Genomic DNA, 230,686 nt, shown 5'->3' on the forward strand with positions numbered 1-230,686 from the left:
TGCCATTGATTGTCTGGAAACACTGGAAGAAATTGCGGTAGAAAATCGTGATGTTTTTCTTGGCGCAGGGGGTAAAAACTATCAATACATACCCGCGCTCAATGATTCCGATGTCAATATTCAGGCGATGGCGAGCTTAATCGAGCAGCACATTCAAGGCTGGCAAGTCGAGTCTGACTCAGTTGAGCTAGAAAAGAGAGAGAAGCGGCACTCAGGTCTTAGTTCTAAAAATTGAATGCGGCTTTTGGTGATGTCAATTCGGGGTCGCCTATTAGAGCTACATTAATAATGATCTAAGCAATCAAGCCTTCAAAAGGCTGTACGGTCACCATTTTACCGGCTTCAACGCTACCGCTCTCAGCGGCTAAGACAATAAAACAATTAGCCTGACTCATGGCTGTCAGCACGTGTGATGCTTGCATACCAGCACTGCGCACAGTGAATTCGCCACTCTCAGATTGTTCTAGAATTCCCCGCTGAAAATCAGTACGACCGGGACGTTTTTTCAATAATTCGCTGGTTTTAACCTGTATTTCAAGGGGAAGCACAATGCTCTGACCTTTCATGCGCTTTAAAGCCGGTTGCACAAACTGATAGAAGGTGGCGATAACGGCGACAGGATTACCTGGTAGGCCAAAAAATAAACTCTTGCCCAGCGTGCCAAAAGCTAATGGCTTACCGGGTTTCATGGCAATTTTCCAAAAATTAATCTGCCCCAGTTTTTCTAACGTTTCCTTTACATAATCCGCTTCACCGACAGACACGCCACCGGAAGTGATTACTGCGTCAGTGACTTCTGAGGCGGATAAAAAGGCCGCTTCAATGGCTTGGCGATCATCAGGAATAACCCCCATATCAATTAATTCGACATCGAGATTTTTCAACAAACCATAGAGAGAATAGCGATTGGAGCCATAAATATCGCCTTCGCCTAATGTTTCACCAATTGAGCGCAATTCATCACCCGTGGAAAAGAAAGCGACACGTATTTTCCGTGATACTTTAACTTCCGGTATTCCTTGAGTGGCAAGAAAGGCCAGGTCAGTGGGGGAGAGTTTCTTGCCACAGGATAAAAAAGTGTGTCCTGTGCTTAGGTCATCCCCCTTTTTTCTGACATTGGCCAATGCTTTGGGCAGGGTAGTGATGTTGACCAAACCTTCTTCAGGTGTTTCTGTATGCTCTTGCATGACCACGGTATCAACATCAGAGGGCACTGCTGCGCCAGTCATAATACGAATCGCTTCACCTTTGGCTATAGCGCCCTGATAGGGGTGGCCAGCAAAGGATTGACCAACAACTTTTAGGCTAATAGCCGTCTGTTCACCGTCTTTAATCGCTTGTGAGTCGAGTTCTTTACTGGAAAATGCATAACCATCCATGGCTGAATTGTCACAGGGCGGGGTATCAAAGGTGGCCACTACATTCTGAGCTAAAATTCGTCCTAATGCCTGACGAATACCGACTTGTTCAATGCCATTAATGGCTTTAATGTCATTGATAATACGTTGTTGTACTTCTTTGACGCTAAGAAAAAGATTTGCAGTATCTGTCGGGTTGTTTTTTTGACTCATAATGATGCCTTGCCTATAGAAGATAATGGAATTAGTTCGCTAATAAAAGCGCATATTTCAGAGATGTTATTGATATCCAATAACGGATAATTGCTAATATCGGGATAAGTTGCTGTGGTTTTTCCCAGACTATTGCTGGTCTTAAAATTCACTTGATCACTGGCAATCGCAATGATATTTTCATCATCAGGATAGAGTAATGGCTTTGCTAATAGAGGACGATGTAATTCAATTTTACTGATATTTTCGTGCTTAAAGCCTTCAACAAGGATTAAATCTGCTTTATTGAGCTCCAAGTGGGGTAAGAGTTCAAACAAATTCGGCTCTGTGAGTTTAGTTTGTTCAGGATGTTCAACCATCAATGCCCAACGTTTGGCTGAAGCCACCAGCATTTGTTCAGCCCCTGCTTTACGCAGTCGATAACTGTCTTTACCCGGCTTATCAATATCAAATTTCTCATGATGGGTATGTTTTACCATCGCCACGCGAATATTGGCTTGATTTAACTCAGGGATTAGTTGCTCTAAAAGCGTTGTTTTGCCCGTACCGCTGAATGCGGCAAAGCCTAATAGAGGAACACCTTGAAAAGTCGAGAGTGAAATCATGGCTGAATTATATCATAATAGATTTTTTTATCTGCCTATGATGCTTTAAATGACGAGATCTAACGTATGAAATTTTGCTCATGAAACAGCCTAACGATTCTGATGTTAATATTATCACCAAAAAATCTGCTTATCAGGGATTTTTTAAGGTCAATCAATATACGCTACAGCATGGCCTGTTTGCCGGAGGCAAAACACGTATTTTGACCCGTGAGTGTTTTGAACGTGGTCATGCGGTCGGTGTGCTGGCCTACGATCCCTGGCTGGATAATATTGTTCTCTTGGAGCAATTTCGCATTGGCGCCTATGTTTATGGTAAGGAACTCGCGGATGATGCCGTTCAAAGTGAAAAACACTCCGCCTGGTTGCTAGAAATCATTGCCGGTATTGTGGATCCGGGTGAAGCTCAAGTTGAAGTGGCGCATCGTGAAGCACAAGAAGAAGCCGGTTTGGAACTACTCGCATTAGAAAGCATTGGTGATTTTTATGCTAGTCCCGGCGGCACATCTGAAACAACGCAACTCTACTGCGCCTGTGTGAATAGTCAGGGAGCGGGCGGTATTCATGGTCTGGAAGAAGAAGGCGAAGATATTCGAGTGCGAGTGGTTACTTATGAAGAAGCTGTGCAATTGTTAAAGGATGGACGTTTAAATAATGCCAGCGCCATGATTGCAATGCAGTGGTTAATGCTCAATCGCGTAGCAATGCGCACAAAATGGCATGATTTAGGTAAAAATTAGACAACTATTCATCGTACTATAACACTCCGCTAGAGTATCTGGTTGAATAGCTTGTCTTTACAGGGTTTTGAAAACAGGATGTTTTCATAAAGCGTCATAGGGATGTGCTCGAGCGACCCTGTAAAGACAAGCTATTTAATCGGGTACGGGATTACACTGAATAGTTAAAAATTAGTTAAAGATGTCTATAAACAGGACGCTATAAGTCTTAGTTCAACCTAAAATAATCAGTTGAATCGTAGCGAGAGCGACTTAGGTGCTGAAGATTAAGGGTTTTACAGGTTATTTTGGCTTTATTCGTAGTCACCCTACGGGTGAAGTCAAAATGTTCTGGAAAATTCTTAAGATTCAGTGCATAAGGCGGTCACAGTAGGTTCAACTGATTTTTTTAGGTTCAATATTTCATTTCATTTGCGGAGCTTTTTTATGTCAGTTGATAGCATTTCAGGGGCAAATTTAGGCTCTGTTCTAGGCACTGCCAGACAAGGTATGCAAACAGGCATGGATGGCATCAAAAAAAATGCCCTGAATCTTGCCAGCAAAGAAGCAATGCAAGGGAATCGTTCACCGATCAATGATTTGGTAGAAATGAAAATGAATAAATATCAGGTGCTTTCGTCCGGCAAAGTGGTAACAACGGTGGATGAAATGCTTGGCTCTCTATTGAATGAAAAAGCCTGAAAAGCGAACACTATTTCCCTTCTTATAAAAAATTACCTTCAGCTAATTCTCTGCTATACTAAAACATCGACAGCTCAATATTAAAAAATTACATCAAGGTGATTTCATTATCTATTTTAGCTGTCAAAAAAAACAAACGACTCACATAAAATAAGGTATTATTTATTAAGATGACAGCTTGTATCAATGAGCTCAAAGAACTACCGCCACTATCGACATCCGCACGAGAAATTTTAAAAATAGTGCACAATGATGATGCGCATGTCTATGAATTAACACGCATTATTGAGCAAGATCCCGCCTTGCTTTCACGGATTATCGGCTTGGCTAATTCAGCATTCTTTGGTTCTCGGGAAGTGTCGGGCGTGCAACGAGCGATTATCGATGTATTGGGTTTTCGTACGGCAAAAAATATTGTATTAGGTGTGGTCTTGGGAGGGATATTTAATCCCCAAAAATGCCGTTCGTTTGATTTGCCTCGCTATTGGTTTGTCAGTCTAATGACTGCAACACTGGCTAAAGATATTGCTCAAGAGCTGAAAATGTCATCTATGGATGCTAATGATGCCTATTTAAGTGGTATGCTCAATGAGGTTGGCCTAATGGCACTGGCCTATTTATACCCCAACAAACTAGAAGCAATATTATCTGAAAAAAGCAGCCATCTTGCGGAACGAGAAAAAGATGTATTTGGGCAAAGTCATTATGAAATTAGTGCTCAATTTTTACGTGAGTGGCAATTACCGGAAATTGTTATGGAAGTGATGTTGGAATCTTGCCATTTACTGAAAAAAGAATGTGGAGAACTGTGCAGCGTGATTTGCTTGGCACATAGTTTGGCCAATATGATTTATGAAGAGGCTCCTATTGAGCTCGGTGAAATGTCACTGCCGAAAATTCTTAAGCATCGCACGGGCATGATTAGAAAAATCATTGATAAAACTAAAGGACAAGCTGGTATTTATCGTGAAATGGCGAGCGTGCTTAGTTGAAGGATTTAAGTTAATAGTTGAAGGATTTAAGTTAATAGTTGAAAAGATGGCGAGTTTAAAATTGAACAATCTAGTGGATGACTATGTATTCATCTGAAGGCAAAGAAATTGCTGAGCAACTGGTGGAGAAATATGCACCACTGGTAAAAAAAATTGCTTATCATATGTCGGCACGCTTGCCAGCAGATATCCACATAGATGATATTATTCAATCAGGACTCATTGGCTTGTTAGATGCCGGTAAAAACTATGATCCCAGTCAGGGAGCTCAATTTGAAACCTATGCTACGATCCGTATTCGCGGTGCGATTCTGGATGAAGTGAGACGCAGTGACTGGGCACCCAAATCGGTGCATAAAAAAGCCCGTGACCTGAGTGCGACTATTCAGGAAATTGAGCGTCGCACGGGCAGGGATGCACGGGATATTGAAGTGGCTCAGGAAATGGGCATCAGCATTAGTGATTATTACCAAATTTTAAAAGACAGTAGCTCATGTCGCATGCTGAGTTTTGATGATCTCGGCGTTGATGACACTCAAAGCCTAGGGATTTTTGAAGATAGACAGCAAAATGTGGTGGCTGAAGTCCTGCAAAATGAGTTTCATCAACGTTTAGCTCAGGCTATATCGGGGCTTCCAGAGCGCGAACGCATGGTGATGTCCCTATACTATGACACTGAAATGAACTTAAAAGAAGTGGGCGTATTGATTGGTATCAGTGAATCACGTGTCAGTCAATTATTGAGTCAGGCACAATTGCGCTTACGCGCCCGGATTATGGACTAACTTCTAATAAGTAATAAGTAATTAGCAATAATTTATGAGCCATACGATAAAGCAATCAAAGCACAGTATTACGACACCAACGGGCTTATATGAAGCAAACTATCGCCGCTTGATGCGTTTGGTACCGGACTTATGTGCCAAGCAAGTTAACGACAAATATTGCTTAAGCGCTGAACAAATGACGTTGAAGGTTTTACAACAATACAAATATACCACGGTGATTTCTTTTCAACACTCATTGCATATACCGGGTAATACGGTAAATTTCTATCATGAGGATTATGAGTTAAGTCACCTTCAAGCCATAGATATGGAATTACGTGTATGTCACGATGCCTGTTTACTTGAAGTGATCGCCTATCAGGGAAAATCACCCATTCATTCGAGTCAGGCTTTCCCTGCTAAGCATCTATTACAACGCGATGAAAAAAGGCAACTCAACCTGTTTTTAAAAGAACTACTGGAAAAATCTTTAAGGACTGAATATCATCATAAACCACTGGCTAAATTATCATTTTAGCTTTTCAATAACACTATCGCTTATTCAATAAGAATAAGCCTTTCAACGGTAATTCAGAACACCATGATGGAAAAAATGCGCTTACTCCTCTTAATAATTTGTTGGTTTGGTTTTATAACTTTAACCTGGCAGGTCAGTGTTGCGGGTGAATTTGAGCAGGGTATTCAATTTTATGAGCAACATGACTACCCTCATGCCAAAGCGCTTTGGGAGCCTTTGGCTAATCAGGGTGATGTTAGGGCGCAATATAATTTAGCACTGTTAACCAGTAAATATAGACCAACAGGTAAAGAGAAAAATTCTGCTGCGGTTAAAGATACAATCAATAAATACCTAGCCATGAGTCGCTCCAATGGTCTGATTGATGCTTACTATGCTGCTTTAGAGCGGGTAGAAGCTGAAGCAGATACAAACAAAACAGTCACATCCAACACCCAGTCGTCCGATATAAATAATCCCCTTGCATGGCTAAATCAGCAAAAAAAACGCGCCTACACCTTACAGTTAGCCACGGGGAAAAGTAGGGAAAGTATGGCGATGATGAAAAAACAATTGCTGTCGTTTAAATCTCTGGAACAACCGGAAAATATTTATATACACAAAGTATACAAGACTGAAAATAAAAAAACTGTCGTACGTTTTATTCTGGTGTATGGCATTTTCGACTCATATCTGGAAGCCAAAAAGTCTACCGGACAATTACCGGCAGCTATTCAGAAATCCAGCCCGCCATGGATCAGGCAATTTGGCGTTTTACAGTCTATAGTCAATAGAACACAGGAAAAAACAGAAACCTGAATGTAGACCTATGAATAAATTACAATTTCATGATGCCAATGCACATTTGCCAGCAGAATCCGAAACCAATTTGGGGTGGAAGATTTTGATTGTGGATGATGATCCTCAAGTGCATCAAATCACTAAATTAGTGTTAAAACGCTTTGAGTTTCATAATAAAGGTATTCAAATTCTGCAAGCCTACTCCGCAGAAGAAGCTAAACAATATTTTGAAACAGAGGGCAATATTGCCGTTGCTTTTGTTGATGTGATTATGGAGAGTGATAAGGCAGGCTTAGAGCTGGTTGAATTTGTTCGAAACCAATTACATAACCAAAATGTTAGAATTATCATCCGCACGGGTCAACCCGGGAGTGTGCAGGAACAGACTACCATTAACAACTATGATATTGATGACTTCAAAGAAAAAACAGAGCTGACTAATAAAAAATTAATTGCGACGCTGACGCTGGCACTAAAACACTTTGAAACACACAAAGAACTGACCACAGCCAAAGAAGTTGCTGAAACCGCCAATGAATCAAAAAGTCTCTTTTTGGCTAATATGTCCCATGAATTGCGCACGCCGATGCATGCAATTCTTAGCTATTCTGTCCTAGGCTTAAAGAAAATCAAAGAAAAATATCCAGAAGATGAAAAACTCAATCTTTACTTAGAGCGTATTAATCGCAGTGGTGAACGGCTTTTATGCCTCTTAAATGATTTATTGGATCTGTCCAAACTCGAAGCTAAGGCAGATAAGATAAATCTTGAATTTTTCTGTTTTTCCGATGTCATTCAAGACATGGTGCAGGAGCAGGATATTGTTATTCATGAAAAAAATCTGCACCTAAAATTTAATATTGATGTGAGTAGCACGCGTATTTATAGCGATAAGGGAAAAGTTCAGCAATTAATTTATAATTTTTTGTCTAATGCCATTAAATTTTCCCCCCATAATGCTACTATCAACATTGGCTTAAAGACTAATACCATCAATAAATATAATACGCCCTTAAGTGCCATTCAATTTTATATTGCCGATGAAGGGCCGGGTATCCCTGCTCAGGAATTAGGACTGATATTTGATAAGTTTGTCCAAAGTAGTAAAACTGCTACGGGGGCTGGAGGTACGGGTCTTGGTTTGTCTATCAGTAATGAGATTGTTAAACTATTAGATGGCGAGATATGGGCAGAAAACAGAGTAGAGAAAGGGGCTTGTTTTAATGTCTTATTACCCTTAAAAAATACCTAAACGGGTTCATTTAAACCGGTGCCATTTTATTGACTTTTGTTTTAATTGCTTAAAAATAGCAATTAAATAGCTTTATAATACAATGTTTTCAAAGAGTTGGAACGAAATTTGCATGTCTTTTAATAGGCTTTTAAAGTCAATTTAATGTGACTGCGTATGTACGATTATTTTATTACATTAATATAACAGAAAACAGGATTTAACGATGGCAGATGTAGATCTGGATTTAGACAGTGGTGACGAAGAAGAAGCACCAAAATCATCAAAAAAAATGATCATTATTATTGCAGTTGTTCTGCTTCTAATACTGGGTATTGTTGGTGGACTCTTTGTTGGCGGCGTGTTTGATTCTGAGCCCGATGCCACTGAAGCCTCACAAAGCGCTGATGGTGAGACGGGTGGCGATGGTGAAAGCAGCGCAGCCGATGTTGCCCCGGAAGAAATTGCTGATGTGTCCTATTGGCCCTTAGAGCCAGCCTTTGTTCTCAATTTTGAAGGCAAAAGTAAGGCACGTTTTATGCAAATCGGTCTGGAAGTGTCAACGACCAGTGAAAAATCATATGCGGCAGTAAAAAAACATTTACCCGTGATTCGCAACGAAATAGTCTTGTTGCTCAGTGGTCAAAAGTATGAAGAAATGGTCACTCCGGAAGGTAAAGAACAATTACGAGCAGAACTTATTGAAACGATCAATATTATCCTTAAAAAGCATAAAGCTAAAAAAGGCATCGATAATATTTATTTTACCAGTTTCGTGATGCAATAGAGTAGGAAAAAAGAGTGACCGATCTACTTTCACAAGAAGAAATTGATGCCTTATTACATGGTGTTGACGATGGCGATGTCGATACCGATGATGAGGATGAAGGCGATGGCTCGGCCAGAGGATATGACTTCAATAGTGAAGATCGTATTGTTCGTGGCCGGATGCCAACGCTGGAGATGATCAATGAGCGTTTTGCCCGTTATCTCCGTATCAGTATGTTTAACTTATTACGCCGTTCAACTGAAATATCTGTGGGTGGTATTCAGACACTTAAATTTGGTGAATATATTCACACACTCTTCGTACCTACCAGTCTTAACTTAATAAAAATGAAACCCTTGAGAGGGACGGCATTATTGGTCATTGAGCCTACCTTGGTTTTCATTCTGGTGGATAATTTTTTTGGTGGTGAAGGTAAATTTCATGCAAAAATTGAAGGTCGTGAATTTACCCCGACGGAACAACGTGTGATCCACATGTTTATGGAATTGTGCTTTGAAGACTTGATTAAAGCATGGTCGCCAGTGATGCCAATGCTGTTTGAATTTAGCTCACGCGAAGTGAATCCACAATTTGCCAATATTGTAAGTCCATCAGAAGTGGTGGTTGTGAGCAGTTTACATGTGGAACTAGAAGGGGGTGGCGGTAATATCCATATTACCATGCCTTATTCGATGCTCGAACCCATTCGTGAATTATTAGATGCGGGCATACAAAGTGACCGTAGCGATGTTGATGAACGCTGGAGTCAGGCCTTGGGTGATGAAATTAAATCTGCTGATGTTGGACTGTCATCCGTATTAGCCAATACAAAATTGACTCTCAATGAAGTGGTTAAGCTCAAAGCCGGTGATATTATTCCTATTGAGATTGAAGATGAAGTGAGCGTGTTTGCAGAAGGCATTCCTGTTTTTAAGGCACAACATGGCATTCATAATGGCTATCATGCGATTAAAATTAAGGACAAAATGGAACGCCCAACGCATTTAGAAACCGGCATTCCATTTTTAGATGATGCTTTCACATCGACTGATTCTGAAGAAGATACGAGTGAAGGTGCCAAGGCTTTACCAAAGGCAGACACATAAATTATTAATTTAAAAATATAAAATTACCATTGATTGGGTATGTATTATGAGTGAAGAAACAGAAGATGCAGCAACAGAAGATGACCCCTGGGCTGAGGCGATGAATGAACAGGCGGACTCTGAAGCAGCGGGATTTGAAAGCTTAGAAGATGATGGTATTGCATCGGAAGAAGAAATTAATCTGGATGTCATTCTTGATGTCCCCGTTGATATTTCTATGGAAATTGGACGTACCAAACTCAGTATTCGCAACTTGCTTAAATTGAATCAGGGTTCGGTTATTGAGTTGGATCGGCTTGCGGGTGAGCCAATGGATGTATTAGTGAATGGGACATTGATTGCTCATGGTGAAGTGGTTGTGGTTAATGACAAATTTGGTATTCGTTTGACCGATGTCATTAGTCCGGTTGAACGTATTAAGAAGCTTAAATAAAACAATGACAAGCCGCCCGACAAAATTAATAGCTCTTTTTTTAATGATGATTTTTTCTCTCTCCCAACCCTTGCTTGCGGAAACAAAGGTTGAGAGCAATATAGAAAATGATACGGCTCTTCAAAAACAACAGGAAAACACTCCACTCACAATATCTGAGACAGATGACAAAGGTTTTTCCGGATTGAGCAAAAGCATTTTTCCTGCTAATACGATAAACAATAGTCAGTCTACTACGATAACGAATAGCTCAAAAGCACTGGATGTTTCTCTGGGACTCATTTTTATATTAATTCTTATTATGGCACTTGCCTGGTTTATGAAAAAAATGGGTTATAGTAACCTGACCGGGCAAGGACAGTTAAAAATCATTGCTTCACTTAACCTGGGACAAAAAGAAAAAATTGCGCTGATTCAAGTGGGCAAGCAACAATTATTAATTGGTATGACTGCGCAACAAATTAATACGCTACATGTGTTAGATGAAATGTTGGAAGAATCAGAGTTTCCTAACAATAAAGCTTCGTCAATAGGGAATAATGCCTTTGCTCGTGCTTTCGCACAAATAAAAGCAGCTAATTTAAAGCAGTAATTTTTAAAATTATCCAGGTGATCCTATCCAATGGAAAAAATAATTCCAATTCAAAAATGCTTAAAAATGCTTAAATATTTATTGCTGCTATTGGTCATTTTTTTACCCGGATTGAGTCTTGCAGCGCCAGGTCTGGAAGCGCTTACGGTGACAACAGGCGCAAATGGCGAACAAAACTGGTCGGTAACGATTCAGGCGCTGGTCTTAATGACGGTGATTACATTATTGCCATCCATGTTGCTGATGATGACCTCTTTTACTCGGATTATTATTGTTCTGGCCATCGTACGTCAGGCAACAGGCTTGATGCAAGCACCACCCGCTCAAGTACTTGTTGGCTTGGGACTTTTTCTAACGATGTTTATTATGGCTCCGGTCTTTGATCGCATGTATAACGATGGCTTTAAGCCTTATTTAGACGATCAAATTAAGATTGATGTGGCTTTAAAACGGGCATCCATTCCCTTGCATGAATTTATGCTGGCGCAAACACGGGAAAAAGATCTCACCATGTTTTCAGAAATTGCTAAAAAAGGCCCTTATCAAACACCGGCTGACGTGCCTTTTACCGTGCTGATCCCTGCTTTTGTCACCAGTGAATTAAAAACTGCTTTTACCATTGGTTTTTTGATTTTCATTCCCTTTCTAATTATTGATTTGGTGGTTGCCAGTGTCCTGATGTCGATGGGTATGATGATGCTATCACCGCTCATTGTGTCGATGCCCTTTAAATTAATGCTATTTGTGTTGGTGGATGGTTGGTCGATGATCATGGGAACATTAGCCGCAAGTTACTACATATAATAACGTGAGAAATAGACAATGACACCCGAATCAGTTTTAGACATTCTACAAGGTGCGGTTTATCTGATTATTATTTTATTGCTGATTACGCTTATACCTGCATTAGTGGTGGGTTTATTGGTCAGTATGTTTCAGGCTGCGACGCAATTAAATGAGCAGACACTGACTTTTATTCCTAAGCTATTAGTCACATTTGCTGTCTTAATGTACGCTGGTCCTTATATGCTGGATCGTTTAATGAGCTATATGAATCAAATGTTTATTAATATACCCTTTTATTTGAGTGGCGGTTAAGGTGTTTAGCACCGCTGAAATCACGGCCTTTGTAGGGGCCTATATTTGGTCTTTTATTCGTTTCAGTGCCATGATGATGACAGCCCCCATTTTTTCAGCTAAATCTATTCCTATTCGTTTTCGAGTTTCAATGGCTTTATTATTGAGCATAGTAGTGGCACCCTTATTACCGCCTTTGCCGCTGGTGGATTTTATTAGTGGTGAAGCCTTGTTGATTGCGATTCAGCAAGTCATTATAGGGGCAATTATGGGCTTTGCTTTGCAGTTGGCCTTTAATTTATTTGTTATGTCCGGGCATATTCTTGCCATGCAAGCAGGATTGGGTTTTTCTATGATGAATAGCCCTCAGGATGGTGTTCAAGTAACCGTTGTCGGTCAACTATACTTGATGTTTGCAACCCTATTGTATTTGGCGCTTGATGGTCATTTGATTCTTATTCGTGAGCTGGTTAATAGCTTTACATTATTGCCCATTGGCATTAATGGCATCTCTACTAATGGCTATTGGATGTTGGTGAGTTGGGGCAGCCAAATGTTTCAAAGTTCAGTAATGATGGTGCTACCTGCAATGACAGCCTTATTGATGGTGAATGTTAGCTTTGGCGTGATGTCCAAGGCATCACCACAATTAAATCCTTTCTCAGTAGGCTTTTTAATTACTATCGTGCTTGCTTTTGCGATTATTTATATCACTCTACCTACTCTTATCCCATACTTTGAACGGATTATGACGGAAATTTTTCAGCTCATTAATGATATTTTAACTGATAGTGCTCAGGCTATTGTTATGATAAAAAATATGTCTCTCTCAGTGGTGACAGGCTAATGGCTGAGAATCAAGATGGCCAGGATAAGTCAGAAGACCCCACGGAGAAAAAGAAATCGGAGTCCCGAAAAAAAGGCCAGGTGACCCGCTCCAAAGAATTAACCACCCTGTTTATGTTGATAGCTTCCATCGTTGGCATTATGTATTTCTCCAAAGATATGATTGAAGCCATCACGGCAATTATGCGTAATAATTTTTCGGTAGAACGTGATGTTTTATTTCACTCGGAAGAACTATTTATTCATTTTAAGGGTGAGCTTAGTCTTATGCTTAAGGCGCTCATACCGCTGTTTATATTAATGGTAATTACTGCCATATTATCCAGTGCATTATTAGGCGGCTTTAATTTTTCTGGCGATGCAATAAATCCAAAACCCGGAAAAATGAATCCCATTAAAGGCCTGAAAAAAATATTTGGAACAAACGGCCTGATTGAATTAATCAAAAGTATTTTAAAAATAATGATCATGGGTTCAATTGCTGTGTATTTTCTTTGGGCGGCTAAAAATGAAATTTATGGCTTATCAGAAGAACCTTTTCCTGGGGCTTTTATTCATTCCATGGAACTCATCAGCTGGCAATTTTTGCTCGTGAGTTTGGCGATGATTATTGTTGCCATGATCGATGTACCTTATCAAATCTGGAGTAATACCAAGCAACTAAAAATGACCAAGCAGGAAGTGAAAGACGAATCAAAAAATTCTGATGGCAATCCTGAAATGAAAGGTCGCATTCGCCAGAAACAACGTGAAATTGCTATGCAGCGTATGATGGGTGATGTACCCAAGGCTGATGTGATCATTACCAACCCAACCCATTTTGCTGTGGCATTACAATATGATCCTGATGGCTCAGGCGCACCTATTATGTTGGCGAAAGGGGCTGATTTGGTGGCGATGCAGATCCGTAATGTGGCGCAGGCACATGAGATACCTATTATGGAAATCCCACCCTTATCAAGAGCCATTTACTATTCCGTTGAAATTGGTGATGAAATTCCTGCAGGACTTTATGTGGCAGTGGCACAAGTTCTCGCCTATATCTTCCAACTCAAAAGTGGTGAAGTGGATGAGTCCAAGCAACCCGATATGGCCGACTTACCCATCCCGACAGAATATCAGCGCTAGCGCTTCTTTTTAGTGGTTTCTAGGTTTATAGCAGTGAGATAGAGTTCAATTAATGCCAACCATCATGTAAAATAACTGTTTTTTCCTTCCTGAGAGATGAAATGACTGTAAGAACCCGCTTTGCTCCAAGTCCCACTGGCTATTTACACATTGGTGGTGCCCGAACTGCTCTATTTTCATGGCTTTATGCCCGACGTCATAATGGCAAGTTTGTCTTACGTATCGAAGATACTGACAGAGAACGTTCCACTCAGGAAGCGGTTGAGGTGATTTTAGAAGGCATGCAATGGTTGGGCTTAGATCATGATGAAGGGCCTTTTTATCAAACGGAGCGTATGGATCGTTATAAAGAAGTGATCCAGCAATTATTGGCTGATGGCTATGCTTATCATTGCTATTGTAGCAAAGAAGAATTAGATGTGATGCGTGAAGCGCAAATGGCAAATAAAGAAAAAGCGCGTTATGACCGCCGTTGTCGTGACTTAGAGCAACCACCAGAAGGTAAAGAAGCGATGCTGCCGGTCATCCGCTTCAAGACTAATATTGATGGTGAAGTGCTTATCAAAGACCATGTAAAAGGTCAGATTGTCATAAAAAATAAAGAACTTGATGACTTAATCATTGCCCGTGGTGATGGTACACCGACTTATAACTTAGTCGTTGTTATTGATGATTTGGATATGGGGATCACTCATGTTATTCGCGGTGATGATCACCTGAATAATACCCCGAGACAAATCAATATCCTTAAGGCCATGAATGCCGCAATTCCTGAATATGCCCATTTACCAATGATTTTAGATGAAAAGGGCGCCAAGCTATCCAAACGTCATGGTGCTGCCAATTTATTAAACTATCGTGAAGAGGGCTATTTACCCGAGGCTTTACTCAATTATCTGGTTCGTTTGGGCTGGTCACATGGGGATCAGGAAATCTTCTCTATTGCAGAAATGATTGAGTTATTTGATTTGGATGACATCAATAAGTCAGCCTCTTCAATTAATCCCGATAAATTATTGTGGTTAAACCAGCACTATATTAAAGAGGGTGATCCAGAACATGTGGCGAAACATCTCGCCTGGCACATGGATCATGCTGGCATCAACACCGATAAGGGGCCTCGCTTGTCAGCCATTGTGACAGCCCTGGCTGAACGGAGTAAAACATTAGTTGAAATGGCACAAAGTAGCCGCTATTTCTTTGAAGATTTTGCTGAATTTGATGAAAAAGCAGCGAAAAAGAACCTCAAAGCCGCTGCTCTTGAGCCACTGCAACAATTATTAGCACGTTTTACTGCCATAACAGAATGGCAGGGTGAGGCCTTACACCAAATGGTGTTAGATTTGGCTGATGAACTGGAATTGAAGCTAGGCAAAGTGGCACAGCCACTGCGTGTTGCTATAACCGGGGCTGGCATGTCCCCCTCAATAGATGTCACTTTGGAGTTAGTCGGTCGTGAACGTTGCCTAAACCGTATTGCAATGGCGATTGACTATATTGAAGCGAGAGTTGCGGCGCAATAAGCGCAACTATTACATGACTGTTTAAGTTATTCCTTTGGATGTGAACAGTCATTTTGAGTGATTGAAATTAACTTCTTTGAAAGAAAACTGTCATTTCATCTCAGTAAAACAACGTATTGACGTGTCAACACTTTTTCGGACATTTATACGTAATGCTGCGCACAACGTATAAATGCTAAGATGTTATCACGACCTCATAGGAGATCAATTAAATGTCAGGAAGCAAGCTATTGGGTTTAACTATAGCAATACTCAGACTGAAAATGGGGAGATTTTTTTTCAAGCCGTTAATAAGAGCAACGGAGTGTATACCTTTTTAAGAGAAGATAGACCTGCTGCTCTTTCTCCTGTAGAAGTTGATAAGTATAAGTACAATAATATTAATTTCCCAGGGTGGTATCGGAAAGGAGATTCTGATAATTTCCAGGCAATTTATGATAATATTTATGTGGCCATTGGACCGAATCATGTGGCTAGAATTGAACTTACTGATAGTCCTGTGTATGCTGATTCGACAAAATTATTTACTGTTCCCTATGAAAAATGGACTGATAATGAAATCACTATCAATGTGAAGACTGCTGATTTACGTAATATTAATAGACTTTATCTGTATGTTGTCGATAAGTTTAACAATAGAAGCGAAAAAGGTATTTCTTTGGAAGATTTAAGGGATAGAAAATTAGATTTTATAATACTCAAAATTTTGAACAGTAGTCATCGCTAATCAGTATTTCTTAGACACCCAGTGCGCTGAGGGGAATTACGGATAGCCATAGTTTGAGGTTTTAATTGATGGGGGTCTTTAAAGTTGTTTGAAGTTGTCTAATATAGATCTCTATTTCGTTCCCCTATAATTAAACCCATCCCTTCCTGCTCACATACGTAGGATGCTGCTGAGGCACGAAGCGCATCAGCAATGCTTAATTAAATATCATAATGAATAAAAACACCATTTTTAAATAGGCTATCTTTTTATATGGAATTTTTCCATGTTGGTTGGCTAATAAAATCGTTGGTAATATAAAAACTCAGCAATTTTCAATATTGACTTTTATGCATAAAATAATAATAATATGCATAAAAATAAATATTGGGACAAAAAAGATGAGAACAACATTAGATTTACCAGAAGAGCTATTAATCGAGGCAATGTCTGTCTCACATATTAAAACAAAAACAAAAGTTATTACGCTTGCACTTCAAGAGCTTATCAGAAAGTCAGAAGTATCTGAACTAAAAAAATTTAAAGGGAAAATAGATCTAAATATTGACTTAGATACAATTCGAGATAGATCATAATGGAAGTATTAGTTGATACTTCTGTTTGGATTGATTATTTTCGTTCTGGGGATAAATCTGAAAAATTAGATTTTTTAATTGATGAAAATTTAGTTGTAATTAATGAGTTAATTCTGGCAGAACTCTTGCCTCTTCTTATTGTAAAGAAAGAAAAAAAAGTAATAAGATTGTTACAAATTATAAAAAAATACCATCTTTATCCTGATTGGGAAGAAATTAGAGCTTATCAGGTTTCTTGTTTAAAATCAGGTTCAAATGGGGTAGGGATACCTGATTTATTAATTGCACAAAACAGTATTCAAAATAATTTACCTGTTTACTCAATCGATAAGCATTTTAAGTTTATGCATGATGCTAAAATTGGTATTAAACTTTATCTTTGAATAATTAATTTCCAACCAGAAAATGCATCGGAGGCAAAAAGACGCCCCGACGATTTTGGCGTTATCTTCTCAAATTGCCAGCTCTTATTTGGTAAACGGTCATTTCATAAAAAAGGGCTAATTGACTATTTTGGTTTAGGTCACCTATTTTGGTTTAGGCCCCCCATCTTTTGAGATTAAATGATGGGTGGCCTAAATTATTTTTGTATTTTACGCGGCAATGTCCAACAGGACATTTATACGTAATGCTGCGCACAACGTATAAATGCTAAGATGTTGGCTTATCAAATATCACAACACAAAAATAGATATTGACACCATATAATCCACTGGATTACAATCCAAGTATGCAAACAATCGTTGAATTACCAGAATATATCAAAAGATCCGATAAGTTACTGAACGAACCTGAATCAAATAGCATTATCAATTACTTAACTGCTCATCCCGCAGCTGGTAAACTTATGCAAGGCACTGGTGGTATTCGAAAGTTACGATGGTCATCGCAAGGCAGAGGAAAAAGTGGTGGTGTTCGAGTGATATATTACTACCATAATCAATCAATGCCATTATTTTTGTTAACCTTATTCGGCAAAGGTGAAAAAGAGAATCTCACGAAGGGCGAACGTAATGATTTAGCAAAATTTACATCACTACTTATTTTAAATTATGGCGGTAAAAAATGAGCTCAGCATTTGATAGTATTAAACAAGGTCTTGAAGAAGCATTGGATTTTTCAAAAGGAAATTCAACAAAAGCTATAGTGCATGAATTTACACCCTTAGATGTAAAAAACATTCGTGCAAAAATTGGTATGACTCAAAATGAGTTTGCCTCTGCGTTTGGTATTAGTGTTAGTACCCTTCGACATTGGGAACGAGGAGACCGTACTCCTCATGGCCCAGCCTTAGTCTTACTCAATGTTGTTGCAAAAGAACCTCAAGCAGTTTTGAATGCTCTAAGCAACTAAAAAGCCAACAAGAATTTGCAATGGATCACAGGGACGTATCGATTTTTTAAAATAAGCCAAGTGAGTTTGACGGGTGTGCTTTTTTAATAAAGTCTTTCCATGTCCCTGTGCCCATTGAAATAGGCGTTAGATTTTCAAATCAGAAACAGAAACATGACTGAGTATGAAGTAAGAGGAACTGAGATCAGAGGATTAGCTAAATCACTTGTATTACAGTTCATGCAAAAAATCCAGACTGCAAGCCTGGGAGCAATGGGCTAAAGTTAGCACAAATATTTAGAATGTATGGCTTTGATTGGGGAGAATATGAGAAGGCAATATCATCCAATCAACAATACTGGGTAGTAGCTTTAGTTCGTGAGCTTAAAGCTGAAGGGGGGTGTTAGAGCGTGCTCCCAAAACAAAACATTGGCGATTAATAATTTGGTTTAGGCGAATTTGGTTTAGGCCACCCATTTTTTGAGATTAAATGATGGGTGGCCTAAATTATTATTGTCCGATAATAAAAATTATAGACTGTAATGTCATGGAATGCTCATTCTAAATATCATGTTTTATGACGTATGATTGAGGTGTATCTATGAAATCCATCAGTACAAATAACTTACCTATAAAAGCTTTATTGCTCAGAGCTGTTTTTGCTCTGATTCTTTTATTTATGCATTATAGTGTGCTTTATGCTAGCAATGCGGTAAATACTGGCATGAAGTCAGAATTAAAATTAATAATGATGTCGCAACAGCTTCCGGTATTAACGAGTGCTGACCTCATGCGTTTACCATTAATTTCAATTGATGATATGAAGTTTGTTGGTGCGTTCAGAATAAAGTCTGGGCGCTATGGTGAATCAAAAACAGGTTATTCAAATGGCCGAATTGCTTATAATGATGACAACCATTCTTTGTTTATTACGGGGTTTCCTAGTGATAGCTCTATTGCTGAGTTTCTAATACCTGAACTGGTGAATAGTAGTAATATTTTAGAGTTGAATCGCACATCAAAACCGAGACAAGATTTTTTTAGGCCTTTATTGCGATTAAAGGAAGAAAATACACAAAACCTCAATAGATTGGGAGGTATGGAATATGTAGAGGGTGAATTATTAGTCCATAGCTATGAATATTACGATGCACAGGTTGACAGTACATATACGTCTCTAGTGATAAGAAATGCTAACAATATGAACAACTCAATTATTGATGGTTTTTTTGAATTTGACGGTAATGCGCACGTTTCTCTATGGATATCACCCCTACCAACTCAATTACAACAACTTTTTGATGGTGATTATATTACTGGTGCATCGAGTGTAATGCCTATCAACTCAAGAGCTTCGATGGGGCCAAGTGCTTTTGTATTCAACTCAGCAGATATAGTAAAAACAGATAATACGAATAATATTAGGCAAAAAAATGGCCTAATTAACACTATAAAATTACTGGATTATAATTTGGCTCATATTTTGACGGACAATGTGAAGGGGTGGCTACCATTTAAAGAGTGGGGTGGGAAAATTCAATATAATTATTCAGGACAAAGGCCGGCAGGTGATGATTTCCCCCTCGTTTATGATGTAAATTTAGTGGGTAATAATTATTTATGGACTGAAAAATCAAGTGCTCAATATGGGATTGTGTTACCGGGCACAAGAACCTATGCCATTTTTGGTAGTTCCTCTATGCATTATTCTGGGGGGGGATACAAAATAACTAAAAAAAATGGCAAAACCTGTCCAGGGCCATGTGCATATGATCCATCTGACAATAATAATTATTATTGGTTTTATGATTTAGCAGAATTATACCAAATAAAAACAGGGAAAAAACGGCCTTATGAAGTCAAACCTTATAGTTTTGGTCGCTTTGTAACACCCTTTGATAAGATGTATAGTGCTAAAAGAAAGTATGGTTATAAGCCTTTAGTTTCAGGAGGCACTTATAATGCGAAAGATAAAATCATTTACTTTTCATTGCCTGTTGCTGATCTTGAACAAAGCATATATGAGCCTGCTCCAGTTATCATGGCGTATAAACTAAATAGAAATTAAATTCATTTATTAGTCTTTATCACCTAATAAAAAGCAATATCAAAGCTAAATTGTAAAAAAATTCTTCTCGAAATGTGAATTTACAAAAATTGAATGTTTTTCAGTGGAGTGGGTAGCAATTTGGTTTTGGCCACCCATCTTTTGAGATTAAATGATGGGTGGCCTAAATTATTCTACTTTTATACATCGAAATTCGAAGTGTTTTTTGCGGCGATAATTATAAGGGGAAGACGTGAGGCCAGGCTTCCTAAAAACGTAGTACCTCTGTAGGCTTTGTGTTGTAAGGTCTGTAGAGCGTTAAGCGAATAATATGTCGTTTATGCACAATACCCCAAAATTTTCAATGTATAAATTGAAAAGTGTCATTGAATTGCCTATCCTAAGTATGTGAACGATTGACCAGAAATCAACATAGGTAACAATAATGAAAATTATCTTTTTAGTAATATTCTTTATCTTACAAATAATACCTTTATCTGCTGAAGCTGACTTATATAATTGTAAAAATGCATCTGGTGAAACTGTTTTTCAAGATAAGCCTTGCGGTGAAAATGAGCAAACTAAAGGGCATGTAAAAAGTAGGGATAGAGAAGAAGTTAGAAAACAGTATGATAGAAATATGAAAGCAATGCGTGAGTCTAATGAATTCTCTAGAAGAATTGTTAATAGTGATGTGTCACGATAGAGCCGTTCCATTCACCCAAGGTATTTTCACAACGGTAATGATCCTGTTACAATATCTTCACGGCACAGGCTGAGGAGCCGATGGCCGTCAACGGTAATGGGCGGCATTTATGTCGCCTTTTACCCCTCTTCAATCAATCGATTTAAGCTATTTCCTGCTGTATTTCATAATCGACTGGTGACAAATAATCATTAGCCGAATGAAGTCGCTCCCGATTATAAAATACCTCAATATATTCAAATATTGCCTGCTTTGCTTCTACTCTGGTTTTGAATCGACAATGGTGCGTCAATTCAGTTTTCAAACTATGAAAGAAGCTCTCTGATACAGCATTGTCCCAGCAATTTCCTTTGCGGCTCATAGACTGAATTATGTTATGATCCGACAATATTTTTCTATGACTATCAGAGGCATATTGGCTACCTCGGTCAGTATGCCAAAGCAATCCATCCATTGGTTTACGCTTCCATATGGCCATCAGTAAAGCATCATTGACTAGCTTGGCTTTCATTCGCTCATCCATCGACCAGCCAACAATTTGCCTAGAGAATAAGTCAATGACAACCGCTAAATATAACCAGCCTTCCTTGGTGGCAATATAGGTAATATCACCCACATAGTAGCGATCAGGTTGAGAGACAGCAAACTCTCTTTCCAGTAAATTTGGAGATATACGCTTATTATGCTTGGAATTAGTCGTCGCTTTAAAGCGTCTCTTCGTTTTACAAAACAAACCGGCTTTTTTCATTAATCGACCAATTCTCCGGCGGCTTATATGAACGCCTTTTTCAGCCAGTTTTCTTTTAAGACGACGGGTTCCATAAGTCTTGCGACTGTCTTCAAACAGTTTTTTAGCTGCTCAGTAAGCGCTTCATTTTCTTTCTCTCTATCCGTTTTAGGAGAGCTAACCCAATCATAATAGCAACTACGGGAAACATCCATAAAACGGCACAGAATCGTTACCGGGTAATCTTTAGCCTGATCAGTTATCCATGCGTACTTCACAAAGTTTCCCTTGCAAAGTACGCTGTGGCCTTTTTAATAAATCACGCTCCTGAATCACTTTTGCCAATTCTTTTTTCAGACGTTTTACTTCATCATAAATGTGTTCATCACTTCTATTGGCTACCGTCTTCACCGGTTTGGAATATTTACTGATCCAGGTATGTAGAGTATTTACATTAACACCTAGCTCCCTGGCAGTCTGAGAAACGGGTTGATCCGTCTCATTAGCTAATTTGACAGCTGATTCTTTAAATTCTGATGTATAGCTTTTATTCGGTTTTTTTGTTTGATCATTCATTTTAGGTCACACTTTTTATCTTTTAGTTATTTTAAGTTGTGTGTCCGGTTAAGTATAGCCACATTATGGCTTCAACAGAAAATTTAAAGCAAATAGAGTAACAAGTAAAATAATAAACATGACTAGAATATAAACTTGTAGTGTATTGAGCGTATTTTCCCATAATTTTTCATAGGCAAAGCCGGGGTAACTTTGAACGTGGATCGCGCCCACTGTTTGCCAACCATTTTCTACAATAGCTTCTTGAAAGGGAGCATGTAATAAATAAGGAAATAAACCACTGGGGCACTTTATCTACTATTAAAGGGCCACTGTTATCAATGCCAAATAACCATTTTCTCCTGAGCATGAGAGGATAATTTTCATTTAAGTATTCTCGAATATTGCTTGTACTAACAAAAAACGTACTGATGAAAACTGTGATAAAAACCACTGATCATGATGATAATTTGTTTAAACATGTCATGTGATTGAAATAAGGAAATAAACCACTGGGGCACTTTATCTACTATTAAAGGGCGTGTTTTGGCAAACAATAACTTGTTATCAATATCTTTAATGGTAATTTCTTTATAATAACCACTATCAAACATCAAATTGGTATAGGTTTCGATGCCAGCAATATCACCACCACTGATTTCAGATGTGATGGCAATACCCAGTGACGTCGCAGCATCCTGAGCATGAGAGGATAATTGTTCATTTAAGTATTCTCGAATATTGCTAACAATAAATGTACTAACAAAAACATGTACTGATGAAAAGTGTGATAAAAATTACACTGATCATGATGATAATTTGTTTAAACAATGTCATTGTGATTGATTCCTTTTATAACAATTCGTTTTGCATACGTTCTATTAGTTCAGTCCACAAACGTATTCTGGAACTATAATGTTAGTTATACTCAACCGGACAGACTGGTGACAAATAATCATTAGCCGAATGAAGTCGCTCCCGATTATAAAATACCTCAATATATTCAAATATTGCCTGCTTTGCTTCTACTCTGGTTTTGAATCGACAATGGTGCGTCAATTCAGTTTTCAAACTATGAAAGAAGCTCTCTGATACAGCATTGTCCCAGCAATTTCCTTTGCGGCTCATAGACTGAATTATGTTATGATCCGACAATATTTTTCTATGACTATCAGAGGCATATTGGCTACCTCGGTCAGTATGCCAAAGCAATCCATCCATTGGTTTACGCTTCCATATGGCCATCAGTAAAGCATCATTGACTAGCTTGGCTTTCATTCGCTCATCCATCGACCAGCCAACAATTTGCCTAGAGAATAAGTCAATGACAACCGCTAAATATAACCAGCCTTCCTTGGTGGCAATATAGGTAATATCACCCACATAGTAGCGATCAGGTTGAGAGACAGTAAACTCTCTTTCCAGTAAATTTGGAGATATACGCTTATTATGCTTGGAATTAGTCGTCGCTTTAAAGCGTCTCTTCGTTTTACAAAACAAACCGGCTTTTTTCATTAATCGACCAATTCTCCGGCGGCTTATATGAACGCCTTTTTCAGCCAGTTTTCTTTTAAGACGACGGGTTCCATAAGTCTTGCGACTGTCTTCAAACAGTTTTTTAGCTGCTCAGTAAGCGCTTCATTTTCTTTCTCTCTATCCGTTTTAGGAGAGCTAACCCAATCATAATAGCAACTACGGGAAACATCCATAAAACGGCACAGAATCGTTACCGGGTAATCTTTAGCCTGATCAGTTATCCATGCGTACTTCACAAAGTTTCCCTTGCAAAGTACGCTGTGGCCTTTTAATAAATCACGCTCCTGAATCACTTTTGCCAATTCTTTTTTCAGACGTTTTACTTCATCATAAATGTGTTCATCACTTCTATTGGCTACCGTCTTCACCGGTTTGGAATATTTACTGATCCAGGTATGTAGAGTATTTACATTAACACCTAGCTCCCTGGCAGTCTGAGAAACGGGTTGATCCGTCTCATTAGCTAATTTGACAGCTGATTCTTTAAATTCTGATGTATAGCTTTTATTCGGTTTTTTTGTTTGATCATTCATTTTAGGTCACACTTTTTATCTTTTAGTTATTTTAAGTTGTGTGTCCGGTTAAGTATAGCCACATTAGTACGCATGGATAACTGATCAGGCTAAAGATTACCCGGTAACGATTCTGTGCCGTTTTATGGATGTTTCCCGTAGTTGCTATTATGATTGGGTTAGCTCTCCTAAAACGGATAGAGAGAAAGAAAATGAAGCGCTTACTGAGCAGCTAAAAAACTGTTTGAAGACAGTCGCAAGACTTATGGAACCCGTCGTCTTAAAAGAAAACTGGCTGAAAAAGGCGTTCATATAAGCCGCCGGAGAATTGGTCGATTAATGAAAAAGCCGGTTTGTTTTGTAAAACGAAGAGACGCTTTAAAGCGACCTAATTCCAAGCATAATAAGCGTATATCTCCAAATTTACTGGAAAGAGAGTTTACTGTCTCTCAACCTGATCGCTACTATGTGGGTGATATTACCTATATTGCCACCAAGGAAGGCTGGTTATATTTAGCGGTTGTCATTGACTTATTCTCTAGGCAAATTGTTGGCTGGTCGATGGATGAGCGAATGAAAGCCAAGCTAGTCAATGATGCTTTACTGATGGCCATATGGAAGCGTAAACCAATGGATGGATTGCTTTGGCATACTGACCGAGGTAGCCAATATGCCTCTGATAGTCATAGAAAAATATTGTCGGATCATAACATAATTCAGTCTATGAGCCGCAAAGGAAATTGCTGGGACAATGCTGTATCAGAGAGCTTCTTTCATAGTTTGAAAACTGAATTGACGCACCATTGTCGATTCAAAACCAGAGTAGAAGCAAAGCAGGCAATATTTGAATATATTGAGGTATTTTATAATCGGGGGAGCGACTTCATTCGGCTAATGATTATTTGTCACCAGTCGATTATGAAATACAGCAGGAAATAGCTTAAATCGATTGATTGAAGAGGGGTAAAGGCGACATAAATGCCGCCCATTACCGTTGACGGCCATCGGCTCCTCAGCCTGTGCCGTGAAGATATTGTAACAGGATCATTACCGTTGTGAAAATACCTTGGGTGAATGGAACGGCTCTATCGTTCCAGAGGGCAAAGCCCTTTCTCTTCATCTGTTTAAAGTTAACATGAGAAACTAAAATGATAGGAAATACAAAATGACAAAAATCACTTGAAACAGCCAAAAAAAATTTAGAAAACTGTCCGAAAAGTGTTGACACATCATACGTATGAATATGAAGCAACAAGGTACAAATAAAACCTATATAATGTGGCTATACTTAACCGGACACACAACTTAAAATAACTAAAAGATAAAAAGTGTGACCTAAAATGAATGATCAAACAAAAAAACCGAATAAAAGCTATACATCAGAATTTAAAGAATCAGCTGTCAAATTAGCTAATGAGACGGATCAACCTGTTTCTCAGACTGCCAGGGAGCTAGGTGTTAATGTAAATACTCTACATACCTGGATCAGTAAAATATTCCAAACCGGTGAAGACGGTAGCCAATAGAAGTGATGAACACATTTATGATGAAGTAAAACGTCTGAAAAAAGAATTGGCAAAAGTGATTCAGGAGCGTGATTTATTAAAAAGGCCACAGCGTACTTTGCAAGGGAAACTTTGTGAAGTACGCATGGATAACTGATCAGGCTAAAGATTACCCGGTAACGATTCTGTGCCGTTTTATGGATGTTTCCCGTAGTTGCTATTATGATTGGGTTAGCTCTCCTAAAACGGATAGAGAGAAAGAAAATGATAATGTGGCTATACTTAACCGGACACACAACTTAAAATAACTAAAAGATAAAAAGTGTGACCTAAAATGAATGATCAAACAAAAAAAAAACTGAATAAAAGCTATACATCAGAATTTAAAGAATCAGCTGTCAAATTAGCTAATGAGACGGATCAACCTGTTTCTCAGACTGCCAGGGAGCTAGGTGTTAATGTAAATACTCTACATACCTGGATCAGTAAATATTCCAAACCGGTGAAGACGGTAGCCAATAGAAGTGATGAACACATTTATGATGAAGTAAAACGTCTGAAAAAAGAATTGGCAAAAGTGATTCAGGAGCGTGATTTATTAAAAAGGCCACAGCGTACTTTGCAAGGGAAACTTTGTGAAGTACGCATGGATAACTGATCAGGCTAAAGATTACCCGGTAACGATTCTGTGCCGTTTTATGGATGTTTCCCGTAGTTGCTATTATGATTGGGTTAGCTCTCCTAAAACGGATAGAGAGAAAGAAAATGAAGCGCTTACTGAGCAGCTAAAAAACTGTTTGAAGACAGTCGCAAGACTTATGGAACCCGTCGTCTTAAAAGAAAACTGGCTGAAAAAGGCGTTCATATAAGCCGCCGGAGAATTGGTCGATTAATGAAAAAAGCCGGTTTGTTTTGTAAAACGAAGAGACGCTTTAAAGCGACGACTAATTCCAAGCATAATAAGCGTATATCTCCAAATTTACTCATCACTATTGCCTACTCGTTTACCTAATTTTTTTTGCTTTTGTATCCACATACCTTCACCATTAAAGCTGTAAACTGGTTTTAAGTCACTGCGTTCTGATGCGGGTAATATATTTTTATTAATATTGTCTAATACTAAAGGGATATCTCGTTTGGTTTTTCCATACGTTAAAACCATGTGAGCTTGATTATACTCTAGAGCTTTAACATAGGTTAGTTTTAGACGGTCAATAGGAACGCCCAAAGAAGTAAGAGTGAAGTACTTTATGATGGTAAAATCTTCACAATCTCCGGCGGCTTTTATGAGCGTTTCAAGTGGCGTTGCCCAATAATCTTTTTGTTTCCATAGTTTTTGATCGGAAGTCCAGAGAATTTGTTCATTAAAAAAATCATTGGTTAACTCAAGCTTTTCAAGTTCAGTCTTATCCTGATTATTATTGACAAATGCCTGCCAGCGGGTGAGACGAAGAGCAACCTTTGGTCCATATCGGTTTTCGACTTGAGATAGTTTTTTTTCAGAATAGAGAGTGTTTTTCTGTTGGGCATTTATCCATCCAGCCATTAAAACAAAGACGGTTGTTAAGACAATAATGGCAGGGGAAAAGTTATGCATATTAAATAAACATAGCATAGTTTTTGTAACAAACAACTGTATGTACATTAATTAGGACACATGATTACTTTGCAAAATTTATTAATTATAGAGCGCCAAGGGTAAACCCTTATATTAAAGAGTCATGAAATGCTCATATAATTACAGTAATGATAAGGATATGTCTAATGATTAATTACTTGAGCTTTATTTCAATAGTATTGCTCACTTCGTTTGTAGGGGTAGGTATTCCTACGGCTCAGGCAAATGGATTCTTTGAATACGATAGCCCTTCATCGATAAATAACCTTTCCCCCATTCCCTATGATGATTTCTTCTTTGATGAATATAACCCACATAATTTTTATAATCCCAATAATCGTCTTAATAGCAATGTTAAAGAAATAGTGAGTGAAATTGTCAGCGGAATTGTTATTGAAGTGCCACATAAGGCTGAGAAGTCTCAACCTATAGAAACGTTGTCGGAAATTCAAATGCTATTTCAGGATCAAGGGCTTTATGACAGCCTTGAAAGAAAAAGTGAACAAGCGATGCGAAAAAATACTGAAATGATAGAAGGAAATAATGTCATCAAAGAAATCCAATTGACTGAGCAGGCTACTATCGAAAGTACCAGTTTATCTCAGTTAACGGGTTCTACACTGATTGTTTCAGCTCGAAAAAAACAATATTATGAAAAACTATTTCCATTGCTTTTATCAAACCTAGGAATGACTATTAGTGATAAACAAAGATTAGATGCACTTTATATTTATTTTTCACAAGGTAATATTATTAATGCACAGGATAATATTTGGCTCAAGCAATTGACCAATGAAAATTTTATGATTGAAAATATGCCAGAACTAAGTGATAAAGCAGATGGTAAAGTAGGATTTTTAAAACCCTAGTTCTCATCTTTAAGGCTACAAAATCTGTTTCTGCTCCCTCTCCCTATCTTCTTTATTAAAATACTTTTAAGCACTTTAACCTATGATAGGGGAGCAGAACAGAGTATTACTTTAAGCTTGAGAGCTTATTGGGTGTAAACCATCCTTTTAAACCATCCTTTTAAACCATCCTTTTAAACCATCCTTTTAAACCATGGAAACCCAGACCAAAGTGACTAGCGTAATTAATGAAATAAGCGCTACCGCTGCAACAGTACAATTTACACAAAATTTGCCAAGTAAGTTCATTGTAATTCCCCACCTTTATTTATAAATATAATATCCAATAATAAAAAACAGGCTTAAACAGTTTTGTTTTATTATATTTGTTTAAGACCTTTGGCTATATACTAACAGATTAATTCCCCTTATTTCAATAGGGATAATGCTAAATTTCGAACAGTTGTGTATTGTAATATATTGATTATCTGATGCTTTTTAGATGTGTGCTGAAGTTTCACCGATGAATTACTAAAAAAAGGATGCTTCTTTTTCAGGTTTTTGCAGAGTAAATAGACCGATGACTTGCTCATCCTGAGATAATGTCGCATGACCTTTATCGGTCACCACAAACTGATAAGCGGCTTTTTTATCGGTGTTATCAGAATAAACGCATTGCATGCTCATTGTTTGTGGCGCAATCGCAGACCAGAAGCAGCGGCGAATAGATTCATCTTTTCCCTCAGTATAAAAGTCAGCAGTACCTTCAAAAAGCACATTAATGATTGAGACGTTGAGTTCATTGGCTTTATCCGCTTTCCATTTTCCAGCACCGGGGTGAGGGGAGCAAGCGGTGAGAGTGACTAATACTATAATAAAAAATAATATGTTTAAAGCGCGTTTATAGTTAACAGAACTTGCAAATATTGTCAGCATTATCGGAACTCTATCAAGAAAGATGTTTATATGGTGCCCCCGAGCCGATTCGAACGGCTGGCCTACCCCTTAGGAGGGGGTCGCTCTATCCAGCTGAGCTACGGGGGCGTATTTCGATGCTAATATACCATAAAATGCAGTTTAGCCATAGCTTGGGGCGGTGGATTAATTGTTTTCCTGCATACGTTTTTTGCGATCAAGTCGAGTGATAAATTTTTGAATATAACGGCGATGTTCTGTGGCGAGCTCTTCCAGATGACCGGAAATAATGGTGCTGCCCTGGGTGTTTGAAATACGCTTGATATCCATTTCGCAGGTGATAGTTTCTTTGAGGTGAATGGTTAAAAAGGGGATTGTTTCATCGACATTCAAATCAAAGTGTTGATTGTGCTCGAGGCGGATGGCAATGCCACTGAAAGAGATGTCATTTAAGAATCCAGCGATAAAAGCCCCGGATTCAGTTTGCATGTTGACTTGTATGCGCTGACTGAGTGGAATGCTGACACGATAGCTTTCGCGACGTTGAGTGGAACGAATTATATCAGGAAAATACATGACATAATGTGATATGCCTTGCTCCTTGCCGACCTCTTTTAGGGTACATTCCATGCTCAGTATGGCGCCATCAAGGCGTGTTTGCAGATGAATTTTCTTTTTTTTGATAAATAATGCATTGCCGGATGCGGGAATTAATTCATCCAGATAAAATAATCTGTTTTTATAGTCTATCTTGATAATAGCCGTATTGTAAACTTCTTTATCATCGGCTAAATTGGCTGTCATGATGACGAGGTGTTGTTGCAGTTGTTTCAGAATACGAATGATACTCTTTTCACTGTCATAGGTATTTCTTTGAATGTTTTTTTTCTTTTTCTTAAATGAATCCAGCAGTGAATTGAGATAGTTACCGGGAAAAAAGTTTTGCTTAAAAAGTGACAATGGTTTGCCCTGTTTCTTTTATAAAGTGTTTTATGCTATTAAGCAGAAGTGTATAAGGCACTGCGCTTTTGTAAACTGGCTTGACCTAAATGACTATACGTTTGATCGTTGTTTTGCGGACGACCTAATAAAATCTGTAATATTTTATCATTGTTATCACGTAGCACACGAATCATACGGCCATTCACTTCATTTTGTTTTTTACATTCAGGTAAATAGGCTTTAATTTCTTGCCAGATTGCTTGTATGGCTTCAGAGGGAAATTGTTGGATAAAGGATGTGAAAGCTAGATTTTGGTAGGCCATTCCTGTTTGTTGTTCGAAAAAGTGCTGGCGTTGTTTATCCAGTTGCTCAAGCTTGCTGAGTAACATGAGTTTTTTATCAAGTAATTGATCAATGGTTTTCAGTTCACGTTGGGCGATGGCAGTATTTTCAGTTTTTAATAATTCAATCACCTGTTCTAGACAAGCTTGTTCCTGTTGTAAAATGGTGTAAAAATTATCGGTATCATCAGTGGTCTGATTATTTGTATCGTGTGCTGTCTGGTGTTGCTTTTCATCGGCTGCTATAAACGGGGTCATGTTACTGTCCTGGTATTTAAGACATATTTTCTATAGCATTCCTATTGTGTCTGCTTAAAGAAAATCTTTCTCAAAGTTAATCAATTTTTCAGCAATACGTGCAGAATTAAATTCAAAACTACCATTGCTCAGTGAGTTTTTTATGGTTTCAACTTTTTGTGTATCAATAATAGGCAATTGGGCAATCTGTGCTTCTAGTGACTTGATGCGCTGCGTAGAATCGGTCAGGTTGACAGAATCCTGAGCAAGTCTCGCATTAGATGTTTGATTGCTTTTAATATCAGGCGCTTGGACAGATTTAGCTGAACTCTTAGATGAACTTTTAGTTGAAATCTGTTCATTGGCTCGACTTGTTGGTGTCGTATTATTGGATATATTACTAATATTTATTGGCATTTCTTACACTCTCCCGTTTGGCTATATTATCGGCCATCTGTAGGGAAACTTTAAGTCTTTTATCATAAAAACTTAAAAAATCAGAAGTTTTTCTAAAAATTAATGGCGACAATACCACGATCAATCACCAGGGCATCAATTATTTTCCTGGAACTGCTATTGCGTACTTTGATCATTTCATTGTAGCGCCCATTTTTCAGTGCCGTACCTTTCATGCTGATTTGTAATTTACTGCTTTTAGCGTAAATAATCACCGTTTCCCTTCTATGTACCAGCACAGGTTCTTGTAATAAATTACTGGTAATGACTCGATTAGGGCGAATGCTACGTCGTGCTTCACGACCTACAACGTTTTTGGGATCGGAAAAGTGCTTTTGATTTCGATGGTTGATTTCCTGTTCCACTAAGAGAATCTTATCATTAGTGATCAGTTCTCCTCGAGTAATGGTGGTTTTACTGACGATCATTTTTCTGCTGAGTTTGGCTTTTACTGAAATATAGATACTCCAGGGTGTTTCGCCATAACAACGCACACCAACAGTCCAGCTTTTGGCGATTTCTTTGGTTTGTCCGGAGCTTGCTTCAAGTGCTTCAGAACATTGTTTGAAGCGAATTCGGGCATCGATTTTTCCGGCCGTTAATGATTTTATGGTCACATCATCGGGGATCTGACTACGCACAAAATCAACGGCAGTTTGACGGATTTGTTGGTGGGAGTGGTTCTGAGCCGCAAGTGAAATAGGACTATAAGATAGTGCAATGATAAATAAACCCATCAAGATAATAGCATTATAATCTGTATAAGAGATGATGTACTTGTTACTTAATCTCATGATGAACCTTTAATTTAATGTCATTGAAATACTCTATATTAGAATTACATGCAATTAATGAACCAGTTTTATCGTCATTTTTTTGTCGAATTATCTGTGTTTTTTTATATACAGACTATCATTATGGTTAAACATATAGAGATAGTTGTCGATACTCTATGGTAGGAACACTTTTTAAATATTGATTAAACTCGAAACAAGTATCTATGGAGAGAAATATGGCTGCGTCTTTTTCTTTTGCTAAACCAAGCATATTAAAAAATTTATTTATTACCTTTTTGGCTTTTGGCACAGTTATCGGGGCTATTTTTCCCGTCTGGGCTAACTTGTTTGTAGACTGGAAAGAGGGTATGCAGGGCTGGTTTGTTATCTCCTGTGTGGCGGCTGGTCTGATCATTGGTATTACGAACTATTGGTTATTGAAGATTATTTTACTCAAAAAATTACAATGTATATCGACTACGGCGGAGCTGATCAGTGCTAATGATTTAACGCGTAAGCTGGATGTGACGAGTAGTGATATGGTGGGGGATATAGCGCATAGTTTCAATCACATGAGTGGTAATTTACGCAATGTTATCGGTGAAATTAAAGATGTGGGTAATCGTTTACAAGATACTTGCTCGGAAATGAATGCGATCACTAATGAAACACAAAATAAAGTTAAACAACAACGCCAGCAAACTGAAAGTGTTGCAAGTTCAATTAGTCAAATGTCTGTACAAGTCCAGGAAATGAGCAACAATGCCAACGAAGCATCGACAGCGGTGGAAAATGCTTCTGATGAGACTCAAAAAGGTCAACAAGAGGTGGATTCGACCATTAGCTCTATTCGTAATCTGGCGACTAATGTCAGCAGTACTTCTGATGCCTTAGAAGAATTGGCTAAAGACAGTGAAAATATCGGTACAGTGATTGATGTGATCAAAGGCATTGCAGAACAAACTAATTTATTGGCTCTCAATGCGGCCATTGAAGCTGCTCGTGCGGGTGAGCAAGGGCGAGGTTTTGCGGTAGTGGCGGATGAAGTTCGCACGCTGGCAAGCCGCACTCAAGAATCAACCAAAGAAATTGAGCAGATGATAGAACGTTTGCAAACGGCATCTAATCAGGCAGTGGCGGTGATGGGGCAGGGCAAGGAACAGGCTCAAGAGAGTGTTTCTCAGGCCTCTCAGGCAGGGCAGTCTTTGGAAACCATTTCTTCTTCTGTTGCTATGATTGCCACGATGAACTCGAATATTGCCAGTTTAGCCACTGAGCAACATCAGGTGACGGATAAGATCAACCATAGTATTTCAGAAATTAATACGGTGGCTCAGGGGATTGTAGATGGCTCAGAAACAGTGACTCATTCGAGCCAAAAAATGGATGGTTTGGTACATGAAATCAATGCCTTAGTGAGCAAGTTTAAGCTTTAAATTGCTTACATACAGCCACTTTTTCTTTTTTCAAAGGTTTCGCCAATAATTTCTTTTAGCTGATCAGGTTTGATGAGGGTAATGCTTTCATCATCGATACTGATCAGTCCTTCTTTTTTTAGTTTGGATAAAATTCGTGAAAATGTTTCTGGGGTAATGGATAATCTAGAGGCTATCATGGATTTTGTGGCGGTCAGTTTGACCGTAGGCTGATCTTGCAAATCATTAATGTGCCCCAGCAAGTAACTGATTAAACGGTGTTTGGCATTGTATATTGTCAGTTCACTGATTTCGGTCAACAATCCTTTGAGGCGAGTACTCATGTCGGCCATCATAGTGAAGCAAAGTGCATTGGATTTTAGCAGTTCTTTAGTAAAGGCTTCATTATCAAAATAAAACAGCTCAGTATTGCTGGTTGAACGCGCATTAACCGGATAACGATTACCTTCCATAAACATAACCGCTTCGGCAAATGTTTGCCCCGGGCCAATAATATCAACCACTTTTTCATTACCTTCTGGTGAGGTTTGAAATAACATCACCTGACCACTGCGCACCAAAAAAAAGCGTGAGGCTTCATTGCCTTGCTCGAATAAGATTTCATTTCTTTTTAGGGAGGCTAAATTAGATTTTTGCAGGATATGTTCAAAAGCATCGTCAGGCAAACTGCGAAAAAGATAGTGCTGACGTAATTCTTGCTGAAAAAGGTTGCTGATACTCAAAAGATAATTCCTGCTTAATGATCATGGGTAGGATTGCTAAGTGATCGAAATTATAATTGAGACGAAATAGAAAAGATAGACTTATGTTATGCATAAAAAAAGGCAGGGTGATTAAACCCCGCCTCTCGTTTGAACTTAAGTTTTAACGCTTAAAGTTAACGTTTATGTTTCTATGCAGTCGCTTCCTCCTCACCACCGACAAAGAAACTATACACATAAACCCCCAGACCGATTAAGAATACCAGACCGGCTAGCTCACGTAGAAGATAGAAGATTTCCAGTTTTTCCTGCACGGCCATAAAGCTCATAGGATTTTCAGTATAACGCTGTAACCAAACCTGTAGTACACCGGCTGCCGTCAGGAACAAGGTAATGAATACCATCGCCACTGTCATTAACCAGAAAGCCCACATTTCAACCACCTGCGCACGATTACTATTCGCTGCTGCACGACCGCGAAGCAGTGGCATAGCATAGGAAATAATGGTCAGGTTAATCATCACATACGCACCATAGAAAGCCATGTGACCATGAGCTGCGGTGATTTGCGTACCGTGGGTGTAATAGTTTACAGGGGCTAAAGTATGAATGAAACCCCAGACGCCAGCGCCTAAGAATGCCATCACAGCCGTACCCTGCGCCCATAAAACAGCCACCTTATTAGGGTGCTCACGACGACGTTGGTTGACCATATTAAAGGCATATAAAACCATCATAAAGAAAGGAATAGGCTCCATGGCTGAGAAGATAGAACCCCACCACTGCCAGTACTCAGGAGTACCAATCCAGTAGTAGTGATGTCCCATACCGATTAAGCCCGTAATAAGGCTCATAGCGATAACGACATACAACCATTTTTCAATGATTTCTCTATCCACACCGGTGGTTTTAATCAGTACAAAGGCCAGCATTGCGCCCATGATTAATTCCCAAACACCTTCAACCCACATGTGAACAACCCACCACCACCAGAATTTGTCTAAAATCAGGTTGGCTGGATTAACAAAGGAGAACAAGAAGAATACGGCTAAACCGGTCAGACCAATAAACATAATCATACTAATGACGGTTTTACGACCCTTAAGCATGGTCATGCCAACATTGAATAAGAAACCCAGAGCCACAATCACAATACCAATTTTGGTTATCGTGGGTTGTTCGAGGAATTCTCGTCCCATGGTGGGCAAGAGGTCATTCATGGTCATCTCTGCCAAGGTGGCATAAGGGACGAGTAAGTAACCTAGGATAGTCGCAACACCCGCCGCGAGAAATATCCAGAACAGGGCAACGGCCCACATAGGGCTGAATAGCTCGGTTTCAGATTCTTCGGGGATGAGGTAGTACGCAGCGCCCATAAAGCCAAACAATAACCAGACGATGAGTAAGTTAGTATGCACCATACGGGCAACATTAAATGGAATAGCCGGGAATAAGAAGTCTCCCCAGATATATTGGGCGCCTAAGACGACACCAAAGAGTATTTGCCCGACAAACAGGGCAATGGCCGCGATAAAATACAGCTTCGCAACGGATTGTGATTGATATTGCATAGTCTCGCTCCCTTAACCTTGAATGTTTGGTGGCCAGTTAGCCGTATTGACTTCTGAGGTCCATTTAAGGAACTCAGCGATGCCATTCAGCTCTTCATCACTCAGGTTAAACTGAGGCATGCTGCGGCGACCAGGAATACCATTTTTAGGACGGCTTTTAATGAAACCAATAATGGCTTCTTTACTATTACCAAAACGGGTGTAAACATTGCCCAGCTCCGGTGCAAAGTAAGCGCCTTCGCCTAAATGGTATGACAACCAACACAGTTGTTGTCTTCCCAGACTTTTTACCCAGAACAACTTCCGGGGTGATATTTTCTCGATGGTCACGCTCGGCGAGAACGCCTTGCGTGTCGAAGGTAAGGGCCAGAAGTAGTAGGAAGAAGAATACACTGCCTCCATAAAAGATATTTCTGGCCATGTTTTTTGTGAACACTTCACTCATGGCTTTCGCTCTCCTTATTATTTTTATGACAAAATTCAAGTCGCTACATTACCACAACTTGAATTGCCAATGTAGGTTATGGGGAAGTATCTGATATTTGTGGCTGAAGTGTCATTGATTTCAATCAAGTGATAAAAATGCTTGGGGAGAAATTAATAAACCCTGAGTGTTGGTCTGGTAATACTAGAAAATAGTAACCTGTAAACCCCTTAATCTTCAGCACCTAAGTCGCTCTCGCTACGATTCAACTAATTATTTTAGGATAAAACGATCAAAGTTCAAAAAGGAGATCAATATGCTTTGTTATCACCAGGAATTCAATCAAATATTACAGTTTCTATTGATTTTGAACAAGAGGCCATTGGCGCACAAAGCTTTTCTGTTAATCTGAAGGATAAATCATTACAGCAGGAAATTGCCCCGGCAAGAACCTTTGGTTTTAAAGATCAGATAACAGACTTACATGAACAGGGACTGGCATTAGGTGGTTCATTAAAAAATGCGATTTTAGTCGATGGTCATCGTATTGTTAACCCGGAAAAATTACGCTAGTACACATGTCTTTCAATTATGATGAAATGAATAAAAATACATAGTTGTAAGCTTTTTATAAGAGAGTTTATAAGGCTTCCGGAAAATTGGTTTAGCTAAAATGATGGAAAGCCTTGAACTGTTAAATTTGTTACTCAGGATAACCATCGGGGTTATTACTCTGCCAACGCCAGGTATCCTCAGCCATTTCATCCAATCCATGCTCGGCCTTCCAGCCAATTTCCTGTAAGGCAAAAGCGGGATCAGCAAAACAGGTGGCAATATCACCCGCGCGACGAGCAACTATTTGATAGGGAACTTCTTTGCCAGAGGCTTTTTCTATGGCTTTTACCATTTCTAATACACTATAGCCTTGGCCTGTGCCTAAATTGTATACCACTAAGCCTGGCTTGCTGACTAGTTTTTCCAAGGCTTTGATATGTCCTTTGGCGAGATCAACCACATGAATATAGTCTCTGACTCCTGTGCCATCAGGTGTGTCATAGTCACCGCCAAACACTGAAAGCACTTCGCGCTTACCTACTGCAACTTGAGATATATAAGGAATTAAATTATTGGGAATGCCATTAGGATCTTCACCAATTAAGCCTGATTTATGTGCGCCAACCGGATTAAAGTAACGTAATAGGGCAATATTCCATTGCTTGTCGGCAACAAACAAATCATGGCTGATTTCTTCGATAATAAGTTTAGAACGGCCATAAGGATTGGTGGCAGACAATGGAAAATCTTCAGTAATGGGTACTGTGTGTGGGTCGCCATAAACAGTGGCAGAGGAACTAAACACAAAGTTTTTGACTGCGTGATCACGCATGACTTTAAACAGCACTAAAGTACCTGTCAGGTTAGTCTGATAATACTCCAAAGGCATTTCAACGGATTCGCCTACGGCTTTAAGACCCGCAAAATGAATAACCGCATCAATTTTGTGCTCAGAAAATATGGCCGACAAGCCTTTTTCATCAAGAATATCTTGTTGGTAGAAAATGGTTTCTTTACCGGTGATGGTTTTAACACGTTGCAGGGATTCTTCACTTGAGTTGCACAGGTTATCGACAACCACAACTTCATAACCATTATTAAGTAATTCAACACAAGTATGACTGCCAATATAACCGGCTCCACCGGTAACCAATATCTTCATTTATTATTATCCTAATTTGTTATAACAATTTCTCTAGAATTTTTTCATAGATTAATGATAAATCATCCAGCTCTTGAGTGCCAACACATTCATTGACTTTATGAATGGTTGCATTAAGTGGCCCTATTTCGATTACCTGCGAACCGGTGGGGGCGATAAAGCGACCATCCGAAGTGCCACCAGCCGTTGAAAGTTCTGTTTCAATGCCGGTTATAGCCTTGATGCTAGCCTGTGCGGCTTCAACCAAGGCACCTTCGGCAGTTAAAAAAGGATGTCCGGATAAGACCCATTCTAGATCATAGTCAAAACCATGACTGTCGAGAATTTTTTCGACACGGCTGGCAATTTTTTCTTGCGTGAGCTCTGTAGAAAAACGGAAATTAAACAGGACTTCCACTTCACCGGGAATGACATTGGTTGCGCCAGTGCCAGAATTGATATTGGATATTTGAAAACTGGTGGATGGGAAAAACTCATTGCCCTGATCCCATTCTATTGATGTCAGTTCAGCCAGTGCTGGAGCAACTTGATGAATGGGGTTTTTTGCCAAATGCGGATAGGCTACATGGCCTTGAATACCTTTAACGATTAATTTAGCACCTAAAGAGCCGCGACGACCATTTTTAATGGTATCGCCCAGTTGATTGGTACATGATGGCTCACCCACTAAGCACATATCAATGAATTCATCTTTGTCTTGCAGGTATTCAATGACTTTCACTGTGCCATTAATCGCTGGGCCTTCTTCATCGGAGGTAATTAAAAAGCCGATAGCCCCTTGATGATTGGGGTGATTTTCTACAAAGCGTTCACAGGCTGTCACCATTGCAGCAAGACTGCCTTTCATATCAGCCGCGCCACGACCATAGAGTATGCCATCATTGATTGTGGTTTCAAAGGGGGGAGTATGCCATTGCGCTACAGGACCGGTTGGTACTACATCGGTATGACCTGCAAAAACAAATAAGGGCTTAGCCGCACCGCGTTTAGCCCAAAAATTATCCACTTCACCCAAGCGCAGGCGTTCAATGCTAAAGCCGATTGCTTCCAGACGCTTAATCATCAACTCCTGACAACCTTTGTCATCAGGGGTAATAGAGTCAATATTGATCAAATCGCTGGCCAGTTGCACGGTAGGGCTTAAGTTTGTCATAGAATTTTCCGACCTTGGGTTGTAAAAGTGCTTGTAAATAGAAAGTAAAATTTAGTTGTTAAAAATATCTTGATATTGCTCATCTTTGAAAGCAACATAAAAGTCATTGTCGATGGCCAGTACCGGACGTTTGATAATAGACGTATTGTCCAGCATGATAGCAATCGCTTTGTCTTTGTCAACGTCAGCCTTGGTTTCATCCGGGAGTTTGCGCCAAGTCGTACCGCGCTTGTTGAGCAAAACTTCCCAGCCCAGTGTATCGACCCATGGTGTTAAGGTGGCCTGATCCAGACCGTCTTTTTTAAAATTATGAAAGCTAAATTCGATATTGTTTTCAGTCAGCCAGTCTTTGGCTTTTTTGACCGTGTTGCAATTGGGAATGCCGTATAAAGTGATCATTATTATTGCTCTTATGAAGGGGGGTGTTTTAAAATTTTTATATTGAAAATTAGGCGAGTAGGAAAATTTTATAGTCAAATTGGAAGCAATTTAATAAGGCGGGCAATGCCCACCTTATACGTGATGAGCTGATTAAATGTTTCTTAATAACTCATTAATGCCCACTTTACCCAGTGTTTTAGCATCAACCTGCTTTACAATCACAGCACAATAGAGGCTGTATTTACCATCAGCAGAAGGAAGGTTGCCAGAAACGACAACGGAACCTGCAGGGACACGACCATAGGTGACTTCATCTGTCATGCGGTTATAAATACGGGTACTTTGACCAATGTAAACACCCATTGAAATAACCGAACCTTCTTCAACGATCACACCTTCAACCACTTCTGAACGTGCGCCAATAAAGCAATTGTCTTCAATAATCGTGGGGCCTGCTTGTAATGGCTCAAGTACGCCACCGATGCCAACACCACCTGATAGGTGAACATTCTTACCGATTTGTGCGCAAGAACCAACCGTTGCCCAAGTATCAACCATTGTACCGCTATCAACATAAGCACCGATATTACAATACGACGGCATTAAAACTACGCCCGGAGCAATATAAACGCCTTTTCTAACGGTTGCAGGTGGGACGACACGAATACCGGCTTCACGGAAGTCGCGGGAGTTATAATCCTGAAACTTTGACTGAACCTTATCAAAATAGTTGGTTGAACCGCTTTTCATCAAGTGATTGTCTTCGATGCGGAAAGATAATAATACTGCTTTTTTGAGCCACTGGTGAACGACCCAGTCACCATCAATTTTTTCAGCCACTCTCAGGCGACCACTGTCCAGCATTTGAATGGCTTCCATAACGGCTTCTTTGACGTGAGTGTCAACAGAAACAGGCGTGATTTCAGCTCGGTTTTCAAATGCTTGTTCGATAATCTCTTGCATGTCGCTCATAAATTATTCCTTATAACGCTTTAAATAGGTACGGATACGATTTGCCGCTTCGATGCATTCTTCAAGGGGTGCAACCAGCGCAATTCTTGCATAGCCAAGACCAGGATTAGCCTGACCGGTTTTTCGTGACAGATAACTGCCGGGTAGTACAGTAATATTTTGATCTTGAAATAATTTTGCAGCAAACTTTTCATCGTCGCCACAGGGGACTTTAAGCCAGATGTAGAATGATGCGGGTGGTGCGTGGATTTCAATCACCGGGTTTAAAATCTCAATAAAGGCCTTATATTTTTCCCGATAGGCATCGCGGTTAGCTAATACATGGTTTTCGTCCTGCCAACAAGCAATACTGGCGTATTGTGTAGTGATTGGCATGGCTGAACCATGGTAGGTGCGATACAACAAAAACTTTTTAATAATCTCCGCATCACCCGCAATATAGCCAGAACGCAGGCCAGGTACATTTGAACGCTTGGATAGGCTATTAAATGCTACCAGGTTTTTAAAGTCACTCACGCCCATATCATTGGCTGCTTCCAGCAAGCCAGGTGGTGGGCGGTGCTCTTCTCGATACAGTTCGGAATAACATTCGTCGGAAGCAATAATAAAGTCATACTGATGCGCAATACGAATTAACTTTTGCATTGAAGACTTATCAATGACTTCACCGGATGGGTTGCCGGGCGAACAAATATACAATAGCTGGCAGTGTTTCCAGATGTTAGTTGGAATATTATCAAAATCAGGTAAAAAATAGGTTCTTTCGCAGGCATTGACGAAATAGGGTGTTGCACCGGCGAGAATAGCCGCCCCTTCATAAATTTGATAGAAGGGATTAGGCATAACCACTAAGGGATCTCTCTCCTTTCGGTCAATAACTGCCTGAGCAAAGGAAAACAATGCCTCGCGAGTACCATTGACAGGTAATACTTGAGTCTCAGGATCAAGTTGATTTTCATTTAGCTTGAAGCGCCGTTCAATCCAACTGGCAAGGGTTTGGCGTAATGCAGGCATACCCCGGGTGGATGGGTATTGGGCCAGACCATTAAAATTATTTTTAATCGCATCAAAGACAAAGCCCGGAGGCTCGTGTTTAGGCTCACCAATGGATAAGGCGATGTGCTTTAACTGACCATTGGGATTAATGTTTTTCTTTAATTCCGCCAGTTTTTCAAATGGATAGGGTTTCAGTAATTCTAATGCAGGGTTCATTCCGTCATTTCTCAAAATCAGATCCGGCTATTATAAAAGAATTATTGCCCCGGCATCAAATAAACTTTGCTATTTTTCCCTATGTTCATACAATAATGTCATGAAAAATCATTCTATCTTTCTCCGACTTCACCATGGTAGCCTTATCGTTAAGGATTTAAGCCGTTCCTTGCAGTTTTATTGTGAGGTTATTGGCTTGCAAAAAAATCTACAACGTCCTGATATGAGTTTTGAGGGGGCTTGGTTAGATATTGGAGAGCAACAAATTCATTTATTAAAGTTGCCAGCAACAGAACAGCCTGTCAATATGCCGGAACATGCAGGCCGTGACCGTCACTTGGCTATTCATGTGACGAGCATCGATGCTATAAGGGCTAATTTAGCAGCAAAAAAACTACCTTTCACCATGAGCCGTTCAGGACGGGAAGCCTTATTTTGCCGCGATCCAGATGGCAATGGACTGGAGTTTATTAAAGTAGAAGGTTAAGCCGTAAAACTACATCACTTTATAAATACAATTGCACCCGTAGGATGCTGCTGAGGAACGAAGCGCATCAGCATGAATTAACTTCAAAACTAATTAATCGCTTCAATCCGTCGAATAATCGCTTTACGAATACCTTCCTGTTGTTTGATATCAGTAATCATTTGGTTGTTTCTATCCCGGATCACAAATACATCTTCAACTTTTTCACCAAAGGTAGATATTTTGGCATTATCCAGAGAAATTTGGCATTCGATCAATGCCTGGCCAATATGTGAGAGTAGGGATGGACGGTTTGCCGCTGAAATGCTCATCAAGGTTTGATTGTTTTCTAAATCCTCATCAAATTGCACGAGGGTTTCATGGGAAAATTGTTTTTCACTACGGCTGAGACGCTGGGTGATCGTAGGCAGTTCCAATTCATCTTTTTCAGCTCTATCCTGAGCCAGATTTTCTTCGAGTGATAAACGAATAGTTGCGATGCGTTCTTCATCCGTGACGACAGAACCATCGGCTTCCAGTACAAAATAAGTGTGATAGATGTAACCATTGGATGATGAAATTGTTTTAGCTTCAATCACATCGAGTAAGAGTTGTGAGAGTGTAGAGGTGACTAAAGAAAAAATATAGTCCTGCTTCTTAGTGTAAATAAAAATTTCTGTACCACCGTGTTCACCCAAAGTACTGATAAGCACCAGCGGTTTATCGGCTTCAGATGTATGGCTGTCGGAGCCAAGGCTTAAAATAGCCGCAGTTTGCCAGACAATTTCTTTAGGCTGAAACTTAATAAAATATTCATCAGGCAAAGTAGACCAAAGTGCCATAATATCCGCTTGGGCAATGTTTTTATCGGATAATTTATCCAGTGCAATCGTTTTGAAGTTTTTTATGTATTCCTCTTGACGTTGAGGATTTTCTAAGCCTTTATTTAAAGCTACTTTGGTTAAGTTGTATAGTTGTGATAGGAGCGAACCTTTCCAACTATTCCAAATTTTGGGACTGGTAGCACGAATGTCAGAAACTGTCAGCATATAGAGATAATCAAGATACAGGTTATCGCCGACCTGTAAGGCAAACTCATGAATGACGCCAGGATCATTAATATCCTTACGCTGGGCGGTTGAAGACATGATCAGATGATTGCGTACCAACCAGGTAACCAAGCGAATATCCTGATGGTTGAGATCGTGTTTTTGACAAAACTGTTCAACATCAACGGCACCAAGTTCAGCGTGTTGGCCACCACGTCCTTTGGCAATGTCATGAAATAATGCTGCCAGATACAAAAGCTCAGGCTTGGGCAGCGTCTTAGCGATTTTACTACCCAGAGGCAACTCATCATCGTGTTTTTCAACAAATAAACGACGGGTATTACGCAATACTTTTAAAGTATGTTCATCCACGGTATAGGCATGATATAAATCGTGCTGCATCTGTCCTACAATCTGTTTGAACTCAGGGATATAAGCCTCTAATACGCCATAACGATTCATGCGCCGCATCTCGTGGGTAATACCAAAAGGCTGGCGGAGAATTTCCATAAATAAACTACGGCAACGTAAGTCTTTGCGAAAACTATCATCGATAAGATAATTATTGGCACGGATAAGGCGAATGGTGCTGGCGCGAACGCCTTTTAATTTGGGATCCTGGCAAAGCAAGAGAAAAATTTCTAAGAGTGCAAAGGGATATTGGCGAAAGATGTTTTTATTCGCAGCAGCAATATAGCCCTTGTAGTTAATGAAGCGACGATTAATTTTTTTCGGCTCAGTCGTGGCATCACTGAAAATAATCACTTCCTGAAAATATTGCAGAAGCATTTCATTGAGACGTTCTAATTGCATCACTGTTTGATAATAGTCAGTCATAAAGCACTCAACGGCTAATTTTCCCGCACAATCCTGACAGCCAAATTGCTGTGCTAACTCGCGTTGATAATCAAATAATAAGCGTTCTTCATGACGTTTGCATAAAACATGCAGGGCAAAACGGATTTTCCAAAGAAAATTCTGGCCATTTTCTAATTGCTCAAATTCATAGGGGGTCAGAAAGTTGTGTCCGACTAATTGTTTCAGACTGTCCACATCAAAGTGACGTTTTGCTACCCAGCCTATGAGCTGAATATCGCGTAGACCGCCAGGGCCTTCTTTAATATTGGGTTCGAGATTATAGGCTGTTTCATTAAACTTTAAGTAACGCTGGTTTTTTTCTTGGATTTTAGCGGCAGTGAATGTTTTGGTTGGCCATAGATTATCGGGGCTTAATTGGCAGGCAAGTTGCTCATAGAGCTTCTGATCGCCAGTAATTAAACGGGATTCCATCAAATTACTGATGATAGTAATATCATCCTCAGCTTCTTTGATACATTCGTCTACGGTGCGTACGCTATGACCAATTTCCAGTCCAATATCCCATAGTAGGGTAATGAACATTTGCAGGTTTTCAACAAAGGCCTTATTGGCATCGGATTGCTCATCTAAACAGGCTTCATCCAGACAATGTTCTGCATCGTGCAATAAAAGTAAATCAACATCACTATGAGGGTGTAACTCACCGCGACCATAACCACCAACGGCCAGCAAAGCGGCATTTTCGCCTAAATTATAATATGACCAGGCAAGGCTAAGAATAATATCAATGGCCTGAGAGCGTTCATGGATTAAATGAACAACATTATGTTTTTCCTGAAACTGTAGTATTTGTTTTTCATAAACCGCTTTAACTGCTGCTTTTAGGGGAATTAATGGCGTTTTACTTTGTGCCAACTCAGCTTCAAGTGAGTTGAAATCAAATAATACTTCAAGAGAAGGGGAGATGCTGAGTGGCATTAATGGATTCCTAAATAAATATTGATGAGTTTTTTAATTATTAGCAATTATTGTAGTAACTAATTAGCGTTCTTCATCACGAAGCGTGAGCACTTCATAGCCATCTGAGGTGACGAGAATAGTATGCTCCCATTGTGCTGATAAACTCCGATCCTTGGTGACAACGGTCCATTTATCCGGCAAGACTCGCACTTGACGTTTACCGGCATTGATCATGGGTTCAATGGTGAAGGTCATGCCTTCTTCCAGTTGTTCTTTGGTGCCGGGCTTACCATAATGCAGTACTTGTGGATCTTCGTGAAAGTTCACTCCAATGCCATGACCGCAATATTCTCTGACCACTGAAAAGTTGTTTTTTTCCGCATGTTGGGCAATCGCATGGCCAATATCACCGAGATGAATGCCGGGCTTAACCATTTCAATGCCGGTAAATAAACATTCATGACTGATACGGCAGAGACGCTCGGATAAAATAGAGGGCTTGCCGACTAAAAACATCTTGCTGGTATCGCCATGATAGCCATCCTTGATGACGGTAATATCAATATTAATAATATCCCCGCTTTTGAGCTTTTTATCACTGGGAATACCATGGCAAATTTGATTGTTGACCGAAGTGCAGATAGACTTTGGAAAACCATGATAATTAAGGGGCGCTGGTATCGCTTGCTGTTCGTTGACTATATAGTCATGGCATATTTTATCCAGCTCATCGGTGGTGATGCCAGCATTGACGTGGGGGGCAATCATTTCCAGTACATCGGCTGCCAACTTACCAGCAATGCGCATTTTTTCAATTTCTTCAGGGGTTTTTATACTAATGCTCATGACTCAACTTCTTTTTAGAAAATCCAATCCGCATTATACCTACATTTGACAAAATCTAGCAAAAAAACTGCCAAAAGAAGGCCAATATTTATTCCAGAGATGAATTTATGGAAGAGCATTAAAAAGATAAATGCGAATTAAAAGAAATATTGTTGTTTAGCTGGTTTTATGGAATAATATGCACGCCTTGTTATACGTAGATGTCTAATAAGGTTTTTTATTATTCCGACCCTCTATCGACACGTAAATCCGGGTGCCTGGACACGATTATTACTGCTTAATTGCTTAATGATGGTGAAAAATCAGGTTGGTTTATGGGATATTGGGAAGATTTAACCCCTATACAAAGGAATTTATCATGGCAAAAGTTACAATGCGTCAAATGCTTGAAGCAGGCGTTCATTTCGGTCACCAGACTCGTTATTGGAATCCAAAGATGGGTCAGTACATCTTCGGTGATCGCAACAAAATTCATATCATCAACTTAGAAGCAACATTGCCTATGTTCAATGATGCAATGAACTTCATTGGTCAGATTGCAGCTAAGCGTGGCAAAATCTTATTCGTTGGCACCAAGCGTGCAGCGGGCAAAGCCGTTAAAGAACAAGCATTACGTTGTGGTATGCCTTATGTCAACCACCGTTGGTTAGGTGGCATGCTGACTAACTTTAAAACAGTCAAGCAGTCTATCAAACGTTTAAAATACTTAGAAAAAGCCTCAGAAGATGGTACTTTTGATACCTTGACCAAAAAAGAAGTTCTAATGAACTCCCGTGAAATGGAAAAGCTAGAAAAGAGTCTTGGTGGTATTAAAGATATGAACAATCTACCTTCAGCTGTTTTCATCATTGATGTTGGCCACGAAAAAATTGCTGTGCTAGAAGCTAACAAGCTAGGCATTCCAGTCATTGGTGTTGTTGATACTAATAACAAAGCTGATGGCATTGATTATATCATTCCTGGTAATGACGATGCGATTCGTGCCAACAATCTGTATACAGAAACAGCAGCAGAGTCAGTGCTAGATGCTAAAGCGGCGAGCACAGAAAAGGTTGCCTCTGATGAGTTTGTTGAAGTTGACAACTCTAATAAGGGTGCAGCAACAGCAGAAGCATCTTAATACGTCTCAATACGTAGAGCATAGTCTGCTGAGCGCTACTAATATAGTGTCTCAGCGGACTCAAAACAATCCAGAATTATAATCGGGCAGTAGATAGGTCAATGCGATCACTACTGCCCGTTTTGAATAAACGAGGTCAAAAAAAATGGCAATTACTGCTGCAATGGTTAAAGAACTACGTGAGCGCACAGGCGCTGGCATGATGGAATGTAAGAAATCATTGGTTGAAACTGATGGTGATATTGAAGCGGCTATCGAATTAATGCGTAAAACGGGTCTGGCTAAAGCAGACAAAAAAGCCGGTCGTATTGCTTCTGAAGGTAAAGTTGTGGTTGAATTCAGTGCTGACAACAAAAAAGGTGTTATGTTGGAAGTGAACTGTGAAACTGACTTTGTTGCCATGGGCGACGAGTTTGGTGATTTTGCCAGTGCGGTTGCTAAGCGTATTCTAGCGGATGATCCTGCTGACGTGGCGACATTATTAGAGCTGTCTTTAACTGACGGTTCTGAAAGCATCAACATCATTCTAAAAACAATGATTGCTAAAATCGGTGAAAACATGTCGGTACGTCGTTTTATGACCTTTGAAACTGAAGGTGAGTTAGGCGCATACCTACACGGCACTAAGATTGGTGTAGTGGTTGATATGAAAGATGGCAATCAAGAGTTAATTAAAGATGTCGCCATGCATGTTGCCGCCAGTAACCCTAAAGGTCTGGACGAGTCTTCTTTAGACGCAACTGAACTGGCCAAAGAAAAAGAAATCGCAGCCGCTGAAGCCGCTAATAGTGGTAAGCCTGAAAATATTATCGAGAAAATTGTCGCAGGTAAGATCAAGCGCTTCATTAAAGATAACACTTTAGTGGGTCAGCCTTTCGTTAAAAACCCTGACATCACTGTCGAGCAATTAGTTAAAGATGCCGGTGCAACTATTCTTGGCTTTACCCGTCTGGAAGTTGGCGAAGGCATTGAAAAGAAAAATGAAGACTTTGCAGCAGAAGTAATGGCACAGATTGGCGGTTAAACGCTTTTTTTAGCAGGGCAGGTATTCATTGGCCTGCCATCACTGTTTAATGAGTACTGCTGGCGGGCAATGTCCGTCCTACAAAAAACAAATAAAAAAGGAGCAGCCTGTGAGCGCAAAATATCAAAGAGTCCTATTAAAACTCAGTGGTGAGGCATTGATGGGAGAACAAAATTTTGGTATTGACCCGCAGGTGCTGACTTACGTTTCTCAGGAAATAAAACGTCAAATTGACAAGGGCATACAAGTAGGTCTTGTTATTGGTGGCGGTAATATTTTCCGTGGCGTTGGTTTGGCTGCTTCTGGAATGGATCGCGTTGCAGGCGATCACATGGGTATGTTGGCAACCGTCATCAACTCTCTAGCGATGCAGGATTCACTGGAAAAAAATGGTGTGCCTGCCCGCGTTATGTCAGCTTTACCTATCCATCAAGTCTGTGAAGACTATATTCGTCGTCGTGCTATTCGTCACCTGGAAAAGGGACGGGTTGCAATCTTTGCTGCCGGTACTGGCAATCCCTTCTTTACTACAGATTCTGCTGCTAGTTTACGCGGTATTGAAATAGAAGCGGATATTGTTATCAAAGCAACTAAAGTTGACGGTGTTTATTCTGCTGATCCAGTTAAAGATCCGAGTGCTACTATGTATGACAATTTGACATTCGATGAAGTCTTAGAAAAGAAACTTAATGTCATGGATACGACTGCTATTGTATTATGTCGTGATCATAATATGCCAATTCGGGTTTATAATATGACCAAAGAAGGCGCTTTAGATAAGGTAATGAATGGTGAGCAAGAAGGAACGCTGGTCAAATAATTACGCAAGCTAAAGTTTTAATCCTATAGCAAAGTTTAAAAAAAAGTGTTTAACCTATTTCTGATATTTGGTGTTTAAATTAGAATTCAGAAATTTTGGGAATTTGGGAGAATGATGTGATTAATGAAATTCAAAACGATGCAGATGCTCGCATGAGCAAGAGCATCGAATCCTTAAGACAAGAATTAACAAAAGTTCGAACGGGGCGTGCCCATACCAGTTTACTCGATAGTATTACTGTTGATTATTATGGTAATGAAACGCCTTTAAATCAGGTCGCTAATATCTCTATTTTGGATTCCAGGACTCTATCGATTCAGGTTTGGGAAAAACAAATGACACCGGTCGTAGAAAAAGCCATTATGAAATCAGACTTGGGGCTAAATCCAAGCACCAGTGGTGATTTGATGCGCATTCCTTTACCGCCTCTGACCGAAGAAACCCGCAAAGGGCTTATCAAAGTGGTTCGTAATGAAGGCGAAAATGCTAAAGTGGCCATTCGTAATATTCGTCGCGATGCCAATGGCTCTCTAAAAGAGTTAGAAAAAGATAAAGATATATCAGAAGATGAAGAACGTCGTGGACAAGACTTTGTGCAGAAATTGACTGATAAGCATGTTAAAGCAATTGATGATATCCTTTCGGTTAAAGAAAAAGACTTGATGGAAATCTAGCATGTCAGCGGATAATCCCACTCGTGCCAAAGGCAATGCCCTTAAACATGTCTGCATCATTATGGATGGTAATGGTCGTTGGGCAAAAAAACGCTTTATGCCTCGCTTTGCAGGGCATAAAGCGGGCTTGAGTGCATTACGCAAAATTGTTGCTGCCTGTGTTGAAGAAAAACTGGAAGTTTTAACCGTTTTTGCCTTTAGTAGTGAAAATTGGCGTCGTCCGGAAAAAGAAGTGGGCCTGCTCATGGAGTTATTTGCCACGGCTCTGACTCGTGAAGTAAAAAAACTCAATGAGAACAATGTACAATTACGTGTGATTGGTGAATTATCTGCTTTTTCAGATAAAATCAGAGGTCTGATTGACGATGCAGTGGCTTTAACTGCGGACAATGATGGTCTGGTCTTTAATATTGCTGCTAATTATGGTGGCCGTTGGGATATGGCTCAGGCTACTCGTCAGATTGCGCTTAAAGTGCAGGCTGGCGAGATGAAGGCAGACGAAATTGACGAAACCACCATAGAAGCACATCTTTCTATGAGTGGCTTGGCTGAACCGGACTTGTTCATTCGTACCGGTGGTGAGCAACGCATCAGTAATTTTGTTCTTTGGCAATTAGCCTATTGCGAATTTTTCTTTACCGATACCCTATGGCCAGATTTTAATAAAAAGATTTTTCTCGATGCTATTGACTCTTTTCATGCCCGACAAAGACGATTTGGCCGTACCGGTGAACAATTAAAAGAAGAATAACACTGCATGTTAAAACTAAGAGTTATTACCGCTTTAATCCTATTTCCCCTTGCCGTCAGTGGCATTTTGTTTTTACCTAAGCACTATTTTGCCGCTCTGTTTGGCTTGGTCATGTTATTGGGTGCGTATGAGTGGGCGGGCTTTGCTAAATTCCCTTCCGTATTGGCAAAACTAGCCTATGTGTTGATGGTGGCAGTGATATTGCTCTCTATATGGCTGCTTAATTTTATTTTGCCGATGAACTTTATGAATGGCCTTGCGGCGGTATTTTGGCTTTTTGCCTTCGTGTTATTAGTCGCCTACCCCAAAAGTGCTAGCTTCTGGAGTGGCAAAATTATCATTATTTCCATCATGGGCTTTTTTCTATTAAGCATTGCTTGGTATGCCGTGGTTAAAATTCATGAAATTGAAGCATTGCAATTTGCTCAAACACAAATAAGTGGCCCGTATTTATTGCTCTCGTCTATGATGTTGATTTGGGCGGCGGATACCGGTGCCTATTTTTCTGGCAAGCGTTTTGGTAAAAACAAACTTGCACCTAAAGTCAGCCCTGGAAAATCCATTGAGGGTGTAATGGGTGGCTTATTATTAGCGGTATTGATTGTTATTCTATTTACCGCATGGCATGGCGGTCAGTTGCAAGACTATTTTAATGTTATCGGTATTACACTGGTGACGGTTATCTTTTCTGTTATTGGTGATCTTATGGAAAGTATGTTTAAGCGTCAGGCCGATATCAAAGACAGTGGCAATATACTGCCCGGACATGGTGGCATCTTAGATCGTATCGATAGCATCACTGCGGCTTGCCCAGTATTTTTAATCGCACTATCATTGGTGTATCTATAAATTTTGAACGAATTGGAATCAATCGATTCTAAGTCAGAATGAGTTAATGAGAATCTCTGCATGATCAATGTAGCAATATTAGGATCAACTGGGTCTATAGGTACCAGTACGCTGGATGTGATTGCCAGACAGCCAGAACGCTTTTGTGCCTATGCACTCACCGCCAATAAAAATGTTGAACGGATCTATGAGCAATGTGTGCAATTTTCCCCTGTCAAAGTGGTAATGGTCGATGAAGCTTCGGCTCATACATTAGAGCAACGCCTAAAAGCTAATGCTCAAACTTCTCATATTCAAGTGTTCTCGGGCAGCCAGGCTTTGGATGATATTGCCGCTGATAAAGACGTCGATTATGTCATGGCAGCCATCGTAGGCGCGGCTGGACTTAATTCATCGCTAGCGGCGGCACGTAGTGGCAAGCGAATTTTACTAGCCAATAAAGAATCATTGGTGATGTCCGGTGACTTGTTTATGCAAGCGGTAAAGGATAATGATGCGATATTATTACCCATTGATAGCGAGCATAATGCCATTTTTCAGTCGATGCCGGAACAATTGACCCGTAATGGGGCGAGTATTGATTCGGGTAATGCCTTATTACTTGCCGGTGTAGAAAAAATTCTGCTGACAGCCTCAGGTGGGCCGTTTTTAAGTAAAACACTGGATGAATTACATCATGTCACACCGGATCAAGCCTGTGCTCATCCGAATTGGGAAATGGGACGGAAAATATCCGTTGATTCTGCCACGATGATGAATAAAGGACTGGAGGTCATTGAAGCCAGTTGCTTATTTAATGCGACGGCTGATGATATTCAGGTGGTTATCCATCCGCAAAGTGTGATTCATTCTATGGTATCCTATAACGATGGTTCGGTATTGGCGCAATTGGGCAATCCTGATATGCGCACCCCCATTGCTCATGCAATGGCATGGCCGGAGCGCATGAATTCTGGTGTGGCACAATTAGATATCTTTAAGGTTGCGCAATTGAATTTTCAACAAGCGGATTTTGAACGTTTTGTCTGCTTGCGCTTGGCCTATGATGCCCTACGTGCTGGCGGTACAGCTCCGGCTATTTTAAATGCGGCCAATGAAGTGGCTGTTGAGGCTTTTTTGCAGGAACAAATATCATTTACACGTATTGCCGGTATTGTTGAGCAGACTTTAGAGCAACTCAGTAGTGAAGCTGCAACGTCATTAGATATTATTCTTGTTGCTGATACTCAGGCAAGAATAATAGCGACAGGATTGTGTACTGCTTAATATTGGATGAGTTGTTTTTCTAAGCTTGCTATTATTTTATGATTTATAGGACGTCATTGTTTTAAATGGATAATCTTTTTATTATTTTACCCGCTTTTATTTTTACTATTGCCTTATTAGTGGCTATTCATGAGTTTGGTCATTTTTGGGTGGCAAGAAAGCTCAATGTCAAAGTGCTACGCTTTTCTATCGGTTTTGGTATGCCCTTATTTAGCTTTCGGGGCAAAAAAGATAATACTGAGTTTGTGCTGGCTGCAATCCCCTTAGGTGGCTATGTCAAAATGCTGGATGAAAGAGAGGCTGATGTGCCCGAGGATGAAGTTCACCGTGCCTTCAACCGCCAATCTGTTTATAAACGATTTGCCATTGTTTTTGCGGGACCTTTTATTAATTTTGTTTTTGCTGCTTTTGCCTTTTGGTTGATGTTTGTCATGGGGGTTCAGGGGGTGAAACCTATTATGGGCAAACTGGCTCCTACTTCAATTTCTTGGGAATCAGGGCTTAGAAGTGGTGATCACATCGTTGCGGTGGATGATAATGATACGCCTACAATGAGTGCTGTCTATGAACATTTATTTGAAGCCTTTCTTGATCGCAGTACGGCCACGATTACTTTAAACGATCAGCGTAAAGTCCATTTTGATTTTTCCAGTATGGCTCAGGATGTCGAACCTTCTGAACTACATAAAATTATTGGCCTGACGGTTCAATTGCCAGTTGAGGATGTCATTATTAGTGAAGTGACTGTTGATTCGCCAGCAGCAAAGGCAGGAATCGAGGCTGGGGATCAAATTATTGCCATTGATGGGCAGTCAATCGATCACTGGCGAGAGTTGGTTAATGCCGTTATCGATCGACCGGGTGAAACGATCAGTGTTGAAATTTTAAGAAATGCTCAGCGTTCAACATTGGCAGTGATAATTGGCTCAGCAAAAAGCGCTAATCGAACGATTGGTCGTATTGGCGTGCGCCCAAAGTCAGTCTCGGGCTTACCAAAATCCATGTATTCCATGCATCAATATGGTATTTTTGCTGCGATTCCCAAAGGAATTGAAAAAACTTGGGATTTATCAGTGCTAACAGTAAAAATGTTAGGTAGAATAGTCATCGGTGAAGCGTCCATCAAAAATATTAGTGGGCCTATTACCATTGCTGAGGTGGCTGGACAGTCAGCACAGCTCGGTATTGAGAGTTTTTTACGCTTTTTAGCCATTGTCAGTTTGAGTTTAGGGGTGATTAATTTATTACCGATTCCCATGCTGGATGGTGGACATTTATTGTTTTACATTGTTGAGATAGTTAAAGGCTCGCCTGTTTCAGATATGGTACAGGAAATTGGCCTGAAAATAGGCGTAACACTCTTAGTGATGCTGATGAGTGTTGCCTTGTATAATGACTTTGCTCGCTTGCTAAATTAAACTGCGTAATTGCCTGTTATTGGGTATTTATGTAGCGAATACAAACTGATTTTCTGGAGAATTTATTTCTTCGTCCCGCTTGTTTAAGTGTTATTAAATAGAGACGAAGTTACTTTACTTATTTATTATGATTGGAACTCACTTAATGCGTCGCGCAGTTTTTTCTTTTGTTTTTCTCTGTTTGTTATTTGTTCACTCAATGGCCTTCTCAGCTGAATCATTTATTATTGAAGATATCAATGTTGAAGGCTTGCAGCGTATTTCTGCGGGTACAGTGTTTAACTACTTACCGTTGAAAGTGGGCGATAGGCTTGATGCTCATACTGTTTCTAAATCCATTCGTGAACTTTATAAAACAGGCTTTTTCAAAGATGTACGTCTAGAGAAAGATGGCAATACTTTGATTGTCTTCGTTATTGAACGTCCGGCCATTTCTGATATTAAATTCGAAGGCAACAAAGACATTGAGACCGAAGAACTCACTAAGGCTTTGAAACAAATCGGTTTTGCTGAAGGTCGAGTCTATGACAAGTCTATCTTGCAACGTGTGGTTGAAGAGCTAAAGCGCCAGTATTTTGCCCGTGGTAAATATGCCGTACGCATTGAAACTAAAGTAACGCCCTTGGAACGTAATCGTGTTGGCATCCATTTAGATGTTTCAGAAGGGCGAGTGACGACGATTTATCGCATTAATATTGTTGGCAATAATGTCTTCGACACTGAAACTTTACTGGATGAATTGGAGTTAACGACTAAAACACTATTCTCTTTCTATACCAAAACTGACCAATATTCTAAACAAAAATTAGCGGGTGATTTGGAAAAATTGCGTTCCTATTATCTTGACCGTGGGTATATCAACTTTAAAATTGAATCCACTCAGGTTGCCATTACCCCGAATAAAAAGCATATGTATATCACTATTAACCTGTCCGAAGGTGAAAAATATACTATTAATGAGGTGAAATTGGCGGGTGATTTAATTATTGAGCCCAAAGAAATATTCCCTGTTGTTCATATTCAAAAAGGTCAGTTTTTCTCACGTAAAAAAATTACTGAAACCAGCGAGTCGATTGTTGATCTATTAGGTAAGGCCGGTTACGCTTTTTCTAATGTGAACCCCATTCCTCAAGTGAACGAAGACAAAAAAGAAGTAGCCATTACCTTCTTTGTCGATCCGGGAAACCGTGTTTATGTCCGTCGGGTGAATATTATTGGTAATGCCAGTACTGCCGATGGAGTCATTCGCCGTGAAATACGCCAATTTGAAAACTCCTGGATTTCCACTACTGATGTAGAGCGCTCCAAAGCACGTCTACAACGTCTGGGTTTCTTTAAGAATGTGAGTGTCGAGACGCCAGCAGTACCCGGCTCACCAGATTTGGTGGATGTGACTTATACTGTAGAAGAGCAATCAACGGGTAGTATTAATGCGGGTGCCGGTTTTTCCCAGTCGCAGGGTATTATTTTCAACTTCAGCATTTCACAGAATAACTTTTTGGGTACAGGTAACCGTTATGCGCTTGCGGTGAATACCAGTGATGCCAATACTTTGTATAGTATTAGTGTTACAGACCCGTACTTTACTGACGATGGCATCAGTCGAACCCTACGTGCAACCTGGCGTGAAACGGATTTGGCAGAGGAAAATTTATCCAATTATGCAACAGATAATGCCAGCATCGGTGTTGGTTTTGGTGTACCGATCAATGAATTTGACCGTATTGGTTTTGGCTTGGACTTTGAAAATACCAATATTGATTTACCTAGTAATCCGCTACTTTCAACATCGTTTAATATTTTAGAGTTTGTTGCTAAAGAAGGGACAAACTTCAATACCCTGAGGTTTTCGGCCAATTGGTCACATGACACACGTAACAAGGCCATTTTCCCAACCCGAGGTGCATTACAGCGCCTGTCAGGTGATTTGGCACTGCCAGGTAGTGATTTAAGTTTTTATCATTTAAACTATGTGCAACAACGTTTCTTCCCGTTGACTCGAACGACTACCTTTATGCTAAAAGGTAATTTGGGTTATGCAGGTACCATTGGTGGCGATTCATTCCCGCCATTTGAGCGTTACTATGCCGGTGGTATGCGTGATGTCCGAGGTTATAAATCTAATACATTAGGGCCTAAGGATGATACTCCTCAATATATTCCACCCTTTGGAGCATATCCCGGTGGAACAACAATCCCAACAGGCGATCCATTAGGTGGTGAGTTAAAAGTCATTGGTAATGCAGAAATTATTTTACCAGTGCCGTTCGTAAAAGATTCATCGGCTTATCGTTTAAGTGGCTTTGTTGATATGGGTAATGTATTTGCAACGGCGGGTGATTTTGAAATTGGGGAGTTGCGCTATACTACAGGTATAGCCGGTGCTTGGTTGAGCCCCTTTGGTTTATTAAGAGTGAGTATGGCAGTACCGCTAAACGAAAAATCGGGTGACGATACGGAAGTGTTCCAGTTCTCGTTTGGTCAGAATTTTTAAATTATTTTAAATATAATCAACTAAATTTCTGTTTTATGCGGTAAGTTGAGGCAGAGTACAGCATTCTGCAATTAGTTTTATTATTGATGTTTAAATGCGATTAGCTAATACAGAGCTGATGGTATTATCTTAAATTTTAGGGAGAAAAAAATGCCTACATTGCCACGTTTATTAGTTTTAATGGTATTGCTGTTTAGCGTATCATTTGCTTATGCAGGACAGAAAATTGCTTTTGTTAATCAAGCTAAGCTTCTACAAAAAGCACCGCAGGCAGAGTCTGCCCGTAATAAATTACAAAAAGAATTCGCTAAACGCGATAAATCCTTAGTAAAATTACAAAAACAAATAAAAAGCAATGCCATCAAGCTACAAAAAGATGCCGCTATTCTATCTGCCGGTGAATTGAACAAGCTGAAAAGAAAAATTACTTTATTAAGAAGAGATTTAGAACGTGATAAGGCAGCCTTTAAAGAAGATTTAAGTATTCGTCAAAATGAAGAATTGGTTAAATTACAAAAAGCTGTGCTGAAGTCAATTCAAACCATTGCTAAAAATGAAAAATATGACTTAATTATCAGTGATGGCGTGATTTATGCGAGCAAACAAATTGATATTACTGATAAAATATTAGCGCAGTTAAAAAAGCAATATAGCGGTCGTTAAGAATAAGTAAGCTTAATTAATGTCTATCTCTACGCGACAGGCCAGCTTACAAGAATTGGCCGATATCGTTGGTGCTACAATCAAAGGTGATCCCAATACCCTTATTTCGGGTATTGCGACACTGGAGTTGGCACAGCAAAACGAATTGAGTTTTTTTTCAAATCGAAAGTACCATAAGTTTCTCAAAATAACTCAGGCGACTGTGGTCATATTGCATGCTGATGACTTGGCTGATTGTCCAAGTAATGCCATTGTGGTTGCTGATCCTTATCTGGCCTATGCAAAAATAGCGACCTGGCTTACCCAAACACCCATACAGAAAACACAAATAGCCCCAAGCGTTATAATGGCTGACAATGTTCAATTAGGTGAAAATAGCTTAATTGGAGCCAATGTTGTTATTGGTGAAAATAGCAATATTAGCAACAATGTTAGCCTTCATGCTGGCTGTGTTATTGGCAAAAATGTCACTATTGCCAACAATAGTGTTTTGTATGCCAATGTTTCTGTTTATGACAATGTGCAGATTGGTGAGCAATGTATCATTCACTCGGGTGCAGTGATAGGCAGTGATGGTTTTGGTATTGCCAATGAAAAAGGCCAATGGCTCAAAGTACCCCAACTGGGAACGGTTATTATTGGTGATAAAGTTGAAGTGGGCGCTAATACCACCATTGATCGTGGTGCAATAGAAGACACGGTGATTGAAAACGGTGTTAAACTGGATAACCTGATTCAAATTGCTCATAATGTTCACATTGGAGAACATACCGCTATTGCCGGTTGTGTCGGTGTTGCAGGCAGTTCAACTATTGGCAAACAATGTGCAATAGGTGGTGGTTCAGGTATTTTGGGACATTTGACGATTGCTGATCATGTACACATTACCGCCACTTCATTGGTGACTAAGTCAATTAAAGAATCCGGTGTTTATTCCTCTGGCACGCCCTTGCAGGAAAACGCACAATGGCACAAAAATTTTATTCGCTTTAAACAATTAGATAAAATGGCAAGACGCATAAGCGAACTAGAAAAAAAGCTTAATAAAATAGCAAAAACATAATAGCTTGCAATTATAATAATTTACAAAATAACAGCTTACGAACATAAAACATTCAATTTACGTTTTTATACGAGTTAAAAGAAGAATTTAATGGAAAAGCAACTTAATACAATGGATATCCAGGATATTATGGATCATCTTCCTCACCGCTACCCGTTTTTACTGGTGGATAAAGTGCTTGATTTTGAATCGGGTAAGTCCTTGACTGCACTAAAAAATGTGACTTATAACGAACCGCAATTTACTGGACATTTCCCACAAAAGCCTATTTTGCCGGGTGTATTGGTTATTGAAGCTCTTGCTCAGGCGACGGGTATCCTAGCATATAAATCAACCGGAACTAAGCCCAATGGCGACTCACTCTATTATTTAGTGGGCATTGATAAAGCACGTTTTAAACGTCCGGTCAATCCAGGTGAACAGCTGATACTCAAGGTTGATGTGATTAAAAATATGCGTGGCGTATGGAAATTTGCAGCGGTTGCGACAGTAGATGATCAATTAGTGGCCTCGGCAGAATTAATGTGCGCGGAGCGAGATGCCTAAATGAGTTTAATTCACCCCACTGCAATCATTGATCCTGCTGCGGAACTTGCAGATGATGTGGAAGTGGGTGCTTATTCTGTTATTGGTAAAAAAGTAACAATTGATAGCGGCAATAAAATTGCTTCGCATGTGGTCATCAATGGCCCGACTCATATCGGTAAGGACAATACTTTTTTTCAATTTGGCTCAATTGGTGAAGCGCCACAAGATAAGAAGTATCAGGGTGAAGACACTACTCTGGAAATTGGCAATAGAAATATCATCCGAGAATTTACTACTCTAAATCGGGGTACAGTTCAAGATCGTGGTGCCACCACTATTGGCAGTGACAATCTTATTATGGCCTATGTTCATGTGGCTCATGATTGCATTATTGCTGATGATATTATTCTGGCCAATAATGTAGCCTTGGCAGGGCATGTTAATATTCATAGCCATGCAATATTAGGTGGATTTTCATTAATACATCAATTTTGCACTATCGGATCTTATTGTTTTACCGCCATGAATAGTGTTATTTCAAAAGATATTCCTCCCTATGTGATGGTTTCAGGGCACATGGCCAAGCCCCACGGCTTGAACATTGAAGGACTTAAACGTCATGGCTTTTCAGCAGAATCTATAAAAGCAATTCGCAATGCCTATAAGGCCTTATATCGATCCAACCTCACATTGGATGATGCAATTACTGAAATCAATGAGTTGGCAACCAACTGCTCTGATTTAAGTCGTATGATTGATTTTCTGGGTAACAATGTCAACCGGGGAATTATTCGCTGATGCGTATTGGCATTATTGCCGGAGAAGCTTCGGGCGACATTCTTGCAGCGGGTTTAATGCAGGGTATTTTAGCACAATACCCTGATGCACAATTTGAAGGTATCGCTGGCCCGCTAATGGTTGAGGCCGGCTGTCATGCCATTTATCCAGCGGAAAAACTATCCGTTATGGGCTTGGTTGAAGTCTTGGCTCACTATCGTGAGTTGTCCGCTATTCGTAAAGAACTCATCGCTCATTTTCTTAATAATCCACCGGATGTTTTTATCGGCATTGATGCGCCTGATTTTAATTTGGTTATTGAAGCAACCTTAAAAAAAGCCGGTATCGGTACGATTCATTATGTGAGCCCTTCCGTTTGGGCATGGCGTCAATATCGTCTGGCTAAAATAGCTTCAGCCGTTGATTTAATGTTGACGCTATTCCCCTTTGAGGCAAGATTTTACGAAAATCATAAAATTTCTGTAAAATATGTTGGACATACCTTAGCGGATGAAATTGATTTAGCGGTTGATACCCATCAGGCGCGTGAAAAAATTCATTTGGAAGTTGCTGCAAAGCATCATGTCATTGCTGTTCTACCGGGCAGTCGTATGTCAGAAGTCAGTCGCCTAGCGAAGCCTTTTATTGAAACGATGTTATCAAGTTTAAAACAGCAACCTGAGTTATTGTTCACAATTCCTTTTGTTAATAGCAAAACTCGTCATTTTTTTGAGCAAGAGCTGAATGAGCAAACTGCAAATGATCCGGAGGCTCGTTCGCGTTTTATATTGTTTGATGGTCATTCCAGAAATGTAATGGCAGCAGCTGATGCAGTCATGTTAGCATCCGGCACAGCGGCATTAGAAGCCTTGTTACTTAAAAAACCGATGTTAGTGGCCTATAAATTAGCGCCAATCACTTATTGGATTGCCAAACGTTTATTAAAAGTACCGTATTATTCCTTGCCTAATTTATTAGCCGGTGAATATCTGGTGGAAGAAATCACCCAGACGGATGTTTGTGCAGAGAATTTAACCCCAAAGTTATTAAATTTGTTATCTGATGACTTGTGGCAAAATAAGCTAGAAATCTTTAATGATATCCATTCCTTATTGCGTAAAAATGCCAATCAAAGTGCTGCACAAGCGGTAATCGATTATGTTAAGGCGCGGGGTTCTATAAAATAAAATGGCCTTTGATCCCTTATATTTAAATTTGAGCGGTCATATTGCTGGTGTGGATGAAGTGGGGCGTGGCCCTCTAGCAGGGGCAGTGGTTACCGCTGCTGTGATCCTTGATCCGAATAATCCTATTGTCGGGTTGGATGATTCAAAAAAACTGAGTGAAAAAAAACGTGAAGTACTGGCCTTAGAAATAAGAGAAAAAGCCCTTTGTTTCTGCATTGCCCGGGCTGAGCATGAAGAGATTGATGCGCTGAATATCTTTCACGCGACTTTATTAGCGATGAAGCGTGCCGTTGAAGGCTTGGAAATTAAGCCTGATAAAGTATTAGTGGATGGCAAGTTTTGCCCTGACATTGCTTTTCCGAGTGAGGCAGTGGTTAAGGGAGACTCCAGGGTCGCTGCGATTAGTGCCGCTTCTATTTTGGCTAAAGTGTTTCGAGATAATGAGATGATTGTTTTAGATGCGGTTTATCCGGGGTATGGCTTTGCTAAACATAAAGGCTATCCGACTAAGGTTCATATTGCGGCCTTGGAGAAATTGGGTGTTACGCCGATTCATCGGCGAAGTTATAAGCCAGTGCAGAGGGTGCTCGATGATGACTCTTTAAAGTCCAGAGGCTAGAGAGGTATAGGTGGACTTTTCTGGGGGACACTTCAAGGACGCTTCAAGGCCCTCCATGGCTCGCTCATCCTCGGCGTCCTGCCTCGAAAAGCCCCCTGAAAAACCCACCTACACCTCTCTAACCTCTTAATAGAGTCATGCATCTCGCGGGGAGTGGTAGAGCAAAAGAAAAAGAATAAAGAAAAATCAATAGCCGATCCAGCAGTTTTAAATTTAAGGTCACACAAGTCCATGTCGAAGCAATTTATTCATCTAAACCTCCACACTGAATTCTCTCTTGTAGATGGTATAGTTCGCCTAAAACCCTTAATTAAAGCCATCCAAAAAGCTGAAATGCCGGCCATAGCGATTACAGATCAAAGTAATTTATATGCCCTGGTAAAAATCTATCAGGCATGTCTAGGGGCAGGTATAAAACCTATTCTGGGTGCTGATTTATGGCTACAAAATAAAGAAGAACTAGGTAAACCCTTTCGCTTATTAGTACTATGTAAAAACAATGATGGCTACTTAAATCTAAAAAAACTCATCAGCCTCAGTTATCTTCAGGGACAACATCTTGGCAAGGCTATGGTTGAATGGGAGTGGTTAAAAGATCACGCATCTGGTTTGCTCACCTTATTAGGCAGAGAAAGTGATGTCGGTCAATTATTATTAGAGGATAAAATTAACGAGGCAGAAGCTTTATTAGTCGATTATAAAAGCCTTTTTCCTGACAGCTTGTATCTAGAGTTACTAAGAACCTCGCGCAGTGGTGATGAAACTTTTTTACATCGTGCGGTTGCTAGTGCAACACGTTTGGGTCTACCTGTCGTGGCGACCAATGCGGTGCGTTTTTTGGTAAAAGAAGACTTTGCTGCGCATGATGCCCGGGTTTGTGTGAATCAAGGGCGGGTGTTGGCTGATAAAAGACGGCCAAAAGATTATTCAGAAGAGCAATACCTGAAGTCTAAAGACGAAATGAATGTCTTATTTGAAGATATTCCAGAAGCCATTGAAAATAGTGTCGCCATTGCCAAGCGTTGTAATGTGACTCTGCATTTAGGTGAAAACTTCCTACCGAATTTTCCCATTCCAGAAGGTTTGAGTATGGATGAATACTTCCGACAACTTTCTCATGATGGCTTGAATAAGCGCTTTCCCCAGCTTTGGGGTAAAGATTTCACCGAAGATAAACCTGAATTTCAAGACAAAATTAAAGAATATCGTGAACGGCTGGACATTGAACTGGACGTTATTACCCAAATGGGTTTTCCCGGTTACTTTTTAATTGTTGCCGACTTTATTCAATGGTCCAAAGAAAATGATGTGCCGGTAGGGCCGGGTCGTGGTTCGGGTGCGGGTTCATTAGTGGCCTATGCCATGACCATTACCGATCTTGACCCGCTGGAATATGATTTACTCTTTGAGCGATTTCTCAATCCTGAGCGAGTTTCCATGCCAGATTTTGATATTGACTTCTGTATGGAAGGCCGGGAAAAAGTTATTCAATATGTGGCTGAAACCTATGGTCGTGATCGGGTTTCGCAAATTATTACCTTTGGTTCAATGGCGGCTAAAGCAGCAATTCGAGATGTGGGGCGCGTACAGGGGCAGGGCTATGGCTTTGTAGATTCAATTGCCAAGCTCATTCCTATGGACATCGGTATTACCATTTCTCAGGCCATGGAGCAGGAAGAAGAATTACAACGTCGCTATGATGAAGATGAGGCGGTGCATGACTTAATCGATATGGCATTGTCCTTAGAAGGCATCACCAAAAACGTCGGTAAGCATGCTGGGGGAGTGGTTATATCGCCCAGCGATATTAATGACTTCTCACCCATTTACTGTGAAGATGGCTCCCAAAGCATTGTCACGCAGTATGATAAAAATGATGTGGAAACCGTGGGCCTGGTTAAATTTGACTTCTTAGGACTAAAAACACTGACAGTGGTTGACTGGGCATTGAAAATTATTAATGCTCGAAAACGTAAGCTGGGTGAAACAGATGTTGATATAGTACAAATCGATTTAGAAGATCGTGCCGCATTTAAAACCCTTAAAGCCAGCAATACTACTGCTGTTTTTCAGCTTGAATCTCGGGGCATGAAAGATCTGATTAAGCGTCTGCAACCGGATTGTTTTGAAGATATTGTGGCCTTGGTAGCTTTGTTCCGCCCCGGCCCTTTGCAGTCGGGCATGGTGGATGACTTCATTGACCGTAAGCATGGTCGCCAAAAAGTAGAATATCCGCATCCTTCTCTGGAACCTATTTTACAGCCCACCTATGGTACGATTTTGTATCAGGAACAGGTGATGCAAATTTCTCAGGTCTTAGCTGGCTATACGCTGGGTGGGGCGGATTTACTGCGCCGAGCCATGGGTAAGAAAAAGCCTGAAGTCATGGCAGAGCAACGTTCTATCTTTGAGGATGGCTCGGTTGAAAACGGGGTTGATAAAGACATTGCTCGACACATTTTTGACCAGATGGAAAAATTTGCTGCTTATGGTTTTAACAAATCACACTCAGCAGCCTATGCACTGGTTTCTTATCAAACACTATGGCTAAAAACCCATTATGTAGAAGCCTTTATGGCAGCCGTTTTATCTGCGGATATGGATAATACTGAAAAAGTAGTGGTGGTTATTGAAGAGTGTCGAGATGATGAAATAAAAGTCATCACACCGAATGTGAATTTATCCGAATATAAATTCACGGTCAGCGAAACGGATGAAGTGGTCTATGGCTTGGGCGCTATCAAAGGCGTTGGTGAAGGCGCAATTGAAAGTATCGTTGAGGCGCGTGAGAAGGATGGTGAATATAAAGATTTTCAAGATTTTTGCAATCGAGTCGATTTGCGCCGCTGTAATAAACGGGTGATGGAAACACTGGCCAAAGCCGGTGCGTTGGATGTCTTTGGCTTAAGCCGTGCGACATTGTTTAATGCCATTCCTGAAGCAACTAAAGCAGCCGATCAATTTTCTAAGGCTCAAGCCGTAGGGCAAGATGATTTATTTGGCAGTGATTTTTTTGATACGGGCTCTTTAGATAGTACTTCAGAAGACAGCTCATGTAACTTCGAAACCTTAGATGAGTGGCCGGAAGATGAACGGCTACGTTTTGAGAAAGATACTTTGGGCTTGTATCTTACCGGCCATCCTATTGAGCAATATCTTGATGAATTGCGCCATTTTACGACTCATCGATTGATGGAGTTGAATCCAGAAAAGAATCAAAATATTGTCATTGCCGGCTTGATTATTGCCATGCGTACCATGATGACTAAGCGTGGTAATAAAATGGCCTTTATTACCATTGATGATCGCAGTGGTCGTCAGGAAGTGGCCTTGTTTGCAGAAAAATATGAGCAATTCCAAGCTATTTTGGTCAAGGACTCAGTGATTGTTATTTCTGGTGAATTAGGCTTGGATCGTTACTCCGGCAATGCTCGAATCACCGTTGATATGATTTATGACTTAGATACGGCGCGTAATCACTATGCTCGTCGTCTCTCGGTAGATATTAACCATCAGCAAGTTGATGAAACTTTTGTCAATAACTTCAAAGAAGTGCTAGAACCCTTTAGGGAAGGCGGTGAATGTCCCGTGGTTTATAATTATACCGGCCTTAAAGCAACAACATCTATTCGTCTATCCGATGAGTGGCGAGTACACTTAAGTAAAGAGTTACTGAGTCGTATTGATAAGCTGACGCACTCACAGAGCAAGATTATGTACCGTTGATTTTTCAGCTATTGTTTCAGCTATTGCCTTAAGTATGATTGACTCCAGCATATCATTATGGGGCTTATTTATCAGTGGCTTTACCTCGGCTACGTTATTGCCCGGCGGCTCAGAAGGCTTATTTTTATGGATGTTGTCACAACAAGCCTGGGATACAGGCCTGTTGATCCTCATTGTTGGCACGGGTAATTCGCTGGGAGGGATGACTAATTGGCTGATAGGATTTTTTATTCGCAAGGGCTTCTACAAAGAAAAGCAAACCACGAATAAAACCCGTCTTAAAGCTGAAACATGGCTAAAAAAACACGGCTCACCCATACTGTTCTTTAGTTTTCTCCCGATTATCGGCGATCCGCTCTGTGTTGTTGCTGGCCTCGTTAAGATCCCCTGGTTTAAAGCGCTATTGTTTATCACCCTCGGAAAATTTATCCGTTACTTGGCCTTAAGTTACGTCATTTTTTAATTATAACTTATGAATTAGTAGCCTGTTTTAACGCAATTAAAAGTGTTATAATCATAGATTAGTACACACTAATTAAGCTTGTTTCTGAAGGATTCAGGAATAAAAAGATAAGAATGATAACATGAACCCAAATTTTCTTGATTTTGAACAACCTATAGCGGAACTTGAAGCTAAAATTGAAGAATTACGCTATGTGGGCAATGATACCGACCTGAATTTATCCGAAGAAATTTCGACCCTGCAGGGGAAAAGCAAGACGCTGACGGAATCTATTTTCAAAGATTTAACACCCTGGCAGATATCACAATTAGCCCGCCATCCCATGCGTCCATATACTCTGGATTATGTTGAACACATGTTCACTGATTTTGAAGAACTTCATGGTGATCGCGCCTATGCGGATGATGCGCCAATTGTGGGTGGTCTGGCGCGTTTGGACGGTATTCCGGTTATGATCATCGGTCAACAAAAAGGCCGTGATACGGCGGAGAAAGTGAAGCGTAACTTTGGTATGCCGCGCCCTGAAGGCTATCGTAAAGCGCTGCGTTTAATGAAATTGGCAGAGCGTTTTAAGTTACCTATTTTAACCTTTATCGACACTCCGGGTGCGTATCCTGGTGTTGGTGCGGAAGAACGCGGCCAAAGTGAAGCGATTGCCCGTAATTTGATTGAAATGGCTGAATTAAAAGTGCCCATTATCTGCACTGTCATCGGTGAAGGTGGCTCGGGTGGCGCATTGGCAATTGGTATTGGTGATCGTGTCAATTTATTGCAATACAGCACTTACTCTGTGATTTCACCTGAAGGCTGTGCGACTATTTTATGGAAGAGTGCAGAAAAAGCTTCTGAAGCTGCTGAAGCCATGGGCATTACTTCATCACGCTTAAAAGAATTAGGCTTGATTGACCAAATTATTGATGAGCCCATTGGTGGTGCCCATCGTGATCACGTCAGTATGGCTAAAAAATTAAAACAATCCTTATTGGAAACACTGGAACACTTACAGGAAATGCCAACCGATAGATTGCTTGATTCTCGTTATGAGCGCTTGATGAAATTTGGCAACTACATTGAAACCTAAGTTGAAACCTAAGCGTTAGGGTGGATCAACTTGCGCATCCACCTTCAATAATGCCTACAAATTAGTAGTAATTCATTCGTAGGCAATAACATGAAGAGCCCAAATGTCGATTACCCCTCAGGCGTTTCATTTCCATCTAGAAAAAATATCCAAAGCTGACAAATTTCTTGTTGCTTATAGCGGTGGGGTTGATTCCCATGTTTTATTACATCTCTGTTCCCAACTGAAGAATTCACCTAATGGCTTTGAACAGTCTTTTTCGGCAGTTTATATTGATCATGGTTTAAGTTCTCAAGCAAAAAAATGGGGGCAGCATTGCCAACATATTTGTTTTGAACTGGATATTCCCCTGACCATTATTGAAGTCGATGCCCGTCCTAAAAATGGTCAAAGTCCTGAGGCAGCCGCCCGATTGGCTCGTTATCATGCTTTTAGTCAGATATTGGCTGAAAATGAGTGTTTATTGACCGCTCAACACCTTGATGATCAGGCTGAAACCCTATTGTTACAATTGTTACGTGGTGCGGGCACTAAAGGTCTTTCAGCCATGCCTCGTAGCAAGACCTTTGCTAAAGGTTTTTTATGCCGCCCCATCATCGACTATCAAAAGCAGGCAATTATTGATTATGCCAAACAACATCAATTGGAATGGGTTGAGGATGAAAGCAATTTAGAACAGCGCTTTGATCGTAACTATCTACGTCACACCATCATGCCCTTACTTGAAGAGCGTTGGCCTGCAGTCAAAGAAAATTTTGCCAAATCGGCTGAGATTTTATCTGAATCACAATCCTTATTGGATGAATTGGCTGAAAATGATGCGCAGCACTTATTTTTTAAAAATGCGGAGGCCGTCTTAGAAAAAGATAAACTTCTAATTACACCCACATTATCATTATTGAAAAAATCGCCACTAGAACTTGCCCGCTTAAATAATTTATTGCGCTATTGGATTCATCGCAATGAATTACCCTTGCCATCAAAAAAAATATTAGAACAAATCGTTCATCATGCCTTGTTCGCGGGTGATGATGCAATGCCATTGGTTGCCTGGACAAGAGAAAATTTTCATTGTGAAATCAGACGTTATCGGGATAAATTGTATTTGCTGGATGTTTCATTTAAACAGCATAATTTAGCAGATTTTGACAGCTCACAAATATTAATCTTGGATGAGTCGATTATTGGGGTAGAGTTAAAGATCGTCAATACTAATCGTTGTATTCAACTACTTTCTTGTGAGGCGACTCAAACGAGTGCTGCCTATAATTGTCAGCAACTATTTTCTAAGCCGATCACAATACGCTTTAGAAAGGGTGGAGAGCGGTATCGAAAACACCTTGATGGCCATTCTCATCCATTGAAGCACTGGTTTCAGGAGCAGGGCATTCCACCCTGGGAACGAGAACAGATGCCCTTGGTTTTTTGGGGCGATGAATTGGTTCAAATTGGTCATAATATCGTTAATCAATCACTAAAAAGTGCAGAATCCAATGATTTAGTGATGATTCTCTGGCAAACTTGTAAAAATAAATAAAATTGCCTAAGTTTGAGATGAAATTTATACCAATAAACGGTAAAATCGGTGATTATTTCTTACATGCACAATTGAAAATCCTAAGAGCCTGATAAATTCTAATGACCAAATATATCTTTATTACCGGTGGTGTTGTTTCTTCTTTAGGCAAAGGAATTGCCTCCGCTTCACTGGCTGCTTTGCTGGAAGCGCGCGGCTTAAAAGTCACTTTATTAAAACTCGACCCCTATATTAATGTTGATCCTGGCACCATGAGTCCTTTTCAACATGGTGAGGTTTATGTGACCGAAGATGGTGCTGAAACCGATTTGGATTTAGGGCATTATGAACGCTTTGTTCGCACTAATATGCATCAAAGCAATAACTTTACTGCAGGTCGTGTCTACGAAAGCGTCTTATCCAAAGAGCGCCGGGGTGATTATCTGGGTGCAACGGTTCAGGTTATCCCCCATATTACTGATGAGATTAAACAGCGTATTCATTTAGGTGCGGGTGATGCTGATGTCGCCATGATTGAAATTGGCGGCACGGTAGGCGATATTGAGTCATTACCTTTTCTTGAAGCCATCCGTCAATTAGGTATTCAAATGGGCAGTGAGCATACCTTGTATATGCACCTGACTTTATTGCCTTACATTTCGACTGCAGGGGAATTGAAAACTAAACCCACTCAACACTCGGTCAAAGAATTACAATCCATTGGCATTCGTCCTGATATTTTAGTCTGTCGTGCTGATCGTGAAATTCCGGAAGAAGAACGCCGTAAAATTGCTTTATTTACCAATGTAGAAGAACGCGGTGTTATTTCAGCCATTGACGTAGACAGCATCTATCGTATTCCTATGCTATATCATGAGCAAAATCTGGATCAATTAGTGGTTGAAAAGCTCAAGTTAGATGTGCCTGATGCGGATTTATCACAATGGCAAGCTGTTGTTGATGCGCAGAATAACCCCAAGGGTGAAGTGCATGTTGCCATGGTGGGCAAGTATGTCGATTTGACTGAATCCTACAAATCATTATCTGAATCTTTGATTCATGCGGGTATTCATACCGCAACTAAGGTGAAAATCACCTATATTGATTCTGAAGAAATTGAAAAAGAAGGCATTGATTGCCTCAAAGACATAGATGCGATTCTTGTACCCGGTGGCTTTGGTACGCGGGGTGTAGAAGGTAAAATCCTTGCCGCACAATATGCACGGGAAAATAAAGTGCCTTATCTGGGGATTTGTCTGGGAATGCAGGTGGCAGTGATTGAATATGCCCGTAATGTTGCCCAGCTTGATAAGGCGCATAGTACGGAATTTGATGCCTTGACGCCAAATCCTGTGATCGCCTTAATCACTGAATGGTTAAGAGAAGATGGCACCGTGGAAACCCGTGATGAGAACACCGATATGGGCGGTACGATGCGTTTGGGTGGTCAGCCTTGTAAATTGGTTGACAGCTCATTGGTGAAAAAGACCTATGCTAAAGAAGTCATCGTTGAACGTCATCGCCATCGTTATGAATTCAATAATCAATACCGCGAACCCTTGGCCAATGCGGGACTAAAATTCACGGGTATTTCTATTGATGAAAACTTGGTCGAAGTGGTTGAAGTGGCCGAGCATCCTTGGTTCTTGGGGTGTCAATTCCATCCTGAATTTACCTCAACACCTCGTGATGGCCACCCTTTATTCACCAGTTATATTAATGCGGCACGTGTGAGTGCTGGTTTGAGTATCGAAAACGAAGAAGGGAAATTATTCTAATGGCTGCAAATGCTTTTAATTTATGTGGCTTTGAAGTTGGCTTGGATGAGCGCTTATTTTTAATTGCCGGCCCCTGCGTGATCGAAAGTGAACAGATGGCCATGTTTACGGCAGAGAAATTAAAAGAAATTACCTCGGCCCTGAATATATCTTTTATTTATAAGTCTTCATTTGATAAGGCTAATCGTACTTCCAGTAGCAGTTATCGTGGACCGGGTCTGGCCGAAGGGCTAAGAATTTTACAAAAAGTAAAAGATGAATTGGAATTGCCTATTTTAACGGATGTGCATGAAGACAGCCCCCTAGATGAAATTGCTGATGTGGTTGATGTCTTGCAAACCCCTGCTTTTTTATGTCGTCAAACCAATTTTATTCAAAGTGTCGCCAAAATCGGTATGCCAATCAATATTAAAAAGGGTCAGTTTCTTGCACCCTGGGATATGAAAAATGTCATTGATAAGGCAAAAGAAACGGGTAATCAACAGATCATGGCCTGTGAGCGGGGTGTGAGTTTTGGTTATAACAACCTCGTGTCAGATATGCGTTCTCTTGCGGTAATGAGAGAAACTGGTTGCCCGGTTGTTTATGATGCCACACATTCGGTGCAACAGCCCGGTGGCTTGGGTGGTTGCTCCGGTGGTAATCGTGAATTTGTTCCAGTATTGGCACGTGCAGCGGTTGCCAGTGGGGTGTCAGGTTTGTTTATGGAAACCCATCCTGAACCGGAAAAAGCATTAAGTGATGGGCCAAACTCATGGCCTTTGGACAAGATGAGTGAGCTAATAAAAATGTTGATGGATATCGATCAACTGGTTAAGTCGCAGCCTTTTGCGGAAGACTGTTTGTAAGCAAGCAATATACTTCAGATGTAGGATGTGGTGAGGAACGAACCGCATCAATGATTTTAAAGAGACACCTTTGATGCAGTTCGTTGTATTCACCACATCCTACAAATGTAAAGATAAATAGTTTATAGAAAATAAATAACAGAAAGTTAACACAAATAAATTAAGGAAAACTAATGTCAGATTTAAGAATCGTTGACGTAAAAGCAAGAGAAGTAATTGATTCACGCGGTAATCCAACCGTTGAAGCTGATGTGTTTTTAGCCTGTGGCGCAATGGGAAGAGCCATTGTTCCTTCAGGTGCTTCAACCGGTGCTAGAGAAGCGATTGAATTGCGTGATGGCGATAAGTCACGTTTTCTGGGCAAGGGTGTCCTGAATGCAGTGGCCAATGTGAATGGTGAAATCAGAGATGCTGTTTTAGGTCTGGCGGCAGATGATCAAAAAGCAATTGATAATACTATGATTGAGCTGGATGGTACTGAAAATAAAGACCGTTTAGGGGCTAATGCATTGTTGGCTGTTTCTTTGGCTGTAGCACACGCTTCTGCTAAGGCTAATGGCGTGTCTTTGTTCCGCCAATTGGCAGTGAATGCCGATGGCCCATTTACTATGCCTGTGCCAATGATGAATATCATCAATGGTGGTGAACATGCTGATAATAATGTCGATATTCAGGAATTTATGATTTTACCGACGGGCGCTAAATCAATGGCTGAAGCTATTCGTTATGGTGCTGAAGTATTTCATGCGCTGAAGAAGGTACTCAGCAGTAAGGGGTTGAGTACCACAGTGGGTGATGAAGGGGGCTTTGCACCTGATTTACCTTCGAATGAGGCGGCGATTGAAATTATTATCGAAGCCATTGAAGCCGCAGGTTATAAGGCGGGTGAAGATATATTTATCGGTATTGATGCGGCAAGCTCGGAATTTTATAAGGATGGCAAGTATGTTTTAGCCTCTGAAAATAAGTCGTTAACCTCGGCAGAAATGGTTGATTATTTAGCTGCATGGGTTGATAAATATCCGTTGATTACCGTTGAAGATGGCTTGGATGAAGGTGATTGGGAAGGTTGGAAATTACTCACTGAAAAATTAGGTAAGAAAGTCCAATTGGTGGGTGATGATTTGTATGTGACTAATCCTAAGATCTTTAAAGAAGGCATTGATAAGGGGATCGCTAATTCTATTTTAATTAAAGTGAACCAAATTGGTACTTTGACTGAAACCATGGAAGCCATTCAGATGGCCAAAGATGCAGGTTATACCGCAGTGGTTTCTCATCGTTCAGGTGAAACCGAAGATACAACCATTGCTGATTTAGCCGTGGCAACTTCTTGTGGTCAGATTAAAACCGGTTCTTTATCACGTTCGGATAGAATTTCTAAATACAATCAATTGATTCGTATCAGTGAAGAGCTGGGTGATGATGCTATTTATCCAGGAAAAGATACTTTTTATAATCTATAATATTTAAAAATATCTTTGATAGAAATGGGGTACTCTTTGGGCTTTTCTGTAGAAGAATTTAAGTCAAAATGAGACCCCATTTTTCTTTGTGGGCCTTTTTTTAGCTTAAGATGTTTAACCTAGAAACCTCAGTTGAACCTACTGCGAGCGTCCAATGTACTGAATATTCAAGACTTTACAAAACATTTCGACTTCACCCGTAGGGTGACTACGAATAAAGCCAAAATAACTTGTAAAGCCTTGAATCTCCAGCACTTTAATCGCTCTCGCTACGATTCAACTGAGGTTTCTAGGTTTAAGTTAAGAAGTTCAGTTTAAGTAATTCAGGTCAAATGAATAACAGTTTATGAACTATATCATTAGCATTTTTCTTATTTTAATTATTGCCCTGCAATATGACCTTTGGGTGGGTAAGGCAAGCATCATTGAAGTCAATCAACTTGAAGCGGCATTGGTGTTACAAGCAAATGAGAATAAACAGCTTAAAGAGCGTAATGATGCTTTAAAGGCCGAAGTATTGGATTTAAAGAAAGGGCTTGGGGCGATAGAAGAACGGGCGCGTAGTGAGTTAGGCATGATTAAACAAGGTGAAACTTTTTTTCATGTGATTGAGAAGAATTAAAGCCAATACTCATTTATCTTTATATTAGTAGGATGTGGTGAGGCACGAACCGCATCAAAGGTTTATGTTTAAGGTCAGTGATGCGGTTCGTGCCTCACCACATCCTACATCTGAAGTATAAAGCAGGTTTAATTGTCCCCTCATTTATAACGTTTAAGAATAGACAAAAAAATCATATAAAAATGCATAAGTCAACAAACTCCACAAAAAAGTGTTGGGCGATATTACCTGCTGCGGGTGTTGGTAAACGCATGGGCGCTAATATTCCCAAGCAATACTTACTATTGGCAGGTAAAACAATTTTAGAACAAACCTTGTCGGTGTTTTTACAACACCCTAATATTAGTGGTATTGTGCTTGCCATAACGCCAGACGATCCCTATTGGCAGGATATTTATAATGACCTCTCAGTACACGATATAGAAAAAATAATTGTTGCACCCGGTGGTGAAGAACGCTGTCATTCAGTGCTCAATGCTTTAACTGAATTGCAGGCGTTTGCAGCAGCAGATGACTGGGTGTTAGTACATGATGCAGCGCGGCCTTGTTTGAAGGCAAGTGATATTGGTTGTCTGATAGAGCAGTTGAGTCATACGAATGATGGCGGTTTGTTGGGCTTGCCTATGGCAGATACAGTAAAACGCTGTGATGGCAACAATCAAGTGTTAGCGACGGTTGATCGGAGTCACTTGTGGCGAGCGCTGACACCGCAGATGTTTCCTCTAAGACGCCTTCATGATGCTTTACAGCAGGCAATTGATACGGATGCATTGGTAACAGACGATGCGTCAGCAATGGAACTTCAGGGTTATAAGCCGAAAATGGTCGAGGGGCATCCAGCGAATATAAAAATCACTCATCCTGCTGATCTACAATTGGCAGAAATATTCTTTTCACAAAATACTGAATAGCGAAGTTTGGCTGAGCAGTGACAAACCGATTTAGGAGTATCAGATGCTAAGGATTGGTCATGGTTATGATGCACATCGCTTTTCTGATGATGCAATGCTTCATGCTGCGGAATCATTTCCAGCAGGCGATGCGTTTCCCGATGATGAAGTGTATGAAGAGGCTTTAGAGGCTTCTGAGAATATTGTCATAGGAGGTGTAACGATACCTTATATTACAACACTCATTGCTCATTCTGATGGTGATGTGTTAGTTCATGCCTTGTGTGATGCTTTATTAGGTGCTTTGGCATTGGGCGACATAGGCAAGCATTTTCCTGATACTGAGGATGAATTTGAAAATATAGATAGCCGGCTTTTATTGCGTAAAGTCATGCAAGAAGTACAACAGGCAGGTTATCATGTTTCAAACGCTGATATGACGATTATTGCTCAAGCACCCAAAATGGCGGCTCATATTGAAACCATGTGTATGAATCTGGCAGATGATATGAAGGTGAGTCGTTCACAGGTGAATGTGAAAGCAACGACGACTGAAAAAATGGGGTTTACCGGGCGCAAAGAAGGTATCGCTGCTCATGCCGTTGTGTTACTAGAAACAGATAAATGAATGAGAAAAAATTGACTGATACTGAAATTGATTTATCGTCTGAATATCCATTAATCACCGTTGAAGAACTCTGTTATGCACATAGCGATCAAAATGGGCCTCAGGGTAAAGCTAAATTCAAAACTGAGCCCGCTGATTTTATTGTGCGTGAGACCCTGAGTTTTGAACCGGAAGGGGAGGGTACTCATGCTTATTTGTATATTGAAAAAACCAATACTAATACGGAATGGCTGGCACGACAATTAGCTCGATTTGTTGGTGTGGAAGCGAAAGAAATAGGCTATGCAGGCTTAAAAGATCGCAATGGGGTCACGTCGCAATGGTTTAGCATTAATCTTGAAATTATTGATGTGCCACCGATATGGGATGATTTTCAATTGGACGGGGTAAAGATTTTAATTAATACTTTACATCGAAAAAAATTAAAACGTGGCGCTATTAAACATAATAGCTTTGAAATCACCCTGAGAGACATCGAAAATACTTCAGCAGAAGCACTGAAAAATAAAATAGCCTTAATTCAATCTACCGGTGTGCCGAATTATTTTGCTCAACAACGTTTTGGTCATGGTTATGGTAATTTATTACGCGGTGCTAAATGGTTCAAAGGAATTCATAAAGTAAAAAAACGTGCGGATAAAAGTATGATTATTTCTGCTGCGCGTTCCATGCTGTTCAATCAAATGTTGTCACAAAGAATGTTAAAGTTTGGCTGGAATACTTTAATAGATGGTGAAATTATGATGCTTGCTGGTACGCATTCAATTTTTTCTGCCTCTGTGGTTGATGATGAAATTCGTTCACGCTTCGTGCAAGGAGATATTCACCCTACGATTGCATTGTGGGGGCGGGGTCGTCTGAACTCTGAAAAAGAAGTCTTATCAATGGAACAAAAGGTCGCTGATAGTTTGTCTAATTGGTGTGATGGCCTAGAACATCAAGGCTTGAAGCAAGAGCGACGTGCTGCTCGCTTATTTCCTGATAATATTACTATAACATTCAATGATAATAAATCTGATAGTTTAAGCGAAGAGTCTATAGAGAAGGCTGTACTTTCTTTCTCATTGCCAACAGGCACGTATGCGACTGCCGTACTGCGAGAAATTATTCAGTTTTAATCCTTTTTAGCCACCTTATATCTAGAAAAAGTCAGTGTATCCAATGAAAAAAATTATTTATGTTTTATGCTTGTTTTTAGTGCTTATCAATTCTGCTTTTGCTGTTCAAAAAAAGACTGATAGTGTTAACCTGGCATCGGTGAGTGCTATTGCGCTTGATTTAAAAAATAACGCAGTGTTATTTGAAAAACATGCTCATATCATTATGCCTATCGCTTCTATTACTAAATTAATGACGGCGATGGTGATTTTGGATGCTAAATTATCACTCAAAGAAAAAATTCGCTTTGCTAAAGCAGATAAAAATAATATTAATAATTATTTTTCGCGCATTCGTATTGGTTCTGAACTCAGTCGAGGTGATACCTTACGCATTGCCCTGATGTCATCAGAAAATTTAGCGACTGCGGCATTGGCAAGAACCTACCCAGGTGGTTCGGTGGCCTTTGTTAAGGCTATGAATAAGAAAGCCAAACAACTGGGTATGAAGAAAACCGTATTCGTTAATTCAACGGGCTTATCAGAAAAAAACATTTCCACCGCAACGGATCTGGCAAAGATGGTTGCTGCCGCGAGTCACTATCCAGAAATCAAAAAATACTCGACCACCAAAGTGTATACGGCAAACTTTAAAAAGCCCCGTTATCGTTTGGCTTATACCAATACCAATGTGTTGGTGCGTGCTGGTCATAGAGATGTGAAGCTCAGTAAAACGGGCTATCTTGATGAGGCGGGGCGTTGTCTAGTGATGCTGAGACGCATTGATAATAAGGATGTGGTCATGGTGTTCTTGGATTCCTTTGGCAAGCGTAGTCCGATTGGCGATGCCAATCGGGTGAAAAAATGGCTACAAACAGGCAAGCGTGGCAAAGTTGCTAAAGCAGCAGCTAATTATCAACGGGTAAAACTCGCTTTTTATGCCAAGGATAATAAATAATAATCGATTATGGATAGCTCAAAACTGCTTACACTTTAACTTTAGATGTAGGATGTGGTGAGGTACGAACCGCATCAAAGACGTACATTTCAAGCCATTGATACGGTTCACAGCTCACCACATCCTACAAATACAAATGCTGTTATTTGAGCTGTCCCGCTGATTATTACTCTGCAATTAACTGTCGAATAATTTTCAGGACTTCGGGGTGGTCAAATTCACGGCCACCCACTGCTCGATAACGAATGTTGCCTTTTTTATCGACCAAATAAGTCGTTGGCAAGCCCCGTACGGCATAGGCTTGTGCCACCGTGCTCTCTCTATCAAAGATAATTTCAAAAGTGGGATCAAGTTCTAATTGACCAGTGAAGGCAAATACTTTATCGGGATCTTCTGTTTGGTTTAAGGCAATGACTTTAAAATTATCCTTGGCAAATTTCTGCTGTAAGCGCTCCATTGAGGGGATTTCTCTCACGCAGGGTGGACACCAGGTCGCCCAGAAATTTAATAATACGACCTTGCCTCGATAATCAGAGAATTTTATATTTTCTTCATCCATATTTTGTAATTCAAAATCACTCGCGGCGATAACTTTGCTTACTTTCGTTAATTCATGGCTTAATTCAGGCTGTTGTCTTTCTGCATGAGTTGAAATTGTCAGTGTGAGTAATACCAGTAGTAGTAAATGTTTTTTCATTCCTTCTCTTCCATTAAATTGTTTTCTGCTAAGGAGTCCGCTGTACAGCTGATATTTTTTAATGTGGCTGTGTGAGCGACATCATTAATATGCCATTTATAAATAAAATCAAATTCGCTATTACGTGGGAGCTTGATGGTTGTTAATCCTTGTTGCCAGTCACCCACTGCAAATTCACCTGCGCTGGGTAATAGTGACCAAGAGAATTTTATCCCGACTTTGCGCCATTCTTTTAGCCATTGGTCTTTGTGTTTAATGGGATGCTTTATGCCATCTTTAGTTTGATAGCGCCATTCTGAAACTTTATAACTGACTGTTTGATTGGAGGTGTAATGTGGCTATACTTAACCGGACACACAACTTAAAATAACTAAAAGATAAAAAGTGTGACCTAAAATGAATGATCAAACAAAAAAACCGAATAAAAGCTATACATCAGAATTTAAAGAATCAGCTGTCAAATTAGCTAATGAGACGGATCAATCCGTTTCTCAGACTGCCAGGGAGCTAGGTGTTAATGTAAATACTCTACATACCTGGATCAGTAAATATTCCAAACCGGTGAAGACGGTAGCCAATAGAAGTGATGAACACATTTATGATGAAGTAAAACGTCTGAAAAAAGAATTGGCAAAAGTGATTCAGGAGCGTGATTTATTAAAAAGGCCACAGCGTACTTTGCAAGGGAAACTTTGTGAAGTACGCATGGATAACTGATCAGGCTAAAGATTACCCGGTAACGATTCTGTGCCGTTTTATGGATGTTTCCCGTAGTTGCTATTATGATTGGGTTAGCTCTCCTAAAACGGATAGAGAGAAAGAAAGCGCTTACTGAGCAGCTAAAAAACTGTTTGAAGACAGTCGCAAGACTTATGGAACCCGTCGTCTTAAAAGAAAACTGGCTGAAAAAGGCGTTCATATAAGCCGCCGGAGAATTGGTCGATTAATGAAAAAAGCCGGTTTGTTTTGTAAAACGAAGAGACGCTTTAAAGCGACGACTAATTCCAAGCATAATAAGCGTATATCTCCAAATTTACTGGAAAGAGAGTTTACTGTCTCTCAACCTGATCGCTACTATGTGGGTGATATTACCTATATTGCCACCAAGGAAGGCTGGTTATATTTAGCGGTTGTCATTGACTTATTCTCTAGGCAAATTGTTGGCTGGTCGATGGATGAGCGAATGAAAGCCAAGCTAGTCAATGATGCTTTACTGATGGCCATATGGAAGCGTAAACCAATGGATGGATTGCTTTGGCATACTGACCGAGGTAGCCAATATGCCTCTGATAGTCATAGAAAAATATTGTCGGATCATAACATAATTCAGTCTATGAGCCGCAAAGGAAATTGCTGGGACAATGCTGTATCAGAGAGCTTCTTTCATAGTTTGAAAACTGAATTGACGCACCATTGTCGATTCAAAACCAGAGTAGAAGCAAAGCAGGCAATATTTGAATATATTGAGGTATTTTATAATCGGGAGCGACTTCATTCGGCTAATGATTATTTGTCACCAGTCGATTATGAAATACAGCAGGAAATAGCTTAAATCGATTGATTGAAGAGGGGTAAAAGGCGACATAAATGCCGCCCATTACCGTTGACGGCCATCGGCTCCTCAGCCTGTGCCGTGAAGATATTGTAACAGGATCATTACAGTGGACCCCATTGTCAAGACAGCTTTCTCAAATATTAAGATATAATTCTGTTGGTTATTTATAGTATTAGTCTTATCCACATATCCACAGGTCTGCCAGTAGTCCAGAGACGCTTGCGATATATCTCAGGGCTACTGGCTTGGCCTGTGGATATGTGTGGACAAGGCGGTTGCCAGTAAAGTTGATTATCCTCTCATCATGCTGCCCGTTTTAAGTCTGGAACAACTTCTTTCATCACGCCATAGATCTCTGCAGGCGTTTTTCCACCGTGTGTACTGTGTGGTCGTTCATGGTTGTAAAACTCAAAATATTCCTTTAATGAGCTCTTTAGCTCATCAATACTTTGGTAATCCTTGAGGTAAATTTCCTCATATTTTACACTTCGCCAGAGTCGTTCAATCATAATGTTATCCATTGCTCTGCCTTTGCCGTCCATGCTGATTTTTATATCATTGGCCTTTAGAACACCTGTAAATGCTCTGCTAGTATATTGAGCACCTTGATCCGTATTGAAGATTTCTGGCTTTCCATATCGTCGCAGTGCTGTTTCCAGACTACTGATACAAAAGCTTTCTTCCATGCTGGTTGACACTTCCCAGGACAGCACAAAACGGCTACTCCAGTCCATAACAGCACTTAGGTAGACAAATCCATGTGGCATCCGTAAATACGTGATATCTGTGCACCAAACCTGGTTATTCCTATTAATATCAATTCCTTTGAGCAAATATGGATAGAGGTTATTTACTTTGCAAGGCTTGCTGGTATTGGGTTTTGGTGCCACTGAAACCAATCCCATGATCCGCATAAGCCGTTGAACTTTTTACGATTAATTTTATAACATTTCAATCTTAATGCATTACGAATTTGACGACTGCCATAGAATGGATGTTTTATGTACAACTCATCAATCAAATTCATTAATGTTAAATCTTTATTTTGCAGAGGCTTTTTAGGTTGATAGTAATAGCTTGAACGGTTCAGGCCGATAAGCTCACATTGTTTTTGATGCTCAACTGAGGGTGCTCTTTTTCTATGCAACACCGCTTTTCTGCTCTACTCAGTTGAACATCTTCAACTTTTTTGACAGCCAGTCAGCCTCTACTTTTAGTTGACCTATTTGGCTGTACAGGTGTTCTTTTTCCTTTTCATGTTCAGCATCTTTATTCTCTAATTTTTTTGAAAAAGTATCGGCTGCACCATCAAGCATCTGCTTTTTCCAGCTATTGACCTGGGTGGTGTGCACTTCAAATTCTGACGCAATTTCTGCGACTGTTTTTGACCTTTCAAAGCCTCAATGGCTACTTTTGCTTTAAATTTGTTGTTGAATGTTTTTCTTTTTGTGCTCATTTTTTGTTCCCCGTTAGGTTAGCTCTTATATCTTAACCTATTGTCCAGTTTTCGGGGTCCACTATACATTACCGTTGCTGTTTCAAGTGATTTTTGTCATTTTGTATTTCCTATCATTTTAGTTTCTCATGTTAACTTTAAACAGATGAAGAGAAAGGGCTTTGCCCTCTGGAACGATAGAGCCGTTCCATTCACCCAAGGTATTTTCACAACGGTAATGATCCTGTTACAATATCTTCACGGCACAGGCTGAGGAGCCGATGGCCGTCAACGGTAATGGGCGGCATTTATGTCGCCTTTACCCCTCTTCAATCAATCGATTTAAGCTATTTCCTGCTGTATTTCATAATCGACTGGTGACAAATAATCATTAGCCGAATGAAGTCGCTCCCGATTATAAAATACCTCAATATATTCAAATATTGCCTGCTTTGCTTCTACTCTGGTTTTGAATCGACAATGGTGCGTCAATTCAGTTTTCAAACTATGAAAGAAGCTCTCTGATACAGCATTGTCCCAGCAATTTCCTTTGCGGCTCATAGACTGAATTATGTTATGATCCGACAATATTTTTCTATGACTATCAGAGGCATATTGGCTACCTCGGTCAGTATGCCAAAGCAATCCATCCATTGGTTTACGCTTCCATATGGCCATCAGTAAAGCATCATTGACTAGCTTGGCTTTCATTCGCTCATCCATCGACCAGCCAACAATTTGCCTAGAGAATAAGTCAATGACAACCGCTAAATATAACCAGCCTTCCTTGGTGGCAATATAGGTAATATCACCCACATAGTAGCGATCAGGTTGAGAGACAGTAAACTCTCTTTCCAGTAAATTTGGAGATATACGCTTATTATGCTTGGAATTAGTCGTCGCTTTAAAGCGTCTCTTCGTTTTACAAAACAAACCGGCTTTTTTCATTAATCGACCAATTCTCCGGCGGCTTATATGAACGCCTTTTTCAGCCAGTTTTCTTTTAAGACGACGGGTTCCATAAGTCTTGCGACTGTCTTCAAACAGTTTTTTAGCTGCTCAGTAAGCGCTTCATTTTCTTTCTCTCTATCCGTTTTAGGAGAGCTAACCCAATCATAATAGCAACTACGGAAACATCCATAAAACGGCACAGAATCGTTACCGGGTAATCTTTAGCCTGATCAGTTATCCATGCGTACTTCACAAAGTTTCCCTTGCAAAGTACGCTGTGGCCTTTTTAATAAATCACGCTCCTGAATCACTTTTGCCAATTCTTTTTTCAGACGTTTTACTTCATCATAAATGTGTTCATCACTTCTATTGGCTACCGTCTTCACCGGTTTGGAATATTTACTGATCCAGGTATGTAGAGTATTTACATTAACACCTAGCTCCCTGGCAGTCTGAGAAACGGGTTGATCCGTCTCATTAGCTAATTTGACAGCTGATTCTTTAAATTCTGATGTATAGCTTTTTATTCGGTTTTTTGTTTGATCATTCATTTTAGGTCACACTTTTTATCTTTTAGTTATTTTAAGTTGTGTGTCCGGTTAAGTATAGCCACATTAGTATACCAAGGCGATTAGCCGAGTGAGCAGTCAATATGATATCCCAAGTGATCTATTAGCGGCATTAATTCGCACAGAGTCAAATTATTATTCTCAGGCTGTGTCACATAAAAATGCGATTGGGCCTACACAAATTATTGCCAAATATTGGAAGAAGGATTGTGCCGCTGATCTGTTTAATATTGATAACAACATTCAATGTGCAGCAATTATCCTTACCCGCTATAAAAAAGTTGCCGAAACGACTGGGATTGTACTTTAGCTATGTATAATGTTGGGCCAAGAAATTATTATAAAAAGAATAAATTCTATCAACGAGCAGGGATGCGTTATTTGTTGAAGATAAATAAGAATTTAAAGTTGTTAAATGGTTAAACTATTTGTAAGCACTTTTAATAAAACAGCTAATTTTTTCTATAAATGTCTAGTCTATTCAATTACTACATCTAATAAACAGCTATATTGGTTTCTCAATCAATAGATGTATTTGTGAAAACTTCCCTTAAATTTCTTAATCAGATTAGGTTATTTCTATATGCTTTTTAAACAATTATCTCTGCTATTAGTCATTTTTCTTCTGTCTGCCAATTATGTTTTAGCTGCTAATTACCCACTCGAAATTACCCAACCTCAGGCTGGTCTGGATATAAAAATCGTTTTTACAAGGCCTATCCTGGACTTGAATATAATGTAAGACTGGCGGTCATTGGTGGTGAATATCCCTATCGATATAAGTTGCTAACAGCACCATCAGGCATGAATATTGATAATAAAGGGGTTATTAGTTGGCCTAGACCTGAGGCATCGCTTATTGCTTATCCTGTCAGTGTTGAAGTGCTTGATGCCGAAGCAAATAAGACCCGTGTTGCCTGGACAATTTTAGTGACGAGTAATGGTTTTCGATTTATTGATGCTGTGAATGGTCAATCGTCTCTTAATGGTGGAGATGGCAGTATAAATAAGCCATGGAAAAGTATGAAGGATATGTACGGAGGCAATGACTATGACTCTAAATATACGCAAGCATTTGCGGGTGAATTTATTTATTGGAAAACTGGCAGCTATGCAATGGATGCCTTCACCGAAAATAACGGCATGAGAACACCGTTCAGTAATAGAAAGCCAATGGTTTGGCTTGCCTACCCCGATGAAAAACCCATTATAGACTTGGGGCTTGCCTATATTTCTATTTATGGGGGAGGAGATAATGCTTATTTTGACGGTTTAGAGTTCAATCTCAATTCCAATAGCCGGGGAATGGGCGTGCAAATTACATCGTCATCCAATAATGTGACGTTTCGCAGGAATAAATTTTATGGTCTGACGACGGGCTATATTGGTGGAAATAATTCAATGATTTTTATATCAAAAAATAAAGATGGGAGTAACTGGTTATTTCAGGATAATGAAATGTATGACGTTAATAATGGTTATGGTATTTTAGGCTATTATGCAAAAAAAAAGTACTGATAGAAAATAACGTATTTCATGAGCTTGGTGGTCATCCCATTGGTCCCAAGATGGGGACTAATATGTGGTTTGTTCGTGCTAACTATTTATACAATAATCCAAGTAATAGTATAAACGTGCAATATTATAGTGGCAGTCTCGGTAGTGGCGACATAGAAATATCCTATAATTTTGTTGATGTGGGCGGAGGGCGTGTAAGAATTAATAGCAACCAAGCGGCAAGTGGCGGGCCAATGTACATGTTCCGTAATACTTTTCTGGATGAAGTTCAGCAAAATAAAGTGACTGTCGATAATGGTCAATTTTACTGGTATAACAATGTGATTATCAATGATTTGCCTTATCCAGATAAAATTCAATTACGAAATATTGAAACCCCGGAACGTCTTAATCTTACGGATAACCTGACGGGGAATATGTCAATAATATCGTTGACTCAGAAGGAAACCTGACTCCTGCGTTCAGTTCGTTTGTCGGGCAGCGTGGTCATCAACTCAGTCCTGTTAATGAGGTAAAAGTCCTCGATATTAATCGTGCAATCGTACCACTTATTATTCTTCGCAGTGGTCGATATCAAAGTCAGCCTTAATTTGTTATTTGTTTTTCTCAATTCCCATAATTTGTAAATCTATTGAATTTCTGCTTCAAAATCGCTCAAAAGGCATTTATTAATGTCTTCCATCTTTTTGTCACGAAATTTCTTCATTTTAAAGACATTTATCAATATATTTTAAAATAAATTCTTATATTTTATTAAAATTTTACCTTTTTATTAATCTTGTCTAAACTTAATAAATTCTATGCCGATAAATTTTATGAGCTGTCAGGTATATTTTGAGGTATTAGAGGTTTAATCCTAAAAAATCAGTTGAACCTACTGCGACCGCCTTATGCACTGAATCTTAAGGATTTTCCAGAACATTTTGACTTCACCCGTAGGGTGACTACGAATAAAGCCAAAATAACCTGTAAAACCCTTAATCTTCAGCACCTAAGTCGCTCTCGCTACGATTCAACTGATTATTTTAGGTTAATAAAGGTAATCATCTTGGCAGATTACCCTTGTATTTTAATCAGTAAATAAATGAGTGCATAAAGCACTTAATGTTCAAGGAGAGCATTGTATGAAATTAATACGTGACATAAATCTGTTATTCCTAGTGTTTATTTTTTTCCAGTTCATTGCTTTATGCTGAATCAGATGCTGAATTTCCTAAGGGCTGGGACTCTTGGCCAATACATCATTCGGGTACTATTTTAGGCAAAGAAACGACAATTCCTACGGACTTACCGCCTATTGTTATTGAAACAATGAAAACTTATAACTGGATTAATGATGGTAAAGGATCGGCTTATAATCTGCGCATCAATCCGGATCAAACGCTTGGTGATTATAAAGATGGGCCAACAGGTGTATTAGAGTTAGTTGATATCAAAGCTTTGCTAGTGACGGAACATTTAGTGGGCGAGCCACAATACGGTGTTTTTACTTATGATGGTAAAGATATATCGGATGCTCACCCTTCTTTAAATCCGAGTACTTGTACAACCTGTCATACAGGTTATGGTGATGCGTGTATTACGGGTGTGTGTACAAAAAATAAGGTCAATTAAGAGTGTAAATTATTATGGCTATAAAACAATCTATCACAATTAATAAGGCAGTAACTTTATTGCCTATTCTGATCTTGATCGTGGTCAGTTTAGTGCAGGGTTATATTCGTTATTCTCATGATATTGAAACCGCCATAAACCATCGGGTTGAGTTGGCAAAAGTATCAGCTCAGCCTATTCTTAATTTAATGAATCGTTCTGTAGGTGGGGGCAATTATGCTAACCTTCAGGATGTGGAAGCTCTGAATCTGTTTAAAGCTAATAAAGACATTGATTTTTTTTCTGTACAAGGAAAAACAGATGCTCAAGGTAAAGACTTTGCTGCCTTGTATGATGCTAAAAGTCAGATTTTATATCGAACCATTTATTCTGACGATTATCTTTCCAGTCGTCAGAAAAAATTAGAAAAAATTGATGCGACCTTAAAGACGTTGCCTCAAGGACATGTCTCAGATCGAAATAGAATATTTTTGAATATTATCTTAACTGAGAGGGAGTTTGATCAACACAGGGCAAACTAAAGAGCCTTAAAAAGCCATGATACAATTGTTTTATTGAAAACAACCTGTATTGATTATAGTGAAAAATTACCTCCAATTCCAGAGATACCTGAAGAAGAAAAGACACCGGTAGTCCGATTACTCCTTGCTTTCATGGAGCAACAACAGGAAATCATTCAAAACCAACAGGTTGAAATCGATGCCCTTAAAACAGAAGTTGCTAAGCTTAAAAAGCTACCTCCAAAGCCTAAAATAAGAGCCAGTAAATTGCCAAAGGATGATGACAATGATAATCCGACAGGTCATTCAGGAAGCAAGAAAAACAACTCAGGAAATGGGACTAGTAAAAGTCGTAAACGAAAGAAGAAATTGGCTATTCATAAAACCACCGTTATCAAACCAGATAACCTGCCAGAACATTCACGTTTTTTAGGGTATCAGGATTATTTTGTTCAGGAGCTGCTGATTAAGCCTTTCAATACTCGTTATCGATTGGCTCGCTATAAAACACCCGATGGTGATACCTGTATAGGAAAATTGAGCTTTGATACACATATAGGACATTTTGGCCATACATTACAGAGTTATATCGTTTATCAATATTATCACCAGAGAGTGACTCAGCCATTGATAATACAACAATTAACAGAATTAGGTTTTGATATTTCAACGGGTCAGATCAATGAGATTTTAATCCATGACAAAGACCATTTTCATACTGAAAAAAATACATTGCTAACTGCCGGTATCAACAATAGTACTTATATCCATGTTGATGATACGGGTAGTCGTCATGATGGAAAGAATGGTTATTGTACTCACGTTGGCAATGAAACCTTTGCCTGGTTTTCAAGTACTCGATATAAGAGCCGGATTAATTTTCTACAATTGTTACGAGGTGCTGCTGTTGATTATACGCTCAACGATGCAGCACTTGATTATATGAGAGCAGAAAAATTACCTCACAAGCCATTGAGCGTTATTGAACAAAGTCATCAGACTTGCTTTGATAATGAAGAAGCCTGGAAATACTATCTGCAGAACAATAGTATCATAACACAACGGCATGTTCGCATTGCCACAGAAGGCGCTTTACTGGGGGCATTAATTAACAGTGGCTTTCCAAGTGATTTGGTGATTGTGAGTGATGATGCAGACAATTTGATATTTTGTTGCACGCATTATGTTGGATACATGCAGACAGAGTGAGTGTTTCAGCGGATACTACCACTCAATGAGCGACATGATAAAGAACTGAACTGGGTACATACTCAGATTTGGGAACTATTTTATGATCTCAAACAATATAAACTTGAGCCAGATGATCCGTTGAAGTCAGCGATTGCTGAACATTTTGATGAATTGTGCCGGACTAAAACAAGCTTTGAAACGTTGAATCAGGCACTGAAACGATTGGCAAGAAATAAAACAGAATTACTGCTGGTATTGGAACGGCCTGATATTCCTCTTCATAATAATTTGAGTGAAAATGATATTCGAGAATATGTTATTAAGCGTAAAATTAGTGGTAGTACACGCTCAAAGGATGGGCAACTTTGCAGAGATACCTTTGTCAGTTTAAAGAAAACTTGTTTGAAACAAGGAATTTCATTCTGGGATTTTATTAATGACCGGATCAGCAAGAGAAATTTGATCCCATATCTGCCTGAGTTGCTGAAAGGTAAAGTTTGTGCTGTTTAAATGCACAGACGAGAAGTTACTGAAATAATGCCTATGACACTGATATTATTAGTGATTGCAGTTGTTGCCGTCTTGTTTGTGGCAAGAAGTATTAATGTCCCCCTCAATACAATGATTAAGACCGTTCAGGACGTTGAAAATGAATCTGATCTGAGCAAGCGTGTAGGACTTTCTCATGTATTAGAGCTAAATCAATTAGCGAATGCTTTTAATAGTATGTTAATAAAATTTCAAAGTATTATTGCGGATGCCTCTCAGGTATCTGTGACGACAACGAATGCAGCAGAGAAAATGGTGGCCATTTCAGAACAAGGGAGTAGTCATTTACAAGAGCAGCAGGAGCAAGTTAGTTCGGTGAGTCGTTCAATGGATGAAATGACTGAGGCCGTTGGCCATGTGACAGAAACAATCACAGAGGCTGTAAATATTGCTGAGAGTGCACATCAGTCAGCAAAACAAGGTCATACAGTGGTGCAACAGTCCATTGAAAAAATTAATCAGGTGTCAGTTATGCTGAACAGGTGGCAGAATTAGGACAGTCTTTAGAGAGTTCTTCAGAAAGCCTTGAAGATATTGTAGGTCAATTTAAATTGTAACTATCAATGAAAAAGCTACCAGGACTGATGACAATTGTTTTTGAGCTAAATTAACAAAATTTAAACTAAAACACCTGCTAAAATTTCTCTTTTTTTCCCTAATCCAGGTGCTTTTTTCATCTTAAAGCCTGCTTCAATAAGTCCACGACGCACGATGCCTGCTGAAGTGAATGTACTCATCGTTGTACCTGTCCGGCTAAGTTTAGCCAGTGCATCAAATAAGTTGTCTTGCCACATATCCGGATTTTTTGCCGGAGCAAAGCCATCCAGAAACCAGGCATCTATTCTGTGTTGATAAAGAGTGGAAGGATTATCTGCCAAGTCTTTTAAGGCTTTAGTGGCATCATCAATTATGAGGTGTAAATGAATTCGTCCATCGAATAATGTGATTGAATTATTGTATTTAGATGGCACTTGATGGCTGGAATAGTGTAAAGCAAGTTCCTGACAGAGGTATCCAAGTTGCGGCCATGATTTTTCAAAAACTTGGTATACACGTTCTAGTTGCATTGTGCTGAGGGGGTATTTCTCTATGGCAGTGTAATTTAAACTGCAATTTTCATTACAATATTGTAAAAAATGATAGGCTGTAACGAGAAAATTTAAGCCCGTACCAAAGCCTGTTTCTCCAATGTGGATGGTGGGTTGCTGGGTGACTGATTTGTGGTGAGTTAATAAGTTGAGATCAATAAATCTTTGGGGAAAGCCATTTTGTTTTAAAAATACATACTCAGTTTCTTGTAAACCACCCTCAGTAGAAAAATAAAAATCCTGAAATTGATCTGAAAAGGGTTCACCACTGTCTAGCCAGGTTATTTGAGCCTTGTTGTTGATGGCTGAGTTGTTGATGATTGAGTTTTTAATAAAGTATTTTCCATATAGCTTATATAACTTATTGATAGTGATTATTCTACCTCAAGCCAACAAAGATGTCAGATAATACATTAATGATAACTGAGTCACATTACTGCTTATTAATATAAATGGGATGTTATGAAATATATTTTTTTTAACTGGGTTTTGTTTTAAATATTTGATTTAAAAGGAATAATATATTTTTTCTTGAGGTTCAATAATTTCTTGAGTGGTGAGCAGATACAAACCCTATAATATAAAGGAGATCCCCGATTGCTGATAAAATTTACTCTGGTATCATATGCGCATGGATTAGGAAATCCAGCAAGGGAAGATGTAAGAAGGAACGATTAAGGATAGCAGGGTTGATGGATTGACCGCAGGCTGGATCAGCCTGGTAAGGAAGTAAGCATTGTTCTCGTTCGTGTCATTATGGATGAAGGTAGACATGAAATCGGATGGATTCGGAGTCATGTGACGAACAAACAATGTCTGATCTCGTGCTTAGCATCTTTTTTAAAGTAGTCGCTTTTATGGCAATGGCTTTGAAAATGATGGCTAATTATTTGTAGATCGAAAAAGCGATAAGGCTTAGCCTTATCGCTTTTTTTTTGCCTGCTGCTTTTTTAAATGCTATTTGTTCAAGGATTTAAATGAGCAAATGCCTGTGGCTTTTGCTTTTTTTCTTGATGGTTTCTTTTTTCTTGAGCAAGGTAGGATTCAAGTGCTGTTTTTAAGGCATTGCCATCCCAATTTTGTTTGTTCTTTGAGTATTGCACACTTTCAAGCTGATTGATGGCATTGATGAAATGCTCATCATCGATGGTTTGAATGATATCGGATAGGCCAGCTAATGTTGTTTGTTTGAAGTGTAGCCGAGCCCATTGTATGAGAGCATGACTGGCTTGGCTCGCATTGTTCGCCTGACATGCCTGATAGATCGCTTGCAAATATTTACCCAGTGCTTTGTGAGCGACGTTTTGAGCTTGTGTGCGCTCTTGAGAATTTAGTTCAGCTTGTTTGTTTTTTGCCCGTGACGAAATGAGTATTATGAAGGTGATAAACCATAAAATAAGCAAGGCAAGACTAATCCAGAACCAGATGTTTTCCATTAGACTGAGGTCTTTATAGACTAATTTCTCAATGGTCTTAGTGGTTTCAGTTTGCTCAGGATTATGCGCTTCAGAGGTATTATTGGCCTGGGTATTGACAGGCTCTTTTACTGGTGCTTTTGCATTAAGCTCTGGCGAGTCAGGATTTGCTTTGGCAATTAAGGTCTGTGGTGCTAAATAAGCAGTTTCTTGTTGATTGGTTTGTGTGTTCCACCAATCGACTTTAATCTCTGGCAGGGTAAATTCACCGGCTTTTAAAGGAATGATTGCCACGGTATCACGTCGCACACCCAGCACCTGACCATTGATTAATTGATTACTGAGTTTTTCTTTGTCAGGGTAAGTCTTAATGGTCTTATTTAAAGCCACACTGATAACCGGTAGTTGTGAGCCTAATAAGCCTTTGGCACGCACAACGATGTGTTGGGTGATGGCTTCACCAGCAGAGATGGTATTAATGGCCTCAACAATCTCAGACTCTATTTCAAGGCTTTCTGCCGGTAGCCAGTTTTTGCCCGTGTAGTTGGCTGGAATGGGCAAAATATTTAAAGCAATAGGCTTTGTACGACTGACAATTTGTCGTCCGGGGCGAGAAAATAAAGAAAAATTCTGACTGATTTCGGCATTGCCGGTAAAGGTCATCGCAGGAATAATTAACTCACCGCTTTGTTGTGGGAATACGGCATAACGGCGTTCAATAATATTATAGCGATGATTAGCAATCACCTTGCTGTAATTTGCATCATTGCCCAGTTTTTCAACGACGGTATTGCTGAGTTCCAGATCACTCAGACTGGCATTAGAAAAACGTATGCGATGAAATAATTTAACAGTGATAATAATTTGTTGTTGCACATAGTAGGATTTTTTTTCTGTGGTTTCATCAATTTCATCCTTAGCAATTTGTATTTTAAGAAAGACTTCCTTGCCGTCAATGGCAGGTGTGGTGGATTCTTTTTCAATGACTAACTTAATTGGCTGAGTGCTTTCACTGCCTATCTTAATGGCAGGAATGGTCAGCTTGCCGGTTTTTTTGGGTAAGAGAGTAATATTCCAGCTATGGGTGCGTGATGCATGGCCGTTGATAAGGCTATAATTCTGACTTTGGCTCTTGCCCATGATTTGAAAATCATCTTCAAGCTCGGATAGATCAGGCTCACCGGAATTGTTTTCAGAAACAATTTCTAAGACCATGGTTTCATCAATGCTGAGGCTTGTTCTATTGGTTGTTGCATCAACCGATGCCCATAGGCTGGTGCTCTGAAGTAATGCAAAGAGGCAGAAAAAACTTATTATCAGTAGTTTGTGGCTGAGTTTAAGTTTAAGCTCAGTTATATTGATTGATTGCTCTGTTACGGGTGTCATTATTTGAATTGCTTTTTGCATAGCCTTATACCTTACTTGTGCCTAAACTGATTTCTTAGCGCTTAATTACCAGGGATTACCATTGTATTGGCTATTATTGGTATCAGTTTGTCTTTGTTTAAGTAGCGTATTATTGCGAAATTTAATACGCAATAATTCACCTGGATTATCTGGGATACGTTGTAACCATTGTTTAAGCGATTGTTGTTCTTCCTGACTTAATTGTGACAGTACATCATTGGCTTTGTCCGCTTCACCCTTTTGCGGGTCATTTTTTTCAAGATCGGCACTTTCTTCTGTCTGAGCATCATTTTTATCAGCCGTGCCAGATTGTGCATTTTCTTGCTCTTGCTCAGATTCTTGCTCGGGAGGAATGGGTGGGTTTTGCGGGGAGCGGGCTTCTTGATTCTCTGCATCAGCCTCATTTTGCTCTGAATTTTGAGCATTTTCTGTATCGTTTTGCTCCTGCTGTTCTTCACTATTTGAGCCAGCGTTTTGACCTTCAGCATCATCGCCCTCAGATTCAAACTCGGATGATTGTTGCTTAGATTGCTCGGAATTGGAGTCATTACTATTGGAACCATCTTCAGAACTACTTTGTTGTTTTTGATCCTTGTTTTCTGAAGACTGCTCAGAATCCTGCTCATTATTTTTACCTCCATTCTGTGAAGACTGTTGTTTTTGTTGCTCCAATATTTTTTCAATATATTCCATATTTTGTGTGGCTTGCTCAGTGATATTTTGCTCACTTTGAGATGCTTTAGTTTGTTTTAATGCCTTTTTATAAGCCTCAAGCGCTTCGGCTAACTTGTTCATATTTGCTAAAGTATTGCCCTTATTATAAAGGCTGATGGCATCGTCGGACTGATTGTATTGTTGCAATGCTTTTTCGTAGTCACCGGCTCGATAATAGGCACTGGCTTTCCAGTCCTTATTATTAAAGCGTTCTGCCGCAGCTTGATAATGTTGTTCATCAAATTCTTTTTGACCACGTTGATCGTCTGTAGACCAAATTTCTGACCAGTTCTTCTCGTTAGCTATATCCTTGGCTGGCTCAGGAAGTGCATCAGCATAGCTGGTTTCTGGATTGAAGAAAGAAGCAATGGATAGACAAAAGACTAAGCTTAATACGCCTTTTCTAAAACTGAATAAGGCTAAAGGGATTAATAGCAAACTTAAATAGGCACCATTATCTAGCCATTGTTCTACTTGTTTGTCATCCTCAGCCAAGTGATTATTCTCATCCATGCTGTGGTTTAAAATAGCCTGAAAATCACTATCATCAAGGGATAATTTACTATAATGGCCACCACCGATTTTAGTGAGTTTTATTAATGGTTCGGGAATTAATTTGCTTAAAATAACTTGCCCGGAGGAGGATTTAATAAAGCCCCCCTTATCAGATAAGGGGATGGGCGAACCGGCTTCACTACCCACACCAATAACAGAAAAACGATAACCCTGTTGATGAAGTTTTTTAATGTTTTTTTCCAGAGGGGATTGCTGTAATGGATCAATACCATCTGTAAGCAATAACATATCACCCTGAGCAAAGCCGGCATTTTTAAAAAGTTGTTTGGCAGTTTTTATCGCATCTAAAAGATGTGTACCGGTCAGCGGCATAATTGATGAATCCAGTGCTGGCAATAAAGAGATAATGGTTTTTGTATCAATGGTCAAAGGACTCACGGTATGTGCATCACCAGCAAAAGCAATGAGTGCTGTTTGTCCTTCAGTTTTTTGTTTCAGTATATCGATGAGTTTTAGTTTGGCACGCTCAAGTCGTGAGGGTTTTAAATCCTTAGCATTCATGGAAAGAGATAAATCCAGAATAATGACTAGGGCATTGCCTTGTTGAAAAACAGGCTGCTCTTTTTGCTCCCAGGCTGGGCCTGATAGGGCAATAATGCCGATAAAGAAAATCAGCGGGATGGTCCAATGTAGTGCGTGAAAAGTGCTTGTGGTTTTTTGCTGTGCTAATTGGTATTGCAATAATTCCGGATCGCAGATGTTTTCCCAGCCACTGTTTTTTCGAGCACTGCGAATCAATACCATTAAAAGTATGGCAATAAAGGGTAATGCCCACAACCATTCGGGACGAAGAAAGTGAAATGTATCGGTCATTATGGCTTTCTCCTTTTTTCTTGATTAGATGTTGCTTGCTTAGAGATAGCCTGAATGAACAAGTTCTCTACCCAGGGTAATTTGACTAGGGCAATGACGAGACTGAGTAGCAAGGCGATGCCCAAGGGGAAATAAAAGAGTGCCTGAGTTGGGCGAAAGGTCAGGCTATCGGATTCTACCGGTTCTAACTCATCTAAGGCCTGATAAATTTGTTTTAATTCTTCTGTGTCACGGGCACGAAAATACTGGCCACCCGTACTTTCGGCTATTTGGGTTAAGGTTTTTTCATCTAAGTCACGAGAGGGGTTGACCCGTTGCCGACCAAAGAAGGAGCGTACGATCATTTCATCGGCACCAAAGCCAATGGTGTAAATTTTTATGCCGATTTGTTTGGCTAGTTTTGCAGCGGTCACAGGATCGATACCGGCATTATTAGAGCCATCAGTGAGTAAAATTAATACCCGTGAATCGCTTTCATCGGCAGGTAATTCTTTTAGCCGTTTAACGGCTAAACCAATGGCGTCACCGATGGCGGTAGCCTTTGAGCCAGCCATGCCAATAAAGGATTCATAGAGTATTTTCTCAATGGTTTTTCTGTCGAAAGTGAGCGGGGTTTGTAAATAGGCATGATCAGCAAATAGAATCAGCCCCATGCGATCGCCTTCACGCTGACGAATAAAAGGCAGTAAGACAGACTTTACCGCAGTGAGACGATTGACTGCATCCTGAGCAAAAAACATATCAGCCGTTTCCATGCTGCCGGAAATATCCACTGCCAGCATTAAATCACGCCCACTGACGGGTATTTCAATGGCTTCTCCTGACCACTTTGGTTGTGCACTGGCTATGATCAAAAATACCCAGGCCAGAAATGCCACAACAATCATCGGTGAATAATCAGGCTTGTGATGCGTTGTTTCCATTTGCGTGAGTTGATTGACTTGTGCATAAAACGGCACTCGTAGCACTTGCTTTTGATGATTGTCAGCAGGTTTGCTAAAGGCATAGACAATTATGGGCAAGGGTAACAATGCAAACATCCAGGGCCAGTCAAAACTATACATGTTTTTGCTCCAGACTTTCTTTGTTAGAGACTGGAATGCTGGATATGGGCATATTGGCTTTATATAGTTGATAGGTATTTTTTATTAAGCTTTCAGAAACCCGAAATAATTCATCGATGAGTGAGGTATCAATCTCACTATGTGGTGATTGATAGGGCACTTGAGTCAGTAATACAGCAAATTTCTTGCTAAATAAAGGCTTGGGATTTGAGTTGCTTTGAGCGTCACCAGAATAAAGTCGATCAAGAAATACCAACCATCGTTCGTCTGTGATTGAGGCAACCTGATCCCGTGGATAGAGAGAGAGGGCATAGCGACGTAAAAACACGGATAGTTTTTTTACCGTCTCATGAACAATTTCTTTGCTGCCTTTATCGGCAGCTTGAGACTCATAGGATGCCTTAATTGCCAGTAATTCTTGTAGCGCCTGAGACTTGAGTTCTTTGCGTGTGGGTGCAGGAATTTTGGGTACTCTTTTTAGCCAGTAGATGATTAATGCTATAAGGACAATAATACCTGCCAGTAAAAACCACCAGGCAGGTGCTAGGGGCCAAAGTGAAATGGTTTCTGGTAGGTAAATATCGGCTAGTTTTGTAGGATCAAATTGCTCGGGCATTATGAACGACTCCTGGCAATACGACGCACACTGGAACCCTTGCCTAAAGCGGCAAGAAATTGATCGGGGACTTTATCATGAGTGGCTAGATTAATCAGATGAATACGATTTGAAACACAAAATTGCTCAATGGCATCACTCTTATTGTTAGATAATTGCTGAAAAGAAGCTCTTAAGTGCCGATCACGGGTATCAATGATTTGTTCATGTTGACCATCACTAATACCATATTGTCCCGGTGGTGGTAATTGTTTTTCTAAGGCATCAAAAATATAAGTGATTAAGAGATCATTATGTCGGGCAATGTATTGGATATGCTTTAATACCGGGTTGTTAGTTGCATGAGTATCTATCTGATTAAAGTCTGAGGCCAGCAATACGATACTGCCGGGATTGATCATTTTTTGTATGCGGGCAAAGAGCAAGCCTTTATTAAGAGGCTGTTTGTTATCAAAATCTTGTTTACCATCAATAACTTGTTTGTTATCAGGTGTATCTTCGTTGCTTTGTGTGCTATTGCTAGCACTCGGATCAACATTGTCATGTTTATTATGAAAGTCAGAAAGTAGTTTTAAAAATTGTAAAACGCCACGATGACCACCCTTGGGACGCATTTCCATGTGTTCATAGTCATTAAAAATCAGGCCCCCGATGCGATTACTATTATCTGCACCAGCCCAAGCAAATAATGCTGCTGCTTTGGCCGCCGTCACGGACTTTAAACAATGCCGAGTGCCAAAATACATACTACTGCTGAGGTCAACAATAATAAAGACAGGACGTTCTCGTTCTTCCTGAAAGACTTTGGTGTGTACTTTATCGGTACGTGCAGTAACATTCCAATCGATATTGCGGATGTCATCGCCGGGCTGATAAGGACGTACTTCATCAAAGTTCAGTCCACGGCCTTTAAAGGCGGAACTATAGTTGCCGGAAATTGTAGAAAATGCCTTGCGTTGTGATCCCAAAGACAGATGAGAGGACTGATAGCGCAATTGTATCAGTCCGGTTAAGTCAACCTGAGTTGCACGGGTATTGCTCGTCCTGTTGTTGCTTTCTTCGGGGGACGCATTTTGTGGCTTTGATTGTAAAAAATTCCATAAACTCATCGTTATACTGTCTATCTTACGCTATCAGTTGTTAATCAATGTCTTCCTTAAGGCTAAGGCACTGCAATGTAACTGAGTAATTGAGTAATAAAATAATCGGCATCAATCCCATTGGCTTCGGCTTCGAAGGATAACAAGATACGATGACGAAAAATATCTGCGGCTACGGCCTGAACATCAGACGGTGCCACATAGTCCTTACCGGCTAACCAGGCATGAGCACGGGCACAACGGTCTAAGGCAATTGTTGCACGAGGGCTAACGCCATAATTTACCCACTTGGATAATTGTTCATCATAGGGTGACGGATCACGGGTGGCTAAAATGATTTTCAATAAATAGTCTTCAACTTCGCTGCTCATGTGAATGTTGAGGATTTCATGACGGGCAGCGAATAATACCTGTTGACTAATAAGGGGTTCAGGCTTGTCGTCAGTGTCATTGTCGGACGTTTTCAATAACTCAGCTTGAGCTTCCTGACGATTGAGTTCTAAGATGGATTTTTCTGCATCTGGATTAGGGTAGTCGATGCTAATGTGCATCAAAAAACGATCCAGTTGTGCTTCTGGCAGAGGATAAGTACCTTCTTGTTCAATGGGGTTTTGCGTCGCCATCACCATGAACAATTTAGGTAATTGATAGGTTTCTCTGCCAACGGTAATTTGTTTTTCAGCCATAGCTTCTAAAAGCGCTGATTGCACTTTGGCCGGGGCGCGATTTATTTCATCGGCCAATAGCAAGTTATGAAATAAAGGGCCTTTTTGAAAATGAAAAGTACCATCCTGAGGGCGATATATTTCGGTGCCAGTTAAGTCAGCGGGTAATAAATCTGGAGTAAACTGAACGCGATGAAAATCCGCTTCAATCAAATCACTCAGTTCCTTAATGGCGCGGGTTTTCGCCAGGCCGGGAGCGCCTTCAACCAGTAAATGGCCGTCAGCTAATAGGGCAATAAACAACTTATTAACCAGTGCTTCCTGACCGATGATTTTTTTACTTAAGCAATCTCTTGCATGTGTTATTTGTTGATATAGACTCATGGTTTTAAACTATTTTAATATTAATGTTTGTTTGTAACTGTTTAGTGTAATTCCCGTATCCGATTGAATACTCTATTGGTACGCTAAAATACTCTGAATAGTTACATTTGTTTAAGATGATATTTTAATTTTATCCTTGGATAAAATTAATTTTCTGTTTTTGCCTAATCACAAGCAAAAGGATAGACAAAAAATTTTTTTAAAAGTTCCTAGCGCTGAGCAAGTGTTTTTGCAATATCGACAATTTGTTTGCGTTTAAGCAATAGTTGCCAACGACTGCCACCTAACTGTTGCCACAGTACGGCAGCTCGAATACTGCCTAATAAAAAGGTACGTACTTTGTTAGCATTGTCAGGATTGTTCAAATATTCAGGTTCACCTGCCACCATAATACGTGGATTTAATTGGCTGATGGTGTCTGAGTATAAGCCACCCAGACTGGCATAAATGTTGGAATGATCGATGCCAAAATGTTCAACCTGTCCCTGTGCCTTGTCAATGCCATCACTTAATTGTTTCAGCATGGCTTGATCTTTGAGCAATTTATTGGCTAAAAATAACACGCTGATAGAATAACGGGTCAGTTCCGTGTTGCGTTTTGTATCACCATTACCCAATTGCTGTTGTACCAATGTCAGGCCATCACGAATGCCCGCTATGCCTTGGAAAACTTGCAGGGTGTCATCCGGCGAGGTATTTAGAATCGCCTTAACTGCTACATCCAGATAAAAGCCATCAACCTTGCCACTACTGGCCAGTGTTTGTACCTGCTTACAATTTTGGAAGATCCCCGCCAGGGCGATAGTGCGTTCTTCCATCGTTGTTAAGGGCTTGCTTGTTAAAGGCTCTGTTGAGTGTTCTGTTGACAATTTACTTTCTCTGTATTAATCAATAATTCCACCGCCAAGGCAAATTTCGCCTTGATAAAAGACGATTGATTGTCCCGGTGTGATGGCAAATTGAGGCGAGTCGAATTCTACCACACAATTTGTTTGGGTTTCTGTGTTCAAGTTTGTGCTTTTGGCTGCCAGCTTGTTTATTTCAGTGATGGTACAAGCTTGGTCGGCTTGCCGATAGCGAGTTTTTGCCATGCATTGAAAAGGCGCTGCCGGTGCTTTGCCACTCACCCAATGTAATTGGGATGCGCTTAAGTGCTGACTATAAAGTAAAGGATGATCCTTGCCTTGTACCACAATCAGTTGATTGTTCGATAAGTTTTTTTGTGCCGCAAACCAGGGCATTCCCGCTGTTTTTTCTGCCGCTTTGCTGGCCTTTCGACCGCCAATGCCTAGGCCTTTTCTTTGTCCTAGAGTGTGGTACATCAGCCCCTGATGTTGCCCCACGACTTCACCCTCAGGCGTTACCATGTCACCGGGTTTGGCAGGCAAATACTTGCTCAGGAATTTAGCGAAGTCACGCTCGCCAATAAAGCAGATGCCGGTTGAATCTTTTTTATCCCAGGTGGCGAGCTGAAACTTTTCTGCCAAGGCTCGTACTTCGGGTTTTTCCAATTCACCGACAGGGAATAATGTTTTTGATAAGGGGTATTGTCCTAGAGTATAAAGGAAATAACTTTGATCTTTATTATTGTCCTTTCCTTTAAGCAGAAAAAACTCACCGTTTTCTTCTTTAACACGGGCATAATGTCCGGTGGCAATTTTTTCTGCACCCTGAGAGAGGGCATAATCCAGAAAGACTTTAAATTTGATTTCTTTATTACAAAGAATATCAGGATTTGGAGTTCGCCCAGCTTTATATTCTGCTAAAAAATAAGAAAATACATTGTCCCAATATTCTGGTGCAAAATTGACCCCATGAAAAGGGATGTCCAGCTCTGCGGCAATACTTTGGGCATCGGCAAAATCTTCTTCAGCCGGGCAGTAACCGGCATCATCATCTTCGTTCCAGTTTTTCATGAAAATCGCTGAAACATCAAAGCCCTGTTGTTTAAGTAATAGAGCTGTCACAGATGAATCCACGCCACCGGATAAGCCGACGACGATTGCAGGTGTTTTTGATGCTGTGCTGTCTTTACTCATGGGGTGACCAACCGGAACGCCATTGTGATAATGGTATAATATGGGGACGTTTACCGTTATCTTCAAACCAGGAATCCACAGCAAATTCGGCGGGCTCATCGCTATTACCTGAATGTGCTTTCTCACGCATTGCACCCGAACTATGTGGCCAGCCGAAAATAAAAAAGCCTCGATTAACGTGATCCATAGGCTCATGCCATTTTAATAAGCCTTGTTTGTCCATAATGAGCAGGTAAGTTGTGGTATTGGTTGATTCATCAATACAATCTAATTGCCCATAAGAACCCATTGCCTGAAATAGACCGGCTTTATCGTGGGTGGTGTCGGTCATGACACCGACGATTTGTTCAAACTCTGCAATCGCATTGGCAATTTGCCGGCGTTCTTGTTCTGCTGAGGTGGTTGGTGGTTGGAAATGTTGGCTGATCTGCGCCCATTGTGTATCACTCAGTGATAATTGTGCCACTGTTTTGCAGCCCTGATTGTGGCACATGGAGAAATGTTTCACATCAGGATCGGTGATAACCTCTTCGCTGACAAAAGTATCTGCCATGGCTATAGTTGAAAGCATTAAAAAAAATAATGCACTCAGTCGTGTAAAGTAAGTCAGTATTTTGCTCATAGGGTTTTATTTAATGTTTAATTTACGGTATTCGCCAGGCTGCATCGTGTCTAATTGCCATTGACCAATTCGATGGCGGATTAGACGCAGAGTAGGAAACCCAACTGCAGCAGTCATACGACGTACTTGACGGTTTTTTCCTTCGCTAATGCTGAGCTCAATCCAGGTTGTGGGAATGTCTTTACGAAAACGTACCGGTGGTATTCGTGGCCAAATTTCGGGTTCGGATATTATTCTTGCCTTGGCGGGTTTGGTTAAACCGTCTTTTAAGCGCACACCCTGGCAAAGCTGTTTTAGTGCCTGTTCGTCAATTGCACCATCCACTTGTACCCAATAGGACTTTTCTTTGCTATGCTTGGGATGTGCAATCTGGTGCTGTAAGGCACCTGAATCGGTCAATAATAATAAGCCCTCACTGTCTCTATCAAGACGGCCAGCGGGGTAGACCTTTTTTATGTTGATATAGTCAGATAAATTTTCCCGACTGCTGGCATGTTGCTCATCGGTGTCTGTAAACTGACATAATACATTGTAGGGCTTATTAAAAAGAATCAGTTTAGACATAAAAATTTTGCACAATTATAGTTGAATCGTTAGTTGAATCGTTAACAATAAAAACAAGCATGGCAGTATAGCATTGTTTTAACTTATTTTTTAAGGATATTTTTAGGATGTTTTTAGGATAGTTGTAACGATTTATGCTAAGAGTTGCTTGAAACAAAGAATACTAAAATACTCATGGATATTAATAAACTTACCCGGCCAGATGGTCAATTGGATCTCTATAAAATATTGGAATTGCTGGTCGCTGACGGGCTGGTTTCAAAGGAGAATACTCAGGTTCTCAGAGCCTTGGACCAACATAATCAATATTCCAAACAACATCCGTTTTTAGTGATTACTGATCGCGGTTGGATGAGTTGTTCTCATCCTGAGCGACAAATATCAATGGATGAGTTGATGCAATGGTTAGCTGATAAAGTAGATATTGAAACTCGGCGAATCGATCCCTTGGTGATTGATGTCCATAGCGTGACTTCCTTAATGTCTTTTTCCTATGCCAAAAACTTCAATATCCTACCCTTAGAAGTGACTCATGATACTGTTTATGTTGCTACAGCACAGCCTTTTCAACTAGACTGGCAGGCAGAAATAGAGCGGATTTCTGGAAAAAACATCAAACTATTATTATCTAATCCGGATGATTTGACCCATTTTCTGGTAGAGTTTTATAGTGTTTCAAAATCGGTTACCAAGGCTAAATACCAGTCAGAAGATGAGATTCTGGGCATTCAGAATCTGGAACAATTAATTGAAATGGGGCGTGCTGGTAACCTAGATGCTGATAACAATCATATTGTGCGTATTGTTGATTGGCTATTACAATATGCCTTTGAACAACGTGCCAGTGATATCCATTTAGAGCCTCGTCGTGAACAGGCCAATGTGCGTTTTCGTATTGATGGTGTCATGCAGCAGGTGTATGAAATTCCTGCCGCAGTAATGAATGCGGTTTCTAGTCGTATCAAAATTCTTGGTCGTATGGATGTCTCTGAAAAACGTCGCCCACAAGATGGCCGAATCAAAACTAAAACCCCCGATGGTTTAGAAATCGAATTACGCTTATCGACCATGCCGACGGCCTTTGGTGAAAAACTGGTGATGCGGATTTTTGATCCTGAAGTGCTACAACGGGGCTTTGAATCATTAGGTTTTGGTAAGTCGGAAAATAAAGCCTGGCAGGAAATGATCAAAAAGCCCAATGGCATTATCTTAGTGACGGGGCCTACGGGTTCGGGTAAAACCAGTACGCTTTATACCACTTTACGGCAATTAGCCAAGCCGGAAGTCAATGTTTGCACGGTAGAAGATCCCATCGAAATGGTTGAACCCATGTTCAATCAAATGCAGGTTCACCAGAAAATTGAACTCGATTTTGCCCAGGGCGTTCGAACATTGATGCGTCAAGATCCAGATATTATCATGATTGGTGAGATCAGGGATAAAGAAACTGCAGAAATGGCAATTCAGGCCTCTTTAACTGGGCATCTAGTGCTATCCACTTTACACACAAATGATACCTTATCTGCTCTTATTCGCTTACAGGATATTGGTGTGCCACCTTATTTGATCCATTCCAGCATTATCGGTATTATGGCGCAACGTCTGGTACGTACCCTTTGCCCGCATTGTAAAGAGGAAACCACAATTGCTGAAGATGTTTGGGCTGATATGGTCAAACCCTGGAAAAGTGAGTTGCCGAAAAAAGTTTATAAGCCGGTTGGTTGTTTAGAATGTCGAAATACGGGGTTTTTAGGTCGTATTGGTTTGTTTGAAATGTTGCCTTTAACGACCGAGTTTAAAAACTTATTGGGGCGGGATGCCGATATGGAACAATTACGCCGTCAGGCAGTCAAAGACGGTTATAAACCATTACGCCTCAATGGCGCACAAAAAATTGCTAAGGGTGTCACTACCGTAGAAGAGGTTTTGCGGGTTTCTCCTGAGCCAATGATGTGATTAATTTTTTAAAATTTGTATCAATAGAATAGGATTTTTTATGTATAACAAGCATGGTATTTTTATTTTTTCTTGCCTGATGTTTTTTTCACAGCAAAGTTCAGCTTTAGGTGAACGATTGGGTGAAATGGCCAGTGATGTTGGCGATGCGGCGACTGAACTGGGCAAGTCGGCTGGCAAAGTAGCAACTGATGTTGGAAAATCGGCTGGCATTGGTGTCGATGCTACTGCGCTTGAGCGTGATGCCGATGCCGCACTGAATAAATTGTTAAAGTCTACTCCTGCTGCCGCTCAGTTAGCCAAAAAGGCCAAGGGTATTCTTATTTTTCCTAAAATCCTTAAAGCCGGTTTAATGGTTGGTGGCCAGCATGGTGAAGGTGTGTTGAAGAAAAATGGTAAGACCGTGGCTTATTACAATACTGTCGCGGGTTCTTATGGGTTTCAGGCTGGCGCACAAAGCTTTAGTTATGCGATGTTTTTTATGAATAGCAAGGCAATGGATTATTTGAATAGTAGCGATGGCTGGGAAGTCGGTGTCGGTCCAAGCATTGTCGTGGTTGACGATGGCATGGCACGTTCTATGACTTCAATGACAACCACCGAATCGGTTTATGTCTTTACCTTCGGTCAAGGTGGCTTGATGGCAGGTGCAGGTCTTCAAGGGTCTAAAATTAGTCAAATTCACCCCCAATAGTTTTTATTCAGCATTAGTTCATGTACTGGATAATAAGATATAATGACAGCATAAGACTCAGTGAGTAAATCATCGACCCAATGATGGTTTGCTCTTGATAATAAAAAATTAAGGTGTAAATATGAAAAACTCAATAATATTAAGTGGTCTGACCATCGTGACCATGTTAACCATCAATACAGCAATGGCTGAGTTGATGGTGTTTCCTTCTAAGGGACAGAGCAATCAACAAGTAGAACAAGATAAATTTTCCTGCTATGGCTGGGCGAAAGGACAGACCGGCTTTGATCCCATGAAAGCACCAACAACAACGACTGCTCCACCATCACAGGCTAAGAGAACAGGCGGTGTTGTTCGTGGTGGTCTTGGCGGTGCAGCCTTGGGTGCCATCATTGGTGATAGCTCAAAATCAGCTAAGCGCGGTTTGGCGGCAGGTGCTTTGATTGGTGGCGTGAGACAAGGTTCTGCGAATAATAGAACCGAACAGACAACCAAAGAATGGGAACAGCGTGAAGCGAATAATTACGCCAATAACCGTAATCAGTATAATCGTGCCTATTCTGCTTGTTTAGAAGGTAAAGGCTATTCAGTTAAATAGCGTGGTAATGTAGAACCGTAGGATGCTGCTGAGGTACGAAGCGCATCACAAATGCTACAAACTGAACGATACCGTTAATTATTAACCAGAACTTAGCTTGACGGGTGTCTATCCTAAATAGGCTTATTTATATAAAGAACCGTAGGGTGGGCATGGCTTTATCTGCCCACGCTGACTCAAGCGCTTATTATGTACACTTTCAGCGTGGGCACAAAAAGCGTGCCCACCCTACGGTCACAATTTTAAAAATATTCTTATTTACGGATGGACATTAATTAAGTCTTAATTAATTAAAGAGATCTTATGCACTTTAGAAAGTCACTTGTTACTACCTCCATATTATTAGCATCCATTTCTTTTTCGGGGCTTATTTCAGCCGCTGGGCTTTGGCTTTATGAAGGCGCTTCTCCCGAAGTGGGTACTGCTTCGGCAGGGCGTAATGCCATTGCAGATAATGCAGCAACGGCAGCATTTAACCCGGCAGGAATGACGCGTTTAGATAGAGATGAATTATTGGCTGGATTTCAGCCTATGTATGTTGATGCAAGATTTGATATTGATAATGGCTCGGGTTCAGGTGGTGGGAATGGTGGTAATGCCGGTGGTTGGGTGCCAGCACTGGCAGTTTACTATGTGCATGAATTAGCGCCAGACTTAAAATTTGGCCTATCCAGTGGCTCATATTTGGGGCTGGGTGTTGATTTTGGTACAGACTGGGGAGGGCGATATTTTGTGACCGATGGTGAGCTCCTGACCTTGCTGACAAAGGCTTCATTGGGTTATAAGGTCAATGATAAACTATCCATTGGTGGTTCTATTAATATGGTTTATAGCAAATTGACACAAAAAATTGCTTGGAATAACAATCCATTAAATATTGGTAACACAGCGGATGGCCAGATAAAAATTGAAGAATCCGAACTGAGCTTTGGTTTTGGTGTATCGATGCTCTATGAATTTACAACCATGACGCGAGTAGGTTTTATTTATAACTCCGAGGTTGACCTAGAGTTTGATGATGCTATCAGTACTAAGGGTATTTCAGGAATTACGGGCATTCCTGACTATTTTTTAGGTGATCCCAATGTTGATCTGGAAATGACTTTACCACAGGCTGTTTCGTTTAGTGTTTTTCACCAGCTGAATGATGACTGGGCTGTAGTAGGAAGCCTCGGTTGGCAGGACTGGTCAGCATTTGGCAAAACTGATTTAATTTTTTCTGGTGGTGCTCGAACGACTTATGATCGTAATTATGATGATACCTGGAATGCTGCAGTGGGCTTTCATTATCAATGGTCAGACAAGTGGAAATTAATGTCAGGTATTGCTTATGATAGTTCACCGGTGAGTGATAAAGATCGCACTATCGATTTACCTTTGGATAGACAGATCCGTTATGCACTCGGAGCTCAGTATGAATTGAGCAAAGACATTACCGTTAGTGGTGCTTATGAATTAATGGATGCGGGTAAAGCAAGTGTTAACCAGGCAGGGCTTGCTCGTCAGGGGGGTTTGGATGGTGAGTTTAAAACCAACTTTATTCATATATTTACCATTAATGCCAGTTGGAAATATTAATGTTTAAGGCAGTTTCTTTATCCAAGGCTGATTATTACTGAGGTAATCAGGCAGCGTTTCTAGGCTGGCTTTTGCTTTTGAGAAACTAGAAAAATGTCCCTGAACCAAAATATACCAAGGTTTATTGTGCCATTCAACCTGATAAATTTGACTGGATTTTGACAAATCATAGTGTTGAATAAAATCTTTAATGGATTCTTTTTTAGTGGCTCCCAGTAATTGCACGGTATAAAAAGACGTTGCATTGACATCTAATTTGATAATATCAATTTTGGTATTTTTAATGTGCCCTAAAGTCATATTATCGGTACTAGTGCCGGTATCAGTAAGAGCTACTTTACTTTTCTGCGCTTCGCTCGCAATATTTGCCAGCGAAGCAGTCACTTGAGAAGAGAATGTCTGTTGTTGCTTAATGGAATCTTGTAACTGTACTTTGACCTGTCTAATGTCACTGCTCAGAGCGCTAACATTATCGTTCAGGCTATCGACGTTTTTACTTAAGTCCAGTTGTTGATTCTGTGTTTTGTTTAATTCACTCTGAAGCTTGGTCATTTCTTCAGACACTTGTTGCTCATTGACGGGCTTAATATTTGAACTTGCTGTGGAAGTTTGTTTATTTAATCGCTCGCTTTTGAGCTGTTCTGTTTGCAGGCTAACCTGCTCTATAGAATCCCGGACTTGATTCAGTTGCTCATTGATAATGGCGCTATTTTGTTTTGTCAGGGCATTTATCTTGGTGTACGTTTCATTGGTAATCGCGGTTTTTATTTCACTGATAAGTGCTTCTTTGTTGCTAGCGCTTATTTCATCGCTCTCAAGCTCAAATGTCTGGGTGATGAATTCTTGATTTAATATAAGTAGGGTGGAGAGGGTGAAAGTAGAAACCAGCGCGATAGCAAACCATTTGCTACGCGTTTTAATTGTCTCACTGAGTTGGTTGATCTCGACACCCTGATCCTGTTGATAGCTGACCATTTTTTGTTGATGATTTTCAACGTGTAACTGATGGTTTTTTATGTCTTCTTGCCGGTTTTCAAGGTTCAGTTGTTGCTGTGCTAATTTATCTTGTTCTTGTCCCAAGTCATGATGATGGCTTTCAACACTCTGTTGACGTGTATCTAATTCTTGTTGATAACGTTCAAGGCCTTGTTGCTGTTGGGCAAGTTGTTGAATGTCAGTTTGCTCTTGTGCTTGAGCGGCCTCAATTTTTTGATCCAGGCTTAAAAATCCAGATTGTAGTTCATTTTCTAATGCAGTGAGATTGTTTTGAGTGTCAGAAAATTGTTCTAATGCCGCAGAAATCTGCTCTAATTGCTGCTCAGTGATCTCATTTTGAGCAATGAGTGGATCTAATTGGCTGAGTTGGACATCATGTTTATCTAATTGTTGCTGTTGTAGCAAGTATTGTTTAGATAATTCGTCATGATGTGCCTGATCAGTGTTTTGTTGTACCTGCATTTCACTGACCAGATTTTCCAGGTTAATGGACTTATTACTGGTTTCTTCAAGTTGTTGCTTGAGTGACTCCTGCGGTTTAAGCAATTTCTCATTGAGCTGTTTATCTAATTGCTCATCAAGTTGCTTGCTGATAGTTTTTTGAAACTGTGTTTTGAATGATGCTTGAGATTCAAGGATCTCAGTGCTAATTTGCAGTGCTAATTCAGCTGATTTCTGCTCATTTTGCTGTACTGATTCTTTCAGTGACGTTTGTTGTTCATGCTGTTGTTTTTGCTGCTGCTCTTGTTGAACTATCTCAAGTTGATTTTCGATGGCCTGAATTTGAGATTCTAAAGGGGCGAATTTATCATCTGTTGATTCAAGGTTTTTATTGAACAATGCTTGTTCAGCAACTTTGTCCTCAATTTCACTCATGGTGTGTTTAATCACATCAATGTTTTCTTGATGATGCACACTCTGTTGCTGGAAATTCTGGGTTTCCTGCTGCAGTGATTTTCTGATATTACTGGTATCAGTTTGTAATAATTTTATTTGTGTATCGTGGTTCTGTTGATTTTCATTAAGTGCCGTAATGGTAATATTAAGCTGTTTTAATTGCTCATTAAATTCATCGTTATTTTGCTCGGAATTATTAAAAGTATCCGAATATTCTTTGAGCTCTTCTTCAAAATCAGCAATTTTTTTGTATAAAACGTCATTATTTTCATTCAGTGTTTGCACCGATTCAGGCGGGGGAGTGGACTTGTTCTCAAGGGAAAGAATCTTTTGCTCTACCCGTTGGTTGAGTGCCTTAAAATGGGCAATTTCACTGGCCAGTTTCTCAGTATCCTGAACTAATAGGTCGTTTTTCTTTTCCAGAGAATATTTAATACGCAATAAATCGCTATTGAGAGCGGAGAGGGAAAGTGATTTTTCTATGCCTTCAGTACTTTTTTTGAGTCGAGACCGATTCTTTTTTATCTGAAAATGGTTTTTTTCTAGCTGGGTTTCATGTTGTTTTTGTTGTGACTCTACAGTCTCAACGCGATGCTCAAACTGATGATTTTGTTGCTTGAGAGTGGTGGTCTTGTGGCTTAAACGCGTAGTTTCTCGTTGGAGTGCTTCAAGTTGTTGTTTTTCAGCTTCTCGTTGGCTGACGAGTTTATCGAGTCGTTGTTGTATGTTTTTTAAAGCATTAAGTGATTTTTTTGCAGGCTTTTTTACAGGCGTATTTACAGACGCAGTTGTTCGTTGCTGATCAGCTTTAAGGCTTTTCAACTTTTTTTGAGCATTAATATTTTCTTTTTCAGACTTATTTTTTAATGCTTTTTTGTTCTTTTTATCATCCTTATTTTGGGATGATTTTGCCTTGCCCATTGCACATTCCTAGCAATTACTTTAATAAGGTATATTAAGTTTATAATAAATATAGATAATATTCCACAAAAGTGAAGCATTTAGATACATCATAAAGGATAAATAGTTAAGTTTTCCTATCATGATAGGGGAAAATAGATTGAAATCTGGCAATTTGAGTCACTTGTAAATAGGAGTAAAAAGCCCCATTAATGAGTGGTAGACAACATTTTATTTTATTATTTCCCTATAAAATTAATGGGTAATAGAAAGTTTTAAAAAACTTTTTTCAATAAAATAGAGAATTTTTTTTAGATTTAGCTAGACTTAAATAAATATGATTAACGTGACAAATTCAGATGAATGGTCTGATGACGAAATAAATGACGATGATGACGGCGCTGGCAGCACGGCGGTTGAAACCGCCAAGCCCAAGCTAAAAAAACCACGTATGTATCGTGTTATTATCAATAACGATGATTACACGCCAATGGAATTTGTGGTGCATGTGTTAGAGAATTTTTTCTCTATGGACAGAGCTAAAGCCACGCGAGTGATGATGGATGTCCATAATAGCGGCAAAGGGGTCTGTGGCCTGTTTACCCGTGATATGGCAGAAACGAAAACACTAGAAGTGAATAACTACTCAAAAAAACATAATCATCCTTTGATGTGTTCTATGGAAGTTGAATAATAGAATACACAATAAAAGGTTTTCGATAAGAGTAGTGTAAGCAGTAAATTTTGATAGAGGATAAACCATAGTGCTGAGTAAAGAACTCGAATTTACACTCAACCTTGCGTTCAAAGAAGCAAGGGAAAAACGTCATGAATTTATGACGGTTGAACATCTGTTGCTTGCTTTGCTGGATAATCCAGCGGCAGAAGAAGTGCTCAAAGCCTGTACGGTAGACCTCTCTCAATTGCGCACTGAATTGGTGATTTTTTTAGATGAAACCACACCCGTATTGTCTGAAATTGATGAGCGTGATACTCAGCCGACGTTGGGTTTTCAGCGGGTGTTACAACGGGCTATTTTTCAGGCGCAATCTTCCGGGAAAAAAGAAGTGAACGGGGCTAATGTGCTGGTTGCTATTTTTAATGAACAGGAATCTCAGGCTGTTTACTTGTTAGGTAAACAAGATGTTTCTCGGCTGGATATTGTGAGTTTTATTTCGCATGGTATTAGCAAGGTTGATGATAGCAATGCCGGTATGGACGAAGAAGAACGTGGTGCTGAAGGCGAATCTGCCGAAGGCGCTGCTGCTAAAGCCTCTCAAAGTCCTCTGGATCTCTATGCGGTTAATCTCAATGAACGTGCTCTGGCTGGCAAAATCGATCCGTTGATTGGGCGTAAAGAAGAAGTCAATCGTACCATTCAAATCCTTTGTCGCCGTAGAAAAAACAACCCTTTGTTTGTCGGTGAAGCGGGGGTGGGTAAAACAGCCTTGGCAGAAGGGCTGGCAAAGAAAATCATTGATAATGAAGTGCCGGAAGTACTGGAAGGCAATGTCATTTTTTCTTTAGATCTCGGTGCATTATTGGCCGGTACTAAATACCGTGGTGATTTTGAAAAACGCCTAAAGGCAGTTTTGAACCAACTGAAAAAAGAACCTAAATCGATTTTGTTTATCGATGAAATCCATACCATTATTGGTGCCGGTGCGGCATCAGGTGGTGCAATGGATGCGTCAAACCTAATTAAGCCGGCCTTGTCAACCAGTGATTTACGTTGTATTGGCTCGACGACCTATCAGGAGTATCGCGGTATCTTTGAAAAAGACCATGCCTTAGCGCGACGCTTTCAGAAAATTGATGTACCTGAGCCCACTGCAGAAGAGACCTATCAAATTCTTGAAGGTCTACGTTCACGCTATGAAGAATACCATCATATTAAATATACCAAACAGGCATTACGCACTGCGGCAGAATTGTCAGAACGCTACATTAATGAGCGTCACTTACCTGATAAGGCTATTGATGTCATTGATGAGGCAGGTGCTAATCAACAGCTCAAAGCACCGTCTAAGCGTAAGAAAACCATTGGCGTGAAAGAAATTGAAGCCATTATCGCGACGATTGCCCGCATTCCACCGAAAAATATCAGTACCAGTGATAAGAGTGCACTGAAGAAATTAGCGCGTAACCTGAAACTGGTTATACATGGTCAAGATAAAGCCATTGAGACGCTTGATGATGCCATTAAGATGACTCGGGCTGGCATAGGGCGGGATAATAAGCCAATTGGCTCATTCCTCTTCTCAGGACCTACTGGCGTGGGTAAAACCGAGGTTTCTACCCAACTTGCCAAATTAATGGGGATTGAGTTAGTCCGCTTTGATATGTCTGAATACATGGAGCGTCATACGGTATCAAGACTGATTGGCGCACCACCGGGTTATGTGGGCTATGATCAGGGGGGCTTGTTGACCGAAGCGGTGAACAAGCATCCTCATTGCGTGTTGTTATTGGATGAAATTGAAAAAGCCCATCCGGATGTCTTTAACCTGTTATTGCAGGTAATGGATCATGGCACGCTGACGGATAATAATGGTCGTAAGGCAGATTTCAGAAATGTGATTTTAATTATGACGACCAATATGGGTGCAGAAGCAATGTCGCGCTCATCCATTGGCTTTACCAAGCAAAATCATGCCTCTGATGGCATGGAAGCGATTAAACGTGGCTTCACGCCTGAATTTCGTAATCGTTTGGATGCTGTGGTGCAATTTTCTTCACTCTCGCCTGAGGTGATGATTCAAGTGGTTGATAAGTTTATCTTTGAACTTGAAACGCAATTGGCAGAGAAAAAAGTTGAGTTATACGTTGAAACCGATGCCCGTGAATGGTTGGCAAAAAATGGCTATGATGAGAAAATGGGTGCCAGACCAATGGCCAGACTGATTCAAGAAAGCATTAAGAAGCCACTCGCAGAAGCTTTGCTATTCGGGGAGTTAGAGCATGGGGGTAAGGTGACTGTTTCTGTTGCCGATGACGAACTTAAATTCGACTTGCAAAGTGAAGTGGGTAAAATCGACAAGGTACATTAAGTTTAGATAGTCTTAAACCTTTACCTTAAACAAAGGGTCTTAAACCATTACCTTAAACAAAGGGTCTTAAACAAACGGCCTTAAAAATACCTAGCAATAAAAAAAGCCCACACCATTAAATAAATGGTGCGGGCTTTTTTGTTGACTAGTATTTATTTAGCACGATAGGTAATACGACCCTTGCTTAAATCATAAGGTGTCAGTTGCACTGTTACCTTATCACCCGTCAGAATACGAATATAGTTTTTTCTCATTTTACCTGAAATGTGTGCAGTCACTACGTGACCGTTTTCAAGCTCTACGCGGAACATGGTGTTTGGCAATGTGTCAATCACAGTGCCTTCCATTTCAATACCTTCTTCTTTTGCCATAAATCTCTATATCTAATGTTAATAATTCGTTTAAACTGGAATTTCAAGGCGTGAATAGTGCCCCAATTAGAAAAAATTAGCAATACTTTATTACTATTTAATTGATAATTAGTGGGGAAAAAGGTTTTTTCTTTGAACTTAAGCGGTTTTAGAATGTCTCCAGGGGATTTGTGCCCAAGAAACATAAGGTTTTTCAGTGGCTTCGACAATGACAATGCCCATGCCGATCAGTTGAGCGAGAATTTCAATATCCGGCTCAGATAATTGTTCTTGTAGTAGTGCGAGTTGTGCGCTATTAACAAATAATAGATTAGGCCTGAAACCATGTTGCTGTTCATACCTCACTGTTAAGTGATTTATTTTACTAAGCATTCACATACCTGAATTGACTGACTGAAGAAGTGCTGCGATTAACTTTATTATCGTCCTCAGTAGAATAAGCTTTAGCGGTTTTGTTAAATGCTGTGAGATATTTTGAATAAAATTTGATGTTAAATCAGATCCTTATCTTGCTTGCTTGTTAAGGATGTTAGCTAAAGTGTCAGTATAACAATGACTTGTTAATACATGTTAAAGCAAACTAAGAGGAGCATCGTGCCAGCTATGATTATAGTAATATTCCAGTGGTTGATAGTTTTCTTTATAACTCATTTTCTGGCAGTCTTTAATCCAATAGCCAAGATAGAGCCATTGTAGTCCGCGACGCTGGGCTTCTTCTACTTGCCATAATACCGAAAAAACACCCAGACTGCGGCTTTTATATTCATCAGCGGGATTAAAAAAAGTATAAACAGCAGACAGACCATCATCGACAATGTCGGTGACCGCGACGCCTAATAATTGTCCTTCTTCACGCATTTCAAAGAATGCGGTCTCACTCCATTTTGAAGTTAGAAACTCCAGATATTTATCATCATCCGGCTCATCCATACCACCGCCTGCATGTCTGGAACGCACATAATCGGCATACATTTGATAGTGTTCAGCATCATAAAGAGGGGATTTTTCTTCAATCGTGATGAGCTTGTTTTTATTTTTACAGCGTTTTTGAGAACGGCTGAGAAGAAAATTTTGTACGTTTAAACGTACCGGCGTGCATTCCTGACATTTCTTACAATACGGCGTATAGATATAGCTACCGCTACGACGAAAACCTTGCTGGATCAGTTCGGAATATATTTCAGCCGTTAATTCGCGTTCAGGATCGACAAATAGGCTATTGGCCTGACGATCAGGTAAATAACTACAATCGTGATCGGCTGACAAGTATAAATTAATCGGTTTTTTTAAAAAATTGCGATCCATATCAGACATTCATATTATCCATGCACTAATTCCTCTACATCTTTTATATATGCTTGGGCATGCTGTTTAATGAGTTCAAGAAACTGCGCTCTGGAAATTTCTTCAGCGCCTAAACTTAATAAGTGGTCAGTGGTTACCTGACAGTCTATTAAAGCATAGCCGGATTTTGTCAGTTCGTCCAGCAGATGCACAAAGGCAAGCTTGGAAGCATTGCTTTGATGGGAAAACATCGATTCACCAAAAAAAACCTTGCCCAGAGACAAACCATAGAGTCCACCGACTAATTGCCCCTTATGCCAATATTCAGCACTATGAGCAATACCTAAGTGATGTAAGTGTAAATAGGCTTGCCGCATTTCATCGGTGATCCAGGTACCATCCTGATCTTTTCGTGCGGTTTGCGCACAGGCGCTGATCACCTGTTCAAATGCCTGATCCATTGTGGTGCTAAAAACTTGTTGACGGATCAGCTTTTTGAGGCTTTTTGAAATATGCAGCTTTTCTGGAAATAATACTGCTCTGGGATTAGGACTCCACCATAAAATGGGCTGGCCATGACTATACCAGGGGAAAATACCTTGTAGATAGGCACTGATGATGCGCTGAGGTGATAAATCACCGCCGACCGCCAATAAGCCGTCTGGATCAGTCAGGGCATTATCAGGGTGTGGAAATTCTAAGTTGCTGTCATCAGGGTTTAACCAGACTGGGTATTGGTTCATGGTTGAATTTTTTTAGGTTTAATCTTCATTGTGTAAAGAGGGTTGTCTAATATAGCATAGTGGCAGGGGATGCATTACAATCAATCGCTTATTTTTTTAATTTATGTTAATAGAGTCTATATGCCCGATCTGACGGTAAAAAAACTGAATTTATCTGCAATTTCGCCTAATTTTAGTCAATCCTTTGATTTTTCTGTGCCTGCGGGTACTTGCCTAGGTTTAACCGGGCCATCAGGCATAGGCAAGTCGGTATTGCTTAAAGCATTGGCAGATATGTTGGCCCATGAGGGTGAAATCTTTTTAGATAATATTGAATCACAAACTATTTCAGCTCAACAATGGCGGCGTAAAGTGGCCTTGTTGCCCGCAGAAAGTCAGTGGTGGTGTGAAACCGTGGGAGAACATTTTACCCACTATGATGAGGCCTTATTTGCTCATTTGGGTTTTAAAGAAGCAGTAATGGACTGGCAGATCAGTCATTTATCCAGTGGTGAAAAACAACGACTGGCCTGTATCCGGCTCTTAATGAATCAGCCTGAGGCATTATTACTGGATGAACCCAGTGCCAATTTAGACTCTGAAAATCGTGCGCAATTGGAATGGCTAATCAATGACTATCAGCAGAAACACCAAATACCGATTGTTTGGATCAGCCATGATAAAGTGCAATTACAGCGAGTTTGCCAGCAGTTATTAGTGCTTGAAAAAGACCGTTATGAGCTAATAGCATTGCTGCCAGATGCCATTCAACAGGACTCAATATTATGATACATTTAACGGCCTGGGATCTGGCCATTGCCTCGGTGATGATTATATTATTAGCCATCACCAGCTTTTTGTTAAAACTTAATATCAGCAAGCAATTGCTTATCGCCGCCACGCGTAATGTGATTCAGCTCTTACTGATTGGCTATGTATTAAAAATTATTTTCAATAGTGACAACTTATTCCTCTTAGCCAGTATTGCCACAATAATGTTATTAGTGGCAGGCTTTGAAATTAACTCTCGGCAAAAATATCCTTTAAGACGTTGGATTGGTTTTAAAATTGGCACCAGTGCCTTGTTTATTTCATCTTTTACCATGGCATTGCTAACGCTCATGGTGATTGTTGCTCCCACACCCTGGTATTCACCACAATATGCCATTCCTCTATTAGGGATGTTATTGGGCAATACCATGAATGGAATTTCTTTGGGAATGGACAAATTAAATCAGAGTGTATACCAGCAACGACTGGTGATTGAACAGCGGCTGATGTTAGGGCAAAGTTATCAAGAAGCCATTCAGGAAATACGCGCAGAAAGTATTCGCACTGGCATGATCCCCATTATAAATTCCATGGCAATTGCGGGACTGGTAAGTTTGCCGGGGATGATGACCGGACAAATTTTATCAGGCACACCGCCAGTGGAAGCGGTTAAATATCAGATCTTGATATTTTTTCTAATAGCTGCCGGAACGGGCTTTGGTATCATGTTAGCGGTATGGATGATATCCAAGCGCTTATTTGATGATCGACAGCGCTTGAATCTGAATATTTTACAAACGAAACGCTGAGTCTATCAGCTAGTCAATAATGGGGATTTAAATTAATGATAAAAAAAATAGCACAAAGATTATTGTTATTATTGGTTTGTTATTTTTGTAGTGGGACGATGGTCTATGCCAGTAATGTACTGACCGAAACTGCCCCCTGGGGTTCAGCAGATGTTTTGGATATCCAATATAAACCGGAAAAAGTGCTCTATGATATGATTTCGGGAGACAAGGAATATCTTATTCGTGTGTTGGACAGGCTTGCCTATCTTAATAAGCTGTACGGTTCAGATACCTTTGATGCGTCGATTGTGGTGGTGATCCACGGCGAGGCGATTCCATTTTTTGCTATTGATAAAACCCAGCAGCATCAAGATATGATGGCACGGGCACAAAGTTTGACTGTCGGCACAGCAATCGAATTTAGAATGTGTCGTGCCTCGGCTAAATTATTACACTATGAACCGGAAAATATTCATGGCTTCGTGCAAATGGTGCCTATGGCTGATGCTGAAATTATCCGCTTACAAGCGGATGGATATAGCTATATGCACTAATTTATTTTTTCGGACGAAAGGCTTTAATCACGCTTTCATCGCATTCAAGAAATGGCCCGTCAATCAGATCAATGCAATAAGGAATAGCAGGAAAAACTGCATCCAGACATTCTCTAATGGACTTAGGCTTGCCCGGCAAATTGACGATCAATGACTGCCCACGAATCCCTGCTGTTTGACGAGAAAGAATAGCAGTCGCTACATATTGTAAGCTCACCTGACGCATGAGCTCACCAAAGCCGGGCATCATTTTTTCACAAATATTTTCAGTTGCTTCGGGTGTGACATCACGTTTAGCAGGGCCTGTGCCACCAGTGGTAACAATTAAACAGCACTGTTCCTGATCGGCTAGCTCGATCATGGTTTGTTCTAAATCTGCTTGAACATCGGGAATCACACGATAAACAGGCTCCCATTCAGAGGTCAAATAATCTGTCATGGTGTCAATAATAGCCTGTCCGGATAGATCTTCATAAATACCGGCGCTGGCGCGATCAGATGCAGTGATAATACCAATTTTAGCTTTCATACATTATACTCGTGATATCGATTTAGGGCTGTTGTATACCCATGACACTTGGAAATGCAGGCTTCGTTATTTTAGGTTTAACTAAAAGCCTCAATCATGTAGTACTTATACAATCAATCGGCTTTTAGTCAAAATGCCTCGCTACATTTCCAAGTGTCATGGGTATATTGCAATTTTTGTTGCAAAACAGTGTATTCTTTTGTAGAAATTAAGTAAATATTTATCTTGGCCAATCAATAGATGATTTTCGGCTAAATGAGAGTTGGATTTATAATGAAATTGTTTTTGTGTTTAATGCTGGCCTTACTCGCTAGTCTGGGCAATGGGGCACTTTGGGCCAGTGTGTTTAATTTGCCGGACAATCCGAATGAAAGTGTCGTGGGGCTGGTGCCTGAAACGCCTTTTTATACGACCGCTAATGAGGAAGACACCTTATTAGATGTGGCACGACGCTATAACATTGGTCAAAATGAAATTTTGCTGGTTAATCCTGATGTTGATCGTTGGCTCCCCGGTACAAAAAAACAAATTTTAATCCCCAGTAGTCGAGTATTACCTGACACGCCAAGAAAAGGTTTGACGCTTAATTTACCTGAATATCGGCTGTATTATTTTCCCGCTGATGGCAAAACAGTGAGTACCCATCCCGTGAGCATTGGTCGCCAGGATTGGAATACACCGCTGGGGCAAACCAAAATTGTCACTAAACGCGCCAATCCCACTTGGACGCCACCTGCTTCAATCAAAAAAGAACATGCAGAAAAGGGTGAAATCCTACCCGATGTTGTACCTGCCGGCCCGGATAACCCCTTAGGTTTATTTGCCTTGCGCCTGGGCATCCCCGGCTATTTAATTCATGGCACAAACAAGCCCTATGGTGTCGGTATGCGGGTCAGCCATGGCTGTGTCAGAATGTATCCCGAAGATATTGAAAAATTATTTCCAGAGGTCAAAGTAGGCATGCCAGTCAATATTGTGAACCAGCCGGTAAAAGTAGGCTGGCTGAATAATAAAATTTATATTGAAGTCCATCCCCAATTAGAAGGCGAAGAGCTGCCTTATGAACAACTTTATGAAAAAACCATGGCATTAATTCGGCAAGCCTTTTTTAAGCATAATCCACAACAAGCATTAGTCGTTGAAGCACAAGCTCTAAGAGATGCTTTAGAGAAAAAAAATGGTTTACCTGTTGCAATCACACAGGCTATTGAAGTAAAGAGTGATCCGGTAGAGGCTTTATTTTAAAGGAGAGGCTAATATGCTCATGATACTTGGCAATGCAGGCTTCATTCTCTTTGTTCAGAGATGTAACTAAAATCCTCAATCATGTAGTAATTATACGCCCAGAGTAAGTGCCCTTGGGATGCATTTCCATGTCTCATGGGGATAATCCGTATTCTTGGTGCTTGTAAACTCCATGTCGAAGAGTGATCTCGCCATAAAAATTAGGTGTATTTAGGCTAAAAATTATTTATTGCTTTTATTGAGATAAGCAACTAATGAAACTAAAGTGCTTAAACTTATCCTGCATGGCAGCTTACTAGGATATTGTGTGGGCTTTCAAAATAGTCGTAATGTATTGAGCTTTGCTGATGAACTGTAAAGTTTGTTTGCTATTACTCAGAGTAAAGTGCTACTAATCTCAATACAGGTTTTAATTGGTAGCCACATTTCATGGCGAGAATCATCATCAGGATCCGCTGATAAAAAACCATATTGCTGATAAAAGGGAGTAACTTGCGGGGGCATTGGGTCAACAAACAAGCCTATGGCTGAGATTTGTTGTGCGACTAACACTGTTCTATAAATGGCATCAATTAATAATCGTTCACCTAGACCTTGCCCTTGTTGTGATCGATCCACAGCGAGACGGGCCAATTTTACTGCATTGAGTGGCTGAGGATATTTTTTATAATGCTTGTGGGCTGGTGGTGTGATAACTGAGTATCCAGTCAGTGTTTGATAACCGATGATTGTATGGGGTGAGGCGTTTCGACAGGCTACATAGGTTTTTGAAATGTGCTTTATAGCCTTCTGTCGTGCTTGTTGTTGTAAGAACTGATTTAATTTTTCAATACCACAATCAAATGCTTTGCGATCATGCTGTTGGTTTATGGCTTCAATTATTATGGACATTCACAGTATCACTGTAGTGCTGGGCGGCCTTGAGCAGTTTCTTATTTGCTTTGGGGGGATTATCCAAGGCTGTAAATAGAGTATCTGTACCCATCATGGATAGGTGTAATGTTTCGCTTTGCTCTATTACATTACGCGCTTTTTCCATTGCAGACTCTATAAGGAATTGTGAGAGGCTTGTGCCGGAGTAATTAGCTGCTCGTTGTATGATTTGTTGTATCTCTGTGGAGGTTCGTGCAATCAAACGGGTTTCTTTACGTTGTGTTTTGCTAGTCATAATTTCACTTTTATATTTGATTTCAGAGTGTAGGTGCCACTATGGCATACAAGTCAAACTATTGTCAATATGTGTTCTATTTTAGTGCTCATTTTTTTGTTCCCCGTTAGGTTAGCTCTTATATCTTAACCTATTGTTAAGTTTTTGGGGTCCACTATAGTCTGCAACTTTGTCATTTGAATGAACCCTAAAAAATGAATATTCTCTGGTTTTGAATGGCCGCTTTCTCACTTTTAACGTAAGTTCTTAAAAAGGTGACTATAGCTCCCTTGGGACGTTAGCTGCAGGTCAAAAAATATATTTTACTTGAACTATATCAAATACCGATATATAGTATTCTTATGATTACTAGTATTGCCAATCAAACAACACAAGACATTTATGATGGTATAAGCTTAAAGAAAGCTAGGAAAATTCCTGAGTTTCTCCATAGCAAAGCTTGCAGGTTGATGGATCAGCTTGATGCTGCCGAGACTCTTGAAGATATGAAAATACCACCTGGAAATCGCTTTGAACCATTATCAGGTGACTTGAGTGAGTATTTTAGTGTCCGCATCAATAAACAATGGCGAGTGATATTCAAATGGGATGAAGCTCAAAAAAATGCCTATGATGTTTATGTTGACGATTACCATAAAGGATAATGAACCATGCTACCTAAAAAAAGACCACCAACCCATCCAGGGGAAATGTTGTTAAAAGAATTCCTTGAACCGGCTGGTATGACACAAACACAATTTTCTCAGCATATTGGCTGGACTTACGCACGCTTGAATGAAATTATTAACGGCAAACGGGGTGTCAGTGCCGATTCAGCTTTGACCTTGAGTGAAGCATTGGGTAATACGCCTCAATTCTGGCTTAACCTGCAGCGTAACTGGGAGTTATGGCATGCCCTGCAAACCCATAAAGAAGTGAAGCCATTATTACTTAAAGCATCATAGAAAGAAGAAAATGGCTGATATTGACTACTATCTACAAGCTGTAAGCAAAAATAATACCCGACGTAGCTATCAGTTTAAGTACAAAGAGCCATATATGGACGCTCCATGAAAGTTTAAAATCAATAAAAAATATAAATTCCCCTAATAAGAGCAGAAACAGTAAAATTCAGGCAAAACTCTCCCTGCAAGGCTTTGCATGATAGCCTAAAAAAACAAATCGATTAGTTTTAAGAGCTGAATTCAGGAGATGTGATAAACGTGGAATGATTGCTTTTAAACAATTTCCGGCAATAATTAATCCCTCGCACCCAATGTTTATTCTGTTTTTTGCAGAGTGATTTTAATTATTCTTCAGGCCAGACAAAGGAATGAAAGCCTTTAGAATAGCCCTGAACGGTTCCCATCTAAGTGTCCTCATTAAGTTGCAGTTTTTGCAAAATGCTGGGCGTATTGGCATCAATCGAACCCTGCTTGTCCGCCCTGACAATACGACCTGTCCAGTCTGCCAGTTCGAGATAATTTTGCAAAGCAAATGCAATGCCATTCTCTTTGAGTGAGTTGCCAATAAATGATAATAGCTTAACGGCAGGGGTGGGCTTGAGTGACTAGCATTGCTTGTTTCAGTGACTTGCTCAATCCGTTGCTTAATCGACGTATACTCAGTACAGACTGTCCAATTTTTCTAGAAACTGCGTACCATCGCCATAATCGATGATCCAATCACTGATGATTTCCAGTGTGTCAGCAGAGCTGGCCTTAGAAATACTGACCTGTGCCTGAAATGCTGTTTGTTCATCAAAGCGGCGTCGGATCAGGCGTAATAAGAGTATCTTTTCTCTTTCAAGCCCTTGTTCAAGCCCTTGTTCAAGCCCTTGTTCAAGCCCTTGTTCAAGCCCTTGTTCAATACCCTGTTCAAGCCCTTTTCGCTCAAAAGAAGTGACATAGTTCATTTGGTTTTCCTCTTCCAGTTTCTCTAATTCAAGGGTTAATGCATTTTCTAGCGCTTTGGGTAATACCATTAACCAGTCAATAAAGCAAAACAGCTCAAGAATTTGCTCACGTGCGAGTCCTCGCTGATATAAACCTTTCATCAAACCCAGCTTGGACTCTTTGAGTTGTTGTGGCTTGTGCTTGTTCGCCAACGCTTGCAAGTGGGCCATGACAACTATGGCGAATAAGTTGTCGCTTTGTTCCAGTTCGGCCCAGCGTTGCTTATAATCCCAGAGCTTTATTACTGGGAACGTAAAGCGGGTTTCACAGCCCCAGAGTTTGCGCTGATATTCCCCCTGTTTATGGTGACTGCGCTGTGGTCTGGGCTCATGGGTCAAAATAGCCAGGCTGACCACCTCTTTGTTATAACGCTCAAGAATGCGAAAATTATAGACATACATGCGTTTTTCAAAATCAGGGTCATATTGGCTTTGTACTTCAATATGAATCAATACCCAAGTACAGTGTCCGTTTTTTAGCCAGACCTTGACCAGTTTATCAGCATAGCGTCGTCCAATTTGGGCATCACGGTTAATTTTTTCCAGTTCTTTGTCTAAAAACTCATAAGGTCTGTTCCAGTCAATCTCCTGACTGATATTGACAAAGAAAAAGCCCATAAAATCCACAAATAAATGCTCAATGGCTTCTTTCCATGGGCTGTCATAATCGGCGCGAGGTTTTTCTTCCATAAAAATCCCTATAAATCATTTTAGCGTGTTTTCTGCCCGTTTGTCTGTAGCTTGGGTGAATAAAATATTATATCACACTGACTTTGACCGGTGGGGGATTCAATACTAGGATGAGAATTTTTTGATTGCATTGCATGAGGTTCACTTATTTGTTAACCTTAACAAATGAGAGAAATTCATTTTTATCGAACAGAATCTGATTTTTGTCCAGTTGAAGAGTTCTTAGATTCATTAACAGCTAAGCAAGCACAAAAAGCTACTTGGGTTATGCAACTTATTGAAGAAATTGATGTTGTTCCAGTTCAATACTTCAAGAAGTTGGTAAATTAGAATTCAAGTAGGTAACAATATCTTTAGAGTTTTAGGATTTCTTGATGATCAACGTTTAGTTGTTTTGAATCATGCCTTTCAAAAAAAGACACAAAAAACACCAAAGAAAGAAATCAAAATAGCAGAAAAACGTAAGAAAGACTATTTGAGGAGAAGGTGATTTTATGAGTGACTTAAAAAAATACATTGTCAAAAGAAAAGAAAGAGATAGTGAGTTTGCTGAAAATTTTAATGATGGTTACCAAGCTTTTAAAATTGGTGCTGTTTTACGGCAAGCAAGGGAATCTTCTGGTTTGACCCAAGAACAATTAGCTGAAAAATTGAATACAAAGAAATCAGCAATTTCCAGAATTGAAAATCATGCAGAAGATATCCGTTTGTCTACCTTAGAAAAATTTGCACACGTACTTGGCAGAGAGCTTGAAGTCTCAATTAAAGAAATAAAGTGCCAACCAGAAAGGTTTTAAAGCTACCCACTTAACGAAAGTTAATATCAAAGGGTCAACCAGCTGATTCTTGAAGAGCAAGTTCAAGTGATTTTGGCTGTTTCAAGTGATTTTTGTCATTTTGTATTTCCTATCATTTTAGTTTCTCATGTTAACTTTAAACAGATGAAGAGAAAGGGCTTTGCCCTCTGGAACGATAGAGCCGTTCCATTCACCCAAGGTATTTTCACAACGGTAATGATCCTGTTACAATATCTTCACGGCACAGGCTGAGGAGCCGATGGCCGTCAACGGTAATGGGCGGCATTTATGTCGCCTTTTACCCCTCTTCAATCAATCGATTTAAGCTATTTCCTGCTGTATTTCATAATCGACTGGTGACAAATAATCATTAGCCGAATGAAGTCGCTCCCGATTATAAAATACCTCAATATATTCAAATATTGCCTGCTTTGCTTTCTACTCTGGTTTTGAATCGACAATGGTGCGTCAATTCAGTTTTCAAACTATGAAAGAAGCTCTCTGAAACAGCATTGTCCCAGAATTTCCTTTAAGCTTTAGACTGAATTATTCCATGCGTACTTCACAAACTGTTTCCCTTGATCCGACAATATTTTTCTATGACTATCAGAGGCATATTGGCTACCTCGGTCAGTATGCCAAAGCAATCCATCCATTGGTTTACGCTTCCATATGGCCATCAGTAAAGCATCATTGACTAGCTTGGCTTTCATTCGCTCATCCATCGACCAGCCAACAATTTGCCTAGAGAATAAGTCAATGACTAATTTGACAATATAACCATGTATTCCTTGGTGGCAATATAGGTAATATCACCACACATAGTAGCGATCAGGTTGAGAGACAGTAAACTCTCTTTCACATTAGTATTACCGATATACAATGGTATTAGTTTGCTTATCATGAGCAGGTAAGCAAAGCTCTTGATACAGCATTTTATTTTGCCCACCCTTATTCTTCATGGGAGCGAGGGTTAAATGAAAATACTAATGGACTGATTAGACAATATTTTCCTAAAGATACAGACTTTAAAGAAGTGACTTCATTTTCTTTTACAACATGATGGAAAAACTTAATAATAGACCTAGAAAGGCACTCGGCTTTCAAACACCATTCCAGGCAATGAAAAAATCATTTGCAAGAACTGGAATTTCCTGCCTGATTCAGAGTTGAATCCGCGTAACATTTTATGGGTTTTTTGCAAATAACGCTGTGGCTGAGCTATATTCTAAGATGAATATAGCAATCGGTACACTGTCATTGCATAAAAAAAATATGAAAGAAGCTTCTGCTTTGAAAGTAAGAGAATATGTTGCTTATGGTTTGCCTGTTATCCTTGGTTATATTGACTCTGATTTAGATGGCTGTGATTTTATTTTGAATGTTGGAAATTATGAACGTAATATTCATGATAATTTAAAGAAAATAAAAGAATTTATAAGGTTTTGGAAAGATAAAGAAATTAAATATGATATGAAACATATGACATGTATAATAAAGAGAGTCAACGTATTGATTTTTTAAAGAAATTATAGAATCAAGAAGCTTGCATACATAGCAAAAAAAAGTACCAAAGATGATAGCTAATAAAAAAATGTTGATGTCTTTATCTTTACAAATAATTTCCCTTTTAAACCCGGTGAAAATTTTTGGATTTAGAAATAACGCATCTTTCTAAATGTTTTAATACAATCACACTATTCCCATTTAAAAAATCAGAGCGTTTGTATAAAATTCCTGAAAATGCATCTTATACTGATGACTTAATTAATGCGAATCCTTTTCTTTTGCTATTAGCTTTTATAAAAATGTTTTTTCGAGGCTATTTTATAAAGAATTACTCTTGTTAAGAAGAAAATATTTCTTAACAAATTTATATAAATCAATTGTGTTTTTTACTAAAGCAATCTTTATAAAAGAACGATTAAAAAAAATCATTGTTTCTAGGAGTGTTTCCTTAGATTCGACTCTCTTTTATACTTATTGGTGTACTTCCGCCTCTTTAGGTTTATGTCTTCTAAAAAATGAATTTCCAAATATCAAAGTGGTTTCTAGAATTCATGGCTATGATTTATATGATTATCAACATAAAACAAATTATATTCCTTTTCAAAAGCTACGCTGGAAATGATAGATCGATTATACTGTGTTTCATATGATGGATATGAGCATTTAACTGATAAGTTTTACATGGATATTCCTGGCCTCCGCAAGAAATTATTTGTTATTAAACTGGGTACTATAACAAATAATTCTAAAAAAATTAATTGTCTTACTGAAGATGTGTTTAAGATTGTATCATGTTCAAGCATTATTCCTTTAAAGAGGCTTGACTTGATAGTTGATGCATTATCTGAGTTAAATGATATAAAAGAAGAAATCGAATGGCATCATTTTGGAAGCGGTTCAGAAATGCGTGTTATTGAAGATGGCTTATGTAAAATAAATAATGTTAATATTAATGTCTTTTTTAATGGGCATTTGGAGAATGAAAAAATTCTAGAACGATATCAATTGGATAAGTTTAATCTCTTTGTTAACGTAAGCGATAGCGAAGGAATCCCTGTCTCCATAATGGAAGCTATGAGTTTTGGCATTCCTTGTCTTGCTAGAAACGTCGGGGGTATTTCAGAAATCATAAATTCTGAAAATGGATATTTATTGGAAAATGAAATTGATGCCAAATATCTTTCGAACGTATTGAAAGAAATAATTTTTTCAAGAGAAAAATTAAATATTAAAAGTTTTAATGCATTTAAAACTTGGGAAAAACATTTTAATGCAGACATTAATTTCCCACTTTTTTCCAAGTCATTATTAGATTTTATTTTATCTTTTAAGGCTTAATTAAAAAAATAGGAGTTAAACTTTTAACTTATGTGCGGCTTGACAGCAATTATTGCTACAAACTCAGTAAATATAAATGAATTAATTTCTATGAATGATACTATTATTCATAGAGGTCCTGATGATGAAGGCTTTTTTAAAATCTTTTTCTTCTGATTTATCAATGACTTTTTCGAGAGATAAACATGATTTTAAGCATTATGATGAAGAATCTTACAAACAGTTTAATGTTGGTTTAGGGCATAGACGCTTATCTATTCTTGATTTGACATCTGCCGGGCATCAACCGATGACTTCGCATGATAACAATTTGACAATAATTTTTAATGGTGAAATATATAACTACAAGGCATTACGTGTCTTATTAAATAAAGAAGGATTTATTTTCAAGACTCAAACTGATACGGAGGTTATTTTAAATGCATGGTCTTTTTGGGGGAATCTTGCATCTCCAAGCTTGAAGGAATGTTTAGTATTATCATTTTTAATAATAAAACTAATACTCTTTATGCTATTCGTGATCGCTTTGGAATAAAACCTCTTTATTACTTTCAAAATGATAGAGGCATATATTTTGCTTCAGAAATAAAACAATTTATGGCTATAAATACATGGAAAGCAACGCAAAATTATCAAATTGTTTATGATTTTTTAAACTGGTCACTAATTGATCACACGAATGAAACTTTTTTAAAGGTGTATACCAGGTTCTTCCCGGAGAAATACTTAAACTTACTATATCAAATAAAAAAATTAATACTTTGAGAAAAATGTGGTACAGCTTATCATTTAGTTTACCTTTTTAGAATATAATGATGAAAAAAATAGCTATAAGGATTTATTTGTCAATTCTGTTAGTATGCATTTACAAGCTGATGTTTCAGTAGGTTCTTGCCTCTCTGGAGGAATTGATTCATCCTCAATTGTGGGTGTTATTAATAGTTTGAAAAAAAACAATCAAACTCAAAAAACTTTTTCTGCATTATCCCATGATCCACGGATTGACGAGTCAAAATGGATTGATTGCGTTGTAAAGGCTCAGAGTTTAGATGCATATTTCATTACACCAACTGCTAGTTTATTGGAAAACTCTTTAAATGAGCTCACCTATTCACAAGATGAACCCTTTCGTTCAACAAGTACATTTGCACAGTGGTGTGTTTTCAAGTTAGCTCATGAACAAGGAGTTAAAGTGATGATTGATGGTCAAGGGGCTGATGAACAATTAGGAGGCTATGCCTCCTTTTGGGGCGTTTTACTTGCAGAAAAGATTTGTAAGGGGCATTGGAGTGATTTTTCAGAGGAATATAAAGCTATTCTAAAAAATTCGGGCTTATCATATTTTTCTTTGTTTCAACGGGTTGTTAATCCATTTGTAAAAGGTCGTTTTAGTGGTATCATTCGAAACATTATTACGGATAATAAAATAACACCCCCATGGTTTGATTTTAAAGAATCACTGGTTGATAAACGAGATCCTTTTTTGTTGCTAAATTCTCGTACGTCTTCTTTTCAACAATTTAGTATAGCTCAAACTAAATCTATTAATTTACAATCATTATTACACTTAGAAGACCGAAACTCTATGGCTCATTCTGTTGAGGCAAGAGTCCCTTTTTTGGATCATAATTTAGTGGAAAAAAGTCTTTCTCTACCAACAGAGTATAAATTCAAACAAGGGGTGTCTAAACGTATTTTGAGAGATGCAATGAAAAACTATATTCCTGAAAAAATTTACAATCGTCATGATAAGATAGGTTTTTCCACCGCCGAAGAGATTTGGATGAAGTCAGAAGCTAAAGATTTTTTTTTACAAATGATAACGCAGGCAATAGAGCATCCATCATCTGTAGTAAATAGTAATATTCGTTCTAATATGAATGATATTTTTTCTGGAAAAAAGAGTTTTTCTCAATTGCCCTGGAAAATTATTAGTTATGGAAATTGGTTGAAATGTTTTAATGTTAGCTCATAAACCTGTAAAAGTTTGCTTAATTGGTGGGTCTGGTAGGTCAGGGACAACGATAGTATCAAAGATGTTTGCTAAGCATCCAGATTTAACGGACGTTCCCGAATGGCGTTTTTTAATCGATCCTGATGGCATAATTGATTTTCTCAACAATTCTGATTTTTGGTCGCCTTATCATTATGATGTTTATATTAAACGCTTAAATGCTTTATTGCTTAAAACTGCTAAATCTTCCTGGTATGATAAATTATTACGTTATATAGACGAACAGATATTTATAAAAACTCACTTTAAATTTAAAGTTACAGCAGCATATTCGGGGGTTTCTGTTTCTAAGATATCACCACAATTTTTGTTTCATGTTGAAAATTTAATTACACAACTTAATCAATTTCAATATAAAGCACGTTGGATTGGATTGGAACGTGGGGGAACACAAGGAATGTATTATCACTCTCATTTTAATAGGGATAAATTAATTAAAATTTTGAGAGTGTTTTTATTACAAGTTATGCAAGATGTTAACGCTAGGCAAAATAAATTATATTATCTTGAAAAAAATACATGGAATATCCTTTGGTTTGATAAAATTCTTGAAATATTACCTGAAGCAAGAATGTTGTATATTTATCGAGATCCAAGAGATGTTGTAGCATCTTTTATTAATCAGACTTGGATGCCATCCACTGCAGAGAAATGTGCTTTAATATACAGAGATTTATTTCTTAAATGGAAACAAATAAAGTTGAATATACCATCGAACTCTTTTTTTGAATGTTCTTTGGAAAATTTAGTGGAAAACACTGAATTAACCACTCGAGAAATATGCAATTTTTGGGGAATCAAATACCATTCACAACTCATTAACATTGACCTTTCGCATTCTCACTCTGGACGTTGGAGAAATGACTTTTCTCAAGAGGACCTTGTAAAAGTTGAAGCAATACTGGAAGAACCCTTAATTGAATTAAATTATAAATGATGAAAAATGGCTCTGTATGTTGTGCTCAGTTAGCACTACCGTTATGCAATGTTTTATTTGAAGTGTTAAATAATTCAATTGTTACAAAAAAAAAATTATAGTGATAAAAACGGTCAGTGGAGCTTTTCTGAATTAAACTCCAACGATATTATTTATGTTTCATTACCAGGATTTATATCTAAAAATATTCTTATCATTCATTGCCAAAAAAAATACGGCTTTTGGAAAAAAACTAGTGGCTTATCAAAATAAGCTTTGGTTTACACCAAGAGAAAAAATATCTGTATTTGTTAATGCTCCAGAATTATATGGTGTCAATGTTTTTCGCCATGGTTTGGAAAAAGAAATCATTCTTGAACTGGGAAAACATGAAATACAAAAACAGTCAACACCAGATGATCATTTCGTTGAGAGTGGTTTAAGCTGGGAAGAAAGTTTTTCATATACTCTTCCTGAAGACTGTCTCTCAGGCCTCTATAGTGTATTATTAACTTCAAAAAATGAAACTTTTGCTATTCCTTTTATTGTTTCTTCGATAAATCATCAACAATCTAAATTATTGGTTTTGGCTAGCACAAATACTTGGCAATCGTATAATATTTGGGGTGGGCGTAGCCGTTACCGAAATAATGAAGATCGTAAGGCAGAAGACTTTATTTCTCAAAAACGATTAGTTTATATTCGTTTGGTTGAATGGGTTGTGAAATTCATACCCAATTTCATAATTGAATGGATCAAGAAAGTTTTTTCTTATCAGCCTGCAAATCAATTAAACGACCCTGGACAAAAAAATGAGCACAAAAAGAAAAACATTCAACAACAAATTTAAAGCAAAAGTAGCCATTGAGGCTTTGAAAGGTCAAAAACAGTCGCAGAAATTGCGTCAGAATTTGAAGTGCACACCACCCAGGTCAATAGCTGGAAAAAAGCAGATGCTTGATGGTGCAGCCGATACTTTTTCAAAAAATTAGAGAATAAAGATGCTGAACATGAAAAGGAAAAAGAACACCTGTACAGCCAAATAGGTCAACTAAAAGTAGAGGCTGACTGGCTGTCAAAAAGTTGAAGATGTTCAACTGAGTAGAGCAGAAAAGCGGTGTTGCATAGAAAAAGAGCACCCTCAGTTGAGCATCAAAAAACAATGTGAGCTTATCGGCCTGAACCGTTCAAGCTATTACTATCAACCTAAAAAGCCTCTGCAAAATAAAGATTTAACATTAATGAATTTGATTGATGAGTTGTACATAAATCCATTCTATGGCAGTCGTCAAATTCGTAATGCATTAAGATTGAAATGTTATAAAATTAATCGTAAAAAGTTCAACGGCTTATGCGGATCATGGGATTGGTTTCAGTGGCACCAAAACCCAATACCAGCAAGCCTTGCAAAGTAAATAACCTCTATCCATATTTGCTCAAAGGAATTGATATTAATAGGAATAACCAGGTTTGGTGCACAGATATCACGTATTTACGGATGCCACATGGATTTGTCTACCTAAGTGCTGTTATGGACTGGAGTAGCCGTTTTGTGCTGTCCTGGGAAGTGTCAACCAGCATGGAAGAAAGCTTTTGTATCAGTAGTCTGGAAACAGCACTGCGACGATATGGAAAGCCAGAAATCTTCAATACGGATCAAGGTGCTCAATATACTAGCAGAGCATTTACAGGTGTTCTAAAGGCCAATGATATAAAAATCAGCATGGACGGCAAAGGCAGAGCAATGGATAACATTATGATTGAACGACTCTGGCGAAGTGTAAAATATGAGGAAATTTACCTCAAGGATTACCAAAGTATTGATGAGCTAAAGAGCTCATTAAAGGAATATTTTGAGTTTTACAACCATGAACGACCACACAGTACACACGGTGGAAAAACGCCTGCAGAGATCTATGGCGTGATGAAAGAAGTTGTTCCAGACTTAAAACGGGCAGCATGATGAGAGGATAATCAACTTTATTGGCAATCGTTTTATTCACATATCCACAGGCCAAGCCAGTAGCCCTGAGATATATCGCAAGCGTCTCTGGACTACTGGCAGACCTGTGGATATGTGGATAAGACTAATACTATAAATAACCAACAGAATTATATCTTAATATTTGAGAAAGCTGTCTTGACAATGGGGTCCACTGTATATCAGCCATTTACTAATCACTTAGCAAGTTCAGAATGGCGGTTGTTAGCCTGGCTAGAGAGAGAAAATATCGCATATGATATGATAAGTGGTTATGATTTACAATCCAAGAATATTGAATAACTATCAATGTATTGTCTTGTCGTCTCATTGTGAATATTGGTCTTCAGATATGTTTGAAACTTTAAAAAAGTTCACAATGAACAAAATCTTTGGATTTTGAATTTATCAGGTAATACTAAACTTACCGACAAATTGAGTTTTTGATGATGGTTCAAGCCGTTGTATCAGCCTTTCTTTTCAGAAAAATTATGCCGATGAAACTCAACTTATAGGTGTTCGCTTTACTATGAGAGATTATGGAACTAATGTGGCTATACTTAACCGGACACACAACTTAAAACTAAAAAAGATAAAAAGTGTGACCTAAAATGAATGATCAAACAAAAAAAAACGAATAAAAGCTATACATCAGAATTTAAAGAATCAGCTGTCAAATTAGCTAATGAGACGGATCAACCTGTTTCTCAGACTGCCAGGGAGCTAGGTGTTAATGTAAATACTCTACATACCTGGATCAGTAAATATTCCAAACCGGTGAAGACGGTAGCCAATAGAAGTGATGAACACATTTATGATGAAGTAAAACGTCTGAAAAAAGAATTGGCAAAAGTGATTCAGGAGCGTGATTTATTAAAAAGGCCACAGCGTACTTTGCAAGGGAAACTTTGTGAAGTACGCATGGATAACTGATCAGGCTAAAGATTACCCGGTAACGATTCTGTGCCGTTTTATGGATGTTTCCCGTAGTTGCTATTATGATTGGGTTAGCTCTCCTAAAACGGATAGAGAGAAAGAAAATGAAGCGCTTACTGAGCAGCTAAAAAAACTGTTTGAAGACAGTCGCAAGACTTATGGAACCCGTCGTCTTAAAAAGAAAACTGGCTGAAAAAGGCGTTCATATAAGCCGCCGGAGAATTGGTCGATTAATGAAAAAAGCCGGTTTGTTTTGTAAAACGAAGAGACGCTTTAAAGCGACGACTAATTCCAAGCATAATAAGCGTATATCTCCAAATTTACTGGAAAGAGAGTTTACTGTCTCTCAACCTGATCGCTACTATGTGGGTGATATTACCTATATTGCCACCAAGGAAGGCTGGTTATATTTAGCGGTTGTCATTGACTTATTCTCTAGGCAAATTGTTGGCTGGTCGATGGATGAGCGAATGAAAGCCAAGCTAGTCAATGATGCTTTACTGATGGCCATATGGAAGCGTAAACCAATGGATGGATTGCTTTGGCATACTGACCGAGGTAGCCAATATGCCTCTGATAGTCATAGAAAAATATTGTCGGATCATAACATAATTCAGTCTATGAGCCGCAAAGGAAATTGCTGGGACAATGCTGTATCAGAGAGCTTCTTTCATAGTTTGAAAACTGAATTGACGCACCATTGTCGATTCAAAACCAGAGTAGAAGCAAAGCAGGCAATATTTGAATATATTGAGGTATTTTATAATCGGGAGCGACTTCATTCGGCTAATGATTATTTGTCACCAGTCGATTATGAAATACAGCAGGAAATAGCTTAAATCGATTGATTGAAGAGGGGTAAAGGCGACATAAATGCCGCCCATTACCGTTGACGGCCATCGGCTCCTCAGCCTGTGCCGTGAAGATATTGTAACAGGATCATTACCGTTGTGAAAATACCTTTGGGTGAATGGAACGGCTCTATCGTTCCAGAGGGCAAAGCCCTTTCTCTTCATCTGTTTAAAGTTAACATGAGAAACTAAAATGATAGGAAATACAAAATGACAAAAATCACTTGAAACAGCCAAAAAAAATATTTAGAAAACTGTCCGGAAAAGTGTTGACACATCAGAACATGTGCAGCATACAAGGTAAAAAACCTGAGCATTGGGCTTTTAATAATATTCATTTTCATCCAGATTATCCATATTTTGGAGAACAGTCATTGTTACAAAATACTCCGAAGAAGGGCTGGAGTTATGATCCAGGAAGACTTGGCTTGGCGAATGGATTGTATGGTGCAGGCGCTTCTGGGTGGGAAACAGATAAATTATCGCGTTCGGCTCCAAAAAGACTGTTATATTATTGCGAGTGGTATGAATAAAGGTGGTGGTGCAGATATGGTTGTTCGTGAGCCAAGTGGCTCACGGGGTGGAATGTTTTCTGCTTCTTCAATTAGTTTTCCTGCTGCATTATTAATTGACTATAGAGCGTCTCAATTGGTGAAAAACATACTGACAAGAGCATTAGATGACAAATAAAAAGGATAAAATTATTTTTGTTTATCCCTATGAACAGCAAGAAGGAGCAATTAATAACGCGAGCAAAATACGTCCTTATATGATGGAATTGGCTTTTAAAGAAGCGTTTGGTAAAAATTTATTGATCAGAAATGGGAAACAGAGATTTAAAAATATCCCTCAAAATGGGGTTAAAGGATTGTATCTTGAATCTATTAATAGACCTTTTTTATTCAGCGGATTATAGAAAAAGATTGGCGAATTTTTTCAGACTATTGAATCTGTGGCGATTAAAAAAAAGAGGCATTAAACTATCTGTTTTTTATCGTGATGCTTTTTGGGCAGGAGATTTTTATTTGAAAACTACTTCTTTCTGGTTGCACTACTCTTAAAGGGCTGTTTCAAATTAGAATGGATTTTGTTTAATAAGATATTTGATATAATTTATCTTCCATCACTTGAATTAGCTGATTTTATGGGGGAAAAAGAGCGGAGCAAGTATGAAGTCCTTTTACCCGGTTGTGATACGCCTAAAATAAATGAAATAAGCCCTTTGGCTCCTAAAAAAAATATACAATCAAAAATAACATTGTTATATTCTGGCGGCATATCGCCACCACTAAATGATATTAGCTTAATGCTCGACTTAATCGGTGGCCGAGACAATATTCATTTGATTATAATTATTCGCAAGAATGAGTGGGATAAATATGGTAGCTATTACCAATGGAACTTTCTGAATGTAGATGTTATCGTGGGTAAAGATAAAAATCAATTACATGAATATTATGCTATTTCTGATGCTTGTTTAATGCTTTATCCTTCTCATTCGTATCGTTATTTGGCTATGCCTTATAAAGCTTTTGAGGCAGTGGGATTTGGAGTGCCACTGCTTAGCTTTTCGGATTGTGTGATGGGTGATTTTATAAAAAAAAACAAACTTGGTTTGTCAATGAATTATGAAGAATTTTTACAAAGCTTTTCCCATACATCAGAATTATTAAATAAGTTACAGAAATGTAGTAATAATGTACTGTGTTATGCAAATGATAATACCTGGGAACATCGAGTGAGGCAGATTGTTAAAGATTTTGACAAAAAACTCAAGTAAAATAAGTTATTTCAAAAATATTATTTATAAAAAGAGAAACTAGTTTGTATAAGCATAATAAAATATCTATTGTCATTCCATGTTATAAAGAAGAAAAGCTTTTGGGGCAAGTGATAGAGGGCTTGCCTGACTTTGTGGATACTATTATCGTTGTTGATGATAATAGTCCTGACAATACTTATGAAGTTGCACAAAATTATGCTTTAAAAGACAGTCGTATATTGGTTATTCAACATAAAAAAAATGAAGGCGTAGGTGGTGCTATCAGCACGGGTTATAAAAAATCTTTACAACTTGATGCTCATATTGCTGTCGTGATGGCCGGTGATGCTCAAATGGATCCAGAAGAATTACCATTGTTACTCGATCCTATAATAGAGGAAAGTTATGATTATGCTAAAGGTGATAGATTAAGTAGTGGGCAAGCATGGGAAATGATTCCTAAGATTCGTTATTTGGGCAACTCAGCTTTGAGTTTGCTGACCAAAATTGCATCAGGTTATTGGCATGTAAAAGATTCACAATCAGGCTACACAGCTATTTCAAAAAATGCTTTACAAGCAATTGATTGGGATAAAACTTATAAGCGTTATGGTCAACCTAATGATTTATTAGTGAGATTAAATATTCATAACTTCAGAGTTAAAGATGTTCCCATTCGACCTATATATAATATTGAGAGCATTCTGGTATTAAGCCGATGAGAATGATTCCAAAACTTTCCTGGTTGTTGTTCCGCTTGTTTTGGTATCGAATGCTGCATAAATATATTATCCGAGATTTTCACCCCTTAGTCTTTTTTTTTTTATGGCTTCTTTATTGATTCCTTGTGGAGGGGGCTTAGGTTTATATCTCGTAATATTTAGAATATTTACAGATAATATCGCAGGTACAAGTGCTCTTTTTTTCTGCTTTTTTACTTATTATGGGGTTTCAATTTCTATTCTTTGCTATGTGGTTTGATATGGAAGCCAATAAGGAATTAAAATGATGCTCATAATAAATTCTTAATTATGTCAGCATATTTATTGCTGATTCTATCCCAGTCATATTTCTCTACAACGTTTTTATATGCATTTAATGATAATTCTTTTGAAGTTTTTTATCTTTGAGTAAATGATAGATTTTATCTGCTAATGCTTGTGTGTTTTTTCGGTTCGACAAGCAAACCTGTTTGCTTGTCGATAACTGAGTCGTGTACTGCAGGAACATTGCCTGCAATGACGGGACAAGCACATCCCATTGCTTCAATAACTACAAGTCCAAAACCTTCCTGGTCACCATTTTCGGCAACTTTAAAAGGAAAAACAGCTATGGATGCTTTTTGATAATAATCAACAATTTTATCGGGGGGAAGGTGACCCACAAAAGAGATATGAGAACTAATATTTAGTTGGTTTACTTGCTTTATTAGGTGTTTTTTTTTCTGGACCTGAACCTATGATTATGAGTTTGATTTTTGATGATTTTTCAATCAAAAGTTTCATTGTATTTAATAATTCTGTGAGACCTTTTTTTCTACTAATCTTCCAACAAAAACAATTTGGTCTTCATTTCGTTGTATTTTTTTATTCGGTATAAATGTTTTTTTCAAATCCGTACCCATTGGAATGACTGAAGTATGGCTATGGATATTGGTGTAATTTAAGATAATATGTCGTTTCATTGCATTGCTAACAACAGTGATATAATCGGCTTGCTGAAAAATTTTTGTTTAAGAAAATGAAATACTTTATAATTAAGTGAAAATAGATCGCCACCATGAGTGGTTATTAATAGACGATATTTTTTGTGAAAAGTATGAAGCAATCATTGCAGTCATACCTTGTGGAATGACCCAGTGAGCATGAATAAGATCAATATTATATTCTTTTAATATTTTTTTTAATTGAAATGTACTGTGCAACAAAAAAAATGGAATAAGCAAGTAAGCTAAACGATTGTGTTTTAAATTGGATAATATTCCAGCATTATAAGCCAAAACTTCAAATTTTTCAGGTGCATATTTAAAACGGTATATTTTACAACCACCGAAAGTTTCATTAGTCTTGCAATTTTTATCATGTGGAGCAAGAATAATAACGTTGAATTCTTTTGATAATCTTTTGCTAAGTTCATAGACAAAACAAGATTTAGTATCACCTTCCCATCTTGGAAAACTTGAAGTTAATACTAGGATAGTTTTTTTTTCATTATTATTTAACACAATTTGAAAAGTAATTATTTGTAAAAGAGAATTTATTCAGTTTTTTGTTCAAATAATTACATATATTAGATGTAATTATTTTCTCTGATGTTGTTGAATAGGTGTTCTTGCTTTATTGTGAAGGATCATTTTTTCCAATAAATTAATATTCTTTTTGAATAAGCACATTTAATCGGATTTTCTGAGCAAAAAGATTTTAATACTATTATCATCTTCTGGGCATCATCTATCTGATTTAACAAAATGTATTTTTCAGTTAGGGCTGATAATATATCGGCTCTCTTTTTTGTCAAAAGTACTTTTTCTAGTGCCTTGGATGCTTGTCTATAGTTAGATAATAGTTGGTAGGCTCTGTATTCAATAATAAGTAGATTAATTGATTCAGCTTTGCCTTTGTATTTTGAGTTATTCATAACTGACTTAACTATTTTTAAAAAATATTCAATGCTAACACCAGGACATTTATCTGCTTCAAAAGTTGTATGAAATCAAGTAGGATAGCAATGGTTTCTTTATAATGCGCACCATGCTGTACAATGTGTAGCAATTTCCGTTTGTCGGGGGCAGGTTTTGCTTTTGGGTTGCAGCTTATTTCAAGCCATAGTAATGATTTTGTCGGATCGTTTGGAAAGAGGTCAGAGGTTGACTCGTAGAATTTTATGGCATCATTATACATACCACTTTTATTTAATTGCATGCCATAATGACCATGAGCTCGATGTGACAATGGATGCTTTTGATACCATTGTTGTGCTTGATACAATGGATTTTTCCAAATTATATTTTGTTGTATATTGACTAATATAGATGTAACAACAAGCACTAAAGGGACTGCATATATTAAAATGGCAATGGATTTTTGTGGATGAATTGTTGAAGATAATAAACACTGGAAAAAATGCTAATTGAAATTCCTAGTATGGCAAGATAGTTTCGATGTTCAAAATACAGTTCTAGAGGTAGAAAGGTGGATTCCATTAAATGATTGATGTAAAAGAATAAAATTCCAATGAATAAAGGCCATTTTCTCAGTGACTTTATTCCAATGACAATCAATCCTAAATTAATTAACAAATAGAAAAAGGTGATAGGAGGAGAAAATAAGGCACTGGAAATTGGATAGTCATCATAGAAGAGAGTTAACTTACTGGTTGTCGGTGCTATTACAGATGAAATGTAGTGTAAGATTATCCCCTGTTGAGTGAGAAGACGTTCAATAGCATTAAAACCACGATAGGTGTAAAAAATAGTATTCTCACTACGATAGATTAATAAAGCAATAAATAAAAAATTGGCAGTATAATCGCAATTGAAAACCATACTTTATAGAATCGAGGGCGAGTCATTTTTTTAAAGAGGCTATATTCCAGTAAAACGATCAGTGTGGTTAGCAGTAGTCCATTTTCTTTACTAAAAACGGCTAATACCAAGCATGAGCCAAATACAATATAGAGAAGAAGTATAGCTTTTGAAATTTCTGATAATCGTGTGCGTGCGTACATATAAGCGATTAAACCGAGCAGCATAAACGTGCTGGCGAGCATCGTCATTCGTTGTACAACATATTGGACTGTATCAACTTGGATTGGTGAGATTAACCAGAGAGCCGTGATTCCTATTGATAAAAGAGGTATTGATTTTTTTAGTGAATGGCTTATTAATAATTGAATGAACCAGTAAACTAATATCCCATTGAATAAATGTAGATAAATATTAATTTGTTTGAAAGGTGCAGGATTAGGCCAGTCAGATACTTGGAAAAAAAAAAGAAAGAAATGAAACAGGGCGTCCGCTATTAACATGTGTATTGTGAAAAATAAATGCTAATATTTGATCAAAAGAGGGAAAGTCTTGTAAATTAGATAAGCCCCTTAAATTAGGCACATCATCTAGAATAAAACTATTGGATATCCCTGTTGAAACAATAGCCATGTTAAAGCTAATAAAAAATAAAAGGAATATGTATATAATATTTTTTGAAATCATAAATAGAAATGCCTCCGTAAAGGAGGCATTCCAATATTGAGATAACTTTACTTACAAGCGGATGGTAAATATTGGTTACCGATATTTGTGCCAGCTGCTGCGTTGCCTATGCTACCACAATCCCATGTTTGACCAGTATCTACTGTAGTCATAGCGAACGTTCCACTGGATATGTTGGTGTTAACTCCTGTTGCTCTCATGGTGGCTTGAATTGTTAAGCTACTTGTGGTTCCTGTAATAGTTAAAAGTCAACATATTTTGCTACACAGAACCTGTTGCACCGGCTAAATTAGTTGCACCTACATCGGACAATACAGGCATTGAGTTTGTGCTCTGAATGAATTCAGCAACCGGAGCTTTTAGGCCACCAGTCAGATTGACAGCTTCCGTAACTTGGGCGCGGGCAATGTAGTCTTGATATGCGGGAATGGCTACTGCAGCCAAAATACCGATAATTGCTACAACAATCATTAATTCGATAAGTGTAAAACCTTGGGATAACTTTTTCATGTAATGCTCCTAAAAATAAAATTGGTTTGTTTGTAGGGGGAACTGTTTGATTATAATAAAGCACTAACCATGCCAAATTTCTGTGTGTGATTGTTTATGTCGAATAACGGGGAAGTGATCATTTTTCTTTGTCAATAAGTGACAAAAATAACACAATAAATGTTTTATAGTGACAATTGGCTTACAAAACGGCTGGATTGATAAAATCAATAATATGGCCTGTTGCTAAATCGATGATGACAAAGGTTTCTTTTTCTTCCTAATAAAAGGAATAATGCAGAGTTTGCTTGAGTTAGTTTATATTTGTGTAATGTTGAGATGAGAATGTTTTGCAGGTCAGGGTGTTTTTTTAAAAAATTATTATACCTAAATTGCTTGCTCATAACTTTATCAATATTTTTATTATATGATTGATAATATTCCGGTAGTTGTTCTATATCTTTGCCCCAGATAGGGTACTCCACATCAATCGGGTGCGTTTTTGGGATCTTTAGGTGCTGTGGCATAAATATAAATTGGCTTACTGAATAAAGAATATCTAAGAGTGCTATCCTTTAATGTGTTGATATCAATCATGTTAGGCGATACGGTTTTAAAAACATCGGTGGCAAAAACTAAATAAACGGGACGGCCCTCGGCAATGCTATTGACCCCGTATACAAAGGCGCTGAACTGAATGATAATTATAATGGATAGATCTAAAAGCAAATATTTTTGTCTTTTCTATAGAGAATGAGCGTCATAATAGGGCCTAACACTAAATCAACACCCAATAGAATAATGGTGATTTCTGATAGACCTTCGGTAACGTACAAAGGGTAGGGATACCAAATAGAATAAACCAGGAAAAGAAAAACGCCAATAATAATGGCACTTATTGTGAGATGTATTGCAGATGCTTTAAATTTATCGAGTATCATGCTTCTCATTGGTCCAAGCTCATTTTTTCAACTTATAGAGAAATTGTCTGTAAGTAACCCTAGTAATTCTGCTGCCGCCTTTCTATTCCATCGAGTTTTTTCTAGGGCATTTTTATTTTTCTTCGTCACTTAAGGGTGAGACTAAGTTTTCAGTTGTTTTTTCGGTTTGAGTTGATTGATTGGTTGGAACGGATAGAGGTTCTGAACGCAATGATAAGTCAGTATTCTGAATAATGAGTCCATCGCACAACGTTGTAGCTCGTTCTAAGATGTTTTCTAATTCCCGCACATTACCTGGAAATGAATAAGACATCAGGGTCTCAGCCGCTTCGGGGAAATAGTATATTGATTGCCATTATAGGTTTGCTGCTTCAAAAAAACTCAGCCAAAAGTAAAATATCGTTTACACGAGCTCTTAATGGTGGCATGGGTAACTCAATGACGTTAATCCGATAGTAAAGATCTTGACGAAAATTGCCGTCAGCAACAAGGTTCTTGAGGTCTTTGTGAGTGGCACTGATAATTCGTACGTCTATTTTTTCTTCTTTTTTTGTGCGCCTATAGGGCGGATTGCTTTTTCTTGTATAGCTCTGAGTAATTTAACCTGCATTGATAATGGTAAGTCAGCAACCTCATCTAAAAATAGAGTGCCTCCATTGGCAGCTTGAAATAGGCCTTGTTTATCTTTATTGGCACCAGTAAAACTACCCTTAGTATGGCCAAAAATTCACTTTCCATTAATTCTGAGGGGATGGCACCGCAGTTGACAGGGACAAAAGGCATATCAGAGCGGGAGCTCATTTTATGTATTTGATTGGCGGCTAATTCTTTACCCGTCCCAGATTCTCCACTGATATAAACTGGGGCTTGGCTTTTTGCCAATTTGTTGATTAATTTTGTAGTTTGTTGCATTTGTAACGAATCACCCAATAGTAGCGGTTGTTCTTCTTCACTATTCTCTCGGCTTGTTCGTTTGCTTTGGAAACTTTTCTTTGAGTGGTTTTTATCAGCTAGCTTAATTGCTGAATTCACTAAATTTCTGAGTTCAGCTAATTCCAATGGCTTGGATACAAAATCAAATGCCCCGGCTTTGAGTGCTTCTATTGCCGTATCCATATTACCATGAGCGCTAATCATCGCGACCGGGATGTCGTATGATTGCTCCTGTATCTTTTTACCAATTCAATGCCATTGCCATCAGGCAGGCGCATATCAGTGAGACAAATAGAAATATTATGTTCATTTAGAATTTTGTAAGCGGACTTTAAGTCACCTGCTGAAAGAGTATTGATATCCATGCGATTTAAAGTGAGTTCTAGCAGTTCACAAATATCGGGCTCATCATCAACAATAAGGGCAAGGTGTTTGTTCATTTATGTAATGTTTTTTGAATTTTTTTGAAGTGTGTAAAAATAATAGCACTATTTAATGAAAAAATCTCATTATTGCTTTTGGCGTCTGGAATCGGCAAAACGTAGTTGGAAGCAGGCACCTTCCTTGATACCAATATATTCCAGTTTTGCAGAATTACATACGGCCATTTCCTGGGAGATGTATAAGCCTAAACCAGTGCCTGAGGCTTCAGTCGTAAAAAAGGTTCAAACAATTGAGTGATATCATCTTCGGGGATTGAAATGCCATAATTCATGACTTGCAGATAAATATTTTTGCTCAGGGCATCCACGCCAACAGTGACGACGATAGGACGAAAGTGGTGATTGTGCTCAATCGTATGTCTTAGGGCATTTTGAATGAGATTGTTAAATATTTGATGTAGATGTTGGCGATCAAATTGGACTTCGAGGTCTTCACTTTCAAATTTCAGATAAAATCGTTCCTGAGGTAATTGTATGTATTCACTCAAAAATTCCTGAATCCATTGAAATAGGTTGATTGTTTCCTGTTCAGCTTGTTGACGGCGACTCAAATCAATACCGTGCCGATAATGTCATTGACGCGAATAGATTGTTTATCAATGATTTCTGTTAGACGTTTATCGGTTTCTTCTAATGTGGGCGATTCGCCTAATAGCTCGCCTGCATGGCGAATGGCGGCGAGAGGATTGCGTAATTCATGTGCAATACTGGCAGTTAAGCGCCCAAGTGAAGCCAATTTTAATTGCTGGGCTTGTTGGGTGAGTTCGGCATTGTCTTCAATAAAAATAACGGTGCCGCTTTCACTTTGAGCCCCTAAAGCCGCAAACTTAACATTTAAATCAGAAACCGAGTTTTCCTGTTTAATTTTATGAATTTGATAGTCCTGTGTCTCTTGCCACGATAGAAAGGTATCACCTAATTCGGGTGAATAGTCATATAAATGCTTAGGCTTATTAGCATCAGTCGTTTCTTTTATATTAAGTAAATTAATGGCTGTTTCATTAACAAGTTGTACCTTAGCTTGATAATCGACAACGATAATGGCGGTTTGCATTCGCTGCATAATGAATTGAGTGAGTTGTTCCATATTGGCCAGATCAACCTCTCTCTGGCTGGCTATTTCAACACTTTCTTCGGTTTTTTGACTAGATAATTAGTCAAAAAGCAATGAAAATAAAATACCCCCGAGCAGACCTGTTTGTGCATAAGTGGTTGTTATTTCTTGGGTTAACTGTAAATATACCTGATCAAGCAATAAGATTAAAGTCATTAGCGCGGCGTAAAAATGGAGGAGTGCCCCATCGATAATATACTGATAGCGGCAATGGGAATCAGTAAAAGTAATCCAACACCACTAGTGACACCGCCACTGGCATGCATAATCAGAATAATGGCGCCAAAATCCAGTAATATATGCGCATGAGTTTGAAACCATAATGCCGGCCAGCGCCAGCGAATAGTAAAAACCATTTAGAATACTGGCAATGAGGTAGCCAAAACTAACAATTTTGAAAAGTTCAGGATGAATGAGACCAAAGGGTCTTATTTCGGTATTGGAAAAAATAAGCGCAACAAAAATACCAGAAATAAGCAGGCGGTATAAGTTTAATAAATGTAAGGGCCGCCAAGCTTTTTGTTCTTGAGAAAGATTTGTTTGAAAATTGGTAGAAAAAAGAGATTCTTTAATATTTTGTTTGCTATCAGACATTTTTGAAGAGGACATAATATCAGCCGTTGCTATTTTTTATGGTCAAGATAGCTGTCTAAGTGCTGATAACTACAGAAAAATTGCTTATCTTTATAAATACCCTCTGCCTCAGGGATGTGAACCTTGCAATAGGCGCAAGATTTGACTTGTTGCACGGCTTTGGGCTGTTGCTGTGAATCCTGACGTGCTTTTTTCTACTTCTTTGACTCGAGTTGACCACGTTTTATTGAGAAAACGATAGCCCATCCAGGCAAGGAAAAGAATACCTAAAATCAATAAAATGCGACTCACAAGTGATCCCTGTAAAATTTAAAGAGTGATGATGTAGGCTAAATCATATCAGAAATGCCATTCTTTTTTATCTAAAATTGTAAAATAACATGAAAGCAAGTTCAAAATAGCTTATCAACAGCCTTGAGCTAAGTTAAAATGTCTTGAGCTAAGTTAAAATGCCTTGAGCCTAAGCTAAAATACTCTGAGCTAGGTTAAAATGAAACGCTAAATTAAGCAAACTGCTCGGCACTTAGGTCTGCTTTTAATAAGAAACACAATAATATGGATGAAATATCATGAATTTACATGAGTATCAGGCAAAACAGGTTTTTTCTGACTATGGTATTCCTGTCCCCGAAAACCGCACAATAAACTCAGTGGATGAAATTGAGCAGGCGGTGAGTGAATTAGGTGGCAATGAATGGATGGTGAAAGTGCAGGTACATGCTGGCGGTCGAGGCAAGGCCGGTGGTGTTATCAAAGCCCATTCGATAGACGAAATCAAAGCCTTTGCAGAAAAAATGCTGGGTACTCAATTAGTCACTTTTCAAACCGATGCTCAGGGTCAACCAGTCAATACATTGATGATTGAAGTTCCCAGCTCCATTGCTCGGGAGCTTTATTTGGGTGCTTTGGTTGATCGTGGCTCTAAGCGAGTGACGATGATGGCCTCTGAAGCGGGGGGCATGAATATCGAAGAAGTGGCTGCCAATACACCAGAAAAAATCATTACCCTATCAATTGATCCGGTCAATGGCCTGATGCCTAATCAGGTGCGTGAGGCAGGCTTCGCCATGCACTTATCGCCACAGCAACAAAAAGGTTTAATGAAAGTCATGCAAGGTGTGTATCGAATCTTTATGGATAAAGATGCCTCTCAAGTGGAAATTAATCCATTGGTTGTCACAGAGGATAATGGTTCGGGTGGTGAAGTGGTTGCTCTGGATGCCAAAATCTCTCTGGATGACAATGCCCTCTATCGTCATAAAGATATGCAGGCATTTCGTGATCCCTCACAAGAAGATGATAAAGAAAATCGTGCCAAAGAATTTGAATTGAATTATGTACCCTTGGATGGTGATATTGGCTGTATGGTCAATGGTGCAGGTTTGGCAATGGCAACCATGGATATCATCAAAAACAATGGCGGTGATCCGGCCAACTTTTTAGATGTGGGCGGTGGTGTTACTAAAGAACGTGTCGCAGAAGCCTTAAAACTGATCCTCTCTGATCCCAATGTTAAAGCCATATTAATTAATATTTTTGGTGGTATTGTCCGTTGTGACTTAATTGCTGAAGGGATTATTGCAGCCGCTAAAGAAGTGACACTCAGCGTGCCGGTTGTAGTGCGTCTTGAAGGCACGAATGTTGAGCTGGGGCGTGAATTACTGGAACAGAGTGGTTTGGATATTATTTCCCGAGGTGACTTTACTGAAGCGGCGGTTGAAGTGGTAAAGGCTGCTTCAGCCAACAAGAGCGAGGAAAATGCATAATGTCTATCCTAATTAATAAATCAACTCGCGTTATTTGTCAGGGCTTTACCGGTCAGCAAGGTACTTTCCACTCCGAACAGGCTATTGCTTATGGAACCAATCTGGTTGGTGGCGTAACACCGGGCAAAGGTGGTCAGATGCACTTGGAGAGGCCGGTGTTTAATACCGTGAAAGAGGCGGTGCAGCAAACTGCTGCCAATGCCACAATGATCTATGTGCCTGCACCTTTTGCTGCGGATGCCATTTTAGAAGCGGCTAACGCTGGAATTAAAGTCATTGCCTGCATCACAGAAGGTATTCCTGTACTTGATATGTTGAAAGTGAAAGCAGGCTTGCCCGATGATGTGTATTTAATCGGCCCTAATTGTCCGGGCTTGATTACCCCAGATGAATGTAAAATTGGTATTATGCCGGGTTCAATTCATCTTAAAGGTAAAATCGGTATTGTTTCCCGCTCAGGCACTTTAACTTATGAAGCCGTTCATCAAACCACAATAACTGGTCTAGGGCAAAGTACCTGTATTGGTATCGGTGGTGATCCTATTCATGGTATGAATTTTATCGATTGCTTGGCCTTGTTTGAGCAAGATCCACAAACCGAAGGTATCATTATGGTTGGTGAAATTGGTGGTACCGCAGAGGAAGAAGCCGCTGAATATATCAAGCAAAATGTGACCAAGCCAGTCGTCGCTTATATCGCTGGCGTCACCGCACCTAAGGGCAAACGCATGGGACATGCGGGGGCAATTATTGCGGGTGGTAAAGGTACTGCAGAAGAAAAATTCAAAGCCCTTGAAGCCGCTGGGGTGAGTATTACTCGTTCACCGGCAGAAATGGGCAAGGCAATGTTGGCATTAATGGAGTGAGTTATAATTTGTAGGGTGGGCATGGCTTTATCTGCCCACACGGGCTCAATAGCTTGTATTCATACTTTCAGTGTGGGGCACAAAAGCGTGCCCACCCTACGATCACAATTATCAAATCAGTCTAGAATAAACGGCTGGACATTAATTATCCATAAATCGTCGGAATTGCTTGGCGCTTATGTTGCGTGTTGGTATAGATTTGTATGATTTTCTTTTTAATTTCTGCATTAATCTCTTTGCCTTCAAGAAAGTCATCAATTTGATCATATTTGATACCCAACGCTAATTCATCTGCTTTAGAAGGGGTGTGACACTCTGAATCGGCGGTTGGTGTTTTATTAATCAGTTGTAGCGGTGCGCCCAATGTTTGAGCTATTTGTCTTATCTGGCGTTTATTGAGGCCAAATAATGGGGCTAGATCACAAGCGCCATCACCATATTTTGTGTAAAACCCGGTGACATTTTCAGCAGAATGGTCGGTACCAATGACTAAGCCACCTAAAATTCCTGCAATTTCAAATTGAATGATCATACGTGTGCGAGCCTTAACATTGCCCTTGGCAAAATCAATGGCAAATTCAGATTGTGTTAATAAGCCTTGTTCTTCAAGCGCACTTAAGGACTCACGATGAATTTCATCCGCGCCTGGTTTAACATTAACGGCTAAACTTTTGTCAGGCTTAATAAAGGCCAACGATGTTTGGGCATCGACTTCATCTGCTTGCACGCCATAAGGTAAGCGAACCGCAATAAATTGATAGTTGGCATCAGTTTCCTGTTCATTAAGCTGTGTCACTGCAAGTTGCGCTAAACGACCACAAGTGGTTGAGTCGATACCGCCACTGATACCTAGAATAAGGTGTTTGAGTCCTGATTGTTTGAGTTGCGTTTGAATAAATGTAATACGTCGCTGGATCTCAAATTCAGCATCAATTTCAGGTAATACTTTCATGTCATCAATAATTGTTTGGGCATCCAAAAGCCGGCTCTCCTTGTTATACTAAATTAGTTAGTGCCCATCCGTAAATAGGTTTTTTTATATAAAGAACCGTAGGGTGGGCATGGCTTTATCTGCCCACGCTGACTCAAGCGCTTATTATGTACACTTTCAGCGTGGGCACAAAAAGCGTGCCCACCCTACGGTCAAAATTATCAAATAATTTTAGAATAAACGGATGGACACTCGTTATACAATTTATTGCAAAAAGTTTCATAAAACTTTTCATAAAACTTCTTGATTACCCACAAAGCTCCGCCATATTTCGATAATTATACTATAATTATACTATAATTATACTATAATTAAAGTATAGATTATGTGTGGAGTAGAATGATGTCAAAAAATAAAATTCAGTTTCAAGAAGGTTATAGTTTATTTGAGCTTTTTAATGATTATGGCACTGACAAACAGTGCCGACAAGCCTTATTTAAATGGAAATTTCCTGATGGATTTGTTTGCCCAGAGTGTGGCAATAAGACTTATTGCACTCTAGAACATCGCCATCTTTATCAGTGCCACCATTGTCATCATCAGACATCAGCAACCTGTGGGACAATATTTGATAGTACCAAACTGCCTTTATCTAAGTGGTTTTTAGCGATTCATCTTATGACTCAATTGAAGACAGCGGTTTCAGCATTAGAATTAAAGAGACAGCTTAAGGTAAGCTACAATACAGCCTGGAGTATGAAACAAAAGATCATGCAGGTTATGAAAGAACGTGATGACAGTAAACCTTTATCAGGCATCATTCAAATTGATGATGCCTACTGGGGTGGTGAGCACAGAGGCGGCTCCAGAGGTCGTGGTTCAGAAAATAAAACACCGTTCGTTGCAGCCGTTTCTACTAATGAAGATGGACACCCGATTGCAATGAATTTAAATGTGCTTAAAGGGTTTAAATCCAGTGAAATAAAACGATGGGCACAAACTCATTTAACACCTGGAAGTACTGTTTACTCAGATGGGTTAAATTGTTTTCCTGCGGTTAAAGAAGCTGACTGTAAGCATGTTCCAATCGTCACGGGTGGTGGTGCGGCAAGTGTTGATAAAATTGAGTTTATCTGGGTTAACACTATGATAGGTAATATTAAAAACTCTATGAAGGGAAGCTATCATTCCATTAACTCAAAACATTTACCTCGGTATCTTGCTGAATTTTGTTATCGGTTTAATAGACGCTTTAACTTAAAAGACATGATGCCAAGGTTTTTATGCGTGGCGATGAAAACGCCACCTATGAATGGAAAGCTCCTAAAAATGGCGGAGCTTTATGGGTAATCAAGTAAAACTTTTCATAAAACTTTTCATAAAACAAAGTTTATCATTGCCAGCTAATGTTTGACTAGCCAAATTTGCAGACTTAGGGGACTTCTATCTCTATCCAAGGCTGTTTAATTGATGTAATATACTGACATAATAATTTTGAATCCTTGTTCATAATCAACAAGGTGTTATAAGGAATAATAAAAATGAAAAAAATTGAAGCGATTATTAAGCCATTTAAACTGGATGATGTACGTGAAGCATTGTCTGAGCTCGGTGTGACAGGCATGACATCGACAGAAGTAAAGGGCTTTGGTCGTCAAAAGGGACATACTGAGCTTTATCGTGGCGCGGAATATGTGATTGATTTTTTGCCTAAGGTGAAGCTGGAAATTGTTGTGCAGGAAGATATGCTTGAGCGTGCTGTGGAAGCGATTACAGAATCTGCACGTACTGGAAAAATTGGTGATGGCAAAATTTTTGTGACTGCAATTGAAAAAGTGATTCGCATTCGTACCGGTGAAACTGATAACGATGCTATTTAACGCCTTTATCCCTGAAGCTAAGCTTTCTCTCTGAGAATATTCTCTGAGAGAACAGTTAAATACAAAAAAGGCCGCTATTGATAGCGGCCTTTTTTATGGGTACAAATAAATTTTCAGGAGGGAACGGTCTTATTCTGATGGCTTCATCCAGTCAGGAATACCTGGAATAACCCCTTCTTCTTCATAAAATACTTGCTCATGGAATTTATGGGCATTGGCATTATAAACTCGTTGTGTATCTTGAGCCAGGCGCGGCTGATCTAATTCTGTATAGGCTTTTACCATGAGCAATAATGCTTCACTCACTGCCGGTGTGCGTTGATAATGCTCTACAACATAAGAGGCGCGATCCACCGCAGCAATATAGGCACCACGTCTCATATAATAGTTAGCAACGTGCAACTCATGCTTGGCGACCTTATTTCTCAGGTAACGCATCCGTAAGATGGCATCAGCAGCATATTTACTATTAGGGAACTTACTGCTTAATTCACTGAAATAATTAAAAGACTCCAGTGATGAATTGGGATCACGCTTAGATTCATCCTGAGGGAATAAAAACTCAAAAACGCTCTTTCGGGCAGGGAAAGTAATTAAACCTCGTAAATAATACGCATAATCAACATTGGCATGACGTGGGTGCAACTTAATAAAACGATCAGCGGCAGCAATCGCTGACTCAGGCTCATCAAATTTATAATACGCATAGGCTGTTTCTAATTGCGCTTGCTGGGCATAAGCACCATGCGGATAGCGGGCTTCGAGGGTTTCATAAAGCTCGATGGCCGTTTTGTACTCGCCATCGGCTAGATTAGCCTTTGCCTCAGCATACAGTTTGCTGGCAGACCAACTTTTGGTTTTATCTGTTTCTTCAGGCAACCAAGACTTGATCATTGAACAGCCACTGCTAAATACGCTGAGCATAATGAGTAAAATTAATAGACGAATACGGCTTGACGGTGCATTAAAAAGAACTTGATAGATGCCCTTGGACATATCGGTCACTTTTTGCTGAAACATAAGCGTTTGAAATATTCCTTGAAACATAAGTCGAAGTAATTCCTGATAATCAATATTTTAAAATCGCCTAGTATACTGGTTTTATGTCTAAATATCACCAAGAAATAGGTTATACTTACACAGATGAAAATAGAACAAAATACCCCCACTATAGAAAAAAATGTGGAACAAGGCATAGAACAAAGAGAATTTGAAATTCCAGAGGATGCCTATGGGCAACGTCTGGATCAAGTGGTGGCAAAATTACTGCCTGAATTTTCCCGTTCTCGATTACAACAATGGATCAAACAAGGAAAAATTCTCCTTAATGGAGAAGAATGCAAGTCCAAAACCAAAGTGCTTGGTGGTGAAGCACTGCGGGTGACTATCGAGCAAGAACAGCAAGGCGAATGGCTTGCTGAGGAAATTCCTTTAGACATTATTTATGAAGATCAAAGTATTCTGGTGCTCAACAAGCCCATTGGCATGGTCGTGCATCCAGCGGCGGGCAACCACACCGGTACGCTGTTAAACGCCTTACTGCATCATTGTCCCGAACTGATCAATGTCCCTCGAGCAGGCATAGTGCATCGACTGGATAAAGACACTTCGGGCTTACTGGTTATCGCTAAAACCCTGCAAGCCCAGACACATTTAGTTAAACAATTACAAAATCGCGCCTTTGAGCGAGAATACGAAGCCATTGTTCAGGGTGAAATGATCAGTGGTGGTACGGTCGAAGCGGCAATTGGACGTCATCCTGTCAATCGCGTCAAAATGGCTGTCATGAACAATCCCGGATTCAGTGTCAGCAAAGGCAAAGAAGCCATTACTCACTACCGCATAAAAGAACGTTATCGAGGTTATACCTGTTTGCAAGTGAAGCTGGAAACCGGACGTACGCATCAAATTCGTGTGCACATGGCGCATTTGACCTTTCCAGTGGTGGGCGATCAGGTTTATGCAGGACGTTTGAGATTACCCCGTGATTGCAATGCTGAATTTAAACAATTTTTAAACCATTTCAAGCGTCAAGCCTTACATGCCCGTCGGCTCGGATTAATTCATCCTGATAGTGGTGAAGAAATGAGCTGGGAAGTTGAAATACCTGACGATATGCAATTGTTGAAGCGCTTATTGAATGAATATACTCAATTGGCAGAGTAAGCTCGCATGGCCGATAAAATACCCCAAATCCTTGTTGCCTGGGATGTGCCCAACAATATAAAAACACTGGTGACAACCCGACAGGGTGGTTGTAGCCAAACGCCTTTTGATAGCTTTAATCTAGCTGAGCATGTCGGTGATGACAATGCTGACGTGCAGGAAAATCGGCAAAAACTCAATGAAAATCTTCCATCTGCACCCATCTGGCTCAATCAGGTGCACAGCAATGTTGTCGTGGAAGCTCAGTCTACAGATACTCTTATTAATGCAGATGGCAGTTATACCAGCCAAAGTAAAGTTGTATCAGTGGTAATGACAGCCGATTGTTTGCCGGTTTTAATCACTAATCGGCAGGGTAGTGCTGTGGCCGCAGTTCATGCCGGTTGGCGAGGCTTAGCTAGCGGCATCATTGAACAAGGCGTAAAAGAAATTATTGCCACAAGTCAATGTCAGGCAAACGATATTCGAGTATGGTTAGGCCCAGCAATTGGAGCTGCGGCGTTTGAAGTGGGTGATGAGGTCAAACAAATTTTTCTTCAACAGGTCGCTCCTACTGAGCAAAGTGACGTTTCGGCCTGTTTTATAGCCTCACAGAATCAACATAAATGGCTGGCGGATATTTACCAACTCGCACGACTAAGACTCGCTTCGATTGGCGTTGAAAATTGTTCTGGTGGTACTTATTGTACCTATGAAGATGATGAATTGTTTTATTCTTATCGACGCGATGGACAAACGGGGCGTATGGCTAGCATGATCTGGATGAATTCATGATAAGTTTCAATGGTCTAAAGAGTCTTCGGAACTGAACAATAGAGAGGATAGCCCAAACCTGCTTTAGATGTAGGATGTGGTGAGGTACGAACCGCATCAATGGCTTTAAGCTGATGCGGTTCGTACCTCACCACATCCTACAAATGCAAATATAAATTGGTTTGTTTGAGCTGTCCAAATAGAGGATAAAAAATGAGTGAATGGAAAATGCTGACACTAGTGGGTCAGGATAAGCCCGGTATTGTGGCAAAAATAACCACCGCCTTATTTGAAGCCGGGGCTCAATTAGGAGAGGCTTCAATGATGCGCTTGGGGGGCAATTTTACCATTATGTTAATGGTTAAAACTGAGCAATCTATCGTTCAGCTAAATGACGACATTGAATCAGTCGCTAAGGCCATGCAATTGAGTTGTTATTTTCAGGATATAGAAGCCAGTCTGCACCAACATGCCATCCCAGATACCTGCGTAACGGTTTATGGTGCTGATCGAGCGGGAATTGTGTCCAAGGTGACGAGTCACTTGTTAGACGCCGGTTTCAATATCATGGATTTGGATTCAGATGTTGCCGGTGATGAAGCTGAACCAATCTATGTGATGCATATCGAAGGTGTTACTGCCAACGGAACAGATGCTTTAGAACAGGCGATGGAAGCAATAAAAATGCAGGGTGTGCATATTGATGTCACTGCTATTGATGTCATGATCGTTTAAATCGGGAATAAATATGGCAATATTGGATATTTTAAAATACCCGGATGAGCGACTTAAACAAGTATCAGAAATGGTAGAGTCTTTTGATGACGAACTCACCACCTTTCTTGGTGACTTAGAAGAAACCATGCGTGCCGGACCGGGTGGTGTGGGCATTGCGGCTGCTCAAGTAGGCTATTTCAAACGCATTGCCATTGTTGATGTGTCATCTAAGCCTAAGATTAAACACAATGGTTGTATGGTTTTAATTAACCCGGAAATAAAAACCTGGGATGGTATGAAGGTCGGTCGTGAAGGCTGTATGTCTGTGCCTGATTATACCGGTAATGTAATTCGTGCAGAAAAAATTACCCTGCAAGCATATAATGCACAAGGTCAAATGTTGGATTTTGCATGTGAAGGCTACGAAGCACGAGCGGTACAGCATGAGCTCGATCACCTGGACGGCCTATTGTTTTTGGATCGTCTGGTGAGTCGTCGTACTGATTTATTTAAACGTAAAAAGTATAAATAATGCCAACACAGTGATGTACTCGCTATCAGAATCAAGCATTTTAATGTTAAAATGAGCGGTTTAATGCCTCCTTTTAGCAGTATATCTATGATACTTGGATATATCAGGGAAGATGACGATAAAACTTTCATCAGTCACAATTATATTTATGGCGGTAACCACAAACACAATGAATATCGAAAATTATTACAATATTGATGCCCAAGGGCAGATTGTTAGCTTTACTCGTGAGCAGGCCAGTTCATTTGCAAAAGGCATAGCAGGCGATTTCAATCCCATCCATGATGAAGACCATCGTCGTTTCTGTGTGCCGGGTGACTTATTATTCTCTGTTTTTTTAGCACACTATGGTGTGAGTCAGCGCATGAAGTTCGAATTTTCCGGTATGGTTGTCGATAGTACTCAATTAATTTTTCCAGCTCAGTTATCCAGTCACATGAGCTTGTCTGATGCCAATGAAAAAAACTATATGGACATTGAAGTCTCAGGTGATAATTCTAAAGAGGCTGAATTTATCTCGATGCTATCAGAGAAATACGTGCAGTTTTCCAGCAAAACATTTCCTCATATATTAGTGCCTCTAATGGAACAGGAAAAGGTGATGATTAATCCATCACGGCCTTTGGTTATTTACAAGAGCATGGAAATCACCTTAGACAAATTATCCGGCAAGCAAATAGAATTATCCTTAAAAGAAGCTTCGTTGACCAACAAAGGCAAAAAAGGTGAAGTACGCCTGGAGTTTGCTATTTTATCCGCGGGTGAAGAAATTGGTCATGGTGCCAAAAACTTATTGCTCAGTGGTTTACGTGAATACGATGCGAGCCAGCTAGATGATGTGATAGCGACTTATACGCAGAGAAAATCCGAATTTTTGGCTGTAGCATAAGGGCTGACTGGCGCTTAGTTGCAATTTTGTAGGATGTGGTGAGTGCAACGAACCGCATCAAGAACATCTGTTTAAAGACATTGATGCGGTTCGTTTCTCACCACATCCTACGTCTGAAATGTAAAGCAGGTTTGAGTTGTTCCCTTGTTATAAATCTCTAGTTACAATGCTTAGTTTAACGCTTAGTTACAAAAGATAGACCGCTAACCATGAACTTACATGCGAGTAAATATCCGCGCTCGGATAATGACATAGCTTTGCCAGCAACAGCTCCCATAATTATTTTACATGGTTTATTTGGCAGCAATCGCAATTGGCACCCCATTGCTCGTTCCCTCTCAGAGCATCACACCGTTTATACGCTGGATTTGCGCAATCATGGTAAATCACCTCATTCGGATATAATGGATTATCCTTCAATGGCGGATGATGTACTGGCATTTATTGAAAATAAAATAACCCGGCAAGAAATAACTGCACCGGTTAATATTATTGGCCATAGTATGGGGGGCAAGGTTGCTATGTGGCTGGCCTTAAATCATCCTGAGTTGGTGCAAAAATTAGTGGTGGTTGATATTGCGCCGGTGACTTATCAACATGATTTTTCCGATGTTTTGGCGGCCTTTAATGCCGTACCGCTGACAACAATTCAATCTCGTCAGGAAGCGGATGAGTATTTATCTCAAGCGATCAGTCAGGTTGATTTAAGACAGTTCTTATTACAAAACCTACAGTTTAAAGGCGGGCAATATCGCTGGCGTTTGAACCTGCAAAGTATTCAACATTCAATTGCTAACATTACCGCTTTTCCTGATACACAAGGGCTACAGCCTTTCCTCCGTCGAGTGTTATTCGTCGGTGGTGGGCAGTCAGACTACATCAATAAAAGCAATCGGCAACTGACCAGAGCCCTTTTCCCCAAAGCATCGTTTTCGATGATAAAGTCCGCAGGTCATTGGCTACATGCTGAGCAACCAGAAATATTCAAAGCACTGATTGAGCCTTATTTTGAGTAAGTTATAGCGATGAAGCCGGATAGAAAACAGGCTATGAAACACTTGATTCAGCAGGTGAGAACGGCGATGCCGTTTGATTTGCCAGAGGCTAATTTATGTTCAGGGAAATGTAATGGTTGTTCACAAAAATTATTGGAATACCTAGATAGTGAATTAGAAAATTGGGAATATCGCTTAAAGGCAGATGAAACGCCGGATTTTGGAGATATACAGCGTATTGCTAAAACCAGCAAAAAAATCCATAAAGTGCTGGAGAGGAATGGGCTTTTGGATGGAAATGAAACTTAATGAATGCTATGAATAAAAAGTCGCATTTACACCAGCAAAATTAATGACATCACCATCGGTTAGTTTTACATGAAATATTTTTTTACCATTAATGTAAGTGCCATTTGAGCTTCGTAAGTCGGTAAGAAAATAATTCTTTTCAAAGTTAAGATGAGCATGATGATTAGAAACCGAGGCATTACTGATAATAATGTCATTATCGTCACGTCGTCCAATGGATGTGCGAGCATTTTCTAAATCGAAATCAGTGTATCGATTATCTTCCAATTGTACTCTTAAAAGTGCCACGACTATATTCCCTTTCCTTTTAGCTAATAGGATATTTTTAACCTAAACTATTCATAATCTATTATATATATTTAGTACAGCTTAATTTTACTAAAATAGTGTAAGAATACGAAATTTTTCCTGTCAGATTTGGCTTACTTTGGCCATTTAATTTATCTGAAAAGTCGCTTTACCCTGAGGTTTTTCATTAGCTTGTCCCTTTTCGGGTGTTTTTTCAATTTCTAAGTGGCTGGTATCAGGAATTGCAACTGCATCGACTTTAATTCCCAAACCCTTAAGGCTACCTTCTTGTGCCTCAGACATGGACAAGTCAGAAATATCGGGAATTTCAATGGCCTCGATAGTCGCTGAAAGTTCAGATAAGGGGGCATCATCCAGAGCGTGGATATCCAGTGTACTAATATCAGGCAATTCAACCGCTGTGACGAGTTTGCTGAATTCTTCGTAAGCGCTTAACCATCTAGCGTTATTCAAAAAATATCTCCCCTGCCTCATAATCAATCCATCGATTAATTATGAGGCACATCAATGAAACCAGAAACCCAAGCCAACTCAAAACAATTTTGGCAAGACCACGTTAATCAATGGAATGAAAACAGTATCAGCCAGGCATCCTATTGTCAGGAACATGGGCTACCCATCAAACGTTTTGGCTATTACAAGCGTAAGTTGCTGGGTGCAACAACGCAAACCAGTGCGATGACAAAGGGGAATGGTTTTATTCAACTATCTTCCCCGACACACTATTCAGCCCGCACCTCAGCATTAATTGTAGAATTACCCAATCAGCTACGCATTGAAGGGGTGACTGCCGATAATGTACAGCTGGTAAAACAATTAGCAGGATTGTTCCAATGAAGTCAGCCATACTTCCATCACTCAGCCTGCCACAGGTGTATCTCTATCTGAAGCCTGTTGATTTTCGTAAAAGTTTTATTGGCCTCAGTGCCATTGTTGAATGTGAATTAGGTCATAATCCTTTGCAGGCCATCTGTATGCCTTTACCAATCGTCAGCGTAATAAAATTAAATGCCTCTTCTGGGATAATACCGGTTTTGTACTCTATTACAAAAGTCTCTCAGAAGAAAAGTTCAATGGCCAAAGGGTGAAGATGACCTGATGAATATCACCGGACAACAAATCAACTGGCTATTAGACGGCTATGATATCAGTGTCATGAAACCGCATAAGAAATTGCATTATGAGTCTGTATTTTAAGTACTTTTAGTCTATTTTTTGTTATAATAAAGCCATGCAAAACAAGGCTGAATCCACAAAAACGACTCTATATTTTCCGCTTTTTCACACGCGGACAAGAATGAATTGTTGAGTGTCATTGAACAGAAAAACCACCGTATAAAAATACTGGAAGAAGCCCTTCGTCTGGCTCGTAGTAAACGCTTTGCACCCAGCAGTGAAAAAGTGATGGTCAGGAACGCTTATTTGATGAAGCTGAGCAGGCGGCTGACGATGAGGGGCTCCCTGAACCTAAAACCACTTCGCCTAAGAAGAAAGAAAAACAGGCAGGAAGCCTTTCTCAAAGACTATTCCAAGAGTCCCTGTCTTCATCGATCTGACAGATGAAGAAAAAGCCGGTGCCATTGAGGTTTTTACACTAAAGTCAGAGAAGAGCTGGATATCATTCCAGCTAAAGTCCAAATACTGGAATACTTCCAGGAAAAGCCGTCTTTGCAGGCACCAATGACACAGACAGTCGTTCAATGAAAGCTGCGGTCATGCCAAAACATCCATTACCTAAATCAATGGGCAGTATTCACCTGATGGCACACATCATTATCTCAAAATATGCCGATGGTTTGCCTCTGTATCGAATGGAAGGCATATTATCACGCTATGGCGGCGATATAACCCGAGCCACCATGGCCAATTGGGCTATTAAACTGGCTCATCAGTTCCAGCCGCTCATCAACCTCATGCGAGAACATCAACTGTCGGGTGACATCATCCAAATGGATGAAACGGTGCTCAAAGTATTAAAAGAGCCGGGACTCAGTGCTCATTCGAACAAATACATGTGGGTCAGTCGTGGCGGGCCACCTGGACAACCCAGTGTGCTGTTTGAATACGATCCTTCTCGTAAGAAGGAAGTACCACTGCGCCTGCTTGATGGCTTTAGCGGCTATCTGCAAACCGATGGCTATGCCGGTTACAATGCCGTGTGTGCACAAAATAATGCCACATCGGTCGGCTGCTGGGATCACACTCGCCGTAAATTCAAAGATTCTCAGACGGCACAACCAAAGAAAAAGAGCAATCAAAAGCCTACAAAAGCCGATGTGGCACTGGCCCATATCAATAAGCTGTATTTAATTGAGCGTGAGATAAAAGAAGCCAGTGTTAATGAAAAATTTAAGGTTCGTCAGAAACAGAGCCTGCCGCTTCTTGAGAAAATAAGAACATGGGTCGATAACACCCTGGGCAAAGTGCCGAACGACAGCTTGACAGGAAAAGCACTCACCTATATTAATAATCAATGGCCTAAGCTGACTGTTTATTGTGAAGATGGTCGGTTGAATATCAGTAATGTGCTGGCAGAAAATGCTATCCGTCCATTCTGCGTGGGTAGAAAGGCCTGGTTATTTTCAGATACGCCAAAGGGTGCACATGCCAGTGCAGTTCATTATAGTTTTATTGAAACCGCTAAGGCCAATGATATTGAGCCATATACGTATATGGTCTATGTATTAACCCAATTACCTTATGCGGATACGGTTGAAAAGCTGGAAGCATTGCTTCCCTGGAATTTTAAAAAATCAGAATTGGAAAAGGTAAAGAACGCTGTTCGTTAAGCGCTTACAATTCTTCTAAACTACCGGTATTCGCTTCGCCCATTGATAAGTCATCAATATCAGGTAATTCCACGGCTTCAACTGCAGGGGCAAATTCTTCCAGAGAACCACTTTGGGCTTCGGACATGCTCAGATGACTGGTGTCAGGAATACTTTTTATTGGCGGGTTTTCACTATTTTTTTCACTATTTTCTTCATTATGATTACTGCCAATAGGAGCGAGTTGTAAGCCACTAATGTTCGGTGTAGATTTGTCCGGTGTAGCTTTGACCGGTATAGATTGATCCTTTGCAGGCTCATTCTGTGTTGATTCAGTGACTGGTTTTAAATTATCACTTTTTTCCTGTTCAGCTAATGTTTTAGGCTGATTGTAGCCTATCAGTGAAGCTAATCCCGGACTTAAACCTTTCTGTTCGTTATTTGAAGTAATAGCAGGGCTTGTTTCTGGAGTCGATTTATTGAGTGTTTCTTTTTGAGGAGCGGTGGTTTCTGAATCAAGCTTAACGGCTTTAACCTTAACGGCTTTAGCAATGGCTCCAGCTTTTTTTAATACCGTGAGGTATTTCTTTGCTGCTTCAGTATCGAGATTTTTTTTAATGACAATGGGCTTGCCAGAGAAGAGTGCGGCTGTTTTCGCTGCATCAGCTTTGAATAAGCGAGCAACATTATCTTTGACTTCATCGAGTGAAGCACCGTCGATAATTTTACCTTGAAAAATAAGGTTGTAATATGCCATAGTTTTACCAGTAAAAATGTTAGAAACTGATATAACTATAGCATATCAATCAGGAATTACAGGTTGCTGTTCACAAAATCCCAGTTAACCAGATTCCAGAATGCTGCAACATAGTTAGGACGTGCATTACGGTAATCGATGTAATAAGCATGTTCCCAAACGTCACACGTCATTAATGGTGTGACACCATCAGTCAGAGGACAACCGGCATTTGAAGTCTTAACGATTTCAATTGCGCCTTCGCTGTTTTTCACTAACCAAGTCCAACCAGAACCGAAGTTAGTGACACAAGCTGCTGAGAACTCTTCTTTGAACTTGTCAAAAGAGCCAAAAGTAGAGTTAATGGCATCAGCGATTGCGCCAGTTGCTTCACCACCACCATTTGGGCTTAGGCAGTTCCAGTAGAAAGTGTGGTTCCAAACTTGAGCAGCATTATTGAAAATGCCTGCATCTGATTTCTTGATGATTTCTTCTAGAGACATGTTTTCAAAATCAGTACCAGCGACTAAGTTGTTTAGGTTAACAACATAAGTGTTGTGGTGCTTACCATAATGATATTCGAGTGTTTCTTCAGAAATATGAGGGGCAAGTGCATCTTTTTCAAAAGGTAGAGCTGGTAATTCAAATGTCATTTTATGACTCCATGTTAGTTATTTGTTATACACATTTTGCCTATCGATAGTCGATTGTGTGCAAAAGGTATCAAAGTTTTTGCTACTAGGGTGTAGTGATTGTCGCAGTATAAACTATTTTTCATTATAATAACACACTAAAATAGTCAGGTATTAAAAATTATTGCATTTGCATTCTTTTCAGTACTGCAATTAAGGTACAATGGGGGTTCAAAATATAAATATCAATTGATTGTTTTTAATTTTACTTAAAAACAGACGTAACATAAGTCCCAATCACTAAATTAGGAATAAAACATGGCAATAATGAAGAAAAAAATTATTATAAATTCATTGATGGCAGTGACAATTGTTACATTGACCGCCTGTACGACAGTAAGAGATACCACTGATTGGATTCCTGGTGTTGATAGTAATGAAGAGAAGCAAGTCGAAGCGAAGCTGGAAGCTAAAGAAGCACAAGCTAAGGAGCGTCAGGCTTATGAAGATAAAGCTGCTTTTGCACCGACACGTACCGCATCGGAGGCAGATGCCAAGATCAGTGTCACCATTGGCAATGAACTGTCTCAGGCGGAAATGATAAACCGTGAAGATATTGGTATTGAAGTCAATGCGGGTGTGGTGACTTTAACGGGCAATGTGAATTCGGATGAAAGTGCGGTGAGTGCTATTTCGATAGCCAAAAGCACCCGGGGTGTGTCACGAGTGGTTTCTAAGCTCTTGGTGGTTAAAGTGCGGGTAAAGGTTGAAGAACCCGTCGCGGAGTAGTAGCTCAACAATAGAAAAAAAATAACTATTCAGCCGATTAAAAATATCAATAGAGTATCGGGTTGAATAGCTTGTCTTTGTAGGGTTTTGAAAATAGGGATATTTTCATAAAGCGTCACATGGATGTGCTCGAGCGCCCCTGTAAAGACAAGCTATTTAACCTAGTACGGGAAAAATATTGAACGGTTACGATAAAAAATAGGTTTTAATTATGTGTGGCATCTGTGGTGATTATCATTTTGACGGTTCAAAACCCAATTTAGATGTACTCGATAGTATGTTGCAGAAATTGGAGCGTCGTGGGCCGGATAATGTCGGTGTGTTTCATGAAGGGCCGATGGCGCTGGGACATCGAAGGCTGTCGATTATTGATCTGTCTGAGCGTTCTAACCAGCCTATGGTGGATAATGATCTACAATTAGCGCTGGTGTTTAATGGCACGATTTATAATTATCCTGAGTTACGTAAAGAGCTGATCAGCAAGGGCTATCAATTCTTTTCTGACGGTGATTCAGAAGTTATATTGAAAGCCTATGCTCATTGGGGCGAGCAGTGTGTAGAACACCTGCATGGCATGTTTGCCTTTGCCATTGTTGACCTACGAGATTACAGCCTATTTGTTGCCCGTGATCGCATGGGTATAAAACCACTTTACTATAGTTTGGATGATAACCGCTTTGTTTTTGCCTCAAATATGCAGGCGCTATTGGCGGCTGGGCATATCAATACCGGGATCAATCCCGTGGGGTTGCACCATCAATTAACTCTACATGCGGTGATTCCTGCGCCGGACACTATTTTTGACGGGGTAAAAAAACTGGCCCCGGGTACGACGATTAAGATAGATGCCAATGGCGGGATGTCTTATCATCGTTATTGGCATTTGAAGGCCAATCGCGATCCACAAAAAGCATCGTGGAGTGAGGCAGACTGGACGGAAGCCATTCATGATAGCTTGATGAATGCAGTAAAAAAACGCATTTCTATTGCTGATGTACCGGTCGGGGTGTTGCTGTCTGGCGGTTTGGATTCGAGTTTGTTAGTGGCATTATTAGCCGAAGCCGGAGTACAGGATTTACGCACTTTTTCCATTGGTTTTAATGATATTGGTGATGAACAGGGCAGTGAATTTGAGTTTAGCGATCAAGTCGTGGAACGCTATGGCACTCGTCATCATAAGTACATGATCCCCAATCATGCCGTCTTAGACCGCTTGCCCGAAGCGATTAGGCACATGTCTGAGCCTATGGTAGGACAGGATGCGGTGGCTTTTTACTTGTTGTCAGAAAAAGTCTCTCAAGAAGTTAAAGTGGTACAAAGTGGTCAGGGTGCTGATGAAGTATTTGCGGGTTATTTCTGGTATCCACAAATGGCTGAGGCGGCGAGAAAAGATCCCGATGGCAGTGATTTAGATCATTTTGCCCCCTATTATTTTGATCGCCATCATGATGAGTTTTTACAGGCAGTGACACAGCGCTATCATGGTAAGGATCATACCAGTGAATTGGTGAATAATTTACTCACCGCACCCTATGCCGATGATTTTTTGGATAAAGTTTTACGCATGGATACCACTACCCTGATTGTCGATGATCCTGTTAAACGGGTGGACAATATGACCATGGCCTGGGGCTTGGAAGCGCGAGTGCCATTTTTGGATCATGAATTGGTTGAATTGGCTGCACAAATGCCGAATCATTATAAAATTGGCCAGCATGGCGGTAAGCACGTACTTAAATCCATTTCTCGCGGCAGAATCCCTGATGCCGTTATTGATCGCCCTAAGGGTTACTTTCCTATGCCGGCATTGAAATATGTCCGGGGTGAATTTCTTGATATGATGTCGGATGTACTCAATTCTCAGGCCTGTAAAGAACGGGGTGTCTTTGAGCCAGCTTATATTCAGCGCTTATTAAAAAATCCTGAAGCAGAAGAAAACATGACTCGCCTCAAAGGCAGTAAGCTCTGGCACATGGCCTTGCTGGAAATGTGGTTACAAACCCATATTGGCTAATTTAATAGAGAGTGCAAATAGGGCTTGAAAAAATAAAGCCTAATCCTTATATTAGAAATAACTTATTAAATTAGTCAACTTTGTATATTTCTAATAATAGAAAGATAAACTAAAAATTATAAACAAAAAAATTGAGGTTAAACCTATGGACGTTATGCAACGCATTGATGATGCTGTAAAAAGTAATTCGATTGTTATTTTTATGAAAGGTACTCCAAAAATGCCTTCTTGTGGTTTTTCAGCTCGCGCAGCAGAAGCCCTGATGAATACGGGTGTTGAGTTCTCTTATGTGAATATTTTGACCGACCCGGAAATTTTTGAAAACTTACCCCGTTATGCGGATTGGCCGACTTTTCCACAAATTTATATCAACCACGAACTAACCGGTGGTGGCGATATCATTCTAGAAATGTTCCAAAATGGACAACTAAAGACTGTTTGTGAAGAAGCCGTTGCTGCGGATGCAGCTAAAGCTGAGTCTTAAGTTTCGTTCAAAATGTACTGCTGAAAACGGATGATTCGGGAGTCGGGTGAGCCTTGCGGGGGCATGTCAAGGCCATCCATGGCTCACTCATCTCCAACACGTTTAAATTGCGTATGACTACAAGCAGAGCAGGGTGGAATTCGTCCCGGCTTGTGAAAATGTAATTCCTTACCACAATTCTTACACACTAAAGTACCGATACTTGTCACTTCACCGGTATGCCACTCATTTCCTGCTTCCTTTAAATGCTCGAGTTCTTCGCGAGTTTTATCTGCCATATTGGAAAAAACAGCGAGTAAATTTTCCTCTACCCGTTGCATGTCAAATTCAAACCATTCCTTAAAATTCTGATTTTTAACTTCCATTTTACTGGCGGCATCATGCAAATCACGTTGCACATAGCGTGAAATTAGGTCAATTTCCTCTTTAGTCCAACGCTTGAGATCGACTAAAAATTCTTCCGTATCTTTAATGCCATTAACGATCATCGGACCTGCTTCAGCATCGGCCTTGTCTGACCATTCCGCCAGCTTATCCAACATGGTGTTATAACCATCGACCAGCTTATCGGTGACATCATCAAAATTGTTTTTTTGATTATTATCCGGGCTCATGTGCTTATCCTTTTAGGCTCTATTTTATAATATTAAAACCACTGAGTGTGTTGTAAAGTATCACGGGTATATTCATACACTCAGCAGTGAGCAAATTGTTTCTTATAATAACTTTCTTCTAATATAAGTATAGCTGAAAATGCACTTACTTGAACTAAAAATAATGGTACAATTCACAACTATTTTTGTAATAAGCTCAGAGTCTTAATAATCCTAAAATAATCAGTAGGTTCAACTGATTTTTTTAGGATAATAGACTCATGGGCATAATTAAACTGAGATCCAGGAACCATAATCAATGAGTCAGGCGTATAACCCAGAGCAGATAGAGCAAGCAGCACAACGCTATTGGGAAGAAAACAGATGTTTTAATGTCACCGAAGATGAGAGCAAAGAAAAATACTACTGTCTCTCTATGTTCCCTTATCCCAGTGGTCAATTACACATGGGTCATGTGCGCAACTATTCTATCGGTGATGTCTTGTCTCGTTTTATGCGTATGCAGGGCAAAAACGTATTACAACCTATGGGCTGGGATGCCTTTGGCTTACCGGCTGAAAATGCTGCCATGAAGCATAAAGTGGCACCGGGTAAATGGACCAAAGAAAACATTGCCTATATGCGTGAGCAACTTAAACGCCTGGGCTTTGGTTATGACTGGGAACGTGAAATTGCAACCTGTGATCCCGAATACTATCGCTGGGAACAATGGTTATTTACCCGCCTGTTCGAAAAAGGTGTGGTCTACAAAAAAAATGCCATCGTCAACTGGGATCCGGTTGATCAAACTGTTTTAGCCAATGAGCAAGTCATTAATGGCCGTGGCTGGCGTTCAGATGCCTTAGTTGAACGCAAAGAAATTCCTCAATGGTTTTTGAAAATCACTGACTATGCTGAAGAACTCTTGCAGGGGCTTGACCAATTGGATGGCTGGCCTGAGCAAGTACGTACCATGCAAAAGAACTGGATTGGTCGCTCAGAAGGGGCTGAAATTTCATTTGCTGTGGTCGGTTCAGATGCTGGTTCAGAAAATATAATGAAAGTTTTCACGACTCGCCCGGATACCCTAATGGGGGTAACGTATGTGGCGGTCGCAGCAGAACATCCTCTGAGTCTGCAAATGGCAGAGAACAATGCCGAATTACAGGCATTTATTGCCGAAGCCAAGGTCATGTCAACCGCAGAGGCGGACATGGAAACCATGGAAAAGAAAGGCATGGATATTGGCCTAAAAGTGATTCATCCTATCAGCGGTGAAGAAATTCCCGTTTATACAGCCAATTTTGTTTTAATGGGCTATGGTGAAGGCGCAGTTATGTCCGTACCGGCACATGATCAGCGTGATTATGAATTTGCCAAAAAATATGCTTTAGCCATCAAGCAAGTAATAGCGCCTGTTGACGACAATATCGAATATGATTTATCAGCTCAGGCCTTTACCGATAAGGGGGTATTATTAAATTCAGGTCAATTTGATGGTCTGACTTCCCTTGAAGCAATGGTGAAAATTCCTGCTGAGTTGGAAAAAATAGGCAAGGGTAATACCCGAGTACAATACCGCTTGCGTGACTGGGGCGTATCCCGTCAGCGCTATTGGGGCACACCTATTCCCATTATTAATTGCCCTGATTGTGGTTCATTGCCCGTACCTGAAGCAGACTTACCGGTTAAATTGCCCTTAGATGTCGTCATTACCGGTGATGGTTCACCTATCAAGAGTATGCCGGAATTTTATCAATGTCAGTGCCCAAAATGTGGCGCTGATGCGGAACGTGAAACCGATACCTTTGATACCTTTATGGAATCTTCCTGGTATTATGCGCGTTATTGCTCGCCGGGTAATGATACCGCTATGCTGGATGACCGAGCTAAATACTGGGGGCCGGTGGATCAATATGTGGGTGGCATTGAACATGCGATTTTACACTTATTATATTCCCGCTTCTTTCATAAATTAATGCGTGATGAAGGCTTGGTCGATGGTGATGAGCCATTTAAAAATTTATTGACTCAGGGCATGGTGCTTAAAGACGGCGCAAAAATGTCCAAGTCAAAAGGTAATACTGTTGATCCTCAAGGCATTATTGAGCAATATGGTGCAGATACTGCCCGCTTATTTATGATGTATGCCGCACCGCCGGAACAGTCTTTAGAGTGGTCAGATAGTGGTGTTGAAGGGCAGTTTAAATTTTTAAAACGACTTTGGAAAACAGTCACTGATCATCTTGATAATGGTGCGGTTGTAGCATTGGATGTGGCTCAATTAGACAAAGACAGTAAAAAGTTACGCCATAAATTACACCAGACGATCAGTGCTGTAGAGGATGATATCGGTCGTCGCCATACCTTTAATACGGCTATTGCCAAGGTACGTGAACTGATCAATATGATGGATAAAATATCCGCTAATCTGGATAAGTCTGAGCAGGGCCGAGCTTTGAAACATAATGTTTTGGAACATGTGTTATTAATGCTCTCACCTATTGTGCCACATATCTGTCATCAATTATGGCAACAGATGGGACATGATACCGCTATCGTGAATGAACGCTGGCCGACTGTTGATGAAAGCGCATTGGTGGAAGATTCAATCCAATATATCGTTCAGGTCAATGGTAAATTGAGAGATAAATTAGAAGTCTCAGCAGATACTGATAAAGCCAGCATTGAAAAATTGGCATTGGCGACCGCAGGTGCGATGCGCAATGTGGAAGGTAAAACCATACGAAAAGTAATAGTTGTGCCAGGTAAACTGGTCAATATCGTTGCAAACTAGGAAGCATGATGAAACAAACAAAAAATATGAATGCACAAAATAACCATCGTTTTAGAGCCCACTTTAAACTTTTAAGTTTGATTTTACTCCTGAGCATAGTCTCAGGCTGTGGTTTTCAGTTACGCGGCAACATTGTGTTACCCCCCCTATATAAGCATGTACATGTTGTGACTCAAGGGAATGATGATGTGGGTGAAGCTTTGAGTAAGGCATTAACCAATGTGGGTAGCGTTATTGTGCCTTCGCCTGCAGCTGCAACATCAGTAGTAACCGTATTATCCAGTGGCACACAGCGAAGAGCGATCAATGTGGCGGGCAATACTATTCGTGAATACGAATTACAATTAAATATATCCTTTGTGGTACAGGATGGCAAAGGCGTGCAATTAGCGGATCAACAAACCGTTAGCGTGGTACGAAACTTCCAGAATGATCCTAATAATGTCTTGGGCAAGGATAATGAAGAAAAATTGATCCGTAAAGAGATGATGGGACCTGCGATTATTCAAGTGTTGCGTCGTATGAAAGCCATTGCTCAATAATTTTAAAGCATGCAAATCAAACCCGATCAACTGCGCAATGATTTAAAAAACAGGCAACTGCCGGTTTATCTTGTTTGTGGTGACGAACCACTACAGCATAAAGAAGCAGTGGATATGTTGCGCAAGGCGGCCAAATATTATGGCTATGATGATCGGGAAGTGTATACCGCAGATGCCAGTTTTGACTGGAATACCTTATTGATTTCGGCCAATGAACTGTCTCTTTTTTCCAGCAAAAAAATCATAGAATTACACTTGCCTACCGGCAAGCCAGCGGATAAAGGCCTGGCCTTTATTGAATATTGTAATAATTTACCACCTGATATTATTCTCTTTATTTTTGCCGGGAAAATTGAATCTGCGACCAAAAAAAGCAAGTGGTTTAAAGCCGTTGATGCGGTGGCGGGTGTGGTTCAGGTTTGGCCGATTGATGGCCAACAATTGAATCAATGGCTACAACGTCGCTTGCAAGGTAAAGGCTTATTATTAGCAAGTGATGCTGTGCAGCTGATCAATGATCGCGTTGAAGGTAATTTGCTGGCGGCTGATCAGGAGATTGAGAAACTCAGTTTATTGTATCCTGCCCGTGTCACTGAAGCGGGTGAAAAAAATAGACAGATGATAAATCTGGACTATGAGCAAGTGTCAGAAGCGGTATTTGATAGTGCTCGTTATAATTTATTCGATTTATTTGACTGTACCCTCTCCGGTGATTTAACCCGCGCTTCGCGTATGTTGACCGGTCTGCAACGAGAGGGGCTATCGATAATTCTAATTATGTCATTGTTTACTCGCGAAGTGCGACTATTGGCAAAAATGTCGGCAGTGCTTGGGGGTAATAATGGCGCTAATAATATGAACCCTGGTCATTCCGATGTCGAGCGAGCAATGCAAGGCGTGTATATTTTTCCTAAGCGTAAATCACTCATTGCTCAGGCACTGAGAAATACCCGACCGCAATTGTGGCAAAACTTGCTGAAACAACTATTACAGGCCGATAAAATGGCCAAAGGTGCTTTACCTGGTGACCCATGGGATTTAATGCAGTTGATTTTGGGACGGGTTGCAGGTAAAACGTACTTATAAGCAACACTTTTTATTATATCGTTTTTAATATGGTTACAGACTATGGACATTAAGCAATACATGGCTCAATTGGGTCAACAGGCACGTCAGGCCTCTAGAGCATTGGTGAAAGCCAATAGCAATACCAAAAATGCAGCATTGTTAGCCATTGCAGATTTGCTCGAATCTTCCATGACCACCTTACTGGCAGAAAATGCTAAAGATTTAGCCAAGGGCAAAGAAAAAGGTCTGGATGATGCCTTATTGGATCGTTTGGCACTGAATGAAGAGCGGGTTCAGGGCATGGCAGAAGGCCTGCGTCAAATTGCGGCATTACCTGATCCGGTGGGCGAAATTTCAGACATGACCTATAAGCCATCGGGTTTGCAAATTGGCAAAATGCGAGTGCCTTTGGGCGTGATCGGTATTATTTATGAATCCCGTCCTAATGTGACCGCAGATGCCGCTGCGCTCTGCCTAAAATCGGGCAATGCGGCCATCTTGCGTGGTGGTTCAGAAGCCATGTTTTCTAATCAGGCGATTGCTGCTTGCATTAAACAAGGTCTGGAACAAGCGGGCTTACCTGTCGATGTGGTACAAGTGGTTGAAACCACTGATCGCGATGCAGTGGGTGAACTCATTACCATGCCTGAGTATGTGGATGTCATTGTCCCCCGTGGTGGCAAGGGTTTGATTGAGCGCATTAGTGGCAATGCTAAAGTACCAGTGATCAAGCATCTACATGGTATCTGTCATGTTTATATTGATGGCAAGGCCGATAGAAGCAAGGCAATCAATGTGGCTTATAATGCCAAAACACATCGTTATGGTGTCTGTAATGCCATGGAAACTTTGTTACTTGATAGTACCATCGTTGCTGATATTTTGCCTGAGTTAGCTCAAAAATATATCGATAAGGGCGTGGAATTACGCTGTTGCGAACGCAGTGCCGCTGCAATCAGCGATTTAAAAACCGTGCCTGTCACCGAAGAAGATTGGGATACAGAATACTTATCAGCTATCCTATCCATTCGTGTTGTGGATGGCATTGATGCTGCGATGGAGCATATTTTTCAGCACAGTTCCGGTCATACGGAAGCGATTATTACCGAAGACTTTGGCCGTGCTCGCCGCTTTCTGGCAGAAGTCGATTCCAGTTCAGTGATGGTCAATGCCTCAACACGTTTTGCCGATGGTTTTGAGTATGGCTTGGGCGCTGAGATAGGTATCAGCACCGATAAGATCCATGTTCGAGGCCCAGTAGGACTTGAAGGTCTGACTTCGCAGAAATACATTGTTTTGGGTGATGGTCATATCAGGCAATAATCGACCAATAGTCAAGCAAAGGCCTATTGGGATCTATGGCGGTAGCTTTGATCCCATTCACTATGGGCATTTGAGACCGAACTTGGAATTGTGTGAAAGATTGGACTTGGCGCAGGTACGTTTTATCCCTGCCTTTCAGTCACCCCATAAAGATTCACCACAAATCCCCCTTGAGCAACGCCTTGAGATGGTGGCTCAGGCGATTAAGGATGAACCGCGATTTGTCCTGGATGAACGGGAAATTCAACGGGGTGGTGCTTCCTATACCATTGATACCCTGAAAAGTTTACGTCAGGATTATCCTGAGCGTCCCTTGTGTTTATTAATGGGCATGGATGCTTTTGCGGGCATTGATCAATGGCATCAATGGCAAGCTATTTTGGATTATGCGCATATTATAGTGAGTCATCGACCCTCAATGTGTGCAGATAGGCATGATAAACTAATATTTTCAGCGACAGTCGAACGGTTTTATCAGGCGCATAAAGCTGATGAGAACAATATTAATGACAGCATTGGCCAGTGTTTATCTGGTACGATTCATCTGGAACCGGTGACACAATTAGCTATTTCAGCAACAGATATTCGTAATAGGCTAAAAAATAAGCAATCTATACGTTATTTAATGCCGGAAGCCGTCATAAATCTGATAAAATACTACGATCTATATACTTAAATTAGAAGCTTTAATATACAAACTTTAATATACAAACTTTAAAAGGTAACTGAATTTCAATGAACTTAGATGAATTGAAAGCATTGGCAGTCAATGCAGTCGAAGATTTAAAAGCATTTGATGTCAATGTTGTTGATGTCCATGGTCGAAGTAGTGTGACCGACGTACTGGTCTTTGCTAGTGGGCGTTCCGATCGTCAGGTTAAATCCATCGCCAATAGTGTTGTTCTGGCAGCCAAAGATGCTGACATTGCACCCCTAGGTGTAGAAGGCATGAATAGTGGCGATTGGGTGCTGGTGGACTTGGGCGATGTTGTCGTTCATGTCATGTTACCTCAGGTAAGAGATTATTACGGCATCGAACGTATGTGGGATGTAGACAATCCTGATTATGATGATGGCACGGGGAGTTTTTCTGAAGGCCCGAATAACGACTAACTTGTTAGGATATACCCATGATACTTGAAAATGCAGGCTACGCCCTGAAAGAAGTGCCCTTGAGGTGTATTTCCAAGTCTCATGGGTATAGACAGAGATGAATATCTACCTATTGGCTGTGGGCAATAAAATGCCAGATTGGGTCACTAAGGGATACAATGAATATGCCAAGCGTCTCAATGGTGATTGTCATCTTAAATTAGTCGAAATCGCACCGGGAAAAAGAGGCAAAAATGCCGATCTGGTACGAATAAAGAAAGCCGAGGGCGACAAGTTACTCGATGCTATTCCCAAGGGATGCCTGGTGATTGCCTTAGAGGTGCTGGGCAAAGTTTGGTCAACAGAAAAACTCTCACAACAAATGGATACCTGGCTACACAGCGGACAAGATGTGGCATTATTGATTGGTGGTCCCGAAGGACTTAGCGAAGCCTGTGTGGCCAGAGCCGATATTAAATGGTCATTATCATCACTGACACTACCCCATCCTCTGGTGCGAGTCTTGCTCAGTGAACAACTCTATCGCGCCTATAGTATCCTTAAAAATCATCCCTATCATCGCTAAGGGCTTTTATTTATAGCTAAGGGCTTTTTATGGCTAATGTCCATCCGTTTATTCTAAAATTATTTGATAATTTTGACCGTAGGGTGGGCACGCTTTTTGTGCCCACGCTGAAAGTGTACATAATAAGCGCTTGAGTCAGCGTGGGCAGATAAAGCCATGCCCACCCTACGGTTCTTTATATAAAAAAACCTATTTACGGATGGGCACTAGCTAATGGCTTTGATTTGTAACTAAAGAGGTACTTGAATATTACTTCTTCTCATTCTAAGAAAAATAAGCCACAGATCTATCTAGCCTCTAACTCGCCCCGCCGACAGGAACTATTGCAGCAGATGGGGGTCGAATTTGCGGTTATTCCTCAATTTGCCGAAGAAAATCATCTATCCAATGAATCCCCCGAAAACTTTGTTGTCCGTTTGGCTCTGGCAAAAGCCAGTGATGGTTTAGCAAGGTTAAATAAGCAAAATATTCCTGTGCTGGGATCGGATACCGCTGTTATACTGGATGGTAAGATTCTGGGGAAACCGGAAGGCAGGGAAGACGCCATAGCAATGCTTATGAGTCTTTCCAATAGAAGCCATCAGGTACTGACAGCAGTAGCACTAAAAAATAATACACACTCAGCGCAGTTAATTTCTACGACTGAGGTTTCATTCGCAAAATTGACACTAAAGATGTGCGAAAATTACTGGCAAACAGGCGAACCTGTCGATAAGGCAGGCAGTTATGGCATTCAGGGGCGGGGGGCGTTATTTATTCATCATATCAACGGGAGTTACTCCGGCGTGATGGGCTTGCCAATTTATGAAACCCGAATGTTATTACAGCAGTTTAATCTTTCTTTGTTATAAAAATTAAAAAATTAAAAGTAAAAAATAATATGAGTGATGAGTTACTGATCAATGTGACACCACAAGAAACCCGTGTTGCCAAAATAGAAAATGGCATGTTACAGGAAGTGGTGATAGAACGTGCCAGTCGTCGAGGTTTAGTCGGTAATATCTATCGGGGTAAAGTCTGTCGGGTATTACCGGGAATGCAGGCGGCCTTTTTGGAAATAGGCCTGCAAAGAACCGCTTTTTTGCATCTGTCTGATATTGTCACCAACGAAGAAAAGAAAAATGGCACGGCAGAAGTGACCATTAATGATTTATTGCGCGACGGTCAGGAAATACTGGTGCAAGTGGTTAAAGATCCCATGGGTACCAAAGGCGCGCGCCTCACCACCCATATTACTATCCCCGCACGTTACCTCGTCTACATGCCTAATTCTAATCATATTGGTATCTCACAAAAACTTGAAGGCGATGAAGAAAGAGAACGCTTAAAAGCTATTATAAAAGACTTATTACCCGAATTTAACGGTGGCGGTTATATCGTTAGAACTGTGGCAGAAGGTATTTCAGAACAGGCTGTGCGTGCCGATATGAAGTTTTTAGAAAAGCTCTGGCAAGCAGTGCAAGAGAATAATAATGCTGAGCACTCTGCCATGATGGTTTATGAAGACCTGCCTTTGGCCATGCGCGTGATGCGTGATATTGCTGACATTAACATTGATGCCATTCGCATTGATTCAAGAGAAACATACGATAAAGTCATTAAGTTTGCCAATAAGTTTATACCTGAACTGGCTGATGGTATTGAATATTATCCCGGAGAGCGACCCATCTTCGATCTGTATGGTGTAGAAGATGAAATTCAACGGGCATTACAGGCAAAGATAAAACTCAAATCTGGCGGTTATCTGATCATCGATCAAACCGAAGCCATGACCACAGTTGATATTAATACCGGTGGTTATGTAGGGAATCGTAACCTAGAAGAAACCATCTTCAAAACCAATCTCGAAGCGACTCAGGCTATTGTTCGTCAACTCCGAATCAGAAATCTCGGTGGCATTATTATTATCGATTTTATCGATATGAAAGAAGCTGAACACCGACGTCAGGTTTTGCGTGCTTTTGAAAAGGCGCTGGAACGCGATCATGCTAAAACCTGCATCACCGAAGTATCCAATCTGGGCTTAATTGAAATGACGCGTAAGCGAACCCGTGAGAGCTTGGAACATATACTTTGTGAAGCCTGCCCAGTTTGTGATGGTAAAGGCACAGTAAAAACAGTAGAGACCGTTGCGTTTGAAATCTTTCGGGAAATCATTCGTGAGGCAAGACAATTTGATACCAAAAAACTATTAGTCCTAACTTCGAAAAAAGTCGGTGACTATTTAATGGATGAAGAAACTTCTTCTATTGCCGAGCTTGAAGAGTTTATGCAGAGAAGCATTCAATTGCAAATAGATAATGAATATAGCCAGGAACAATATGATGTTGTGCCTATGTAGTTTTTTATTGTATTCCTCAATTTGTTTAAGCGATATTAAAGCATAGTCATGAATGCTTCTGAACAATCAGCAACTCAAGCATCCGATCAAGAACAGTCAAAAAGTTTTTTGAGCCGAATCGTTGCCACCTTGAAAGCAAGTTTCCTCTTTGTCTGGCACTTTCATCGAAAACTTTTGTATGGGATTGTCATTACCCTTGCGGCTAGTTTATTAATAGCACGACTGGGGGCAATTTATCTTGAGAAAAATCCTGAGTTTGTTGTCGAATTTATCGAAAGTAATTTACAAACAAAAGTAAGCTTCGACTCCATGACAGTGGGTGTCGGCCTCTTATATCCCTCTATTGCAATGCAACACTTCACAATTCATGACGACTTAAATGACGAAGCGTTACTCGCCTTTAGTTCCGCGAAGATACGCCTAAATGTATTTCAATCACTGGTTCGTAGAAAACTCATTGTTGATACGGTTGCACTGTCAGGCTTTAATGCACTGATTCGGCGTAATACTCAAAATGAAATTTCAATTGCTGATATAAAAATAAGCAATAATGATCAGTCAAAAATAGAGACTGATCATAATCTGCAATATTATCTATCCTTATTTAAACAAACCCGTTTTAGTATTTCAGACAGTGAAATTTATTTTGTTGATGAAATGCAAAAAATTCCATCGGTATTTGTGTCGAATATTAATTTTTATATGAAAAACAATCTTTCCAGACATCAAATTACACTATTTGGACGCTTAAATGAATCCAATACTCGCTTTGATTTACGTCTAGATTTTAATGGCGACATTAACAATATCAATCATTGGAATGGCAATGTTTATGCTTCTATTGATAACCTTAACCAACAGGCTTTATTGCATTTTTTACAAAAAGACGTTTTGCAAGTTGAAGAATTTCAACTTAACGACATTGCAGTTGATACAAAAGTTTGGTCAACGATCAATAAAGGCAATTTACAATCAGTTTATGGTGAAGTGCAAGTCAAAAATGCCAACCTAAATCGGGTGAATAGTGAACAAAAGATTCACTTCGATTTCCTAAAGAGTCATTTTAAAATTCAAAGAAAAAAACCGCTTTCAGATAAAACATATTCTGATTGGCTATTGGATTTATATGACATCAATATGAGTGTAGACTCTCAGTTGATCAGTGAAGAATATGTGCGGTTAAAGTTTATAAATTCTGGCAAAAATGATTTATCAAAAGCCGAAGTGTTTTTAGATAAACTTGAGTTACAAGAATTTACCAAGGTCATTGCCTTTTTTTCACCCAAACAATTTAATGACAAAGTGTATACTCATTTAAAACCTAAAGGAAGTTTAGAAAATATCAATAGCAGTTTTTATTTTAATCCTGATGTGATGCCGATTGATATAGAAAATTATCAAGTGCAAGCTGATATTAAACACTTTTCTATTAACTCTTTTCAAGCACTGCCCAAAATAAGAAATTTTTCTGCTCGCTTAATTTTAAATGAATCAAGAGGACGAGTGCTTATTGATAGTGCTGATATGCGTTTGCATTTAAAATCACTGTTTAGAGATAGTTGGTCTTTTTCGCAAGTAAAGGGTGACTTTTTTTGGCAAAGAGAAGATGAGCAATGGCTCTTAGGCAGTGAAAATCTAAGTATCGAAAGTCCACATTTTAGTGCTAATGCTGATCTTAATTTATGGATCGCAGAAAATGGTGAAAGCTTTATGGATCTCAAAGGCTTTTATAAAAATGTTAATGTCAAAGCTATTTCAAATTACCTGCCTGTAACGGTAATGAGTGAAGGCCTGGTTAAGTGGCTTGACTCCTCTTTGCTATCGGGATTAGTGCCAAGTGGTGGTATTGCTTTTCGTGGCGAGTTAGGTGAATTTCCCTATCTTAATCACGAAGGTAATATGGATATTGTTTTCAATACTAGTAATGTCCTGCTTGATTATCAAACAGACTGGCCAAAACTTACCGATATTAATGCTCAGGTCCAGTTTACACAAAAGGGCATGAATGTTGAGGCCGAACAAAGTAAAATCTATTCAGCCTTGTCGAAAAATATTGGAGCTAGAATCAATGACTATATGATCGATAAGTTAAAGCTCACAGGTGATATAAAAACCAATATTAAGGACGGTGTAAAGTATCTGCGTGCCACCCAATTAGTTTCAAACGATGTCATTGATATGTTGGATGCTGAGGGTGATATTAATTTGCAATTAAACTTAAGCATTCCTCTGGATGATCATATTGTCGGGGATAGTCAGGTTAATATCAGCCTCTATGATGTAGATTATTTCCCACCAGGTTTTGACAAGAAAAAAGGCCTCGTCAGTCATCTTAAAGGACAAATTCTTGTCCATAATGATACCCTTAATTCAAAAAAACTAGCAGCACAGATCATGGGTTTTCCTGCAAAAATAAAAATTGTCAGCAATAAAAAATCCTCAAAATCAAAAAAAGATCCCGATGTCAGTATTGCGATAGAAACTAGCATTGCGCTAAAGAAATTAAATCAGTACCAACAAATACCTCAGTCACTTGCTTTTCTTAATGACTCCTTATCAGGCAGTAGTAAACTTTATTTAAACCTGAGTTTACCCAATGCGCAGCGTGATTTAAGTGTGAATATTAAATCTGATTTTAAAGGCATAAAATCGGACTTACCCGAGCCCCTTAAAAAAACTGCGCAAAGCACTTTGCCATTTAAAATGACTTATCAAGTGCTAAACACTTCGACTCATAAAAGTAGTGAGAGTAGCTTGTTAAAGGTTTCACTGGCGAATAAATTATCTGCCGCTATCTTGTTGGAAACGGCACAAAAACCTCAACAAACAACTCAACAAATAACTATTGTTAAAGGGGCTATTGCATTTGAAGGTGCTAGAGCTAAACTGCCCGAGAGTAAAATTCTTTATCTGAGTGGGGCATTAAGACAGACCCCATTTGCACAGTGGCAAGCAATGATTGAAGCCTCTAAAAAAACCTCTCAGAAAAAAGAGCAATCTTCATTAAATCCCTTAAGTATTCCTGTTACCTTGGCAATGAGTGAAATTGTATTCCCGGAATTGCAGTTTTTGACTAATAAATCAGAGCAAGCAAAAACAATATCCACTACACAAGCACTTCAAACAAAACAGCAACTATTACAAAATGTACCAAAATACTTCCCGTTAATTAATGGCTACATCAATTCAATCAAATTAGGTCAGGTTGACTTGGGACGTTTTGAAATACAATCGACGCGTATCGATAATGGTATTGTTTACGATAAACTGTCACTTAAGGGCGAACTACTTTCTTTTAATGGTAAAGGAAAATGGCATCATTGGAATGTACACCCTGAAGTTGATCTTGAAGGCTCTATTAAAATTCCTTCCTTGGAGTTACTTTCTTCGGCACTGGGTAATGACCAGTTAATTCGCGATGGCAAGGCTGAATTTAGCGGATATATATCCTGGATTGGAGGCCTGAGTGATTTTAGTAAAGAAACAATCGAAGGTAAGGTCAATCTTCAGGTTGAAAAAGGTGCTTGGATTGAAGGTAAACCTGGGCCGGCAGGACGTCTCTTAGGTTTGTTTAATATGAATGCTCTAACGAGGCGTTTATCCTTTGACTTTTCTGATGTGGCCGATGAGGGCTTTAATTTTGATAAAATTGAAGGTGATTTTCGTTTTAAAGGCGCAACAGCTTACACGGATAATTTTAAAATCTTTGCCCCTAGTGCCAATATTTTGGTGAGCGGGAGTACCGGTTTGGTCAGTGAGGAAATTGATCAGCGTGTGACGGTGATTCCCGATGTGTCTGCAACCTTGCCTCTGGCGGGCGCTGCGGTTGCGGGCCCTGCAGGTGCTGCGGTTGTTTGGGTCGGACAAAAAATACTTGGTGATCAGCTTAACCGGGTCACGGCCTTTGATTATACCATCAAGGGCAATTGGGATAATCCCGTGATTAAGAAAGATAAAACTAGCAAAACAACGCTTAATACGCTAAAAAATATCTTTGGGATAGTGACTGAGGAAGAGGATGAGCAAGCGAGTGAGGAAGAGTTATACCCTTGAACCTAGAAAATTAGTTGATACGGGGAAATGCGTATGATGTGGTTCGTACCTCACCACATCATACCAATTTGTGCCTTGGGTATAGTTTTGCTGATTACTGGTAATGATCCAATAAAATTTCTTTTGCTTCTTTATACTCGTCGGCAGTAATTGCCTGAGTTTGATAAGCCTTGTCTAAGTCCTCAAGTTGTTGTCCCAAGGATTGGGTTGAATTGAAGGTTTCAACACTACTGGAACACGATGTGATGAGCAGACTCAGTATGATACTCAAAGATAAGTAAGTTATTTTGTTCATAATCGCTCCTGATCAGGCCGAGTAAGGTTAGTTTTAGTTATCGTAGCGGTTCATGATATTCTTTTTCGCTTTCTTGTATTCACTTTCAGTGAGCAAGCCTTTTTTAAAGCTAGCATCGAGATCAATTAATTCCTGTCCCATTGTTGTGTTAGTCGTATTAGTGACAACATCTGCACCACCGCCACCACAGGCTGAAAGTGTTAGAATTAGTGCAATCATGCTAAAAATCATGACATTTTTCATAAAATAAGTCCTTTAAGTAATCTTTGAGCTAATGAAGTGTTCTTTTTCAGTATAGTAGCATATATTTTATTGAACGGTTGATTGAGACTTGAAATTTTAACCCTAATCATGAGATTATAAGAGATTATGTGAAAGTAAAGTTTGAGGGAAGATGGCAAAAGTTGCAGCAATTCAAATGGCTTCAGGGCCTAATGTCAGTGCTAATTTAAGCGAGGCCAGACGGCTTATATCAGATGCCGTGAAACAGGGGGCAGAGCTGGTTGTATTACCAGAAAATTTTGCCCACATGGGCATGTCAGAGGCAGATATTTTAAATATTGCTGAAGATTATCTCGATAAGGATTCAGGTGAAGGCGGTGCTTCCCCTATACAGACGTTTTTATCTACGGTCGCAAAAGAGGAAAACATCTGGTTAGTGGGTGGAACGCTTCCGATTAAAGCCCCTCTTAAAGACTCTGCTGATAAAATTTACACGGCTTGTTTGCTACTCAATAATCAGGGGGAAGTCGTTGCTCGCTATGACAAAATCCACCTATTTGATGTAGACTTGGGCGATCAGGGCGGCGCTTATCATGAATCGGAATTCACTGAGGCCGGCACAGAAATTATCGTGGCAGACACTCCCTTTGGCAAGCTGGGCTTGGCAATCTGCTATGACTTGCGTTTTCCGGAATTATTCCGTGGCATGGTGAGTCAGGGCATGGATGTCTTGTGTCTGGTGTCTTCATTTACAGCAACAACCGGTAAGGCGCATTGGGAGGTGCTTAATCGTGCCCGAGCCATTGAAAACCTTTGCTTTGTTGTATCATCGGCTCAGGGTGGATATCATGTCAATGGTCGTGAAACCTATGGTTCTAGTATGATAGTTGATCCCTGGGGCGGAGTGATTGATTGCCTGCCCAGTGGTTCCGGCTTTGCGATTGCTGATATCGAAGCCAGTCGTGTGCAGAAAACCCGGAAAAATTTCCCGGTTTTAGATCACATTAAGTTGCCTTGCCAGTTAAAGACCTAATTCATTTAAAAATGGCCAGTTAAATATCTGGAAGGGGTTTTTATTCATCTGCTCCGTGCATCACTTCTTTTAGATATTGAAATAGAAGTCGGGCACTTTTGGGTGGCTTCTTTAGCTCCGCTTCTTTTTTTGCATTACGTAACAACTGTCTTAGTCGAGAACGCTCAAAATCGGGGTATTCGGCCACTAGCTTATTAATGGCTGAGTCACCCTCAGATAATATCTTATCGCGCCAGCTTTCCAGTTTATGAAACTGCTCATTGGCTTCTACAGCTGGATTGTGAAAGCGTTCTAGTTTAATACGAATAGCATCCGCATCCACATGACGCATGATTTTTCCAATCAATTGTATTTGACGTCGATGGCCACTATGGCTATGAATACTTTTCGCCAATAGGATCGCATCGAATAAGAGTTCATCCAAAGCAAAAGATTCTAAGGAATTTTTTGACAGTTCGATTAGTTTAAGACCGAGTTTTTGTAACTCTTCTACTTCGCGCTTTGCCTGAGTTTTACTGATATAATGCTCACCAGATTCCTCCATCGCCTGTTGTTCAAGTTTATGCTTGGCTTTGCCCCAAGGCTTGTGAGGAGAGTTTTTTGCAACCATTTAGTTAACTACCTTTACTAACGTCTCTTTGGATAAACATAGAATGAGTTCGACACATAATATCCCATCCCAACAAATTTTGTCTCTTGAGCAATTATATAAAAAATGTGATCTCAGTGACATGGATTTTAACACAACTGAGGACTTGCCGGAATTAGAAGAGATTATTGGTCAGCAACGAGCGATCAGTGCCATTGATTTTGGTATGGGGATGAATCACAAGGGCTATAATTTGTTTGTCCTGGGATCAGAAGGTATTGGTAAAACAGCACTGATCAAAAAACTCTTAAAAAAGTATTATGTAAACCATAAAAAGACTTTTGACTGGTGTTACGTCAATAATTTTGAATACCCTCAACACCCGCGCTTTCTACGTTTGCCTGCGGGCACCGCCAAGCCTCTCAGTGAAAGCATGGAAAAATTGGTGAAGCTGATATCGACTCTAATCACCGTGTCTTTTCAAAGCGATGAGTATGTGGCGCAGATTCAAGAAATTGAAAATGCGATTAATGAACGGGGTGATAAGGCACTGAATAAATTAATCGATAATGCCAAAGAAGATCAAGTGGCAGTTATACGCACCCCCAGTGGCTATACATTATCCGCCATCGTTGATGGTGAAATAAGCAATTTAGACAGTTTTAAGCAATTATCGGAAGAACAACAAAAAGTCTTTAACGAGCAGATCGATAAATATCAGCTTAAATTACAGGAAAATCTGGCCAAAGTCCCCGTGTGGGAACAAGAAGGTAAAGAGCAACTGGATAAATTGGATAAGGATATAGTCACTCAATTAGTTGACTCGGCGATGGAGCAATTATTTACAGAATACCATGGTTTTGAACCAGTGATTAATTACCTGACGGATGTGAAAGAAGACATTATTACTCACCTGGATGAGTTTTACGAAGAAGACGTCCACAGCAAAGAATCAGGTAAAAAGCGCAAACACATTAGTAAAACAGCAAGTTTTCACCGTTATTTAGTGAATGTCTTGGTTGATAATTCAGAGTCGGAAGATATGCCAATTATCTTTGAAGACAATCCGACGTATTCGAATTTAATTGGGCGAATTGAACATTTGGCCTATTACAATCCTCGGGAAGGGGAGCAAAATAAAACCGATAATGCGCTGGGTTTAGGCAATCTTTTGACGGCTTTTACCCTCATTAAACCGGGGTCTTTGCATAAGGCCAATGATGGTTATTTATTATTGGATGCAGAAAAAATTCTGGTCAATCCCTATGCTTGGGAAGGTTTAAAACGAGCCTTAAAATCTTCACTTATCACCATTGAGCCCTTGGATGAACTGCATAGTTTCTCGCGTAATCTGACGCTTGAACCCGATCCCATTCCATTAAAAATAAAAATTATTCTGATCGGTGACCGACATATTTATCACTTGCTTAAGGACAATGATCCGGAATTTAATAAGCTCTTTAAGGTGAATGTAGACTTTACTGAAGAAGTGCCACGCAGTGAGGACATGACCCATAAATATGCCCGTTTGATTGCCAACCTACAACGTCAGGAAAAAGTTTCGCCGATTGAGCGGACTGCGGTAGAGCGGATAGTGGAACAAAGTTCCAGACTGGTGGATCATGGTGAAAAAATCTCCCTGCACATGGGGGATCTCAGAGATTTAGTGTTGGAAGCTGAGTTTTATTATCGTAAACGCCAGGAAAATAAGCTTCAGGAAAGAGAGCAGGCTGATAAAGCCTTGTCAGATAGTAATAATATCAATTTGGATGATGTCAATGCTGCCATTGAAGCACGGGTTTACCGTATGGATCAATACCGTGACAGTCTCTATGGAGAAATCATTAATGGTACTGTACTCATTGATACCGATAATAAAAAAATCGGTCAGGTGAATGCCTTGTCGGTATTGCAAATTGGTGAGTTTGCTTTTGGTCAGCCATCAAGGATAACCGCGACAGTGCGTGTAGGTGATGGGCATATTGTGGATATTGAGCGCGAAGTGGATCTCGGTGGTGATATCCATAGTAAGGGCGTGATGATTTTATCGTCTTATTTAGGGCATCATTATGCTAAAACGCAAATGCTGTCAATGGATGCTAACCTGACGTTTGAGCAATCCTATGGTCAGGTAGATGGTGATAGTGCCTCAGTGGCCGAATTGTGCGCCTTGCTCTCAGCGGTCTCGGAAGTCCCCGTCAAGCAATCCATGGCTTTAACCGGCTCAGTGAATCAATTGGGTGAAGTGCAGGCCATTGGCGGGGTCAATGAAAAGATTGAAGGTTTCTTTGATATCTGTAATTTACGTGGTTTAACGGGCAAGCAAGGAGTAATTATTCCGCGCAGTAATGTGGTGAACCTAATGTTAAAGCAAGAAGTGTTACAGGCTGTCGCTGAGAAAAAATTCACTATTTATAGTATTGAACATGTAGGTGATGCGTTGAGTTTATTGATGGGTATGGAGGCGGGGGTAATTGATGAAGACGGTATCTACCCTGAGAATACCATTAACCGCAAAATACAACTTAATCTGGAAGGCTATTCTTCTTTGAAGCATAGTGAACAACATAAGTATGATAAAGAATCAGAGGTGCCTATTGATGAAAGTGATACTGAAAAAGGGTGATTAAAACAGTAACACCTCAAGCAAGAACACCTAAACCAACAGCTAAAAAAGTGGCAGGGAGCTATAGTGAAAAAAGTATCAATTTTTGTCGATGTGCAAAATATTTACTACACGACACGGGACCATTATCGCTGTCATTTTGATTATAATGCTTTTTGGGCGGCTGCGACCGAGGGGCGGGAAGTGGTTAATGCTTTTGCCTATGCGATTGATCGTGGCAGTGACAAACAAAAACAATTTCAAAATATTCTACGAGGTATTGGTTTTACCGTAAAATTAAAACCCTTTATTCAACGCAGCGATGGTTCCGCTAAAGGTGATTGGGATGTCGGCATCACTCTGGATGCCATTGAAGCCGCAGCAGAATCAGATATTATCGTTCTAGCTTCTGGTGATGGTGATTTTGCGATGTTATTGGATCGGGCTTATCAACGCTATCAAGTGGAAACCGAGGTTTATGGTGTCTCTGCCTTGACTGCTAATGCATTAATTCAATCAGCAAGCCGATATATCCCTATTGAAGGGAAGTTACTATTAACCTAAAAAAATCATTGAATCTACATGGCTGTCAAAATTGTAGGCTGGGCACAAAAAGCGTGACTACCTTACAAAAGGCATAAAAAAACCCTGAAAAACTATCAATAAATTCTAAAAATAGAAATTATTAATAGCTCTGTCAGGGTTATTCTCTGTTTACACAGAGTCACTTACAAGTTTAAAACTTGTAGTGATTTTACTGAGGTTGAACTTGAACCGCTTGAGGGCCTTTAGGGCTCTGCTCGATTTCGAAGTTAACGCTCTGGCCTTCTGCAAGAGTCTTGAAGCCTTCACCAACGATTGCACGAAAGTGTACAAAAACATCATCACCGCCATCATCAGGCTTGATAAAACCGAAACCTTTAGACTCATTAAACCATTTTACTGTACCAGTACTCATTTTTTCAAATCCTAAAACTAAACTAAATTTATAAATATTACATTGTGCCTATGACGCGATGAGAATTCAGAGATGTAATAAAAGGTTTTAAAAATCTAAGAAAGCCAGCTAGAGCCAATGCGGACAGGGTGACTATAACTCATTTTTTCAAAAGATCCAAAGAAATTTGCAAAAAAATAGCAATTAAAGTGAATCTAGTGCAATAAAAGTGAAAAGTCAGGCAAAAAAGAAGGAAAACTGCTTAATAAATAGGCTATATTGATAAACACTTATTTATATCCAATCATATATAGATAATATGCTTAGTCGTTTTAGCTGAACCACTATGACCTCAGATTGCTATTTCCTAGGCTAAAGTAGAGTCCCCAGCCTGTGCCTTTTCGAGGCGCTCTAATTTATGCCAACGATTAATAATGCGACAAAATAGCTCGGCGGTTTGTTCGGTATCATACTTAGCAGAATGGGCGCTATCATCATCCCATTCCATACCGGATGCTTGGGCTGCTCGTGATAAAACCGTTTGGCCATAGGCTAGTCCACCCAATGTGGCGGTATCAAAGGTACTGAATTTATGAAAGGGATTACGTTTGATTTGATTACGGTCAATGGCGGCATTAATAAAGTTCAGATCAAAAGTAGGATTGTGCCCGACTAAAATAGCACGGGTGCAGCCGGTGGCTTTTAATTCACTGCGAATAGGGCGAAAGATTTCCTTGAGTACAAAATCTTCAGGCTTGTTCATGCGAAAGGGATTAAAGGGGTTAATGCCGGTGAACTTCAGTGCGGCCGGATCCAGGTTTGCCCCTTTAAAGGGCTCAACATTATAGGCATAGGTTTCACAACAAATTAAGTCACCTTGCTCATCCATGCGTAATAGGGTGGCAGCGACCTCTAATAAGGCATCGCTTTTATGGTTAAAACCTGCGGTTTCCACATCGATGACGACGGGCAAAAAACCTCTGAATCTTGCTGCAATACCTGTTGCAGTTGCTTCTTCTTTAATTTTTTTCTTGGTTTTTGCCATCTTGCTTCATCTTATGAGTATCAGTGAGTGCGCTATGAATGAGTCAACTTTAGTTCTCGGTGACTCTTTTCCAGTGGATAGTTTGCCCCGCCCTTAAAGGAATGACTACATCATCATTGCCAAGAGAAAACGAGTCAGGTACTGTCCACTTTTCACGCTGGAGGGTGATTTTATCACTATTTGCCTCAAGACCGTAAAATAAAGGGCCATTTAAGCTGGAAAACTGTTCTAATTTATCCAGTGCGTTCGCAGCATCAAATGCTTCGGCATAGAGTTCAATGGCGGCAAATGCAGTAAACATACCCGCACAGCCACAGGCCGATTCTTTATTCTGCTGACTATGTGGGGCGCTATCCGTACCCATAAAAAACTTCTGATTGCCCGATATTGCCGCTTTGACCAGTGCCTGACGATGTGTTTCCCGTTTTAACACCGGCAGACAATAATGGTGCGGCTTTATGCCACCGACCAGCATATCATTACGGTTCATCAGCAAATGATGTGCTGTGATGGTCGCAGCAACATAGTTTGAGCTTGTGTTGACAAAATCAGCAGCATCCGCAGTAGTAATATGTTCAAAAACCACTTTTAATTCAGGGAAGTCATTAATTAAACCGCTCATACGCTGGTCAATGAATTGTTTCTCACGATCAAAAATATCCACATCTTGATGAGTTACTTCACCATGAACCAATAAGGGCAGACCTAGTTTTTGCATCATTTCCAGTGTGGCATAACATTTTTTAATGTCAGTCACTCCGGCGTCAGAATTGGTCGTCGCTCCGGCCGGATAAAGTTTAACCGCTGAAATAATACCACTGTTTAAGGCGGCTTCGATTTCAGAGGGGGGCATGCTATCGGTTAGATACAATGTCATCAAGGGCTTAAAATGAGGATGTTGTGCTGATGCGCTTAAAATTGCTTGCTGATACGCTTTAGCCTGCTCAGTGCTAGTGACTGGTGGTGTTAAATTGGGCATGATGATGGCTCGCCCACATTGTTTGGCAGTATAAGGCACAACTGCCTTCATGCTTGCGCCATCGCGAACGTGCAAATGCCAATCGTCGGGACGAATTATCTGAATACGATTGAGAGAACTTTGTTTGCTTGACACGTTTTAATTCCTGAATGCTGGTAACTATACACTATGATGCTGTTTATCGATTTTTTGATACCAAAATGCAACTCATTTAATGGCTTGGAATAATTCTACTGCTTTTTCTTTTTCTGAAAAAGCTTCTTTTGAATTAATAATATTTTTCAAAATTGCCTGAGCCTCATCAGTCTTGCCCATTTTATGCAATGTGTAGGCTAGGTGGTATTGAATGTCTTTGTCTTTTGGCAGGCCTTGTGTGGCCATCTTTAAGAGTTCAATTGCCTTCGGGTATTGGCCATCGCGGGCAAGAAAATAGCCATAGCTGTCCATAATGGCTGCTGAATCAGGTGCTAAATCATGGGCTTGTTTGGCTAAGATGACTGCTTGCTTCACATCATTGTCAATCATTATCCAGGCAAGGTTATTGATAGCAATGACATGATTAGGATCTTTTTTGATGATGAGCTGATAATAAATTTCGGCTTGATCTAAAAACTTTTTCTCATGGTAGAGCGATGCCAATTTAAATAAACTATTCAGATCATCAGGTGATTTTTTGATTTCTTCGGATAATAGTTTAATGGCCTCATCTTTCTGTTTGAGTGCGATTAAGATATCGATAATGGCAGCAAATACTTTTTTGTTTTTACCCTGTTCTTTTTTATAGGCTGCCTGATAGATAGGCAGCGCTTTTTCAAATTTATTTTGTGCCCGATAAATATCAGCTTCAAGTAGTAGGCCGGTGTTTACTTCAGGAAATTCTCTCTGCATAGTGCTTGCAACGGCTAGGGCATCAATATAGTTTTCCTGTTGAATAAATAAGCCTGCTTTAAGGGTATAAATGGATTGATAGTCGGGGTGGTGGACTTGCGCATCGTCTAGAAGATCAATGGCTTCATTAATGCGAGATTTATCCTGACTAATGATTTTGGCTAATAATAGTCGATGTTTTAAGTCTTTTTTGTCGAAGGTAATAATGCCTTTGAGAGTGCGTTCAGTGCGTCCCTGTTGCTTGTTTATTAGTTGGGCACGGGCAAGAAAAGAACGTATCTCTGGTGTGTTCGGATGTTGCTTATCCAGTTTTTCAGCGAGTTTTAAAACTTTTTCTGGTTGTTTTTTACTCTGATACCACCGACTCAATAAGCCGGCAATGGCTAATTGTGATGGAATGTTATCCTTGTTTTTTTCGATGGCATCAAAGAAGTATTGTTCAACTTTTTTGGGCTGCTTTTGTTTTTCTGCAATGGCAGCAAGTCCCAAATAAGCCTTAATTGCCTTTGGGTTTATTTTGAGCACTTGTTGGAAATATTTTTTTGATTCTGACCAATTTTTTTCTAGGGCGGTGACGCGAGCAAGACCCATATAAGCTGGGATATTGTCTTTATCTTTTTTTATGATGGCCTGATATTGTGCTATCGCTTTATCGGTGTGACCATTGAGTTGTTCAATGAGCGCCTTAATATTTAATAGCTTGGTATCATCGGGAGTTTTCTTCAGTAGTTCAGAGACTTTTTTGCTAGCCAAATCCAACTGCTTGTTTTTAATATAGGAAATAAGCAATAAATAATTGGTTGGATTTGGGGTTTTATTGTCTGTTGTTTCTTGAATAGTGGCTAATTGTTCTAGCTCATCAATGGCACTGTCCAATTCACCTGATTGAAATTGTGCTGCAATAAGGCGTTTCCTAATATTTTGGTTGTCAGGGTCTAGTTTTTGTGCTTGATTTAAGCGCTGTAAGCCTTTTTCTGTTTCATTCAGTTGGATATAAGCGTTACCCAGACTCACTAATAATAAGGGACTATTATTTAATTGTTGCTCGGGAATACCCTCTAGAATGACTAAGGCCTGTTTGGTTTTGTTTTGCACTAAATAGACGTTGGCCAGTAAATTTTGCGCCTTCAGGTTTTGCACATTAGAGGATAAATAGATGGTTAAGTATTCTTCAGCCTGATTGTATTGCCCTAATGCAAAGTTGGCTGCGCCAAGAATAAAGGCGGCAGGCATGTGCCCTGGTGCAACATTGACGACTTGCTGAGCTGCTTTTTGCGCACCGACAAAATCTTTTTCCCGTAAGAGAATTTGTGCTTTGATAAAATTGGCCTGCGGATGAAGCTTGATTTTATCCAGTATGATTTTGAGATCTTTTTTAGCTAATTGATCTTTATTGAGCATGGTTAATGTTGCCGCACGTTCAAGGCGATAACTGAGGTTTTTAGGGTTTTTCTTCACTAGTTGATCATAAAGTTTCAGTGCTGATTCATAATCATTATTGAGATTTGATAATTTTGCTTTGAGTTGTATGGTAGCCATATTATCAGGCTTAATCGACAGTGACTTTTCAATCTGTTGAGTAGCTAAAGCATAGTCTTTTTCAAGTAAGGCAAGTGTGGCAAGGCCATTATAGGCATTGGCACTTGTTTGTTTCGCATTGGCTTGTTCAAAAGCTTGTTTAGCATCAGCCAATTGATTTTTTGCGATATAAGTAAAGCCACGATAACTGAGGCGTTTGCTATCATCCTTTGGATTGTTGAAAGGTATATTGAGTATTTCAAGCACTTTGTCTGACTTTTGGGCTGCTTGTAATGCTTCGGCATAGCGAAAGATGATATTGGCTTGCTCAGGGGCGATATTATGGGCTCGTCCCAGCTCTTTTAGGCTCGCTTGCAATTTTCCTGTTGTTAAATAAATACTACCGAGTAAAAAACGTGCCTGAGCATCTTTAGGGCTTTTCTTAAGCTGGTTCTTTAGGTGAATTGTTGCGGTGGGATAGTCGTTTTTGTCGTAGGCTTGCTGTGCATCTTCCATAGTAGAGGCAATGGCTGATGAATAAATGCCAGTATTGAGTCCAGCTAGAAGACATATAAGGGTGAATTTTTTGTTCATGCGAATCGCTATCCCTGTCAATAATTATTATAATTTCTCAGTGAAGAATGTCCACTATATCACATTGCTGGCACTCGTAAAATCTGCAAAATAAAGCATAAAGATAGCCTGGCTCACTGAGTTTGATTCTTATAGAGCTAATGCCTATAGATATAGCACATATAGAATTTAGTGCTTATGTTTTAATTGCAGAAGTTTGCTCGCCACCCAATACTTCGACTAAGCGAGGAATAAAATGGGCAAGCTCACCTGTCATGAGGTTAAAATCGGCATCAAACTGTGCGGCGGCATCTTCGGCACCATCGTCAGAAGCCTGATCTAATAGTTCATCGGAGAACTTTAAGCGTTTAATCGATAAATCATCTTCAATAATGCATTCAAGCCTATCACTCCAGTTCACCGCCAATTTAGTCACTTCTTTGCCATTATCTAAGTGCATTTGAATTTCATCACTTCTGAGATCCTGACGTTTGCAACGTAAAATTGCGCCTTCATCATCTGCTTCGCGTAATTCACACTCATCTTTGATCTCAAAGTCATCCTTTAAGTCATTACCTTTTAGCCAATTGGTCATTAAAAGGATGGGTAAGGTGTTTGTTTTTAAAGGCATGACAGGCAAACTACCCAGGGTTTGCCTTAATAACTCTACCAATTCTTCAGCTTTATTATTGCTGGAGGCGTCAACGATCAGTAGCTGTGCATCTTGATCCAGATAGGCATAGCTTCGCTTTGAGCGTGTAAAAGCCTTGGGTAAAAGGGTGAGTATGAGTTCATCACGGATGCTTTGCTTATGTTTGCCAACGGGCCTACGCCCTGTTTCAGTTTGAATAGCATCGAGTTTTTCATTGAGGCTGTCGTTAATGACACTGGAAGGAAGAATGCGCTCTTCTAGGCGTACACAAATCATGGTTGTTTTAGCGATGCTATGAGTCAGTGCAATGCTATCGTTATCATTACTGCTTAGTGGTGCTACCCAACCGAAGGATGAGGCTTGGGTGGAACCGCAGGGCTGAAATGATTTTTCTGCTAGCTGAGTTTCCAGCTGTTCAGAATCAATAGAAAAGGGCTTGCTAAAACGATAAATCTTTAGGTTTTTAAACCACATAATGGATATTCCCGGCCAAGTTTATTCTGGCTCTAAAATGATTGGGGCGTTAAACCTAAAAAAAATCAGTTGAACCTACTGCGACCGCCTTATGCACTGAATCTTAAGGATTTTCCAGAACATTTTGACTTCACCCGTAGGGTGACTACGAATAAAACCAAAATAACCTGTAAAACCCTTAATCTTCAGCACCTAAGTCGCTCTTGCTACGATTCAACTGATTATTTTAGGTTAAATAGAGTGAGATAGATTAAATCAGGCTGGAATTATCCTAAATATTATCCTTGATTGCTAGCTTTAAACCGTATGGATGACATTGGTGACCGTACCCCAGATATGTAAGGTTTCTTCCGGGGCAATTTCAATGGGCTCAAAATCATCATTTTCGGGCATCAGGCGTACTTCACCTGCTTTTTTATGCAGGCGTTTAACCGTAAGCTCACCATCAATTGCGGCGATGATGATTTTGCCGTGACGGGCTTCTATGCTGCGATCAACAATGAGTATATCGTCAGGATGAATGCCGGCATTAATCATGGAATAACCAGTGACCCGAACAAAAAAGGTGCTGGCCGGATCGCGAATAAGCTGTTCAGACAAATCCAGCATACCTTCAATATAGTCGTCGGTGGGCGCTGGACAGCCAGCGGCGACTTTACCGCCATAAAGAGGCAGTTTAAATCCACCGGAACGGGCAAATTCTAAAATACGCTCGACCATACTTTCCGGCACACGAATAGCCTTGGTGGGCTCTGAATATTTTCCGGTTCCTTTAGGGCGTCCTGCACCGCTACGTTTACCACCTCTGGGCATAATTTTTCTCCTTAAATTTAATTCTTTACCTAGAATAGTGTACTTTTATCAATATGTCTAATATTTTTTGCTTTTTTTATCAAATTAAATAACTTGAGCGTATTTCTTATGGAGCTATTCCCGTAATATTTGCAGATATCGTCAATAAGCCCAAGGATTGCCCAGTAGTATATGGATTTTTTCTAATTAATGCAGGATAATACCGCATCGAGCAATATCGCAAAAAAGATTAGAGAGCAGGAACAAGACATTGATATCAACAGCAAACCTCACCATTCAATTTGGCGCCAAGCCGTTATTTGAAAATGTATCGGTCAAATTTAGTGATGAAAACCGTTATGGTCTTATTGGTGCCAATGGTTGTGGCAAATCAACCTTTATGAAAATCCTCGGTGGTGATTTAGATGCTACCAGCGGTACGGTGACTATCTCAAGCGGAGAGCGGGTGGGTAAGCTACGTCAGGATCAATTTGCATTTGAAAAATACAGTGTCATCGATACCGTTATCATGGGACATGAAGAGCTTTGGCTGGTCAAAGAAGAACGCGATAAAATTTATGCCAATGCAGACATGAGTGAAGACGAAGGCATGCGTGTGGCTGATCTGGAAGTACAATATGGCGAAATGGATGGTTATACGGCTGAATCAAGAGCTGGGGAGTTATTATTAGGTGTGGGCATCCCCGTTGAGCAACATTTTGGCCCGATGTCCGAAATTGCCCCAGGTTTTAAGCTACGGGTTTTATTATCACAAGTATTATTTTCCGAACCTGATATCATGTTGCTGGATGAGCCGACCAATAACCTGGATATTAATACCATTCGTTGGTTGGAAGATGTTTTAAACGAACGTAATTGCACCATGATCATCATCTCTCATGATCGTCACTTCCTCAATAGTGTCTGTACGCACATGGCTGACTTAGATTATGGTTCGATCAATATATACCCTGGTAACTATGACGAGTATATGCTCGCGGCAATTCAAGCGCGTGAGCGTCAGTTGCAATCGAATGAGAAAAAGAAGGTAGAAATTGCTGATTTACAAAAATTCGTAGAGCGTTTTTCTGCCAACGCATCAAAAGCCAAACAAGCCACTTCACGTCGTAAGCGTTTGGATAAAATTGAGTTGGATGATATTAAAGTGTCTTCCAGAAAAAATCCCTTCATTCGTTTTGAGCAGAACAAAAAGCTCTATCGCAATGCTTTTGAGATAGAAAACCTCAGTAATGGTTTTGATGAATTGTTATTCAAAGATTTAAATATGCTGGTGGAAGTGGGCGAACGTATTGCCATTATTGGTTCCAATGGCATTGGTAAAACCACCTTATTACGTACCTTGATCCATGATTTGGAAACAAAATCAGGCCGCGTTAAATTTTCAGAAAATGCTGATATTGGTTATTATCCACAAGAGCATGTCGATGAATTTGCAGCTGATATGAGCCTCTTCGACTGGATGGATCAATGGGGACAAAAAAGTGATGATGATCAGGGCATTCGTGGTATTTTGGGGCGTTTATTATTCTCCCGCGACGATACTGAAAAATCAGTCAAAGTGCTTTCAGGTGGTGAGATGGGGCGTATGGTCTACGGCAAATTAATGCTCGAAAAACCCAATGTGCTGTTTATGGATGAGCCAACCAATCACATGGATATGGAATCCATTGAATCCTTAAATATGGCCTTGGATATGTATGAAGGTACTTTTGTTTTCGTCAGTCATGACCGTGAATTTGTCTCTTCTCTAGCGACGCGTATCATAGAAATGAAAGAAGATGGTATCACTGATTTTAAAGGTACTTATGATGAGTATCTTGCCAGTCAGGGAATTGCAGAATAATACGCCTACTCTCCTGAATGTGATAGGCTTCTGAGACTGAGGCCAATGTTTCAGCGTATGATCAAATGACTTCAACTGATCAGGCCTGAGACAATGATGCACCGTGCTAATATTATAAGTAGCCTATTATTTTTACTCATTAGCTTTCCTGTATTATCAATTGCAGCGTCCTTTAAAGACTCCTTTGAATCTGCCGACATGAGCAGTACAGATGCCAATGGCTTTAAGTGGAGCAATCTCAATAGAACCAGTATCGTTACCCAACATCCCACAGAGGGTAACACGGTACTGTTTAACGGTAAAAGCATCTATAACTCGGTGAATGATGGCCGAGACTGGACGGCTTATAGCGGTGACAATAGCCTGCGGTTTTATTATAAAGCAGGGCAGGCTCAATCAGAACAACGCTTTGATCTAGGCAGTGCTTACCCTGAATTATGGCTAAAATTCTGGGTTCGAGTACCACAAAACTTCACTTTTGGCCCCGTAAGCGGGCCTAATAAATTCTTTTCTATCTGGTCAGATGGCTATAGTGCTAAGGGTGATGGTTCCTCTGTTTGGCTGAGCATGAGTCGCTCGAAAGATGGCACTGGAGCCGATTTATGGTTCTCTTATAGTGCGGGTGGTTATAAAGGCAGTGGTGGGGCAAGACAGCGTTTACCTTTTATTTCTACCCAGGATCGTGGCCGCTGGATGCAAATTGTCTGGCACGTCAAAGTAGAATCAAGCCCGGGTGCCAGTGATGGTATAGTGCAAACCTATCGTCGTTGGGCTAATGAAACCACCTATACTAAACTTCATGAAGCACTTAATGCGGTCATAAAAGTACCGGATAATAATACCCCTGCGGGGCTTAAGTCAGGCTATATCCTAGGCTGGGCAAATGCGGCCTATACTGAAAACACCGAATGGCTGCTTGATGACTTTGAAGTGTCAGATAAAAATCTTTTAGATACGACGCCGGATAATCCAACACCCCCTAATGACAAGGAACCACCTCAGGCGACCGTTATTAGTCCGGCGCACATTATTTTATTTCGTAACAAATATTATAACTATTCTGAGTAAGATGTTTGGAGTATAATAGTACGAACACATTTGTTCGACATTTATAGAATATAGACTATTATTTTATTAGTAAATAAAATAATAGGCGCTAAAGAATGACCATCCATGAGAAGCTTCAACACCTCCGAAACGTTTACCCTATCTACGCCACCCAAGATTTTTTGAGGTGAAACTCTTAGCGAAATTTAAGCTGTTTAAACAAGGTCTTGGTTATCAGCTATTGTCTTCACATTTGTCTATTGCACTATTAGGTGCTTTTTTCCTCATTCTAAGTTTACTGACCCATGAAATACTCGCCCATAAAGTTTTTTCACTGGTATTAGAGAATAGTCCTCGCGTCGAGTTACTGCATACCATTGGCCTGAAATTACAGCGTTCTCAAATTATTTTACAAGAAGCGGTTCTTTTGAGGGCTAATGTTTCAAAACAGGAAAGAGATAAAATATGGCAGGAAATTTGGCTTGCAGTTAATAAAATGGATCAGCAAGCCAGTCATACTAATACGATTGAAGATGAAAAAAAACAACTGCTTAAACTGAAGGGTTTATTGAATGATATAAATGAACAGCAAAAAAATGTTGAAGAGATTGCTGTGGTGCCAGATGGCATTCAGGTTCGACGCTTATTTTTATCACAGCTACGTCCCTTGAATGATGAATTTTCAATATTGCTCATCAAAATGACAAAGAATTTAGAACGACGTCTTGATGAGGACGTTGAGGTTGCGACAACACTTGGTAGTAAACTGATGTGGGCTTCTCGGATAATGGTTTTACTGATGATATTTTTAGCCATCAGAATGGCACGTAAAGGGACGAAAGCGATCATTCAACCCCTGAAAAAATTAGAACATGCAGCAAATGAATATGCCAAGGGTAAATTGTCAGTCGGCATAGCAGAAGACGGTAGCTCAGAGCTAAAAGCATTGAGCCGTAGCTTTAACTCAATGCGCCATTCCTTGCAGGAAAGTTATGGTTTGATGGGGGCTGTGCTTGATACGGCAGCTGAGGCAATCATTAGAATTGATAGTATTGGTCAGGTTGAAGCGTTTAATCAGTCAGCTGAAAAAATGTTTGGTTGGCACGCGAAAGAGGTGATTGGAAAAAATATTTCTATGCTAATGCCATCACCCTACCATGAGGCACATGATGGTTATTTAGAAACATTTATGAGAACGCGTGTAGCTCATGTTGTGGGTACAGGTAGAGAAGTACAAGGCTTACGCAAAGATGGTAGCTTATTTCCAATTTACCTTTCAGTGAGTCATGTGAAAATAAATAATCGGCATGTTTTTACGGGGATTATTAATGATATTAGTGAGCAGAAAAAATACAAAATGAATTACTCTCTGCCAGAGATAAAGCAGAAACGGCTAATCGTACTAAGGCAAGTTTTTTGGCTAATATGAGCCATGAGATACGAACCCCAATGAATGCCATTATTGGTTTTTCTGATATTGTGCTACAGGATGAAACTTTGAGTAAAGAGAGTCGCAATTATGTTAAAACAATTGCTAATTCATCTCGATCATTGATGGGGCTTATTAATGACATTCTCGATGTTTCAAAATTAGAGAGTGGCAAACTTGATCTAGAAACAGTTTGTTTTCATTTACCCAATGCGCTTGCTGATGCCTTAAAAACTCTAAGTTTTCACGCCCAGGAAAAAAATCTGCATCTAAAAATTGAATATGCTAGCTCATTGTCCACCTTTTTTTTAGGCGACCCTTCTCGCTTACGACAAATTATTTTAAATTTGGTTGGCAATGCCATCAAGTTCACAGAAAAAGGTTTAGTGACCATTGCCGTCCAAAATGTTGTGAAAAATTCTGAAGAGTCTGACATGATTAATTTTTCCATTTCTGATACTGGTATTGGGATGAATAACGAGCAATTGAGTAGAGTCTTTGATTCGTTTTCTCAGGCTGATGAAGGTATTGCACGGCGTTTTGGTGGGACAGGACTTGGCACAACAATATCCAAACAGATTGTTGAACTGATGTCGGGTGAAATATGGGCTGAAAGTGAACTGGGAGTCGGTTCAATATTTTATTTTACAGTGCAGATGAGAGAAGCAAAAGATATTAGTCATTGTCTCTTTGCTGGTGATGCTTCACTTGAAAATAATTTAGTCAAGACAAAGCCCCTCTCACCACGGCTTTTTAAAGTGCTATTAGCTGAAGATATAGAAGCTAATGCAACATTGGCTATACTTCGTCTTGAGCATCAGGGACATCAAGTTCATTGGGTGAAAAATGGTGAAGATGCCATTGAGGAAAGTCAGAAAAATGATTATGATCTGATCTTAATGGATTTATTAATGCCAGAAAAAACAGGCATTGAAGCCACCTTAGCTATACGTGAGTTAGAAAAGCAGAGCAACTTTAATACGGGCTCTAAAACGGACTCTAAACATATTACTATCATTGCACTGACGGCGGGTTTGATGGGAGAAAAGTTTCAGCAATGTTTTGATGCAGGAATAGATGATATTGTTGAGAAGCCCGTGAATTTTGACTATCTTTTTGATGTTATGGAAAGCATCGTGCCAGAAGGCTTGGGTAAACGGGTGCAAAGTGAAGCTATTCGTATCGCTGAAATTAATAAATACAGCATTGACTTTTCATCATTAAATGGCTTGGTTGATTATAAAAAAGCACTGTATAACTGGCAGAAATCGGATGTTTATCTACGCGCCTTGATTGATTTTTCACAGCGACATGTGGATGATGCGGTTAAAATAAGAGACGCTCTGAATGACAACTTAGCAGACTTAAAACGTCCGCATGAAATTACGCATACATTGAAAGGCTTGGCGGGAAATTTGGGCATGTTTTTAATCGTAGACTTGAGCGTAACAATTGATGAACAATTAAATCAGCAACAAACTGAACTGATCGCAGCCAGTGTGAGAGAGCTCGATGTTTGTTTGAATTCAATTTCTCAGGCCATTAATAAGCTGAAATCACCGGGAGATAATATGACGGTGATAAAAAACTTTGATAAAGAAAAAGTGCAGCATTTAGTTGCTGAGTTTTTATCAGCCTTAGATGAGCTGAATCCCGATGTGATAGAGCCGGTGCTTGAAGAATTAGCAGAATACATTGTTGCGGCAGACTTGTTGCCAATACGCAAAGAAATTAATGTCTTTGATTTTGATAAAGCCGCTATGCGCTTAGAAGAATTAGCTCAGAAACTTGAATTAAGATAGGAAGAATAAAGCATAATGAAAAAAATTCTAGTGGTTGATGATGAGCCCAATAACCTGCAAGTGCTTCGGCAAATTTTAAAAGATCATTATCAGTTAATTTTTGCTTCTAGTGGTGAAAAAGCCTTGGAAGCAACGGCCAAGCATAAACCAAATCTTATTTTATTAGATATCATGATGTCGGATATGAATGGCTATGAAGTTTGTGAACAACTAAAAGCTGATGAGCAAAGCAAAAATATTCCGGTCATTTTTATTACCGCCATGCGAGACTTGGAAGATGAAGTGCGTGGTTTTAATGCCGGTGCTGTTGATTATATTCAAAAACCGGTGTCTGCTCCAATTGTAATGAAGCGGGTAAAAACACATCTGTCGTTAGTTCGTGCTCAGGAATTAGAAGAAAGTCAAAAGAAAGCGATTTATATGTTGGGTGAAGCCGGTCACTATAATGATACGGATACCGGCGTGCATATCTGGCGTATGGCGGCTTATGCACGGGTACTAACGGAAGCAGCAGGCTGGTCAGAAGAACAGGCTGAATTATTGGAATTAGCAGCTCCCATGCATGATACAGGGAAAATAGGCATTCCTGATTCAATTTTGAAAGCACCAAGAAAGCTGACCCCAGATGAATGGGATAATATGAAACAACATTGTCAAATTGGTTAGGGTGTAGTTCCTTTAAAACGACAAAATTCATTGCCCAAAGTTGTTAACCTCTAAAAAATCATAATTTCTTTTTTTTGACATTTTCTTATAAAACTTCCAATACATTTCAAAGTCACCACTGGATTTTAGTGAGCGTAATTTCAATACTGCTTCTGCTCCTGCAGACTCCAACGAGCACCGGTTATATCAAGTCGGTCATTAATGAGGTGACGGCATGCACCTTCAATAACGCCACTGGCAATAGGATAACCCGCTTTTAATGCGATGCCATACTGCAACCGCTCTTTATTTTTTAGTAAATAATCAGCACATTTATCAATATTTTCTCTACTTTCTATTTTCCGTCTTGTGGCACTGAGTCTGATCCCTTTGGCTACTTGTGAACAATGGCCATTAAGTATTTTGACTGCTCTTTCAGCTATCCATTCCTCAACCGCTTCGTCACCTTTATCAAAGAAGCACCAAGCTGCTTTCAGAGATATTCCAAGACATGGATAAAGTCCATTACAATAGTTGCTTTGATGCTCAGTTTCTTCATCACTTTTTTGATGAGTTTGATCTGGTGAGGTAAACCATCAATTAAAATAACCCATTCCCTCTTTTGTTTTGGATCTCTTTGTAGTGCTTCCTGAAATGCTTCTTCAATAACAGTTTCTGCCTCTCGCTCAACACTCGCCCAAACCCGCTTATTTCTAATGGGGTTCGAAAAGGAACGACATTATCATCTTCTGCTACTTTCATAATAGATTCAGCAGCACGAATATGAGATTGTACGGTATAAACGGCAGCCACTTGTGCCATACGTTTTCGGTCTTTTTCTCTCCCTGACTCAGACGACTTTTGAGCTTCTTATTCTTCTGGGCATTTTTCTTTGTGCATTCTCTTAAACCTTCAGGTCGCATAACTATCCCTTTTCCATCAAAGGTTAAGACCAGAAAATCTGATGTTTTTCGGGTTCAATAAATCGTTTTTCTTATAAAAACCTTCAAAATCCTGAGCAACATCTCTCACTATATTGAGGCACTGTCTTTTGGGCACATGACCAGCAGTTGTACTATCAATACTTTCAACGACATCATCGAATGAACCTCGAATGGCTTCTTTAGACACTCTGAAATAAATACCATCACTGTAACTGTTAGTTGATAAATTCAGTTCAGCATCAATAGGAAATAAACTGTCTTTATTTCTTTGACTATAACCATTTCTGGTGGCAGTGACCTGACCAAACAAACTATTCAGCGAACGATGGGTGTTTGTACGGACATAATTCAGCTTGTCTCCTGAAACGGTGTTAACACAGCTTCTTTTTTCCTCGTTGGCGGCTTTTAAATCTAGCCAGCCCTGCAGTAGTCGTCTTAAAATTTCCTGACCTTCCTTGTTAATAAAATCTTCTATGTCACCATGTTCACAATTTTTATGTTTATCTGTTTGTAATTGTTTAATCAACTGTTCAAGTTGATCCTGAGCACCAAAAAAGAATGAATAATCGTTTGAATTTAGGTATGCTATGTTCATGAGAGAGGTCTTTTTATTGGGTTATGAAACTAAGAAGCTTATAAAACAATATTTTGATCTTTCTCTTTTCATTTTTCAAGCATTAACTATTGAATTTATTGTTTATTTTCATCGTTTTAGAAGATCTGCACCCAATTGGTTATGATATTTTGCATCGTTGTGAAGCCCCTGTTTTTTCAATGGCTGCAGAAATTGCCCTATCTCACCATGAAAAATGGGATGGCAGTGGTTATCCCAATCACTTACAGGCAAATGCTATTCCCGAATCGGCTCGTATCGTTGCTTTGGTCGATGTGTTTGATGCTCTGACTATGAAACGCCCTTACAAAGAAGATTGGACTATAGAGGAATCGATGGCTGAAATTCGCCGCTGCTCAGGTAGTCATTTTGACCCAAATCTAGTTGATTTATTTGAAATGATGTTGCCGGATATTTGTAAAATAAAAAATGAATGGGAACATAAAGAAAGTATGAACGATATGGACTAATGGTTTTTTAAAGAGCTTAATGGGTATATCTCTTACTGTAGGTTACTGTCAGTTTTGTTTCCTGAATGCTTCCATAATAACAATAAACTACCCAAGGCGATTGAAAACCAGACAGCAACCCAGATAATTTCTGGTATCCAACTCAGACTTGCCAATGTTGCGCCATCACCTAGGTCACGACCATCAAGTAAGTAGAGTGGACTGCGAATCGCATCTAAAATGACAAACACTGCAATTAGTTGAATAAAATAAGTAATCACACCCCGTAAAGACGTGTAAAGCGGTAGTAGCCAAGTAACTAATAAGATACCTAGAATCACTATAGTAGAGAGATTTCTTGCCCATAATAAGAGCGTAAGGACTGTCATCGCTATCATGGCGATAGCGACAAATTTAGCTTTGGTGGGTGAGAGTGCGCTACTAATGCGATAGAGCAACACGCCCCATAAAGCACTGCCAGCATAACCGGAAAAAGTGACGATAAAACGCACGCCACCACGAGTAGTACACAAACCGGAACCATCATAATTTAGCGTGATATTGACGATTTGTCCGCCAGTGATAATCGCTGCCAGACCATGACTCATTTCATGAAAAAAAGTTTCACTCCATAATAATGGGAGATTAATAAAGGGCACATAATCAACAATAAATGCCACAATGATTAATAATATTAAACGGAGTCTAGGTGTCATTTGTATTGTTTGTTTTATGTCATTTTGTATCGTTTATGAACCAATCAAGCCCGCGATGATTAAGCCCACGACAATATAAATACTGCCTTCAATCGCCCCTACAGCAATATTGCCCTGCTGTCCCACTTCTTCACCAATGTTAATGCCATGTAAGACAGCATGACGAATAATGATCGCAACGACAGTCAGCAAAACTAATAAAAACAGCGCAATAGCAAACCATAAGATAAAGACTGTACTTAAGGCGGAGGCATCAAAATCAACCGCAGTGAAGGCGGCACTGACAGCAATAGCAATACCAATACGATAGGCACTGAAGCGTAAGGCCAGGGCAATATTCTCACCCTCAATTGCCGTATGCAATTGTTGATTATCATGTCGCTTAGCATAGACTTTCACGCGATACAGAGTGGCCAGTGCCATAATGATTTGTGAGGCAACAAAGCTGGCGATCACAGCAATCATTGCCATCGTAGTATCACCATCAACCCAGGACATTGCACCTTTAATAATAATGGCAGTGGCAATCATATTGCAGGCATCAATAATACTGGCGGCAATATTCCCCTGCATGATTTGATCATGAATCGAGAGGTGTGGAAATGACAGGCGATCAAAGATAATACGGGTAAGCCACATGAGTAGAATGCCGACGACACCAAATGACAGCATCATAATGGCTTCATTGGCCAGGTTATAACCGGCATCACCGGATATCACGCCCATCAACATAATACTGACGGCAATCATTGCCCCGGCTAAGGAGACGCCAAAGGCCTTATTATTTTTTTGGGAAATTTCATCCACGGCGGACACATTACTGACAATACCGGCCAAATAGCGCATGCCACTCATTAAGGCGATGGCAATAGTGAAATCCAGTAGATAATAGAGCGCCAGATCCAGCTCAACATTAACAAATTCGGTAAACATAATTGATCTCCTTATTTCCCTGAGCGTGAGCTACGGGAACTTGAATATGATGAACTGCGACTGCTTGAGCCATAAGAACTGGAACGGTTACCACTGGAGGCGCTTTTATAACCGGTAGAAGTGCTTTTAGTGCCAAAACTGCTAGAGCCCGCTTTAGAGGCAGCATAGCTTGAGCTACGACTAGAAGTTGTGGCGTAGCGTTGCTTAGTGCTGCTGCTAGGGCGATTATATTTGCTGGGATAGCGTTTACTCAGATTATAATTGCGGCTGATGTCGCTATTACTTCCCCAGCGGCTACGGCCATAATTATTATAGTAACTATAGCTTGGACGTGAGGACCAGGAGTCATAATAACTGCGGCCACCAAAGACATTACTGAACATGGAATACATGCCATACCATTCCCAGAATGAGCGGCCGCTGCTGTCTTGTTTCCAGTTACCATAAGAAGGGTTGCCAACTAGGGCGTTACTTTTTTGTGCCGTATCTATTTTGGATGCGGGCACATTGATGACTGCTAATTCTCCATCGGAGAGTGAGGCAAGGGTGTTGACCACATCCGCCAGACTGCTATTAAACTCATAAGCATCTGCACCGGCTTGAATCAGGCTTAATTCATTGAGTGATGTATTAGCGGATTGTTCTGAAGTGGGCTCTAAATTAACCGCAGCCAGACGTTTAGTGAGTCCGGTATAAGCCTTGCCCTGAGAGGTGGCTTCTTTACGCAATAGCGTCGCAATGTCAGCATATTCGGGTTTTGATTGGCTGAGTTGGGTTGCGTATTTATCAATCAACAGTGCATTGACGAGTTGTTTATCATCTAATTGCTGTTTTAAATACTCCACATTACTGACAGCACGCTGATGTGGGCCGGTTAATTGCTCCACAAAGCGGTTGCCACAGCCGGATAATAATAACACCGTGATCAATAATAGCCAGATCCGATAATGAAAGACTATCGACCTTTTTTGATACATGATTGCTTGCTCCATCGAAATTATTCCCTTGAAATCTACTCTTTTAAAACGACTTAAGCCTAAATAACTTTATTTGGGAAAAGTCAGTTCAAGATAAATGCCTGAATATCATTATTGCTATAACTGGCGGTATCTTTGCAGATAGTAATTAATGCTTTAATATCCGGCTTTGTCTGTGCAGGAGGATTATAAATCATTTTATCGCTCTGTTCATCAATATAAGCCACCGCGATGCCGGCATTATTATTGATAAGACGTGAGACTATCTCGCTCCAAGCTAAGTTTTTGATACTAATGTCATAACGCTGATAGCCATCGTCTTCACTGGTAAACATATTTTCTATGATTTGTTCAGAACCGGGGGCATCAAAGGCGCGGACAATCATTTCAGGATAGGCACGAATCGGGCGTAAGACAATATTGGCTCTAGCACTTTGCAGGCGCTGACGGTTTTTATCTTCAACGCATTCGGCCAATACTTTAGCTTGCACATTTAACTCTTTGAGGCGATGCAGAATATCAAAGGTACGGGCATCAGAACTATCATCATTATCGTCCTTGGTCAGCACGATAATGTCCTGAGCCTGAGCCACACAGACTTCATTCAAATCATCAATATTACCTGAGTCACCATGATAATGAACCACATTGCCCAAACGCACAATATAATCGGGCAAACCATCAGGAAAATGTCGGGTTAATAAATAAATGGGCGTTTCCTCGGAATAACTCGATGCGCGAAACTGTTTGATCAAACGTTGTAGATAGCGACCGCCTGAATGACTAGGGGTATTGAGAATAACAATGTGTTTATCCATTTTCCAGCTCCAATGACCTCTTTTTTTCTTATCACGAACTTCAAGACGGTAGTCAAAATAATCGCCAGCCACTTTAGCCAGAATAAAAATGCCACCCAAGTAAAGTAGTATAACCGTTGCCATCCGACCGGGTAAAGTGGCGGCAGAAATATCGCCATAGCCGACCGTGGTGGCGGTGGTCAGTGTTAGCCAAAGTGAGTCACCAAAACTAAACTGCTCAAAGACCATCATAAAGACAATATGCAGGGAAAAAAGAATCAATAAAATCGCGCAGGAACGAATAATGCCTTGCACTAAATTGTGCCGTGCATTGAGGTCAATCCGGCCTTTTCGCCGTGCAAATAAATGAAGTATTGAATACATATTTGGCTATAAGTTTGCTGTCTGATTACAGAGTCTCAGACTAACAGATAGTGAGGAAATACTCTATTGTTAATGTAAAAATGTAGGCTAGTATTATCCCGATTAGCGTTTTGAATAATGACTGCTGAAAGACAATACCCCCTGCCATGCCATTCGTTTGAAATAATGGCTGGTAAAGCGCTTTTTGGTATTTTATTTAGGCTTGGCTTTGCCACAGATATCAACGGGACACGGATTGCCTAATTGTTCCCAGATATAAGAGGTTAGCGTAATCGGGCCACCATATAGTGCCGTGCCTTCCGCCGCAAATCCCCGTGCCCCAGAGAGAGTAGCATTAGGGCCTACCGTTTCCAGCACACCACTGCGAGTGGGACCGGTATAACTATAATCAGCAAACTTTCGTTTGAGCAAATCCTCATGTGGAAATGGCCATAATGGAATATTGGTTTCAACGTTCCAACCACTTTCCCCATTAAAACTGCCGGACTTTCCTAATTGCATCAGGATGCTAGCACCGACACGCTGTTGATTTTTGCCTGCGCTTTGTAGGCTTGCGCCAGACTCAATGCGAGGTAAATACTTAAGGCCGTTTTGAGTGGGATCAGAGTCGATTGCATTGTTAAAATTAATGCTCCCGCCATAACTGCCTGAGCTGACTAAAGGGCTGCTGAGGCTGCCAAATAAATTGCTATAGTCAAAGGTCAGTTCGCTGGATGCCCAAGCAAAGCGGCCTCTATTTTGCACCTGACGACCATCCCAGCCCATTTGATAAACAATCGAATTACTGATATCTAAAGGGTTTTTGCGATGATAGAAGAAAGCACGGCCACTACCACCTTCAATACTTTCATAGCCGGGTGTAACATCGACACGGCCTAGGGTCAGTTGATCGGTGATGATATAACCATCACCCATCATAAAGCTGGCAATGCTGCCATTGCCATAAAGGAAACGGGTCATATTGCCACCCCAGCCAATACTATTGCGAATATATTGGCGACCATCGGGATTGCTGAGATTCATACCAGTAAAAGGTAAATCATTATTGATAGCGATACTGGATAAATATTGGTTATTATCAGGATAAGAGCAACCTGTTGCAGCAAAGCCAAGGGAGTAGCCTAGATTTTTATGCCGTACCCAAAAACGTTTTGAATCACTATCAATGGCAATCACATTTTGCCAGACAATATTATTGCTACAATAGGTTTGGAAAACACCGACAGGTTCCCGGCCAATATAGGCATCGATTCGGGACACCGCACGGCGCACTACAGCATCTCTATTTTTCTGAAAAATAATCTGATAACGTGCATGCCCCCAGGTATATACGCCTTCGAGTAAGGCATGATGTGTGCGGGTAATATAAATGTTTGTAGTGCCACAACTGCTACCGGTAAAACCACAATTGGCATTACGTCCTGAATCGGATGAACCCATATCAATTAATTTTATATGATGTAACGCTGACATTCTGATGCCAGAACTCAGTGCATTGCGAATATGCATCCCCTTGAGGGCGATATAATTGCGTGGTGTTGACTTTAGTGTTGTGTTACCCCAAAGTTCAGGCTCATTAAAATTACCATAAATATGCATTAACTCTTCATAAAGGCCTTCACCATCTAATATCACCTGGCCTGGATCTTCGGCAATAACTGTAGTGTAGGCACTGCTCGTACCTGAAGGCGGTTGCGCACCACCTGAGTTGGCATTGATGAAATTTTTCTCATCACCGAGATAAACACCATTACGTACAATCAGCGTGTCCCCCGATTGCATTGCTCTGACGCCATCAGCAATGGTTTTGTAAACTTCCTGTGGACCGGCATAAAATACTCGCTGAGAACCGATGCTGAGCACCCAAACCTGTGTTGACTTATTGCCCTGAGCATCAATGGCTTCTACTCCAAAATGAAAGCTTTCGGTGGGCAAATCGGCGGCAATTGTCCAACTGACATTGCCCGTGTCAGGATCGACAAGCATCGCATCGGGACCATAGGTTTTTTTCCACGATGCCTTAGTCTTGCCTACTAGGCTGGGTTGAAATTGATAAAGCACACCGGCTTGCGTTATCTGGTCGGCGATAGTTTTTATTTTGACGGGACTAGCAGGCGGTGGTGTTTCAGGTGGCAGTACAGCTTGTTTCAATAGGGTTAGCTTTAATCCTGTTGTCATACCGGAATTGGCATAAGCCACAACCGCTGGAATTGCAGTCAAAGTAGTGATTATTAAAGCGCTTAATAATCCTTGGTAAGAGGAGTGCCTGAGATTTTTAAAAAAAATAAAAAAACGCATGAGTTCACCTGAAATGTAGAATGCTTTATCTTAGGCTTATTGTTTTAGAATATCTTTAATGGGGGTCACAATATAGGCAATTTATATAGCTAGTGTCCATCCGTTTATTCTAGAATTATTTGATAATTTTGACCGTAGGGTGGGCACGCTTTTTGTGCCCACGCTGAAAGTGTACATAATCCTAGAAACCTCAGTTGAATATTCAGTACACTGGACGCTCGCAGTAGGTTCAACTGAGGTTTCTAGGATAATAAGCGCTTGAGTCAGCGTGGGCAGATAAAGCCATGCCCACCCTACGGTTCTGCCAACGCGGTATTTGTTAACACGCAATTTGTGGCGGTGACACCCTCGTATGATGAAACTAAGAAGTACTTAGAAACAAGGTTAAAGTTAAATTTGAGTTAGGTTTGATTTAAGCTTACTGGTCTTCGTTTTTAGACGCCAGCAATAATTCTTCTTTGATTTTTTCACGAATTGCCGTTTGCTCATCGGGTTGCAAATCATAGCGCTCCGCTAAAAGCACATAATCATCAGCAGAGAGGCTAATGCTCAGGCGGGGACGAATGGGTTTTTTACGGGGCAGGCCAATAATATCGCGAATATAATCCGAAGGACTGAGATCCAGCTTAATGGCATTGATGCGCAGGTTGCGCGAATGGCTTTGCTCTAATTCAAAAATCACCTGCACGGCACGGATGCTTTTATCCGATTTTTTCCAGGCATTGGGGCGTTTTTTATCCGTAGGCATCATTAAGCAGGCCAGTATTCAGCAACTTGGTGCAGGGGTAAATAGGCGATTAAATACACATCAGTACGACCACCATCAAAGACTTCAATACGCACTGCATGTTGTCGGTCATCAGAGACTAACAGCTTATAGTCAAAGCCCGTCCATTGCGAATCCAATAAAGTTTGATTGCGACAATCTTTATCACTGCGATAAGCTTCGTTAGTGCGTTCCTGAAAATAAGACTTGGCAATAAAGCCTTCCAGTCCGGGAATTTCCTGGGCACTATTTTTACTGCTGAGACGATGATCAGTATCTTCTGGCTCATCAAAAATAGCGGCAAATTTCTTTTGCTTGAAAATATCAAACACCGTGTCAGGCAATACCAGTAGTGCCACTTCAAGCGGGCGTTCCGCATTTACTGAACTTTTTGAGAGCAAAATAGGCTTATCAGCACCTTCCATAGTCGAAACGGTCTTACAGTTTTCCACACTGCTAATATCGTAAAATGACTGAGCAGTGACTTTTAAGGTTTGTCCGGAAATCAGACTTTGAGCAGAAAATTCCATTTTAAGCATATCGCCTACAGTAAGATCCGTAGGCGATGCTATTTGCCGTGGTGACTCATCGTCACCATCCTTACCACGGAAGATTGACTTAAATAAACCCATTAGCCATTATTCTCTTTTTGCTTCTTAAGACGATCAAGAATGGATGAACCCGAACTCGCTGAGTCAACAATGCCGGCACTTTTCAAACGTGCCTGCAAGTCATCACCATTCTCTTCACTTTGCAATTCCATGGCTGCGGAGGCTTGATCTTCACGTTTTTGCTGACGTGCTTTGATGCGTTCAAGTGAATCCGTAGCACTGCTTAAAGCAGACGTCGAGCCAGAGAATTTTGCCGCCGCCATGGCATTGGCTTTTTGCACTTTCTCCGTGGTTTTAACGACGGACACTTCACGATCCATGGCCTGAATATTACGCTCAGTCTGAGAGATCATCTTCTTTAAGGTTGAGACCTTGGTTTCATAACCATCTAAGATGCCTTGCTGAATATTGAGCTCATGTTCAAATTCAGCAATCTTATTGGCGACTTCTAAGGCCAGGGCTTCATCACCCTTGTCCATGGCTTGAATGGCATAAGTTTCATGCTCTTTCACCTTGGCAGTCAGTTCTTTAACCTTACGGGCAATGCCCATTTTTTCAGCCATAATGGCGGTTAAATTGGTCTTGGCTTCACCAAGCGCTTTTTTAGAATCACGCAATTCCTGCTCCAGTATTCGTATCGATTGAGTGTCAACAATGGCTTCACCCACTTCCGTTGCACCACCGCGTATGGCGGTAAATAATTTATTAAATATACCCATGTTATGCTGCCTCTGTTAAATAGTCTGATACAGCGTCAACGGCTTCAAGCACATTGTCGCTCAATAGTTCAATTTCATGTATTAATTCATCAATACTGGAGCGGGGCGATAAAGCGCCAAACATAATGTATTGATTACCAATTTTAGAAAATGCGGATAATGGAATCGAGACATTCATCATCAACATGGCTTCGGCCATTTCACCGCGTTTGCTTTGGTCAACTTGTTCATCACCAAATAAATAGGTGATGCATAAGATTTGCCCTTCATCGACGGTCATATAAATGGGGAATTCTTCGCGGTCTTCTACCTTGATACACGCGACAGCATTCTCACCATCAAACATTTCAACCGAAAGGCTGGCTCCATCCGATAATTGATGCTCAGTTAAACCCGTCATCAATTCTTCTAGTTTTACATTGCTCATTGTTTCCTCCAATATTCAATATGTAGACATAATATGTCGCTGAGACATATTATGTCAAGGCTTTTCGATTAAATAAATTCCCTGCTGCTTTTCCCAGTCCATTTGATGGTATTGGTAAGCCGCCTGGTTGTTGATTCTATTCACTTTTATGTTCTCTAATGAGGCAAAAAAATGTTTGTTAAACTCAAAGGCTGCGAGTATGACGCCCAGCGTTGACCAGCCATCATCCACTTCAATTTGAGTTTTATTACTGATACGCGCCTTGGCTGATAGGCCATTTTTTGTGGCGATGGTCCAGCCCCATTCACCAAAGCTCGGCACGTTATGGTGATATTGCTCCACGTGCTTAAAGCCCGCAAAATGCACGGTTTTACCAATGGATAAAAACGTATTCTTCGCATGATAGGGCGAGGTAGACTGCACCACCATAGCACCATCACCCGCTAATAAGCTATGCAACTTGGCATAAAAACGTGCGGAATATAATTTATTGAGATCCGGATGGCTGGGATCGGGCAAATCAACAATAATGACATCGTACAAGCGGGCTTGTTCAATTAATTCATCCACTTTAATAAACGCATCACCAAAGTGCGTTTGCACCCGGGGATCACTAAAGGCATGCTCGTTCAATTCCAATAAGGGCTGATTAATGATCTTGCCATTTTTACGTTGCGGATGGGTGAAAAAATCAATAATGCTGGCATCAATGTCCACTAAATCCACTGATTTGGGTTGCCAGCGCAAGACATCACGTAGCGCCAGACCATCACCCCCACCAATAATGAGCACCTTATCGTGCTTGGCAGCGGCATGCATGACTGGTGCGACCAACATAGCGTGATAAATTTGCTCATCATTACTGGCAAATTGTGAACGACCATTAATAAACAGCGACAGGATTTTAGGCTTGGCCGGATCCATAATGCGTTCGGTAATCGTCACATGCTGGTGCTGGGTGTTATAACTGAAAATCACCTTGTCCTTGTACAGCAAATCCTCCATAGCATTGTCCCAATCCGTACCATTGAAGGCAATCAAGGCAATGACCGCACCGACCAACAAATGCACTGAGACCACCAAAAATCCAAAACGAATCCGCTGGCGATAGACGACATAAAAAATTAGCCCGACAATCAAATTGACACTGGCGGTGATCACGGCGGCATCGGTGGGGGCAATACTGAGTAAAAACATCACCCATAGTGCCGCACCAATACCAGCACCGATATAGTCAGCGCCATACACTGAGCCCGTATTGTGTTCTACATGCTCACCATAGATGGTTTCGCGAATACTGGCAATCAGGGGGATCTCCATACCAATAAGAAAACCCAGAATCGCCCCCATCACATAAGGCATGGCGGCAGCAATTTTATGTGCCCAGCTCACCATGCCACCACGGGGAATCAAGTCAGGGGGCAGGGCAAAGGTTTCCATCAGAATTTGTGGCAATAAATTCGCCAATGCAGTGGTGCCAGCCAGAAACAACACCGAACTTGCCCCTAAAAAGGCAATCGACACTTCCAGCCAGACAAAGGCATTAAAATAGGACTTAAAAATACGCGCAGCAAATGCGCCCAGCCCCATCGACACAATCATGACACCGATCATAGCAAAAATAACTTGCTCGACAGCGCCTAAAATACGTCCGGCATAATGCGAGAGCAGGTATTCATAAATGAGACCACAACCCGCTAGGATGCCCATAATGGCAAATAACACAAAGTCATGACGGCGCAATAACTGGGCGCGGGCTTGCTTATCCTTATCCTTAACTGCCATCGTTATGACCACGCAATAACTCTTTGATAGTGACTTTTTCGGGTGAAAATGCGTGTTTTAGCACTTCGATACCGTTTTCCGGCTGGGCATCACCACACATGAAAATATCAAATGCCGCATAAGCACGTTCTGGCCAAGTATGCACACTGATATGTGATTCCGCTAAAATTGCCACCCCGGAAATCCCTCCGGTATCAGAAAACTGATGACAATGGATGTGTAATAAACTGGCATTACAAGCAACAACACAGGCCTCAAGGGTATTCTTGATATGTTGCACATCATCAAGCTGAGTCGCCCCCCAGAGATCGATCAGTAGATGCGTCCCTGAATACTCAACACCGTCTTTGATCACAAAGTGGTCTTTGGTTGATCTTGGAGTATTTTGCTTGCTGATAGTAATATGCCTCGCCCTTATATAGTTGCCCCAACTTTAATAGTAAAGTTGAGGCATAGAATCATAAAATTCAATGGCATAAATGTCCACAATAATATTATCTCGGTATTAGGAGTGTGTTGGCGTTCATAGCATTATTAGTTTATTCTATTCGTTCACTAATGGAGGGATACATGGTACTGATCAAGCAAATTGTGCGTTTTATTTTAGTCATCCTATTTCGCGTAGAAGTAGAAGGCATCGAAAATTATTATCTGGCTGGCAAACGAGTGATGATCATTGCCAATCACACCTCATTCTTAGATGCCGTCCTGTTATCCATTTTCCTCCCCGACCGAATCACCTTCGCAATTAACACCGAAATAGCAAAAAAATGGTGGGTCAGCCCCTTTGGCAAAATAGTACGCCTATTCCCTATGGATCCCGTTAATCCATTATCCATCAAAGCCTTCATTAAAGATCTCGAACAAGACAAACGCGCCGTTATTTTTCCTGAAGGTCGTATCACGGTCACTGGCACCTTGATGAAAATCTATGATGGCCCAGGTCTCATCGCGCTAAAATCAGGTGCTATGATCTTACCCATCCGCATTGATGGCGCACAATATTCAATTTTTTCACGCCTAAAAGGCATCGAACGTCGGCAATTATTTCCAAAAATAAAACTCACGCTCTTAGCACCACAAAAAATTGAACTGGATGATGAGATTGCCGGACGCGATCGCCGTGCCGCAGCAGGCAAGATCCTGAAAAAAATCATGACCGATATGATTTACTCTACCAGTAATAATCACCTGACCATTATGGACAAGCTATTACAAGCCAGAGCTATTCATGGTGCGGGTCAGGTAGTGTTAGAAGATGTAGAGCGTCAGCCACTGAATTATCGCAAACTACTACTCAAGAGCAGTGTACTATCACGCCTAATGGCCAGACAAACCCAAGAAAAAGACGTGGTGGGTTTATTGCTACCCAATACCAATGCCACGGTGCTGAGTTTCTTTGCCTTGCAAAGCATAGGCCGAGTGCCCGCCATGCTAAATTATACCGCAGGCTATAAAGGCTTATTATCTGCCTTAGAAACCGCGCAAATAAAAACCGTTTATACCTCAAAACGCTTTATTGAACTAGCAAAAATGGATGATCTTATTGCACTGCTTAACGAGCAAGTGAACATCATCTATCTGGAAGATCTCAAACAAATGATCACGGGACAAGATAAAGCCTATGGCATTGCCTGTAGTCTCTTGCCAAAAATCATCTATGCCCAACAATGGCATTCTGTGCAACCGGATGATCCAGCCGTGGTATTATTTACTTCAGGCTCAGAAGGTGTACCCAAAGGTGTGGTGTTATCCCACAAGAACATTCTCAGCAATATGATCCAACTGGGCACAAAAATCGACTTCAATAAAAATGATGTGATTTTAAATGCCTTACCCTTATTTCATTCTTTTGGCCTGAGCACAGCGACTTTAGTTTCCGTGTTAAATGGCATGAAAGTTAATGTGGGTAAAACGTCTGAAAAAAGAATTGGCAAAAGTGATTCAGGAGCGTGATTTATTAAAAAGGCCACAGCGTACTTTGCAAGGGAAACTTTGTGAAGTACGCATGGATAACTGATCAGGCTAAAGATTACCCGGTAACGATTCTGTGCCGTTTTATGGATGTTTCCCGTAGTTGCTATTATGATTGGGTTAGCTCTCCTAAAACGGATAGAGAGAAAGAAAATGAAGCGCTTACTGAGCAGCTAAAAAACTGTTTGAAGACAGTCGCAAGACTTATGGAACCCGTCGTCTTAAAAAGAAAACTGGCTGAAAAAGGCGTTCATATAAGCCGCCGGAGAATTGGTCGATTAATGAAAAAAGCCGGTTTGTTTTGTAAAACGAAGAGACGCTTTAAAGCGACGACTAATTCCAAGCATAATAAGCGTATATCTCCAAATTTACTGGAAAGAGAGTTTACTGTCTCTCAACCTGATCGCTACTATGTGGGTGATATTACCTATATTGCCACCAAGGAAGGCTGGTTATATTTAGCGGTTGTCATTGACTTATTCTCTAGGCAAATTGTTGGCTGGTCGATGGATGAGCGAATGAAAGCCAAGCTAGTCAATGATGCTTTACTGATGGCCATATGGAAGCGTAAACCAATGGATGGATTGCTTTGGCATACTGACCGAGGTAGCCAATATGCCTCTGATAGTCATAGAAAAATATTGTCGGATCATAACATAATTCAGTCTATGAGCCGCAAAGGAAATTGCTGGGACAATGCTGTATCAGAGAGCTTCTTTCATAGTTTGAAAACTGAATTGACGCACCATTGTCGATTCAAAACCAGAGTAGAAGCAAAGCAGGCAATATTTGAATATATTGAGGTATTTTATAATCGGGAGCGACTTCATTCGGCTAATGATTATTTGTCACCAGTCGATTATGAAATACAGCAGGAAATAGCTTAAATCGATTGATTGAAGAGGGGTAAAAGGCGACATAAATGCCGCCCATTACCGACGGCCATCGGCTCCTCAGCCTGTGCCGTGAAGATATTGTAACAGGATCATTACCGTTGTGAAAATACCTTGGGTGAATGGAACGGCTCTATCGTTCCAGAGGGCAAAGCCCTTTCTCTTCATCTGTTTAAAGTTAACATGAGAAACTAAAATGATAGGAAATACAAAATGACAAAAATCACTTGAAACAGCCAAAAAAATATTTAGAAAACTGTCCGGAAAAGTGTTGACACATCAAGTCTTTTTATATCCCTCACCACTGCATTATCGCATCATTCCCGAAGTAGCTTATGACATTAATGCTACTATGTTATTTGGTACTAATACCTTCCTCAAAGGTTATGCAAAATTTGCCCATAGCTATGATTTTTTCAGTATCCGTTATGTCTGTGCCGGAGCAGAAGCGGTGCAAAAAGAAACTCGTGAACTTTATGCAGAGAAGTTTGGCTTACGAATTTTAGAAGGCTATGGTGCCACTGAAACCAGCCCGGTGATTTCTATTAATACTCCGATGGATTATAAAACCGGCACCGTAGGTACGATGCTACCGGGTATGGACTATCATTTAAAAGCAGTGCCGGGTATTGAAGAAGGCGGACAACTTTTTGTCAGTGGCCCTAATATTATGCGTGGCTATTTTCGCAGTGACAATCCCGGTGTGCTGGAACCGGCAGAATCAGAATTCGGCCCAGGTTGGTATGACACGGGTGATATTGTTGATATTGATGATGATGGCTTTGTGACGATCAAGGGGCGGGTCAAGCGCTTTGCCAAAATTGGTGGTGAGATGGTGTCGCTGTCGATGGTGGAAGAAATGGTGGCGCAGTGCTGGCCGGATGAAATGCATGGTGCGGTGAGTTTGCCGGATAGTGCAAAAGGAGAGAAGATTATCTTGTTGACGACGCGTGAGGGTGCGCTGAGGAAGGAGCTTTCTGCTTGGGCTAAGAAGAGTAAGATTGGGGAGTTGAATGTGCCTAAGACGATTATTGTGGTTAAGAAGTTGCCGTTGTTGGGGACGGGGAAGATTGATTATCAGGGCTTGAAGGAAGTGGCGGAGTTGGGGTAATATAATTTTTTAGTTTTAGAGTAAAAAATTATAGTTATGAAATTCTTAAACAAAATCTAGTCAATAACTTGTTAGGCTAGCAATGTTCACCATTAAAATTATGAATGAAACTCAGGTAAGTTATACCATTAAATATCAAGGTAAATTTTATATTATTGAAAATGTTCCTGCTCGTATATGTCAAGAGACAGGTGAGGAGTATTTTTCTCCAGAAACAGTAGAGCATATTCAAAAATTTATTAAAGGCCATAAAACACCTGATAGAACAATCACTAATGATCCAGGCCACCCATCGATTGAAATTTCAAACTATGGCTGTCCGAATTTCAAACTATGGCTGTCCGCAAATTAGTAAAAAATGAGGCCAATGATGATGTCCTTGTGTACCTCAAAGATGGTCGCTTTGCCTGTGTGCATTTAGTCTGGCATGGTCATATTGATCAACAACCCAGTTTATACCCTTCATGTGAAATACTTTTAGGGCTTGAAGCCTTGCAAAAATTCATAAATGCCACTTAGCTGAGTGGTGTTTGTGGGAAATTCATTTTCAATTCAGTTTGGTTTAAGTTTGAATTCATCCTTATCTGTTATGCTTTATAAACAAAATAATTAAACAGAGAGTAAAACAATGGTTACGGGAACAGATAATACGATAAAAGTATGGGATATTCTTATCAGGGGATTTCATTGGATTCTGGTCATCAGTTTTTTTACTGCTTATTTAAGTGAAGATGATTTTTTGGATATTCATATCTATGCGGGCTACCTGATTGCAGGTTTACTTGTTTTTAGGTTGATTTGGGGCTTTATCGGTTCACATTATGCTCGCTTTAGTGATTTTATCTACTCGCCGCGTGTTGTTATTGATTATACAAAATCATTATTAAGCACTGAAAAGCCTAAGCGATATATTGGGCATAATCCTGCGGGGGGATTAATGATTGTATTGTTATTGCTCAGTCTGTTTATTACGACGGTATCGGGTCTGGTAATGGATGATGAGATAGAGTCTGTTAATAGCAACGAAACCAATTCAAGTATGGTTTATTTTGATGCTGATGATGAAGATAAATATGAAAGTGATTTATATGAGGTAATGGAAGAGGTGCATGAATTCTTTGCCAATCTCACTTTGTTACTGGTGTTCTTACATGTTGCAGGCGTTATCGTCAGTGGTAAATTGCATGATGAAAATTTAGTACGGGCAATGATTACCGGTAAAAAAACCTTAGAAAAAGATGAGTAGTCTTATTCAACTAATTTATTCTTATGCAAGCTATTCGTGGTAAAATCAACCTTTATTGACACTGTTGATTGTATGACTCAGTCGCTTTTATGTTACTGAGTCAATACTTGTTTAAGGTTTATGAGTGAATAATCCTGTAATGAATAAAACATCCCCATGGTCTTGGTTAATGCAATATTTTCCTATCTTGCGTTGGTTGCCTGAGTACCAATTGTCCTGGTTACGTGCTGATATTGTTGCTGGAATTACCGTATGGGCTGTTATGGTGCCAGAAGCGATGGCTTATTCGGGTATTGCCGGAGTGCCGCCTTTGGTGGGCTTGTATACAGTGCCTATCCCCCTCATTATTTATGCTTTATTAGGCACTTCCAAAACAATGGTTATTGGCCCGGACTCTGCCACTGCGTTGATTTCAGCCGGTACAGTCGGTGCGGTTGTCGCTAGCCATAGTGGTGCGACACAGGTTGCGGAATATGTTGCTATTACTTCTGCGTTGGCCTTCATTGTTGGCATTATATTTCTGATACTGGGACTCGCTCGGATGGGCTGGGTGGCTAAATTTATCCCTACTCCGGTGATGAAAGGATTTATTCAAGGACTGATTTGGGTGACCATTGTTGGTCAGCTCCCCAAATTATTTGGCATAGAAGGACAATCAGGTAATTTTTTTGAAAAATTATGGTTAATGATTCCTGAGTTGGCAAATACCCATACCACCACGATGATCTTCGGCCTTGGCAGTTTGTGTCTACTGATTTTTATTAAACATTTTGTGCCCAAACTTCCCTCAGCATTAATGGCCGTTGTAGTCAGTATTATTATCATATCCATTTTTGATTTGGGCGCACAAGGCGTTGATCTGGTAGGAGACGTTCAGGCGGGATTGCCCTCACTGGCTATGCCTCAATTTACATTAGCACAATTTGAATTACTCTTGCCCGGTGCTTTGGCTATTGTTTTGCTTGGCTATGCAGAAACACTGGGCTCAGCTAAAGCGGCTGCAACAAAAGATCAGAGTAAAATTGACCCTAATCAGGAACTGCTGAGCCATGGCCCTGCTAACATTGGTTCAGCTTTTAGCGGTGGCTTTGTCGTGGTGGGTAGTTTGTCTAAAACGTCAGTATCCATGGGAGCCGGGGGCAGAACCCAAGTTGCCTCGTTAATCCATGCCTTGCTCATTGTCCTTACTCTGATGTTTTTATTACCCTTGTTTGCCAATCTGCCGCATGCGGTATTGGCAGCTATCGTTATCGAGGCCATGTTGGGACTGCTGGACTTCAATTATCTAAAACGTTTATGGAAGCAATCACCCTGGGAATTGCTTATCGCTATGGTGGCTTATTTGGGGGTAATGATTATCGGTGTCCTCCCGGGTATGGGGCTGGGTGTCACACTGTCTCTATTACTGTTGATTTATAGAGCTTCTTCGCCATCAATTGCTATTCTTGGATGTGAAAAAAAGGGTAATTCATTTCATGATATTAAGCGCAGGTCTCATTTGGAAACCTTGCCGGGATTATTGATTTTTCGTTTTAATGCTAGCCTTTTCTTTGCTAATGCCAATCATTTTAAAGATGCTCTGATAGTAGAAGTTGATGCTGCTAAAGAACCTATTACACAAGTTATTTTGGATGGTGAAACGATCAATCTCATCGATTCAACTGCAGCCGATATGTTGCTTGAAGTGCATTCTGAACTGAGCCGTAGAGGGATTAAGATGACCTTTGCCAGAGTGCATGATTCCATTAAGGATAAGATGCAACCCGTTGGCATTATCGACGTGGTCGGTAAGGATAATTTTTATGATACTATCCCGGAAGCTTACGAAATATATAAAAAAGGGCAGTAATAAATGTGCTACTCATGCATGCTAAAGCAAAATGATTTAATTTTCTTCTTTAGAAACCTTGCGCAGCACCCAATCCAAACCTTTGGCTGGCAAAATTCGTTTGAGTGTGCCAAACAAATAGGTTGGAAAGGTCACATAATAATGTGCTTTGGGCTGTGCGCTTTCGAGGGCATGCTTTAACTTTTTATAGACAGCCTCTGGGGGTAAAGTAAAGGGGGCGGCGGGCCCTTGCTTTTTTAAGCGTGCTTCCATGCCTTCATAGTTGGCTTTAAAAAAACTATTTTCCTTATTGATGTTTGCCTGATATTGGGCATAAGCATTTTTTCTAAAATCACTGCTGATAGGGCCAGGTTCAATGATTGAAACGCCGATGTCACTACCATGCAGTTCTAATCTCAGAGTGTCAGCCAAACCTTCTAAAGCGTATTTTGAGGCATTATAAGCGCCACGAAAAGGTAGTGAGATAATGCCTAAGACTGAACCATTATAAATAATACGTCCGTGACCTTGCTGGCGCATGATGGGAATGATGCGATTGGTTAATTCCTGCGTACCAAAGACATTGACAGAAAATTGCTTTTCTAATACCTGACGTTGTAAGTCTTCAACCGCTCCGGGTTGGCCATAAGCACCATTGTTAAAGAGTGCATCCAATCTCCCTCCGGTCAAAGCTAATATTTTATCCACGGCATTGTGAATGGAGTCACTATCACTTAAATCCAGTTGAAATGATTCAAAACCCTGTTGTGCCAGTAGAGTAACATCCTCTGTTTTACGTGCTGTAGCAAAGACTCGATAGCCTCTTTTTTTTAGTTCAAGCGCACAACATAATCCTATTCCAGAAGAACAGCCGGTAATTAGTATTGTTTTTTGTTTTGACATATAATCTTTTTCAATGATATTTTAGGAAAAATTTGCCCAAGAAATACGATTTAATGTTGTTATTTCTCAAATTTTAGCTATGGTTTTATAGAGTCGATAAGATAACTTAGGGCTATTAGTTAAGGTATCGCAAGCACTGTTCATTATATACTGTATATGATGAGGCAAAAAATTTATTTTAGAAAGGTAATAGTTGAGTGGATATAGCAACGGTCATTGGTATTATTGGTGCACTTGCCATTATTGCAGTAGCAATGGTGCTCAGTGGAGGCATTGTTCTGTTTATCAATGTACCTTCCATGCTAGTGGTATTTGGTGGCGCTTCATTTGCAGTCATTGCTATGTTTCCTTTGGGAGTTACTCTTGGGTCGATTAAAGTCGTATTAAAAGCCATTTTAAATAAATCAATTGATCCTAATGAACTGATTGAAAAAGGCGTGGAACTAGCAACAATTGCGCGTAAAGAAGGCATTTTAGGACTTGAAGGGCAAGATATTCCCAATGAGTTTTTACAAAAGGGCATCAGCCTTTGTGTCGATGGCCATGAGCCGGACTTTGTGCAACGTATGCTTTCCAAAGACATTAACCTCGCTGTCGAACGTCATGAATTAGGGCAAAAATTTCTTATGAAACTGGCTGATATGGGGCCAGCTATGGGTATGATTGGTACTCTGATTGGTTTGGTGGGTATGTTGGCAAATATGGATGACCCGAAAACCATTGGCCCTTCAATGGCAGTTGCTCTTTTAACCACTCTTTATGGTGCTGTTTTGGCCAATGCTCTGTGTATTCCTTTAGCTGATAAATTAACCTATCTGGCGGATCAACAACGTTTGAGCCGTACACTTATTTTAGAAGTTATTGGTGCTATTCAAGAAGGCATTAATCCCAAAGTGATGGGTGAAATGTTGCAGACTTACCTACCCGAAGGTAAGCGCGCTGTTGCTGCAGAAGAATAATAGTTTATTTATGAGAAATAATAGTCTGATCAATTCACTACCATGTTTTTTTATCGACTTCTCTGGCAAATCCTGCTCCCCTATAAAGGTGTTTTTATTAGGGGGGATTCGCTAGATGGATGATGAACAACCCTGTAAATGCCCAGCGGGTATTCCTGCTTGGGTACTGACCTTCGCCGATCTCATGTCTTTGCTGATGTGTTTCTTTGTGCTTTTATTGTCATTTGCAGAAATGGATGTGCAAAAGTTCAAGCAAATTGCCGGTTCTCTGAAAGTCGCTTTTGGTGTGCAACGTGATATTAAAGCGGTAGAAATCCCCAAAGGTGTCAATATTGTTGCCAGAGAATTCAGTCCTGCACCACCACAACCCACCGTCATTAATGAAGTGCGACAAGTCACCAGTGATGATACACAGCAGGAGCTTAAACTGATCAATAAGCTGGATCGTTTGCAGTCGGAAGAAAATGTGCTGAAAGACAAAATGGAAAATATGTCTGAAGCCGAAGCGGAATCCGAAGGCTTGAAAAAACAACTGCAACAGGTACAGGCTGAAATTGCTCAAGTTGAAGAAAAACTCAATGAACTGCAGCAAAAAATGGATCAGGTTCAGGAGAAAAAGATTAAAGAACAAGCGGAAGCACTCAGTGCGGCTTTAGAAAAAGAAATTGAAGCTGAAATGATCGATGTGGAAGCCAATGATGAGAGTATTACTATTCGTATTCGAGATAAGGGCTCATTTGGTTCGGGCACAGCTACCTTGACAGACGATTTTATCGAAATTCTGGAAATTATTGCTGATGAATTAAGCCATACTCAGGGAAATATTGTAGTCGCAGGTCATACCGATGATATTCCCATCAAGACCGCTAAATTTCCTTCTAATTGGGCCTTATCGGCTGCCCGTTCAGTGGCTGTTGCACATGAATTACTCTTGGATGATAGATTAAAAAAATCACGCTTTAGTATTCAGGCCTTTGCTGACGCTAAACCGCTGGTGGAAAATGACTCTATTGAGAGCAGAGCACAAAACCGCCGGGTTGAAATTGTTATTTCTCAGGATAAAACAGACTTAGGCATTTCAGCCAAGGAAGTAGATGAAGCGTCGCCGGATAAAGAGAAGGCGCGGGGGTCAAAAACTGCGGGAGAAAAGACTATTGAAAATAAGAACGTGTTAAAGCAGGATAAGCAGTTTGAAAATGTTTCACAGGAGAAGACCAATACTGAAACCAAACCGGCTGATTCGAGAAATAATGACATAAATAACGATACGAACAACAATAACGAAGAAACACCCAGTTTTATTCAATTTTGAGGATGATATGAATACCAGTTTTCAGGCCAGTGAGCGCCGACAGTATTATCGAATCAATGATAGTGCCATCTTTTCCTACCGTTTGTTGAAAGACGAAGTGTTGAACGGTGAGCAGGGCAAAGAGTACGTGGGTGGTGAAAAACTTTCGACTGCCTTTGAAATGATTGAATTGTTCGGCCAGATGAACCAACAGATGGGTGTTGCCCTAGGTCGAATCAGTGAGCATTCTGCTGATATTGCCACCTACCTCAAAGGTTTGGATAATAAAATTGAATTATTAGCGCAAATGCACCTGTTTCAGGACAAGCAGTCAGAACTTGAACCGCAACGACAAATTAACTTAGGGGCCGGTGGTCTGGCCTTCGGATCAGACGAAAAGCTCAAGCAAGGCACCTTACTTGCGATGGATATGATTTTATCCACGGATTTACTCTGTTTGCATTTGACTGGGCGGGTAATTCAGGTCTCTCAAGAAAAAAATGGTGATTTCCCCTATCGAATTTCAGTGGGCTTTGTCGAAATTTCTGAAACTGAGGTGGATCAAATCATTAAACACATTATGCGTCTACAGTCGGAGCACTTACGCTCTAAAAGAGATTCATAATAGAATCTTTATCTCAAGTTGTCTCATACCTTGGAATTTTCTCTATTCATCCCCAACTTCAGTGAGGATAAAGACTAATCGCAAAACTTAGGAAAACTTATGCCAATTTATGAATACCGTTGTGGTAGTTGTGGTCATGAAATGGAACTGATTCAAAAAATGTCAGACGACCCCATGAAAGACTGCCCTGTTTGTAAAGAATCAAAACTGAAAAAACTCATTTCTGCTGCGGGCTTTCGCCTTAAAGGTAGCGGTTGGTACGAAACCGATTTTAAAAACAGTGAAAAAGCTAAAAAAGACAGTAAATCAAGCTAAACTGCTTTTTGAAAGCCTTCTTCTTGAAAGCCTCGTTAGCTGTCCAGTTTACAAATTTAGTCATCCAGTTTACAAATAAGTTGTTCAGTTTACAAATACTTCGATTTCAAATCATGTAAACAGGCTACAGCCCTTGTAGTCTGTCCTCACAAGGCTTAAAATTAGCCATTTTTCAATCACTAAATCAATACAAAATCAGGAATAGGGTATGCGAAGCCATTATTGCGGGCATTTAACACAAGAAAACATTGATCAAGAAGTTATTTTAAGCGGTTGGGTGCATCGTCGCCGTGATCATGGTGGTGTGATCTTCGTTGATCTCAGAGATCGTGAAGGTATTTCACAAATTGTGTTTGATCCGGATATTCCTGAAATGTTTATGCTCGCAGAAAAGCTGCGTAATGAATTTGTTATTCAGGTTAAAGGCAAAGTGCGTCAGCGTCCGGAAGGTACTGAAAATCCTGAGATGCCAACAGGGCAAGTTGAAGTCCTTGGTTTGGAATTGACGGTTTTAAACGCTTCAGAAACCCCACCATTTCAATTGGATGATGACGATGTGTCCGAAGAGCATCGCCTACGCTATCGTTATATTGATCTGCGTCGCCCAGAAATGCAAAATCGTTTGAGATTGCGTTCACAAATCATCCGTATGTTACGGAATTATCTGGATGATAATGGCTTTTTGGATATTGAAACACCTATTTTAACCAAGGCAACACCAGAAGGTGCGCGTGATTATTTGGTCCCGAGCCGTACCCATCAGGGCGAATTTTTTGCCTTGCCTCAGTCACCACAGTTATTCAAACAACTCTTAATGATGTCCGGAATGGATCGTTATTATCAGGTGGTACGTTGTTTCCGTGATGAAGATTTACGCGCGGATCGCCAGCCAGAGTTTACTCAATTGGATATTGAGACTTCCTTTATGGAAGAAGAACAATTAATGATGATGATGGAAGACATGATGCGCTCTGTCTTTGCCAAGGTGTTGGAGCAACAACTGCCTAATCCTTTCCCGCGCATGACCTATGCTGAAGCCATGAATCGTTATGGTAGTGATAAGCCTGATTTACGGATTGATTTAGAACTCGTTGAAGTAGCCGATGTCCTAACGGATGTTGATTTCAAAGTTTTCTCCGGTCCGGCAAAAGATCCCAATAGTCGTGTCACTGCTTTGCGCATACCCAATGGCTCTTCTCTGACCCGTAAGCAAATCGATGGCTATACTAAATATGTGTCAATTTATGGTGCGCGTGGTTTAGCTTATATCAAAGTGAATGATAAAGCCGCAGGTCGTGAAGGCTTGCAATCACCGATTGTGAAGTTCATTCCTGATGATGCTTTGGCGACTATTTTAGAAAGAACCAGTGCAGAAGATGGTGACTTAATCTTCTTTGGTGCTGATAAAACGAAAGTGGTTAATGAAGCGCTGGGCGCATTACGCGTTAAAGTAGCACAAGATTTAGACCTAGTTAAACATGGTTGGCAACCACTTTGGGTCGTTGACTTCCCCATGTTTGAATATGATGAAGGCGCAAAACGTTGGACGGCATTACACCATCCGTTTACTGCACCAAGTAGCGATAATCCTCAGGATTTATTGGATAATCCAGGTTCTAGCCTGTCTCGCGCCTATGATATGGTGCTCAATGGTACAGAATTGGGTGGTGGTTCGGCACGTATTCATAAGCAGGATATGCAGACCAGTGTGTTTAAGTTATTAGGCATTGATGATGAAGAAGCTCAGGATAAATTTGGGTTCTTACTTGATGCGCTGAAATATGGTTGTCCTCCTCATGCCGGTATTGCCTTTGGTATGGATCGTTTAGTGATGTTAATGACGGGTTCAAGTTCGATACGTGAAGTGATGGCATTCCCTAAAACACAATCAGCCGCTTGTTTACTGACTTCTGCGCCATCGAGTGTGAGTCAGGCGCAACTGAAAGAATTGGGCATTAAAAAGCGTGAAGTACTGGCGGAAAAATTAGCTGATAGCTAAAGAATCGCTTAACATATTGTATTATCAGCAAAAAGATTGCTATAAAAGGTTTAAATAGACGAGGTTTTCATGGCAGGTCATAGTAAATGGGCAAATATCCAGCACCGTAAAAAAGGTCAGGATGCTAAACGTGGTAAATTATTCACTAAATTGATTCGTGAAATCACCGTTGCCGCCCGTCTGGGTGGTGGTGATGTCGATGCCAATCCACGTTTACGTGCGATTGTGGATAAATCATTACGCGCCAATATGACCCGCGATACCGTTGAACGTGCCATTAAACGTGGTGCGGGCGATACAGATGGTGATAACTTTGATGAAATTCGCTATGAAGGCTATGGCCCTGCTGGTGTTGCTGTCATGGTGGATTGTCTGACTGATAATCGTAATCGTACCGTCGCTGAAGTGCGCCATGCCTTCACTAAATCCGGTGGCAACTTGGGCACCGATGGTTCGGTCTCTTACTTGTTTAGTAAAATAGGTGTGCTTAGCTATCCCAGTGGTAGTGATGAAGATGCTATTATGGAAGCGGCTTTAGAAGCCGGTGCCGATGATGTAGAAACTCATGATGATGGTTCGATTGATGTCACGACTTCTGATGACGATTTCATGGATGTAAAAGATGCCATGGTCGCTGCGGGTTTTGATCCAGAAATGGCTGAAGTGACGATGAAAGCATCGACCAGTGTTGATTTAAGTTTTGATGATGCGCAAAAAGTCATGCGTCTGGTGGATATGTTAGAAGATTTGGATGATGTACAAAACGTTTATTCGAACTCTGAATTCTCCGATGAAGTGATGGCACAATTAGCTGATGCATAGTATGCTTTTTAAGATTTATTTATAAGCTTATACTATTGATTTAAAAAGACTGATCCAGCCCAACATAAGGAAGATCAATTAGCTTAACTATGCCTAAAACGCCTACAACGACGATAATACTGGGCATTGATCCCGGTTCTTTGAAAACAGGCTATGGTCTCATAGAATCCTCAGGGAATCGTCTTCGTTTTTTAGAATGTGGCACTATCAAAACCGGTGGTGGCCCTTTACCTCCTCGCTTAAAAATAATCTTTAATGATGTCCGTCAGGTGATTCAACAATGGTCACCTGATGAAATGGCTATTGAGAATGTTTTTCTGGCACGCAACCCCGATTCAGCGTTAAAATTAGGTCAGGCCAGAGGTGCAGCAATCTGTGCGGTCATGTCAGATGATATTCCGGTGGCAGAATACACGGCCAATCAAGTAAAACAGGCCATTGTGGGCAAGGGACATGCCGCAAAAAGCCAGGTGCAGCACATGGTGAAAATTTTATTAAATCTCAGTGAAACACCACAATCCGATGCCGCAGACGCACTGGCAATTGCACTTTGTCATGCGAATACTCGAAAAACCATGTTAGAACTCAAAGGTCAGGCAAATGAGCGTTACCCTGTCGAGGTATTAAAGTCGATTCGTGGCAGGCGGAAAAAGCGCTTCACCTTGTAGGGTATGTCATTATTAGATTTTGTAAATTGTCGATTGAATGGTTTCTAAACATTAAACATTAAACATTAAACATTAAACCCATTTAGGTTCTTATGATTGGTCGATTATCAGGTATTTTAATACAAAAACAAGCTCCCTTCTTAATGGTCGATGTGCAGGGTGTGGGCTATGAAGTTCAGGCACCGATGAGCACCTTTTATAACCTGCCTGAATTGGATAAACCGGTTGTTTTATTGATCCACATGGTAGTGCGTGAGGATGCGCAATTACTCTATGGTTTTTATAGTGAATCGGAGCGACGCCTATTTAAAAGTTTGATTCGGGTCAATGGTGTCGGGCCGAAACTGGGGCTGACGATTTTATCGGGTATCAGTGCCAATGAATTTGTGCAGGTGGTGAAGAACAATGATGAAAGTGGTTTGGTGCGTTTGCCGGGTATCGGCAAGAAAACGGCGCAACGCTTGATTATTGAGATGCGTGATCGTTTGGATGATTGGCAGGATGAATCTCAGGGAGAGTTGGGTGAAACCTCGACTAGTTCAGACAATTCAATGAGCGGACAGGATATTATAAAAGAAGCCACCAGTGCCTTGATTGCTTTGGGCTATAAACCGATAGAAGCCAGTAAAATGATCAGTAAATTGGACAAGCAGGATCAGAGCAGTGAATCTTTAATTAAACAAGCACTACAAAATACGGTTCGATAATGATAGAAAATGAGCGCATTATTTCCGGGGGAGAGGTACAGAACGAAGATGTGCTGGATCGGGCTATTCGTCCTAAAACACTCAAGGATTATGTTGGTCAGCCTTCGGTTTGTGAGCAGATGGAGATTTTTATTCCCGCAGCCAGAAATCGTCAAGAGGCTTTGGATCATGTTTTGATTTTTGGCCCCCCAGGCTTGGGCAAGACAACTTTATCGCATATTATTGCTAACGAGATGGGGGTTAATTTACGTCAAACTTCGGGGCCGGTATTAGAGCGTCCGGGTGATTTGGCAGCCTTATTGACCAATCTTGAAGAAGGCGATGTGTTATTTATTGATGAAATTCATCGTTTGAGTGCCGTGGTCGAAGAGGTGCTGTATCCGGCGATGGAAGATAATCAGTTGGATATTATGATTGGTGAAGGGCCTGCAGCACGTTCGATTAAGTTGGATTTGCCACCCTTTACCTTGATTGGTGCGACCACACGAGCTGGTTTATTGACTTCGCCTTTGCGGGATCGATTCGGCATTGTGCAACGTCTGGAATTTTATTCGATTGCTGATTTAACTCATATTGTTGGTCGTTCGGCGAGTATCATGGGTATTGAAGTTGAGCCTCATGGTGCGAGTGAAATTGCTAAACGTTCACGGGGGACACCGCGAATTGCTAATCGCTTGCTCAGACGAGTACGTGATTATGCGGAAGTTAAAGCTGACGGTCGGGTTGATGTTTCGGTGGCGGATCGGGCTTTGAATATGCTGGAAGTTGATCCCATGGGCTTTGATATGATGGATCGCAAGTTGATGCTGAGTATCATTGAAAAATTTGACGGGGGGCCAGTTGGCGTGGAGAATCTTGCCGCCGCTATCAGTGAAGAAAAAGGTACGATTGAAGATGTCTTGGAACCGTTCTTAATTCAGCAGGGCTATATTATGCGTACGCCCCGGGGACGAGTTGCAACGGATAAGGCTTATTTGCACTTTGGTTTAGAAAAGAATGGTTTAGAAAAGAATGGTTTAGAAAAGAATGGTTTAGAAAAGAATGGTTTAGAAAAGAATGGTTTAGAAAAGAATGGTCTGGAAAAGACGGGTTTAGAAAAATAGGTCTCAGAGTCTTTTGGTAGGATGTGGTGAGGCACGAACCGCATCAAATCTGTTTGTTTAAAGCCATTGATGCGGTTCGTGCCTCACCACATCCTACATTTGAAGTGTAAAACTGGTTGAGCTATTCAAATTTTGAGATAGGAAAGTAAGTTGAGTGAATTTATTTGGCCAATCAGGGTCTACTATGAAGACACCGATAGCGGTGGTGTGGTGTATCATTCTAATTATCTGAATTTTATGGAACGTGCCAGGACGGAATGGTTGCGTGCCATGCATTTGGAACAGGATGATGTTGTCAAAAATTATGGTATTCTGTTTGTGGTACATTCCTTGTCGATAAATTATTTAAAACCCGCACTTTTTAATGAAGCTTTGTTGGTAAAAACAAGTATTGAACGACTTTCTCGGGCGAGCATCGTCTTTGCACAAAGTATTGTGCGCATGGATGCTGAAAATAATGAGCAAGTACTGACTAAGGGCACGATTAAGATTGTCAGCTTGGGAGTTGAACAAAAGCGTCCTGTGCCATTGCCTGAAGCAATTTATGAACAGTTTTTAAAGTAGCGATAACAATAATATACAACATTAATAAACAATAATAATAAATAAACTATTACTGTAGCAAATGGAATAATAATGGATACAGATATGTCAATTCTTTCTCTCGTCACTGGAGCCAGCGTTATGGTTCAGATGGTGATGCTGAGTCTTCTATTAGTGTCAGTCATTGCCTGGACGATGATTTTTCAGAAATGGCGGGTGCTAAAAAAAGCGAAGGATGAGGCTAACTTATTTGAGCGACGTTTTTGGTCGGGTGCTGATCTGGTGGATCTTTATAAAGCTTTAGCACACCGTAAAGATGCACAGGGCATGGCCAGTATTTTTGAGGCGGGTTTTCGAGAATATGCCAAGCTACATAAACAGCCCGGCATTGAAACCGAGGCCGTTTTAGAAGGCGCACAACGTGCCATGCGCGTGACCTTGTATCGTGAGGTTGATCGAGTTGAGTCTGGACTACCATTTTTAGCCACGGTGGGTTCAACCAGTCCTTATGTTGGTTTGTTTGGTACTGTTTGGGGAATTATGAATTCATTTCGTGCCTTGGGTCAGGTTGAGCAAGCGACGATGGCGATGGTTGCACCGGGAATTGCGGAGGCTTTGATTGCTACGGCGATGGGCTTATTTGCCGCCATTCCAGCGGTTATAGCCTATAACCGCTTTTCCTATAGCGTGGAGCGTCTGGAAGGGCGTTATGATGGTTTTATGGAGGAATTTTCTAATTTATTGAACCGTCAGGTGCGTCACTAATGGCGAGAAAGCGCCGCAAGCCAATGGCTGACATTAATGTTGTGCCTTACATTGATGTGATGATGGTGTTATTGGTGATTTTTATGATTTCCACGCCCTTGCTGACACAAGGGGTGAAGGTTGAATTGCCTCAGACTGAGGAGAGTGATGCGCTAAAAGCCAAGCCTACGGAAACGGTGATCGTTAAGGTTGATATTGAAGGAAACTATTATCTAACCATTGGCACGGGCAAAGAAAAACCCATTCAGCGTGATGCTTTGGTCGATCAAATAAAAAATAAATTATTAGATAAGCCCCACCTGTCTGTTTTGGTTGCGGGTGATAAGGAAGTACAGTATCTCTATATTATGGATGTATTGGCCTTGCTTGGAAGGGCGGGAATTCCCAATGTGGGGCTGATGACTAAAACCATTGATGAGCAACAGCCACAGTGATGATGAACCTCTATGTTTGATTGGATCAAAGAAAATAGTATTGCATTTGTTGTGGCAGTTGTATTGCATATTGTATTCCTTGGCGCATTATTTTTTAATTGGCACATGGATCAGCCGGAAACAATTGTGCTTAAGCAGGGTGATATTATTCAAGTCACCTCAGTTGATGCCAACTCCTATGATGCTGAAATCAAGAAAATAGCAGACACAAAAAAAGCAGAACGCCGTAAGAAACAACAGCAAATAGAAAAAAAACGTAAGTTAGATGAGCAACGTAAAAAAGCCAAGGCATTAGAAAAAAAGAAAAAACAAGAAAAAGTTCGGCGTAAAAAAGAAGCCAAAAAGAAAGCTGAACGAGAAAAGAAAGCGCTCGTTAAGAAAAAGACTGAACAAGAGAAAAAGCGTAAGGCAGCCAAGAAAAAAGCGGCCGATGAAAAACGTAAAAAAGAGGCGGCTAAACGCAAAGAAGAATTAAAAAAAGCAGAGCAGGAAAAACAGCGTTTAGCAGAAAAAAAGAAGCAACAAGCGGCAGAGCGTAAGCGCAAAGCCGAGCAAGATAAAAAGCGCCAAGCTGAGCTTAAACATAAAGAAGCCCGTGAACGAGAAGAATGGGAACGTCGTAGCAAGGGGATTATCAATCGCCATGTGTCTATGATTGCACAAAAAATAGAACGTAATTGGCGGCAACCTCTCAATGCACCCGGCGGGCTGGAGTGTCGGGTTGATATTGTATTATTACCCAGTGGTAATGTGAACTCTGTTAAAATGGCTGAGAGTAGTGGTAATCTGGAGTTTGATAGCTCTTGTGAAACCGCCGTGAGACGAGCCTCACCATTGCCAGTGCCTACTGATAGTGTTATTTTTAAAAAATTTGAAGTGATGAGATTAAGATTTGAGCCGGGAAGATAATTAATGCCAGAAAATAAATACCCTGAACAACGTGCTTTATCGAGAGTAATCACGTTAGCCTTTTTTGCTTTATTTTTATTCGCTCAGCAAGCTTTTGCTGTGCTTGAAGTGGAAATTAAAGGTGGCTTTCAAAGTGCCACTCCCATTGCTATCGTGCCATTTGCATGGTCTCAATCAGGACAAGCACCAGTCAATATTGCACAAATAATCAGTGCTGATCTGAGTCGTAGTGGGGTGTTTTCACCGCTGAGTTTTAATCAATTGCCAGAACGTCCAGCCTTTACGGGGAAGATTAATTTCCCCCGCTGGAAAAATACCGATGCTGAAAATCTAGTGGTTGGTCAAATTATTGCTGTTGGACAGGGGCGATATGATGTCAGCTTTAAAATGCTGGATGTTTATTCAGAACGTAAGAACATTGAATATCAATATAATGTAAAGGGCAAAAATTTACGTCGTTTAGCCCATCAAATCAGTGATAAAATTTTTCAGGAATTGACTCATACCCGTGGCGCTTTTGATACTCTAATTGCTTATGTTGTGGTTAATAATGATAAAAAAAATAAGCAACGTGTTTTTACTTTAGCCGTGGCCGATTCGGACGGCTATAATGAACAAATTATTTTAAAATCCAGAAAGCCCATCATGTCACCGGCTTGGTCACCTAATGGTAAACGCCTAGCCTATGTCTCATTTGAAAAAAATCGTTCGGTGGTTTATGTGCAAGAACTGCAATCGGGCCAACGTAAAAGTATGGCTCAGTTTAAAGGCATTAATAGTGCGCCAGTCTGGTCACCGGATGGCAAACGGCTGGCGATGACACTCTCAAAAGATGGTAACTCTGAAATTTATGTTATGTATACGGCGAGTGGTGTGTTGCAACGGATCACCAATCACTATGGTATTGATACCGAAGCCTCATGGTCGCCGGATGGGCGTTCATTGATTTTTACTTCCGATCGTGCGGGAAAGCCACAAATCTATCAGGTGAATATCACTCAAAAAGGTCGTTCAGGAAGCCCCAAACGTCTGACCTATGAAGGCAATTATAATGCCGGCGCCAGTTTTTCACCCGATGGTAAATCCATTGTTTTTATTAGTCGTGATCGCGGTAAGTTTCGGGTGGCAATTATGGCGTTAGCAACACGAAATGTACAAGTTTTGACTCATTCTCGACTTGATGAATCCCCCTCATTTTCTCCTAATGGAAAAATGGTGTTATATGCCACTGAATTGCGTGGCCAGGGTATTCTTGAAGCTATAGCGGTAGACGGTAGCAATTCTCCTCAGCGTCTGCGTGTTTTAAGTGGTGATGTTCGAGAGCCAGCCTGGTCTCCTTATCGTCATTAATGATAATAATAGAATCGTAATCAAAGAATAGGAATTACATATTATGAATGCTTGTCTAAAAAAAATCGCGTTAAAGAAATTATCCATCCTGTTAATGATTGTGCCCTTAACAGTACTAACAGCCTGTACCTCCATTAGTGAAAATGGTGAGGGGGATGCGACAGTTGAAGATAGAACCGGTGGTGAGAATGGCGCAGGTGGTGAAGGCTATGAAGGTCAAACCGGAGGCTATAGTGATTCGGGCATGAATGATGGCACTGCTGTGAATGGTCAGTCCTATAGTGGCGACCCGTTGTCTGATCCCAATAGCGCTTTATCCATTCGTACCATTTATTTTGAATATGATAGTGTCACCATTAATTCAGAGGGTCAGGCAGCGCTCAATGCCCATGCTGAATACTTATCTCTGAACCCAACGAAAACAATCATTGTTGAAGGTCATACCGATGAACGCGGTACGCGTGAATACAATCTGTCATTAGGTGAGCGCAGGAGTCAGGCTATTGCTGATTTTCTAACGGCATCAGGTGTTCAGGAGAGTCAACTTGATGTGAGAAGCTATGGTGAAGAAAATCCTGTGGCCTTGGATCATAATGAATCCGCATGGCAGCTTAATCGTCGTGTGGAATTACTCTATTAATTGCTTATCAAGCATAAAGTAAAGGTTTGTTTATGAGGTGTTTATGAAATTGTTGTTGAGTCTTTCTGTATTATTGATTTTATCCACCGTGCTGATGCCCGTGTGGGCTGAATCCGATCAATACTATAAAAAACGTCCTTTGGATGTCCGTGTCGATCGTCTGGAACGCTTAATGGGTTCTCAGAAGCAGTTGGAATTGCTTTATCGTATGAAGCAATTGCAGGAGGAAAATCAGCAATTACGTAGTTTGCTGGAAGAGCAGGCCAATGAACTTCGGTTGATGAAGCAGCAGCAAAGACAGTTATACACTGATCTGGAACATCGTTTAAGTCGTATGGAAGGGGGGGGGCGTTCCGAGCTATCTATGCCCGTGAGTCAGACATCTGCTGCTAAAGCATCCATTCCTAAAGCATTGCCCCCAGCATCACCCTCACTATCAACAAAGAACGAAGTGGTTATGGAGGTGGATAAATCGAGCACTGCTCAAGCGCAATACGGTGTGACGGAAAGAGAAGAAATTATTGTCTCGGGTGCAGAACAAGCCCCCGCGATGGCAAAACGCCCTCCTATAGTGAAAGAAACCTACAAAAAACAATCTATGAGCAAAAAACAGCGCATGGATGAGCAAAAAATGTATCAGGCGGCGTATGATGAATTGCGAGCGCGTCGATATAATACCGCCAGAGAGTCATTTATGGGGGTGATCAAGAAGTATCCCGGTGGTCGCTATGCACACATTGCCCAATATTGGGTAGCAGAATCCAGCTATGCGCAACGTAATTACGAACAGGCCATTCAAGATTATCAATTATTGCTCGACTATTATCCCAATAGCCCCAAAAAAGCCGAAGCAGAACTGAAAAAGGCCTATAGTTTATATGAGTCGGGCAAGAAAGATCTGGCTCGTAAGACTCTGAATCACCTCCTGGCAAACTATCCGGATACCACGGAAGCAGGACAAGCGAAGCGACTATTAAAGCAATTGTAAAAAGTTGGAAATAAATTGTAAAAAAGCTTGCCATAAATAATAAAAACGGTAGAATATGCGCAACTTGAAGAGACGGCGATAATTCATTAATCGTTCTTCAGGGGGCCGTTAGCTCAGTTGGTAGAGCAGTGGACTTTTAATCCATTGGTCGTGAGTTCGAGTCTCACACGGCCCACCATTATTATTAAGAAAGCCCTGTAATTTAATTATTATGGGGCTTTTTTTATGCCTGTTTTATGATGGTTGATTGATTTTTGTCCGAATTGTTTAAAAATATCGAGAAATAGTTCGTAAATATAATTACTTAGCTGACATTTGTATGAAATAGACTACACTTATTACTTATATCTTGTGATAGGCTATTTGCAAGCTTGGGAGTTTCCCATATTAATTGTTTATTATTTTTGTCGTTTAAGGCTGTGACATACAACATTTAAGGAAAAAACATGTCTAATCAATTTGGCTTATTTATCCATCTGGATTATGCTCATAAACCTCAGGATGACTGCGCGATGGTATGGCAAAATATCATGGATACCATGCAGGGATATGGTTTTGACTTTAATAAGCGGGCTTTTTTTATTGATACAGATAAAAGTCGTGATGATATTTCTCAGGATATCAGACACCTATTTGATGAGATACAATTAGTGCAGGCTGATTTTTACAGCTATATTATGGATTGCTATATTTTGAACTATGAAACCTGTAGTGATCTCACCTTGCCCGACACCAGTGAAACAATTGAAGTCGAGGATATTAGTTTACAGGATTTAAACACTATTGGTGTTGACTACGATCTACTCTTTACTAAGAAGTAGTACAAAAAAAGCGCTGATAAAAAATTATTAAAATGGTCGTCTTTATATTAGCAAAAACTTATATAAATGCTTGCTAATATTTTTTTATTCGATATAATTAAAGTCATACATAGAAAATTGAAGAGCAATCAGGCTTAGGGAAGATTTTTTATTTTATCCTCCGGCTGGCTTTATCAATTCAACAATATCGGGATTTGTATTATAATCAATACCGATATCATTTTATTTATTTTTAGCTATTATTTTATAGCACACATTATAAACACATATTTATCTATAAATTTTGGAGAGTCAAAATGAAAACATTATTAATTGCTGCAGTAATTACTACAATCGCTGCTACTGCGTCTATGACAGTTTCTGCTTCTTCTTGGAGCCCTATGGGTGACGGAAACAGCAATTCTAACTTCAATGGCAATGGCTATAACAACATGAATAACAATGCTTATGGCAATGGTTATGGTAATGGTTGGGGCGACGGTTCTGGTGATGCAGATATGGACGGTGATGTTGAAATCACTATCAAAGCACGTGGTCGTGGCCGTGGTAAGGGTAATTCTCGTGGTTCTGCTTATGGAAGTGGCAATAGCAACTACAATGGCAACAACAACATGAACAGTCGCTTTGATGGTCGTAACAACTATGCTAACACACCTTATGGTTATGGTTATGCACCTCAGCCTATGATGAGAGCGCCTCAAATGGCTCCACAAATGGCAGCGCCAAACCCACAAGCTAAAGCGCAATATGAAGCACAACAGAAGCGTATGCAGGCAATGCAACAGCAGCAACAAGCTCAAATGCAAGCTGCTCGTAAAGCTTATGAAGAAAGAATGAAGCAATGGGCTGCTCAAGCACCAGCTGCTCCAGCTGCTAAATAATATTGAGTGAATTAACTTAGACTGCTTGCTTTAAGCGGTTTAAGTTTCAAACAATATAAAAAGCCCGCAATAGCGTCTGCTATTACGGGCTTTTTTTTGAAATATTAGATGATGGGCAAGATTATGTAAATAACTTTTTCATCAGCCAGCTTTTATCTGCTTTTTGTAAACTATTGATAATTTCATCAGAGTCAATGCCAAAAG

At 40.1% G+C, this 230,686-nt stretch carries 235 protein-coding genes, 2 tRNA genes and 19 pseudogenes (2 of these 256 only partly in view); 162 read left to right on the plus strand and 94 right to left on the minus strand.

The window, feature by feature from the left end:
- Window positions 1–235 carry the 3' end of a ferrochelatase gene (hemH, locus tag JEU79_RS10080; protein ID WP_198264015.1) on the plus strand. 866 nt of this gene lie to the left of the window's left edge, so only the last 235 of its 1,101 coding nucleotides appear in the window; the start codon falls outside the window, past its left edge; its stop codon occupies window positions 233–235.
- Between the two features lie 58 nt (window positions 236–293).
- Here the strand turns inward: hemH and moeA are convergent, their stop codons facing one another.
- Both moeA and mobB read right to left on the minus strand, forming a co-directional pair.
- Window positions 294–1,571, minus strand: a complete 1,278-nt coding sequence (gene moeA, locus JEU79_RS10085) for a molybdopterin molybdotransferase MoeA (RefSeq protein WP_198264016.1) — start codon at window positions 1,569–1,571, stop codon at window positions 294–296.
- Entirely contained in the window at window positions 1,568–2,176 is a 609-nt protein-coding gene (gene mobB, locus JEU79_RS10090; protein WP_198264017.1) for a molybdopterin-guanine dinucleotide biosynthesis protein B, read from the minus strand. Before mobB ends, moeA begins: the two co-directional genes overlap by 4 nt.
- Window positions 2,177–2,256: 80 nt before the next feature.
- Between mobB and JEU79_RS10095 the strand changes: the two genes are divergently transcribed.
- The 23 genes from JEU79_RS10095 (at window position 2,257) to JEU79_RS10205 (ending at window position 20,766) form a co-directional block, all read left to right on the plus strand.
- Window positions 2,257–2,916 (plus strand): NUDIX domain-containing protein, encoded by a 660-nt coding sequence (locus tag JEU79_RS10095; RefSeq protein WP_198264018.1) that lies wholly within the window; start codon window positions 2,257–2,259, stop codon window positions 2,914–2,916.
- A 426-nt stretch (window positions 2,917–3,342) separates the two neighbouring features.
- Window positions 3,343–3,597: a hypothetical protein gene (locus tag JEU79_RS10100; protein ID WP_198264019.1), complete on the plus strand. Its 255-nt coding sequence runs from the start codon at window positions 3,343–3,345 to the stop codon at window positions 3,595–3,597.
- Window positions 3,598–3,767: 170 nt separating this feature from the next.
- Window positions 3,768–4,589 carry an HDOD domain-containing protein gene (locus JEU79_RS10105; protein WP_198264020.1) on the plus strand — a complete coding sequence of 274 codons (822 nt, stop codon included), beginning with the start codon at window positions 3,768–3,770 and terminating at the stop codon, window positions 4,587–4,589.
- A gap of 83 nt (window positions 4,590–4,672) precedes the next feature.
- A complete protein-coding gene (locus JEU79_RS10110; protein ID WP_198264021.1) occupies window positions 4,673–5,374 on the plus strand; it encodes an RNA polymerase sigma factor FliA in 702 nt (233 codons plus the stop codon).
- Window positions 5,375–5,408: 34 nt separating this feature from the next.
- A complete protein-coding gene (locus tag JEU79_RS10115; protein ID WP_198264022.1) occupies window positions 5,409–5,894 on the plus strand; it encodes a DUF1249 domain-containing protein in 486 nt (161 codons plus the stop codon).
- A 66-nt stretch (window positions 5,895–5,960) separates the two neighbouring features.
- A complete protein-coding gene (locus tag JEU79_RS10120; protein WP_198264023.1) occupies window positions 5,961–6,692 on the plus strand; it encodes an SPOR domain-containing protein in 732 nt (243 codons plus the stop codon).
- A 10-nt stretch (window positions 6,693–6,702) separates the two neighbouring features.
- Window positions 6,703–7,926 (plus strand): ATP-binding response regulator, encoded by a 1,224-nt coding sequence (locus tag JEU79_RS10125; protein ID WP_198264024.1) that lies wholly within the window; start codon window positions 6,703–6,705, stop codon window positions 7,924–7,926.
- Window positions 7,927–8,131: 205 nt separating this feature from the next.
- Window positions 8,132–8,692, plus strand: a complete 561-nt coding sequence (locus tag JEU79_RS10130) for a flagellar basal body-associated FliL family protein (RefSeq protein WP_198264025.1) — start codon at window positions 8,132–8,134, stop codon at window positions 8,690–8,692.
- A gap of 14 nt (window positions 8,693–8,706) precedes the next feature.
- Window positions 8,707–9,780, plus strand: coding sequence for a flagellar motor switch protein FliM (gene fliM / locus JEU79_RS10135; RefSeq protein ID WP_198264026.1), 1,074 nt, complete (start codon window positions 8,707–8,709; stop codon window positions 9,778–9,780).
- 46 nt (window positions 9,781–9,826) lie between these two features.
- On the plus strand, window positions 9,827–10,213 hold the full coding sequence (gene fliN, locus JEU79_RS10140; protein ID WP_198264027.1) for a flagellar motor switch protein FliN: 387 nt from the start codon (window positions 9,827–9,829) through the stop codon (window positions 10,211–10,213).
- A gap of 46 nt (window positions 10,214–10,259) precedes the next feature.
- On the plus strand, window positions 10,260–10,805 hold the full coding sequence (gene fliO, locus JEU79_RS10145; protein ID WP_214660543.1) for a flagellar biosynthetic protein FliO: 546 nt from the start codon (window positions 10,260–10,262) through the stop codon (window positions 10,803–10,805).
- A 66-nt stretch (window positions 10,806–10,871) separates the two neighbouring features.
- Window positions 10,872–11,609 carry a flagellar type III secretion system pore protein FliP gene (fliP, locus tag JEU79_RS10150; RefSeq protein WP_198265950.1) on the plus strand — a complete coding sequence of 246 codons (738 nt, stop codon included), beginning with the start codon at window positions 10,872–10,874 and terminating at the stop codon, window positions 11,607–11,609.
- An 18-nt stretch (window positions 11,610–11,627) separates the two neighbouring features.
- Entirely contained in the window at window positions 11,628–11,903 is a 276-nt protein-coding gene (fliQ, locus tag JEU79_RS10155; protein ID WP_198264029.1) for a flagellar biosynthesis protein FliQ, read from the plus strand.
- 1 nt (window position 11,904) lies between these two features.
- Entirely contained in the window at window positions 11,905–12,729 is an 825-nt protein-coding gene (gene fliR / locus JEU79_RS10160; protein ID WP_198264030.1) for a flagellar biosynthetic protein FliR, read from the plus strand.
- Entirely contained in the window at window positions 12,729–13,856 is a 1,128-nt protein-coding gene (flhB, locus tag JEU79_RS10165) for a flagellar biosynthesis protein FlhB (RefSeq protein WP_198264031.1), read from the plus strand. The genes fliR and flhB overlap by 1 nt, the downstream gene beginning before the upstream one ends.
- A gap of 101 nt (window positions 13,857–13,957) precedes the next feature.
- Window positions 13,958–15,379, plus strand: a complete 1,422-nt coding sequence (gene gltX / locus JEU79_RS10170) for a glutamate--tRNA ligase (RefSeq protein WP_198264032.1) — start codon at window positions 13,958–13,960, stop codon at window positions 15,377–15,379.
- A gap of 172 nt (window positions 15,380–15,551) precedes the next feature.
- Window positions 15,552–16,106 carry a hypothetical protein gene (locus JEU79_RS10175; protein WP_214660544.1) on the plus strand — a complete coding sequence of 185 codons (555 nt, stop codon included), beginning with the start codon at window positions 15,552–15,554 and terminating at the stop codon, window positions 16,104–16,106.
- A gap of 272 nt (window positions 16,107–16,378) precedes the next feature.
- Window positions 16,379–16,681: a type II toxin-antitoxin system VapB family antitoxin gene (locus JEU79_RS28485; RefSeq protein ID WP_425511144.1), complete on the plus strand. Its 303-nt coding sequence runs from the start codon at window positions 16,379–16,381 to the stop codon at window positions 16,679–16,681.
- Window positions 16,681–17,064: a PIN domain-containing protein gene (locus tag JEU79_RS10185; protein ID WP_198264034.1), complete on the plus strand. Its 384-nt coding sequence runs from the start codon at window positions 16,681–16,683 to the stop codon at window positions 17,062–17,064. Before JEU79_RS28485 ends, JEU79_RS10185 begins: the two co-directional genes overlap by 1 nt.
- A gap of 347 nt (window positions 17,065–17,411) precedes the next feature.
- Window positions 17,412–17,750 carry a type II toxin-antitoxin system RelE/ParE family toxin gene (locus JEU79_RS10190; RefSeq protein WP_198265952.1) on the plus strand — a complete coding sequence of 113 codons (339 nt, stop codon included), beginning with the start codon at window positions 17,412–17,414 and terminating at the stop codon, window positions 17,748–17,750.
- Window positions 17,747–18,034 (plus strand): NadS family protein, encoded by a 288-nt coding sequence (gene nadS, locus JEU79_RS10195; protein WP_198264035.1) that lies wholly within the window; start codon window positions 17,747–17,749, stop codon window positions 18,032–18,034. Before JEU79_RS10190 ends, nadS begins: the two co-directional genes overlap by 4 nt.
- A 580-nt stretch (window positions 18,035–18,614) precedes the next feature.
- Window positions 18,615–20,081: a hypothetical protein gene (locus JEU79_RS10200; protein WP_198264036.1), complete on the plus strand. Its 1,467-nt coding sequence runs from the start codon at window positions 18,615–18,617 to the stop codon at window positions 20,079–20,081.
- A gap of 424 nt (window positions 20,082–20,505) precedes the next feature.
- Complete coding sequence (locus JEU79_RS10205) at window positions 20,506–20,766, plus strand: DUF4124 domain-containing protein (RefSeq protein WP_198264037.1); 261 nt, start codon at window positions 20,506–20,508, stop codon at window positions 20,764–20,766.
- A 142-nt stretch (window positions 20,767–20,908) separates the two neighbouring features.
- On the opposite strand, the pseudogene JEU79_RS10210 reads toward JEU79_RS10205, so the two are convergent.
- The 4 genes and pseudogenes from JEU79_RS10210 to JEU79_RS10225 all read right to left on the minus strand — a co-directional run bounded on the left by JEU79_RS10210 (window position 20,909) and on the right by JEU79_RS10225 (window position 24,117).
- A pseudogene (locus tag JEU79_RS10210) lies at window positions 20,909–22,069 on the minus strand (IS3 family transposase).
- Between the two features lie 63 nt (window positions 22,070–22,132).
- Window positions 22,133–22,363, minus strand: coding sequence for a LapD/MoxY N-terminal periplasmic domain-containing protein (locus JEU79_RS28490; protein ID WP_198265953.1), 231 nt, complete (start codon window positions 22,361–22,363; stop codon window positions 22,133–22,135).
- 98 nt (window positions 22,364–22,461) lie between these two features.
- Entirely contained in the window at window positions 22,462–22,800 is a 339-nt protein-coding gene (locus JEU79_RS28495; protein ID WP_198265954.1) for a LapD/MoxY N-terminal periplasmic domain-containing protein, read from the minus strand.
- Between the two features lie 166 nt (window positions 22,801–22,966).
- A protein-coding gene (locus JEU79_RS10225; protein WP_198264038.1) for an IS3 family transposase occupies window positions 22,967–24,117 on the minus strand; the annotation gives its coding sequence in 2 pieces (ribosomal slippage) (window positions 22,967–23,667 and window positions 23,667–24,117; 1,152 coding nt in all).
- Window positions 24,118–24,241: 124 nt separating this feature from the next.
- Between JEU79_RS10225 and JEU79_RS10230 the strand changes: the two genes are divergently transcribed.
- The 5 genes and pseudogenes from JEU79_RS10230 to JEU79_RS28510 form a co-directional block, all read left to right on the plus strand.
- The gene (locus tag JEU79_RS10230; protein WP_198263505.1) at window positions 24,242–24,412 is read left to right on the plus strand and encodes a hypothetical protein; all 171 of its coding nucleotides are present in this window, start codon (window positions 24,242–24,244) and stop codon (window positions 24,410–24,412) included.
- Window positions 24,337–24,909: pseudogene (locus tag JEU79_RS10235) on the plus strand (IS3 family transposase); the annotation flags it as partial. The gene JEU79_RS10230 and the pseudogene JEU79_RS10235, both read left to right, overlap by 76 nt.
- Window positions 24,910–25,035 (plus strand): annotated as a pseudogene (locus JEU79_RS28500) (hypothetical protein); the annotation flags it as partial.
- Between the two features lie 401 nt (window positions 25,036–25,436).
- Window positions 25,437–25,867: pseudogene (locus JEU79_RS28505) on the plus strand (transposase); the annotation flags it as partial.
- Window positions 25,868–25,935: 68 nt separating this feature from the next.
- A pseudogene (locus JEU79_RS28510) lies at window positions 25,936–26,586 on the plus strand (IS3 family transposase); the annotation flags it as partial.
- Here JEU79_RS28510 and JEU79_RS10270 read toward each other — a convergent pair.
- Window positions 26,581–27,147: a transglutaminase-like cysteine peptidase gene (locus JEU79_RS10270; protein WP_198265957.1), complete on the minus strand. Its 567-nt coding sequence runs from the start codon at window positions 27,145–27,147 to the stop codon at window positions 26,581–26,583. The pseudogene JEU79_RS28510 and the gene JEU79_RS10270 overlap by 6 nt on opposite strands.
- A 218-nt stretch (window positions 27,148–27,365) precedes the next feature.
- On the opposite strand from JEU79_RS10270, the gene JEU79_RS10275 reads away from it, so the two are divergent.
- Window positions 27,366–28,088 (plus strand): hypothetical protein, encoded by a 723-nt coding sequence (locus JEU79_RS10275; protein ID WP_198264041.1) that lies wholly within the window; start codon window positions 27,366–27,368, stop codon window positions 28,086–28,088.
- A gap of 510 nt (window positions 28,089–28,598) precedes the next feature.
- On the opposite strand, the gene JEU79_RS10280 is transcribed toward JEU79_RS10275, so the two are convergent.
- From JEU79_RS10280 to flgA, 6 genes are all read right to left on the minus strand, one after another.
- Window positions 28,599–29,003: a hypothetical protein gene (locus JEU79_RS10280; protein ID WP_198264042.1), complete on the minus strand. Its 405-nt coding sequence runs from the start codon at window positions 29,001–29,003 to the stop codon at window positions 28,599–28,601.
- A gap of 31 nt (window positions 29,004–29,034) precedes the next feature.
- Window positions 29,035–29,111 (minus strand) — tRNA-Arg (locus JEU79_RS10285).
- Window positions 29,112–29,168: 57 nt separating this feature from the next.
- On the minus strand, window positions 29,169–29,942 hold the full coding sequence (locus JEU79_RS10290; RefSeq protein ID WP_198264043.1) for a flagellar brake protein: 774 nt from the start codon (window positions 29,940–29,942) through the stop codon (window positions 29,169–29,171).
- Window positions 29,943–29,980: 38 nt separating this feature from the next.
- Entirely contained in the window at window positions 29,981–30,523 is a 543-nt protein-coding gene (locus JEU79_RS10295; RefSeq protein ID WP_198264044.1) for a flagella synthesis protein FlgN, read from the minus strand.
- A gap of 54 nt (window positions 30,524–30,577) precedes the next feature.
- The gene (flgM, locus tag JEU79_RS10300) at window positions 30,578–30,919 is read right to left on the minus strand and encodes a flagellar biosynthesis anti-sigma factor FlgM (RefSeq protein ID WP_198264045.1); all 342 of its coding nucleotides are present in this window, start codon (window positions 30,917–30,919) and stop codon (window positions 30,578–30,580) included.
- 92 nt (window positions 30,920–31,011) lie between these two features.
- Entirely contained in the window at window positions 31,012–31,695 is a 684-nt protein-coding gene (gene flgA, locus JEU79_RS10305; RefSeq protein ID WP_214660545.1) for a flagellar basal body P-ring formation chaperone FlgA, read from the minus strand.
- A 275-nt stretch (window positions 31,696–31,970) separates the two neighbouring features.
- Between flgA and JEU79_RS10310 the strand changes: the two genes are divergently transcribed.
- The gene (locus JEU79_RS10310) at window positions 31,971–33,170 is read left to right on the plus strand and encodes a methyl-accepting chemotaxis protein (RefSeq protein ID WP_246540155.1); all 1,200 of its coding nucleotides are present in this window, start codon (window positions 31,971–31,973) and stop codon (window positions 33,168–33,170) included.
- A 5-nt stretch (window positions 33,171–33,175) separates the two neighbouring features.
- On the opposite strand, the gene JEU79_RS10315 is transcribed toward JEU79_RS10310, so the two are convergent.
- The 3 genes and pseudogenes from JEU79_RS10315 to JEU79_RS10325 form a co-directional block, all read right to left on the minus strand.
- On the minus strand, window positions 33,176–33,892 hold the full coding sequence (locus JEU79_RS10315) for a Crp/Fnr family transcriptional regulator (protein WP_198264048.1): 717 nt from the start codon (window positions 33,890–33,892) through the stop codon (window positions 33,176–33,178).
- A 170-nt stretch (window positions 33,893–34,062) separates the two neighbouring features.
- A complete protein-coding gene (locus JEU79_RS10320; RefSeq protein WP_198264049.1) occupies window positions 34,063–35,442 on the minus strand; it encodes a cbb3-type cytochrome c oxidase subunit I in 1,380 nt (459 codons plus the stop codon).
- Between the two features lie 12 nt (window positions 35,443–35,454).
- Window positions 35,455–35,887 (minus strand): annotated as a pseudogene (locus tag JEU79_RS10325) (c-type cytochrome).
- A 270-nt stretch (window positions 35,888–36,157) separates the two neighbouring features.
- Between JEU79_RS10325 and JEU79_RS10330 the strand changes: the two are divergent.
- Window positions 36,158–36,439 (plus strand): UDP-3-O-acyl-N-acetylglucosamine deacetylase, encoded by a 282-nt coding sequence (locus tag JEU79_RS10330; RefSeq protein ID WP_281401058.1) that lies wholly within the window; start codon window positions 36,158–36,160, stop codon window positions 36,437–36,439.
- Between the two features lie 130 nt (window positions 36,440–36,569).
- On the opposite strand, the gene galE is transcribed toward JEU79_RS10330, so the two are convergent.
- The 5 genes from galE to dapC all read right to left on the minus strand — a co-directional run bounded on the left by galE (window position 36,570) and on the right by dapC (window position 41,301).
- Entirely contained in the window at window positions 36,570–37,583 is a 1,014-nt protein-coding gene (galE, locus tag JEU79_RS10335; RefSeq protein WP_198264051.1) for a UDP-glucose 4-epimerase GalE, read from the minus strand.
- Between the two features lie 19 nt (window positions 37,584–37,602).
- Complete coding sequence (gene dapE, locus JEU79_RS10340) at window positions 37,603–38,736, minus strand: succinyl-diaminopimelate desuccinylase (RefSeq protein WP_198264052.1); 1,134 nt, start codon at window positions 38,734–38,736, stop codon at window positions 37,603–37,605.
- A gap of 51 nt (window positions 38,737–38,787) precedes the next feature.
- Window positions 38,788–39,135 (minus strand): ArsC family reductase, encoded by a 348-nt coding sequence (locus tag JEU79_RS10345; RefSeq protein ID WP_198264053.1) that lies wholly within the window; start codon window positions 39,133–39,135, stop codon window positions 38,788–38,790.
- A 132-nt stretch (window positions 39,136–39,267) separates the two neighbouring features.
- Window positions 39,268–40,089 (minus strand): 2,3,4,5-tetrahydropyridine-2,6-dicarboxylate N-succinyltransferase, encoded by an 822-nt coding sequence (gene dapD, locus JEU79_RS10350; protein ID WP_198264054.1) that lies wholly within the window; start codon window positions 40,087–40,089, stop codon window positions 39,268–39,270.
- 3 nt (window positions 40,090–40,092) lie between these two features.
- Window positions 40,093–41,301, minus strand: coding sequence for a succinyldiaminopimelate transaminase (gene dapC, locus JEU79_RS10355; protein WP_198265958.1), 1,209 nt, complete (start codon window positions 41,299–41,301; stop codon window positions 40,093–40,095).
- Between the two features lie 100 nt (window positions 41,302–41,401).
- On the opposite strand from dapC, the gene JEU79_RS10360 reads away from it, so the two are divergent.
- Window positions 41,402–41,788: a VOC family protein gene (locus JEU79_RS10360; protein ID WP_198264055.1), complete on the plus strand. Its 387-nt coding sequence runs from the start codon at window positions 41,402–41,404 to the stop codon at window positions 41,786–41,788.
- Between the two features lie 89 nt (window positions 41,789–41,877).
- Here the strand turns inward: JEU79_RS10360 and glnD are convergent, their stop codons facing one another.
- Together glnD and map are read right to left on the minus strand one after the other, a co-directional pair.
- The gene (glnD, locus tag JEU79_RS10365; protein WP_198264056.1) at window positions 41,878–44,613 is read right to left on the minus strand and encodes a [protein-PII] uridylyltransferase; all 2,736 of its coding nucleotides are present in this window, start codon (window positions 44,611–44,613) and stop codon (window positions 41,878–41,880) included.
- A 63-nt stretch (window positions 44,614–44,676) separates the two neighbouring features.
- Window positions 44,677–45,441: a type I methionyl aminopeptidase gene (gene map / locus JEU79_RS10370; RefSeq protein WP_198264057.1), complete on the minus strand. Its 765-nt coding sequence runs from the start codon at window positions 45,439–45,441 to the stop codon at window positions 44,677–44,679.
- A 358-nt stretch (window positions 45,442–45,799) separates the two neighbouring features.
- Between map and rpsB the strand changes: the two genes are divergently transcribed.
- From rpsB to pbpG, 27 genes are all read left to right on the plus strand, one after another.
- Entirely contained in the window at window positions 45,800–46,561 is a 762-nt protein-coding gene (gene rpsB, locus JEU79_RS10375) for a 30S ribosomal protein S2 (RefSeq protein WP_198264058.1), read from the plus strand.
- A 145-nt stretch (window positions 46,562–46,706) separates the two neighbouring features.
- Window positions 46,707–47,585, plus strand: a complete 879-nt coding sequence (gene tsf, locus JEU79_RS10380) for a translation elongation factor Ts (RefSeq protein WP_198264059.1) — start codon at window positions 46,707–46,709, stop codon at window positions 47,583–47,585.
- A 109-nt stretch (window positions 47,586–47,694) separates the two neighbouring features.
- Window positions 47,695–48,405 carry a UMP kinase gene (gene pyrH, locus JEU79_RS10385; RefSeq protein WP_281400862.1) on the plus strand — a complete coding sequence of 237 codons (711 nt, stop codon included), beginning with the start codon at window positions 47,695–47,697 and terminating at the stop codon, window positions 48,403–48,405.
- A 116-nt stretch (window positions 48,406–48,521) separates the two neighbouring features.
- Window positions 48,522–49,079: a ribosome recycling factor gene (gene frr / locus JEU79_RS10390; protein ID WP_198264061.1), complete on the plus strand. Its 558-nt coding sequence runs from the start codon at window positions 48,522–48,524 to the stop codon at window positions 49,077–49,079.
- Between the two features lies 1 nt (window position 49,080).
- Window positions 49,081–49,830 (plus strand): undecaprenyl pyrophosphate synthase, encoded by a 750-nt coding sequence (gene uppS / locus JEU79_RS10395; RefSeq protein ID WP_198264062.1) that lies wholly within the window; start codon window positions 49,081–49,083, stop codon window positions 49,828–49,830.
- Between the two features lie 6 nt (window positions 49,831–49,836).
- On the plus strand, window positions 49,837–50,679 hold the full coding sequence (locus tag JEU79_RS10400) for a phosphatidate cytidylyltransferase (RefSeq protein WP_198264063.1): 843 nt from the start codon (window positions 49,837–49,839) through the stop codon (window positions 50,677–50,679).
- Window positions 50,680–50,739: 60 nt separating this feature from the next.
- On the plus strand, window positions 50,740–51,945 hold the full coding sequence (gene ispC, locus JEU79_RS10405) for a 1-deoxy-D-xylulose-5-phosphate reductoisomerase (RefSeq protein WP_198264064.1): 1,206 nt from the start codon (window positions 50,740–50,742) through the stop codon (window positions 51,943–51,945).
- A 65-nt stretch (window positions 51,946–52,010) separates the two neighbouring features.
- Entirely contained in the window at window positions 52,011–53,363 is a 1,353-nt protein-coding gene (rseP, locus tag JEU79_RS10410) for an RIP metalloprotease RseP (RefSeq protein WP_198264065.1), read from the plus strand.
- Between the two features lie 145 nt (window positions 53,364–53,508).
- On the plus strand, window positions 53,509–55,857 hold the full coding sequence (gene bamA / locus JEU79_RS10415) for an outer membrane protein assembly factor BamA (RefSeq protein ID WP_198264066.1): 2,349 nt from the start codon (window positions 53,509–53,511) through the stop codon (window positions 55,855–55,857).
- Window positions 55,858–56,007: 150 nt separating this feature from the next.
- A complete protein-coding gene (locus tag JEU79_RS10420; RefSeq protein WP_198264067.1) occupies window positions 56,008–56,520 on the plus strand; it encodes an OmpH/Skp family outer membrane protein in 513 nt (170 codons plus the stop codon).
- A gap of 19 nt (window positions 56,521–56,539) precedes the next feature.
- Entirely contained in the window at window positions 56,540–57,583 is a 1,044-nt protein-coding gene (lpxD, locus tag JEU79_RS10425) for a UDP-3-O-(3-hydroxymyristoyl)glucosamine N-acyltransferase (protein WP_198264068.1), read from the plus strand.
- Window positions 57,584–57,673: 90 nt separating this feature from the next.
- Window positions 57,674–58,129, plus strand: coding sequence for a 3-hydroxyacyl-ACP dehydratase FabZ (fabZ, locus tag JEU79_RS10430; protein WP_246540158.1), 456 nt, complete (start codon window positions 57,674–57,676; stop codon window positions 58,127–58,129).
- Window positions 58,130–58,909, plus strand: a complete 780-nt coding sequence (gene lpxA / locus JEU79_RS10435) for an acyl-ACP--UDP-N-acetylglucosamine O-acyltransferase (protein WP_198264069.1) — start codon at window positions 58,130–58,132, stop codon at window positions 58,907–58,909.
- Entirely contained in the window at window positions 58,909–60,075 is a 1,167-nt protein-coding gene (lpxB, locus tag JEU79_RS10440; RefSeq protein ID WP_198264070.1) for a lipid-A-disaccharide synthase, read from the plus strand. Before lpxA ends, lpxB begins: the two co-directional genes overlap by 1 nt.
- Before the next feature lies 1 nt (window position 60,076).
- Window positions 60,077–60,694, plus strand: a complete 618-nt coding sequence (gene rnhB, locus JEU79_RS10445) for a ribonuclease HII (protein ID WP_198264071.1) — start codon at window positions 60,077–60,079, stop codon at window positions 60,692–60,694.
- Window positions 60,695–60,925: 231 nt separating this feature from the next.
- On the plus strand, window positions 60,926–64,420 hold the full coding sequence (gene dnaE / locus JEU79_RS10450) for a DNA polymerase III subunit alpha (protein WP_198264072.1): 3,495 nt from the start codon (window positions 60,926–60,928) through the stop codon (window positions 64,418–64,420).
- 34 nt (window positions 64,421–64,454) lie between these two features.
- A complete protein-coding gene (locus JEU79_RS10455) occupies window positions 64,455–64,883 on the plus strand; it encodes a YqaA family protein (RefSeq protein ID WP_198264073.1) in 429 nt (142 codons plus the stop codon).
- Window positions 64,884–65,004: 121 nt separating this feature from the next.
- Window positions 65,005–65,964: an acetyl-CoA carboxylase carboxyl transferase subunit alpha gene (gene accA, locus JEU79_RS10460; RefSeq protein ID WP_198264074.1), complete on the plus strand. Its 960-nt coding sequence runs from the start codon at window positions 65,005–65,007 to the stop codon at window positions 65,962–65,964.
- Window positions 65,965–66,067: 103 nt separating this feature from the next.
- A complete protein-coding gene (gene tilS / locus JEU79_RS10465) occupies window positions 66,068–67,501 on the plus strand; it encodes a tRNA lysidine(34) synthetase TilS (protein ID WP_198264075.1) in 1,434 nt (477 codons plus the stop codon).
- A 101-nt stretch (window positions 67,502–67,602) separates the two neighbouring features.
- A complete protein-coding gene (gene pyrG, locus JEU79_RS10470) occupies window positions 67,603–69,258 on the plus strand; it encodes a CTP synthase (RefSeq protein WP_198264076.1) in 1,656 nt (551 codons plus the stop codon).
- Window positions 69,258–70,106 (plus strand): 3-deoxy-8-phosphooctulonate synthase, encoded by an 849-nt coding sequence (gene kdsA, locus JEU79_RS10475; protein ID WP_198264077.1) that lies wholly within the window; start codon window positions 69,258–69,260, stop codon window positions 70,104–70,106. Before pyrG ends, kdsA begins: the two co-directional genes overlap by 1 nt.
- 173 nt (window positions 70,107–70,279) lie before the next feature.
- Entirely contained in the window at window positions 70,280–71,572 is a 1,293-nt protein-coding gene (gene eno, locus JEU79_RS10480; protein ID WP_198264078.1) for a phosphopyruvate hydratase, read from the plus strand.
- Window positions 71,573–71,918: 346 nt separating this feature from the next.
- Window positions 71,919–72,194: a cell division protein FtsB gene (ftsB, locus tag JEU79_RS10485; RefSeq protein WP_198264079.1), complete on the plus strand. Its 276-nt coding sequence runs from the start codon at window positions 71,919–71,921 to the stop codon at window positions 72,192–72,194.
- Window positions 72,195–72,376: 182 nt separating this feature from the next.
- Window positions 72,377–73,105, plus strand: coding sequence for a 2-C-methyl-D-erythritol 4-phosphate cytidylyltransferase (ispD, locus tag JEU79_RS10490; protein WP_198264080.1), 729 nt, complete (start codon window positions 72,377–72,379; stop codon window positions 73,103–73,105).
- 43 nt (window positions 73,106–73,148) lie between these two features.
- Window positions 73,149–73,712: a 2-C-methyl-D-erythritol 2,4-cyclodiphosphate synthase gene (gene ispF / locus JEU79_RS10495; RefSeq protein ID WP_198264081.1), complete on the plus strand. Its 564-nt coding sequence runs from the start codon at window positions 73,149–73,151 to the stop codon at window positions 73,710–73,712.
- Window positions 73,709–74,830: a tRNA pseudouridine(13) synthase TruD gene (truD, locus tag JEU79_RS10500; RefSeq protein WP_198264082.1), complete on the plus strand. Its 1,122-nt coding sequence runs from the start codon at window positions 73,709–73,711 to the stop codon at window positions 74,828–74,830. Before ispF ends, truD begins: the two co-directional genes overlap by 4 nt.
- A gap of 43 nt (window positions 74,831–74,873) precedes the next feature.
- The gene (gene pbpG, locus JEU79_RS10505) at window positions 74,874–75,767 is read left to right on the plus strand and encodes a D-alanyl-D-alanine endopeptidase (protein WP_198264083.1); all 894 of its coding nucleotides are present in this window, start codon (window positions 74,874–74,876) and stop codon (window positions 75,765–75,767) included.
- Window positions 75,768–75,933: 166 nt separating this feature from the next.
- Here the strand turns inward: pbpG and JEU79_RS10510 are convergent, their stop codons facing one another.
- On the minus strand, window positions 75,934–76,464 hold the full coding sequence (locus tag JEU79_RS10510) for a TlpA disulfide reductase family protein (RefSeq protein WP_198264084.1): 531 nt from the start codon (window positions 76,462–76,464) through the stop codon (window positions 75,934–75,936).
- A complete protein-coding gene (locus JEU79_RS10515) occupies window positions 76,461–76,631 on the minus strand; it encodes a hypothetical protein (RefSeq protein ID WP_198264085.1) in 171 nt (56 codons plus the stop codon). The genes JEU79_RS10510 and JEU79_RS10515 overlap by 4 nt, the downstream gene beginning before the upstream one ends.
- Window positions 76,632–76,860: 229 nt before the next feature.
- On the opposite strand from JEU79_RS10515, the pseudogene JEU79_RS28515 reads away from it, so the two are divergent.
- Window positions 76,861–78,016: pseudogene (locus JEU79_RS28515) on the plus strand (IS3 family transposase).
- A gap of 305 nt (window positions 78,017–78,321) precedes the next feature.
- Here JEU79_RS28515 and JEU79_RS10535 read toward each other — a convergent pair.
- Both JEU79_RS10535 and JEU79_RS10540 read right to left on the minus strand, forming a co-directional pair.
- Window positions 78,322–79,475 (minus strand): annotated as a pseudogene (locus JEU79_RS10535) (IS3 family transposase).
- Between the two features lie 321 nt (window positions 79,476–79,796).
- Window positions 79,797–80,956 (minus strand): annotated as a pseudogene (locus tag JEU79_RS10540) (IS3 family transposase).
- A gap of 88 nt (window positions 80,957–81,044) precedes the next feature.
- Between JEU79_RS10540 and JEU79_RS10545 the strand changes: the two are divergent.
- The 8 genes from JEU79_RS10545 to JEU79_RS10575 all read left to right on the plus strand — a co-directional run bounded on the left by JEU79_RS10545 (window position 81,045) and on the right by JEU79_RS10575 (window position 86,841).
- Window positions 81,045–81,284, plus strand: a complete 240-nt coding sequence (locus JEU79_RS10545) for a lytic transglycosylase domain-containing protein (protein ID WP_198264087.1) — start codon at window positions 81,045–81,047, stop codon at window positions 81,282–81,284.
- A 494-nt stretch (window positions 81,285–81,778) separates the two neighbouring features.
- The gene (locus tag JEU79_RS10550) at window positions 81,779–82,492 is read left to right on the plus strand and encodes a hypothetical protein (protein WP_198264088.1); all 714 of its coding nucleotides are present in this window, start codon (window positions 81,779–81,781) and stop codon (window positions 82,490–82,492) included.
- A gap of 62 nt (window positions 82,493–82,554) precedes the next feature.
- Window positions 82,555–82,944, plus strand: coding sequence for a hypothetical protein (locus tag JEU79_RS10555; protein ID WP_198264089.1), 390 nt, complete (start codon window positions 82,555–82,557; stop codon window positions 82,942–82,944).
- A gap of 730 nt (window positions 82,945–83,674) precedes the next feature.
- Window positions 83,675–84,106 carry a hypothetical protein gene (locus tag JEU79_RS10560; protein ID WP_198264090.1) on the plus strand — a complete coding sequence of 144 codons (432 nt, stop codon included), beginning with the start codon at window positions 83,675–83,677 and terminating at the stop codon, window positions 84,104–84,106.
- 14 nt (window positions 84,107–84,120) lie between these two features.
- The gene (locus tag JEU79_RS10565) at window positions 84,121–84,627 is read left to right on the plus strand and encodes a hypothetical protein (RefSeq protein WP_198264091.1); all 507 of its coding nucleotides are present in this window, start codon (window positions 84,121–84,123) and stop codon (window positions 84,625–84,627) included.
- Between the two features lie 33 nt (window positions 84,628–84,660).
- Complete coding sequence (locus JEU79_RS26315; protein ID WP_246540160.1) at window positions 84,661–85,815, plus strand: hypothetical protein; 1,155 nt, start codon at window positions 84,661–84,663, stop codon at window positions 85,813–85,815.
- Window positions 85,816–86,307: an IS66 family transposase gene (locus JEU79_RS26320; protein WP_246540161.1), complete on the plus strand. Its 492-nt coding sequence runs from the start codon at window positions 85,816–85,818 to the stop codon at window positions 86,305–86,307. It abuts the gene before it with no gap.
- Window positions 86,308–86,340: 33 nt separating this feature from the next.
- Entirely contained in the window at window positions 86,341–86,841 is a 501-nt protein-coding gene (locus JEU79_RS10575) for a HAMP domain-containing protein (protein WP_214660547.1), read from the plus strand.
- Between the two features lie 122 nt (window positions 86,842–86,963).
- On the opposite strand, the gene mnmC2 is transcribed toward JEU79_RS10575, so the two are convergent.
- From mnmC2 to JEU79_RS10630, 11 genes are all read right to left on the minus strand, one after another.
- Window positions 86,964–87,812 carry a tRNA (5-methylaminomethyl-2-thiouridine)(34)-methyltransferase MnmC2 gene (mnmC2, locus tag JEU79_RS10580; RefSeq protein WP_198265960.1) on the minus strand — a complete coding sequence of 283 codons (849 nt, stop codon included), beginning with the start codon at window positions 87,810–87,812 and terminating at the stop codon, window positions 86,964–86,966.
- A gap of 587 nt (window positions 87,813–88,399) precedes the next feature.
- A complete protein-coding gene (locus JEU79_RS10585) occupies window positions 88,400–90,256 on the minus strand; it encodes a BatD family protein (protein WP_198264093.1) in 1,857 nt (618 codons plus the stop codon).
- A gap of 45 nt (window positions 90,257–90,301) precedes the next feature.
- On the minus strand, window positions 90,302–92,359 hold the full coding sequence (locus JEU79_RS10590; RefSeq protein ID WP_198264094.1) for a vWA domain-containing protein: 2,058 nt from the start codon (window positions 92,357–92,359) through the stop codon (window positions 90,302–90,304).
- Entirely contained in the window at window positions 92,359–93,423 is a 1,065-nt protein-coding gene (locus JEU79_RS10595; RefSeq protein ID WP_198264095.1) for a vWA domain-containing protein, read from the minus strand. The genes JEU79_RS10590 and JEU79_RS10595 overlap by 1 nt, the downstream gene beginning before the upstream one ends.
- Window positions 93,416–94,039: a DUF4381 domain-containing protein gene (locus JEU79_RS10600; protein WP_198264096.1), complete on the minus strand. Its 624-nt coding sequence runs from the start codon at window positions 94,037–94,039 to the stop codon at window positions 93,416–93,418. Before JEU79_RS10600 ends, JEU79_RS10595 begins: the two co-directional genes overlap by 8 nt.
- Window positions 94,039–95,148, minus strand: a complete 1,110-nt coding sequence (locus JEU79_RS10605; protein WP_198264097.1) for a DUF58 domain-containing protein — start codon at window positions 95,146–95,148, stop codon at window positions 94,039–94,041. Before JEU79_RS10605 ends, JEU79_RS10600 begins: the two co-directional genes overlap by 1 nt.
- Before the next feature lie 53 nt (window positions 95,149–95,201).
- Window positions 95,202–96,188: an AAA family ATPase gene (locus JEU79_RS10610; RefSeq protein WP_198264098.1), complete on the minus strand. Its 987-nt coding sequence runs from the start codon at window positions 96,186–96,188 to the stop codon at window positions 95,202–95,204.
- Window positions 96,189–96,397: 209 nt separating this feature from the next.
- Window positions 96,398–97,057: a high frequency lysogenization protein HflD gene (gene hflD / locus JEU79_RS10615; RefSeq protein ID WP_198264099.1), complete on the minus strand. Its 660-nt coding sequence runs from the start codon at window positions 97,055–97,057 to the stop codon at window positions 96,398–96,400.
- Window positions 97,058–97,072: 15 nt separating this feature from the next.
- Entirely contained in the window at window positions 97,073–98,227 is a 1,155-nt protein-coding gene (mnmA, locus tag JEU79_RS10620) for a tRNA 2-thiouridine(34) synthase MnmA (protein ID WP_198264100.1), read from the minus strand.
- Complete coding sequence (locus JEU79_RS10625) at window positions 98,220–98,780, minus strand: hypothetical protein (RefSeq protein WP_214660548.1); 561 nt, start codon at window positions 98,778–98,780, stop codon at window positions 98,220–98,222. The genes mnmA and JEU79_RS10625 overlap by 8 nt, the downstream gene beginning before the upstream one ends.
- Before the next feature lie 75 nt (window positions 98,781–98,855).
- Window positions 98,856–99,413, minus strand: coding sequence for a pseudouridine synthase (locus JEU79_RS10630; RefSeq protein WP_198264102.1), 558 nt, complete (start codon window positions 99,411–99,413; stop codon window positions 98,856–98,858).
- Between the two features lie 174 nt (window positions 99,414–99,587).
- On the opposite strand from JEU79_RS10630, the gene tfpB reads away from it, so the two are divergent.
- The 4 genes from tfpB (at window position 99,588) to JEU79_RS10650 (ending at window position 104,239) form a co-directional block, all read left to right on the plus strand.
- Entirely contained in the window at window positions 99,588–101,369 is a 1,782-nt protein-coding gene (gene tfpB, locus JEU79_RS10635; protein WP_198264103.1) for a type IV pilus assembly ATPase TfpB, read from the plus strand.
- Window positions 101,370–101,409: 40 nt separating this feature from the next.
- Window positions 101,410–102,063, plus strand: coding sequence for a lipid-binding SYLF domain-containing protein (locus tag JEU79_RS10640; protein ID WP_198264104.1), 654 nt, complete (start codon window positions 101,410–101,412; stop codon window positions 102,061–102,063).
- 121 nt (window positions 102,064–102,184) lie between these two features.
- Window positions 102,185–102,661, plus strand: a complete 477-nt coding sequence (locus JEU79_RS10645) for a hypothetical protein (protein ID WP_198264105.1) — start codon at window positions 102,185–102,187, stop codon at window positions 102,659–102,661.
- A gap of 303 nt (window positions 102,662–102,964) precedes the next feature.
- Window positions 102,965–104,239 (plus strand): OmpP1/FadL family transporter, encoded by a 1,275-nt coding sequence (locus tag JEU79_RS10650; RefSeq protein ID WP_198264106.1) that lies wholly within the window; start codon window positions 102,965–102,967, stop codon window positions 104,237–104,239.
- Between the two features lie 3 nt (window positions 104,240–104,242).
- Here JEU79_RS10650 and JEU79_RS10655 read toward each other — a convergent pair whose 3' ends face one another.
- Entirely contained in the window at window positions 104,243–107,053 is a 2,811-nt protein-coding gene (locus tag JEU79_RS10655) for a hypothetical protein (RefSeq protein ID WP_198264107.1), read from the minus strand.
- 316 nt (window positions 107,054–107,369) lie between these two features.
- Here JEU79_RS10655 and clpS point away from each other — a divergent pair, with 316 nt between their 5' ends.
- Window positions 107,370–107,726 (plus strand): ATP-dependent Clp protease adapter ClpS, encoded by a 357-nt coding sequence (gene clpS / locus JEU79_RS10660; protein WP_198264108.1) that lies wholly within the window; start codon window positions 107,370–107,372, stop codon window positions 107,724–107,726.
- Window positions 107,727–107,796: 70 nt separating this feature from the next.
- Window positions 107,797–110,082 carry an ATP-dependent Clp protease ATP-binding subunit ClpA gene (clpA, locus tag JEU79_RS10665; RefSeq protein WP_198264109.1) on the plus strand — a complete coding sequence of 762 codons (2,286 nt, stop codon included), beginning with the start codon at window positions 107,797–107,799 and terminating at the stop codon, window positions 110,080–110,082.
- Window positions 110,083–110,234: 152 nt separating this feature from the next.
- On the opposite strand, the gene infA is transcribed toward clpA, so the two are convergent.
- From infA to aat, 4 genes are all read right to left on the minus strand, one after another.
- The gene (gene infA, locus JEU79_RS10670; RefSeq protein ID WP_198264110.1) at window positions 110,235–110,453 is read right to left on the minus strand and encodes a translation initiation factor IF-1; all 219 of its coding nucleotides are present in this window, start codon (window positions 110,451–110,453) and stop codon (window positions 110,235–110,237) included.
- Window positions 110,454–110,591: 138 nt separating this feature from the next.
- Complete coding sequence (locus JEU79_RS10675) at window positions 110,592–110,825, minus strand: hypothetical protein (protein ID WP_214660549.1); 234 nt, start codon at window positions 110,823–110,825, stop codon at window positions 110,592–110,594.
- Window positions 110,826–111,023: 198 nt separating this feature from the next.
- Window positions 111,024–111,767 (minus strand): arginyltransferase, encoded by a 744-nt coding sequence (locus tag JEU79_RS10680; protein ID WP_246540162.1) that lies wholly within the window; start codon window positions 111,765–111,767, stop codon window positions 111,024–111,026.
- Between the two features lie 5 nt (window positions 111,768–111,772).
- The gene (aat, locus tag JEU79_RS10685; RefSeq protein WP_198264112.1) at window positions 111,773–112,480 is read right to left on the minus strand and encodes a leucyl/phenylalanyl-tRNA--protein transferase; all 708 of its coding nucleotides are present in this window, start codon (window positions 112,478–112,480) and stop codon (window positions 111,773–111,775) included.
- Window positions 112,481–112,600: 120 nt separating this feature from the next.
- Between aat and JEU79_RS10690 the strand changes: the two genes are divergently transcribed.
- From JEU79_RS10690 to JEU79_RS10700, 3 genes are read left to right on the plus strand one after another with little or no spacing between them, the layout of a single operon-like run.
- The gene (locus tag JEU79_RS10690; RefSeq protein ID WP_198264113.1) at window positions 112,601–113,248 is read left to right on the plus strand and encodes an ABC transporter ATP-binding protein; all 648 of its coding nucleotides are present in this window, start codon (window positions 112,601–112,603) and stop codon (window positions 113,246–113,248) included.
- Window positions 113,245–114,039 (plus strand): ABC transporter permease, encoded by a 795-nt coding sequence (locus JEU79_RS10695; RefSeq protein ID WP_198264114.1) that lies wholly within the window; start codon window positions 113,245–113,247, stop codon window positions 114,037–114,039. Before JEU79_RS10690 ends, JEU79_RS10695 begins: the two co-directional genes overlap by 4 nt.
- Window positions 114,040–114,074: 35 nt before the next feature.
- Entirely contained in the window at window positions 114,075–114,575 is a 501-nt protein-coding gene (locus tag JEU79_RS10700; protein WP_246540163.1) for a DsrE family protein, read from the plus strand.
- 1 nt (window position 114,576) lies between these two features.
- On the opposite strand, the gene mog is transcribed toward JEU79_RS10700, so the two are convergent.
- On the minus strand, window positions 114,577–115,104 hold the full coding sequence (gene mog / locus JEU79_RS10705; protein WP_198264115.1) for a molybdopterin adenylyltransferase: 528 nt from the start codon (window positions 115,102–115,104) through the stop codon (window positions 114,577–114,579).
- Window positions 115,105–115,377: 273 nt separating this feature from the next.
- Between mog and JEU79_RS10710 the strand changes: the two genes are divergently transcribed.
- Entirely contained in the window at window positions 115,378–116,349 is a 972-nt protein-coding gene (locus JEU79_RS10710; RefSeq protein ID WP_198264116.1) for a L,D-transpeptidase family protein, read from the plus strand.
- A 375-nt stretch (window positions 116,350–116,724) separates the two neighbouring features.
- Here JEU79_RS10710 and JEU79_RS10715 read toward each other — a convergent pair whose 3' ends face one another.
- Window positions 116,725–117,240: a GNAT family N-acetyltransferase gene (locus JEU79_RS10715; RefSeq protein ID WP_198264117.1), complete on the minus strand. Its 516-nt coding sequence runs from the start codon at window positions 117,238–117,240 to the stop codon at window positions 116,725–116,727.
- Window positions 117,224–117,517 (minus strand): type II toxin-antitoxin system TacA family antitoxin, encoded by a 294-nt coding sequence (locus JEU79_RS10720; RefSeq protein ID WP_198264118.1) that lies wholly within the window; start codon window positions 117,515–117,517, stop codon window positions 117,224–117,226. The genes JEU79_RS10715 and JEU79_RS10720 overlap by 17 nt, the downstream gene beginning before the upstream one ends.
- A 341-nt stretch (window positions 117,518–117,858) precedes the next feature.
- Between JEU79_RS10720 and JEU79_RS10725 the strand changes: the two genes are divergently transcribed.
- Both JEU79_RS10725 and JEU79_RS10730 read left to right on the plus strand, forming a co-directional pair.
- On the plus strand, window positions 117,859–118,161 hold the full coding sequence (locus JEU79_RS10725; protein ID WP_198264119.1) for a type II toxin-antitoxin system RelE/ParE family toxin: 303 nt from the start codon (window positions 117,859–117,861) through the stop codon (window positions 118,159–118,161).
- Between the two features lie 6 nt (window positions 118,162–118,167).
- Window positions 118,168–118,461 carry a HigA family addiction module antitoxin gene (locus JEU79_RS10730; protein WP_198264120.1) on the plus strand — a complete coding sequence of 98 codons (294 nt, stop codon included), beginning with the start codon at window positions 118,168–118,170 and terminating at the stop codon, window positions 118,459–118,461.
- 404 nt (window positions 118,462–118,865) lie between these two features.
- On the opposite strand, the gene JEU79_RS27425 is transcribed toward JEU79_RS10730, so the two are convergent.
- Both JEU79_RS27425 and JEU79_RS10735 read right to left on the minus strand, forming a co-directional pair.
- On the minus strand, window positions 118,866–118,988 hold the full coding sequence (locus JEU79_RS27425; RefSeq protein ID WP_281400864.1) for a hypothetical protein: 123 nt from the start codon (window positions 118,986–118,988) through the stop codon (window positions 118,866–118,868).
- Window positions 118,989–119,120: 132 nt separating this feature from the next.
- Window positions 119,121–120,140, minus strand: coding sequence for an RpnC/YadD family protein (locus JEU79_RS10735; protein WP_198264121.1), 1,020 nt, complete (start codon window positions 120,138–120,140; stop codon window positions 119,121–119,123).
- Window positions 120,141–120,305: 165 nt separating this feature from the next.
- On the opposite strand from JEU79_RS10735, the gene JEU79_RS28000 reads away from it, so the two are divergent.
- The 3 genes from JEU79_RS28000 to JEU79_RS10745 are packed head-to-tail and all read left to right on the plus strand — an operon-like array spanning window position 120,306 to window position 120,937.
- A complete protein-coding gene (locus tag JEU79_RS28000) occupies window positions 120,306–120,470 on the plus strand; it encodes a hypothetical protein (RefSeq protein ID WP_343074960.1) in 165 nt (54 codons plus the stop codon).
- A 19-nt stretch (window positions 120,471–120,489) separates the two neighbouring features.
- Window positions 120,490–120,630 carry a type II toxin-antitoxin system RelE/ParE family toxin gene (locus JEU79_RS28005; RefSeq protein ID WP_343075007.1) on the plus strand — a complete coding sequence of 47 codons (141 nt, stop codon included), beginning with the start codon at window positions 120,490–120,492 and terminating at the stop codon, window positions 120,628–120,630.
- A gap of 4 nt (window positions 120,631–120,634) precedes the next feature.
- On the plus strand, window positions 120,635–120,937 hold the full coding sequence (locus JEU79_RS10745) for a helix-turn-helix domain-containing protein (protein WP_198264122.1): 303 nt from the start codon (window positions 120,635–120,637) through the stop codon (window positions 120,935–120,937).
- Window positions 120,938–121,258: 321 nt separating this feature from the next.
- Here JEU79_RS10745 and JEU79_RS26325 read toward each other — a convergent pair.
- Window positions 121,259–121,797 (minus strand): annotated as a pseudogene (locus JEU79_RS26325) (IS3 family transposase); the annotation flags it as partial.
- Between the two features lie 32 nt (window positions 121,798–121,829).
- Between JEU79_RS26325 and JEU79_RS28520 the strand changes: the two are divergent.
- The 14 genes and pseudogenes from JEU79_RS28520 to JEU79_RS10825 all read left to right on the plus strand — a co-directional run.
- Window positions 121,830–122,110 (plus strand): annotated as a pseudogene (locus JEU79_RS28520) (IS30 family transposase); the annotation flags it as partial.
- Window positions 122,111–122,170: 60 nt separating this feature from the next.
- Entirely contained in the window at window positions 122,171–122,461 is a 291-nt protein-coding gene (locus JEU79_RS10765; protein WP_198264123.1) for a hypothetical protein, read from the plus strand.
- Between the two features lie 603 nt (window positions 122,462–123,064).
- Complete coding sequence (locus JEU79_RS10770) at window positions 123,065–123,784, plus strand: glycosyltransferase (RefSeq protein ID WP_198264124.1); 720 nt, start codon at window positions 123,065–123,067, stop codon at window positions 123,782–123,784.
- Window positions 123,785–123,947: 163 nt separating this feature from the next.
- Window positions 123,948–124,549, plus strand: a pseudogene (locus JEU79_RS28525) (asparagine synthetase B family protein).
- 76 nt (window positions 124,550–124,625) lie between these two features.
- A pseudogene (locus tag JEU79_RS10780) lies at window positions 124,626–125,759 on the plus strand (asparagine synthetase B family protein); the annotation flags it as partial.
- Complete coding sequence (locus JEU79_RS10785; protein ID WP_198264127.1) at window positions 125,746–126,735, plus strand: sulfotransferase family protein; 990 nt, start codon at window positions 125,746–125,748, stop codon at window positions 126,733–126,735. The pseudogene JEU79_RS10780 and the gene JEU79_RS10785, both read left to right, overlap by 14 nt.
- A gap of 154 nt (window positions 126,736–126,889) precedes the next feature.
- On the plus strand, window positions 126,890–127,564 hold the full coding sequence (locus JEU79_RS10790; RefSeq protein ID WP_198264128.1) for a N,N-dimethylformamidase beta subunit family domain-containing protein: 675 nt from the start codon (window positions 126,890–126,892) through the stop codon (window positions 127,562–127,564).
- Window positions 127,527–128,677: pseudogene (locus JEU79_RS10795) on the plus strand (IS3 family transposase). Before JEU79_RS10790 ends, JEU79_RS10795 begins: the two are co-directional and overlap by 38 nt.
- A gap of 633 nt (window positions 128,678–129,310) precedes the next feature.
- Window positions 129,311–130,470 (plus strand): annotated as a pseudogene (locus tag JEU79_RS10800) (IS3 family transposase).
- 236 nt (window positions 130,471–130,706) lie between these two features.
- Complete coding sequence (locus JEU79_RS10805) at window positions 130,707–131,015, plus strand: hypothetical protein (protein WP_198264129.1); 309 nt, start codon at window positions 130,707–130,709, stop codon at window positions 131,013–131,015.
- Window positions 131,008–131,172, plus strand: coding sequence for a hypothetical protein (locus tag JEU79_RS10810; RefSeq protein ID WP_198264130.1), 165 nt, complete (start codon window positions 131,008–131,010; stop codon window positions 131,170–131,172). The genes JEU79_RS10805 and JEU79_RS10810 overlap by 8 nt, the downstream gene beginning before the upstream one ends.
- Complete coding sequence (locus JEU79_RS10815) at window positions 131,162–131,398, plus strand: hypothetical protein (RefSeq protein WP_198264131.1); 237 nt, start codon at window positions 131,162–131,164, stop codon at window positions 131,396–131,398. The genes JEU79_RS10810 and JEU79_RS10815 overlap by 11 nt, the downstream gene beginning before the upstream one ends.
- A 171-nt stretch (window positions 131,399–131,569) precedes the next feature.
- Window positions 131,570–132,262, plus strand: a complete 693-nt coding sequence (locus JEU79_RS10820) for a glycosyltransferase family protein (protein WP_198264132.1) — start codon at window positions 131,570–131,572, stop codon at window positions 132,260–132,262.
- Window positions 132,263–132,306: 44 nt separating this feature from the next.
- Entirely contained in the window at window positions 132,307–132,966 is a 660-nt protein-coding gene (locus tag JEU79_RS10825; RefSeq protein ID WP_246540164.1) for a glycosyltransferase family 2 protein, read from the plus strand.
- Between the two features lie 422 nt (window positions 132,967–133,388).
- On the opposite strand, the pseudogene JEU79_RS10830 reads toward JEU79_RS10825, so the two are convergent.
- The 15 genes and pseudogenes from JEU79_RS10830 to JEU79_RS10880 all read right to left on the minus strand — a co-directional run.
- A pseudogene (locus JEU79_RS10830) lies at window positions 133,389–133,676 on the minus strand (glycosyltransferase); the annotation flags it as partial.
- A 324-nt stretch (window positions 133,677–134,000) separates the two neighbouring features.
- Entirely contained in the window at window positions 134,001–134,468 is a 468-nt protein-coding gene (locus tag JEU79_RS10835) for a glycosyltransferase (RefSeq protein WP_198264133.1), read from the minus strand.
- A 125-nt stretch (window positions 134,469–134,593) separates the two neighbouring features.
- Window positions 134,594–134,881 (minus strand): hypothetical protein, encoded by a 288-nt coding sequence (locus tag JEU79_RS10840; RefSeq protein ID WP_198264134.1) that lies wholly within the window; start codon window positions 134,879–134,881, stop codon window positions 134,594–134,596.
- Window positions 134,882–134,898: 17 nt separating this feature from the next.
- Window positions 134,899–135,231, minus strand: a complete 333-nt coding sequence (locus tag JEU79_RS10845) for a hypothetical protein (RefSeq protein WP_198264135.1) — start codon at window positions 135,229–135,231, stop codon at window positions 134,899–134,901.
- A 1,270-nt stretch (window positions 135,232–136,501) separates the two neighbouring features.
- Window positions 136,502–136,654: a hypothetical protein gene (locus JEU79_RS28530; protein ID WP_198264136.1), complete on the minus strand. Its 153-nt coding sequence runs from the start codon at window positions 136,652–136,654 to the stop codon at window positions 136,502–136,504.
- A 61-nt stretch (window positions 136,655–136,715) separates the two neighbouring features.
- Window positions 136,716–136,964 (minus strand): pilin, encoded by a 249-nt coding sequence (locus JEU79_RS27430; RefSeq protein WP_198264137.1) that lies wholly within the window; start codon window positions 136,962–136,964, stop codon window positions 136,716–136,718.
- A 947-nt stretch (window positions 136,965–137,911) separates the two neighbouring features.
- On the minus strand, window positions 137,912–138,013 hold the full coding sequence (locus JEU79_RS28535) for a helix-turn-helix domain-containing protein (RefSeq protein ID WP_425511145.1): 102 nt from the start codon (window positions 138,011–138,013) through the stop codon (window positions 137,912–137,914).
- A complete protein-coding gene (locus JEU79_RS29075; RefSeq protein ID WP_484637088.1) occupies window positions 137,997–138,197 on the minus strand; it encodes an AAA-type ATPase lid domain-containing protein in 201 nt (66 codons plus the stop codon). Before JEU79_RS29075 ends, JEU79_RS28535 begins: the two co-directional genes overlap by 17 nt.
- A 58-nt stretch (window positions 138,198–138,255) precedes the next feature.
- A complete protein-coding gene (locus JEU79_RS28540; RefSeq protein WP_425511172.1) occupies window positions 138,256–138,483 on the minus strand; it encodes a sigma 54-interacting transcriptional regulator in 228 nt (75 codons plus the stop codon).
- Window positions 138,417–139,257: pseudogene (locus JEU79_RS28545) on the minus strand (sigma-54-dependent transcriptional regulator). Before JEU79_RS28545 ends, JEU79_RS28540 begins: the two are co-directional and overlap by 67 nt.
- A 188-nt stretch (window positions 139,258–139,445) precedes the next feature.
- Window positions 139,446–139,811, minus strand: a complete 366-nt coding sequence (locus JEU79_RS10865) for a sensor histidine kinase (RefSeq protein ID WP_198264138.1) — start codon at window positions 139,809–139,811, stop codon at window positions 139,446–139,448.
- Window positions 139,808–140,347, minus strand: coding sequence for a histidine kinase dimerization/phospho-acceptor domain-containing protein (locus JEU79_RS10870; protein WP_198264139.1), 540 nt, complete (start codon window positions 140,345–140,347; stop codon window positions 139,808–139,810). Before JEU79_RS10870 ends, JEU79_RS10865 begins: the two co-directional genes overlap by 4 nt.
- 182 nt (window positions 140,348–140,529) lie before the next feature.
- Window positions 140,530–140,673: a hypothetical protein gene (locus JEU79_RS29080; protein ID WP_484637454.1), complete on the minus strand. Its 144-nt coding sequence runs from the start codon at window positions 140,671–140,673 to the stop codon at window positions 140,530–140,532.
- A complete protein-coding gene (locus tag JEU79_RS10875) occupies window positions 140,615–140,983 on the minus strand; it encodes a hypothetical protein (protein ID WP_198264140.1) in 369 nt (122 codons plus the stop codon). The genes JEU79_RS29080 and JEU79_RS10875 overlap by 59 nt, the downstream gene beginning before the upstream one ends.
- A 93-nt stretch (window positions 140,984–141,076) precedes the next feature.
- Entirely contained in the window at window positions 141,077–141,259 is a 183-nt protein-coding gene (locus JEU79_RS10880) for a hypothetical protein (protein ID WP_198264141.1), read from the minus strand.
- 278 nt (window positions 141,260–141,537) lie between these two features.
- Here JEU79_RS10880 and sucC point away from each other — a divergent pair, with 278 nt between their 5' ends.
- Both sucC and sucD read left to right on the plus strand, forming a co-directional pair.
- Complete coding sequence (sucC, locus tag JEU79_RS10885; RefSeq protein WP_198264142.1) at window positions 141,538–142,734, plus strand: ADP-forming succinate--CoA ligase subunit beta; 1,197 nt, start codon at window positions 141,538–141,540, stop codon at window positions 142,732–142,734.
- A complete protein-coding gene (sucD, locus tag JEU79_RS10890) occupies window positions 142,734–143,600 on the plus strand; it encodes a succinate--CoA ligase subunit alpha (RefSeq protein WP_198264143.1) in 867 nt (288 codons plus the stop codon). The genes sucC and sucD overlap by 1 nt, the downstream gene beginning before the upstream one ends.
- Before the next feature lie 145 nt (window positions 143,601–143,745).
- Here sucD and nadE read toward each other — a convergent pair whose 3' ends face one another.
- A complete protein-coding gene (nadE, locus tag JEU79_RS10895; protein WP_198264144.1) occupies window positions 143,746–144,579 on the minus strand; it encodes an ammonia-dependent NAD(+) synthetase in 834 nt (277 codons plus the stop codon).
- 354 nt (window positions 144,580–144,933) lie between these two features.
- Between nadE and JEU79_RS10900 the strand changes: the two genes are divergently transcribed.
- Both JEU79_RS10900 and JEU79_RS10905 read left to right on the plus strand, forming a co-directional pair.
- Window positions 144,934–145,881 (plus strand): IS1595 family transposase, encoded by a 948-nt coding sequence (locus JEU79_RS10900; RefSeq protein ID WP_198262526.1) that lies wholly within the window; start codon window positions 144,934–144,936, stop codon window positions 145,879–145,881.
- Between the two features lie 191 nt (window positions 145,882–146,072).
- Window positions 146,073–146,411, plus strand: coding sequence for a P-II family nitrogen regulator (locus tag JEU79_RS10905; protein ID WP_198264145.1), 339 nt, complete (start codon window positions 146,073–146,075; stop codon window positions 146,409–146,411).
- Between the two features lie 129 nt (window positions 146,412–146,540).
- Here the strand turns inward: JEU79_RS10905 and JEU79_RS10910 are convergent, their stop codons facing one another.
- Entirely contained in the window at window positions 146,541–147,431 is an 891-nt protein-coding gene (locus JEU79_RS10910; protein WP_246540169.1) for an outer membrane protein assembly factor BamD, read from the minus strand.
- A 123-nt stretch (window positions 147,432–147,554) separates the two neighbouring features.
- Between JEU79_RS10910 and rluD the strand changes: the two genes are divergently transcribed.
- From rluD to JEU79_RS10945, 7 genes are all read left to right on the plus strand, one after another.
- Complete coding sequence (gene rluD, locus JEU79_RS10915) at window positions 147,555–148,577, plus strand: 23S rRNA pseudouridine(1911/1915/1917) synthase RluD (protein ID WP_198264146.1); 1,023 nt, start codon at window positions 147,555–147,557, stop codon at window positions 148,575–148,577.
- A 6-nt stretch (window positions 148,578–148,583) separates the two neighbouring features.
- A complete protein-coding gene (gene pgeF / locus JEU79_RS10920; protein WP_198264147.1) occupies window positions 148,584–149,351 on the plus strand; it encodes a peptidoglycan editing factor PgeF in 768 nt (255 codons plus the stop codon).
- Between the two features lie 192 nt (window positions 149,352–149,543).
- Window positions 149,544–150,065 carry a glycine cleavage system transcriptional repressor gene (locus JEU79_RS10925; protein ID WP_198264148.1) on the plus strand — a complete coding sequence of 174 codons (522 nt, stop codon included), beginning with the start codon at window positions 149,544–149,546 and terminating at the stop codon, window positions 150,063–150,065.
- Between the two features lie 13 nt (window positions 150,066–150,078).
- Complete coding sequence (gene def, locus JEU79_RS10930) at window positions 150,079–150,579, plus strand: peptide deformylase (RefSeq protein WP_198264149.1); 501 nt, start codon at window positions 150,079–150,081, stop codon at window positions 150,577–150,579.
- 169 nt (window positions 150,580–150,748) lie between these two features.
- Complete coding sequence (locus JEU79_RS10935; RefSeq protein ID WP_198264150.1) at window positions 150,749–151,468, plus strand: DUF3581 family protein; 720 nt, start codon at window positions 150,749–150,751, stop codon at window positions 151,466–151,468.
- A 257-nt stretch (window positions 151,469–151,725) separates the two neighbouring features.
- The gene (locus JEU79_RS10940; RefSeq protein ID WP_246540171.1) at window positions 151,726–152,484 is read left to right on the plus strand and encodes an alpha/beta fold hydrolase; all 759 of its coding nucleotides are present in this window, start codon (window positions 151,726–151,728) and stop codon (window positions 152,482–152,484) included.
- A 9-nt stretch (window positions 152,485–152,493) separates the two neighbouring features.
- Window positions 152,494–152,772, plus strand: coding sequence for a hypothetical protein (locus tag JEU79_RS10945; protein ID WP_198264152.1), 279 nt, complete (start codon window positions 152,494–152,496; stop codon window positions 152,770–152,772).
- A gap of 6 nt (window positions 152,773–152,778) precedes the next feature.
- Here JEU79_RS10945 and JEU79_RS10950 read toward each other — a convergent pair whose 3' ends face one another.
- Window positions 152,779–153,060: an FHA domain-containing protein gene (locus tag JEU79_RS10950; protein ID WP_198264153.1), complete on the minus strand. Its 282-nt coding sequence runs from the start codon at window positions 153,058–153,060 to the stop codon at window positions 152,779–152,781.
- A 147-nt stretch (window positions 153,061–153,207) separates the two neighbouring features.
- A complete protein-coding gene (locus JEU79_RS10955) occupies window positions 153,208–153,534 on the minus strand; it encodes a hypothetical protein (RefSeq protein ID WP_198264154.1) in 327 nt (108 codons plus the stop codon).
- 54 nt (window positions 153,535–153,588) lie between these two features.
- On the opposite strand from JEU79_RS10955, the gene tnpA reads away from it, so the two are divergent.
- The 5 genes from tnpA (at window position 153,589) to tnpC (ending at window position 155,870) form a co-directional block, all read left to right on the plus strand.
- On the plus strand, window positions 153,589–153,918 hold the full coding sequence (tnpA, locus tag JEU79_RS10960) for an IS66 family insertion sequence element accessory protein TnpA (RefSeq protein WP_198262442.1): 330 nt from the start codon (window positions 153,589–153,591) through the stop codon (window positions 153,916–153,918).
- Between the two features lie 166 nt (window positions 153,919–154,084).
- Window positions 154,085–154,180 (plus strand): IS66 family insertion sequence element accessory protein TnpB, encoded by a 96-nt coding sequence (gene tnpB, locus JEU79_RS28550; RefSeq protein WP_425511173.1) that lies wholly within the window; start codon window positions 154,085–154,087, stop codon window positions 154,178–154,180.
- Complete coding sequence (locus tag JEU79_RS10970; protein WP_198262440.1) at window positions 154,180–154,278, plus strand: IS66 family insertion sequence element accessory protein TnpB; 99 nt, start codon at window positions 154,180–154,182, stop codon at window positions 154,276–154,278. Before tnpB ends, JEU79_RS10970 begins: the two co-directional genes overlap by 1 nt.
- Window positions 154,279–154,383: 105 nt before the next feature.
- Window positions 154,384–154,644 carry a hypothetical protein gene (locus JEU79_RS26345; protein WP_246540176.1) on the plus strand — a complete coding sequence of 87 codons (261 nt, stop codon included), beginning with the start codon at window positions 154,384–154,386 and terminating at the stop codon, window positions 154,642–154,644.
- Between the two features lie 152 nt (window positions 154,645–154,796).
- A complete protein-coding gene (gene tnpC, locus JEU79_RS10975; RefSeq protein WP_246540178.1) occupies window positions 154,797–155,870 on the plus strand; it encodes an IS66 family transposase in 1,074 nt (357 codons plus the stop codon).
- A gap of 4 nt (window positions 155,871–155,874) precedes the next feature.
- Here the strand turns inward: tnpC and JEU79_RS10980 are convergent, their stop codons facing one another.
- Entirely contained in the window at window positions 155,875–156,606 is a 732-nt protein-coding gene (locus JEU79_RS10980; protein ID WP_198264155.1) for a hypothetical protein, read from the minus strand.
- A 56-nt stretch (window positions 156,607–156,662) separates the two neighbouring features.
- The gene (locus JEU79_RS10985; RefSeq protein ID WP_198264156.1) at window positions 156,663–157,238 is read right to left on the minus strand and encodes a superoxide dismutase; all 576 of its coding nucleotides are present in this window, start codon (window positions 157,236–157,238) and stop codon (window positions 156,663–156,665) included.
- A 297-nt stretch (window positions 157,239–157,535) separates the two neighbouring features.
- Between JEU79_RS10985 and JEU79_RS10990 the strand changes: the two genes are divergently transcribed.
- From JEU79_RS10990 to grxD, 3 genes are all read left to right on the plus strand, one after another.
- On the plus strand, window positions 157,536–158,006 hold the full coding sequence (locus tag JEU79_RS10990; protein WP_198264157.1) for a BON domain-containing protein: 471 nt from the start codon (window positions 157,536–157,538) through the stop codon (window positions 158,004–158,006).
- Window positions 158,007–158,217: 211 nt separating this feature from the next.
- On the plus strand, window positions 158,218–160,020 hold the full coding sequence (locus tag JEU79_RS10995; RefSeq protein ID WP_198264158.1) for an N-acetylglutaminylglutamine amidotransferase: 1,803 nt from the start codon (window positions 158,218–158,220) through the stop codon (window positions 160,018–160,020).
- Between the two features lie 145 nt (window positions 160,021–160,165).
- Window positions 160,166–160,504 carry a Grx4 family monothiol glutaredoxin gene (gene grxD, locus JEU79_RS11000; protein ID WP_198264159.1) on the plus strand — a complete coding sequence of 113 codons (339 nt, stop codon included), beginning with the start codon at window positions 160,166–160,168 and terminating at the stop codon, window positions 160,502–160,504.
- Window positions 160,505–160,587: 83 nt separating this feature from the next.
- Here the strand turns inward: grxD and JEU79_RS11005 are convergent, their stop codons facing one another.
- Entirely contained in the window at window positions 160,588–161,118 is a 531-nt protein-coding gene (locus JEU79_RS11005) for a zinc ribbon-containing protein (protein WP_198264160.1), read from the minus strand.
- A gap of 298 nt (window positions 161,119–161,416) precedes the next feature.
- On the opposite strand from JEU79_RS11005, the gene leuS reads away from it, so the two are divergent.
- From leuS to JEU79_RS11055, 10 genes are all read left to right on the plus strand, one after another.
- Window positions 161,417–163,894, plus strand: coding sequence for a leucine--tRNA ligase (leuS, locus tag JEU79_RS11010; RefSeq protein ID WP_198264161.1), 2,478 nt, complete (start codon window positions 161,417–161,419; stop codon window positions 163,892–163,894).
- Between the two features lie 8 nt (window positions 163,895–163,902).
- The gene (locus JEU79_RS11015) at window positions 163,903–164,436 is read left to right on the plus strand and encodes an LPS-assembly lipoprotein LptE (RefSeq protein ID WP_198264162.1); all 534 of its coding nucleotides are present in this window, start codon (window positions 163,903–163,905) and stop codon (window positions 164,434–164,436) included.
- A 9-nt stretch (window positions 164,437–164,445) separates the two neighbouring features.
- On the plus strand, window positions 164,446–165,522 hold the full coding sequence (gene holA / locus JEU79_RS11020; protein WP_198264163.1) for a DNA polymerase III subunit delta: 1,077 nt from the start codon (window positions 164,446–164,448) through the stop codon (window positions 165,520–165,522).
- Window positions 165,523–165,564: 42 nt separating this feature from the next.
- Window positions 165,565–166,827, plus strand: a complete 1,263-nt coding sequence (locus JEU79_RS11025; RefSeq protein ID WP_198264164.1) for a glutamate-5-semialdehyde dehydrogenase — start codon at window positions 165,565–165,567, stop codon at window positions 166,825–166,827.
- Window positions 166,808–167,503, plus strand: a complete 696-nt coding sequence (nadD, locus tag JEU79_RS11030) for a nicotinate-nucleotide adenylyltransferase (RefSeq protein ID WP_246540567.1) — start codon at window positions 166,808–166,810, stop codon at window positions 167,501–167,503. Before JEU79_RS11025 ends, nadD begins: the two co-directional genes overlap by 20 nt.
- A 59-nt stretch (window positions 167,504–167,562) precedes the next feature.
- Window positions 167,563–167,940, plus strand: coding sequence for a ribosome silencing factor (gene rsfS, locus JEU79_RS11035; protein WP_198264166.1), 378 nt, complete (start codon window positions 167,563–167,565; stop codon window positions 167,938–167,940).
- Window positions 167,941–168,037: 97 nt separating this feature from the next.
- Window positions 168,038–168,505 carry a 23S rRNA (pseudouridine(1915)-N(3))-methyltransferase RlmH gene (gene rlmH, locus JEU79_RS11040; protein WP_198264167.1) on the plus strand — a complete coding sequence of 156 codons (468 nt, stop codon included), beginning with the start codon at window positions 168,038–168,040 and terminating at the stop codon, window positions 168,503–168,505.
- A gap of 242 nt (window positions 168,506–168,747) precedes the next feature.
- On the plus strand, window positions 168,748–169,356 hold the full coding sequence (locus tag JEU79_RS11045) for a Maf family protein (protein ID WP_281400870.1): 609 nt from the start codon (window positions 168,748–168,750) through the stop codon (window positions 169,354–169,356).
- A 29-nt stretch (window positions 169,357–169,385) separates the two neighbouring features.
- Window positions 169,386–170,846 carry a ribonuclease G gene (gene rng, locus JEU79_RS11050; protein ID WP_198264168.1) on the plus strand — a complete coding sequence of 487 codons (1,461 nt, stop codon included), beginning with the start codon at window positions 169,386–169,388 and terminating at the stop codon, window positions 170,844–170,846.
- A gap of 48 nt (window positions 170,847–170,894) precedes the next feature.
- On the plus strand, window positions 170,895–174,899 hold the full coding sequence (locus tag JEU79_RS11055; RefSeq protein WP_198264169.1) for a YhdP family phospholipid transporter: 4,005 nt from the start codon (window positions 170,895–170,897) through the stop codon (window positions 174,897–174,899).
- Window positions 174,900–174,993: 94 nt separating this feature from the next.
- Here the strand turns inward: JEU79_RS11055 and JEU79_RS11060 are convergent, their stop codons facing one another.
- Both JEU79_RS11060 and JEU79_RS11065 read right to left on the minus strand, forming a co-directional pair.
- On the minus strand, window positions 174,994–175,194 hold the full coding sequence (locus tag JEU79_RS11060; protein ID WP_198264170.1) for a hypothetical protein: 201 nt from the start codon (window positions 175,192–175,194) through the stop codon (window positions 174,994–174,996).
- A 33-nt stretch (window positions 175,195–175,227) separates the two neighbouring features.
- Window positions 175,228–175,437: a hypothetical protein gene (locus JEU79_RS11065; protein WP_198264171.1), complete on the minus strand. Its 210-nt coding sequence runs from the start codon at window positions 175,435–175,437 to the stop codon at window positions 175,228–175,230.
- A 151-nt stretch (window positions 175,438–175,588) separates the two neighbouring features.
- Here JEU79_RS11065 and JEU79_RS11070 point away from each other — a divergent pair, with 151 nt between their 5' ends.
- The gene (locus tag JEU79_RS11070; protein ID WP_198264172.1) at window positions 175,589–176,449 is read left to right on the plus strand and encodes a carbon-nitrogen hydrolase family protein; all 861 of its coding nucleotides are present in this window, start codon (window positions 175,589–175,591) and stop codon (window positions 176,447–176,449) included.
- Between the two features lie 40 nt (window positions 176,450–176,489).
- Here JEU79_RS11070 and yjgA read toward each other — a convergent pair whose 3' ends face one another.
- A complete protein-coding gene (yjgA, locus tag JEU79_RS11075) occupies window positions 176,490–177,059 on the minus strand; it encodes a ribosome biogenesis factor YjgA (RefSeq protein WP_198264173.1) in 570 nt (189 codons plus the stop codon).
- A gap of 28 nt (window positions 177,060–177,087) precedes the next feature.
- Between yjgA and JEU79_RS11080 the strand changes: the two genes are divergently transcribed.
- Window positions 177,088–179,664 carry a Lon protease family protein gene (locus JEU79_RS11080; RefSeq protein WP_198264174.1) on the plus strand — a complete coding sequence of 859 codons (2,577 nt, stop codon included), beginning with the start codon at window positions 177,088–177,090 and terminating at the stop codon, window positions 179,662–179,664.
- 66 nt (window positions 179,665–179,730) lie between these two features.
- Window positions 179,731–180,207: a LabA-like NYN domain-containing protein gene (locus JEU79_RS11085; protein ID WP_198264175.1), complete on the plus strand. Its 477-nt coding sequence runs from the start codon at window positions 179,731–179,733 to the stop codon at window positions 180,205–180,207.
- 190 nt (window positions 180,208–180,397) lie between these two features.
- Here the strand turns inward: JEU79_RS11085 and JEU79_RS11090 are convergent, their stop codons facing one another.
- From JEU79_RS11090 to JEU79_RS11115, 6 genes are all read right to left on the minus strand, one after another.
- The gene (locus JEU79_RS11090; RefSeq protein WP_198264176.1) at window positions 180,398–180,601 is read right to left on the minus strand and encodes a cold-shock protein; all 204 of its coding nucleotides are present in this window, start codon (window positions 180,599–180,601) and stop codon (window positions 180,398–180,400) included.
- A 346-nt stretch (window positions 180,602–180,947) separates the two neighbouring features.
- On the minus strand, window positions 180,948–181,625 hold the full coding sequence (gene rnt, locus JEU79_RS11095) for a ribonuclease T (protein ID WP_198264177.1): 678 nt from the start codon (window positions 181,623–181,625) through the stop codon (window positions 180,948–180,950).
- 49 nt (window positions 181,626–181,674) lie between these two features.
- Entirely contained in the window at window positions 181,675–182,739 is a 1,065-nt protein-coding gene (gene pyrC / locus JEU79_RS11100; protein ID WP_198264178.1) for a dihydroorotase, read from the minus strand.
- A gap of 72 nt (window positions 182,740–182,811) precedes the next feature.
- Window positions 182,812–185,604: an XrtA/PEP-CTERM system TPR-repeat protein PrsT gene (prsT, locus tag JEU79_RS11105; protein WP_198264179.1), complete on the minus strand. Its 2,793-nt coding sequence runs from the start codon at window positions 185,602–185,604 to the stop codon at window positions 182,812–182,814.
- 175 nt (window positions 185,605–185,779) lie between these two features.
- Window positions 185,780–186,709, minus strand: a complete 930-nt coding sequence (gene rdgC, locus JEU79_RS11110) for a recombination-associated protein RdgC (RefSeq protein ID WP_198264180.1) — start codon at window positions 186,707–186,709, stop codon at window positions 185,780–185,782.
- Window positions 186,710–187,006: 297 nt separating this feature from the next.
- Window positions 187,007–187,522: a LexA family protein gene (locus JEU79_RS11115; RefSeq protein WP_198264181.1), complete on the minus strand. Its 516-nt coding sequence runs from the start codon at window positions 187,520–187,522 to the stop codon at window positions 187,007–187,009.
- 250 nt (window positions 187,523–187,772) lie between these two features.
- Between JEU79_RS11115 and JEU79_RS11120 the strand changes: the two genes are divergently transcribed.
- The 5 genes and pseudogenes from JEU79_RS11120 to JEU79_RS11140 all read left to right on the plus strand — a co-directional run.
- On the plus strand, window positions 187,773–189,365 hold the full coding sequence (locus JEU79_RS11120) for an ABC-F family ATPase (RefSeq protein ID WP_198264182.1): 1,593 nt from the start codon (window positions 187,773–187,775) through the stop codon (window positions 189,363–189,365).
- Window positions 189,366–189,458: 93 nt separating this feature from the next.
- Complete coding sequence (locus tag JEU79_RS11125; RefSeq protein WP_214660551.1) at window positions 189,459–190,433, plus strand: hypothetical protein; 975 nt, start codon at window positions 189,459–189,461, stop codon at window positions 190,431–190,433.
- Between the two features lie 220 nt (window positions 190,434–190,653).
- Complete coding sequence (locus JEU79_RS11130; RefSeq protein WP_198264184.1) at window positions 190,654–191,841, plus strand: PAS domain S-box protein; 1,188 nt, start codon at window positions 190,654–190,656, stop codon at window positions 191,839–191,841.
- Entirely contained in the window at window positions 191,838–193,643 is a 1,806-nt protein-coding gene (locus JEU79_RS11135) for an ATP-binding protein (protein ID WP_246540569.1), read from the plus strand. Before JEU79_RS11130 ends, JEU79_RS11135 begins: the two co-directional genes overlap by 4 nt.
- A 15-nt stretch (window positions 193,644–193,658) precedes the next feature.
- Window positions 193,659–194,306 (plus strand): annotated as a pseudogene (locus JEU79_RS11140) (response regulator); the annotation flags it as partial.
- A 30-nt stretch (window positions 194,307–194,336) separates the two neighbouring features.
- Here the strand turns inward: JEU79_RS11140 and JEU79_RS11145 are convergent.
- A pseudogene (locus JEU79_RS11145) lies at window positions 194,337–195,827 on the minus strand (ISKra4 family transposase).
- A gap of 89 nt (window positions 195,828–195,916) precedes the next feature.
- Between JEU79_RS11145 and JEU79_RS11150 the strand changes: the two are divergent.
- On the plus strand, window positions 195,917–196,315 hold the full coding sequence (locus tag JEU79_RS11150) for an HD-GYP domain-containing protein (protein WP_246540180.1): 399 nt from the start codon (window positions 195,917–195,919) through the stop codon (window positions 196,313–196,315).
- Between the two features lie 32 nt (window positions 196,316–196,347).
- On the opposite strand, the gene JEU79_RS11155 is transcribed toward JEU79_RS11150, so the two are convergent.
- From JEU79_RS11155 to speD, 11 genes are all read right to left on the minus strand, one after another.
- On the minus strand, window positions 196,348–197,010 hold the full coding sequence (locus tag JEU79_RS11155; protein WP_198264187.1) for a M50 family metallopeptidase: 663 nt from the start codon (window positions 197,008–197,010) through the stop codon (window positions 196,348–196,350).
- A gap of 33 nt (window positions 197,011–197,043) precedes the next feature.
- Window positions 197,044–197,943 carry a DUF350 domain-containing protein gene (locus JEU79_RS11160; protein WP_198264188.1) on the minus strand — a complete coding sequence of 300 codons (900 nt, stop codon included), beginning with the start codon at window positions 197,941–197,943 and terminating at the stop codon, window positions 197,044–197,046.
- Between the two features lie 11 nt (window positions 197,944–197,954).
- A complete protein-coding gene (locus tag JEU79_RS11165) occupies window positions 197,955–198,935 on the minus strand; it encodes a hypothetical protein (protein ID WP_198264189.1) in 981 nt (326 codons plus the stop codon).
- Between the two features lie 68 nt (window positions 198,936–199,003).
- Window positions 199,004–200,101, minus strand: a complete 1,098-nt coding sequence (locus JEU79_RS11170) for an ion channel (RefSeq protein WP_198264190.1) — start codon at window positions 200,099–200,101, stop codon at window positions 199,004–199,006.
- A gap of 192 nt (window positions 200,102–200,293) precedes the next feature.
- Window positions 200,294–202,321 carry a polysaccharide lyase domain-containing protein gene (locus tag JEU79_RS11175; RefSeq protein WP_198264191.1) on the minus strand — a complete coding sequence of 676 codons (2,028 nt, stop codon included), beginning with the start codon at window positions 202,319–202,321 and terminating at the stop codon, window positions 200,294–200,296.
- Between the two features lie 496 nt (window positions 202,322–202,817).
- Window positions 202,818–203,147, minus strand: a complete 330-nt coding sequence (locus tag JEU79_RS11180) for a hypothetical protein (RefSeq protein ID WP_198264192.1) — start codon at window positions 203,145–203,147, stop codon at window positions 202,818–202,820.
- A gap of 2 nt (window positions 203,148–203,149) precedes the next feature.
- Window positions 203,150–203,797 carry a hypothetical protein gene (locus JEU79_RS11185; RefSeq protein ID WP_198264193.1) on the minus strand — a complete coding sequence of 216 codons (648 nt, stop codon included), beginning with the start codon at window positions 203,795–203,797 and terminating at the stop codon, window positions 203,150–203,152.
- Window positions 203,797–204,495: a PspA/IM30 family protein gene (locus tag JEU79_RS11190; RefSeq protein ID WP_198264194.1), complete on the minus strand. Its 699-nt coding sequence runs from the start codon at window positions 204,493–204,495 to the stop codon at window positions 203,797–203,799. The genes JEU79_RS11185 and JEU79_RS11190 overlap by 1 nt, the downstream gene beginning before the upstream one ends.
- Before the next feature lies 1 nt (window position 204,496).
- Window positions 204,497–204,922 carry a YjfI family protein gene (locus JEU79_RS11195; RefSeq protein WP_198264195.1) on the minus strand — a complete coding sequence of 142 codons (426 nt, stop codon included), beginning with the start codon at window positions 204,920–204,922 and terminating at the stop codon, window positions 204,497–204,499.
- A gap of 54 nt (window positions 204,923–204,976) precedes the next feature.
- Window positions 204,977–206,707, minus strand: a complete 1,731-nt coding sequence (locus JEU79_RS11200) for a polyamine aminopropyltransferase (protein WP_198264196.1) — start codon at window positions 206,705–206,707, stop codon at window positions 204,977–204,979.
- Entirely contained in the window at window positions 206,697–207,062 is a 366-nt protein-coding gene (gene speD, locus JEU79_RS11205; protein ID WP_343074961.1) for an adenosylmethionine decarboxylase, read from the minus strand. The genes JEU79_RS11200 and speD overlap by 11 nt, the downstream gene beginning before the upstream one ends.
- A 215-nt stretch (window positions 207,063–207,277) precedes the next feature.
- Here speD and JEU79_RS11210 point away from each other — a divergent pair, with 215 nt between their 5' ends.
- From JEU79_RS11210 to JEU79_RS11240, 7 genes are all read left to right on the plus strand, one after another.
- Window positions 207,278–208,663, plus strand: coding sequence for an AMP-binding protein (locus tag JEU79_RS11210; protein ID WP_198264197.1), 1,386 nt, complete (start codon window positions 207,278–207,280; stop codon window positions 208,661–208,663).
- A 41-nt stretch (window positions 208,664–208,704) separates the two neighbouring features.
- Complete coding sequence (locus JEU79_RS11215) at window positions 208,705–209,568, plus strand: IS3 family transposase (protein WP_198263029.1); 864 nt, start codon at window positions 208,705–208,707, stop codon at window positions 209,566–209,568.
- Between the two features lie 274 nt (window positions 209,569–209,842).
- A complete protein-coding gene (locus JEU79_RS11220) occupies window positions 209,843–210,685 on the plus strand; it encodes an AMP-binding protein (RefSeq protein WP_246540182.1) in 843 nt (280 codons plus the stop codon).
- Between the two features lie 100 nt (window positions 210,686–210,785).
- Window positions 210,786–211,037, plus strand: coding sequence for a YgiT-type zinc finger protein (locus tag JEU79_RS11225; protein ID WP_343074962.1), 252 nt, complete (start codon window positions 210,786–210,788; stop codon window positions 211,035–211,037).
- Window positions 211,019–211,204, plus strand: coding sequence for a hypothetical protein (locus JEU79_RS11230; protein WP_198264199.1), 186 nt, complete (start codon window positions 211,019–211,021; stop codon window positions 211,202–211,204). The genes JEU79_RS11225 and JEU79_RS11230 overlap by 19 nt, the downstream gene beginning before the upstream one ends.
- 109 nt (window positions 211,205–211,313) lie before the next feature.
- Window positions 211,314–211,931 (plus strand): cytochrome b/b6 domain-containing protein, encoded by a 618-nt coding sequence (locus JEU79_RS11235; RefSeq protein WP_198264200.1) that lies wholly within the window; start codon window positions 211,314–211,316, stop codon window positions 211,929–211,931.
- Window positions 211,932–212,070: 139 nt separating this feature from the next.
- The gene (locus JEU79_RS11240; protein WP_198264201.1) at window positions 212,071–213,780 is read left to right on the plus strand and encodes a SulP family inorganic anion transporter; all 1,710 of its coding nucleotides are present in this window, start codon (window positions 212,071–212,073) and stop codon (window positions 213,778–213,780) included.
- A gap of 36 nt (window positions 213,781–213,816) precedes the next feature.
- On the opposite strand, the gene JEU79_RS11245 is transcribed toward JEU79_RS11240, so the two are convergent.
- Window positions 213,817–214,662, minus strand: a complete 846-nt coding sequence (locus JEU79_RS11245; protein ID WP_198264202.1) for an SDR family oxidoreductase — start codon at window positions 214,660–214,662, stop codon at window positions 213,817–213,819.
- Window positions 214,663–214,859: 197 nt separating this feature from the next.
- Here JEU79_RS11245 and pomA point away from each other — a divergent pair, with 197 nt between their 5' ends.
- The 19 genes from pomA (at window position 214,860) to JEU79_RS11340 (ending at window position 230,482) form a co-directional block, all read left to right on the plus strand.
- Window positions 214,860–215,621 carry a flagellar motor protein PomA gene (gene pomA / locus JEU79_RS11250; RefSeq protein WP_198264203.1) on the plus strand — a complete coding sequence of 254 codons (762 nt, stop codon included), beginning with the start codon at window positions 214,860–214,862 and terminating at the stop codon, window positions 215,619–215,621.
- A 115-nt stretch (window positions 215,622–215,736) separates the two neighbouring features.
- The gene (locus tag JEU79_RS11255) at window positions 215,737–216,933 is read left to right on the plus strand and encodes a MotB family protein (protein ID WP_198264204.1); all 1,197 of its coding nucleotides are present in this window, start codon (window positions 215,737–215,739) and stop codon (window positions 216,931–216,933) included.
- 7 nt (window positions 216,934–216,940) lie between these two features.
- On the plus strand, window positions 216,941–217,537 hold the full coding sequence (locus JEU79_RS11260) for a PilZ domain-containing protein (protein ID WP_198264205.1): 597 nt from the start codon (window positions 216,941–216,943) through the stop codon (window positions 217,535–217,537).
- A 99-nt stretch (window positions 217,538–217,636) separates the two neighbouring features.
- Window positions 217,637–217,852, plus strand: a complete 216-nt coding sequence (locus tag JEU79_RS11265) for an FmdB family zinc ribbon protein (protein WP_198264206.1) — start codon at window positions 217,637–217,639, stop codon at window positions 217,850–217,852.
- A 208-nt stretch (window positions 217,853–218,060) separates the two neighbouring features.
- The gene (aspS, locus tag JEU79_RS11270; protein ID WP_198264207.1) at window positions 218,061–219,851 is read left to right on the plus strand and encodes an aspartate--tRNA ligase; all 1,791 of its coding nucleotides are present in this window, start codon (window positions 218,061–218,063) and stop codon (window positions 219,849–219,851) included.
- 69 nt (window positions 219,852–219,920) lie between these two features.
- Window positions 219,921–220,673 (plus strand): YebC/PmpR family DNA-binding transcriptional regulator, encoded by a 753-nt coding sequence (locus JEU79_RS11275; RefSeq protein ID WP_198264208.1) that lies wholly within the window; start codon window positions 219,921–219,923, stop codon window positions 220,671–220,673.
- Between the two features lie 89 nt (window positions 220,674–220,762).
- Window positions 220,763–221,341, plus strand: a complete 579-nt coding sequence (gene ruvC, locus JEU79_RS11280) for a crossover junction endodeoxyribonuclease RuvC (protein WP_198264209.1) — start codon at window positions 220,763–220,765, stop codon at window positions 221,339–221,341.
- Window positions 221,342–221,433: 92 nt separating this feature from the next.
- On the plus strand, window positions 221,434–222,048 hold the full coding sequence (gene ruvA, locus JEU79_RS11285; protein ID WP_198264210.1) for a Holliday junction branch migration protein RuvA: 615 nt from the start codon (window positions 221,434–221,436) through the stop codon (window positions 222,046–222,048).
- Entirely contained in the window at window positions 222,048–223,151 is a 1,104-nt protein-coding gene (ruvB, locus tag JEU79_RS11290; RefSeq protein ID WP_198264211.1) for a Holliday junction branch migration DNA helicase RuvB, read from the plus strand. Before ruvA ends, ruvB begins: the two co-directional genes overlap by 1 nt.
- 150 nt (window positions 223,152–223,301) lie before the next feature.
- A complete protein-coding gene (gene ybgC / locus JEU79_RS11295) occupies window positions 223,302–223,715 on the plus strand; it encodes a tol-pal system-associated acyl-CoA thioesterase (protein ID WP_198264212.1) in 414 nt (137 codons plus the stop codon).
- Window positions 223,716–223,787: 72 nt separating this feature from the next.
- Window positions 223,788–224,459, plus strand: a complete 672-nt coding sequence (gene tolQ, locus JEU79_RS11300; protein ID WP_198264213.1) for a protein TolQ — start codon at window positions 223,788–223,790, stop codon at window positions 224,457–224,459.
- Window positions 224,459–224,893, plus strand: coding sequence for a protein TolR (gene tolR, locus JEU79_RS11305; protein ID WP_198264214.1), 435 nt, complete (start codon window positions 224,459–224,461; stop codon window positions 224,891–224,893). Before tolQ ends, tolR begins: the two co-directional genes overlap by 1 nt.
- 12 nt (window positions 224,894–224,905) lie before the next feature.
- On the plus strand, window positions 224,906–225,802 hold the full coding sequence (locus tag JEU79_RS11310) for a cell envelope integrity TolA family protein (protein ID WP_198264215.1): 897 nt from the start codon (window positions 224,906–224,908) through the stop codon (window positions 225,800–225,802).
- 3 nt (window positions 225,803–225,805) lie between these two features.
- Complete coding sequence (gene tolB, locus JEU79_RS11315; protein ID WP_198264216.1) at window positions 225,806–227,152, plus strand: Tol-Pal system beta propeller repeat protein TolB; 1,347 nt, start codon at window positions 225,806–225,808, stop codon at window positions 227,150–227,152.
- 43 nt (window positions 227,153–227,195) lie between these two features.
- The gene (gene pal, locus JEU79_RS11320; protein ID WP_198264217.1) at window positions 227,196–227,792 is read left to right on the plus strand and encodes a peptidoglycan-associated lipoprotein Pal; all 597 of its coding nucleotides are present in this window, start codon (window positions 227,196–227,198) and stop codon (window positions 227,790–227,792) included.
- Window positions 227,793–227,835: 43 nt separating this feature from the next.
- Complete coding sequence (gene ybgF, locus JEU79_RS11325) at window positions 227,836–228,780, plus strand: tol-pal system protein YbgF (RefSeq protein ID WP_198264218.1); 945 nt, start codon at window positions 227,836–227,838, stop codon at window positions 228,778–228,780.
- Window positions 228,781–228,882: 102 nt separating this feature from the next.
- Window positions 228,883–228,958, plus strand: a tRNA-Lys gene (locus tag JEU79_RS11330).
- Window positions 228,959–229,226: 268 nt separating this feature from the next.
- Entirely contained in the window at window positions 229,227–229,601 is a 375-nt protein-coding gene (locus JEU79_RS11335; protein ID WP_198264219.1) for a hypothetical protein, read from the plus strand.
- A 380-nt stretch (window positions 229,602–229,981) separates the two neighbouring features.
- Entirely contained in the window at window positions 229,982–230,482 is a 501-nt protein-coding gene (locus JEU79_RS11340; RefSeq protein ID WP_198264220.1) for a hypothetical protein, read from the plus strand.
- A gap of 121 nt (window positions 230,483–230,603) precedes the next feature.
- Here the strand turns inward: JEU79_RS11340 and JEU79_RS11345 are convergent, their stop codons facing one another.
- On the minus strand, window positions 230,604–230,686 hold the 3' end of the coding sequence (locus JEU79_RS11345) for a cyclic di-GMP phosphodiesterase (protein ID WP_198264221.1). It continues 1,273 nt past the right edge of the window; only the last 83 of its 1,356 coding nucleotides appear in the window; its start codon lies beyond the right edge, outside the window — the gene reads right to left on this strand; the stop codon is at window positions 230,604–230,606.

Origin of the sequence: sulfur-oxidizing endosymbiont of Gigantopelta aegis (genome assembly GCF_016097415.1) — a bacterium.
GTDB lineage: Bacteria > Pseudomonadota > Gammaproteobacteria > GRL18 > GRL18 > GRL18.

Coding starts and splice junctions, on each gene's coding strand:
- moeA (WP_198264016.1), bottom strand. CDS start 1,571: ATGAGTCAAAAAAACAACCCGACAGATACTGCAAATCTTTTTCTTAGC.
- mobB (WP_198264017.1), bottom strand. CDS start 2,176: ATGATTTCACTCTCGACTTTTCAAGGTGTTCCTCTATTAGGCTTTGCC.
- JEU79_RS10095 (WP_198264018.1), top strand. CDS start 2,257: ATGAAACAGCCTAACGATTCTGATGTTAATATTATCACCAAAAAATCT.
- JEU79_RS10100 (WP_198264019.1), top strand. CDS start 3,343: ATGTCAGTTGATAGCATTTCAGGGGCAAATTTAGGCTCTGTTCTAGGC.
- JEU79_RS10105 (WP_198264020.1), top strand. CDS start 3,768: ATGACAGCTTGTATCAATGAGCTCAAAGAACTACCGCCACTATCGACA.
- JEU79_RS10110 (WP_198264021.1), top strand. CDS start 4,673: ATGTATTCATCTGAAGGCAAAGAAATTGCTGAGCAACTGGTGGAGAAA.
- JEU79_RS10115 (WP_198264022.1), top strand. CDS start 5,409: ATGAGCCATACGATAAAGCAATCAAAGCACAGTATTACGACACCAACG.
- JEU79_RS10120 (WP_198264023.1), top strand. CDS start 5,961: ATGGAAAAAATGCGCTTACTCCTCTTAATAATTTGTTGGTTTGGTTTT.
- JEU79_RS10125 (WP_198264024.1), top strand. CDS start 6,703: ATGAATAAATTACAATTTCATGATGCCAATGCACATTTGCCAGCAGAA.
- JEU79_RS10130 (WP_198264025.1), top strand. CDS start 8,132: ATGGCAGATGTAGATCTGGATTTAGACAGTGGTGACGAAGAAGAAGCA.
- fliN (WP_198264027.1), top strand. CDS start 9,827: ATGAGTGAAGAAACAGAAGATGCAGCAACAGAAGATGACCCCTGGGCT.
- fliO (WP_214660543.1), top strand. CDS start 10,260: ATGATTTTTTCTCTCTCCCAACCCTTGCTTGCGGAAACAAAGGTTGAG.
- fliP (WP_198265950.1), top strand. CDS start 10,872: ATGCTTAAATATTTATTGCTGCTATTGGTCATTTTTTTACCCGGATTG.
- fliQ (WP_198264029.1), top strand. CDS start 11,628: ATGACACCCGAATCAGTTTTAGACATTCTACAAGGTGCGGTTTATCTG.
- flhB (WP_198264031.1), top strand. CDS start 12,729: ATGGCTGAGAATCAAGATGGCCAGGATAAGTCAGAAGACCCCACGGAG.
- gltX (WP_198264032.1), top strand. CDS start 13,958: ATGACTGTAAGAACCCGCTTTGCTCCAAGTCCCACTGGCTATTTACAC.
- JEU79_RS10175 (WP_214660544.1), top strand. CDS start 15,552: ATGCTAAGATGTTATCACGACCTCATAGGAGATCAATTAAATGTCAGG.
- JEU79_RS10185 (WP_198264034.1), top strand. CDS start 16,681: ATGGAAGTATTAGTTGATACTTCTGTTTGGATTGATTATTTTCGTTCT.
- JEU79_RS10190 (WP_198265952.1), top strand. CDS start 17,412: ATGCAAACAATCGTTGAATTACCAGAATATATCAAAAGATCCGATAAG.
- nadS (WP_198264035.1), top strand. CDS start 17,747: ATGAGCTCAGCATTTGATAGTATTAAACAAGGTCTTGAAGAAGCATTG.
- JEU79_RS10200 (WP_198264036.1), top strand. CDS start 18,615: ATGAAATCCATCAGTACAAATAACTTACCTATAAAAGCTTTATTGCTC.
- JEU79_RS10205 (WP_198264037.1), top strand. CDS start 20,506: ATGAAAATTATCTTTTTAGTAATATTCTTTATCTTACAAATAATACCT.
- JEU79_RS10230 (WP_198263505.1), top strand. CDS start 24,242: ATGGATGTTTCCCGTAGTTGCTATTATGATTGGGTTAGCTCTCCTAAA.
- JEU79_RS10270 (WP_198265957.1), bottom strand. CDS start 27,147: ATGGCTGGATGGATAAATGCCCAACAGAAAAACACTCTCTATTCTGAA.
- JEU79_RS10275 (WP_198264041.1), top strand. CDS start 27,366: ATGATTAATTACTTGAGCTTTATTTCAATAGTATTGCTCACTTCGTTT.
- JEU79_RS10280 (WP_198264042.1), bottom strand. CDS start 29,003: ATGCTGACAATATTTGCAAGTTCTGTTAACTATAAACGCGCTTTAAAC.
- JEU79_RS10295 (WP_198264044.1), bottom strand. CDS start 30,523: ATGACCCCGTTTATAGCAGCCGATGAAAAGCAACACCAGACAGCACAC.
- flgM (WP_198264045.1), bottom strand. CDS start 30,919: ATGCCAATAAATATTAGTAATATATCCAATAATACGACACCAACAAGT.
- flgA (WP_214660545.1), bottom strand. CDS start 31,695: ATGGGTTTATTTATCATTGCACTATCTTATAGTCCTATTTCACTTGCG.
- JEU79_RS10310 (WP_246540155.1), top strand. CDS start 31,971: ATGGCTGCGTCTTTTTCTTTTGCTAAACCAAGCATATTAAAAAATTTA.
- JEU79_RS10320 (WP_198264049.1), bottom strand. CDS start 35,442: ATGCAATATCAATCACAATCCGTTGCGAAGCTGTATTTTATCGCGGCC.
- galE (WP_198264051.1), bottom strand. CDS start 37,583: ATGAAGATATTGGTTACCGGTGGAGCCGGTTATATTGGCAGTCATACT.
- dapE (WP_198264052.1), bottom strand. CDS start 38,736: ATGACAAACTTAAGCCCTACCGTGCAACTGGCCAGCGATTTGATCAAT.
- JEU79_RS10345 (WP_198264053.1), bottom strand. CDS start 39,135: ATGATCACTTTATACGGCATTCCCAATTGCAACACGGTCAAAAAAGCC.
- dapD (WP_198264054.1), bottom strand. CDS start 40,089: ATGAGCGACATGCAAGAGATTATCGAACAAGCATTTGAAAACCGAGCT.
- dapC (WP_198265958.1), bottom strand. CDS start 41,301: ATGAACCCTGCATTAGAATTACTGAAACCCTATCCATTTGAAAAACTG.
- JEU79_RS10360 (WP_198264055.1), top strand. CDS start 41,402: ATGAAAAATCATTCTATCTTTCTCCGACTTCACCATGGTAGCCTTATC.
- glnD (WP_198264056.1), bottom strand. CDS start 44,613: ATGCCACTCAGCATCTCCCCTTCTCTTGAAGTATTATTTGATTTCAAC.
- map (WP_198264057.1), bottom strand. CDS start 45,441: ATGAGCATTAGTATAAAAACCCCTGAAGAAATTGAAAAAATGCGCATT.
- rpsB (WP_198264058.1), top strand. CDS start 45,800: ATGGCAAAAGTTACAATGCGTCAAATGCTTGAAGCAGGCGTTCATTTC.
- tsf (WP_198264059.1), top strand. CDS start 46,707: ATGGCAATTACTGCTGCAATGGTTAAAGAACTACGTGAGCGCACAGGC.
- uppS (WP_198264062.1), top strand. CDS start 49,081: ATGTCAGCGGATAATCCCACTCGTGCCAAAGGCAATGCCCTTAAACAT.
- JEU79_RS10400 (WP_198264063.1), top strand. CDS start 49,837: ATGTTAAAACTAAGAGTTATTACCGCTTTAATCCTATTTCCCCTTGCC.
- ispC (WP_198264064.1), top strand. CDS start 50,740: ATGATCAATGTAGCAATATTAGGATCAACTGGGTCTATAGGTACCAGT.
- rseP (WP_198264065.1), top strand. CDS start 52,011: ATGGATAATCTTTTTATTATTTTACCCGCTTTTATTTTTACTATTGCC.
- bamA (WP_198264066.1), top strand. CDS start 53,509: ATGCGTCGCGCAGTTTTTTCTTTTGTTTTTCTCTGTTTGTTATTTGTT.
- JEU79_RS10420 (WP_198264067.1), top strand. CDS start 56,008: ATGCCTACATTGCCACGTTTATTAGTTTTAATGGTATTGCTGTTTAGC.
- lpxD (WP_198264068.1), top strand. CDS start 56,540: ATGTCTATCTCTACGCGACAGGCCAGCTTACAAGAATTGGCCGATATC.
- fabZ (WP_246540158.1), top strand. CDS start 57,674: ATGGAAAAGCAACTTAATACAATGGATATCCAGGATATTATGGATCAT.
- lpxA (WP_198264069.1), top strand. CDS start 58,130: ATGAGTTTAATTCACCCCACTGCAATCATTGATCCTGCTGCGGAACTT.
- lpxB (WP_198264070.1), top strand. CDS start 58,909: ATGCGTATTGGCATTATTGCCGGAGAAGCTTCGGGCGACATTCTTGCA.
- rnhB (WP_198264071.1), top strand. CDS start 60,077: ATGGCCTTTGATCCCTTATATTTAAATTTGAGCGGTCATATTGCTGGT.
- dnaE (WP_198264072.1), top strand. CDS start 60,926: ATGTCGAAGCAATTTATTCATCTAAACCTCCACACTGAATTCTCTCTT.
- JEU79_RS10455 (WP_198264073.1), top strand. CDS start 64,455: ATGATTGACTCCAGCATATCATTATGGGGCTTATTTATCAGTGGCTTT.
- accA (WP_198264074.1), top strand. CDS start 65,005: ATGAACCCAAATTTTCTTGATTTTGAACAACCTATAGCGGAACTTGAA.
- tilS (WP_198264075.1), top strand. CDS start 66,068: ATGTCGATTACCCCTCAGGCGTTTCATTTCCATCTAGAAAAAATATCC.
- pyrG (WP_198264076.1), top strand. CDS start 67,603: ATGACCAAATATATCTTTATTACCGGTGGTGTTGTTTCTTCTTTAGGC.
- kdsA (WP_198264077.1), top strand. CDS start 69,258: ATGGCTGCAAATGCTTTTAATTTATGTGGCTTTGAAGTTGGCTTGGAT.
- eno (WP_198264078.1), top strand. CDS start 70,280: ATGTCAGATTTAAGAATCGTTGACGTAAAAGCAAGAGAAGTAATTGAT.
- ftsB (WP_198264079.1), top strand. CDS start 71,919: ATGAACTATATCATTAGCATTTTTCTTATTTTAATTATTGCCCTGCAA.
- ispD (WP_198264080.1), top strand. CDS start 72,377: ATGCATAAGTCAACAAACTCCACAAAAAAGTGTTGGGCGATATTACCT.
- ispF (WP_198264081.1), top strand. CDS start 73,149: ATGCTAAGGATTGGTCATGGTTATGATGCACATCGCTTTTCTGATGAT.
- truD (WP_198264082.1), top strand. CDS start 73,709: ATGAATGAGAAAAAATTGACTGATACTGAAATTGATTTATCGTCTGAA.
- pbpG (WP_198264083.1), top strand. CDS start 74,874: ATGAAAAAAATTATTTATGTTTTATGCTTGTTTTTAGTGCTTATCAAT.
- JEU79_RS10510 (WP_198264084.1), bottom strand. CDS start 76,464: ATGAAAAAACATTTACTACTACTGGTATTACTCACACTGACAATTTCA.
- JEU79_RS10550 (WP_198264088.1), top strand. CDS start 81,779: ATGAATATTGATAATAAAGGGGTTATTAGTTGGCCTAGACCTGAGGCA.
- JEU79_RS10555 (WP_198264089.1), top strand. CDS start 82,555: ATGTGGTTTGTTCGTGCTAACTATTTATACAATAATCCAAGTAATAGT.
- JEU79_RS10565 (WP_198264091.1), top strand. CDS start 84,121: ATGGCTATAAAACAATCTATCACAATTAATAAGGCAGTAACTTTATTG.
- JEU79_RS10575 (WP_214660547.1), top strand. CDS start 86,341: ATGACACTGATATTATTAGTGATTGCAGTTGTTGCCGTCTTGTTTGTG.
- JEU79_RS10585 (WP_198264093.1), bottom strand. CDS start 90,256: ATGCAAAAAGCAATTCAAATAATGACACCCGTAACAGAGCAATCAATC.
- JEU79_RS10590 (WP_198264094.1), bottom strand. CDS start 92,359: ATGACCGATACATTTCACTTTCTTCGTCCCGAATGGTTGTGGGCATTA.
- JEU79_RS10595 (WP_198264095.1), bottom strand. CDS start 93,423: ATGTATAGTTTTGACTGGCCCTGGATGTTTGCATTGTTACCCTTGCCC.
- JEU79_RS10600 (WP_198264096.1), bottom strand. CDS start 94,039: ATGCCCGAGCAATTTGATCCTACAAAACTAGCCGATATTTACCTACCA.
- JEU79_RS10605 (WP_198264097.1), bottom strand. CDS start 95,148: ATGAGTTTATGGAATTTTTTACAATCAAAGCCACAAAATGCGTCCCCC.
- JEU79_RS10610 (WP_198264098.1), bottom strand. CDS start 96,188: ATGAGTCTATATCAACAAATAACACATGCAAGAGATTGCTTAAGTAAA.
- mnmA (WP_198264100.1), bottom strand. CDS start 98,227: ATGAGTAAAGACAGCACAGCATCAAAAACACCTGCAATCGTCGTCGGC.
- JEU79_RS10625 (WP_214660548.1), bottom strand. CDS start 98,780: ATGGCAGATACTTTTGTCAGCGAAGAGGTTATCACCGATCCTGATGTG.
- JEU79_RS10630 (WP_198264102.1), bottom strand. CDS start 99,413: ATGTCTAAACTGATTCTTTTTAATAAGCCCTACAATGTATTATGTCAG.
- tfpB (WP_198264103.1), top strand. CDS start 99,588: ATGGATATTAATAAACTTACCCGGCCAGATGGTCAATTGGATCTCTAT.
- JEU79_RS10640 (WP_198264104.1), top strand. CDS start 101,410: ATGTATAACAAGCATGGTATTTTTATTTTTTCTTGCCTGATGTTTTTT.
- JEU79_RS10645 (WP_198264105.1), top strand. CDS start 102,185: ATGAAAAACTCAATAATATTAAGTGGTCTGACCATCGTGACCATGTTA.
- JEU79_RS10650 (WP_198264106.1), top strand. CDS start 102,965: ATGCACTTTAGAAAGTCACTTGTTACTACCTCCATATTATTAGCATCC.
- JEU79_RS10655 (WP_198264107.1), bottom strand. CDS start 107,053: ATGGGCAAGGCAAAATCATCCCAAAATAAGGATGATAAAAAGAACAAA.
- clpS (WP_198264108.1), top strand. CDS start 107,370: ATGATTAACGTGACAAATTCAGATGAATGGTCTGATGACGAAATAAAT.
- infA (WP_198264110.1), bottom strand. CDS start 110,453: ATGGCAAAAGAAGAAGGTATTGAAATGGAAGGCACTGTGATTGACACA.
- JEU79_RS10675 (WP_214660549.1), bottom strand. CDS start 110,825: ATGCTTAGTAAAATAAATCACTTAACAGTGAGGTATGAACAGCAACAT.
- JEU79_RS10680 (WP_246540162.1), bottom strand. CDS start 111,767: ATGTCTGATATGGATCGCAATTTTTTAAAAAAACCGATTAATTTATAC.
- aat (WP_198264112.1), bottom strand. CDS start 112,480: ATGAACCAATACCCAGTCTGGTTAAACCCTGATGACAGCAACTTAGAA.
- JEU79_RS10690 (WP_198264113.1), top strand. CDS start 112,601: ATGCCCGATCTGACGGTAAAAAAACTGAATTTATCTGCAATTTCGCCT.
- JEU79_RS10695 (WP_198264114.1), top strand. CDS start 113,245: ATGATACATTTAACGGCCTGGGATCTGGCCATTGCCTCGGTGATGATT.
- JEU79_RS10700 (WP_246540163.1), top strand. CDS start 114,075: ATGATAAAAAAAATAGCACAAAGATTATTGTTATTATTGGTTTGTTAT.
- mog (WP_198264115.1), bottom strand. CDS start 115,104: ATGAAAGCTAAAATTGGTATTATCACTGCATCTGATCGCGCCAGCGCC.
- JEU79_RS10710 (WP_198264116.1), top strand. CDS start 115,378: ATGAAATTGTTTTTGTGTTTAATGCTGGCCTTACTCGCTAGTCTGGGC.
- JEU79_RS10715 (WP_198264117.1), bottom strand. CDS start 117,240: ATGTCCATAATAATTGAAGCCATAAACCAACAGCATGATCGCAAAGCA.
- JEU79_RS10720 (WP_198264118.1), bottom strand. CDS start 117,517: ATGACTAGCAAAACACAACGTAAAGAAACCCGTTTGATTGCACGAACC.
- JEU79_RS10725 (WP_198264119.1), top strand. CDS start 117,859: ATGATTACTAGTATTGCCAATCAAACAACACAAGACATTTATGATGGT.
- JEU79_RS10730 (WP_198264120.1), top strand. CDS start 118,168: ATGCTACCTAAAAAAAGACCACCAACCCATCCAGGGGAAATGTTGTTA.
- JEU79_RS10735 (WP_198264121.1), bottom strand. CDS start 120,140: ATGGAAGAAAAACCTCGCGCCGATTATGACAGCCCATGGAAAGAAGCC.
- JEU79_RS28000 (WP_343074960.1), top strand. CDS start 120,306: ATGAGAGAAATTCATTTTTATCGAACAGAATCTGATTTTTGTCCAGTT.
- JEU79_RS10745 (WP_198264122.1), top strand. CDS start 120,635: ATGAGTGACTTAAAAAAATACATTGTCAAAAGAAAAGAAAGAGATAGT.
- JEU79_RS10765 (WP_198264123.1), top strand. CDS start 122,171: ATGAATATAGCAATCGGTACACTGTCATTGCATAAAAAAAATATGAAA.
- JEU79_RS10770 (WP_198264124.1), top strand. CDS start 123,065: ATGATAGATCGATTATACTGTGTTTCATATGATGGATATGAGCATTTA.
- JEU79_RS10785 (WP_198264127.1), top strand. CDS start 125,746: ATGTTAGCTCATAAACCTGTAAAAGTTTGCTTAATTGGTGGGTCTGGT.
- JEU79_RS10790 (WP_198264128.1), top strand. CDS start 126,890: ATGTTTCATTACCAGGATTTATATCTAAAAATATTCTTATCATTCATT.
- JEU79_RS10810 (WP_198264130.1), top strand. CDS start 131,008: ATGAATAAAGGTGGTGGTGCAGATATGGTTGTTCGTGAGCCAAGTGGC.
- JEU79_RS10815 (WP_198264131.1), top strand. CDS start 131,162: ATGACAAATAAAAAGGATAAAATTATTTTTGTTTATCCCTATGAACAG.
- JEU79_RS10840 (WP_198264134.1), bottom strand. CDS start 134,881: ATGAATAACTCAAAATACAAAGGCAAAGCTGAATCAATTAATCTACTT.
- JEU79_RS28530 (WP_198264136.1), bottom strand. CDS start 136,654: ATGAGAGCAACAGGAGTTAACACCAACATATCCAGTGGAACGTTCGCT.
- JEU79_RS27430 (WP_198264137.1), bottom strand. CDS start 136,964: ATGAAAAAGTTATCCCAAGGTTTTACACTTATCGAATTAATGATTGTT.
- JEU79_RS29075 (WP_484637088.1), bottom strand. CDS start 138,197: ATGTCTTATTCATTTCCAGGTAATGTGCGGGAATTAGAAAACATCTTA.
- JEU79_RS10870 (WP_198264139.1), bottom strand. CDS start 140,347: ATGGAACAACTCACTCAATTCATTATGCAGCGAATGCAAACCGCCATT.
- JEU79_RS10875 (WP_198264140.1), bottom strand. CDS start 140,983: ATGTCCTCTTCAAAAATGTCTGATAGCAAACAAAATATTAAAGAATCT.
- sucC (WP_198264142.1), top strand. CDS start 141,538: ATGAATTTACATGAGTATCAGGCAAAACAGGTTTTTTCTGACTATGGT.
- sucD (WP_198264143.1), top strand. CDS start 142,734: ATGTCTATCCTAATTAATAAATCAACTCGCGTTATTTGTCAGGGCTTT.
- JEU79_RS10900 (WP_198262526.1), top strand. CDS start 144,934: ATGTCAAAAAATAAAATTCAGTTTCAAGAAGGTTATAGTTTATTTGAG.
- JEU79_RS10905 (WP_198264145.1), top strand. CDS start 146,073: ATGAAAAAAATTGAAGCGATTATTAAGCCATTTAAACTGGATGATGTA.
- JEU79_RS10910 (WP_246540169.1), bottom strand. CDS start 147,431: ATGTTTCAGCAAAAAGTGACCGATATGTCCAAGGGCATCTATCAAGTT.
- rluD (WP_198264146.1), top strand. CDS start 147,555: ATGAAAATAGAACAAAATACCCCCACTATAGAAAAAAATGTGGAACAA.
- pgeF (WP_198264147.1), top strand. CDS start 148,584: ATGGCCGATAAAATACCCCAAATCCTTGTTGCCTGGGATGTGCCCAAC.
- JEU79_RS10925 (WP_198264148.1), top strand. CDS start 149,544: ATGAGTGAATGGAAAATGCTGACACTAGTGGGTCAGGATAAGCCCGGT.
- def (WP_198264149.1), top strand. CDS start 150,079: ATGGCAATATTGGATATTTTAAAATACCCGGATGAGCGACTTAAACAA.
- JEU79_RS10935 (WP_198264150.1), top strand. CDS start 150,749: ATGAATATCGAAAATTATTACAATATTGATGCCCAAGGGCAGATTGTT.
- JEU79_RS10945 (WP_198264152.1), top strand. CDS start 152,494: ATGAAGCCGGATAGAAAACAGGCTATGAAACACTTGATTCAGCAGGTG.
- tnpA (WP_198262442.1), top strand. CDS start 153,589: ATGAAACCAGAAACCCAAGCCAACTCAAAACAATTTTGGCAAGACCAC.
- JEU79_RS10970 (WP_198262440.1), top strand. CDS start 154,180: ATGAATATCACCGGACAACAAATCAACTGGCTATTAGACGGCTATGAT.
- tnpC (WP_246540178.1), top strand. CDS start 154,797: ATGCCAAAACATCCATTACCTAAATCAATGGGCAGTATTCACCTGATG.
- JEU79_RS10980 (WP_198264155.1), bottom strand. CDS start 156,606: ATGGCATATTACAACCTTATTTTTCAAGGTAAAATTATCGACGGTGCT.
- JEU79_RS10985 (WP_198264156.1), bottom strand. CDS start 157,238: ATGACATTTGAATTACCAGCTCTACCTTTTGAAAAAGATGCACTTGCC.
- JEU79_RS10990 (WP_198264157.1), top strand. CDS start 157,536: ATGGCAATAATGAAGAAAAAAATTATTATAAATTCATTGATGGCAGTG.
- JEU79_RS10995 (WP_198264158.1), top strand. CDS start 158,218: ATGTGTGGCATCTGTGGTGATTATCATTTTGACGGTTCAAAACCCAAT.
- grxD (WP_198264159.1), top strand. CDS start 160,166: ATGGACGTTATGCAACGCATTGATGATGCTGTAAAAAGTAATTCGATT.
- JEU79_RS11005 (WP_198264160.1), bottom strand. CDS start 161,118: ATGAGCCCGGATAATAATCAAAAAAACAATTTTGATGATGTCACCGAT.
- leuS (WP_198264161.1), top strand. CDS start 161,417: ATGAGTCAGGCGTATAACCCAGAGCAGATAGAGCAAGCAGCACAACGC.
- JEU79_RS11015 (WP_198264162.1), top strand. CDS start 163,903: ATGAAACAAACAAAAAATATGAATGCACAAAATAACCATCGTTTTAGA.
- holA (WP_198264163.1), top strand. CDS start 164,446: ATGCAAATCAAACCCGATCAACTGCGCAATGATTTAAAAAACAGGCAA.
- JEU79_RS11025 (WP_198264164.1), top strand. CDS start 165,565: ATGGACATTAAGCAATACATGGCTCAATTGGGTCAACAGGCACGTCAG.
- nadD (WP_246540567.1), top strand. CDS start 166,808: ATGGTCATATCAGGCAATAATCGACCAATAGTCAAGCAAAGGCCTATT.
- rsfS (WP_198264166.1), top strand. CDS start 167,563: ATGAACTTAGATGAATTGAAAGCATTGGCAGTCAATGCAGTCGAAGAT.
- rlmH (WP_198264167.1), top strand. CDS start 168,038: ATGAATATCTACCTATTGGCTGTGGGCAATAAAATGCCAGATTGGGTC.
- rng (WP_198264168.1), top strand. CDS start 169,386: ATGAGTGATGAGTTACTGATCAATGTGACACCACAAGAAACCCGTGTT.
- JEU79_RS11055 (WP_198264169.1), top strand. CDS start 170,895: ATGAATGCTTCTGAACAATCAGCAACTCAAGCATCCGATCAAGAACAG.
- JEU79_RS11060 (WP_198264170.1), bottom strand. CDS start 175,194: ATGAACAAAATAACTTACTTATCTTTGAGTATCATACTGAGTCTGCTC.
- JEU79_RS11065 (WP_198264171.1), bottom strand. CDS start 175,437: ATGAAAAATGTCATGATTTTTAGCATGATTGCACTAATTCTAACACTT.
- JEU79_RS11070 (WP_198264172.1), top strand. CDS start 175,589: ATGGCAAAAGTTGCAGCAATTCAAATGGCTTCAGGGCCTAATGTCAGT.
- yjgA (WP_198264173.1), bottom strand. CDS start 177,059: ATGGTTGCAAAAAACTCTCCTCACAAGCCTTGGGGCAAAGCCAAGCAT.
- JEU79_RS11090 (WP_198264176.1), bottom strand. CDS start 180,601: ATGAGTACTGGTACAGTAAAATGGTTTAATGAGTCTAAAGGTTTCGGT.
- rnt (WP_198264177.1), bottom strand. CDS start 181,625: ATGGCAAAAACCAAGAAAAAAATTAAAGAAGAAGCAACTGCAACAGGT.
- prsT (WP_198264179.1), bottom strand. CDS start 185,604: ATGAACAAAAAATTCACCCTTATATGTCTTCTAGCTGGACTCAATACT.
- rdgC (WP_198264180.1), bottom strand. CDS start 186,709: ATGTGGTTTAAAAACCTAAAGATTTATCGTTTTAGCAAGCCCTTTTCT.
- JEU79_RS11115 (WP_198264181.1), bottom strand. CDS start 187,522: ATGCCCAGAGGTGGTAAACGTAGCGGTGCAGGACGCCCTAAAGGAACC.
- JEU79_RS11125 (WP_214660551.1), top strand. CDS start 189,459: ATGATGCACCGTGCTAATATTATAAGTAGCCTATTATTTTTACTCATT.
- JEU79_RS11135 (WP_246540569.1), top strand. CDS start 191,838: ATGAGCCATGAGATACGAACCCCAATGAATGCCATTATTGGTTTTTCT.
- JEU79_RS11155 (WP_198264187.1), bottom strand. CDS start 197,010: ATGACACCTAGACTCCGTTTAATATTATTAATCATTGTGGCATTTATT.
- JEU79_RS11160 (WP_198264188.1), bottom strand. CDS start 197,943: ATGTTTACCGAATTTGTTAATGTTGAGCTGGATCTGGCGCTCTATTAT.
- JEU79_RS11165 (WP_198264189.1), bottom strand. CDS start 198,935: ATGGAGCAAGCAATCATGTATCAAAAAAGGTCGATAGTCTTTCATTAT.
- JEU79_RS11170 (WP_198264190.1), bottom strand. CDS start 200,101: ATGTATTCAATACTTCATTTATTTGCACGGCGAAAAGGCCGGATTGAC.
- JEU79_RS11180 (WP_198264192.1), bottom strand. CDS start 203,147: ATGCCTACGGATAAAAAACGCCCCAATGCCTGGAAAAAATCGGATAAA.
- JEU79_RS11185 (WP_198264193.1), bottom strand. CDS start 203,797: ATGGGTTTATTTAAGTCAATCTTCCGTGGTAAGGATGGTGACGATGAG.
- JEU79_RS11190 (WP_198264194.1), bottom strand. CDS start 204,495: ATGGGTATATTTAATAAATTATTTACCGCCATACGCGGTGGTGCAACG.
- JEU79_RS11195 (WP_198264195.1), bottom strand. CDS start 204,922: ATGAGCAATGTAAAACTAGAAGAATTGATGACGGGTTTAACTGAGCAT.
- JEU79_RS11200 (WP_198264196.1), bottom strand. CDS start 206,707: ATGGCAGTTAAGGATAAGGATAAGCAAGCCCGCGCCCAGTTATTGCGC.
- JEU79_RS11210 (WP_198264197.1), top strand. CDS start 207,278: ATGGTACTGATCAAGCAAATTGTGCGTTTTATTTTAGTCATCCTATTT.
- JEU79_RS11225 (WP_343074962.1), top strand. CDS start 210,786: ATGAATGAAACTCAGGTAAGTTATACCATTAAATATCAAGGTAAATTT.
- JEU79_RS11230 (WP_198264199.1), top strand. CDS start 211,019: ATGGCTGTCCGCAAATTAGTAAAAAATGAGGCCAATGATGATGTCCTT.
- JEU79_RS11235 (WP_198264200.1), top strand. CDS start 211,314: ATGGTTACGGGAACAGATAATACGATAAAAGTATGGGATATTCTTATC.
- JEU79_RS11240 (WP_198264201.1), top strand. CDS start 212,071: ATGAATAAAACATCCCCATGGTCTTGGTTAATGCAATATTTTCCTATC.
- JEU79_RS11245 (WP_198264202.1), bottom strand. CDS start 214,662: ATGTCAAAACAAAAAACAATACTAATTACCGGCTGTTCTTCTGGAATA.
- JEU79_RS11255 (WP_198264204.1), top strand. CDS start 215,737: ATGGATGATGAACAACCCTGTAAATGCCCAGCGGGTATTCCTGCTTGG.
- JEU79_RS11260 (WP_198264205.1), top strand. CDS start 216,941: ATGAATACCAGTTTTCAGGCCAGTGAGCGCCGACAGTATTATCGAATC.
- JEU79_RS11265 (WP_198264206.1), top strand. CDS start 217,637: ATGCCAATTTATGAATACCGTTGTGGTAGTTGTGGTCATGAAATGGAA.
- aspS (WP_198264207.1), top strand. CDS start 218,061: ATGCGAAGCCATTATTGCGGGCATTTAACACAAGAAAACATTGATCAA.
- JEU79_RS11275 (WP_198264208.1), top strand. CDS start 219,921: ATGGCAGGTCATAGTAAATGGGCAAATATCCAGCACCGTAAAAAAGGT.
- ruvC (WP_198264209.1), top strand. CDS start 220,763: ATGCCTAAAACGCCTACAACGACGATAATACTGGGCATTGATCCCGGT.
- ruvA (WP_198264210.1), top strand. CDS start 221,434: ATGATTGGTCGATTATCAGGTATTTTAATACAAAAACAAGCTCCCTTC.
- ruvB (WP_198264211.1), top strand. CDS start 222,048: ATGATAGAAAATGAGCGCATTATTTCCGGGGGAGAGGTACAGAACGAA.
- tolQ (WP_198264213.1), top strand. CDS start 223,788: ATGGATACAGATATGTCAATTCTTTCTCTCGTCACTGGAGCCAGCGTT.
- tolR (WP_198264214.1), top strand. CDS start 224,459: ATGGCGAGAAAGCGCCGCAAGCCAATGGCTGACATTAATGTTGTGCCT.
- JEU79_RS11310 (WP_198264215.1), top strand. CDS start 224,906: ATGTTTGATTGGATCAAAGAAAATAGTATTGCATTTGTTGTGGCAGTT.
- tolB (WP_198264216.1), top strand. CDS start 225,806: ATGCCAGAAAATAAATACCCTGAACAACGTGCTTTATCGAGAGTAATC.
- pal (WP_198264217.1), top strand. CDS start 227,196: ATGAATGCTTGTCTAAAAAAAATCGCGTTAAAGAAATTATCCATCCTG.
- ybgF (WP_198264218.1), top strand. CDS start 227,836: ATGAAATTGTTGTTGAGTCTTTCTGTATTATTGATTTTATCCACCGTG.
- JEU79_RS11335 (WP_198264219.1), top strand. CDS start 229,227: ATGTCTAATCAATTTGGCTTATTTATCCATCTGGATTATGCTCATAAA.
- JEU79_RS11340 (WP_198264220.1), top strand. CDS start 229,982: ATGGGTGACGGAAACAGCAATTCTAACTTCAATGGCAATGGCTATAAC.